Origin of the sequence: Mycobacterium intracellulare ATCC 13950 (genome assembly GCF_000277125.1) — a bacterium.
GTDB lineage: Bacteria > Actinomycetota > Actinomycetes > Mycobacteriales > Mycobacteriaceae > Mycobacterium > Mycobacterium intracellulare.
Genome location: NC_016946.1, coordinates 4,396,082 through 4,622,792, shown reverse-complemented (window position 1 = coordinate 4,622,792; position 226,711 = coordinate 4,396,082). Strand labels below are relative to the sequence as shown.

227 protein-coding genes, 1 tRNA gene, 2 pseudogenes and 1 riboswitch (2 of these 231 cut by a window edge) are annotated in these 226,711 nt (G+C 69.2%); of the genes and pseudogenes, 155 read left to right on the top strand and 75 right to left on the bottom strand.

Going from position 1 to position 226,711, the window contains the following annotated elements; genetic code table 11:
• The 9 genes from rpmG to rplA all read left to right on the top strand — a co-directional run.
• On the top strand, nt 1-147 hold the 3' portion of the coding sequence (rpmG, locus tag OCU_RS46360; RefSeq protein ID WP_003898538.1) for a 50S ribosomal protein L33. 21 nt of this gene lie to the left of the window's left edge; the window shows 147 of its 168 coding nt (coding positions 22-168); its start codon lies beyond the left edge, outside the window; its stop codon occupies nt 145-147.
• A 75-nt stretch (nt 148-222) separates the two neighbouring features.
• Complete coding sequence (gene hadA, locus OCU_RS46355; RefSeq protein ID WP_014383315.1) at nt 223-675, top strand: (3R)-hydroxyacyl-ACP dehydratase subunit HadA; 453 nt, start codon at nt 223-225, stop codon at nt 673-675.
• Nucleotides 662-1,090, top strand: coding sequence for a (3R)-hydroxyacyl-ACP dehydratase subunit HadB (gene hadB, locus OCU_RS46350; RefSeq protein ID WP_009957386.1), 429 nt, complete (start codon nt 662-664; stop codon nt 1,088-1,090). The genes hadA and hadB overlap by 14 nt, the downstream gene beginning before the upstream one ends.
• 3 nt (nt 1,091-1,093) lie before the next feature.
• Nucleotides 1,094-1,594: a (3R)-hydroxyacyl-ACP dehydratase subunit HadC gene (hadC, locus tag OCU_RS46345; RefSeq protein WP_009957384.1), complete on the top strand. Its 501-nt coding sequence runs from the start codon at nt 1,094-1,096 to the stop codon at nt 1,592-1,594.
• 144 nt (nt 1,595-1,738) lie between these two features.
• A tRNA-Trp gene (locus OCU_RS46340) sits at nt 1,739-1,811 on the top strand.
• 115 nt (nt 1,812-1,926) lie between these two features.
• A complete protein-coding gene (secE, locus tag OCU_RS46335) occupies nt 1,927-2,382 on the top strand; it encodes a preprotein translocase subunit SecE (protein ID WP_014381148.1) in 456 nt (151 codons plus the stop codon).
• A 43-nt stretch (nt 2,383-2,425) separates the two neighbouring features.
• Entirely contained in the window at nt 2,426-3,229 is an 804-nt protein-coding gene (gene nusG, locus OCU_RS46330) for a transcription termination/antitermination protein NusG (protein WP_009957382.1), read from the top strand.
• Nucleotides 3,230-3,277: 48 nt separating this feature from the next.
• On the top strand, nt 3,278-3,706 hold the full coding sequence (gene rplK, locus OCU_RS46325; protein WP_007767860.1) for a 50S ribosomal protein L11: 429 nt from the start codon (nt 3,278-3,280) through the stop codon (nt 3,704-3,706).
• 158 nt (nt 3,707-3,864) lie between these two features.
• The gene (gene rplA, locus OCU_RS46320; RefSeq protein ID WP_008260906.1) at nt 3,865-4,572 is read left to right on the top strand and encodes a 50S ribosomal protein L1; all 708 of its coding nucleotides are present in this window, start codon (nt 3,865-3,867) and stop codon (nt 4,570-4,572) included.
• A gap of 77 nt (nt 4,573-4,649) precedes the next feature.
• On the opposite strand, the gene OCU_RS46315 is transcribed toward rplA, so the two are convergent.
• From OCU_RS46315 to OCU_RS46280, 8 genes are all read right to left on the bottom strand, one after another.
• Nucleotides 4,650-5,867 carry an RNA polymerase sigma factor gene (locus OCU_RS46315; RefSeq protein ID WP_009957381.1) on the bottom strand — a complete coding sequence of 406 codons (1,218 nt, stop codon included), beginning with the start codon at nt 5,865-5,867 and terminating at the stop codon, nt 4,650-4,652.
• A gap of 4 nt (nt 5,868-5,871) precedes the next feature.
• Complete coding sequence (locus OCU_RS46310; protein WP_008260902.1) at nt 5,872-6,570, bottom strand: YciI family protein; 699 nt, start codon at nt 6,568-6,570, stop codon at nt 5,872-5,874.
• Nucleotides 6,571-6,664: 94 nt separating this feature from the next.
• Nucleotides 6,665-7,561 carry a hydroxymycolate synthase MmaA4 gene (gene mmaA4 / locus OCU_RS46305; RefSeq protein ID WP_008260901.1) on the bottom strand — a complete coding sequence of 299 codons (897 nt, stop codon included), beginning with the start codon at nt 7,559-7,561 and terminating at the stop codon, nt 6,665-6,667.
• A gap of 162 nt (nt 7,562-7,723) precedes the next feature.
• Nucleotides 7,724-8,584 (bottom strand): cyclopropane mycolic acid synthase family methyltransferase, encoded by an 861-nt coding sequence (locus OCU_RS46300; protein ID WP_008260900.1) that lies wholly within the window; start codon nt 8,582-8,584, stop codon nt 7,724-7,726.
• Nucleotides 8,585-8,672: 88 nt separating this feature from the next.
• On the bottom strand, nt 8,673-9,521 hold the full coding sequence (locus OCU_RS46295; protein WP_263646913.1) for an alpha/beta fold hydrolase: 849 nt from the start codon (nt 9,519-9,521) through the stop codon (nt 8,673-8,675).
• A 59-nt stretch (nt 9,522-9,580) separates the two neighbouring features.
• Nucleotides 9,581-10,927 (bottom strand): ABC1 kinase family protein, encoded by a 1,347-nt coding sequence (locus tag OCU_RS46290; RefSeq protein WP_020823622.1) that lies wholly within the window; start codon nt 10,925-10,927, stop codon nt 9,581-9,583.
• Nucleotides 10,928-10,967: 40 nt separating this feature from the next.
• The gene (locus OCU_RS46285; RefSeq protein WP_014381146.1) at nt 10,968-11,552 is read right to left on the bottom strand and encodes a DinB family protein; all 585 of its coding nucleotides are present in this window, start codon (nt 11,550-11,552) and stop codon (nt 10,968-10,970) included.
• 23 nt (nt 11,553-11,575) lie between these two features.
• Nucleotides 11,576-12,097: a DinB family protein gene (locus OCU_RS46280; protein ID WP_008260895.1), complete on the bottom strand. Its 522-nt coding sequence runs from the start codon at nt 12,095-12,097 to the stop codon at nt 11,576-11,578.
• A gap of 83 nt (nt 12,098-12,180) precedes the next feature.
• Between OCU_RS46280 and OCU_RS46275 the strand changes: the two genes are divergently transcribed.
• The 6 genes from OCU_RS46275 to rplL all read left to right on the top strand — a co-directional run bounded on the left by OCU_RS46275 (nt 12,181) and on the right by rplL (nt 19,720).
• Nucleotides 12,181-16,362, top strand: a complete 4,182-nt coding sequence (locus OCU_RS46275; RefSeq protein WP_014381145.1) for a glycoside hydrolase family 38 N-terminal domain-containing protein — start codon at nt 12,181-12,183, stop codon at nt 16,360-16,362.
• Nucleotides 16,359-16,976 carry a DUF7158 domain-containing protein gene (locus OCU_RS46270; protein ID WP_008260892.1) on the top strand — a complete coding sequence of 206 codons (618 nt, stop codon included), beginning with the start codon at nt 16,359-16,361 and terminating at the stop codon, nt 16,974-16,976. Before OCU_RS46275 ends, OCU_RS46270 begins: the two co-directional genes overlap by 4 nt.
• A gap of 4 nt (nt 16,977-16,980) precedes the next feature.
• Nucleotides 16,981-17,901: an ROK family protein gene (locus OCU_RS46265; protein WP_014381144.1), complete on the top strand. Its 921-nt coding sequence runs from the start codon at nt 16,981-16,983 to the stop codon at nt 17,899-17,901.
• A 39-nt stretch (nt 17,902-17,940) separates the two neighbouring features.
• Nucleotides 17,941-18,393: an anthrone oxygenase family protein gene (locus tag OCU_RS46260; RefSeq protein WP_008260890.1), complete on the top strand. Its 453-nt coding sequence runs from the start codon at nt 17,941-17,943 to the stop codon at nt 18,391-18,393.
• 257 nt (nt 18,394-18,650) lie between these two features.
• Nucleotides 18,651-19,283, top strand: a complete 633-nt coding sequence (rplJ, locus tag OCU_RS46255; protein ID WP_014381143.1) for a 50S ribosomal protein L10 — start codon at nt 18,651-18,653, stop codon at nt 19,281-19,283.
• Nucleotides 19,284-19,327: 44 nt separating this feature from the next.
• On the top strand, nt 19,328-19,720 hold the full coding sequence (rplL, locus tag OCU_RS46250) for a 50S ribosomal protein L7/L12 (RefSeq protein WP_008260886.1): 393 nt from the start codon (nt 19,328-19,330) through the stop codon (nt 19,718-19,720).
• A 49-nt stretch (nt 19,721-19,769) separates the two neighbouring features.
• On the opposite strand, the gene OCU_RS46245 is transcribed toward rplL, so the two are convergent.
• Nucleotides 19,770-20,459, bottom strand: a complete 690-nt coding sequence (locus OCU_RS46245; protein ID WP_036459705.1) for a TetR/AcrR family transcriptional regulator — start codon at nt 20,457-20,459, stop codon at nt 19,770-19,772.
• 71 nt (nt 20,460-20,530) lie between these two features.
• Here OCU_RS46245 and OCU_RS46240 point away from each other — a divergent pair, with 71 nt between their 5' ends.
• From OCU_RS46240 to OCU_RS46195, 10 genes are all read left to right on the top strand, one after another.
• Nucleotides 20,531-22,033, top strand: a complete 1,503-nt coding sequence (locus tag OCU_RS46240; RefSeq protein WP_014381141.1) for a carotenoid oxygenase family protein — start codon at nt 20,531-20,533, stop codon at nt 22,031-22,033.
• Nucleotides 22,034-22,204: 171 nt separating this feature from the next.
• Entirely contained in the window at nt 22,205-23,215 is a 1,011-nt protein-coding gene (locus tag OCU_RS46235; protein ID WP_008260873.1) for an ABC transporter ATP-binding protein, read from the top strand.
• A gap of 407 nt (nt 23,216-23,622) precedes the next feature.
• Nucleotides 23,623-27,141, top strand: coding sequence for a DNA-directed RNA polymerase subunit beta (rpoB, locus tag OCU_RS46230; RefSeq protein ID WP_085977595.1), 3,519 nt, complete (start codon nt 23,623-23,625; stop codon nt 27,139-27,141).
• Nucleotides 27,142-27,185: 44 nt separating this feature from the next.
• The gene (locus OCU_RS46225; protein ID WP_014381138.1) at nt 27,186-31,136 is read left to right on the top strand and encodes a DNA-directed RNA polymerase subunit beta'; all 3,951 of its coding nucleotides are present in this window, start codon (nt 27,186-27,188) and stop codon (nt 31,134-31,136) included.
• Nucleotides 31,137-31,294: 158 nt separating this feature from the next.
• Nucleotides 31,295-32,050, top strand: a complete 756-nt coding sequence (locus tag OCU_RS46220; RefSeq protein WP_014381137.1) for a deoxyribonuclease IV — start codon at nt 31,295-31,297, stop codon at nt 32,048-32,050.
• A 27-nt stretch (nt 32,051-32,077) separates the two neighbouring features.
• Complete coding sequence (locus tag OCU_RS46215; RefSeq protein ID WP_014381136.1) at nt 32,078-32,917, top strand: CE1 family esterase; 840 nt, start codon at nt 32,078-32,080, stop codon at nt 32,915-32,917.
• Between the two features lie 47 nt (nt 32,918-32,964).
• Nucleotides 32,965-34,593, top strand: coding sequence for an acyl-CoA dehydrogenase family protein (locus tag OCU_RS46210; RefSeq protein WP_014381135.1), 1,629 nt, complete (start codon nt 32,965-32,967; stop codon nt 34,591-34,593).
• Complete coding sequence (locus OCU_RS46205) at nt 34,590-35,528, top strand: crotonase/enoyl-CoA hydratase family protein (RefSeq protein ID WP_008260861.1); 939 nt, start codon at nt 34,590-34,592, stop codon at nt 35,526-35,528. The genes OCU_RS46210 and OCU_RS46205 overlap by 4 nt, the downstream gene beginning before the upstream one ends.
• Before the next feature lie 2 nt (nt 35,529-35,530).
• Nucleotides 35,531-36,250, top strand: coding sequence for a PaaX family transcriptional regulator C-terminal domain-containing protein (locus OCU_RS46200; protein ID WP_014381134.1), 720 nt, complete (start codon nt 35,531-35,533; stop codon nt 36,248-36,250).
• The gene (locus OCU_RS46195) at nt 36,247-37,014 is read left to right on the top strand and encodes a crotonase/enoyl-CoA hydratase family protein (protein WP_014385816.1); all 768 of its coding nucleotides are present in this window, start codon (nt 36,247-36,249) and stop codon (nt 37,012-37,014) included. The genes OCU_RS46200 and OCU_RS46195 overlap by 4 nt, the downstream gene beginning before the upstream one ends.
• Nucleotides 37,015-37,053: 39 nt before the next feature.
• Here the strand turns inward: OCU_RS46195 and OCU_RS46190 are convergent, their stop codons facing one another.
• Entirely contained in the window at nt 37,054-37,515 is a 462-nt protein-coding gene (locus OCU_RS46190; protein ID WP_044059221.1) for a DUF3060 domain-containing protein, read from the bottom strand.
• A gap of 29 nt (nt 37,516-37,544) precedes the next feature.
• Nucleotides 37,545-37,922 carry a DUF3060 domain-containing protein gene (locus OCU_RS46185; RefSeq protein WP_014381131.1) on the bottom strand — a complete coding sequence of 126 codons (378 nt, stop codon included), beginning with the start codon at nt 37,920-37,922 and terminating at the stop codon, nt 37,545-37,547.
• A 196-nt stretch (nt 37,923-38,118) separates the two neighbouring features.
• On the opposite strand from OCU_RS46185, the gene OCU_RS46180 reads away from it, so the two are divergent.
• The 9 genes from OCU_RS46180 to OCU_RS46140 all read left to right on the top strand — a co-directional run bounded on the left by OCU_RS46180 (nt 38,119) and on the right by OCU_RS46140 (nt 47,329).
• Complete coding sequence (locus tag OCU_RS46180; protein ID WP_008260853.1) at nt 38,119-38,763, top strand: TetR/AcrR family transcriptional regulator; 645 nt, start codon at nt 38,119-38,121, stop codon at nt 38,761-38,763.
• Nucleotides 38,764-39,020: 257 nt separating this feature from the next.
• Nucleotides 39,021-39,395 carry a 30S ribosomal protein S12 gene (gene rpsL / locus OCU_RS46175; protein ID WP_007767794.1) on the top strand — a complete coding sequence of 125 codons (375 nt, stop codon included), beginning with the start codon at nt 39,021-39,023 and terminating at the stop codon, nt 39,393-39,395.
• Nucleotides 39,395-39,865, top strand: a complete 471-nt coding sequence (rpsG, locus tag OCU_RS46170) for a 30S ribosomal protein S7 (RefSeq protein ID WP_008260850.1) — start codon at nt 39,395-39,397, stop codon at nt 39,863-39,865. Before rpsL ends, rpsG begins: the two co-directional genes overlap by 1 nt.
• Nucleotides 39,866-39,946: 81 nt before the next feature.
• Nucleotides 39,947-42,052 carry an elongation factor G gene (gene fusA / locus OCU_RS46165; protein ID WP_008260848.1) on the top strand — a complete coding sequence of 702 codons (2,106 nt, stop codon included), beginning with the start codon at nt 39,947-39,949 and terminating at the stop codon, nt 42,050-42,052.
• 110 nt (nt 42,053-42,162) lie between these two features.
• On the top strand, nt 42,163-43,353 hold the full coding sequence (tuf, locus tag OCU_RS46160) for an elongation factor Tu (RefSeq protein WP_008260847.1): 1,191 nt from the start codon (nt 42,163-42,165) through the stop codon (nt 43,351-43,353).
• A gap of 171 nt (nt 43,354-43,524) precedes the next feature.
• Complete coding sequence (locus OCU_RS51845; RefSeq protein ID WP_168162063.1) at nt 43,525-44,265, top strand: PE family protein; 741 nt, start codon at nt 43,525-43,527, stop codon at nt 44,263-44,265.
• 92 nt (nt 44,266-44,357) lie between these two features.
• Nucleotides 44,358-45,206, top strand: a complete 849-nt coding sequence (locus OCU_RS46150; protein WP_009956325.1) for an SHOCT domain-containing protein — start codon at nt 44,358-44,360, stop codon at nt 45,204-45,206.
• A gap of 91 nt (nt 45,207-45,297) precedes the next feature.
• On the top strand, nt 45,298-46,116 hold the full coding sequence (locus tag OCU_RS46145; protein WP_014942919.1) for a mycofactocin-coupled SDR family oxidoreductase: 819 nt from the start codon (nt 45,298-45,300) through the stop codon (nt 46,114-46,116).
• A 25-nt stretch (nt 46,117-46,141) separates the two neighbouring features.
• On the top strand, nt 46,142-47,329 hold the full coding sequence (locus OCU_RS46140) for an NAD(P)/FAD-dependent oxidoreductase (protein WP_009956323.1): 1,188 nt from the start codon (nt 46,142-46,144) through the stop codon (nt 47,327-47,329).
• Between the two features lie 7 nt (nt 47,330-47,336).
• Here OCU_RS46140 and OCU_RS46135 read toward each other — a convergent pair whose 3' ends face one another.
• Nucleotides 47,337-48,164: an inositol monophosphatase family protein gene (locus OCU_RS46135; RefSeq protein ID WP_009956322.1), complete on the bottom strand. Its 828-nt coding sequence runs from the start codon at nt 48,162-48,164 to the stop codon at nt 47,337-47,339.
• A gap of 567 nt (nt 48,165-48,731) precedes the next feature.
• Here OCU_RS46135 and OCU_RS46130 point away from each other — a divergent pair.
• The gene (locus OCU_RS46130) at nt 48,732-49,592 is read left to right on the top strand and encodes an aldo/keto reductase (protein ID WP_014381127.1); all 861 of its coding nucleotides are present in this window, start codon (nt 48,732-48,734) and stop codon (nt 49,590-49,592) included.
• Between the two features lie 62 nt (nt 49,593-49,654).
• Here OCU_RS46130 and OCU_RS46125 read toward each other — a convergent pair whose 3' ends face one another.
• Together OCU_RS46125 and mftR are read right to left on the bottom strand one after the other, a co-directional pair.
• Nucleotides 49,655-50,698, bottom strand: a complete 1,044-nt coding sequence (locus tag OCU_RS46125) for a DUF2332 domain-containing protein (RefSeq protein WP_014381126.1) — start codon at nt 50,696-50,698, stop codon at nt 49,655-49,657.
• The gene (mftR, locus tag OCU_RS46120) at nt 50,695-51,288 is read right to left on the bottom strand and encodes a mycofactocin system transcriptional regulator (RefSeq protein ID WP_009957101.1); all 594 of its coding nucleotides are present in this window, start codon (nt 51,286-51,288) and stop codon (nt 50,695-50,697) included. The genes OCU_RS46125 and mftR overlap by 4 nt, the downstream gene beginning before the upstream one ends.
• Nucleotides 51,289-51,390: 102 nt before the next feature.
• Here mftR and mftA point away from each other — a divergent pair, with 102 nt between their 5' ends.
• The 8 genes from mftA (at nt 51,391) to OCU_RS46080 (ending at nt 58,646) form a co-directional block, all read left to right on the top strand.
• Nucleotides 51,391-51,480 (top strand): mycofactocin precursor MftA, encoded by a 90-nt coding sequence (gene mftA, locus OCU_RS51185; protein WP_007773607.1) that lies wholly within the window; start codon nt 51,391-51,393, stop codon nt 51,478-51,480.
• Nucleotides 51,465-51,806, top strand: coding sequence for a mycofactocin biosynthesis chaperone MftB (gene mftB, locus OCU_RS46110; protein WP_009957100.1), 342 nt, complete (start codon nt 51,465-51,467; stop codon nt 51,804-51,806). Before mftA ends, mftB begins: the two co-directional genes overlap by 16 nt.
• Nucleotides 51,803-53,014 carry a mycofactocin radical SAM maturase gene (gene mftC, locus OCU_RS46105; protein WP_009957098.1) on the top strand — a complete coding sequence of 404 codons (1,212 nt, stop codon included), beginning with the start codon at nt 51,803-51,805 and terminating at the stop codon, nt 53,012-53,014. Before mftB ends, mftC begins: the two co-directional genes overlap by 4 nt.
• A gap of 2 nt (nt 53,015-53,016) precedes the next feature.
• Nucleotides 53,017-54,204 (top strand): pre-mycofactocin synthase MftD, encoded by a 1,188-nt coding sequence (gene mftD / locus OCU_RS46100; protein ID WP_009957097.1) that lies wholly within the window; start codon nt 53,017-53,019, stop codon nt 54,202-54,204.
• Nucleotides 54,205-54,367: 163 nt separating this feature from the next.
• A complete protein-coding gene (gene mftE / locus OCU_RS46095; RefSeq protein ID WP_036459701.1) occupies nt 54,368-55,099 on the top strand; it encodes a mycofactocin biosynthesis peptidyl-dipeptidase MftE in 732 nt (243 codons plus the stop codon).
• On the top strand, nt 55,096-56,514 hold the full coding sequence (mftF, locus tag OCU_RS46090; protein ID WP_014381122.1) for a mycofactocin biosynthesis glycosyltransferase MftF: 1,419 nt from the start codon (nt 55,096-55,098) through the stop codon (nt 56,512-56,514). The genes mftE and mftF overlap by 4 nt, the downstream gene beginning before the upstream one ends.
• A gap of 8 nt (nt 56,515-56,522) precedes the next feature.
• Entirely contained in the window at nt 56,523-57,968 is a 1,446-nt protein-coding gene (mftG, locus tag OCU_RS46085) for a mycofactocin dehydrogenase MftG (RefSeq protein ID WP_014385804.1), read from the top strand.
• A 123-nt stretch (nt 57,969-58,091) separates the two neighbouring features.
• The gene (locus tag OCU_RS46080; RefSeq protein ID WP_026071194.1) at nt 58,092-58,646 is read left to right on the top strand and encodes a TetR/AcrR family transcriptional regulator; all 555 of its coding nucleotides are present in this window, start codon (nt 58,092-58,094) and stop codon (nt 58,644-58,646) included.
• Here OCU_RS46080 and OCU_RS46075 read toward each other — a convergent pair.
• Both OCU_RS46075 and OCU_RS51920 read right to left on the bottom strand, forming a co-directional pair.
• Entirely contained in the window at nt 58,612-59,874 is a 1,263-nt protein-coding gene (locus tag OCU_RS46075) for a cytochrome P450 (RefSeq protein ID WP_041787229.1), read from the bottom strand. The genes OCU_RS46080 and OCU_RS46075 overlap by 35 nt on opposite strands.
• A 138-nt stretch (nt 59,875-60,012) precedes the next feature.
• A pseudogene (locus tag OCU_RS51920) lies at nt 60,013-60,219 on the bottom strand (hypothetical protein); the annotation flags it as partial.
• Between the two features lie 110 nt (nt 60,220-60,329).
• Between OCU_RS51920 and rpsJ the strand changes: the two are divergent.
• The 24 genes from rpsJ to rplO all read left to right on the top strand — a co-directional run bounded on the left by rpsJ (nt 60,330) and on the right by rplO (nt 75,381).
• The gene (gene rpsJ / locus OCU_RS46070; protein ID WP_003873519.1) at nt 60,330-60,635 is read left to right on the top strand and encodes a 30S ribosomal protein S10; all 306 of its coding nucleotides are present in this window, start codon (nt 60,330-60,332) and stop codon (nt 60,633-60,635) included.
• A 14-nt stretch (nt 60,636-60,649) separates the two neighbouring features.
• Nucleotides 60,650-61,303, top strand: coding sequence for a 50S ribosomal protein L3 (rplC, locus tag OCU_RS46065; RefSeq protein ID WP_008260820.1), 654 nt, complete (start codon nt 60,650-60,652; stop codon nt 61,301-61,303).
• A complete protein-coding gene (rplD, locus tag OCU_RS46060) occupies nt 61,303-61,974 on the top strand; it encodes a 50S ribosomal protein L4 (protein ID WP_014381119.1) in 672 nt (223 codons plus the stop codon). The genes rplC and rplD overlap by 1 nt, the downstream gene beginning before the upstream one ends.
• Nucleotides 61,974-62,276 (top strand): 50S ribosomal protein L23, encoded by a 303-nt coding sequence (rplW, locus tag OCU_RS46055; RefSeq protein WP_003873516.1) that lies wholly within the window; start codon nt 61,974-61,976, stop codon nt 62,274-62,276. Before rplD ends, rplW begins: the two co-directional genes overlap by 1 nt.
• 28 nt (nt 62,277-62,304) lie before the next feature.
• Entirely contained in the window at nt 62,305-63,147 is an 843-nt protein-coding gene (gene rplB, locus OCU_RS46050; protein WP_008260807.1) for a 50S ribosomal protein L2, read from the top strand.
• Nucleotides 63,148-63,176: 29 nt separating this feature from the next.
• Nucleotides 63,177-63,458, top strand: a complete 282-nt coding sequence (gene rpsS / locus OCU_RS46045) for a 30S ribosomal protein S19 (RefSeq protein WP_009957090.1) — start codon at nt 63,177-63,179, stop codon at nt 63,456-63,458.
• Nucleotides 63,455-64,012, top strand: a complete 558-nt coding sequence (rplV, locus tag OCU_RS46040; RefSeq protein ID WP_009957089.1) for a 50S ribosomal protein L22 — start codon at nt 63,455-63,457, stop codon at nt 64,010-64,012. The genes rpsS and rplV overlap by 4 nt, the downstream gene beginning before the upstream one ends.
• On the top strand, nt 64,012-64,836 hold the full coding sequence (rpsC, locus tag OCU_RS46035) for a 30S ribosomal protein S3 (protein ID WP_014381118.1): 825 nt from the start codon (nt 64,012-64,014) through the stop codon (nt 64,834-64,836). Before rplV ends, rpsC begins: the two co-directional genes overlap by 1 nt.
• A 3-nt stretch (nt 64,837-64,839) precedes the next feature.
• Entirely contained in the window at nt 64,840-65,256 is a 417-nt protein-coding gene (gene rplP / locus OCU_RS46030; protein WP_008260803.1) for a 50S ribosomal protein L16, read from the top strand.
• Nucleotides 65,256-65,489 carry a 50S ribosomal protein L29 gene (gene rpmC, locus OCU_RS46025; RefSeq protein ID WP_008260802.1) on the top strand — a complete coding sequence of 78 codons (234 nt, stop codon included), beginning with the start codon at nt 65,256-65,258 and terminating at the stop codon, nt 65,487-65,489. Before rplP ends, rpmC begins: the two co-directional genes overlap by 1 nt.
• Nucleotides 65,489-65,836 (top strand): 30S ribosomal protein S17, encoded by a 348-nt coding sequence (rpsQ, locus tag OCU_RS46020; RefSeq protein ID WP_008260801.1) that lies wholly within the window; start codon nt 65,489-65,491, stop codon nt 65,834-65,836. Before rpmC ends, rpsQ begins: the two co-directional genes overlap by 1 nt.
• Before the next feature lie 114 nt (nt 65,837-65,950).
• Nucleotides 65,951-68,311: an arylsulfatase gene (locus OCU_RS46015; protein ID WP_014381116.1), complete on the top strand. Its 2,361-nt coding sequence runs from the start codon at nt 65,951-65,953 to the stop codon at nt 68,309-68,311.
• Between the two features lie 68 nt (nt 68,312-68,379).
• Entirely contained in the window at nt 68,380-69,270 is an 891-nt protein-coding gene (locus OCU_RS46010) for a formylglycine-generating enzyme family protein (protein ID WP_014381115.1), read from the top strand.
• A 40-nt stretch (nt 69,271-69,310) separates the two neighbouring features.
• Nucleotides 69,311-70,819 (top strand): HNH endonuclease signature motif containing protein, encoded by a 1,509-nt coding sequence (locus tag OCU_RS46005; protein ID WP_014381114.1) that lies wholly within the window; start codon nt 69,311-69,313, stop codon nt 70,817-70,819.
• A 229-nt stretch (nt 70,820-71,048) separates the two neighbouring features.
• Nucleotides 71,049-71,417: a 50S ribosomal protein L14 gene (gene rplN / locus OCU_RS46000; protein ID WP_003403649.1), complete on the top strand. Its 369-nt coding sequence runs from the start codon at nt 71,049-71,051 to the stop codon at nt 71,415-71,417.
• On the top strand, nt 71,418-71,735 hold the full coding sequence (gene rplX / locus OCU_RS45995; RefSeq protein ID WP_008260626.1) for a 50S ribosomal protein L24: 318 nt from the start codon (nt 71,418-71,420) through the stop codon (nt 71,733-71,735). It begins immediately after the preceding gene.
• Nucleotide 71,736: 1 nt separating this feature from the next.
• Nucleotides 71,737-72,300 (top strand): 50S ribosomal protein L5, encoded by a 564-nt coding sequence (gene rplE / locus OCU_RS45990; RefSeq protein ID WP_008260625.1) that lies wholly within the window; start codon nt 71,737-71,739, stop codon nt 72,298-72,300.
• A 4-nt stretch (nt 72,301-72,304) separates the two neighbouring features.
• Nucleotides 72,305-72,490, top strand: a complete 186-nt coding sequence (locus OCU_RS45985) for a type Z 30S ribosomal protein S14 (protein WP_003873499.1) — start codon at nt 72,305-72,307, stop codon at nt 72,488-72,490.
• Nucleotides 72,491-72,681: 191 nt separating this feature from the next.
• Nucleotides 72,682-73,080, top strand: a complete 399-nt coding sequence (gene rpsH / locus OCU_RS45980) for a 30S ribosomal protein S8 (RefSeq protein WP_008260619.1) — start codon at nt 72,682-72,684, stop codon at nt 73,078-73,080.
• An 11-nt stretch (nt 73,081-73,091) separates the two neighbouring features.
• A complete protein-coding gene (gene rplF, locus OCU_RS45975; protein ID WP_008260611.1) occupies nt 73,092-73,631 on the top strand; it encodes a 50S ribosomal protein L6 in 540 nt (179 codons plus the stop codon).
• 41 nt (nt 73,632-73,672) lie between these two features.
• Nucleotides 73,673-74,041: a 50S ribosomal protein L18 gene (gene rplR, locus OCU_RS45970; RefSeq protein ID WP_008260609.1), complete on the top strand. Its 369-nt coding sequence runs from the start codon at nt 73,673-73,675 to the stop codon at nt 74,039-74,041.
• Between the two features lie 37 nt (nt 74,042-74,078).
• The gene (gene rpsE / locus OCU_RS45965; RefSeq protein WP_008260606.1) at nt 74,079-74,759 is read left to right on the top strand and encodes a 30S ribosomal protein S5; all 681 of its coding nucleotides are present in this window, start codon (nt 74,079-74,081) and stop codon (nt 74,757-74,759) included.
• Complete coding sequence (gene rpmD / locus OCU_RS45960; protein WP_009951873.1) at nt 74,756-74,941, top strand: 50S ribosomal protein L30; 186 nt, start codon at nt 74,756-74,758, stop codon at nt 74,939-74,941. Before rpsE ends, rpmD begins: the two co-directional genes overlap by 4 nt.
• Entirely contained in the window at nt 74,938-75,381 is a 444-nt protein-coding gene (rplO, locus tag OCU_RS45955; RefSeq protein WP_008260595.1) for a 50S ribosomal protein L15, read from the top strand. The genes rpmD and rplO overlap by 4 nt, the downstream gene beginning before the upstream one ends.
• On the opposite strand, the gene OCU_RS45950 is transcribed toward rplO, so the two are convergent.
• Nucleotides 75,378-76,304 carry an LLM class flavin-dependent oxidoreductase gene (locus OCU_RS45950; protein WP_014381111.1) on the bottom strand — a complete coding sequence of 309 codons (927 nt, stop codon included), beginning with the start codon at nt 76,302-76,304 and terminating at the stop codon, nt 75,378-75,380. The genes rplO and OCU_RS45950 overlap by 4 nt on opposite strands.
• Nucleotides 76,305-76,342: 38 nt before the next feature.
• Here OCU_RS45950 and sppA point away from each other — a divergent pair, with 38 nt between their 5' ends.
• Nucleotides 76,343-78,130: a signal peptide peptidase SppA gene (gene sppA, locus OCU_RS45945; protein ID WP_014381110.1), complete on the top strand. Its 1,788-nt coding sequence runs from the start codon at nt 76,343-76,345 to the stop codon at nt 78,128-78,130.
• A gap of 7 nt (nt 78,131-78,137) precedes the next feature.
• Here the strand turns inward: sppA and OCU_RS45940 are convergent, their stop codons facing one another.
• The 3 genes from OCU_RS45940 to OCU_RS45930 are packed head-to-tail and all read right to left on the bottom strand — an operon-like array spanning nt 78,138 to nt 80,908.
• Nucleotides 78,138-79,052, bottom strand: a complete 915-nt coding sequence (locus OCU_RS45940; protein WP_009951877.1) for a class I SAM-dependent methyltransferase — start codon at nt 79,050-79,052, stop codon at nt 78,138-78,140.
• Between the two features lie 10 nt (nt 79,053-79,062).
• Nucleotides 79,063-79,971, bottom strand: a complete 909-nt coding sequence (locus tag OCU_RS45935) for a class I SAM-dependent methyltransferase (protein ID WP_029383862.1) — start codon at nt 79,969-79,971, stop codon at nt 79,063-79,065.
• Nucleotides 79,964-80,908 (bottom strand): class I SAM-dependent methyltransferase, encoded by a 945-nt coding sequence (locus tag OCU_RS45930; RefSeq protein WP_014381108.1) that lies wholly within the window; start codon nt 80,906-80,908, stop codon nt 79,964-79,966. Before OCU_RS45930 ends, OCU_RS45935 begins: the two co-directional genes overlap by 8 nt.
• Nucleotides 80,909-81,005: 97 nt before the next feature.
• Between OCU_RS45930 and OCU_RS45925 the strand changes: the two genes are divergently transcribed.
• On the top strand, nt 81,006-81,770 hold the full coding sequence (locus OCU_RS45925) for an SDR family NAD(P)-dependent oxidoreductase (protein WP_014381107.1): 765 nt from the start codon (nt 81,006-81,008) through the stop codon (nt 81,768-81,770).
• On the top strand, nt 81,767-82,999 hold the full coding sequence (locus OCU_RS45920) for a zinc-dependent alcohol dehydrogenase (RefSeq protein ID WP_014381106.1): 1,233 nt from the start codon (nt 81,767-81,769) through the stop codon (nt 82,997-82,999). The genes OCU_RS45925 and OCU_RS45920 overlap by 4 nt, the downstream gene beginning before the upstream one ends.
• Nucleotides 83,000-83,008: 9 nt before the next feature.
• On the opposite strand, the gene OCU_RS45915 is transcribed toward OCU_RS45920, so the two are convergent.
• From OCU_RS45915 to OCU_RS45905, 3 genes are read right to left on the bottom strand one after another with little or no spacing between them, the layout of a single operon-like run.
• Complete coding sequence (locus OCU_RS45915) at nt 83,009-83,926, bottom strand: MBL fold metallo-hydrolase (protein ID WP_014381105.1); 918 nt, start codon at nt 83,924-83,926, stop codon at nt 83,009-83,011.
• Complete coding sequence (locus OCU_RS45910; RefSeq protein WP_014381104.1) at nt 83,926-84,579, bottom strand: L-fuculose-phosphate aldolase; 654 nt, start codon at nt 84,577-84,579, stop codon at nt 83,926-83,928. The genes OCU_RS45915 and OCU_RS45910 overlap by 1 nt, the downstream gene beginning before the upstream one ends.
• Nucleotides 84,576-85,556: an NAD(P)-dependent oxidoreductase gene (locus tag OCU_RS45905; protein WP_041785209.1), complete on the bottom strand. Its 981-nt coding sequence runs from the start codon at nt 85,554-85,556 to the stop codon at nt 84,576-84,578. The genes OCU_RS45910 and OCU_RS45905 overlap by 4 nt, the downstream gene beginning before the upstream one ends.
• A gap of 30 nt (nt 85,557-85,586) precedes the next feature.
• On the opposite strand from OCU_RS45905, the gene OCU_RS45900 reads away from it, so the two are divergent.
• Nucleotides 85,587-86,948, top strand: coding sequence for a xylulokinase (locus OCU_RS45900; protein WP_014381102.1), 1,362 nt, complete (start codon nt 85,587-85,589; stop codon nt 86,946-86,948).
• A 9-nt stretch (nt 86,949-86,957) separates the two neighbouring features.
• Nucleotides 86,958-87,626, top strand: a complete 669-nt coding sequence (locus OCU_RS45895) for a GNAT family N-acetyltransferase (protein ID WP_008260545.1) — start codon at nt 86,958-86,960, stop codon at nt 87,624-87,626.
• Nucleotides 87,627-87,645: 19 nt separating this feature from the next.
• On the opposite strand, the gene OCU_RS45890 is transcribed toward OCU_RS45895, so the two are convergent.
• Entirely contained in the window at nt 87,646-88,569 is a 924-nt protein-coding gene (locus OCU_RS45890) for a class I SAM-dependent methyltransferase (RefSeq protein ID WP_014381101.1), read from the bottom strand.
• Between the two features lie 246 nt (nt 88,570-88,815).
• On the opposite strand from OCU_RS45890, the gene secY reads away from it, so the two are divergent.
• From secY to OCU_RS45850, 8 genes are all read left to right on the top strand, one after another.
• A complete protein-coding gene (secY, locus tag OCU_RS45885; RefSeq protein ID WP_008260543.1) occupies nt 88,816-90,141 on the top strand; it encodes a preprotein translocase subunit SecY in 1,326 nt (441 codons plus the stop codon).
• Entirely contained in the window at nt 90,138-90,683 is a 546-nt protein-coding gene (locus OCU_RS45880) for an adenylate kinase (protein WP_009956578.1), read from the top strand. Before secY ends, OCU_RS45880 begins: the two co-directional genes overlap by 4 nt.
• A 2-nt stretch (nt 90,684-90,685) precedes the next feature.
• A complete protein-coding gene (gene map, locus OCU_RS45875; RefSeq protein ID WP_014381099.1) occupies nt 90,686-91,489 on the top strand; it encodes a type I methionyl aminopeptidase in 804 nt (267 codons plus the stop codon).
• Nucleotides 91,490-91,697: 208 nt separating this feature from the next.
• Nucleotides 91,698-92,189, top strand: a complete 492-nt coding sequence (locus tag OCU_RS45870; RefSeq protein ID WP_009956581.1) for a sigma-70 family RNA polymerase sigma factor — start codon at nt 91,698-91,700, stop codon at nt 92,187-92,189.
• A 29-nt stretch (nt 92,190-92,218) separates the two neighbouring features.
• On the top strand, nt 92,219-92,938 hold the full coding sequence (locus OCU_RS45865; RefSeq protein ID WP_036429494.1) for an anti-sigma factor family protein: 720 nt from the start codon (nt 92,219-92,221) through the stop codon (nt 92,936-92,938).
• A gap of 14 nt (nt 92,939-92,952) precedes the next feature.
• On the top strand, nt 92,953-94,161 hold the full coding sequence (locus OCU_RS45860; RefSeq protein ID WP_036459676.1) for an FAD-dependent oxidoreductase: 1,209 nt from the start codon (nt 92,953-92,955) through the stop codon (nt 94,159-94,161).
• Between the two features lie 23 nt (nt 94,162-94,184).
• Nucleotides 94,185-94,751 (top strand): DUF4389 domain-containing protein, encoded by a 567-nt coding sequence (locus tag OCU_RS45855; protein WP_014381096.1) that lies wholly within the window; start codon nt 94,185-94,187, stop codon nt 94,749-94,751.
• On the top strand, nt 94,748-95,371 hold the full coding sequence (locus OCU_RS45850; protein WP_009956585.1) for a class I SAM-dependent methyltransferase: 624 nt from the start codon (nt 94,748-94,750) through the stop codon (nt 95,369-95,371). The genes OCU_RS45855 and OCU_RS45850 overlap by 4 nt, the downstream gene beginning before the upstream one ends.
• Here the strand turns inward: OCU_RS45850 and OCU_RS45845 are convergent.
• Together OCU_RS45845 and OCU_RS45840 are read right to left on the bottom strand one after the other, a co-directional pair.
• Nucleotides 95,358-97,874, bottom strand: a complete 2,517-nt coding sequence (locus tag OCU_RS45845; protein WP_009956587.1) for an FtsX-like permease family protein — start codon at nt 97,872-97,874, stop codon at nt 95,358-95,360. The two genes, OCU_RS45850 and OCU_RS45845, sit on opposite strands and share 14 nt — an antisense overlap.
• A complete protein-coding gene (locus OCU_RS45840; RefSeq protein WP_009956588.1) occupies nt 97,871-98,566 on the bottom strand; it encodes an ABC transporter ATP-binding protein in 696 nt (231 codons plus the stop codon). The genes OCU_RS45845 and OCU_RS45840 overlap by 4 nt, the downstream gene beginning before the upstream one ends.
• Before the next feature lie 54 nt (nt 98,567-98,620).
• Here OCU_RS45840 and OCU_RS45835 point away from each other — a divergent pair, with 54 nt between their 5' ends.
• Genes OCU_RS45835 through OCU_RS45815 form a run of 5 tightly spaced genes read left to right on the top strand, consistent with a single transcriptional unit; the run spans nt 98,621 to nt 103,621 of the window.
• Nucleotides 98,621-100,396, top strand: a complete 1,776-nt coding sequence (locus OCU_RS45835; RefSeq protein ID WP_043955847.1) for a thiamine pyrophosphate-binding protein — start codon at nt 98,621-98,623, stop codon at nt 100,394-100,396.
• On the top strand, nt 100,377-101,024 hold the full coding sequence (locus OCU_RS45830; protein WP_008260527.1) for a hypothetical protein: 648 nt from the start codon (nt 100,377-100,379) through the stop codon (nt 101,022-101,024). Before OCU_RS45835 ends, OCU_RS45830 begins: the two co-directional genes overlap by 20 nt.
• A 7-nt stretch (nt 101,025-101,031) precedes the next feature.
• A complete protein-coding gene (locus OCU_RS45825) occupies nt 101,032-102,051 on the top strand; it encodes a 3-oxoacyl-ACP synthase III family protein (RefSeq protein ID WP_009956589.1) in 1,020 nt (339 codons plus the stop codon).
• Nucleotides 102,051-103,106 carry a pyridoxal phosphate-dependent aminotransferase gene (locus OCU_RS45820; protein ID WP_009956590.1) on the top strand — a complete coding sequence of 352 codons (1,056 nt, stop codon included), beginning with the start codon at nt 102,051-102,053 and terminating at the stop codon, nt 103,104-103,106. Before OCU_RS45825 ends, OCU_RS45820 begins: the two co-directional genes overlap by 1 nt.
• A gap of 8 nt (nt 103,107-103,114) precedes the next feature.
• Complete coding sequence (locus OCU_RS45815) at nt 103,115-103,621, top strand: MarR family transcriptional regulator (RefSeq protein WP_008260522.1); 507 nt, start codon at nt 103,115-103,117, stop codon at nt 103,619-103,621.
• Between the two features lie 83 nt (nt 103,622-103,704).
• On the opposite strand, the gene mmsB is transcribed toward OCU_RS45815, so the two are convergent.
• From mmsB to OCU_RS45800, 3 genes are read right to left on the bottom strand one after another with little or no spacing between them, the layout of a single operon-like run.
• Nucleotides 103,705-104,583, bottom strand: coding sequence for a 3-hydroxyisobutyrate dehydrogenase (gene mmsB / locus OCU_RS45810; protein ID WP_009956591.1), 879 nt, complete (start codon nt 104,581-104,583; stop codon nt 103,705-103,707).
• Between the two features lie 12 nt (nt 104,584-104,595).
• Nucleotides 104,596-105,765, bottom strand: a complete 1,170-nt coding sequence (locus tag OCU_RS45805) for an acyl-CoA dehydrogenase family protein (protein ID WP_014381094.1) — start codon at nt 105,763-105,765, stop codon at nt 104,596-104,598.
• A gap of 8 nt (nt 105,766-105,773) precedes the next feature.
• The gene (locus OCU_RS45800) at nt 105,774-107,294 is read right to left on the bottom strand and encodes a CoA-acylating methylmalonate-semialdehyde dehydrogenase (protein WP_014381093.1); all 1,521 of its coding nucleotides are present in this window, start codon (nt 107,292-107,294) and stop codon (nt 105,774-105,776) included.
• 103 nt (nt 107,295-107,397) lie between these two features.
• Here OCU_RS45800 and OCU_RS45795 point away from each other — a divergent pair, with 103 nt between their 5' ends.
• From OCU_RS45795 to OCU_RS45770, 6 genes are read left to right on the top strand one after another with little or no spacing between them, the layout of a single operon-like run.
• On the top strand, nt 107,398-108,834 hold the full coding sequence (locus OCU_RS45795) for a hypothetical protein (protein ID WP_014381092.1): 1,437 nt from the start codon (nt 107,398-107,400) through the stop codon (nt 108,832-108,834).
• Nucleotides 108,835-108,876: 42 nt separating this feature from the next.
• On the top strand, nt 108,877-109,428 hold the full coding sequence (locus OCU_RS45790) for an RNA polymerase sigma factor (protein ID WP_008260512.1): 552 nt from the start codon (nt 108,877-108,879) through the stop codon (nt 109,426-109,428).
• On the top strand, nt 109,425-110,123 hold the full coding sequence (locus tag OCU_RS45785) for a Rieske (2Fe-2S) protein (protein WP_014381090.1): 699 nt from the start codon (nt 109,425-109,427) through the stop codon (nt 110,121-110,123). Before OCU_RS45790 ends, OCU_RS45785 begins: the two co-directional genes overlap by 4 nt.
• Before the next feature lie 30 nt (nt 110,124-110,153).
• Entirely contained in the window at nt 110,154-110,552 is a 399-nt protein-coding gene (locus OCU_RS45780; protein ID WP_036429491.1) for a cupredoxin domain-containing protein, read from the top strand.
• Complete coding sequence (locus OCU_RS45775; protein WP_008260508.1) at nt 110,549-111,484, top strand: metallophosphoesterase family protein; 936 nt, start codon at nt 110,549-110,551, stop codon at nt 111,482-111,484. The genes OCU_RS45780 and OCU_RS45775 overlap by 4 nt, the downstream gene beginning before the upstream one ends.
• Nucleotides 111,481-111,867, top strand: coding sequence for a hypothetical protein (locus tag OCU_RS45770; RefSeq protein WP_008260507.1), 387 nt, complete (start codon nt 111,481-111,483; stop codon nt 111,865-111,867). Before OCU_RS45775 ends, OCU_RS45770 begins: the two co-directional genes overlap by 4 nt.
• Here OCU_RS45770 and OCU_RS45765 read toward each other — a convergent pair.
• The 9 genes from OCU_RS45765 to OCU_RS45725 all read right to left on the bottom strand — a co-directional run bounded on the left by OCU_RS45765 (nt 111,800) and on the right by OCU_RS45725 (nt 122,143).
• The gene (locus OCU_RS45765; protein WP_014381088.1) at nt 111,800-112,888 is read right to left on the bottom strand and encodes an acyltransferase family protein; all 1,089 of its coding nucleotides are present in this window, start codon (nt 112,886-112,888) and stop codon (nt 111,800-111,802) included. The two genes, OCU_RS45770 and OCU_RS45765, sit on opposite strands and share 68 nt — an antisense overlap.
• Nucleotides 112,889-112,951: 63 nt before the next feature.
• Nucleotides 112,952-114,088: an acyltransferase family protein gene (locus OCU_RS45760; RefSeq protein ID WP_009952895.1), complete on the bottom strand. Its 1,137-nt coding sequence runs from the start codon at nt 114,086-114,088 to the stop codon at nt 112,952-112,954.
• A 129-nt stretch (nt 114,089-114,217) separates the two neighbouring features.
• Nucleotides 114,218-115,339: an acyltransferase family protein gene (locus OCU_RS45755; RefSeq protein ID WP_014381087.1), complete on the bottom strand. Its 1,122-nt coding sequence runs from the start codon at nt 115,337-115,339 to the stop codon at nt 114,218-114,220.
• Nucleotides 115,340-115,538: 199 nt separating this feature from the next.
• The gene (rfbC, locus tag OCU_RS45750; RefSeq protein WP_036459800.1) at nt 115,539-116,156 is read right to left on the bottom strand and encodes a dTDP-4-dehydrorhamnose 3,5-epimerase; all 618 of its coding nucleotides are present in this window, start codon (nt 116,154-116,156) and stop codon (nt 115,539-115,541) included.
• Between the two features lies 1 nt (nt 116,157).
• Nucleotides 116,158-117,153: a dTDP-glucose 4,6-dehydratase gene (rfbB, locus tag OCU_RS45745; protein WP_014381085.1), complete on the bottom strand. Its 996-nt coding sequence runs from the start codon at nt 117,151-117,153 to the stop codon at nt 116,158-116,160.
• A gap of 27 nt (nt 117,154-117,180) precedes the next feature.
• On the bottom strand, nt 117,181-118,047 hold the full coding sequence (locus tag OCU_RS45740; protein WP_014381084.1) for an LLM class F420-dependent oxidoreductase: 867 nt from the start codon (nt 118,045-118,047) through the stop codon (nt 117,181-117,183).
• Nucleotides 118,048-118,067: 20 nt separating this feature from the next.
• Entirely contained in the window at nt 118,068-118,916 is an 849-nt protein-coding gene (locus OCU_RS45735) for an LLM class F420-dependent oxidoreductase (protein WP_014381083.1), read from the bottom strand.
• Nucleotides 118,917-118,955: 39 nt separating this feature from the next.
• The gene (locus OCU_RS45730; protein WP_014381082.1) at nt 118,956-120,482 is read right to left on the bottom strand and encodes an ATP-binding protein; all 1,527 of its coding nucleotides are present in this window, start codon (nt 120,480-120,482) and stop codon (nt 118,956-118,958) included.
• Complete coding sequence (locus OCU_RS45725; protein WP_014381081.1) at nt 120,479-122,143, bottom strand: NAD(P)/FAD-dependent oxidoreductase; 1,665 nt, start codon at nt 122,141-122,143, stop codon at nt 120,479-120,481. Before OCU_RS45725 ends, OCU_RS45730 begins: the two co-directional genes overlap by 4 nt.
• 253 nt (nt 122,144-122,396) lie before the next feature.
• On the opposite strand from OCU_RS45725, the gene infA reads away from it, so the two are divergent.
• The 8 genes from infA (at nt 122,397) to truA (ending at nt 127,086) form a co-directional block, all read left to right on the top strand.
• The gene (gene infA / locus OCU_RS45720) at nt 122,397-122,618 is read left to right on the top strand and encodes a translation initiation factor IF-1 (RefSeq protein WP_003418601.1); all 222 of its coding nucleotides are present in this window, start codon (nt 122,397-122,399) and stop codon (nt 122,616-122,618) included.
• 51 nt (nt 122,619-122,669) lie between these two features.
• Nucleotides 122,670-122,783, top strand: coding sequence for a 50S ribosomal protein L36 (gene rpmJ, locus OCU_RS50705; protein WP_003879483.1), 114 nt, complete (start codon nt 122,670-122,672; stop codon nt 122,781-122,783).
• Nucleotides 122,784-122,941: 158 nt separating this feature from the next.
• The gene (gene rpsM / locus OCU_RS45715) at nt 122,942-123,316 is read left to right on the top strand and encodes a 30S ribosomal protein S13 (RefSeq protein ID WP_008260257.1); all 375 of its coding nucleotides are present in this window, start codon (nt 122,942-122,944) and stop codon (nt 123,314-123,316) included.
• Nucleotides 123,317-123,322: 6 nt separating this feature from the next.
• Nucleotides 123,323-123,739: a 30S ribosomal protein S11 gene (rpsK, locus tag OCU_RS45710; RefSeq protein ID WP_008260256.1), complete on the top strand. Its 417-nt coding sequence runs from the start codon at nt 123,323-123,325 to the stop codon at nt 123,737-123,739.
• A gap of 9 nt (nt 123,740-123,748) precedes the next feature.
• On the top strand, nt 123,749-124,354 hold the full coding sequence (gene rpsD, locus OCU_RS45705) for a 30S ribosomal protein S4 (RefSeq protein ID WP_009952905.1): 606 nt from the start codon (nt 123,749-123,751) through the stop codon (nt 124,352-124,354).
• 76 nt (nt 124,355-124,430) lie between these two features.
• On the top strand, nt 124,431-125,474 hold the full coding sequence (locus tag OCU_RS45700) for a DNA-directed RNA polymerase subunit alpha (protein ID WP_008260253.1): 1,044 nt from the start codon (nt 124,431-124,433) through the stop codon (nt 125,472-125,474).
• Between the two features lie 117 nt (nt 125,475-125,591).
• Entirely contained in the window at nt 125,592-126,248 is a 657-nt protein-coding gene (gene rplQ / locus OCU_RS45695) for a 50S ribosomal protein L17 (RefSeq protein WP_014381079.1), read from the top strand.
• The gene (truA, locus tag OCU_RS45690; RefSeq protein WP_080587947.1) at nt 126,235-127,086 is read left to right on the top strand and encodes a tRNA pseudouridine(38-40) synthase TruA; all 852 of its coding nucleotides are present in this window, start codon (nt 126,235-126,237) and stop codon (nt 127,084-127,086) included. Before rplQ ends, truA begins: the two co-directional genes overlap by 14 nt.
• Here the strand turns inward: truA and OCU_RS45685 are convergent.
• Together OCU_RS45685 and OCU_RS45680 are read right to left on the bottom strand one after the other, a co-directional pair.
• Nucleotides 127,083-127,718: a cutinase family protein gene (locus tag OCU_RS45685; RefSeq protein ID WP_036459660.1), complete on the bottom strand. Its 636-nt coding sequence runs from the start codon at nt 127,716-127,718 to the stop codon at nt 127,083-127,085. The two genes, truA and OCU_RS45685, sit on opposite strands and share 4 nt — an antisense overlap.
• Nucleotides 127,719-127,760: 42 nt before the next feature.
• On the bottom strand, nt 127,761-128,642 hold the full coding sequence (locus OCU_RS45680; RefSeq protein ID WP_014381076.1) for a cutinase family protein: 882 nt from the start codon (nt 128,640-128,642) through the stop codon (nt 127,761-127,763).
• 121 nt (nt 128,643-128,763) lie between these two features.
• On the opposite strand from OCU_RS45680, the gene eccB reads away from it, so the two are divergent.
• The gene (eccB, locus tag OCU_RS45675; protein ID WP_014381075.1) at nt 128,764-130,137 is read left to right on the top strand and encodes a type VII secretion protein EccB; all 1,374 of its coding nucleotides are present in this window, start codon (nt 128,764-128,766) and stop codon (nt 130,135-130,137) included.
• Here the strand turns inward: eccB and mycP are convergent.
• Together mycP and eccD are read right to left on the bottom strand one after the other, a co-directional pair.
• Nucleotides 130,102-131,418 carry a type VII secretion-associated serine protease mycosin gene (gene mycP / locus OCU_RS45670; RefSeq protein WP_372457226.1) on the bottom strand — a complete coding sequence of 439 codons (1,317 nt, stop codon included), beginning with the start codon at nt 131,416-131,418 and terminating at the stop codon, nt 130,102-130,104. The genes eccB and mycP overlap by 36 nt on opposite strands.
• Complete coding sequence (gene eccD / locus OCU_RS45665) at nt 131,415-132,824, bottom strand: type VII secretion integral membrane protein EccD (protein WP_014381073.1); 1,410 nt, start codon at nt 132,822-132,824, stop codon at nt 131,415-131,417. Before eccD ends, mycP begins: the two co-directional genes overlap by 4 nt.
• 93 nt (nt 132,825-132,917) lie before the next feature.
• Between eccD and eccCb the strand changes: the two genes are divergently transcribed.
• The 9 genes from eccCb (at nt 132,918) to OCU_RS45620 (ending at nt 143,007) form a co-directional block, all read left to right on the top strand.
• A complete protein-coding gene (eccCb, locus tag OCU_RS45660; protein ID WP_014381072.1) occupies nt 132,918-136,607 on the top strand; it encodes a type VII secretion protein EccCb in 3,690 nt (1,229 codons plus the stop codon).
• The gene (locus OCU_RS45655) at nt 136,604-137,833 is read left to right on the top strand and encodes a type VII secretion-associated protein (RefSeq protein WP_036459799.1); all 1,230 of its coding nucleotides are present in this window, start codon (nt 136,604-136,606) and stop codon (nt 137,831-137,833) included. The genes eccCb and OCU_RS45655 overlap by 4 nt, the downstream gene beginning before the upstream one ends.
• Nucleotides 137,834-137,876: 43 nt before the next feature.
• Complete coding sequence (locus OCU_RS45650) at nt 137,877-138,194, top strand: WXG100 family type VII secretion target (protein WP_008260234.1); 318 nt, start codon at nt 137,877-137,879, stop codon at nt 138,192-138,194.
• Nucleotides 138,195-138,208: 14 nt separating this feature from the next.
• Nucleotides 138,209-138,505, top strand: a complete 297-nt coding sequence (locus tag OCU_RS45645) for a WXG100 family type VII secretion target (protein ID WP_014381070.1) — start codon at nt 138,209-138,211, stop codon at nt 138,503-138,505.
• A 262-nt stretch (nt 138,506-138,767) separates the two neighbouring features.
• On the top strand, nt 138,768-139,211 hold the full coding sequence (gene rplM / locus OCU_RS45640) for a 50S ribosomal protein L13 (protein ID WP_008260230.1): 444 nt from the start codon (nt 138,768-138,770) through the stop codon (nt 139,209-139,211).
• 80 nt (nt 139,212-139,291) lie between these two features.
• Complete coding sequence (rpsI, locus tag OCU_RS45635; protein WP_026071202.1) at nt 139,292-139,747, top strand: 30S ribosomal protein S9; 456 nt, start codon at nt 139,292-139,294, stop codon at nt 139,745-139,747.
• A gap of 149 nt (nt 139,748-139,896) precedes the next feature.
• Entirely contained in the window at nt 139,897-141,231 is a 1,335-nt protein-coding gene (gene glmM / locus OCU_RS45630) for a phosphoglucosamine mutase (RefSeq protein ID WP_009955889.1), read from the top strand.
• 48 nt (nt 141,232-141,279) lie between these two features.
• On the top strand, nt 141,280-141,609 hold the full coding sequence (locus tag OCU_RS45625) for a hypothetical protein (protein ID WP_009955891.1): 330 nt from the start codon (nt 141,280-141,282) through the stop codon (nt 141,607-141,609).
• A gap of 3 nt (nt 141,610-141,612) precedes the next feature.
• Nucleotides 141,613-143,007 carry a hypothetical protein gene (locus OCU_RS45620; RefSeq protein ID WP_014381068.1) on the top strand — a complete coding sequence of 465 codons (1,395 nt, stop codon included), beginning with the start codon at nt 141,613-141,615 and terminating at the stop codon, nt 143,005-143,007.
• A gap of 4 nt (nt 143,008-143,011) precedes the next feature.
• On the opposite strand, the gene OCU_RS45615 is transcribed toward OCU_RS45620, so the two are convergent.
• Genes OCU_RS45615 through OCU_RS45600 form a run of 4 tightly spaced genes read right to left on the bottom strand, consistent with a single transcriptional unit; the run spans nt 143,012 to nt 145,532 of the window.
• Entirely contained in the window at nt 143,012-144,052 is a 1,041-nt protein-coding gene (locus tag OCU_RS45615) for an LLM class F420-dependent oxidoreductase (RefSeq protein ID WP_009952464.1), read from the bottom strand.
• Nucleotides 144,053-144,090: 38 nt separating this feature from the next.
• On the bottom strand, nt 144,091-144,441 hold the full coding sequence (locus tag OCU_RS45610) for an ester cyclase (RefSeq protein WP_009952462.1): 351 nt from the start codon (nt 144,439-144,441) through the stop codon (nt 144,091-144,093).
• A gap of 10 nt (nt 144,442-144,451) precedes the next feature.
• Nucleotides 144,452-145,291 (bottom strand): dienelactone hydrolase family protein, encoded by an 840-nt coding sequence (locus OCU_RS45605; RefSeq protein ID WP_009952461.1) that lies wholly within the window; start codon nt 145,289-145,291, stop codon nt 144,452-144,454.
• 43 nt (nt 145,292-145,334) lie between these two features.
• Entirely contained in the window at nt 145,335-145,532 is a 198-nt protein-coding gene (locus OCU_RS45600; RefSeq protein WP_008260212.1) for an Rv1535 family protein, read from the bottom strand.
• Nucleotides 145,533-145,975: 443 nt separating this feature from the next.
• Between OCU_RS45600 and glmS the strand changes: the two genes are divergently transcribed.
• The 15 genes and pseudogenes from glmS to OCU_RS50695 form a co-directional block, all read left to right on the top strand.
• Nucleotides 145,976-147,841, top strand: coding sequence for a glutamine--fructose-6-phosphate transaminase (isomerizing) (gene glmS / locus OCU_RS45595; protein ID WP_009952459.1), 1,866 nt, complete (start codon nt 145,976-145,978; stop codon nt 147,839-147,841).
• 109 nt (nt 147,842-147,950) lie between these two features.
• Nucleotides 147,951-148,844 (top strand): DUF4436 domain-containing protein, encoded by an 894-nt coding sequence (locus OCU_RS45590; protein WP_008260207.1) that lies wholly within the window; start codon nt 147,951-147,953, stop codon nt 148,842-148,844.
• A 66-nt stretch (nt 148,845-148,910) separates the two neighbouring features.
• Nucleotides 148,911-149,621, top strand: coding sequence for a rhomboid-like protein (locus tag OCU_RS45585; RefSeq protein WP_085981092.1), 711 nt, complete (start codon nt 148,911-148,913; stop codon nt 149,619-149,621).
• A 66-nt stretch (nt 149,622-149,687) separates the two neighbouring features.
• Nucleotides 149,688-151,109: an NAD(P)H-hydrate dehydratase gene (locus OCU_RS45580; protein WP_014381065.1), complete on the top strand. Its 1,422-nt coding sequence runs from the start codon at nt 149,688-149,690 to the stop codon at nt 151,107-151,109.
• 21 nt (nt 151,110-151,130) lie between these two features.
• Nucleotides 151,131-152,513: a glutamate decarboxylase gene (locus OCU_RS45575; protein WP_008260200.1), complete on the top strand. Its 1,383-nt coding sequence runs from the start codon at nt 151,131-151,133 to the stop codon at nt 152,511-152,513.
• A gap of 111 nt (nt 152,514-152,624) precedes the next feature.
• Complete coding sequence (gene alr / locus OCU_RS45570; protein WP_009957469.1) at nt 152,625-153,800, top strand: alanine racemase; 1,176 nt, start codon at nt 152,625-152,627, stop codon at nt 153,798-153,800.
• 52 nt (nt 153,801-153,852) lie between these two features.
• Nucleotides 153,853-154,902: an alpha/beta fold hydrolase gene (locus OCU_RS45565; RefSeq protein WP_179293521.1), complete on the top strand. Its 1,050-nt coding sequence runs from the start codon at nt 153,853-153,855 to the stop codon at nt 154,900-154,902.
• Nucleotides 154,895-155,380 (top strand): tRNA (adenosine(37)-N6)-threonylcarbamoyltransferase complex ATPase subunit type 1 TsaE, encoded by a 486-nt coding sequence (gene tsaE / locus OCU_RS45560; protein ID WP_014381063.1) that lies wholly within the window; start codon nt 154,895-154,897, stop codon nt 155,378-155,380. Before OCU_RS45565 ends, tsaE begins: the two co-directional genes overlap by 8 nt.
• Nucleotides 155,377-156,000 carry a tRNA (adenosine(37)-N6)-threonylcarbamoyltransferase complex dimerization subunit type 1 TsaB gene (gene tsaB / locus OCU_RS45555; RefSeq protein WP_014381062.1) on the top strand — a complete coding sequence of 208 codons (624 nt, stop codon included), beginning with the start codon at nt 155,377-155,379 and terminating at the stop codon, nt 155,998-156,000. The genes tsaE and tsaB overlap by 4 nt, the downstream gene beginning before the upstream one ends.
• Complete coding sequence (gene rimI, locus OCU_RS45550; RefSeq protein ID WP_014381061.1) at nt 155,997-156,458, top strand: ribosomal protein S18-alanine N-acetyltransferase; 462 nt, start codon at nt 155,997-155,999, stop codon at nt 156,456-156,458. Before tsaB ends, rimI begins: the two co-directional genes overlap by 4 nt.
• A complete protein-coding gene (gene tsaD, locus OCU_RS45545; protein WP_014381060.1) occupies nt 156,455-157,480 on the top strand; it encodes a tRNA (adenosine(37)-N6)-threonylcarbamoyltransferase complex transferase subunit TsaD in 1,026 nt (341 codons plus the stop codon). The genes rimI and tsaD overlap by 4 nt, the downstream gene beginning before the upstream one ends.
• Before the next feature lie 240 nt (nt 157,481-157,720).
• On the top strand, nt 157,721-158,023 hold the full coding sequence (gene groES, locus OCU_RS45540; protein WP_007167930.1) for a co-chaperone GroES: 303 nt from the start codon (nt 157,721-157,723) through the stop codon (nt 158,021-158,023).
• A gap of 95 nt (nt 158,024-158,118) precedes the next feature.
• On the top strand, nt 158,119-159,735 hold the full coding sequence (groL, locus tag OCU_RS45535) for a chaperonin GroEL (protein ID WP_009957477.1): 1,617 nt from the start codon (nt 158,119-158,121) through the stop codon (nt 159,733-159,735).
• 210 nt (nt 159,736-159,945) lie between these two features.
• Nucleotides 159,946-160,545, top strand: coding sequence for a hypothetical protein (locus OCU_RS45530; protein ID WP_014381059.1), 600 nt, complete (start codon nt 159,946-159,948; stop codon nt 160,543-160,545).
• Nucleotides 160,546-161,105: 560 nt separating this feature from the next.
• Nucleotides 161,106-161,345: pseudogene (locus OCU_RS50695) on the top strand (oxygenase MpaB family protein); the annotation flags it as partial.
• Nucleotides 161,346-161,381: 36 nt separating this feature from the next.
• Here the strand turns inward: OCU_RS50695 and OCU_RS45520 are convergent.
• The 5 genes from OCU_RS45520 to OCU_RS45500 all read right to left on the bottom strand — a co-directional run bounded on the left by OCU_RS45520 (nt 161,382) and on the right by OCU_RS45500 (nt 164,596).
• Nucleotides 161,382-162,032 (bottom strand): DUF1345 domain-containing protein, encoded by a 651-nt coding sequence (locus OCU_RS45520; RefSeq protein WP_008260184.1) that lies wholly within the window; start codon nt 162,030-162,032, stop codon nt 161,382-161,384.
• A gap of 22 nt (nt 162,033-162,054) precedes the next feature.
• The gene (locus tag OCU_RS45515) at nt 162,055-162,468 is read right to left on the bottom strand and encodes a hypothetical protein (RefSeq protein ID WP_009957480.1); all 414 of its coding nucleotides are present in this window, start codon (nt 162,466-162,468) and stop codon (nt 162,055-162,057) included.
• A 55-nt stretch (nt 162,469-162,523) separates the two neighbouring features.
• A complete protein-coding gene (locus OCU_RS45510) occupies nt 162,524-163,258 on the bottom strand; it encodes a superoxide dismutase family protein (protein WP_014381057.1) in 735 nt (244 codons plus the stop codon).
• Nucleotides 163,259-163,328: 70 nt separating this feature from the next.
• A complete protein-coding gene (locus OCU_RS45505; protein WP_014381056.1) occupies nt 163,329-163,808 on the bottom strand; it encodes a hemerythrin domain-containing protein in 480 nt (159 codons plus the stop codon).
• Nucleotides 163,805-164,596 carry a Rieske (2Fe-2S) protein gene (locus tag OCU_RS45500; RefSeq protein ID WP_080587946.1) on the bottom strand — a complete coding sequence of 264 codons (792 nt, stop codon included), beginning with the start codon at nt 164,594-164,596 and terminating at the stop codon, nt 163,805-163,807. The genes OCU_RS45505 and OCU_RS45500 overlap by 4 nt, the downstream gene beginning before the upstream one ends.
• Before the next feature lie 437 nt (nt 164,597-165,033).
• On the opposite strand from OCU_RS45500, the gene OCU_RS45495 reads away from it, so the two are divergent.
• Together OCU_RS45495 and OCU_RS51445 are read left to right on the top strand one after the other, a co-directional pair.
• Complete coding sequence (locus OCU_RS45495) at nt 165,034-165,531, top strand: GreA/GreB family elongation factor (protein WP_008260175.1); 498 nt, start codon at nt 165,034-165,036, stop codon at nt 165,529-165,531.
• Nucleotides 165,532-165,539: 8 nt separating this feature from the next.
• On the top strand, nt 165,540-165,686 hold the full coding sequence (locus tag OCU_RS51445; protein WP_014381054.1) for a hypothetical protein: 147 nt from the start codon (nt 165,540-165,542) through the stop codon (nt 165,684-165,686).
• A gap of 25 nt (nt 165,687-165,711) precedes the next feature.
• Here OCU_RS51445 and OCU_RS45490 read toward each other — a convergent pair whose 3' ends face one another.
• Nucleotides 165,712-166,014 (bottom strand): WhiB family transcriptional regulator, encoded by a 303-nt coding sequence (locus OCU_RS45490; protein WP_009952496.1) that lies wholly within the window; start codon nt 166,012-166,014, stop codon nt 165,712-165,714.
• A gap of 402 nt (nt 166,015-166,416) precedes the next feature.
• Between OCU_RS45490 and OCU_RS45485 the strand changes: the two genes are divergently transcribed.
• The 3 genes from OCU_RS45485 to OCU_RS45475 all read left to right on the top strand — a co-directional run bounded on the left by OCU_RS45485 (nt 166,417) and on the right by OCU_RS45475 (nt 168,478).
• Entirely contained in the window at nt 166,417-167,208 is a 792-nt protein-coding gene (locus tag OCU_RS45485) for a hypothetical protein (protein ID WP_014381052.1), read from the top strand.
• A 90-nt stretch (nt 167,209-167,298) separates the two neighbouring features.
• On the top strand, nt 167,299-167,877 hold the full coding sequence (locus tag OCU_RS45480) for a sigma-70 family RNA polymerase sigma factor (protein WP_014381051.1): 579 nt from the start codon (nt 167,299-167,301) through the stop codon (nt 167,875-167,877).
• Nucleotides 167,864-168,478: an anti-sigma-D factor RsdA gene (locus OCU_RS45475; RefSeq protein ID WP_014942862.1), complete on the top strand. Its 615-nt coding sequence runs from the start codon at nt 167,864-167,866 to the stop codon at nt 168,476-168,478. The genes OCU_RS45480 and OCU_RS45475 overlap by 14 nt, the downstream gene beginning before the upstream one ends.
• On the opposite strand, the gene OCU_RS45470 is transcribed toward OCU_RS45475, so the two are convergent.
• A complete protein-coding gene (locus OCU_RS45470) occupies nt 168,472-168,885 on the bottom strand; it encodes a DUF5319 domain-containing protein (RefSeq protein ID WP_007773416.1) in 414 nt (137 codons plus the stop codon). The two genes, OCU_RS45475 and OCU_RS45470, sit on opposite strands and share 7 nt — an antisense overlap.
• A gap of 221 nt (nt 168,886-169,106) precedes the next feature.
• Here OCU_RS45470 and guaB point away from each other — a divergent pair, with 221 nt between their 5' ends.
• From guaB to OCU_RS45455, 3 genes are all read left to right on the top strand, one after another.
• Nucleotides 169,107-170,702 (top strand): IMP dehydrogenase, encoded by a 1,596-nt coding sequence (gene guaB, locus OCU_RS45465; protein ID WP_009954981.1) that lies wholly within the window; start codon nt 169,107-169,109, stop codon nt 170,700-170,702.
• 7 nt (nt 170,703-170,709) lie between these two features.
• Nucleotides 170,710-171,837 (top strand): GuaB3 family IMP dehydrogenase-related protein, encoded by a 1,128-nt coding sequence (locus OCU_RS45460; RefSeq protein ID WP_008260152.1) that lies wholly within the window; start codon nt 170,710-170,712, stop codon nt 171,835-171,837.
• A gap of 121 nt (nt 171,838-171,958) precedes the next feature.
• Nucleotides 171,959-173,695 carry a GMC oxidoreductase gene (locus OCU_RS45455; RefSeq protein WP_009954983.1) on the top strand — a complete coding sequence of 579 codons (1,737 nt, stop codon included), beginning with the start codon at nt 171,959-171,961 and terminating at the stop codon, nt 173,693-173,695.
• Between the two features lie 112 nt (nt 173,696-173,807).
• Here the strand turns inward: OCU_RS45455 and OCU_RS45450 are convergent, their stop codons facing one another.
• Nucleotides 173,808-174,710, bottom strand: a complete 903-nt coding sequence (locus OCU_RS45450; protein WP_014381049.1) for a TauD/TfdA dioxygenase family protein — start codon at nt 174,708-174,710, stop codon at nt 173,808-173,810.
• 60 nt (nt 174,711-174,770) lie between these two features.
• Here OCU_RS45450 and OCU_RS45445 point away from each other — a divergent pair, with 60 nt between their 5' ends.
• Entirely contained in the window at nt 174,771-175,346 is a 576-nt protein-coding gene (locus OCU_RS45445) for a TetR/AcrR family transcriptional regulator (RefSeq protein ID WP_036459650.1), read from the top strand.
• Here the strand turns inward: OCU_RS45445 and OCU_RS45440 are convergent.
• The 3 genes from OCU_RS45440 to OCU_RS45430 form a co-directional block, all read right to left on the bottom strand.
• On the bottom strand, nt 175,340-177,706 hold the full coding sequence (locus tag OCU_RS45440; RefSeq protein WP_014381047.1) for a glycoside hydrolase family 65 protein: 2,367 nt from the start codon (nt 177,704-177,706) through the stop codon (nt 175,340-175,342). The two genes, OCU_RS45445 and OCU_RS45440, sit on opposite strands and share 7 nt — an antisense overlap.
• Entirely contained in the window at nt 177,703-178,500 is a 798-nt protein-coding gene (locus tag OCU_RS45435) for a beta-phosphoglucomutase family hydrolase (protein WP_371286284.1), read from the bottom strand. Before OCU_RS45435 ends, OCU_RS45440 begins: the two co-directional genes overlap by 4 nt.
• 135 nt (nt 178,501-178,635) lie before the next feature.
• Entirely contained in the window at nt 178,636-180,228 is a 1,593-nt protein-coding gene (locus OCU_RS45430; RefSeq protein ID WP_014381046.1) for a PPE family protein, read from the bottom strand.
• Nucleotides 180,229-180,478: 250 nt separating this feature from the next.
• Between OCU_RS45430 and guaA the strand changes: the two genes are divergently transcribed.
• From guaA to OCU_RS45410, 4 genes are all read left to right on the top strand, one after another.
• Nucleotides 180,479-182,089: a glutamine-hydrolyzing GMP synthase gene (guaA, locus tag OCU_RS45425; protein WP_193375125.1), complete on the top strand. Its 1,611-nt coding sequence runs from the start codon at nt 180,479-180,481 to the stop codon at nt 182,087-182,089.
• Nucleotides 182,080-182,232 (top strand): hypothetical protein, encoded by a 153-nt coding sequence (locus tag OCU_RS51300; RefSeq protein WP_158520012.1) that lies wholly within the window; start codon nt 182,080-182,082, stop codon nt 182,230-182,232. Before guaA ends, OCU_RS51300 begins: the two co-directional genes overlap by 10 nt.
• A 414-nt stretch (nt 182,233-182,646) precedes the next feature.
• The gene (locus OCU_RS45415) at nt 182,647-183,327 is read left to right on the top strand and encodes a hypothetical protein (RefSeq protein WP_029385492.1); all 681 of its coding nucleotides are present in this window, start codon (nt 182,647-182,649) and stop codon (nt 183,325-183,327) included.
• Nucleotides 183,328-183,375: 48 nt separating this feature from the next.
• Nucleotides 183,376-184,932 carry a DNA polymerase Y family protein gene (locus OCU_RS45410; RefSeq protein ID WP_009957342.1) on the top strand — a complete coding sequence of 519 codons (1,557 nt, stop codon included), beginning with the start codon at nt 183,376-183,378 and terminating at the stop codon, nt 184,930-184,932.
• Here OCU_RS45410 and OCU_RS45405 read toward each other — a convergent pair.
• The 4 genes from OCU_RS45405 to OCU_RS45390 form a co-directional block, all read right to left on the bottom strand.
• Complete coding sequence (locus tag OCU_RS45405) at nt 184,923-186,080, bottom strand: alpha-hydroxy-acid oxidizing protein (protein ID WP_009957341.1); 1,158 nt, start codon at nt 186,078-186,080, stop codon at nt 184,923-184,925. The genes OCU_RS45410 and OCU_RS45405 overlap by 10 nt on opposite strands.
• 124 nt (nt 186,081-186,204) lie before the next feature.
• Nucleotides 186,205-187,464: a 3-oxoacyl-ACP synthase KasB gene (gene kasB, locus OCU_RS45400; RefSeq protein WP_014381042.1), complete on the bottom strand. Its 1,260-nt coding sequence runs from the start codon at nt 187,462-187,464 to the stop codon at nt 186,205-186,207.
• Nucleotides 187,465-187,581: 117 nt separating this feature from the next.
• Entirely contained in the window at nt 187,582-188,034 is a 453-nt protein-coding gene (locus OCU_RS45395; protein ID WP_014381041.1) for a hypothetical protein, read from the bottom strand.
• On the bottom strand, nt 188,031-189,065 hold the full coding sequence (locus OCU_RS45390) for a nucleoside hydrolase (RefSeq protein WP_014381040.1): 1,035 nt from the start codon (nt 189,063-189,065) through the stop codon (nt 188,031-188,033). Before OCU_RS45390 ends, OCU_RS45395 begins: the two co-directional genes overlap by 4 nt.
• Before the next feature lie 56 nt (nt 189,066-189,121).
• On the opposite strand from OCU_RS45390, the gene cmaA1 reads away from it, so the two are divergent.
• Complete coding sequence (gene cmaA1 / locus OCU_RS45385; protein WP_014381039.1) at nt 189,122-190,009, top strand: cyclopropane mycolic acid synthase CmaA1; 888 nt, start codon at nt 189,122-189,124, stop codon at nt 190,007-190,009.
• Here cmaA1 and OCU_RS45380 read toward each other — a convergent pair whose 3' ends face one another.
• Complete coding sequence (locus OCU_RS45380) at nt 190,010-192,016, bottom strand: SDR family oxidoreductase (protein ID WP_014381038.1); 2,007 nt, start codon at nt 192,014-192,016, stop codon at nt 190,010-190,012. It abuts the gene before it with no gap.
• A 63-nt stretch (nt 192,017-192,079) separates the two neighbouring features.
• A complete protein-coding gene (locus OCU_RS45375; protein ID WP_009956139.1) occupies nt 192,080-192,793 on the bottom strand; it encodes a histidine phosphatase family protein in 714 nt (237 codons plus the stop codon).
• Nucleotides 192,794-192,885: 92 nt separating this feature from the next.
• On the opposite strand from OCU_RS45375, the gene OCU_RS45370 reads away from it, so the two are divergent.
• Entirely contained in the window at nt 192,886-193,752 is an 867-nt protein-coding gene (locus tag OCU_RS45370) for a MaoC family dehydratase (RefSeq protein ID WP_014381037.1), read from the top strand.
• Here OCU_RS45370 and otsB read toward each other — a convergent pair whose 3' ends face one another.
• Nucleotides 193,753-194,895, bottom strand: coding sequence for a trehalose-phosphatase (gene otsB, locus OCU_RS45365; protein ID WP_014381036.1), 1,143 nt, complete (start codon nt 194,893-194,895; stop codon nt 193,753-193,755).
• 55 nt (nt 194,896-194,950) lie between these two features.
• Here otsB and OCU_RS45360 point away from each other — a divergent pair, with 55 nt between their 5' ends.
• From OCU_RS45360 to OCU_RS45350, 3 genes are all read left to right on the top strand, one after another.
• Nucleotides 194,951-198,238: an error-prone DNA polymerase gene (locus OCU_RS45360; RefSeq protein WP_014381035.1), complete on the top strand. Its 3,288-nt coding sequence runs from the start codon at nt 194,951-194,953 to the stop codon at nt 198,236-198,238.
• An 85-nt stretch (nt 198,239-198,323) separates the two neighbouring features.
• Nucleotides 198,324-199,583 (top strand): IS30 family transposase, encoded by a 1,260-nt coding sequence (locus tag OCU_RS45355; RefSeq protein WP_168162058.1) that lies wholly within the window; start codon nt 198,324-198,326, stop codon nt 199,581-199,583.
• 76 nt (nt 199,584-199,659) lie between these two features.
• Nucleotides 199,660-200,304, top strand: coding sequence for a nitroreductase family protein (locus tag OCU_RS45350; protein WP_009956979.1), 645 nt, complete (start codon nt 199,660-199,662; stop codon nt 200,302-200,304).
• Between the two features lie 58 nt (nt 200,305-200,362).
• On the opposite strand, the gene OCU_RS45345 is transcribed toward OCU_RS45350, so the two are convergent.
• Both OCU_RS45345 and OCU_RS45340 read right to left on the bottom strand, forming a co-directional pair.
• A complete protein-coding gene (locus tag OCU_RS45345; protein WP_008260074.1) occupies nt 200,363-200,698 on the bottom strand; it encodes a YciI family protein in 336 nt (111 codons plus the stop codon).
• Nucleotides 200,699-200,746: 48 nt separating this feature from the next.
• The gene (locus OCU_RS45340) at nt 200,747-201,211 is read right to left on the bottom strand and encodes a tRNA (cytidine(34)-2'-O)-methyltransferase (RefSeq protein ID WP_008260072.1); all 465 of its coding nucleotides are present in this window, start codon (nt 201,209-201,211) and stop codon (nt 200,747-200,749) included.
• 17 nt (nt 201,212-201,228) lie between these two features.
• Here OCU_RS45340 and OCU_RS45335 point away from each other — a divergent pair, with 17 nt between their 5' ends.
• The 6 genes from OCU_RS45335 (at nt 201,229) to OCU_RS45310 (ending at nt 206,802) form a co-directional block, all read left to right on the top strand.
• Entirely contained in the window at nt 201,229-201,834 is a 606-nt protein-coding gene (locus OCU_RS45335) for a class I SAM-dependent methyltransferase (RefSeq protein WP_008260070.1), read from the top strand.
• A 250-nt stretch (nt 201,835-202,084) separates the two neighbouring features.
• Nucleotides 202,085-204,880, top strand: coding sequence for a sensor histidine kinase (locus tag OCU_RS45330; protein ID WP_014381034.1), 2,796 nt, complete (start codon nt 202,085-202,087; stop codon nt 204,878-204,880).
• On the top strand, nt 204,877-205,278 hold the full coding sequence (locus tag OCU_RS45325; RefSeq protein ID WP_009956847.1) for a serine protease inhibitor: 402 nt from the start codon (nt 204,877-204,879) through the stop codon (nt 205,276-205,278). Before OCU_RS45330 ends, OCU_RS45325 begins: the two co-directional genes overlap by 4 nt.
• A 6-nt stretch (nt 205,279-205,284) precedes the next feature.
• Nucleotides 205,285-205,668, top strand: a complete 384-nt coding sequence (locus tag OCU_RS45320; RefSeq protein ID WP_009956846.1) for a DUF742 domain-containing protein — start codon at nt 205,285-205,287, stop codon at nt 205,666-205,668.
• The gene (locus OCU_RS45315) at nt 205,649-206,236 is read left to right on the top strand and encodes a GTP-binding protein (RefSeq protein ID WP_008260062.1); all 588 of its coding nucleotides are present in this window, start codon (nt 205,649-205,651) and stop codon (nt 206,234-206,236) included. Before OCU_RS45320 ends, OCU_RS45315 begins: the two co-directional genes overlap by 20 nt.
• On the top strand, nt 206,233-206,802 hold the full coding sequence (locus OCU_RS45310; protein WP_014381033.1) for a pentapeptide repeat-containing protein: 570 nt from the start codon (nt 206,233-206,235) through the stop codon (nt 206,800-206,802). The genes OCU_RS45315 and OCU_RS45310 overlap by 4 nt, the downstream gene beginning before the upstream one ends.
• Nucleotides 206,803-206,804: 2 nt before the next feature.
• Here the strand turns inward: OCU_RS45310 and OCU_RS45305 are convergent, their stop codons facing one another.
• The 3 genes from OCU_RS45305 to OCU_RS45295 are packed head-to-tail and all read right to left on the bottom strand — an operon-like array spanning nt 206,805 to nt 213,101.
• Complete coding sequence (locus OCU_RS45305; RefSeq protein WP_014381032.1) at nt 206,805-209,156, bottom strand: ATP-binding cassette domain-containing protein; 2,352 nt, start codon at nt 209,154-209,156, stop codon at nt 206,805-206,807.
• A gap of 36 nt (nt 209,157-209,192) precedes the next feature.
• Entirely contained in the window at nt 209,193-211,856 is a 2,664-nt protein-coding gene (locus tag OCU_RS45300) for an FHA domain-containing protein (RefSeq protein ID WP_041787225.1), read from the bottom strand.
• Nucleotides 211,857-211,886: 30 nt separating this feature from the next.
• On the bottom strand, nt 211,887-213,101 hold the full coding sequence (locus tag OCU_RS45295; protein WP_009954121.1) for an NADH:flavin oxidoreductase: 1,215 nt from the start codon (nt 213,099-213,101) through the stop codon (nt 211,887-211,889).
• A 25-nt stretch (nt 213,102-213,126) separates the two neighbouring features.
• Here OCU_RS45295 and OCU_RS45290 point away from each other — a divergent pair, with 25 nt between their 5' ends.
• Nucleotides 213,127-213,972, top strand: coding sequence for a bifunctional methylenetetrahydrofolate dehydrogenase/methenyltetrahydrofolate cyclohydrolase (locus OCU_RS45290; protein WP_009954119.1), 846 nt, complete (start codon nt 213,127-213,129; stop codon nt 213,970-213,972).
• Nucleotides 213,969-214,250 carry a DUF3017 domain-containing protein gene (locus tag OCU_RS45285; protein WP_008260053.1) on the top strand — a complete coding sequence of 94 codons (282 nt, stop codon included), beginning with the start codon at nt 213,969-213,971 and terminating at the stop codon, nt 214,248-214,250. The genes OCU_RS45290 and OCU_RS45285 overlap by 4 nt, the downstream gene beginning before the upstream one ends.
• On the opposite strand, the gene OCU_RS45280 is transcribed toward OCU_RS45285, so the two are convergent.
• Nucleotides 214,247-214,825, bottom strand: a complete 579-nt coding sequence (locus OCU_RS45280; protein WP_014383225.1) for a DUF732 domain-containing protein — start codon at nt 214,823-214,825, stop codon at nt 214,247-214,249. The genes OCU_RS45285 and OCU_RS45280 overlap by 4 nt on opposite strands.
• A 271-nt stretch (nt 214,826-215,096) precedes the next feature.
• Here OCU_RS45280 and OCU_RS45275 point away from each other — a divergent pair, with 271 nt between their 5' ends.
• On the top strand, nt 215,097-216,461 hold the full coding sequence (locus OCU_RS45275; protein ID WP_008260048.1) for an HNH endonuclease signature motif containing protein: 1,365 nt from the start codon (nt 215,097-215,099) through the stop codon (nt 216,459-216,461).
• Between the two features lie 26 nt (nt 216,462-216,487).
• On the opposite strand, the gene OCU_RS45270 is transcribed toward OCU_RS45275, so the two are convergent.
• From OCU_RS45270 to OCU_RS45255, 4 genes are read right to left on the bottom strand one after another with little or no spacing between them, the layout of a single operon-like run.
• The gene (locus OCU_RS45270) at nt 216,488-216,922 is read right to left on the bottom strand and encodes a VOC family protein (RefSeq protein WP_009954116.1); all 435 of its coding nucleotides are present in this window, start codon (nt 216,920-216,922) and stop codon (nt 216,488-216,490) included.
• 23 nt (nt 216,923-216,945) lie between these two features.
• Nucleotides 216,946-217,680 (bottom strand): class I SAM-dependent methyltransferase, encoded by a 735-nt coding sequence (locus OCU_RS45265; protein ID WP_009954115.1) that lies wholly within the window; start codon nt 217,678-217,680, stop codon nt 216,946-216,948.
• A complete protein-coding gene (metX, locus tag OCU_RS45260; RefSeq protein WP_009954114.1) occupies nt 217,677-218,825 on the bottom strand; it encodes a homoserine O-acetyltransferase MetX in 1,149 nt (382 codons plus the stop codon). The genes OCU_RS45265 and metX overlap by 4 nt, the downstream gene beginning before the upstream one ends.
• A 14-nt stretch (nt 218,826-218,839) precedes the next feature.
• Complete coding sequence (locus tag OCU_RS45255) at nt 218,840-220,228, bottom strand: bifunctional o-acetylhomoserine/o-acetylserine sulfhydrylase (protein ID WP_009954112.1); 1,389 nt, start codon at nt 220,226-220,228, stop codon at nt 218,840-218,842.
• 178 nt (nt 220,229-220,406) lie between these two features.
• Nucleotides 220,407-220,523: riboswitch (SAM riboswitch) on the bottom strand.
• Nucleotides 220,524-220,672: 149 nt separating this feature from the next.
• Between OCU_RS45255 and OCU_RS45250 the strand changes: the two genes are divergently transcribed.
• Entirely contained in the window at nt 220,673-222,910 is a 2,238-nt protein-coding gene (locus tag OCU_RS45250) for an NADP-dependent isocitrate dehydrogenase (RefSeq protein ID WP_014381030.1), read from the top strand.
• Between the two features lie 19 nt (nt 222,911-222,929).
• Nucleotides 222,930-224,171: an NADP-dependent isocitrate dehydrogenase gene (locus tag OCU_RS45245; protein WP_009954109.1), complete on the top strand. Its 1,242-nt coding sequence runs from the start codon at nt 222,930-222,932 to the stop codon at nt 224,169-224,171.
• Here OCU_RS45245 and OCU_RS45240 read toward each other — a convergent pair.
• Entirely contained in the window at nt 224,164-224,973 is an 810-nt protein-coding gene (locus OCU_RS45240; RefSeq protein ID WP_014381029.1) for an alpha/beta fold hydrolase, read from the bottom strand. The genes OCU_RS45245 and OCU_RS45240 overlap by 8 nt on opposite strands.
• A 240-nt stretch (nt 224,974-225,213) precedes the next feature.
• Here OCU_RS45240 and trpS point away from each other — a divergent pair, with 240 nt between their 5' ends.
• Together trpS and yhjD are read left to right on the top strand one after the other, a co-directional pair.
• Nucleotides 225,214-226,233, top strand: a complete 1,020-nt coding sequence (trpS, locus tag OCU_RS45235) for a tryptophan--tRNA ligase (protein ID WP_014381028.1) — start codon at nt 225,214-225,216, stop codon at nt 226,231-226,233.
• Nucleotides 226,234-226,244: 11 nt separating this feature from the next.
• A protein-coding gene (yhjD, locus tag OCU_RS45230; protein WP_014381027.1) for an inner membrane protein YhjD crosses the window boundary here: on the top strand, nt 226,245-226,711 show its start. The gene runs 571 nt beyond the window's last position; only the first 467 of its 1,038 coding nucleotides appear in the window; the start codon lies at nt 226,245-226,247; its stop codon lies off the right edge, out of view.

The following is a 226,711-nucleotide window of genomic DNA, read 5'->3' as shown; positions in this document are numbered from 1 at the left end:
CGGCCGAAGATCACCTTGGCATGCGAGGTGTGCAAGCACCGCAACTACATCACCAAGAAAAACCGCCGGAACGACCCGGACCGACTGGAGCTGAAGAAGTTCTGCCCCAACTGCGGTAAGCACCAGGCGCATCGCGAGACACGCTAGCGGCGCCCCGCCAGCGTTTACTCCGATTGACTAGGTAGTTTAAGAACCGTGCCGTTAACCGAGAGCATCGTCGGGATGCACTACCGCTACCCCGATCATTACGAGGTAGAGCGGGAGAAGATCCGCGAGTACGCGGTCGCCGTCAAACACGACGACCCGGCGTATTTCGAGGAGAAGGCGGCCGCCGACCTCGGCTACTCGGGGCTGCCGGCCCCCCTGACCTTCGTCTGCGTGTTCGGCTACACGGCGCAGACGGCCTTCTTCAAGCACGCCAACGTCGCCGTCCAGGACGCCCAGATCGTGCAGGTCGACCAGGTGCTGAAGTTCTTCGCGCCGCTGGTCGCCGGGGACAAGCTCTACTGCGACGTCTACGTGGACTCGGTGCGGGTGTCGCACGGCACCCAGATCATCGTCACCAAGAACGTCATCACCAACGAGGCGGGTGACGTCGTGCAAGAGACCTATACGACCCTGGCGGGCCGTGCCGGCGAGGATGGAGAAGAGGGATTTTCTGATGCCACTGCGTGAGTTCAGCTCCGTGAAGGTGGGTGACCAGCTTCCGGAGAAGACCTACCCGTTGACCCGACAGGATCTGGTGAATTACGCGGGCGTCTCCGGCGACTTGAACCCGATCCACTGGGACGACGAGATGGCCAAGGTCGTCGGCCTGGAGACCGCGATCGCGCACGGCATGCTGACCATGGGCATCGGCGGCGGCTACGTCACCGCGTGGATCGGTGACCCCGGCGCGGTGACCGAGTACAACGTGCGGTTCACCGCCGTGGTGCCGGTGCCCAACGACGGCAAGGGCGCCGAGCTGGTCTTCAACGGCCGCGTCAAGTCCGCCGATCCCGAAACCAAGTCCGTGACCATCGCGCTCACCGCCACCACCGGCGGCAAGAAGATCTTCGGTAGGGCCATCGCGTCCGCGACCCTGGCATAGCGCATGGCGCTCAAGACAGACATCAGGGGGATGATCTGGCGCTACCCGGACTACTTCGTCGTCGGCCGTGAACAACTGCGCCAGTTCGCGCTGTCCATCAAGAACCGCCACCCGGCCCACTTCGAGGAGGACGCCGCCGCCGAACTCGGCCACGACGCGATCATCGCGCCGCTGACCTTCGGGACCATCTTCGCCAAACTGGTCCAGCTGGATTTCTTCCGGCACGTCGACATCGGCATGGAGACGCTGGTGATCGTCCAGGTCGACCAGCGGTTCGTGTTCTCCAAGCCGATCAAGGCCGGCGACAAGCTGTGGGCCCGGATGGACATCGTTTCGGTGGACGAGCGTTTCGGCGCCGACATCGTCGTCACCAAGAACATCTGCACCGACGAGAACGACGAGGTGGTCCTAGAGGCCTACACCACGCTGATGGGCCAGTACGCCGACAACTCCGCGAACCTGCGTTGGGACTCGGAGTCCGGCCAGGTCGTCAGAACGGCGTAATTAGTATCTGACTCCCGCGTCGATGTACACTCGGACCTCGGGGTTTTCCCAGCATCAGCGCGCTTTCCGTGAGTCGAGCAATCGGAAGGCGCGCGTGTCATGTAAGCCCCGGTAGGTAAGCGCAGGTTGGCCTGCCAACCGCGAAGGGGCGTAGCTCAACTGGCAGAGCAGCGGTCTCCAAAACCGCAGGTTGCAGGTTCAAGTCCTGTCGCCCCTGCTGAAGACGGACGGAGCCGGACCATGGGCATGAGCATGTGCCATGGTGGACACTGGAAGGTGCGCCGCCACCGATGGGACGGCTCTCGGGGTACTAGCAAACAAAGGAGCGTGCGGTGAGCGACGAAGGCGACGTTGCCAACGACGCCGCAAGCGACGGCACTGACACGACGGAGGGCCGCGCGAGCGGTGTCCGGACGGCGGTGGTGACGCGGCCACAACGCCCGACCGGTAAGCGGTCCCGCCAGAAGGCGGCCGACGCCGGCGAGGATGCCGACGCCGCGTCGCCGGACGAAATCGAAGCCTCCGGCAAGGACAAGGCCAAGAAGGGCGCCAAAGCCAAGAAGGCCGCCAAGCCGAAGAAATCCGCGGACAGCCGGGCCAACCCGTTCCTGTTCGTCTACAACTACCTCAAGCAGGTCGTTGCGGAGATGCGGAAGGTCATTTGGCCCAACCGCAAGCAGATGCTCACGTACACCTCCGTCGTGCTGGCCTTCCTGGCCTTCATGGTGGCGCTGGTCGGCCTGGCGGATTTCGGCCTGACCAAGCTGGTGCTGTTGGTGTTCGGCTGAGCGAGCGACGCCGCTGTGAAAAGTGACAGAGAGGACTGACACCGTGACTAGCTTCGACGGTGACCCGTCCGCGGGTGACGCGGTCGACCTGAAAGAGACCACGGAAGCTGCCGAGGTTTCTGACGACACGGCGACCTCCGAGGTTTCCGAGGCGACCACGGACGAGGCGACCACGGACGAGGCCGCCGACGCTGCCGGGGCGCCCGACGAGCCGGCCGAAGAGGTCGACCCGGCCGTCGCGCTCAAGGCGGAACTGCGCAGCAAGCCCGGCGACTGGTACGTCATCCACTCCTACGCGGGATACGAGAACAAGGTCAAAGCCAACCTCGAAACGCGGGTGCAGAACCTCGACGTCGGCGACTACATCTTCCAGGTCGAGGTGCCCACCGAAGAGGTCACCGAGATCAAGAACGGCCAGCGCAAGCAGGTCAATCGCAAGGTGCTGCCCGGCTACATCCTGGTGCGCATGGACCTGACGGACGACTCGTGGGCCGCGGTGCGCAACACCCCCGGCGTCACCGGGTTCGTCGGGGCGACCTCGCGCCCGTCGGCCCTGACGCTCGACGACGTGGTGAAGTTCCTGCTGCCGCGCGGCGCGACGAAGAAGGCCGCCAAGGGGGCGGCTACAACCGCCACCGCCGCCGAGGCCGGGGGGCTGGAACGCCCGGCCATCGAGGTCGACTACGAGGTCGGCGAATCGGTCACGGTCATGGACGGCCCGTTCGCGACGCTGCCGGCCACGATCAGCGAGGTCAACGGCGAGCAGCAGAAACTCAAGGTGCTGGTGTCGATCTTCGGCCGCGAAACCCCGGTCGAATTGACCTTCAGCCAAGTCTCCAAGCTCTAAACCGGCGGCTCCGCCGGGCACAAACCAGGAAGGAACGAACAACATCTCATGGCCCCGAAGAAGAAAGTCGTCGGGCTGATCAAGCTTCAGATCCAGGCGGGGCAGGCCAACCCGGCGCCGCCGGTCGGGCCCGCGCTCGGTCAGCACGGCGTCAACATCATGGAGTTCTGCAAGGCGTACAACGCCGCCACGGAGAACCAGCGCGGCCAGGTCATCCCGGTCGAGATCACGGTCTACGAGGACCGCAGCTTCACCTTCGCGCTCAAGACCCCGCCCGCCGCCAAGCTGCTGCTCAAGGCCGCCGGCGTCGGCAAGGGTTCGGCCGAGCCGCACAAGACCAAGGTCGCCAAGGTCAGCTGGGATCAGGTCAAGGAGATCGCCGAGACCAAGAAGGCCGACCTGAACGCCAACGACATCGACGCGGCCGCCAAGATCATCGCCGGCACCGCCCGGTCGATGGGTATCACCGTCGAGTAGTCCGAGCATGACGAAGCGGGGCGAGGAACGAGGCCCAGCGTAGGTATGGGAAGGACGAATCGACGCAAAGACACCGTCGAGTAATACCCCGCACCACCACCGTGGGAGGGCTGGCTTCGGCCCGATAACCACGACCCAACACCAGATTGGATGAATCAATGAGCAAGAACAGCAAGGCATACCGCGCCGCCGCCGAGAAGGTGGACCGCAACAGCCTGTACTCCCCGCTGGAGGCGGCCAAGCTCGCCAAGGAAACGTCGTCGAGCAAGCAGGACGCGACCGTCGAGGTGGCGATCCGGCTCGGCGTCGACCCGCGCAAGGCCGACCAGATGGTCCGCGGCACGGTGAACCTGCCGCACGGCACCGGCAAGACCGCCCGGGTGGCGGTGTTCGCGGTCGGCGACAAGGCCGAGCAGGCGCAGGCCGCCGGCGCGGACATCGTCGGCAGCGACGACCTGATCGAGAAGATCCAGGGCGGCTGGCTGGAGTTCGACGCCGCGATCGCGACCCCGGACCAGATGGCCAAGGTCGGCCGCATCGCGCGGGTGCTCGGTCCGCGCGGCCTGATGCCGAACCCGAAGACCGGCACCGTCACCCCCGACGTCGCCAAGGCCGTGGCCGACATCAAGGGCGGCAAGATCAACTTCCGCATCGACAAGCAGGCCAACCTGCACTTCGTCATCGGCAAGGCCTCCTTCGACGAGAAGTCGCTGGCCGAGAACTACGGCGCCGCGCTCGACGAGGTGCTGCGGCTCAAGCCGTCCGCGTCGAAGGGCCGCTACCTGAAGAAGATCACCGTGTCGACGACGACGGGGCCGGGCATTCCGGTCGACCCGTCGGTCACCCGCAACTTCTCCGAGGCCTGATCTCTCTCCTGGTCGAACGTCGACTTGTGGCGCGATCACCCAAGTAATCGGCGCCACAAGTCGACGTTCGGCGGGAATTACCCCCCGCACTCGGCGATGCGGCGCCGCAGGAACGCGCGTCCCGGCTCAGACCCGTTGGACTCCAACGCCGCTCGGTACCACGTCAGCGCATCGGCCGGCCGGCCCGCGCGGCGCAGCAGGTCGGCGCGCACGGTCGCGACCAGGTTCGAGCGGGCGAGCCGCGGATCGCCAGCCACATCGTCCAGGGCGGCCAGCCCGGCGTCGGGCCCGTCGCGAAAGCCGATCGCCAGCGCGCGATTGGCGGCCACCACCGGGGACCCGGTGAGCTGCCACAGCCGGTCATAGGCCGAGCAGATGGCGACCCAGTCCGTGCGTTCCCAGGACGGGGCCGTGGCGTGCAGCGCGGCGATCACCGCCTGGGGCAGGTAGGCGCCCGTCGAGCCTCGGGCGTGACGCAACCGCTCGAGCCCGCGGGCGATGCGCGCGCGGTCCCACCGGCGGCGGTCCTGGTCCTCGAGCGGCACCAGCATCCCGGACTCGTCCACCCGGGTCGCGCGTCGCGAATCGTGCAGCAGCATCAGGGCGGACAGCGCGTGCGCCTCCGGCTCGGCGGGCAGCAGCGCGCACAGCTCGCCGCCCAGCCGGATCCCCTCGTCGCACAGGTCGTCGCGGATGGCCGACGGGCCCGCCGTCGACCAGTAGCCCTCGGTGAACACCGAATAGACGCAACCCAGCACGTGCGGGGTGCGCTCGGGCAGCAGCTCGGCGGGCGGGACGCGCAGCGGGATGTTGGCGTGCCGAACCTTGTTCTTGGCGCGCGTGATTCGCTGGCCGATCGCCGCCTCGGTCTGCAGGAGCGCGCGGGCGATTTCGCCGACGGTCAGGCCCGAGACCAGCCGCAGCGTCAGCGCCAATTGCGATTGCCGGTCCAGCGCCGGGTGCGCGCAGGTGAACATCATCCGCAACTCGTCGTCGCGAACCGGGTGCGGGTCGGTGTGCTCGGTGCGCGCCCTGATGTCGTCCAACACGGCCGCCAATTCCTTTCCGGGGCGCACCGATTCGCGGCGCAGGCGATCACGGGCCCGATTACGGCCGACGGTCACCAGCCACCCGCCCGGGTTGGCGGGCAGCCCGTCGCGCGGCCAGGTGCGCAGCGCCTCGGCGCAGGCCTCCTGGACGGCGTCCTCGGCGACGGTGAGGTCACCCGACCACCGCGCGAGCGCGGCCACGGCCGGGCCCCACTTCCGGCGGAAGACGCCGTCCAGGTCGGCCATCTCGCTACAGGCCGGAGACGCCCGCCAACTGGCGCAGCTGCACGGACGAGGCGGGGATCATCGAGGCGATCTTGACCGCCTCGTCACGATCGGCGGCGCTCAACAGGTAGATGCCGGTGGCGATTTCGGCGCCCTCCACGTACGGCCCGTCGGTGATGAGGACCTCGCCGTCGCGCACCCGCACGGTCGTCGCCGTGGACCGGTCGTGCAGCGCGGCGCCGCCGATCACGTGATCGCCGGCGGCGGCGTGCAGCTCGACGTGCTTGGCCGCCACCGCCTCCCACTCCGGCGTGCCCGGTGTGTGCGCGGATTCGGCGGGCTCGAGCAGCAGCGCGAGCCAGTCGTTGCCGGTGAGCGCACGGGACGGCTCGACGGCGTGGACCACCGGCCACAGCTCCACCGCCCCGAACTCGGCCACCGGGACGTCGCGCGCCAGCGCCAGCGCCTCGTCGAGGTTTTCGGCCTCGAACACGTAATAGCCGCAAGCCACTTCGGCGGATTCCGCGAAGGGACCGTCGGTGACCGTCGGCGCGTCCGGGCCGCCGGAAATGGCCACGGCGGACGCGGCGGGCGCCAGGGCGTCACCGGCCTTGATCGCCGGCCCGGCCTTGGCGTGAAAGTTCTCCCAGGCGGCCATCGCGGCGGCGGCATCGTCGGGCGCACGGTCCTGTTCCTTGCTGATCAACAAGGCGAAGTACTGCATGGTCGTCACCTCCGGTAGTGAGCGAAGCCGTCTGCTCCACTCTCTACCTACTCGACGAACCGCGCAGCGCCAATCCGACAGGCGCCGCAGAAATTCAGGCGGCCGCGCCCGGCTTGAGGTAGGTCACCAGGCTGACGTCGAGCATCTCCTCGGTGAAGTAGTGCTCGCAGCCGCGCAGGTACTTGATGTAGCGGTTGTAGACCTCTTCGGAGGTGACCTCGATGGCCTTGTCCCGGTTCGACTCGAGCGTGTCACCCCAGATGTGCAGGGTCTTGATGTAGTGCGGCCGCAACGAAAGCGGTTCGGGCACAACAAAACCGGCCTTCTCGCCGTGGTCGACCATCATCTGGGTGGAGGGCAGCCGGCCGCCGGGGAAGATCTCGGTCACGATGAACTTGATGAACCGCGCCGTCTCGAAGCTCAGCTTCTTGCCGCGCGCGGCCAGATCGTACGGGTGGTAGCTGACGCTGCTCTGGACGGTCATGCGGCCGTCGTCGGGCATGATGTCGTAGGTCCGCTTGAAGAAGTCGTCGTAGTTCTCGTGGCCGAAGTGCTCGAAGGCCTCGATCGACACGATGCGGTCGACGGGCTCGGAGAAGTCCTCCCAGTTCTGCAGGCGCACCTCCCGCGAGCGGTTGCTGTCGATGGAGCCGAGCAACGCTTCGGCGCGGGCGTGCTGGTTCTTGGACAGCGTCAGGCCGATGACGTTGACGTCGAACCGCTCGACGGCGCGCTTCATGGTGGTGCCCCACCCGCAGCCGATGTCGAGCAGGGTCATGCCGGGCTTGAGGTCCAGCTTGTCGAGGTTGAGGTCGATCTTCGCGTACTGGGCCTCTTCCAGGGTCATGTCGTCGCGCTCGAAGTAGGCGCAACTGTAGATCCGTGACGGGTCCTGGAACAGGCCGAAGAAATCGTCGGAGACGTCGTAATGCGCCTGGATGTCTTCCGAGCGCGTCCGCGTCTTCGTCGGGCCAGTCGGTTGCTCAGCCATTTTCGTCCTGTTCTCCTCGATGACGTTCGCTGCCTCTAGTCGCGCGCATCGAGGGGTCCGGTGTGAGCAGCAACGATACCCAACGTCGAGGCGTCGTTTCCGAAGGGTGCGAGTGCGCGTCGCGGGCCCGACCGCGCAGCCAAACTCTACTTTCCGCCGACGCTACTTGGTGAGCGTGTACTGGGCCACGTTCGAGATGCCTTTGCGGAAAAGGTTCGCGCAGCCCGTCAGGTAGCGCATGAAGCGGTCGTAGACCTCTTCGGACTGGATGGCGATCGCGCGGTCGCGGTTGGCCTCCAGGTTGGCCGCCCAGGTGTCCAGCGTCCGGGCGTAGTGCGACTGCAGGTATTGCGTCTGCTCGAGGCCGAAACCGCTGGCTCGCGAAAGGTCGACGATGTCGGCTTCGCCGCACATCTGCCCGCCGGGAAAGATCTCCTTGCCGAGGAAGTGCAGGAAGCGCAGGTCCGACATCGTGATCTTGATGCCGACTTCCTTCCAGTGCGATTGCGGGTAGGTGAAGATGCTGTGCATCAGCATCCGGCTGTCGTTGGGGAGGGTTTCATATGCCCAGTCCCAGAACGCGGGCCAGCGTTCCTTTTTGAACGCGTCGAAGGCCTCGAAGCTGATAATCCGGTCGACGTGCTCGTCGAATTCTTCCCACCCCTGCAGCCGGGCCTCGGCGCGCCGCGTCGTCGGGATCGCGGCCAGCCGCGCCTTGGTGCGCGTGTAATGGTTGCGGCTGAGCGTGATGCCGATGACATTGACGTCGTATTTCTCCAGCGCCCGGACCACGGCCCCGCCCCAGCCGCACCCGACGTCGAGCACCGTCATGCCCGGCTCGAGGTTCAGCTTGTCCAGCCCCAGGTCCAGCTTGGCCAGCTGCGCCTGTTCCAAGGTCATGTCGTCGTCTTTGAAATACGCGCAGGTGTAGACCATGTTTGGGTCGAGGAACAACGCGAAGAAGTCGTCCGAAATGTCGTAGGTAGCCTGCGACTCTTCGTAATACGGCTCCAGCTTCACCATTGCGACACCCACCCTCCTTCGACAACCGTACAACCCTGCGGCATGGACTGAAAATGCGGGGAAATGTTTCTGCGGAATGCCTTTTGGCTCAACACGCCCTGGCGAAATTGTTAGTCAGCACGCCGATCACCTGATCCCACAACTGCTGTGGCAGATCATGACCCATCCCGTCGAATAACACCAATCGGGCGCCGTCGATGGCCCGGGCCACCGCGCGGCCACCGAAGGGCCGCATCAGCTTGTCCGCCCGGCCGTGGATCACCACGGTCGGAGCGACGGTGCCGTGGTTGTAGCGCCGCAGGCTGCCGCTGCCCAGCACCGCGGCGAAGTGCCGCGCCACGCCCTGCGGGTAGTAATTGCGGTCGTACCCCTCGGCGGCCTCGGCGCGGGCCTGCTCGTCGGGCACCCGGTAGCGCGGGCTGCCGATGATCTTGCCGACCCGCACGGCGTTGTCGACGATCACCTCGCGCGGCGAGTTCGGCGGCGGCCCCTTCAACAGGGCCAGCAGCGCGCGCGGTGCCGGCGGCGGCAACAGAGCCGCGTTGTTGCTGGAGAAGATGATCGCCAGGGATTGGGTCCGCTCGCGGAATCGCGCGGCGAAGATCTGGGCGATCATGCCGCCCATCGACGCCCCGACGATGTGGGCGCGTTCGATGCCCAGATGATCGAGCACGGCCGCCGCGTCGTCAGCCATGTCCTCGAGCTTGTACACCGCCCGGCTGGGCAGACCGAGCCAGGACCGGACCAACCGCGTCGCCAGCGGCTGTCCCGAGCTGCCGTACTGGGTCTTGCTGGACAGGCCGACGTCTCGATTGTCGTACCGGATGACGCGCAGCCCTTGGTCGATCAGCTTTTGGCAGAACGCGGTTCGCCACAGCAGCAGCTGGGCCCCCAGCCCCATGATCAGCAGGACGGGCGGGTCGTCGACGTCGCCCATGTCCTCGTAGTACAGCTTCAGGTCGCCTGATATGGCGTATCCCGTGCGGACCTGCACGCCTATACCTCGACGTCCGAGGAGTGCTCGCGGCTGACTTCGACCATGAAGTTCGCGAAATACCCCGTCAGTTGCGGATCCGACATCATCTGCCACTTCGGCGCCAGCAGCTTCATGTACCGCTCGACGTAGAGGAACTGCTTGCCGATCAGCACCAGCTCGCGGGGCAGCTTGACGTCGTAGGCGTCGGCCAGCGCCGACAGCTGCCGGCCGATGTCGGCGTAGGACATGTCGCCCAGCGTCTGCATGGTCAGCGGGGTGGCGAACTTTTCCAGATCCTTGGCGGCCTGGGCCTCGGGCTTCATGGTGCCGACGGCCCCCATCAGCACCACGATCTTGCCCGCCGCGGCATGGTCCTTCTTGACCAGCAGCGCGTACACCAATTCGCGCAGCAGCCACCGGGTGCGGGGATCGATGCGGCCCATGATCCCGAAGTCGAAGAACACGATCCGGCCCTGATCGTCGACGTAAAGGTTGCCCGCGTGCAGGTCGCCGTGGAACAGCCCGTGCCGCAGCCCACCTTCGAACAGCGAGAACAGCAGCGCCTTCACCAGCTCGACGCCGTCGAACCCGGCCTTGCGGATGGCGGCGACGTCGTCGATGCGGATGCCGGACACCCGCTCCATGGTCAGCACCCGGTCGCTGGTGAAGTCCCAGTACACCTGCGGCACCCGGATGTTGCGGCCCAGCGGGGAGGCGTGCAGGTGCGAGACCCACGCCTCCATCGACTGCGCCTCCAGCCGGAAATTGAGCTCCTCGGCCAGGTTGTCGGAGAAGTCGGCCACGACGTCCTGCGCGGACAGCCGGCGGCCGAGCTTGGCCACCTCGACGGCCTGGGCGAAGCGCTTGAGGATCTGCAGGTCGGCGGCGACCCGGCGGCGAATGCCCGGCCGCTGGATCTTGACGACGACCTGCTCGCCGCTGTGCAGGGTCGCGTAGTGCACCTGGGCGATCGACGCCGACGCGAACGGCTCCTCGTCCCAGCTGGCGAACAGCTCGGACGGGTCGGCGCCGAGCTCCTCGATGAATAGCTTGTGCACCTCGCCGGGGTCGGCGGGCGGCACCCGGTCCAGCAGGCCGCGGAACTCCCGGGACAGCGATTCGCCGAACGCCCCCGGGCTCGACGCGATGATCTGCCCGAACTTGACGTACGTCGGTCCCAGGTCGGCGAAGGTCTGGGGGAGCTGCCTGATCACTTTCTGCTGCCACGGACCCCTGCCGGGCAGCTTGGTGACGATGCGAGCGGCGGAGCGGGTGACCTGCCAACCGGTCACCGCTACCCGGGCCGCTTCGACCGGCAACGGCACCCGGTCGAGCTTGGCCACCTCTCGATGCTTGGTAGAACTCATTCCAGCAGTCTGCCAAACCCGTGCTGGCAAGTCCCAATCTCTACTGGTGCCGGTGCCCGCCTCGCCACGGCTGCACCCACCCCTCGATCGCCCAGCCTTCGTGCCCGGCGATCAGCTCGTACATGGTCGCGCCGTCGATCGTCTCCCGGACGATGTCGGCGTGACCGGCGTGCCGCGCCAGCTCGTTGATCACGTGCAGGATCACCCAGCGCACCGACCACGCCCGCTGGTCCTTGGGGAACCAGGGGATGTCGCGCGGCACGGGCACCGCGGCGTCGAGGTCCGCGGTCTCGACCAGCCGCAGCGACGTCGCGTTCTGCGCCTCGAACGCCCGCAGCAGCCCGTCCAGCGTCTCGTCGGGACCCATCACATGCTGGTCGGCGAACTCCTTGCTGATCTGCTCGAACGGACGGGTGTCCTTCGGCGGCGCGTCGGGCGCGGCGGCGACGCGGGTCATCCAGCTGTGCTGCATCCCCGTGGCGTGCTTGACCAGCCCGCCGATCGACAGCGCGCTGGCCGACGGCGTGGAGCGGGCCTGTTCGTCGGTGAGGCCGTAGCTGACGGCGAAGTACGCGCTTTGGTGGAACGCCAGGAATTCGCGCAGGGCGCTGCGTTCATCGGACACCGGTGGTGCGAGGGCGGGCATTGTCAATCCATCCTGTTGTGAACGTAAAGGTCGCGCAGGCAAGCGATTTCGGCGCCATGGTGGATCGCTTCCCGATTGATGTGCAAGACCAGCGCGCTCAGCGGGTAGTCGGCGTACGGCCCTTCGGCCGCGCCGCAGCGGCGGGTCAGGTCGGCGGCGGACAGCGACCGTACACCGTTGATCCACACCGCGTACGTCTCGTCCAGTTGCCGCAGGGCGGTGGCGGCGGTGGTGGCGTAGTTCCAACTCTGGTAATCGGCGGACGGTCCACCGAAATGGTGATGGGCACGCATCGCGAACACCCCGACAATCACGTGCGCCATGCGCCACGCGATCGTGGTGAACGGTGCCGGGCTGGGCGCCGGGAACGCGAAGTCGATCGACCCGTCCGGGTGCACCGTCCAGCAGTGGGGCACCGGCTGCCAGAAGTACTCGTCGTCGGTCAGGCCGCCCAGGCGAGGGCGCAATTGGTTGCGCCAGTGCCAGTCGAGTTGGTCGGCCAGTTGGGCGCTCAGATCTGCCATGGCACCGAGCTTTCCACCAATGGGACGGGTTCGCGGTCAGGCGACGGGTTTCTCGGTTGGCCGCGCCGCCGTAAAGTGCGGGGATGCAGCTGGTTTCGGCGGAGTCGACGGAGCTTTTCGTCGGGCCGCCGGAAGCCCCGCTGCAGCTGGCGCGCGTCACCGTCGCCGGGGTGGGCGAGCCGAGGCGGGTCCGCATCGACGGGGACGGCCTGACCGGGGAGGCGGTCGCCGATATCGGCGACGAGCTCGTCGAGGTCCCCGTCACCGTGGACCGTCCGGTGGTCGGCGAGCGACGGTCCGCGCGGGTGCGCGCCGGGCGCGCGGACATGCCGTTCGAGTTCACGGTCGCCGAGCCCGGCTGGACCATGTTCATGGTCAGTCACTTCCACTACGACCCGGTGTGGTGGAACACCCAGGGCGCCTACACCAGCGAATGGACCGAGGATCCGCCGGGGCGGGCCCGGCAGACCAACGGCTTCGAGCTCGTGCACGCCCACCTGGAGATGGCCCGCCGCGAGCCCGAGTACAAGTTCGTGCTCGCCGAGGTGGACTACCTCAAGCCGTACTGGGACACCCGCCCCGAGGACCGCGCCGACCTGCGCCGGTTCATCGCGCAGGGCCGCGTCGAGGTGCTGGGCGGCACCTACAACGAACCGAACACCAATCTCACCAGCCCGGAAACGACCATCCGAAACCTGGTGCACGGCATGGGTTTTCAGCGCCACGTCCTGGGTGCCGACCCGGCGACCGCGTGGCAGCTGGACGTGTTCGGCCACGACCCGCAGTTCCCGGGCCTGGCCGCCGACGCCGGCCTGACGTCGAGTTCGTGGGCCCGGGGACCGCACCACCAGTGGGGCCCGATGCACAGCGACGGCGGACTGGGCGGCATGCAGTTCTGCAGCGAGTTCGAGTGGATCTCGCCGTCGGGCCGCGGCCTGCTCACCCACTACATGCCCGCGCATTACTCGGCGGGGTGGTGGATGGACTCCGCGACCACGCTGCGCGAGGCCTCCGACGCCACGTACGAGCTGTTCGATCAGCTCAAAACGGTGGCGCTGACCCGCAACGTGCTGCTGCCCGTCGGCACCGACTACACGCCGCCCAACACATGGGTCACCGCGATCCATCGCGACTGGGCCGCCCGCTACACCTGGCCGCGATTCGTATGCGCGCTGCCGCGCGAGTTCTTCGCGGCGGTGCGCGCCGAGCTGGCGCAGCGCGGGTGTGAGCCGTCGCCGCAGACCCGGGACATGAACCCGATCTACACCGGCAAGGACGTGTCCTACATCGACACCAAACAAGCCAACCGGGCCGCGGAGAACGCCGTGCTGGCGGCCGAGCGGTTCGCGGTGTTCGCGGCCCTGGCGACCGGCGCCGACTACCCGCATGCGGCCCTGGCCAAGGCGTGGGTGCAGCTGGCCTACGGCGCGCACCACGACGCGATCACCGGGTCGGAATCCGACCAGGTCTACCTCGACCTGTTGACCGGCTGGCGCGACGCGTGGGAGCTGGGCCGCGCGGCCCGGGACGCCTCGCTGGCGCTGCTGTCCGGGGCGATCGAGGGCGACGTCGTCGTGTGGAATCCCCTGGCGCACCCACGCACCGACCTCGTCACCGCGCGCATCGATCCGCCGCTGCCCGCGGGCGTGCAGGTGCTGGACGCCGACGGCGCCGAACTGCCCGCGCTGGTGCAGCACGACGGGAGCTCGGTCACCTGGCTGGCCCGCGATGTCGGGTCGCTGGGCTGGCGGGCCTACCGGCTGGCACCCGCCGACCAAGCGGCCGGCTGGGCGGCGGTGCCGGGATCGGTGATCGCCAACGAGCACTACCGGCTCGAGGTCGACGCGGCCCGCGGCGGGGCCGTCGCCTCGCTGATCGACTTGTCTGCCCAGGGGGGCCGCGAGCTGATCGCCGAGGGCCGGGTGGGCAACGAGCTCGCCGTCTACGAGGAATACCCGTCGCACCCCACGCAGGGCGAGGGACCGTGGCACCTGCTGCCCAAGGGGCCGGTGGTGTGCTCGTCGGAATCGCCGGCGCGGGTGCGGGCCTTCCGCGGACCCCTCGGTGAGCGGGTGGTGGTCCGCGGCCGGATAGGCACGCTGCTGCGCTACACCCAGACCCTGACGCTGTGGCGGGGCGTCGCGCGGGTGGACTGCCGCACCACCATCGACGACTTCACCGGCGCCGATCAGCTGGTGCGGCTGCGCTGGCCGTGCCCGGTGCCGGGCGCCATGCCGGTCAGCGAAGTCGGCGACGCCGTCGTCGGCCGCGGTTTCGCGCTGCTGCACGACGGGCCGCGCGCGGTGGACACCGCCCGGCACCTGTGGGCCCTGGACAACCCGGCGTACGGCTGGTTCGGCCTGTCCTCGGCCGCCCGGGTCCGGGTGTCGGGGGCCGGGGTGCGGGCGATCTCGGTCGCCGAGGTGGTGTCTCCGGCGGAGGCGGTGTCCGGGCCGCTGGCGCGCGAGCTGATGGTGGCGCTGGTCCGCGCCGGAGTCACGGCCACCTGCACCGCCGCGGACAAGCCCCGCTACGGCCACCTGGAGGTGGATTCCAACCTGCCCGACGTGCGGATCGCGCTGGGCGGGCCGGACCGCAACGCCTTCACCGAGGCGGTGCTGGCCCACGCCGATCCGGTGTACGCCGGGGAACTCGACCGCCAGCTGGCGGCGACCGGCCGGGCCCGGGTGTGGGTGCCGGCCGAGACGCCGCTGGCCGCGGTGTGGGTGCCCGGCGCCGACCTGCGTGGACTGCGGGCGCTGCCGGTGCTGGTCGTCGACGGCCGCGCCGACGAGGACCTGCGCGCGGAGATCGCCGCGCTGGCCGACGATCTCGGTGACGCCGAGATCGTCGTCGCGCAGCGGCCCGCGTCGGGAACGGAGGCGTTCGAGGACCGCACCGTCGCCCTGCTCAACCGCGGGGTGCCCAGCTTCGCCGTCGACACCGAGGGCACCCTGCACACCGCGCTGATGCGCTCGTGCACCGGCTGGCCGTCGGGCATCTGGATCGATGACCCCCGCCGCACCGCGCCGGACGGCTCCAACTTCCAGCTGCAGCACTGGACCCACGATTTCGACTACGCGTTGGTCAGCGGCGACGGCGACTGGCGGCGCGCCGACATTCCCACCCGCAGCGCGCAGTTCGCGCAGCCGCTGCTCGCCGTCGCCGGCGGCCGGCGGCCCGGTGCGCTGCCGCCGGCCGGTGCGCTGCTGCGCGTCGAGCCCGCCGACTCGGTCCACCTGGCGGCCCTCAAGGCGGCCGGCGATCCGCTGACCGCGGGCCGCGCCGCGCCGGTCGACCCGCACTCGGTCGCCCTGCGGTTGGTGGAGACGACCGGGGCGGGCGCGCGGGTGACGCTTAGCTCGGACGTCGCGGCGATCAGCGACCTGCGGGCCGCCGACCTCCTGGAGGCCCCCGAGGGGCGGCTGGATTCGGTCGACCTGCACGGCTACCAGGTGGCGACCGTGCTGGCCCGGTTCGACCTGCCCGCGACGCTCTCGGACGCCGCCGCCCTGGCGCCGAACGCCGAGGCCGCCCAGCCGCTCTACGCCCGCTATTGGCTGCACAATCGCGGGCCCGCGCCGCTCGGCGGCCTGCCCGCGGTCGCCCACCTGCACCCGTCGCAGATCAGCGCGCAGCCCGGCCGCGACGTGACGGTGCGTCTGACCGCGGCCAGCGACTGCAGCGACGCCACGCTGCGCGGCGGGGTCGTCCTCGCGTGCCCGGACGGCTGGTCGGCCACGCCCGCCGAGCTGCCCTTCACCCTGTGCAGCGGCGGCCACCTGGAGGCCGACGTGGTGGTGTCGATCCCGCCGACGGCAGAACCGGGCCTCTACCCCGTCCGGGCACGGCTGCGCCTCACCGGCGAACACATCCCCGCCCCCTGGCGGCAAGCGGTCGAGGACGTGTGCGTGGTCGCGGTGGGCGGCGCGGCGGTCGACCCGGGCGGCCTGGTCTACCTCGCCGACGGGCCGCGCGAGGTCACGCTGCGACCCGGCGAAGCGGGTGAGGTGACCGTCACCGTCGGCACCCACGCCCGGGCCGATTTGGCGCTCGAGGCGCATCTGATCAGCCCCTGGGGCACGTGGGAATGGATGGGACCCGCCGCCCTCGGCGCGGTCCTGCCCGCCGGCGGCACCGTCGGCCTCGGCTTCCGGGTGACCCCGCCGGCCTGGCTGGGACCCGGGCAATGGTGGGCGCTGGTGCGCATCGGCTGCGCCGGGCGGCTGGTCTACTCGCCCGCGGTCCGGGTGACGGTGACATGAGCGGCCACCCTGTCGCGACCGTCGCCGGCATCCCCGTGTCGTGCGCGGAGGTCGACGCGGCCGAAACGCGGCTGCGCGCGGGGCGGGGAGCGGGCGCACTGCCGGCCGCGGGCACCAGCGAGGGCCGCCAACTGCGACGCTGGCTGACCCAGCTCATCGTGACCCGGCGGGTGGTCGCCGCCGAGGCGGACGCGCGCGGGCTGGACCCGCGCGAAGCCCCGACCGAGACGGAGCTGCTGCCCGACGTGACCGCACGGCTGGAGATCGGCAGCATCGCCGCGGCCGTACTGGCCGACCCGCGCGCCCGGGCGCTGTTCGCCGACGTCACCGCCGACGTGCACGTCACCGACGACGAGGTGGCCGCCTATCACGCCCGCAACCCGCTGCGCTTCGCCGCGGCACGACCGGGTGAAAACGGCTGGCGCACAACGGCGTTGGCCGCTCCACCGCTGGCCGAGGTGCGATCGGCGATCGCCGAGCAGCTGCGCGGCGCCGCCCGGCGGCGCGCCTTCCGGCTGTGGCTGCACGCCCGCCGCGCCGAGCTGGTGCGGCTCGCGCCCGGCTACGAGCATCCCGGCGACCCCCGCCAACCCGACAACACCCACCGGCACTGAGACCATGCCAACCCTCTGCCTGGACATCGGCGGCACCAAAATCGCCGCCGCTCTGGTCGATTCGGCCGGCGCGCTGGTGCACAGCGCGATCCGCCCCACCCCGGTCACGACCGCCGCCGGCGACGTGTGGGCCGTCGTCGAGGCGATGATCGCCGACGCGGTGCGCGCGGCCGACGCCCCGATCACCGCCGTCGGCATCGCCTCGGCCGGGCCGATCGACCTGCACACCGGATCGGTCAGCCCGATCAACATCGCGGGCTGGGACCGTTTCCCGCTGCGCGACAGGGTCGCCGCCGCGGTGCCCGGGGTGCCGGTGGTGCTGGGCGGCGACGGCCTGTGTATGGCGTTGGGCGAGCACTGGATCGGGGCGGGCCGCAGCGCGGGGCCGGACGCCCGGTTCCTGCTGGGCATGGTGGTCTCCACCGGGGTGGGCGGCGGTCTGGTGCTCGACGGCGTCCCCTACGCCGGGCGCACCGGCAACGCCGGCCACGTCGGGCACATCGTCGTCGAACTGGACGGGCCGCCGTGCACGTGCGGCGGCCGCGGCTGCGTGGAGACGGTGGCGTCCGGGCCGTGGATGGTGCGCTGGGCGCGCGACAACGGGTGGGCGGCGCCGCCCGGCGCGGGCGCCAGGGACCTGGCCGTCGCGGCGGCGGCCGGAGACCCGGTGGCCCGGCGGGCCTTTCACCGATCGGCCAACGCGCTCGCCGCGATGATCGCCTCGGTCGGCGCGGTCTGCGATCTGGACCTCGTCGTGATCGGGGGAGGGGTGTCCAAATCCGGGCCGCTGCTCTTCGACCCCCTGCGGGCGAAGCTGGCCGACTACGCGGGGCTGGACTTCCTGTCCGGGCTGCGGGTGGTGCCCGGCGAGCTCGGCGGTGCGGCCGGCCTGATCGGCGCGGCCCGCCTCGCGGCCCTGGGCTGACGCGGCGCACGCCGCGCCCGGCTTTCTACGCTGACTGGCATGAACCACAGCATCGACGCGCTCGCGGTCGTGATCACCGGCCTGCTGGTGGGCGTGGAGCTGGCGGTCGCGGTGTTCTTCCACCCGCTCATCGTGCGGCTGCCCGACGACGCCTTCCGTGCGGCCCGCGTCGGCGCCGCCCGATCGCTGGGCACGACGATGCCGTTCTGGTACGCGCTGAGCCTGTTGCTGTTGGTGGCGCTGGCCATCAAGGAGCGGGGCGCGGCGCGCGACTGGCTGTACGGTGCCGCCGGCGCCCTGATGGTGTTGGTCGTGCTGCTGACGGTCACGCTGCTGGTGCCGATCAACAACCGCATCGCCAAGTGGCCGGCCGCCGGTGAGCTCTCGCGTGACCTCGCGGCCCGGTGGGATCGGCTGCACCGGCTGCGGGTGGCCCTGCTGCTGGCGGTGTTCGTCCTGCTGACCCTCGGCGTCACCCGCGCGGTCATCTGAGCCGGCGTCCGGGGTCGCCGTTTTGGCTGACCGCGCAGGCCACGCTATTGTGTTAGCCGTTCCACCGAAGACCGTCGGTCACCGAGCAATCGGTCGAAGGTCCGGGAGTATCCCGGCGGCCCACGCAGGAGGACGAGGCATGACGCCGGCTCGCGCCGGCGTGTTTGTACGCCCCGGCCGTTTCCTGCGCCGGGGCGTTCGTCGTTTTCGGGGGAATCGAGACGACACGTCGCATGACTTCACTTCAGGAGGTAGGCATGGCCAGGGCTGACAAGGCCACCGCCGTTGCGGACATCGCCGAGCAGTTCAAGGAATCGACCGCTGCCCTGGTCACCGAGTACCGCGGCCTGACGGTCGCCAACCTGGCCGAGCTGCGGCGCTCGCTGGGCGCGTCGGCCACGTACTCGGTGGCCAAGAACACGCTGGTCAAGCGTGCTGCGTCGGAAGCCGGGGTCGACGGCCTCGACGAGCTCTTCGCCGGCCCGACGGCCATCGCGTTCATCACCGGGGAGCCGGTCGACGCCGCCAAGGCCATCAAGACCTTCGCCAAGGAGCACAAGGCGCTGGTCATCAAGGGTGGCTACATGGACGGCCGCGCGCTGACGGTCGCCGAAGTCGAGCGCATCGCCGACCTCGAGTCGCGCGAGGTGCTGCTGGCCAAGCTGGCCGGCGCGATGAAGGGCAACCTCGCCAAGGCGGCCGGGCTGTTCAACGCCCCGGCGTCGCAGGTCGCCCGGCTCGCGGCCGCGTTGCAAGAGAAGAAGGCCGCAGAGGGACCGGCGGGGCCAGCAGCTTCCGAGGCCGCTGCCGAGCCCGCCGCGGAAGCCGCCCCGGAACCCGCTTCGGAAGCACCCGCCGAGCCTGCGGAAACCCCGGCCGAAGCCGAATAACAACCACCCCGGAACCTGGGAAAAACAAGGAAGGACCCACACCCATGGCAAAGATGTCTACCGACGACCTGCTCGACGCGTTCAAGGAGATGACGCTCCTGGAGCTCTCCGACTTCGTCAAGAAGTTCGAGGAGACCTTCGAGGTCACCGCGGCCGCCCCGGTCGCCGTCGCCGCGGCCGGCCCGGCCGCCGGTGGCGCGCCCGCCGAGGCCGCCGAGGAGCAGTCGGAATTCGACGTGATCCTCGAGTCCGCCGGCGACAAGAAGATCGGCGTCATCAAGGTGGTCCGCGAGATCGTCTCCGGCCTGGGCCTCAAGGAGGCCAAGGACCTGGTCGACGGCGCGCCCAAGCCGCTGCTGGAGAAGGTCGCCAAGGAGGCCGCCGACGAGGCCAAGACCAAGCTCGAGGCCGCCGGCGCCACCGTCACCGTCAAGTAAGTCACTGCGCGCAGGCCCCCGGGATCGAGGTCCCGGGGGCTTCGCGCGCTCAGCGCGCGCCCATCGCGGTCTGCAGCGACTGCGCCACCTGCTCCGGTGAATCACCAAGGGCCACAAGCAGGTTCGACGTCATCGACCCCAGCACCGGGACGACGGCCGAGCTGTCGTCGCCGTAGTAGCCGGCCAGTTCCAGCATGACGAAGCCGTGGATCAACGCCCAGAACTGGGCCGCGGTCGCCACCACGGACGCGTCGTCGACACCGTCTTTCACGGCGCCCGCGGGTTTGATGCGGCCGGCCACCGCGCACCGGTGCACCCCGCGCACCACGTGAGCGAAGCTCGGGTAGTCGCGCTCGATCTCGGCGACCGTCAGCGTCAGGACGTTGTGGGCGGGCGCGTTGATGCCGTGCGCGCTGGTGCTGCCGAACATCAGCCGATACACGTGCGGGCGCTTGATCGCGTAGCGGCGGTAGGCCGCCCCGATCATGAACAGATCGGCGACCGGGTCGGCGGTGTGCGGCACGGTCAGCGCGGCGTCGAACTGGCGCAGGCCCTCCTCGGCCACCTCGGCGATGAGCCCCCGCATCCCGCCGAAGTGGGTGTAGACCGCCATGGTGGAGGTCCCCGCGGCGCCGGCCACCTTGCGCGTCTGCAGGGCGTCGGGGCCGTGCTCGTCGAGCAGGCCGACCGCCGCGCGCAGCATCTCCTCGCGAACGCTGCGCTGAACGTCTGAAGTCATCGTTGCCATCTTCTCATCGGGGGCGTACGGTGCCAATAACGCTGAAATAACAATGTTATAGGAGCTCAGCCATGGCGACCACGACAACCGCCAAGCCCGGCAACCCCTACCTCGAGGACTTCCTGGCGCCGGTGAGCGCGGAGGTCACCGCCACCGACCTCAAGGTCACCGGACGCATTCCCGAACACCTCGACGGGCGCTACCTGCGCAACGGGCCCAACCCCGTCGCCGAGGTGGACCCCGCCGTCTACCACTGGTTCAGCGGTGACGGCATGGTGCACGGGGTGGCGCTGCAAGGCGGGCAGGCCCGCTGGTATCGCAACCGATGGGTGCGCACCGCCCACGTCTGCACCGCACTCGGCGAGCCGGCGCCCAGCGGGCTGAACCCGCGGGCCGGCATGCTCTCCGTCGGCCCCAACACCAACGTGCTCAGCCACGCCGGCCACACGCTCGCGCTCGTCGAGGGGGGCGGGGCGAACTACCGCCTCACCGACGAGCTGGACACCGAGGGGCCCTGCGACTTCGACGGAACCCTGTTCGGGGGATACACCGCCCATCCGCACGCCGACCCGCGGACCGGCGAATTGCACGCGGTGTCCTACTCGTTCACCCGCGGGCGGACCGTGCAGTACTCGGTCATCGACACCCAGGGCCGGGCGCGGCGCACCGTCGACATCGAGGTGGGCGGGTCGCCGATGATGCACGACTTCTCGCTGACCGACAAGTACGTGGTGATCTACGATCTGCCCGTCACGTTCGACCCCGTTCAGGTGATGCCGGCGAACGTGCCCCGTTGGCTGAGCCTGCCGGCCCGCCTGGTGATGCAGTCGCTCATCGGGCGCGTGCGGCTGCCCAGCCCGATGGCGACGGCGATCAATCGCAACCAGCGGCCGACCAGCCGGATGCCGTACCGGTGGGACGACAACTACCCGGCGCGCATCGGGGTGATGCCCCGAGAGGGCGGAAATCGGGACGTGCGCTGGTTCGACATCGAGCCCTGCTACGTCTACCACCCGCTTAACGCGTACTCCGAGATGCGCGACGGCACAGAGGTTTTGGTGCTCGACGTGGTGCGCTACGCGCGGATGTTCGACCGTGACCTGCGCGGTCCCGGCGACAGCCGGCCGACGCTGGACCGCTGGACCGTCAACCTGGCCACCGGGACGGTGACCAGCGAACGCCGCGACGATCGCCCCCAAGAATTCCCGCGCATCAACGAGACCTTGCTGGGCGGGCCGCACCGGTATGGCTACACCATCGGCACCGAGGGCGGTTACCTGTCCGGCGGGCGATCCGAGATGTCGACCGCCGTGTACAAGCACGACTACGCGACCGGATCCGCCACCGCTGCCGATCTCGATGCGTGCCTTTTGCTCGGCGAGATGTCGTTTGTGCCCAATCCCGCACCGGGCGCCGAGGATGACGGCATCCTCATGGGGTTCGGCTATCACCGCGACCGCGACGAGGGCCAACTGGTCTTGCTGGACGCGCAGACGCTCGAGCACGTCGCCACCGTGCATCTGCCGCAGCGGGTGCCGATGGGATTCCACGGCAACTGGGCGCCGGCTGGCTAACACGTGCGTCAAATAAGTTGCGCCATCGGGGCTTCCGGCTGATCTCGGGACGGCCAATTTTTCCCCGCTGTGTGCCGCAACCCTGATGCCGTGTGGCAGGCGTGCGCTACAGTGACTCATGCCACACAAAAGGGCAGGTGGCAGGCATGAGTGTCGACGGAAGGATTTCCCATGGGCGTCGCAATCGAGGTGAATGGACTCACGAAGTCCTTCGGTTCCTCGAGAATCTGGGAAGACGTGACGCTGGAAATCCCCGCCGGGGAGGTCAGCGTCCTGCTGGGGCCGTCGGGTACCGGCAAATCGGTTTTCCTGAAGTCACTGATCGGTTTGTTGCGCCCCGAGCGCGGCTCGGTCGTCATCGACGGCACCGACATCCTGCAGTGCTCGGCCAAGGAGCTCTACGAGATCCGCACGCTGTTCGGCGTGATGTTCCAGGACGGCGCGCTGTTCGGGTCGATGAACCTCTTCGACAACGCTGCCTTCCCGCTGCGCGAGCACACCAAGAAGAAGGAAGGCGAGATCCGTGACATCGTCATGGAGAAGCTGACCCTGGTCGGCCTCGGCGGCGACGAGAAGAAGTTCCCCGGTGAGATCTCCGGCGGTATGCGCAAGCGCGCCAGCCTGGCCCGCGCCCTGGTGATGGACCCGCAGATCATCCTGTGCGACGAGCCCGACTCCGGTCTGGACCCGGTTCGTACCGCCTACCTGAGCCAGCTGATCCTCGACATCAACGCCCAGATCGACGCCACGGTGCTGATCGTCACGCACAACATCAACATCGCCCGCACGGTGCCGGACAACATGGGCATGCTGTTCCGCCGCAAGCTGGTCATGTTCGGCCCCCGCGAGGTGCTGCTGACCAGTGACGAGCCGGTCGTGCGGCAGTTCCTCAACGGCCGCCGCATCGGGCCGATCGGCATGTCGGAGGAAAAGGACGAGGCGACCATGGCCGAGGAGCAGGCGGCGCTGGACGCCGGACAGCATGCGGGCGGTGTCGAGGAGATCGAGGGCGTGCCGCCGCAGATCGTCGCATCGCCCGGCATGCCGGAACGCAAGGCCGTCGCCCGCCGCCAGGCGCGGGTGCGCGAGATCCTGCACACCCTGCCCAAGACCGCTCAGACCGCCATCCTCGACGACCTCGAAGGCACCCATCGGTACCGCGCACACGAGATCGGCGAATGAGGGGCGCCGGGCCGGCGGGTTCCGTGATAACTCCGCGTAACACTCCCGGCCCGCCCTCTTGACGACGGGCCCTAAACGAGCCAGTCTGTTGGGCAGCATGTACCTGAACAGTCCGAGGGAAGTCGAGATCGCCAGCCAGCGTCGATGTCCCTGGACCCCCAGGGCTGGGAAGTTGAGGAATGCGCCGTCCTGCGCTATTGTTGGACGTTGCGCTGGCTACCTCCTGCCCACCTCACCCGCCACCTGACACCGTGGTCTAAGCCTGAGCCCCCCTACGTGGCTTAGTTCTTTAGTTGCGCGCGTGAGATCCGGACAGTTCGTTCGCCGGCCGAACCGACACAATTCGCGGCGAGCTGGCCGGTGGTCCCGGCCTTCGTGAGTCGCACGAGGTGCTGGAAGGATGCATCTTGGCTGATTTCCGCCAGAGCAAGACGGATCGCCCACAAAATTCCTCTAACGGAAGTTCGTCGAACGGCTCCGTGCCCGGAGCGCCCAACCGAGTTTCCTTCGCCAAGCTCCGCGAGCCCCTCGAGGTTCCGGGCCTGCTTGACGTGCAGATCGACTCCTTCGAGTGGTTGATCGGCGCGCCGCGGTGGCGCGAGGCGGCCGCCGCGCGCGGCGACGGCAAGCCGGGGGTCACCCCGGTGGGCGGCCTCGAAGAGGTGCTCTTGGAGCTCTCGCCGATCGAGGACTTCTCCGGCTCGATGTCGCTGTCGTTCTCCGACCCGCGCTTCGACGAGGTCAAGGCGCCGGTCGACGAGTGCAAAGACAAGGACATGACGTACGCGGCCCCGCTGTTCGTCACGGCCGAGTTCATCAACAACAACACCGGCGAGATCAAGAGCCAGACGGTGTTCATGGGTGACTTCCCGATGATGACCGAGAAGGGCACCTTCATCATCAACGGCACCGAGCGCGTCGTGGTCAGCCAGCTGGTCCGCTCGCCCGGTGTGTACTTCGACGAGACCATCGACAAGTCGACCGAGAAGCTGCTGCACAGCGTCAAGGTGATCCCCAGCCGGGGCGCGTGGCTGGAGTTCGACGTCGACAAGCGCGACACCGTCGGCGTGCGCATCGACCGTAAGCGCCGCCAGCCGGTCACCGTGCTGCTCAAGGCGCTGGGCTGGACCAACGAGCAGATCACCGAGCGCTTCGGCTTCTCCGAGATCATGATGTCGACGCTGGAGAAGGACAACACCGCCGGCACCGACGAGGCGCTGCTGGACATCTACCGCAAGCTGCGTCCGGGCGAGCCGCCGACCAAGGAGTCCGCGCAGACCCTGCTGGAGAACCTGTTCTTCAAGGAGAAGCGCTACGACCTGGCGCGTGTCGGCCGCTACAAGGTCAACAAGAAGCTCGGCCTGCACGCGGGCGAGCCGATCACCAGCTCGACGCTGACCGAGGAAGACGTCGTCGCCACCATCGAGTACCTGGTGCGCCTGCACGAGGGCCAGCCCACGATGACCGTCCCCGGCGGCATCGAGGTGCCGGTGGAGACCGACGACATCGACCACTTCGGCAACCGCCGCCTGCGCACCGTGGGTGAGCTGATCCAGAACCAGATCCGGGTCGGCATGTCGCGGATGGAGCGCGTCGTCCGCGAGCGGATGACCACGCAGGACGTCGAGGCCATCACGCCGCAGACCCTGATCAACATCCGGCCGGTCGTCGCCGCGATCAAGGAGTTCTTCGGCACCAGCCAGCTGAGCCAGTTCATGGACCAGAACAACCCGCTGTCCGGTCTGACCCACAAGCGCCGCCTCTCGGCGCTGGGCCCCGGCGGTCTGTCCCGTGAGCGCGCCGGCCTGGAGGTCCGTGACGTCCACCCCTCGCACTACGGCCGGATGTGCCCGATCGAGACCCCGGAGGGTCCCAACATCGGTCTGATCGGCTCGCTGTCGGTGTACGCGCGGGTGAACCCGTTCGGGTTCATCGAGACCCCGTACCGCAAGGTGGTCGACGGTGTGGTCACCGACGAGATCCACTACCTGACCGCCGACGAGGAGGACCGCCACGTCGTGGCGCAGGCCAACTCGCCGATCGACGCCAAGGGCCGGTTCGAGGAGTCGCGCGTGCTGGTCCGCCGGAAGGCGGGCGAGGTCGAGTACGTGCCCTCGTCCGAGGTGGACTACATGGACGTGTCGCCGCGCCAGATGGTGTCGGTGGCCACCGCGATGATCCCGTTCCTCGAGCACGATGACGCCAACCGTGCCCTGATGGGCGCCAACATGCAGCGCCAGGCGGTTCCGCTGGTGCGCAGCGAGGCGCCGCTGGTGGGCACCGGCATGGAGCTGCGCGCGGCGATCGACGCCGGCGACGTCGTCGTCGCGGACAAGGCCGGGGTGATCGAGGAGGTCTCCGCCGACTACATCACCGTGATGGCCGACGACGGCACCCGGCACACCTACCGGATGCGCAAGTTCGAGCGGTCCAACCACGGCACCTGCGCCAACCAGTCGCCGATCGTCGACGCGGGCGACCGCGTCGAGGCCGGCCAGGTGATCGCCGACGGTCCGTGCACCGAGAACGGCGAGATGGCGCTGGGCAAGAACCTGCTCGTGGCGATCATGCCGTGGGAGGGCCACAACTACGAGGACGCGATCATCCTGTCCAACCGTCTGGTTGAGGAGGACGTGCTCACCTCGATCCACATCGAGGAGCACGAGATCGACGCCCGCGACACCAAGCTGGGCGCCGAGGAGATCACCCGGGACATCCCGAACGTCTCCGACGAGGTGCTGGCCGACCTCGACGAGCGCGGCATCGTGCGCATCGGCGCCGAGGTCCGCGACGGCGACATCCTGGTCGGCAAGGTGACCCCGAAGGGTGAGACCGAGCTGACCCCGGAGGAGCGGTTGCTGCGGGCGATCTTCGGCGAGAAGGCCCGCGAGGTCCGCGACACCTCGCTGAAGGTGCCGCACGGCGAGTCCGGCAAGGTCATCGGCATCCGGGTGTTCTCCCGCGAGGACGACGACGAGCTGCCGGCCGGTGTCAACGAGCTGGTCCGCGTCTACGTGGCCCAGAAGCGGAAGATCTCCGACGGCGACAAGCTGGCCGGACGGCACGGCAACAAGGGTGTGATCGGCAAGATCCTGCCCCAGGAGGACATGCCGTTCCTGCCGGACGGCACTCCGGTGGACATCATCCTGAACACCCACGGGGTGCCGCGACGGATGAACATCGGCCAGATCCTGGAGACCCACCTCGGGTGGGTGGCCAAGTCCGGCTGGAACATCGAGGGCTCACCCGATTGGGCGGTGAACCTGCCCGAGGAGCTGCGGCACGCGCAGCCGGACCAGATCGTGTCGACGCCGGTGTTCGACGGCGCCAAGGAGGAGGAGCTTGCGGGCATGCTGTCCTGCACGCTGCCCAACCGCGACGGCGAGGTCATGGTGGACGGCGACGGCAAGTCGGTGCTGTTCGACGGCCGCAGCGGCGAGCCGTTCCCGTACCCGGTGACCGTCGGCTACATGTACATCATGAAGCTGCACCACCTGGTGGACGACAAGATCCACGCCCGCTCCACCGGCCCGTACTCGATGATCACCCAGCAGCCGCTGGGCGGTAAGGCGCAGTTCGGTGGCCAGCGCTTCGGTGAGATGGAGTGCTGGGCGATGCAGGCCTACGGCGCGGCGTACACGCTGCAGGAGCTGTTGACCATCAAGTCGGACGACACCGTCGGCCGGGTCAAGGTGTACGAGGCGATCGTCAAGGGCGAGAACATCCCGGAGCCGGGTATCCCCGAGTCCTTCAAGGTGTTGCTCAAGGAACTGCAGTCGCTGTGCCTCAATGTCGAGGTGCTGTCCTCGGACGGCGCGGCGATCGAGTTGCGCGAAGGCGAGGACGAGGACCTCGAACGGGCCGCGGCGAACCTGGGAATCAACTTGTCCCGCAACGAATCCGCGTCCGTTGAGGACCTCGCCTAACAAACGTTTTCAGTTACTAAACCCGCAAGGGGAAAGGGAGTTACGTGCTCGACGTCAACTTCTTCGATGAACTCCGGATCGGTCTGGCCACCGCGGAGGACATCAGGCAATGGTCTTACGGCGAGGTCAAGAAGCCGGAGACGATCAACTACCGCACGCTGAAGCCCGAGAAGGACGGCCTGTTCTGCGAGAAGATCTTCGGACCGACTCGCGACTGGGAGTGCTACTGCGGCAAGTACAAGCGCGTCCGCTTCAAGGGCATCATCTGTGAGCGCTGTGGCGTCGAGGTGACCCGCGCCAAGGTGCGTCGCGAGCGGATGGGCCACATCGAACTGGCCGCGCCCGTCACGCACATCTGGTACTTCAAGGGCGTGCCGTCGCGGCTGGGGTACCTGCTCGACCTGGCGCCGAAGGATCTCGAGAAGATCATCTACTTCGCCGCCTACGTCATCACCTCGGTCGACGAGGAGATGCGCCACAACGAGCTCTCGACGCTCGAGGCCGAAATGATGGTGGAGCGCAAGGCCATCGAGGACCAGCGCGACGCCGACCTGGAGGCCCGCGCCCAGAAGCTCGAGGCCGACCTGGCCGAGCTGGAGGCCGAGGGCGCCAAGGCCGACGCGCGCCGCAAGGTCCGCGACGGCGGCGAGCGCGAGATGCGTCAGCTGCGCGACCGGGCCCAGCGTGAGCTGGACCGGCTCGAGGAGATCTGGACGACCTTCACCAAGCTGGCTCCCAAGCAGCTGATCGTCGACGAGAACCTCTACCGCGAGCTGATCGACCGCTTCGGTGAGTACTTCACCGGCGCCATGGGCGCGGAGTCGATCCAGAAGCTGATCGAGAACTTCGACATCGACGCCGAGGCCGAGATCCTGCGCGACGTCATCCGGAACGGCAAGGGGCAGAAGAAACTTCGCGCCCTGAAGCGGCTCAAGGTGGTCGCCGCCTTCCAGCAGTCGGGCAACTCGCCGATGGGCATGGTGCTCGACGCCGTCCCGGTGATCCCGCCGGAACTGCGCCCGATGGTCCAGCTCGACGGTGGCCGGTTCGCCACCAGCGACCTCAATGACCTGTACCGCCGGGTGATCAACCGGAACAACCGCCTCAAGAGGCTGATCGACCTCGGCGCGCCCGAGATCATCGTCAACAACGAGAAGCGGATGTTGCAGGAGTCCGTGGACGCGTTGTTCGACAACGGCCGTCGCGGCCGCCCGGTCACCGGACCCGGTAACCGCCCGCTGAAGTCGCTGTCCGATCTGCTCAAGGGTAAGCAGGGCCGGTTCCGTCAGAACCTGCTCGGCAAGCGTGTCGACTACTCGGGCCGCAGCGTCATCGTGGTCGGCCCGCAGCTCAAGCTGCACCAGTGCGGTCTGCCCAAGCTGATGGCGCTGGAGCTGTTCAAGCCGTTCGTGATGAAGCGGCTGGTCGACCTCAACCACGCGCAGAACATCAAGAGCGCCAAGCGCATGGTGGAGCGCCAGCGTCCCCAGGTGTGGGATGTCCTCGAAGAGGTCATCGCCGAGCACCCGGTGCTGCTGAACCGCGCGCCCACCCTGCACCGGCTGGGTATCCAGGCCTTCGAGCCGATGCTGGTGGAAGGCAAGGCAATTCAGCTGCACCCGCTGGTGTGTGAGGCGTTCAACGCCGACTTCGACGGTGACCAGATGGCGGTGCACCTGCCGCTGTCCGCCGAGGCGCAGGCCGAGGCCCGCATCCTGATGCTGTCCTCGAACAACATCCTGTCGCCCGCGTCGGGCCGTCCGCTGGCCATGCCGCGTCTGGACATGGTGACCGGGCTGTACTACCTGACCACCGAGGTCGACGGCGACAGGGGCGAATTCAAGCCCGCCGCCAAGGACGAGCCCGAGGTCGGGGTGTACTCCTCGCCGGCCGAGGCGATCATGGCGTCCGACCGTGGCGTGCTGTCGGTGCGGGCCAAGATCAAGGTGCGGCTGACCCAGCTGCGCCCGCCCGCTGAGATCGAGGCCGAGCTGTTCGGCGCCAACGGCTGGCAGCCGGGGGACGCCTGGATGGCCGAAACCACGCTGGGCCGGGTGCTGTTCAACGAGCTGCTGCCGGTGGGCTATCCGTTCGTGAACAAGCAGATGCACAAGAAGGTGCAGGCCGCCATCATCAACGACCTGGCCGAGCGCTACCCGATGATCGTGGTCGCGCAGACCGTCGACAAGCTCAAGGACGCCGGTTTCTACTGGGCGACCCGCAGCGGTGTCACCGTGTCGATGGCCGACGTGCTCGTGCCGCCGCGCAAGAAGGAGATCCTCGACCAGTACGAGGAGCGGGCCGAAAAGGTCGAAAAGCAGTTCCAGCGTGGCGCTTTGAACCACGACGAGCGCAACGAGGCGCTGGTGGAGATCTGGAAGGAAGCCACCGACGAGGTCGGTCAGGCGCTGCGTGAGCACTACCCGGCCGACAACCCGATCATCACGATCGTCGACTCGGGTGCCACGGGTAACTTCACCCAGACCCGGACGCTGGCCGGCATGAAGGGTCTGGTGACCAACCCCAAGGGTGAGTTCATCCCGCGTCCGGTCAAGTCGTCGTTCCGCGAGGGCCTGACCGTGCTGGAGTACTTCATCAACACCCACGGCGCCCGAAAGGGCCTGGCGGACACCGCGTTGCGTACCGCCGACTCCGGGTACCTGACCCGTCGTCTGGTGGACGTGAGCCAGGACGTCATCGTCCGCGAGCACGACTGCGAGACCGAGCGGGGCATCGTCGTCGAGCTGGCCGAGCGTCAGCCCGACGGCACCCTGATCCGCGACCCGTACATCGAAACCTCGGCGTACGCACGGACTTTGGGCACCGACGCGGTCGACGAGGCCGGCAAGGTCGTCGTCGCTCGCGGCGAGGACCTGGGTGACCCGGAGATCGAGGCGCTGCTGGCGGCCGGCATCACGCAGGTCAAGGTGCGCTCGGTGCTGACGTGCACCACCGGCACCGGGGTGTGCGCGACCTGTTACGGGCGGTCCATGGCCACCGGAAAGCTGGTCGACATCGGCGAGGCCGTCGGTATCGTCGCGGCCCAGTCCATCGGTGAGCCCGGTACGCAGCTGACCATGCGGACGTTCCACCAGGGTGGTGTCGGTGAGGACATCACCGGCGGTCTGCCCCGGGTCCAGGAGCTGTTCGAGGCCCGCATCCCGCGCGGCAAGGCGCCGATCGCCGACGTCACCGGGCGGGTCCGCCTCGAGGAGGGCGAGCGCTTCTACAAGATCACCATCGTTCCCGACGACGGGAGCGAGGAGGTCGTGTACGACAAGCTCTCCAAGCGGCAGCGGCTGCGCGTGTTCAAGCACGAAGACGGTTCCGAGCGGGTGCTCTCCGACAACGACCACGTCGAGGTGGGCCAGCAGCTGATGGAAGGCTCGGCCGACCCGCACGAGGTGCTGCGCGTGCAGGGCCCCCGCGAGGTGCAGATCCACCTGGTCCGCGAGGTCCAGGAGGTCTACCGCGCGCAGGGTGTGTCGATCCACGACAAGCACATCGAGGTGATCGTTCGCCAGATGCTGCGCCGCGTCACCATCATCGACTCGGGCTCGACGGAGTTTTTGCCCGGCTCGCTGATCGACCGCGCGGAGTTCGAGGCGGAGAACCGCCGGGTGGTGGCCGAGGGCGGCGAGCCCGCCGCCGGCCGTCCGGTGCTGATGGGTATCACGAAGGCGAGCCTCGCCACCGACTCGTGGCTGAGCGCGGCGTCGTTCCAGGAGACCACGCGAGTGCTGACCGATGCGGCGATCAACTGCCGCAGCGACAAGCTCAACGGTCTGAAGGAGAACGTGATCATCGGAAAGCTGATCCCGGCCGGTACCGGCATCAACCGCTACCGCAACATCCAGGTGCAGCCGACCGAGGAGGCCCGGGCCGCCGCGTACACGATCCCGTCCTACGAGGATCAGTACTACAGCCCGGACTTCGGCCAGGCCACCGGCGCCGCGGTTCCGTTGGACGACTACGGCTACAGCGACTACCGGTAGTTTCTGCGACAACGACAAAGCCCCGGGTTTCGCCCGGGGCTTTGTCGTTGCGTGGGGCGCCGAGCCGGTCGGGTGTGCGGCCAGCCGCACGTTCGGACTCGGGTGTGCGGCCAGCCGCACTCTCGCCGCCGTCAGGACCCCTCACTACACTGGCCACCGTGCTCATCGGTTCGCATGTCCACCAGGATGACCCGCTGGCCGCCGCGCAGGCCGACGGCGCCGACGTCGTCCAGTTCTTCCTCGGCAACCCGCAGAGCTGGAAGAAGCCCAAGCCGCGTGACGACGCCGAGGCGCTCAAGGCGTCGACCATCCCGCTCTACATCCACGCGCCCTACCTGATCAACGTGGCCTCGGCCAACAACCGGGTCCGCATCCCGTCGCGCAAGATCCTGCAGGACACCTGCGACGCGGCCGCGGCGATCAACGCGACGGCGGTGATCGTGCACGGCGGCCACGCCGACGACAACGACATGGACGCCGGCTTCGAACGGTGGGTCAAGGCCCTGGACTACCTGGAAACGGACGTGCCGGTCTACCTGGAGAACACCGCCGGCGGCGACCACGCGATGGCCCGCCACTTCGACACCATCGGCCGGCTGTGGGATCACATCGGCGACAAGGGAATTGGGTTCTGCCTGGACACCTGCCACGCCTGGGCCGCCGGCGAGCAGCTGATCGACGCGGTCGACCGCATCAAGGCGCTGACCGGCCGCATCGACCTGGTGCACTGCAACGACTCGAGGGACGCGGCGGGCTCCGGCGCCGACCGGCACGCCAACTTCGGCACCGGCCAGATCGATCCCGAGCTGCTCGCCGCGGTGGTCAAGGCCGCCGACGCCCCGGTGATCTGCGAAACCGCCGACGAGGGCCGCAAGGACGACATCGCGTTCCTGCGGGAGAAAACGGGCGGCTGAGCGCGGGCCAGCGCTTACCTTTGATCCATGCTGCGCCGGCTGGCCACGATCTCGGGTGTCGTCCTGGTGCTCGCGGGCTGCTTCCCCGGGGTCGCCAACGCGCCGACGGGCTTCGTGACCGGCACCAGCGTCCACCACCTCAAGGTCGGCGATCTCGATCGCAGCTATCGGCTGTACAAGCCCGCGGGAGTGGCGGCCTCGGCCCCGCTCGTGGTCATGATGCACGGCGTGTCGGGAAGCGCCAGGGAAGCCGAAAAGGACTACCACTGGGACGGTTTGGCCGATTCGGGCAAGTTCGTCGTCGCCTACCCGGACGGCCTCGACCACGCCTGGAACGTCGACGGCCAAACCTGCTGCGGCCGGTCCGGGCGAGAAGGCGTGGATGACGTCGGTTTCATCAGCGCGGCCGTCGCCGACATCGCCAAGAACGTCGGCATCGACACCGCGAAGGTCTATGCCACCGGCATGAGCAACGGCGGCATCATGTCCTACACGCTGGCCTGCACCACGGAGATCTTCGCCGCGATCGGCCCGGTCGCGGGCACCCAGCTGAACGCCTGCCGCACGCCGCATCCGATGTCGGTCATGCACATTCACGGCACCGCGGACGAGCTGGTGCCCTACGGCGGCGGACCGGGCTACAGCGTGATCAACGGCCCGCCCGTGCCGAACGTGAACGCCTTCTGGCGCAACGTCGATCAGTGCGGCGCCCCGTCGGCCACCACCGACGGCCCGATCACCACCTCGACCGCGGGATGCGCCGACGGTCGCGGGGTCGTGCTCATCACGGTCGACCACGGCGACCACGAGTGGCCCGACTTCGCGACGCGACAACTGTGGGACTTCTTCGCCGCGCACCCGCGCTGATCATTACAGCTCTTGTGCAACTGTCGGAAAAATGTAACATTGATCCCATGTCGGACACCCATGTCGTCACCAACCAGGTCCCGCCCCTGGAAGACCACAACCCCGCCACCTCGGCGGTGCTCATCGAGGCCCTGATTCGCGAGGGAGGGCAGTGGGGCCTGGACGAGGTGAACGAGGTCGGCGCCCTGTCGGCCAGCCGCGAGGCGCAGCGCTGGGGCGAGCTCGCCGATCGCAACCGGCCCATCCTGCACACCCACGACCGCAACGGTCACCGGATCGACGAGGTCGAATACGACCCGGCGTACCACGAGCTGATGCGCGCGGCGATCACCCACGGCATGCACGCCGCGCCCTGGGCCGACGAGCGGCCGGGTGCGCACGTCGTGCGGGCCGCCAAGACCTCGGTGTGGACGGTCGAACCGGGGCACGTCTGCCCGATCTCGATGACGTATGCCGTGGTGCCCGCGCTGCGCTACAACCCCGAGCTAGCCAAGGTCTACGAGCCGCTGCTGACCTCCCGCGAATACGACCCGGAACTCCGGCCGGCCACCGCCAAGCCCGGCATCACGGCGGGCATGTCGATGACCGAGAAGCAGGGCGGCTCCGACGTGCGCGCCGGCACCACGCAGGCCACCCCCAACGCCGACGGCACCTACAGCCTGACGGGCCACAAGTGGTTCACCTCGGCGCCGATGTGTGACATCTTCCTGGTGCTCGCGCAGGCGCCCGGAGGGTTGTCGTGCTTCATGCTGCCGCGCGTGCTGCCCGACGGCACCCGCAACCGGATGTTTTTGCAGCGCCTCAAGGACAAGCTCGGCAACCACGCCAACGCCTCGAGCGAGGTCGAATACGACGGCGCGATCGCGTGGCTGGTGGGCGAGGAGGGCCGCGGCGTGCCGACCATCATCGAGATGGTCAACCTCACCCGGCTGGACTGCACGCTGGGCAGCGCCACCAGCATGCGCACCGGTTTGACCCGCGCGATCTACCACGCCCAGCACCGAAAGGCCTTCGGCGCCTACCTCATTGACCAGCCGCTGATGCGCAACGTGCTGGCCGATTTGGCCGTCGAGGCGGAGGCGGCCACCATGGTCGCGATGCGGATGGCCGGCGCCACCGACAAGGCGGTGCGCGGCGACGAGACCGAGGCGCTGCTGCGCCGGATCGGCCTGGCCGCCAGCAAGTACTGGGTGTGCAAGCGCTCCACCCCGCACGCCGCCGAAGCCTTGGAATGCCTGGGCGGCAACGGCTATGTGGAGGACTCCGGCATGCCGCGGCTGTACCGGGAGGCGCCGCTGATGGGCATCTGGGAGGGCTCGGGCAACGTCAGCGCGCTGGATACGTTGCGCGCTACCGCAACTCGTCCCGAATGCGTCGAGGTGCTGTTCGACGAAATCGCCGAGAGCGCGGGCCAGGACCCGCGCCTGGGCAACCATGTCGCGCGGCTGCGCGCCGACCTGGCCAACCTGGAGACCATCGCCTACCGCGGCCGCAAGGTCGCCGAGGACATCTGCCTGGCGCTGCAGGGCTCGCTGCTGGTGCGCCACGGGCACCCCGCCGTCGCCGAGGCGTTCCTGACGACCCGGCTCGACCGCCGGTGGGGCGGCGCGTTCGGCACCATGCCCGACGGGCTCGACCTCGCGCCGATTCTCGAGCGTGCTCTAGTAAAGGGATGACTCACGCGATCAGGCCGGTCGACTTCGACAACCTGAAGACGATGACCTATGAGGTCACCGACCGGGTCGCCCGGATCACGTTCAACCGGCCGGAGAAGGGCAACGCGATCGTCGCGGACACGCCGCTGGAGCTCTCGGCGCTGGTGGAGCGCGCCGACCTCGACCCGAATGTGCACGTCATCCTGGTGTCCGGTCGCGGCGAGGGATTCTGCGCGGGTTTCGACTTGAGCGCCTACGCCGATCGCACCGGCTCGGCCGGCGGCACCGGCGCGTACGCGGGCACCGTGCTGGACGGAAAGACCCAGGCGGTCAACCATCTGGCGGATCAGCCGTGGGACCCGATGATCGATTACCAGATGATGAGCCGCTTCGTGCGAGGCTTTTCCAGCCTCATGCACGCCGACAAGCCCACGGTGGTCAAGATCCACGGCTACTGCGTGGCCGGGGGCACCGACATCGCGCTGCACGCCGACCAGGTGATCGCCGCCGCCGACGCCAAGATCGGCTACCCGCCCACCCGGGTGTGGGGCGTGCCGGCGGCCGGCCTGTGGGCGCACCGGCTCGGCGACGCGCGCGCGAAAAGGCTGCTGTTCACCGGCGATTGCATCACCGGCGCGCAGGCCGCCGAGTGGGGGTGGGCGGTCGAGGCGCCGGATCCGGCGGACCTCGACGAGCGCACCGAGCGGCTGGTCGAGCGGATCGCCGCGGTGCCGGTCAATCAGCTGATCATGGTCAAGCTCGCGCTGAATTCCGCCCTGCTGCAACAGGGTGTGGCCACCAGCAGGATGGTCAGCACGGTGTTCGACGGCGTCGCCCGGCACACGCCCGAGGGCCACGCGTTCGTCGCCGACGCGGTCGAGCACGGATTCCGTGAGGCGGTGCGGCATCGCGACGAACCCTTCGGCGACCACGGCCGCCGGGCGTCCGGGGTGTAGCGATGCCGGACATGACGGCGCGGTCGGTGGTGCTGAGCGTGCTGCTCGGCGCCCACCCGGCGCGCGCCCGCGCCAGCGAACTGGTCAGGCTCACTTCCGATTTCGGCATCAAGGAGTCGACGCTGCGAGTGGCGCTGACCCGGATGGTCGGCGCGGGCGACCTGGTCCGCAACGCCGACGGCTACCAACTCTCGGAGCGCCTGCTCGCCCGCCAGCGGCGCCAGGACGATGCCATCGACCCGCGCGTGCGTCCTTGGCGCGGGGAGTGGGTCACCCTGGTCGTGACCAGCGTGGGGGACGACGCACGCACCCGGGCCGCGCTGCGAACCGCCATGCACGACAAGCGTTTTGGTGAGCTGCGCGAGGGGGTGTGGATGCGCCCCGACAACATCGACGCGGAGCTCGGCCCCGACGTCACCGCTCGGGTCCGGGTGCTGCGGGCGCGCGACGGCGACCCCGCCGAGCTGGCCGCGCAGCTGTGGGACCTGCCCGCCTGGGCACAGGCCGGGCACCGGTTGCTCGACGACATGGCCGCCGCGCCGGACATTCCCGGCCGTTTCGTGGTGGCCGCCGCGACCGTCCGGCACCTGCTCACCGACCCGGTCCTGCCCGACGAACTCCTGCCGGCCGACTGGCCCGGGGGCCGGCTGCGGGCGGCCTACCATGACTTCGCCGCTGAGCTGCTGCGGCGGCGCGAACCACTATGTGCGGAGGCGAGATGAGCGATCCGGTGCGCGTCGAGCGCAACGGCCGGGTGACCACCGTGATCATCGACCGGCCGGGGGCGCGCAACGCGGTCAACGGCCCGACGGCCGCCGCGCTCTATGCGGCGTTCGAGGAGTTCGACCGCGACGACACCGCGTCGGTCGCCGTGCTGTGGGGCGACGGCGGGACATTCTGTGCCGGAGCCGATTTGAAGGCGTTCGGCACACCCGACGCCAACGCCGTGCACCGGAGTGGCCCGGGCCCGATGGGCCCGACGCGGATGGTGCTGTCCAAGCCCGTCATCGCCGCGGTCAGCGGCTACGCCGTCGCCGGCGGCCTCGAGTTGGCCATCTGGTGTGATCTGCGGGTGGTCGAGGAGGACGCCGTGTTCGGGGTGTTCTGCCGGCGCTGGGGTGTTCCCCTGATCGACGGGGGCACGGTGCGGCTGCCGCGCCTGATCGGCCACAGCCGCGCGATGGACATGATCCTCACCGGCCGCGCCGTGGCCGCCGACGAAGCCCAGGCCATCGGGCTGGCGAACCGGGTGGTCCCCAAGGGCCAATCGCGCCGGGCCGCAGAGGAATTGGCGGCACAACTGTCGGCGCTGCCGCAGCAGTGCCTGCGCTCGGACCGGCTCTCGGCGCTACACCAATGGGGGGCAACGGAATCCGAGGCGCTCGACTTCGAATTCGCCAGCATCTCCCGGGTCGCCGCCGAGGCGAACGAAGGGGCCGGGCGGTTCGCCGCCGGCGCGGGGCGTCACGGCGCGGCCGCCGATTGAGGGCGCGTTAGCCGCCGATCAAGGCCGGTGAGCCGCCGGTCAGCTGCCCTTGTTGATCGTGTTGTCCGAGCCGAGGTTATCGACCTTGGGATCGCCGTCTTTGTAGGTGATGGTGTTGTTCATCCCGAGCACGGTGATGCGCTTCTCGACCTTGTCGAGGGTGATCTTGTTGTTGGTGCCGCCGATGTTCACCGTCGAGCAGCTGCCGGTGACGGTCAGGGTGTTGTCCGAACCGGCCACGTTCAGCGACTTGCCGGTGGCGCAGTCGAGGTTGGTGGTGGTGCCCATCGACCCGTAGTTCACCGTGTTGCCGATCTCGAGGGACGCGGTGGTGCTCGCTCCGCTCGATCCCGTCGTCGGCGCGGCGCCGGCACTGGTCGTCGGGCTGCTCTTCGTCGTGGTGGTGGAGGAGGAGCCCGCCGGCGGGTTGGCCGTCGAGCTGCAGCCGGCCAGCACCAGGATCGCGGCGGCCGGTGCCAGGGCGAAGGTGTGCACACGCATCGTTGTTTGATTCCCCTCGGTATGGTGCCTCAGCCCGGCACCTGCTGGAGCCGGTTGGTCATGCCCAGTTCGCGGCCCCGGTCCCACAGGAACGGCTGACCACCCTTGTAGAGCACGGTCTGGTCGTGGCCGTACACCGTGATGTCGTGCGAAACCGAGTCGGCGATAACGACATTCGACGAACCCATCACCGTCACGGCGTAGCAGTTGCCCAGCGCGGTGACCGTCAGGAACGAGCCGTTGACCAGCAGCGTGGCGTCGTTGCAGTCGACCGTCTGCTCCATGTCCTCCCCGATGACATGGGTGTCGCCGTTCTTGGCCTGCGCAAGGCCCGGCACGGCGGCGAAACCGGCGACGACGGCGACGGCGCACGTGGCCAACGACCCGGCGACAGTTGTCCACTTCACTGCGGGCCCCCTCTTGGACGGGTCGTCTGCTCGAATGAGCCAAGCATGACATTACGTGCATTCGCCCGCCCGATGGCAGATTTTCTTTTGGTTTGCCGGGCGCTCATGCCCCTGCGGGGAGATTAATGTCTGACCGGGCGTCAACTAGAGTCATTAGTTAACCGCAACCCGTTCCCGCGATCGAAGGGCGACCGCCATGGCAGCTCAACCGGAATCGCCGTCGGCGGCCGGGCGCCAACGCGCGGGACGGCCCGGTTCGCGCCCGACCAAGCTCAGCCGGGAAGGGATCATCGACGGCGCGCTGACGTTCCTGGACCGCGAGGGCTGGGACGCCCTGACCATCAACGCGCTGGCGACGCAGTTGGGCACCAAGGGGCCGTCGCTGTACAACCACGTGGACAGCCTGGAGGACTTGCGCCGGGCGGTCCGGATCCGGGTGATCGACGACATCATCATGATGCTCAACCGGGTGGGCGAGGGCCGCGCCCGCGACGACGCGGTGCTCGTCATGGCCGGCGCGTACCGCAGCTACGCCCACCACCACCCGGGCCGCTACTCGGCCTTCACCCGGATGCCGCTGGGTGGCGAAGACGCCGAGTACGCGGCGGCGACCCGCAGCGCGGCCGCCCCGGTGATCGCCGTGCTGTCCTCCTACGGTCTAGACGGCGCCGAAGCCTTCCACGCCGCGCTGGAGTTCTGGTCCGCGATGCATGGCTTCGTGTTGCTCGAGATGACCGGCGTCATGGACGACATCGACACCGACGTGTTGTTCTCCGACATGGTGCTGCGCCTGGCGGCGGGTCTGGAACGGCGCACCGCCCACGACGGCGCCAGGGGCTAGGCCCCCTTGCGATCGCCGCTTTGACCTGCGAGACCGGCGGCGGGTATTGTGGTTCCTCGTGCCTGGCGGCTTACGGCGCCTAACCGTAAGGAAGTGAATGCCGGGCGAATTCGCGTGTCCACCATGCATCGGACTTACGTCCGGTGCGCAGCGCATGCGACACACCCGGCCGCGGGGTGAAGCGGACGGTCATAACTGCAGTACACAGACTTGAAGACGCCAGAAATATGCCGAACACGAACAGAGAAAGCCGGTAGATGCCAACCATTCAGCAGCTGGTCCGCAAGGGTCGCCGGGACAAGGTCGCCAAGGTCAAGACCGCGGCCCTCAAGGGCAGCCCGCAGCGCCGTGGCGTATGCACCCGCGTGTACACCACCACCCCGAAGAAGCCGAACTCCGCTCTTCGGAAGGTCGCCCGCGTGAAGCTGACGAGCCAGGTTGAGGTGACGGCCTACATCCCCGGCGAGGGACACAACCTGCAGGAGCACTCGATGGTGCTGGTGCGTGGTGGCCGGGTGAAGGACCTGCCCGGTGTCCGGTACAAGATCATCCGCGGTTCGCTCGACACCCAGGGCGTCAAGAACCGCAAGCAGGCTCGCAGCCGTTACGGCGCCAAGAAGGAGAAGAGCTGATGCCGCGCAAGGGGCCCGCGCCGAAGCGCCCGTTGGTCAACGACCCGGTCTACGGGTCGCAGCTGGTCACCCAGCTGGTGAACAAAGTCCTGCTGCAGGGGAAGAAATCGCTCGCCGAGCGCATTGTTTATGGTGCGCTCGAACAAGCCCGGGACAAGACGGGCACCGATCCCGTGATCACGCTCAAGCGTGCTCTCGACAACGTCAAGCCCGCCCTGGAGGTGCGCAGCCGCCGCGTCGGTGGTGCCACCTATCAGGTGCCGGTCGAGGTGCGTCCGGATCGGTCCACCACGCTGGCACTGCGCTGGCTGGTCAGCTTCTCGCGGCAACGCCGGGAGAAGACCATGGTCGAGCGCCTGGCAAACGAGATCCTGGATGCCAGCAACGGCCTGGGTGCCGCCGTCAAGCGACGCGAGGACACCCACAAGATGGCCGAGGCCAACCGCGCCTTCGCGCACTACCGCTGGTAGGTCTTTGCGGCCCGCGCGCCGGGGCGCTGGCCTGACCGCGACAGACAGCAATTAAGCAATCGAAAGAGTGGGAAGACTTCTGTGGCACAGAAGGACGTGCTGACCGACCTGACCAAGGTCCGCAACATCGGCATCATGGCGCACATCGACGCCGGCAAGACGACGACGACCGAGCGCATCCTCTACTACACCGGTATCAGCTACAAGATCGGTGAGGTGCACGACGGCGCCGCCACCATGGACTGGATGGAGCAGGAGCAGGAGCGGGGGATCACCATCACCTCCGCGGCCACCACCTGCTTCTGGAAAGACAACCAGATCAACATCATCGACACCCCCGGGCACGTCGACTTCACCGTGGAAGTCGAGCGCTCGCTGCGTGTCCTCGATGGCGCCGTCGCCGTCTTCGACGGCAAGGAGGGCGTGGAGCCGCAGTCCGAGCAGGTCTGGCGGCAGGCCGACAAGTACGACGTCCCGCGCATCTGCTTCGTCAACAAGATGGACAAGATCGGGGCCGACTTCTACTTCTCCGTGCGCACCATGGAGGAGCGCCTCGGCGCCAACGTCATCCCGATCCAGCTGCCCGTCGGCTCCGAGGGTGACTTCGAGGGCATCGTCGACCTGGTCGAGATGAACGCCAAGGTGTGGCGCGGCGAGACCAAGCTGGGCGAGACCTACGACACCATCGACATCCCGGCCGAGCTGGCCGAGAAGGCCGAGGAGTACCGCACCAAGCTGCTCGAGGCGGTCGCCGAGACCGACGAGGCGCTGCTGGAGAAGTACCTGGGCGGCGAGGAACTGTCGGTCGACGAGATCAAGGGTGCGCTGCGCAAGCTCACCATCAGCTCCGAGGCCTACCTGGTGCTGTGCGGCAGCGCGTTCAAGAACAAGGGCGTGCAGCCGATGCTGGACGCCGTGATCGACTACCTGCCCTCGCCGCTGGACGTGCCGCCGGCCGTCGGCCACGCGCCGGGCAAGGAGGACGAAGAGGTCACCCGCAAGCCGTCGACCGACGAGCCGTTCTCCGCGCTCGCGTTCAAGGTCGCCACGCACCCGTTCTTCGGCAAGCTGACCTACGTCCGGGTGTACTCCGGCAAGGTCGACTCCGGCAGCCAGGTCATCAACGCCACCAAGGGCAAGAAGGAGCGGCTGGGCAAGCTGTTCCAGATGCACTCCAACAAGGAGAACCCGGTGGAGACCGCCTCGGCGGGTCACATCTACGCGGTGATCGGGCTCAAGGACACCACCACCGGTGACACCCTGAGCGACCCGAACCAGCAGGTCGTGCTCGAGTCGATGACCTTCCCCGACCCGGTCATCGAGGTGGCCATCGAGCCCAAGACCAAGAGCGACCAGGAGAAGCTGTCGCTGTCGATCCAGAAGCTCGCCGAGGAGGACCCGACCTTCAAGGTGCACCTGGACCACGAGACCGGCCAGACCGTGATCGGCGGGATGGGCGAGCTGCACCTGGACATCCTGGTGGACCGGATGCGCCGCGAGTTCAAGGTCGAGGCCAACGTCGGCAAGCCGCAGGTGGCCTACAAGGAGACCATCCGCCGCAAGGTGGAGAACGTCGAGTTCACCCACAAGAAGCAGACGGGCGGCTCCGGCCAGTTCGCGAAGGTCATCATCAACCTCGAGCCGTTCACCGGCGAGGACGGCGCGACCTACGAGTTCGAGAACAAGGTCACCGGTGGGCGCATCCCGCGTGAGTACATCCCGTCGGTGGACGCGGGCGCGCAGGACGCCATGCAGTACGGTGTCCTGGCCGGTTACCCGCTGGTGAACATGAAGGTCACCCTGCTCGACGGGGCGTTCCACGAGGTCGACTCGTCGGAGATGGCCTTCAAGATCGCCGGTTCGCAGGTGCTGAAAAAGGCTGCGGCGCAAGCGCAGCCAGTCATCCTGGAACCGATCATGGCCGTCGAGGTCACCACGCCCGAGGACTACATGGGCGATGTGATCGGCGACCTGAACTCCCGCCGTGGCCAGATCCAGGCCATGGAGGAGCGGAGCGGTGCGCGCGTCGTGAAAGCGCATGTGCCGCTGTCGGAGATGTTCGGCTACGTCGGCGACCTGCGGTCCAAGACCCAAGGCCGGGCGAACTACTCCATGGTCTTCGACTCGTACGCCGAAGTGCCGGCGAACGTGTCAAAGGAGATCATCGCGAAGGCGACGGGCCAGTAAACATTCGCTCGGAGTAATCTTGCCGGGTCATTGGAATGCCTTGGGCGCGGCACAACTGAAAACACCAACACTGCTTTAACAAGCACCAACTAGTCCAGGAGGACACAGAAGTGGCGAAGGCGAAGTTCGAGCGGACGAAGCCGCACGTCAACATCGGGACCATTGGTCACGTTGACCACGGCAAGACCACGCTGACCGCGGCTATCACCAAGGTTCTGCACGACAAGTACCCGGACCTGAACGAGTCCCGCGCGTTCGACCAGATCGACAACGCGCCCGAGGAGCGTCAGCGCGGTATCACCATCAACATCTCCCACGTGGAGTACCAGACCGACAAGCGTCACTACGCCCACGTCGACGCCCCGGGTCACGCCGACTACATCAAGAACATGATCACCGGTGCGGCCCAGATGGACGGCGCGATCCTGGTGGTCGCCGCCACCGACGGCCCGATGCCGCAGACCCGTGAGCACGTGCTGCTCGCCCGTCAGGTCGGTGTGCCCTACATCCTGGTCGCCCTGAACAAGGCCGACATGGTCGACGACGAGGAGCTCCTCGAGCTCGTCGAGATGGAGGTCCGCGAGCTGCTGGCCGCCCAGGAGTTCGACGAGGACGCCCCGGTGGTGCGGGTCTCGGCGCTCAAGGCGCTCGAGGGCGACGCCAAGTGGGTCGAGTCCGTCGAGCAGCTGATGGAGGCCGTCGACGAGTCGATCCCGGACCCGGTCCGCGAGACGGAGAAGCCGTTCCTGATGCCGGTGGAGGACGTCTTCACCATCACCGGGCGTGGCACCGTGGTCACCGGTCGTGTCGAGCGCGGTGTGATCAACGTGAACGAGGAAGTCGAGATCGTCGGCATCCGCCCGACCAGCACCAAGACCACGGTCACCGGTGTGGAGATGTTCCGCAAGCTGCTCGACCAGGGCCAGGCCGGTGACAACGTCGGTCTGCTGCTGCGTGGTATCAAGCGTGAGGACGTCGAGCGCGGCCAGGTCGTGACCAAGCCCGGCACCACCACGCCGCACACCGAGTTCGAGGGCCAGGTCTACATCCTGTCCAAGGACGAGGGCGGCCGGCACACGCCGTTCTTCAACAACTACCGTCCGCAGTTCTACTTCCGCACCACCGACGTGACCGGTGTGGTGACGCTGCCGGAGGGCACCGAGATGGTGATGCCCGGTGACAACACCAACATCTCGGTGAAGCTGATCCAGCCCGTCGCCATGGACGACGGTCTGCGGTTCGCGATCCGCGAGGGTGGCCGCACCGTCGGCGCCGGCCGGGTCGTCAAGATCATCAAGTAGTTCGCTACTGAGTCAGGTCGAAGCCCGGATTGCCCACACGGCAATCCGGGCTTCGTCTGCTGTGCGCATCGCCTCGCCGGACCGGCGCGGAAATGATGCGGCCGCAGAGCGCCCTGCACTAGGATTTCGGCATAGTTCTCGGTGACCGTGAGGCGTGGCGGGGAGGTGCCGATGTCGTTCGTTCAAACGACTCCCGAATTCGTTGCGGCTGCCGCGACGGACCTGGCCAGGATCGGGACGACGATCACCTCCGCCAACACGGCGGCGATGGGGCCGACGTCGGCGGTGCTCGCCCCCGGCGCCGACGAGGTGTCGGCGAGCATCGCCGCCCTGTTCGACGCCCACTCCCAGGTCTATCAGGCACTCAGCGCCCAGGCGGCCGCCTTCCACAGCCAGTTCGTCCAGCTGATGAACGGCGGTGCGATGCAGTATGCCGCCGCCGAGGCGGCCAACGCGACGCCGCTGCAGACCGCGGCCGCGCCCGCATCGATGGCCGCGCAGGTACCGACGATGACGGCCGGCGCCATGAGCGCCTCCGCGCCGACCGCGCCCGCGGGGCCCCTGGCGGCGGCGGTGGCCCCGGCGGCCGCGGTGCCCGCACCGGCCGGCACGCCGGTCGCGGCGGCGCCGGTGGGGTCGGCGACGCTGGCCTCGGCCACCGCACCCGCCGGACCGGCGCGGGTGGCGACGCCGGCCTACGCACCGGCCGGGCCCGCGAGCACCGTCACGCCCGCGGCGTCGGCACCGGCCGGCACGTCCGCCGCGCCGCCGGCACAGGTGGCGCCGCAGGCCTCCCCGGCCACGACGCTGCCGGTATCGCCGCGCACCGCCCCGCACTCGCCGGCGGGGACGCAGCCCGCGGCGCCCCCGGTGCGCCGGGTGCCGATCGTCCCGCCCGAATCGCTGGCCTGATCGCGGCCGAACCCGGTTTGCGCGTATCGCGTTCGCGGCGAGCCCCCGAGCGCTAATCTGACACAAATCCCCAGCAAGCCAAGGAGGGGCAAGTGTTAGCGCGCTACCTGAAGGCACAGTTGATCGTTTTGCTGTGCGGAGGCCTCGTGGGGCCGATTTTCCTGGTCGTGTATTTCGTCATGGGGCTCGACAGCCTGCTGCAGTGGATGTTCTACGTCGGCCTGCTGATCACCGCGGCCGACGTGCTGATCGCGCTCGCGCTGGCCAACTACGGCGCCAAGACGTCGGCGAAGGTGGCCGCCCTCGAGCAGAGCGGCGTGCTGGCGCTCGCGCAGATCACCGGCATCACCGAAACGGGCACGTGGGTCAACAACCAGCAGGTCGTCAAGGTGCACCTGCACATCGCGGGGCCCGGGCTGCTGCCGTTCGACAGCGAAGACCGCGTGATCGCCAGCGTCACCCGGCTGGGCAACCTCAACGCCCGCAAGGTGGTGGTCCTGGTCAACCCCACCACCAACGAATACCGGATCGACTGGGAGCGAAGCGCTTTGGTCAACGGCCTGGTGCCCGCGCAGTTCACGGTGGCCGAGGACAACCGGACCTACGACCTGAGCGGGCAGGCGGGCCCGCTGATGGAGATCCTGCAGATCCTCAAGGCCAACAACGTTCCCCTCAACCGGATGGTCGACATCCGGTCGAACCCGGCGCTGCGCGGCCAGATCCAGGCGGTGGTGCGCCGGGCCGTCGAGCAGCAGTCATCGGCCGCCCAACCGGCGCCGGGTGCCCCGCCGTCCGCGGGCGCGGCGCCGTCGGCGGTCGTCACGCCGCCCGAACCGTCGATCGCCGCGCGGCTGCAGGAGCTGAACGATCTGCACGCGAGCGGCGCGCTCACCGACCAGGAATACAACAGCCGCCGCGCTGCGATCATCGCCGAAATCTAGGGGCTCGTCCGCCCACCTGCGGGCGAATTAGAACACGTTTCAGTTCCGCTGCTAGCCTGGCTTGGTCTGTCGGCGGTCGAAGGGGTTACACGTGGCTGGATCACTGCACGGGCGGGTGGCATTCATCACCGGGGCCGCCCGCGGCCAGGGGCGATCGCACGCGGTGCGGCTGGCCGCCGAGGGCGCCGACATCATCGCGCTCGACATCTGCGCGCCGGCATCGGCCAGCGTGACCTACCCGCCCGCCACCCCCGAGGACCTCGACGAGACCGCGCGCCTGGTGGAGGGGCAGGGGCGCAAGATCCTGACCCGCGTCCTCGACGTCCGCGACGACGCCGCGCTGCGGGAGCTGGTGGCCGACGGGATGGAACAGTTCGGCCGGCTCGACATCGTGGTCGCCAACGCGGGAGTGCTGAGCTGGGGCCGCGTCTGGGAGCTCACCGACGAGCAGTGGGACGCCGTCATCGGGGTCAACCTGACCGGCACCTGGCGCACGCTGCGCGCCACCGTGCCCGCGATGATCGAGGCGGGCAACGGCGGTTCCATCGTCGTGGTCAGCTCGTCGGCGGGGCTCAAGGCGACACCGGGCAACGGCCACTACTCGGCCAGCAAGCACGGGCTCACCGCGCTCACCAATACCCTCGCGATCGAGCTCGGCGAATACGGCATCCGGGTCAACTCGATCCATCCGTACTCGGTCGAAACCCCGATGATCGAGCCCGAAGCGATGATGGAGATCTTCGGCAGGCATCCCAGCTTCGTGCACAGCTTCCCGCCAATGCCGGTGCAGCCCAACGGCTTCATGACGGCCGACGAAGTCGCCGACGTCGTGGCGTGGCTCGCCGGCGACGGGTCCGGCACACTGACCGGCACGCAGATCCCGGTAGATAAGGGTGCCCTAAAGTACTGACCGGCCACCGTGCTAAGAACTCCACGTGAGTACTGACGCGAGCGCCACCAACGGAATCGTGATCGTCGGCGGCGGATTGGCCGCCGCCCGCACCGCCGAGCACCTGCGGAAATCGGCGTATTCCGGGCCCATCACGCTCGTCAGCGACGAGGTCCACCTGCCGTATGACCGCCCGCCGCTGTCGAAAGAGGTGTTGCGCAAAGAGGTCGACGACACCGCGCTCAAACCGCGCGAGTGGTACGACGAGAACGACATCACCCTGCGGCTGGGATCGGCCGCGACAAGCCTGGACACCGCGGCGCAGACGGTGACGCTCGACGACGGGACGACGCTTCGCTACGACGAACTCGTCATCGCCACCGGGCTGGTACCGCGACGCATCCCGTCGATCCCCGACCTCGAGGGCATCCGGGTGCTGCGCTCGTTCGACGAGTCCCTGGCGCTGCGCGAGCACGCGTCCGCGGCGCAGCGCGCCGTCGTCATCGGCGCCGGCTTCATCGGCTGCGAGGTGGCGGCCAGCCTGCGCAGCCTGGGGGTGGACGTGGTGCTGGTGGAGCCCCAGCCCACTCCGCTGGCCGCGGTGCTCGGCGAACAGATCGGTGAGCTGGTGGCCCGGCTGCACCGCGCCGAAGGCGTCGACGTCCGGCTCGGGGTCGGCGTGGCGGAGGTGCGCGGTGACACGCGCGTCGAGGCGGTGGTGTTGAGCGACGGCACCGAGTTGGCGGCCGACGTGGTGGTGGTCGGCATCGGGTCGCGCCCGGCGACCGAATGGCTCGAGGGCAGCGGAGTTGACGTCGACAACGGCGTCATCTGCGACGAGGCCGGGCGCACCAGCGCGCCGAACGTGTGGGCGCTCGGGGACGTCGCGTCGTGGCGTGACGCGACGGGACACCAAGGGCGCGTGGAACATTGGAGCAATGTCGCCGATCAGGCCCGCGCCGTGGTGCCCGCGATGCTGGGGCAGGACGTGCCCACCGCGGTGGTGGTTCCCTACTTCTGGAGCGACCAATACGACGTCAAGATCCAGTGCCTGGGTGAGCCGGAGGCCGACGACATCGTGCACGTCGTCGAGGACGACGGTCGCAAGTTCCTGGCCTACTACGAACGCGACGGCGCCCTGGCAGGCGTGGTCGGCGGCGGGATGCCCGGCAAGGTCATGAAGATGCGCGCCAAAATCGCTGCGGCCGTGCCTATTTCGGAAGTGCTGGGCTGAGCCTTCGCTAGCCGACGGCGGTCGCGTACCGGTCGCCGACGTTCTCGGTGTTGCGGATCACCGTCGCGAGTTGCTCGGCGATGCCCGGCGCGCTGATGACCGTCGACGCGGACTTGTGGGTGTGGGGATTGCCCTGGGCGTCTGTGAGCTGCGCCCCCGCTTCCCGGGCGATCAGGGTCCCCGCCGCGGTGTCCCAGGGCTTGTTGGACATCATCACGCAGGCGTCCAGGGCGCCCTCGGCGACGAACGCGAGGTCCAGGGTCGCCGCCCCGATCATGCGGATGCGCTCGACCCGCGGCACCAGCTCGGCGGTGAGCGCCAGCCGGTGCTCGTTCAGCCTGCCGGCGTCGTGGCCGACGGCGTAGTCGCCGAGCGACACGATGGCCCCGCTGAGGCTGTCGGCGGCGCTGGCGTTGATCCGCTGGCCGCCCAGGAAAGCGCCCTTGCCCTCGATGGCGTGGTAGGTCTTGCCGAGCAGGGGAGCGTGGGTGACCGCGACCACGGTGCGCCCGGTGCGCATCAGCGCCAGTGATACGGCGCACAACGGCAGCCCGTGGACGAAGTTCGACGTTCCGTCGATGGGGTCGAGTACCCAGAGCCACTCGGAGGTTTCGATGTCCGGCTGTTGCTCGGACTCTTCGGCCAACAGTGGGATCTCGGGTGTGGTTTGGGCCAGGTAGTCGGCGATGTCACGCTGGATCGCGAGGTCGATGTCGGTGACCAGGTCACGGTCTCCCTTGTGCTGCACCGAGCTCGGCTGTGATTTCTTGAGCGTGGCGGCACCGATTTGCGTTGCTTGCCAGGCAATTTCGAAAAGCTCTTGCATTGTCTTCATGCGACAGACTTGCCTCGCTTCCAGGGGTAGCGCGTGGTCGCGTCTCTCGAGGATAGGGGACAGGTGATTTCACATCACAGTCGCATCACGGTATATCACGTTCGCATCACGACGCAGCTATGTCCGTTCCCCCGGGAGTGAAACACGCACCATTGTCGGTGTTTTCGCCGGTAAGGCGCCTGCCCCAGGGAGAATTACGCTGAAATCGGTGATGCGCCACAACGCAATTCGATGGTGTTGCACATCACATCGGTTTGAGGTTTCGTTTGTCTTCGTCGAGGGCACCGGGCGCTCGTGTTTGCGGTGTCACAAAATTGCCAAAATTCCATCGCCAATCTTATTGTGCTGGAAAGACGTAACTTCTGAGCTCGCGTTTTTTTGCTAATGCGACGTCGACCGCCTCGGTCCGGGCGCCGTCCGCCCGGCTCGGTTATTGTCACCAAGCGAACGATGTATGGGGCCCATACGCACCAGAAGGGGTTGGCATAAGCCGCCTGGTGTGTTGTCCCTGAATCGTTTACGTCGAAGAAACCCCACACCCCAACCTGGCAGGCAGGTGATTGAAAAGTGACAGTGATTGATGAGATATACAGCGCTTCCAGCGTGATTCCGACCGTCGCTCTCAACGACGAGGCGAAGATGCCCGTACTCGGCTTGGGCGTAGCCAAATTGTCCGATGAGGAGACGGAAAGCTCGGTACTCGCGGCCCTGGAGGCTGGCTGCCGCCTCATCGACACCGCTGCCTCGTACGGAAACGAAGAAGCCGTCGGGCGGGCGATCGCCGCGTCGGGCATCCCGCGTGAGGAGTTGTTCGTCGCCACCAAGCTGGGCACCTCGAGGCAGGGCTTCCAGAGTGCCCAGGAGTCGTGCAAGGAGAGCCTGGACCGTCTTGGGCTGGATTACCTCGACCTCTACCTGATCCACTGGCCGGCGCCGAAGCTGGGCAAGTACGTGGAGAGCTTCGAGGGCATGAAGGTCGCCCGCGACGAGGGGCACGTCCGCTCGATCGGCGTCTGCAACTTCACCGAGGAACTGCTGGCGAACGTCATCGAGGAGACCGACGAGGTGCCCGCGGTGAACCAGGTCGAGCTGCACCCGCGCCTCAACCAGGCCGAGCTGCGCCAGGCGCACGCCCAGCACGACGTGACCACGCAGTCCTACAGCCCGCTGGGCGTCGGCAAGATGCTCGAGGACCCGACCGTGACGGCGATCGCCGCCGAGTACGGCCGCACGCCGGCGCAGGTGCTGGTCCGGTGGAACCTGCAGTTGGACAACGTGGTCGTCTCGCGGTCGTCCAAGCCCGAGCGCGTGGCCCAGAACCTCGACGTGTTCGACTTCACTTTGGAGCCCGAGCACATGGAGGCCATCAACGGATTGCACGACGGCACCCGGGTGCTGCACGATCCGATGACCTTCATGGGGACCTAGTACACGCAACGTCAATGTGGCCGAATTGCCGGGCCTAGTCCGGCAATTCGGCCGCATGCGTTTTACCGCCAGTGCACCGGCGGGCCGTGCGGGTGGCATTCGCCCAGCACGCGCGATTCGCCGTCCGGCCAGCTGCGGGCGCACACCTCGAACCTGATCGGGGCGCCGGGCCCATCGCTCGCCGGCTCCATCGTGAGGTGGGCGAACGGTGAGCGCGCGCCGGCCCGTGCGGCCAGCGCGTCCACGTGGGCGCGCACGGCGTCGCGCTCGTCGGCCGACAGGTATTGCCAGGTGATGGAATGCCAGAGGACGGTGAGCGCGCCGTCGGCCACCCGCAGACCGGCGACCGCGCCGGCCGCCGTCCGGCGTTCGAGCCGGGCCGGGACCCGGCGGGCCACCTCGATGGCCCCGCGCAGCCGGGCCAGCCGCGCGGCCTGGTCGGGCCAGACGTAGCTCAGCACGGTCAGCTCCCCGTCGGTGTCGCCGACGTCGATCGGCGCGATGTCGTAGCCACACCGCTCGGCGATCCGCACGTCACGCCCGGGCGGCAGCGCGCCGCGCCACGCGTCGTCGATGGCCACCGGCGAGTCGGGCGGCCCCCACTGGCTCCCGGCGAACCGGTAAAGGTAGTGGTCGGCTCGCAGGTTCAGCCCCGCGCTCGACCCGATCTCGAAAAGCCTTATCGGCAAACCGGATTGTTTGAGGTGCAGCAAGCCGCCGATCAGTGCGGCCGATCGACCCACCTCGTTGGTCTGCGGGGGTTGATCCAGCGCCGCGCGCAGCGCATCGGCGTGGCCGGCCGCGGCGTCGCGGATCTGAGGCCAGGCCGGTCCGGCGTTCCAGCTCCCGCCGGTGCTGGGGTACCAGCGGCGCAGGTGCGCCGCCCGGCCGTCGAGCACCAGCCGGTGCAGCCCGCCGAGCAGTCGAAGCGGCACCGCGTCGCGCGAGGGGGCGTGGCGGTGCCGGGACAGGATGGCCGCGAACACGCCGCCGGCTTCGACGTCGGCGGCCACCAGCTCGAACAGCTCGCCGTACATCGCGGAGCCCGACGAGGCGCAGAACCTGCCCTGGGCGCGCAGCGTGTGCGCCAGGTGCTCGACGCTCAAGTGTCCAGCTCGTTGAGCCCCGCGCCGACCACGTCGAAGGCATTGCCCAGGGCGACCGGCAGCGGGACGGACTCATCGCTGAGCCAGTGTTCGTAGGCCGACAGCGCCACCCCCAGCATCGTCCAGGCGGCGGTCTGCGGCAGCAGGTCGGTTGTCTTGCAATCGCAGCGGCGGGCCACGAACCCGGCGATCACCTCGCGCCAGCCGGCGTACATCGTCATCGAATAGGCCTGCAGCTCAGCGGTTTGCAGGATCACCCGCATGCGCTGGCGATGGCGGGCGGTCTCGGACTCGTCAAAGGTGTTGAACGCCAACAACGCCGCGCGCAGGGCATCGCCCAGGCGCACCCGGGAATCCACGTTGTCGAGCAGGTCGCGGAGGTGGGCGAGGTGAGTGTCGAAATCGCCCCACGGGATGGCGTTCTTGGACGCGTAGTAGCGAAAGAGCGTGCGGCGGGAGATGCCGGCGGCGTGGGCGACGTCGTCGACGCTCACGTCGGCGAAACCGCGGGCGGTGAACAGGTCGATGGCCACGTCGGTGATATGGGCCGGCGTGGTCGAGCGGCGCCTGCCCACCCGCGGCTGCGGCATCTTCGGACCCCGCCCTTCCATTTCGGCACTCGATGCCATATTCTGGCGGCGAGTGTGACTCAGACCCCATCGTTGTCAAGACCCGACGAAAGGCAAGGCCCCGTGGACCACGAGACCGAAACTGACACCCAGCTCGTCACCGAGACCCTGGTCGAAGAGGTGTCCATCGACGGCATGTGCGGGGTCTACTGACCGTGCCTGCGCCCGCGCAGGCCGAAACGGCTCGCCCCGCCGGCGACACCGTGTTCGATCCTGATCGCGGCTGGCGACTGCACCCGCAGGTGGCGGTGCGGCCGGAACCGTTCGGCGCGCTGCTCTATCACTTCGGCACCCGCAAGCTGTCGTTTTTGAAGAACCGCACCATCCTCACGGTGGTGCAGTCGCTGGCCGAGCACCCCGACGTCCGCTCCGCTTGTCGCGCGGCGGGCATCGACGACGCGGGGCAGGGTCCCTACCTGCACGCGCTGGGTGTGCTCGTCGACTCCAAGATGCTGGTGCCCCGGGAGGACCATCAATGACCGCACCGACCCAAGCGGCCGTACCGCGGCTGATCGAGCAGTTCGAGCACGGGCTCGACGCCCCCATCTGCCTCACCTGGGAGCTCACCTACGCCTGCAACCTGGCCTGCGTGCACTGCCTGTCGTCGTCGGGCAAGCGGGATCCGCGCGAGCTGTCCACCCGTCAGTGCATGGACATCATCGACGAGCTGGAACGCATGCAGGTGTTCTACGTCAACATCGGTGGTGGGGAACCCACTGTGCGCCCGGACTTTTGGGAGCTCGTCGACTACGCGACCGCCCATCACGTCGGCGTCAAGTTCTCCACCAACGGCGTCCGGATCACGCCCGAGGTCGCCGCGCGGTTGGCGGCCAGCGACTACGTCGACGTCCAGATCTCGCTGGACGGCGCCACCGCCGAGGTCAATGACGCGGTGCGTGGACCCGGGTCGTTCGACATGGCGGTGCGGGCGCTGGAAAACCTGGCCGACGCCGGCTTCAAAGACGCCAAGATCTCGGTGGTCGTCACGCGGCACAACGTCGACCAGCTCGACGAATTCGCCGCGCTGGCAAGCCGTTACGGCGCCACGCTGCGGATCACCCGGCTGCGCCCGTCCGGGCGCGGCGCCGATGTCTGGGAGGAGCTGCACCCCACCGCCGACCAGCAGGTCCAGCTGTACGACTGGCTGGTCGCCAAGGGCGAGCGGGTGCTCACCGGCGACTCCTTCTTCCACCTGGCCCCGCTCGGTCAGTCCGGCGCGCTGGCCGGCCTGAACATGTGCGGCGCGGGCCGCGTCGTGTGCCTGATCGACCCCGTCGGCGACGTGTACGCGTGCCCGTTCGCCATCCATGACCGCTTCCTGGCCGGAAACGTGCTGTCGGACGGCGGCTTTGACAACGTGTGGAAGAACGCCCCGTTGTTCCGCGAGCTGCGCGAACCGCAGTCGGCGGGCGCCTGCGGCAGTTGCGGGCATTACGACAGCTGCCGGGGCGGCTGCATGGCGGCCAAGTTCTTCACCGGCCTGCCGCTGGACGGGCCGGACCCCGAATGCGTCCAGGGCCACAGCGCGTCGGCGCTGGCGCACGACCGCGAGACGCCGCGCCCCCGGGCCGACCACTCCCGCGGCAAGCGCATCCGCCAACCGGTGCCGCTCACGTTGTCGCTGCGGCCACCGACGGTCACGCCCGCGGCGCCGCCGGCGCGCCTGTGTAATGAAAGCCCGGTGTGACAATGGCCGAGAAATGGTTTGAAACCGTTGCCATCGCGCAGCAACGCGCCAAGCGCCGGCTGCCGAAATCGGCCTATTCGTCGTTGATTTCGGCCAGCGAAAAGGGAATCACCGTTTCCGACAACGTCGAAGCCTTCGGTGAGCTCGGTTTCGCGCCCCACGTCGTCGGCGCGCCGGCCAAGCGCGACATGTCGACCAGCGTTATGGGGCAGGACATTTCGATGCCCGTCCTGATCTCACCGACCGGCGTGCAGGCCGTGCACCCCGACGGCGAGGTGGCCGTCGCGCGGGCCGCCGCCGCCCGCGGCACCGCCATGGGCCTGTCCTCGTTCGCCAGCAAGCCGATCGAAGAGGTCATCGCGGCGAACCCCAAGCTGTTCTTCCAGCTGTACTGGCTGGGTGACCGCGACGCGATCGCGGCGCGGGTCGAGCGCGCCCGGGCGGCCGGCGCGGCGGGCCTGATCGTCACCACCGACTGGAGCTTCTCGCACGGCCGGGACTGGGGCAGCCCCTCGATCCCGGAGAAGATGGACCTCAAAACCATCCTGAAGATGAGCCCGGAGGTGATCACCAAGCCGCGGTGGTTTCTGCAGTGGGCGAAGACCATGCGGCCGCCGGAGCTGCGGGTGCCCAACCAGGGCCGCCGCGGCGAGCCCGGGCCCCCGTTCTTCGCGGCCTACGGCGAGTGGATGGGCACCCCGCCGCCGACCTGGGAAGACATCGCCTGGCTTCGCGAACTGTGGGGCGGGCCGTTCATGCTCAAGGGCGTGATCCGCGTCGATGACGCCAAAAGGGCTGTGGACGCGGGGGTTTCGGCGATCTCGGTGTCGAATCACGGTGGCAATAACCTGGACGGCACCCCGGCCTCGATCCGCGCCCTGCCGGCGATCGCCGCGGCCGTCGGCGATCAGGTCGAGGTGCTGCTCGACGGCGGCATCCGGCGCGGCAGCGACGTCGTGAAGGCCGTGGCGCTGGGGGCGCGCGCGGTGATGATCGGCCGGGCGTACCTGTGGGGCCTGGCCGCGGCGGGCCAACCGGGCGTGGAGAACGTCCTCGACATTTTGCGTGGCGGCATCGACTCGGCCCTGATGGGTCTGGGACATTCCTCGATCCACGACCTCGGGCCCGGCGACATCCTGGTGCCGCCCGGTTTCACCCGGGCGCTGGGTGTGCCGCCGGCCGGCGGATAACGAAAGCCGGGCTATCCAGGGCGGCTTTGTCGGAATTATTTGACGGCCACGGAAATCGTGGTACGGGCGGGGTAACCGTGACGAACGAGCCGACAATTCGAATGACCGATGAACGGCGCGGAAAAAAAGTTATTTTCAAGCTTCAACAATTGGTGCACGCCAGGTGAATTCGTCCTACCATCACCGAGTGCCCGTACTCGGCGAACTAGGAACAGCGACGTCGAGCCAGCTGTCCGGCACGGCGGCATCGGTCATGATTCCGCTGGGTTCGACCGAGCAACACGGGCCGCACCTGCCGCTGGACACCGACACCCGGATCGCGACGGCGGTCGCCCGGCGCGCTCGCGCGCGCCTCGGCGACGGGTGGCTGGTGGCGCCGGCCATCGCCTACGGCGCGAGCGGCGAGCACCAGAGCTTTGCCGGGACGATCTCGCTCGGCACCGAGGCGCTGACGCTGCTGCTGGTCGAGTACGGCAGGTCGGCGGGCACGTGGGCCCGGCGCCTGGTCTTCGTCAACGGCCACGGCGGCAACGTCGCCGCGCTGGGCGCCGCGGTGGCCAGGCTGCGCGCCGAGGGCCGCGACGCCGGGTGGTGCCCCTGTGTGGCCCCCGGCGGTGACGCCCACGCCGGGCATACCGAAACATCGGTGTTGCTGCATATCTCGCCGGCCGATGTCCGGACCGACCAGTGGCGCGCCGGCAACACCGCACCGTTGCCGGAGTTGCTCGGGTCGATGCGCCGCGGGGGAGTCGCGGCGGTCAGCCCGGTCGGCGTTTTGGGCGACCCGACCACCGCCACCGCCGCCGAGGGCGAGCGCATCGTCGCCGAGATGGTCGACGAGTGTGTCCGCCGCGTCGCCCGCTGGGGACCCGGCCCCGACGGGATGCTGACATGACCTCCTCGGCGCCCCGGCTGCCCGACGGCTTCGCGGTCCAGGTCGACCGCCGCGTGCGGGTGCTCGGCGACGGCTCGGCGCTGCTCGGCGGTTCGCCGACCCGGCTGCTGAAGCTGGCCCCGGCGGCACAGGACATGCTCTGCGACGGCCGGCTGAAGGTGCGCGACGACCTCAGCGCCCAGCTCGCCCGCACCCTGCTGGACGCCACGGTCGCGCATCCCAGGCCCGCCGGCGGGCCGTCGCACCACGACGTGACCGTGGTAATCCCGGTGCGCAACAACCTTTCTGGCGTGCGCCGGCTGGTGAGCTCGCTGCGCGGGCTGCGCGTCGTCGTGGTCGACGACGGCTCGTTCAACGCCGTCGAGCCCGAAGACTTCGTCGGCGCGCACTGCGACATCGAGGTGTTGCGCCACCACCGCAGCAAGGGCCCGGCGGCGGCCCGCAACACCGGGCTGGCGGCCTGCCGGACGGACTTCGTGGCGTTCCTGGATTCCGACGTCGCGCCGCGCCGGGGCTGGCTGGAGGCCCTGCTCGGTCACTTCTGCGACCCCACCGTCGGCCTGGTCGCGCCGCGCATCGTCGGCCTGTCGCACAACGAGAACGTGGTGGCGCGCTACGAGGCCGTGCACTCCTCGCTCGACCTCGGTGAGCGCGAGGCCCCGGTGTTGCCCCACAGCACGGTGTCGTATGTCCCCAGCGCGGCCATCATCTGTCGGTGCTCGGCCATCCGGGAGGTCGGCGGGTTCGACGAGACGTTGCAGTCCGGCGAGGACGTCGACCTGTGCTGGCGGCTGATCGAGTCGGGCGTCCGGCTGCGTTACGAGCCGATCGCGCTGGTGGCCCACGACCACCGCACCGAATTGCGGGATTGGCTCGCGCGCAAAGCATTTTATGGCGGCTCGGCCGCCCCGCTGTCGGTGCGCCACCCGGACAAGACGGCGCCGGTGGTGATCTCCGGCTGGGCGCTGATGACCTGGACGCTGATGGCCTTCGGGTCCACGCTGTCGCGGCTGGCGTCCATCGTGCTGGCCGTCCTGACGGGGCGGCGCATCGCGCGGGCGATGCGCAGCGCGGAGACGTCGATGACCGATGTCGCCATGATCGCGGGCCGCGGCCTGTGGTCGGCGGCGCTGCAGCTGGCGTCGGCGCTGTGCCGGCACTACTGGCCGCTGGCGCTGATGGCCGCGACCATGTCGCGGCACTTCCGGCGGGTGGTACTGGTCGCGGCCGTCATGGACGGGGTGGTCGACTGGCTGCGCCGCCGGGACGCCGTCGGCGACGACGTCGAACCGATCGGGCTGCCGACCTATCTGGTGCTCAAGCGCGTCGACGACCTGGCGTACGGTCTCGGGTTGTGGTGGGGTGTGCTACGGGAGCGCAACGTGCGCGCCCTGAAACCCCAGATCCGCAGTTAGCCGCCGCCTTGACCGCAGCCGTCTCGCACAGCGATGTGCTGATCGTCGGCGCCGGCAGTGCTGGATCGGTTGTCGCCGAACGCCTTTCCGCCGACGCGGACCGCACGGTCACCGTCCTCGAGACGGGCCCCGCCCTCGACGATCCGGGCCTGCTCGCCCAGACCGCCAACGGTCTGCAGCTGCCGATCGGCGTCGGCAGCCCCCTGGTCCGGCGCTATCAGACCCACCTCACCGACGAACCCGTCCGCCAGCACCCCCTGGTGCGGGGGGCCACGGTGGGCGGATCGGGAGCCATCAACGGCGGCTACTTCTGCCGCGGATTGCCCCGCGACTTCGACCGCATCGGCCTACCGGGCTGGGGATGGTCCGAGGTGCTGGACAGCTTCCGGGCCATCGAGACCGACCTGGACTTCGACGGTCCCGCCCACGGCGACAGCGGCCCCATCCTGGTGCGCCGCACCCACGAGATGACGGGAACCACGGAGCGTTTCATCACCGCCGCCCAGCGCGCCGGATTCGGCTGGATCGCCGACCTCAACGACGTTGCGGCTGAACCAATTTCGGGGATAGGCGCCGTCCCGCTCAACATCGTCGACGGCGTGCGCAGGGGGTCCGGCACCGCGTATCTCATCCCGGCGCTGAGCCGGCCGAACCTGCGCCTGCACGCGCGGACCCGGGCGGTGCGGCTGCGCTTCGCCGGGAGCGTCGCGGTGGGCGTGGACGCGATCGGGCCGGACGGCCACACCGTGTTCACTGCCGACCGAATCGTGTTGTGCGGCGGCGCCATTGAAACGGCGCATCTCCTCATGCTCTCGGGCATCGGCGACCCCGACGCGCTGGCGGCCGCCGGGGTGCCGGTGGTCGCGGCGCTGCCGGTGGGGGCGTCGTTCAGCGATCACGCCGAGTGGGTGCTGCCCACCGACTGGACGGTGGCCCCCGGGCGCCCGGTGCTCGAGGTGGTGCTGAGCACGGCCGACGGCCTCGAGATCAGGCCGTACACCGGTGGATTCGTGGCGATGACCGGCGACGGCACCGCCGGGCACGCCGATTGGCCGCACATCGGGGTGGCCCTCATGCAACCGCGCGCGCGGGGCCGCATCACGCTGGTCTCGCCGGATCCCGACGTGGCGCCGCGCATCGAGCACCGCTACGACAGCGAGCCCGACGACGTCGCGGACCTGCGCCGGGGCATCGACTTGGCCCACGAATTGGCCGGCAGCACAATCGGTTCCGCGACGGCGGTCTGGTCCACCTCGCAGCATCTGTGCGGCACCGCGCCGATGGGTGTCGACGGCGACCCGCGGGCCGTCGTCGACCCCCTGTGCCGGGTCTACGGCATCGACAACCTGTGGGTGATCGACGGCTCGGTCCTGCCCACGATCACCAGCCGCGGTCCGCACGCCACCATCGTGATGATCGGGCACCGGGCGTCAGAATTCGTTTCGACCCGATAGTCTCGTCTCAGACAGGAGGTGGTCGCCATTACCGCCGGGACGACCGACCCGCGCCCCGCGAGGTCGCGGGCCAGGCTGCTGGACGCCGCCGTCACGCTGCTGCGGGCCGGGGGTCCCAGCGCGGTGACGGTCGACGCGGTCACCCGCACCGCCAACGTGGCCAGGGCGACCCTGTATCGCCACTTTCCGAGCGGAAACGACTTGCTGGCAGCGGCTTTCAACAGCCTGATACCGGCGTCACCGACCCCGCCGGCCGAGGGATCGCTGCGGGACCGGCTGGTCGCGGTGGTGTTGGCCCAGGCCGAATCCGTGGCCCACGCGCCCACCCTCATGACGGCGATGTCCTGGCTGGCGCTGGGGCGTGACCTGGAGGGGCTGCCCGAACCCCGGCACAGCGCCAATGCCGACAGCGCGGCGATCACCACCCTGCGCGAGCGGATCGCTCAGCAGTACGCGGAGCCGTTCGACGTCATCTTCGACAGCCCGGAGGCCGCCGAGCTGGGCGAGGTGGACCGATCCCGGGCGATCGCCATGCTCATCGGACCCCTGGTGCTCGGCCGCCTGTCCACCCTGCCCGATTTCGACTACCGCGAATGCGCGCTGGCGGCGGTCGACGGCTTCCTCCACGTCCAGACCAATCGGGCTAACGCAGCGAATACCGAATCGGCAGGTGCTTGAGACCACCCACGAACGTGGTGGCGACGAGTTCGGGTTCCCCGGCGCACTCGACGGACTCCAGCCGGGGCAACAGTTCGGTGAAAAAGCTGTTCACCTCCATGCGGGCCAGCGCGGCCCCCAGGCAGAAGTGCACGCCGTAGCCAAAGGCCAAGTGCTTGTTGGGGTCTCGGCCGACATCGAACCGGAACGGGTCGTCGAACACGTCCTCGTCGCGGTTCGCCGACACGTAGGACAGATACACCGATTCGCCCGCGGCGATCGGCACCCCGCGAACGGCGGTGTCGGCGACCGCGGTGCGCATGAACTCTTTGACCGGCGTCACCCAGCGGATCATCTCCTCGGTCGCCAGCGGCATCAGTGCGGGGTCGGCGGTCAACCGGGCGCGCTGGTCGGGGTTTTCGATCAGCGCCTGCAGCCCGCCGGCGATGGTGGCGCTCGTGGTGTCGTGCCCGGCGGTCGCGATGATGACGTAGTAGGAGGCCGTGTCGACGTCCGACAGCGGCTCGCCGTCGACGCGCGCGTTGGCGATCGCCGACGCCAGGTCGTCGGTGGGGTGGGCCCGCCGCGCCGCGGTGAGATCGCTGAAGTAGCCGAAGAAGTCGAGCAGGATCTGCATCTGCTCCTCGGGCGTGGTGCCCCGCTTGAACTCCTCGTCGTCGCCGCCGAACAGTTCCTGGGTGAGTCTGAGCATGCGCGGGAAATCCGATTCCGGCAGGCCCAGCAGCGACAAGATCACGTACAGCGGGTAGTTCACGGCGACCTCCTGCACGAAATCGCATTCGCCGCCCGCGGCCATCATCTTGTCGACGTAGCTCTTGGCCAGCTCGTCGACCCTGACCTTCAGCGCGCGCATGGCCTTGGGGCGAAACCAGTCGGCACCGATCGCGCGCACCACCCGGTGCCGGGGGTCGTCCATGTGGATCAGGGTGCGCAGGCCCATCCCGGCGTCCAGCTGGGCGCGCGCGAAGTCGTCGGCCTCGGCGGGGGCCAGCAGCGGCCGCGGCTCGTTGAGGAACAGGTCGTTGGCCCGCTCGATCTCCATGACGTCGGCGTGCTTGGTGATCGCCCAGAACGGCCGGTACGGCGGACAGTCGACCAACGACACCGGTGCGTGCGCGCGCAGGTGCGCCAGCGCCGCATGCAGCCGCGGCTCGTCGGCGTACGCGATGGGGTCGGCGAACACCTTGACGGCCTGCGCGGTTTCCGGATCGACGGTCGGTGTGCTCATGGCACTAGTCTTGGCCTCGGCACCGGCCATCTCAAGGCCTCTGACCTGGGCGTTAGCGTCGCGTAGCGACGGCGTCCGGGCCGGGCGTGACGGATTGGGCCCGGGATCTCGCCCGAATTTTGTTCGGGCCCCGATCTAGGGCATACTGTTCAGGTTGCCTTGAGCCGGGTTTGCGCCTGGTCGGGCATACGACCAGCGTCCAAACGGGCGCGTCCGGTCCCATCCTTCGAGTGCGACGAATTTCGATCGTGAAATCGGCGCGCCGAGGCCGCGTGAGGGTGACACACCCGACCGCGGGGGCCGGTGGACCACGACAGGTAAACAGCGGCGCACTATCCGGCGCAACGCTCGATCGGCCAACATCGGCCGGCCCGATCGGCGCGCCGGTGGCACTGAGGACATGGATTATTTGAGCCCGGAAACCGGGCCTCAACAGGAGCGAGGGTAGGAGAAGCGTGGCGGGACAGAAGATCCGCATCAGGCTTAAGGCCTACGACCATGAGGCTATCGACGCGTCGGCGCGCAAGATCGTCGAGACCGTCGTCCGCACGGGTGCCAGCGTCGTAGGGCCGGTGCCGCTGCCGACCGAGAAGAATGTGTATTGCGTCATCCGCTCTCCGCACAAGTACAAGGACTCGCGGGAGCACTTCGAGATGCGCACGCACAAGCGGCTGATCGACATCCTCGACCCGACGCCGAAGACCGTTGACGCGCTGATGCGCATCGACCTTCCGGCCAGTGTCGACGTCAACATCCAGTAGGGGGTTACAGAGCAATGGCGCGTAAGGGCATTCTCGGTACCAAGCTGGGCATGACGCAGGTATTCGACGAGAACAACAGGATTGTGCCGGTGACGGTCGTCAAGGCCGGGCCGAACGTGGTGACCCGCATCCGCACGCCGGAGCAGGACGGCTACAGCGCCGTGCAGCTGGCGTACGGCGAGATCAGTCCGCGCAAGGTCAACAAGCCGGTGACCGGTCAGTACGCGGCCGCGGGCGTCAACCCGCGCCGGTTCTTGGCCGAGCTGCGGCTGGACAACCCGGACGCGGCGGCGGAATACCAGGTCGGCCAGGAGCTGACGGCCGAGATCTTCACCGACGGCAGCTACGTCGACGTCACCGGAACCTCCAAGGGGAAGGGCTTCGCGGGCACCATGAAGCGCCACGGTTTCCGTGGTCAGGGCGCCAGTCACGGTGCCCAGGCGGTGCACCGTCGCCCGGGTTCCATCGGTGGTTGCGCCACCCCCGCCCGCGTGTTCAAGGGCACGCGGATGGCGGGCCGGATGGGTAACGACCGGGTGACCGTCCAAAACCTGTTGGTGCACAAGGTCGATACCGAGAACGGCGTGCTGCTGATCAAGGGTGCGGTCCCCGGCCGCACCGGTGGACTCGTGGTGGTCCGCAGCGCGGTCAAACGAGGTGAGAAGTGATGGCAGCACAAGGTTCCAAGACGCTCAAGATCGACGTCAAGACACCGGCCGGCAAGGTCGAAGGCTCGATCGAGTTGCCGGCCGAATTGTTCGACGCCCCGGCCAATATCGCGCTGATGCACCAGGTCGTCACCGCCCAGCGGGCGGCGGCGCGCCAGGGCACGCACTCGACCAAGACGCGCGGCGACGTCAGCGGCGGTGGCCGTAAGCCCTACCGGCAGAAGGGAACCGGCCGCGCCCGGCAGGGTTCCACGCGGGCCCCGCAGTTCACCGGCGGTGGCGTCGTGCACGGCCCCAAGCCGCGTGACTACAGCCAGCGCACGCCCAAGAAGATGATCGCCGCGGCGTTGCGCGGTGCGCTGTCCGACCGGGCGCGCAACGGGCGCATCCACGCGGTCACCGAAATCGTCGCCGGCCAGACCCCGTCGACCAAGAGCGCCAGGGCGTTCCTGGGCACGCTGACCGAGCGCAAGCAGGTGCTGGTCGTGATCGGACGCAGCGACGAGGCGGGCGCCAAGAGCGTGCGCAACCTTCCCGGTGTGCACATCCTGACGCCCGGCCAGCTCAACACCTATGACGTGCTCCGCTCCGACGACGTGGTGTTCAGCGTGGAGGCCCTCAACGCCTACATCAGCGCCAACACCGGTACTCCCGAGGAGGTTTCGGTCTGATGGCGACCGTCACTGACCCCCGCGACATCATCTTGGCCCCGGTCATCTCGGAGAAGTCCTATTCGCTCCTCGATGACAACGTGTACACGTTCGTGGTGCACCCCGATTCGAACAAGACGCAGATCAAGATCGCCATCGAGAAGATCTTCTCCGTCAAGGTCGCATCGGTGAACACCGCGAACCGGCAGGGTAAGCGCAAGCGCACCAGGACCGGGTTCGGCAAGCGCAAGAGCACCAAGCGGGCCATCGTCACGCTGGCGCCGGGTAGCAAGCCGATCGATCTGTTCGGGGCACCGGCCTAGCCGCCGCGAGAGGAAGACCTGATTAGACATGGCAATTCGTAAGTACAAGCCGACGAGCCCCGGCCGTCGCGGCGCAAGCGTGTCCGATTTCTCCGAGGTCACCCGTTCCACCCCGGAGAAGTCGTTGGTTCGGCCGCTGCACGGCCACGGTGGGCGTAACGCGCACGGCCGCATCACCACCCGCCACAAGGGTGGCGGCCACAAGCGCGCCTACCGGGTGATCGACTTCCGTCGCAACGACAAGGACGGCGTCAACGCCAAGGTCGCCCACATCGAATACGACCCCAACCGGACCGCCAACATCGCGTTGCTGCACTTCCTGGACGGCGAGAAGCGCTACATCATTGCGCCGCAGGGACTTTCGCAGGGCGACGTGGTGGAAACGGGTCCGAACGCGGACATCAAGCCGGGCAACAACCTGCCGCTGCGCAACATCCCGGCCGGTACCGTGATCCACGCCGTGGAACTGCGGCCGGGCGGTGGCGCCAAGCTGGCGCGGTCGGCCGGCGCGAGCATTCAGTTGCTCGGTAAGGAGGGCACCTACGCGTCGCTGCGTATGCCCAGCGGCGAGATCCGTCGCGTCGACGTGCGTTGCCGCGCCACCGTCGGCGAGGTGGGCAACGCCGAGCAGGCGAACATCAACTGGGGGAAGGCCGGCCGCATGCGGTGGAAGGGCAAGCGCCCTTCGGTCCGTGGTGTGGTCATGAACCCGGTGGATCACCCGCACGGTGGTGGTGAGGGCAAGACCTCCGGTGGTCGCCACCCGGTGAGCCCGTGGGGCAAGCCCGAGGGCCGCACCCGCCATCCGAACAAGGCCAGCAACAAGCTCATCGTGCGACGCCGGCGTACCGGCAAGAAGCACGGTCGCTGAGGAAGCCCAGGACCAGGAGTAGTCAGCACATGCCACGCAGCCTGAAGAAGGGCCCGTTCGTCGACGGCCACCTGCTCAAAAAGGTGGACGCGCAGAACGAGAAGAACACCAAACAGGTGATCAAGACATGGTCGCGCCGTTCGACGATCATTCCTGACTTCATCGGCCACACGTTCGCGGTCCACGACGGACGCAAGCACGTCCCGGTGTTCGTCACCGAGTCGATGGTCGGCCACAAGCTTGGTGAATTCGCCCCCACCCGCACCTTCAAGGGACACATCAAGGACGACCGGAAGGCCAAACGGCGATGACCACGACTGAATTTCCCTCGGCGGTGGCCAAAGCGCGCTTCGTGCGGGTGTCGCCGAGAAAGGCGCGACGGGTGATCGACCTGGTGCGCGGCCGCTCGGTGGCCGACGCGCTCGACATCCTGCGCTGGGCGCCGCAGGCCGCCAGCGAGCCGGTGGCCAAGGTGATCGCCAGCGCCGCGGCCAACGCGCAGAACAACAACGGGCTGGACCCGTCGACCCTGGTGGTCGCCACCGTCTACGCCGACGAGGGCCCCACCGCCAAGCGCATCCGGCCGCGCGCCCAGGGCCGCGCGTTCCGGATTCGCAAGCGCACCAGCCACATCACGGTCGTGGTGGAGAGCCGCCCGGCCAAGGACCAGCGGTCGGCGAAGTCGACCCGGGCCCGCCGCGCCGAGGCGAGCAAGGCCGCCGCCAAGAAGGCCCCGGCCACCAAGGCGCCGGCCAGCAAGGCACCCGCCAAGAAGGCCGCGGCAAAAGCGCCCGCGAAGAAGGCCGCACCGAAAGCCGAAGCCAAGACGTCTGAGACTTCTGACGCGAAGGGAGGCTCAGACTAGTGGGCCAGAAGATCAATCCGCACGGCTTCCGGCTGGGCATCACGACCGACTGGAAGTCCCGCTGGTACGCCGACAAGCAGTACTCGGACTACGTCAAGGAAGACGTCGCGATCCGGCGGCTGCTGTCGACCGGCCTGGAGCGGGCCGGGATCGCCGACGTGGAGATCGAGCGCACCCGCGACCGCGTCCGGGTGGACATCCACACCGCGCGTCCGGGCATCGTCATCGGCCGCCGCGGCACCGAGGCCGACCGGATCCGCGCCGACCTGGAGAAGCTGACCGGCAAGCAGGTGCAGCTCAACATCCTCGAGGTCAGAAACCCTGAGTCCCAAGCGCAATTGGTGGCCCAGGGCGTCGCCGAGCAGCTGAGCAACCGCGTGGCGTTCCGCCGGGCGATGCGCAAGGCCATCCAGTCGGCGATGCGCCAGCCCAACGTCAAGGGCATCCGCGTGCAGTGCTCCGGCCGTCTCGGCGGCGCCGAGATGAGCCGCTCGGAGTTCTACCGCGAGGGCCGGGTGCCGCTGCACACGCTGCGCGCCGACATCGACTACGGCCTGTACGAGGCCAAGACCACCTTCGGCCGGATCGGCGTGAAGGTGTGGATCTACAAGGGCGACATCGTCGGTGGCAAGCGCGAACTGGCCGCCGCCGCTCCCGCGGGCGCCGAGCGTTCCCGCCGCGAGCGCCCGTCGGGCACCCGCCCGCGCCGCAGTGGCGCCTCAGGCACCACGGCCACCAGCACCGAGGCCGGCCGGGCCGCCAGCGTCGAAGAGGGCGCCGCGGCCGCCGCACCCGCTGCAGAACCGCAAAGCACGGAGAGCTGAATCATGTTGATTCCACGCAGAGTTAAACACCGCAAGCAGCACCACCCCCGCCAGCGCGGCATCGCCAGCGGCGGCACGGCGGTGAACTTCGGCGACTACGGCATCCAGGCCCTGGAGCACGCGTACGTCACCAACCGGCAGATCGAGTCCGCTCGTATCGCCATCAACCGGCACATCAAGCGTGGCGGCAAGGTGTGGATCAACGTGTTCCCCGACCGCCCGCTGACCAAGAAGCCCGCGGAAACCCGGATGGGTTCGGGTAAGGGTTCGCCGGAGTGGTGGGTCGTCAACGTCAAGCCGGGCCGGGTGCTGTTCGAGCTCAGCTACCCCAACGAGCAGATCGCCCGCGCGGCGCTCACCCGCGCAATCCACAAGTTGCCGATCAAGGCGCGCATCGTGACTCGAGAGGATCAGTTCTGATGGCAGTGGGAATTTCGCCGGGCGAACTGCGCGAGCTCACCGACGAGGAGCTGACCGAGCGGTTGCGCGAGTCCAAGGAAGAGCTGTTCAACCTGCGCTTCCAGATGGCGACCGGCCAGCTCACCAACAACCGCCGGCTTCGCACCGTGCGTCAGGAGATCGCGCGCGTCTACACCGTGCTGCGCGAACGAGAACTGGGCCTGGCTTCCGGGCCGGATGGTAAGGAATCGTGATGGCAGAAGCCAAGAAGGCCGCCCCCAAGAAGGCCGCCGCAGCCCAAGCCGCGTCGAAGGACAAGGGCCCCAAGCACACTCCCGCGAACCCGAAGGTGCGTGGCCGCCGCAAGATGCGCATCGGTTACGTGGTGAGCGACAAGATGCAGAAGACCATCGTGGTCGAACTGGAAGACCGCGTCCGTCACCCGCTGTACGGCAAGATCATCCGGACCACCAAGAAGGTCAAGGCGCACGACGAGAACAGCGCCGCCGGGATCGGCGACCGCGTCTCGCTGATGGAGACGCGCCCGACGTCGGCGACCAAGCGCTGGCGGCTCGTCGAGATTCTGGAAAAGGCGAAGTAAGCCCCGAGCGGCATGGAAACGCCCGAGACCCGATGGTCTCGGGCGTTTTGCTTGCCGCACGTAACGCCGCTGCGAAAAAACGCGGAAAGTTCGCGGCCACGTTACGCTCGGCGCATGTCCACTGACTCGCGAGCCTTCAACGGCAAGATCGAGCTCGATATCCGCGATTCCGAACCGGATTGGGGTCCCTACGCCGCGCCGACCGCGCCGCAGGATGCACCGAACGTCCTCTATCTGGTTTGGGATGACACCGGCATCGCGACCTGGGACTGCTTCGGCGGCCTGGTCGAGATGCCGGCCATGTCGCGCATCGCCGAACGCGGCGTCCGGCTTTCGCAGTTTCACACCACCGCGCTGTGTTCGCCGACCCGGGCGTCGCTGCTCACCGGGCGCAATGCCACGACCGTCGGCATGGCCACCATCGAGGAGTTCACCGAGGGCTTCCCCAACGCCAACGGTCGCATCCCGTTCGACACCGCCCTGCTGTCCGAGGCCCTCGCCGAGGCGGGATACAACACCTACTGCGTGGGCAAGTGGCACCTGACGCCGCTGGAGGAATCGAACCTGGCGTCGACGAAGCGGCACTGGCCGCTCTCGCGCGGCTTCGAACGGTTCTACGGGTTCCTGGGCGGGGAGACCGACCAGTGGTATCCCGACCTGGTGTACGACAACCATCCGGTCAGCCCGCCGGCCACCCCGGAGGACGGCTACCACCTGTCAAAGGACCTCGCCGACAAGACGATCGAATTCATCCGCGACGCCAAAGTGATTGCGCCGGAAAAGCCGTGGTTCTCCTACGTGTGCCCCGGCGCCGGGCACGCGCCGCATCACGTCTTCAAGCAATGGGCCGACCACTACGCCGGCCGCTTCGACATGGGCTACGAGCGCTACCGCGAGATCGTGCTGGAGCGGCAGAAGTCGATGGGCATCGTGCCGGGCGACACCGAACTGTCGCCGGTCAACCCGTACCTCGACGTGAAGGGTCCCGACGGCCAGGAGTGGCCCCTGCAGGACACGGTGCGACCCTGGGATTCCCTGAATGACGACGAGAAGAGGCTGTTTTCCCGGATGGCCGAGGTGTTCGCCGGGTTCCTGAGCTACACCGACGCCCAGATCGGCCGGATCCTGGACTATCTCGAGGAATCGGGTCAGCTCGACAACACCATCATTGTGGTGATCTCCGACAACGGCGCCAGCGGCGAGGGCGGGCCCAACGGATCGGTCAACGAGGGCAAGTTCTTCAACGGCTACATCGACACGGTCGAAGAAAGCATGAAGCTGTTCGAGCATCTCGGCGGGCCGCAGACCTACAACCACTACCCGATCGGGTGGGCGATGGCATTCAACACGCCCTACAAGCTCTACAAGCGCTACGCCTCCCACGAGGGCGGGATCGCCGACACCGCAATCATCTCCTGGCCCAACGGGATTGCCGCGCACGGCGAGGTCCGCGACAACTACGTCAACGTCTGCGACATCACGCCGACCGTCTACGACCTGCTCGGCCTGACGCCGCCGCAAACCGTCAAGGGCATCGCACAGAAACCACTGGACGGCGTGAGTTTCAAAGCGGCACTTGACGATCCGAAGGCCACCACCGGCAAAAGCGCCCAGTTCTACACCATGCTGGGTACCCGCGGGATCTGGCACGAGGGCTGGTTCGCCAACACCGTGCACGCGGCCACACCGGCCGGCTGGTCGCATTTCGACGCCGATCGCTGGGAGCTGTTCCACATCGAGGCCGACCGCAGCCAGTGCCACGACCTCGCGGCCCAAAAGCCGGAGAAACTCGAGGAACTCAAGGCGTTGTGGTTCTCGGAGGCCGCCAAATACAACGGGCTGCCCCTCTCGGATTTCAACATCCTGGAGACCCTGGGGCGCTCGCGGCCGTATCTGGTCGGCGAACGGTCCAGCTACGTCTACTATCCCGATTGCGCGGACGTGAGCATCGGCGCGGCCGCCGAGATCCGCGGCCGCTCGTTTTCGGTGCTGGCCGAGGTGACCATCGATACCACCGGCGCCGAGGGTGTGCTGTTCAAGCAGGGCGGCGCGCACGGCGGGCACGTGTTGTTCATCCAGGACGGGCGGCTGCATTACGTGTACAACTTCCTCGGCGAGCGCCAGCAGGAGGTCTCCTCGGCGCAGGCCGTGCCGTTGGGCAGGCATCTGTTCGGCGCCAGCTATTCGCGGACCGGCACGGTCGAGAACAGTCATACGCCGCTGGGTGACCTGACGCTGTTCATCGATGACGAGGTTGTCGGCACGCTCGCCGGGGTGAGCACCCACCCCGGCACCTTCGGGCTGGCGGGCGCCGGCATCACCGTCGGTCGCAACGGCGGGTCGGGTGTGTCCAGTCGCTTCAAGGCGCCGTTCGCGTTCACCGGCGGGACCATCGCCCAGGTCACCGTCGACCTGTCCGGCCGGCCCTATCGGGACGTGGAAACCGAGATCGCGCTGGCCTTTTCGCGCGACTGACGCGGCCGCGCGAGCGAGCGCCGGCGACGCCTGGATCGATCGAGCAGGGTTCGTCATACCCTGGACTGGTGCTGAGCGAACTGGTCGACCTCCCCGGCGGGTCATTCCGCATGGGCTCGACCAGCTTCTACCCGGAAGAGGCGCCGATCCATACGGTCGCCGTCGGTCCTTTTGCGGTGGAACGGCACCCGGTGACCAATGCGCAGTTCGCCGAATTCGTCGACGCCACCGGGTATCTCACGGTGGCCGAGCAACCGATCGACCCGGCGCTGTACTCCGGTGCGGATCCCGACGATCTGTGCCCGGGCGCAATGGTTTTCCGGCCGACGCCGGGGCCGGTGGACCTGCGTGACTGGCGACAGTGGTGGCAGTGGGTGCCGGGCGCGAGCTGGCGTCATCCGTTCGGGCCCGACAGCGACGTGGCCGACCGCGGCGATCACCCGGTGGTGCAGGTCGCCTACCCCGACGCGGCCGCCTACGCGCGCTGGGCGGGGCGGCGGCTGCCGACCGAGGCCGAGTGGGAGTACGCGGCCCGCGCCGGAAGCACCACGACGTACTCGTGGGGTGACGAGGTCACCAGCGATGGCCGGCTGATGGCCAACACCTGGCAGGGCAGCTTCCCCTACCGCAATGACGGGGCGCTCGGCTGGGTGGGGACCTCGCCGGTCGGCACGTTTGCGCCCAACGCGTTCGGCCTTATCGACATGATCGGCAACGTCTGGGAATGGACCGCCACCGAATTCTCGCCGCACCACCGGCTCGATTCGCCGCCCAAGGCCTGCTGCACCCCGCCGGGCCCCGCCGACCCGTCCGTCAGCCAGACGTTGAAGGGCGGCAGCCACCTGTGCGCGCCGGAGTACTGCCACCGATACCGGCCGGCGGCCCGGTCCCCGCAATCGCAGGACTCCGCGACCACCCACATCGGGTTTCGCTGCGTGGCGGATTCGCGGTCAGGCTAGGTGGGGCGGTTTGTCGGACCCCCGTGGCATAGTCGAACGTATGTTCGATGAGGTGCGGCGGCGTGCGGTGATCGCGGAGCTTGATGAGCTCGTTGAGCGTTGTCATCCGTCGTCGACGCGGGAGTCGGCGGCGTTGTTGGAACACCTCGGGGTTGTGGCGCGGGTGGAGAATCGGGCGGCGGCGGCGCAGTTGGTGGCGATCGGGGAGTTGTTTGCCTATCGGCTCTCGCGCTGTGCGGAGACCGAGGAGTGGGCGGTGGACACCGAGGCGGCGGTGGCCGCGGAGGTGGGCGCGCAGTTGCGGATCGGCCAGGGGTTGGCCGCGAGTCGGGTGCGCTATGCCCGCGCGATGCGCGAACGCCTGCCGAAAGTGGGGGCGGTGTTTGGCGCCGGGGATATCGATTATCGGATGTTTCAGACCATCGTGTTCCGCACCGATTTGATCGTCGATCCCGAGGTTCTGGGGGCGGTGGACGCGGTGTTGGCGGCCAATGTGGGCCGGTGGCCGTCGTTGAGTCAGGGCCGGTTGGCGGCCCAGGTCGACAAGGTCGTGGCCAAGGCTGATGTGGATGCGGTGCGGCGGCGCCAGGAGCGCGCGGCCGGCCGGCAGGTGTGGATGGCCGACATGGGTGATGGGCTGGCGCATCTGGAGGCCACCCTGTATGCCCCGGATGCCCATGCCCTGGATCGGCGCCTGGATGGGTTGGCGGCCACGGTGTGTGCGCATGACCCACGGACTCGGGAGCAGCGCCGCGCTGATGCATTGGGGGCGTTGGCCGCCGACGCCGATCGGCTGGGGTGTCGCTGCGGGCGCGCGGATTGTGCGGCCGGGGGGCGGGCCGCGGGCCCGGTGACTGTCCATGTGATCGGCGAACACGCGGTGCTGGAGGGTCGCGCATCCACCCCGGGTGCCGAGGTCGGCGCCGAGGGATTGATCCCCCCGGAGGTGCTCGCCGAGCTGGCGGCCTCGGCCACACTGGTGCCGTTGACCCATCCCGGCGACGCCGCCCCGGAGCCGGGGTATGTGCCCTCGCGGGCGCTGGCCGATTTTGTGCGGTGTCGGGATCTGACGTGTCGCTGGCCCGGCTGTGATCGCCCGGCCACCGCCTGCGATGTGGACCACACCATCCCCTACGCCGCCGGTGGCCCCACACACGCGTCGAACCTCAAGGCGCTGTGCCGTACGCATCATTTGGTGAAAACGTTTTGGGGCTGGCAGGAAAAGCAGCTGCCCGATGGCACGCTGATCTTCACCTCCCCGGCCGGGCACACCTATGTGACCACCCCGGGCAGCGCGCTGCTGTTTCCCAGCTTGTGCGCGGCCACCGGCGCGATCGCGGCCCCCGAAGCCGACCCGCCCCCGAACCACTGCGCCCAGCGCACCGCGATGATGCCCCAACGCCGCCGCACCCGCACCCAAGACCGCGCCACCCGCATCGCAGCAGAACGCAAACACAACCGCGACGCCCGGCTGGCCCGGCGGGCCCCGTCGGCGACCTGCTCCTGGCCCACCGTCTACGGTCCCGACGACGATCCGCCGCCGTTCTAGGTGCGGAATTTCCTGATCTCGATGCCGTCGGAGCGGAATTTGGCTCTGAGCTGGTCGTCCCCTAGACTCTAGGGGTTGCCTTGGGCAGACCTCGGCCGGTGCGAATCGGCCCCGCGTGCCCTTCGGTGACAAAGACCGCGCACGTCAGGTTTTTGGTGGGTCATGCCCGCCGAAGGCTCACCCAGGTGGGTTCTCCTGCCGTGCACACGCAACCAGGTCAGGAGATCGAGTGATTCAGCAGGAATCGCGGCTGAAGGTCGCCGACAACACCGGCGCCAAGGAGATCTTGTGCATCCGTGTGCTCGGCGGTTCGTCGCGACGCTACGCCGGCATCGGCGATGTCATCGTCGCCACCGTCAAGGACGCCATCCCCGGCGGCAACGTCAAGCGTGGGGACGTCGTCAAGGCCGTCGTGGTGCGCACGGTCAAGGAGCGCAGGCGCCCCGACGGCAGCTACATCAAATTCGACGAGAACGCCGCGGTGATCATCAAGCCCGACAACGACCCACGCGGGACGCGCATCTTCGGGCCCGTCGGCCGCGAACTGCGCGAGAAGCGGTTCATGAAGATCATCTCGCTGGCTCCGGAGGTTTTGTAGATGAAGGTCAAAAAGGACGACACCGTCCTGGTGATCGCGGGTAAGGACAAGGGCGCCAAAGGCAAGGTGCTCAAGGTCTACCCCGAGCGCAACCGGGTGCTGGTCGAGGGCGTCAACGCCATCAAGAAGCACACCGCGATTTCGACCAACCAGCGCGGAGCCCAGTCGGGCGGAATCGTCACCCAGGAAGCCCCGATCGACGCGTCCAACGTGATGGTGGTCGACTCGGACGGCAAGCCGACCCGCGTCGGCTACCGGGTCGACGAGGAGACCGGCAAGCGCGTCCGCATCTCCAAGCGCAACGGCAAGGACATCTGACATGACCACTGCAGAAAAGGTGCAGCCGCGCCTGAAAGAGCGCTACCGCAACGAGATTCGCGATGCGTTGCACAAGGAATTCGGCTACGGCAACGTGATGCAGATCCCGACGGTGACCAAGGTCGTCGTCAACATGGGTGTCGGCGACGCCGCCCGGGACGCGAAGTTGATCAACGGCGCCGTCAGCGACCTGGCGCTGATCACCGGGCAGCGGCCCGAGATCCGTCGCGCCCGCAAATCCATCGCGCAGTTCAAACTGCGTGAGGGCATGCCGATCGGCGCGCGGGTCACCCTGCGCGGGGACCGGATGTGGGAGTTCCTCGACCGTCTCACCTCGATCGCGCTGCCCCGTATCCGCGACTTCCGCGGCCTTTCGCCCAAGCAGTTCGACGGTGTCGGCAACTACACCTTCGGGCTGGCCGAGCAGTCGGTGTTCCACGAGATCGACGTGGACAAGATCGACCGGGTCCGCGGCATGGACATCAACGTCGTCACCTCGGCGACGACTGACGAAGAAGGACGAGCGCTGCTGCGGGCCCTCGGCTTTCCCTTCAAGGAGAACTGAGTAAATGGCAAAGAAGGCACTGGTCAACAAGGCCGCACGCAAGCCGAAGTTCGCGGTGCGCGGCTACACGCGCTGCAACAAGTGCGGCCGGCCGCGCGCGGTCTTCCGCAAATTCGGCCTGTGCAGGATCTGCCTGCGCGAGATGGCGCATGCGGGCGAGCTGCCCGGCGTGCAAAAGAGCAGCTGGTAAACAGCGCAAACCCCCAGACCAACCCAGAAAAGTGCGCGACAGGCCCGGACCGGGAACCACCGCGAGGAAGGTGACAGACACTGTCATGACTGCGACATCGACGAAGCAGAGCGCAGCGATGAAGAGGAGTGGCGCTCGATGACTGCGACAGCGACGAAGCAGAGCGCAGCGATGAAGAGGAGTGGCGCTCGATGACTATGACGGACCCGATCGCAGACTTCTTGACACGTCTGCGCAACGCCAATTCGGCGTATCACGACGAGGTGACGTTGCCGCACTCGAAGCTCAAGGCGAACATCGCCCAGATCCTCAAGAGCGAGGGCTACATCAGCGATTACCGCACCGAGGATGCTCGGGTCGGCAAGTCGCTGATCGTTCAGCTCAAGTACGGGCCGAGCCGGGAGCGCAGCATCGCCGGCTTGCGCCGCGTGTCCAAGCCCGGCCTGCGGGTGTACGCGAAATCCACCAATCTGCCGCGCGTGCTCGGCGGCCTGGGAGTGGCGATCATCTCCACCTCCTCGGGCCTGCTGACCGACCGCCAGGCAGCCCGACAGGGCGTGGGCGGCGAAGTCCTCGCGTACGTGTGGTGAGGGGGTAAAAGATGTCGCGTATTGGTAAGCAGCCGGTTCCGGTTCCCGCCGGAGTCGACGTAACGATCGACGGTCAGAAGGTCTCGGTGAAAGGCCCCAAGGGCACGCTGGATCTGACCGTGGCCGAGCCGATCACCGTGGCGCGCAACGACGATGGCGCGATCGTGGTCACCCGCCCCAACGACGAGCGGCGCAACCGCTCGCTGCACGGGCTGTCGCGCACCCTGGTGTCCAACCTGGTCACCGGCGTGACGCAGGGCTACACCACCAAGATGGAGATCTTCGGTGTCGGTTACCGCGTGCAGCTCAAGGGCTCCAACCTCGAGTTCGCGCTGGGCTACAGCCATCCCGTGGTGATCGAGGCGCCCGACGGCATCACGTTCGCCGTGCAGTCGCCGACGAAGTTCACCATCACCGGGATCGACAAGCAGAAGGTCGGCCAGATCTCGGCGAACATCCGTCGTCTGCGTCGCCCCGACCCGTACAAGGGCAAGGGCGTGCGCTACGAGGGCGAGCAGATCCGCCGCAAGGTCGGAAAGACAGGTAAGTAATCATGGCGCAATCACAAGCTGGCGCCGCCGCGCGAAAGCCGGTGGGGCAGAGCGTATCCGCGACTCGGCGCGTCTCTCGGCTGCGCCGGCACGCCCGGCTGCGCAAGAAGATCGAGGGCACGCCGCAGCGTCCGCGGCTGGTGGTCAACCGATCCGCGCGACACATTCATGTGCAACTGGTCAACGACGAGAACGGGACCACGGTGGCCGCCGCGTCGTCGATCGAGGACGACGTGCGCAGCCTGCAGGGGGACAAGAAAGCCCGCAGCGTGCGGGTGGGCCAGCTGATCGCGGAGCGCGCCAAGGCCGCCGGCATCGACAGCGTGGTCTTCGACCGCGGCGGATACACCTACGGCGGACGGATCGCGGCGCTGGCCGATGCCGCACGCGAGAACGGATTGCAATTCTGATGACTGAGAACGTGTACACGACTGGAAGGACCGCATAATGGCGGAGCAGCCCGCCGGCGGACAAGGCGCCGGCGACAGCCGTGACTCGCGCGGTGACCGCGACAGCCGCGGTCGGCGCGGCGACGGCGGTCGTGGCCGCGACCGCGACGGCGACAAGAGCAACTACCTGGAGCGGGTCGTCGCCATCAACCGCGTCTCCAAGGTGGTCAAGGGTGGTCGGCGATTCAGCTTCACCGCGCTGGTGATCGTCGGTGACGGCAACGGCATGGTCGGCGTCGGCTACGGCAAGGCCAAGGAAGTTCCCGCCGCCATCGCCAAGGGCGTCGAGGAGGCCCGCAAGGGCTTCTTCCGGGTGCCGCTGATCCGCGGGACCATCACGCACCCGGTGCAGGGTGAGGCGGCCGCCGGCGTGGTGCTGCTGCGCCCGGCCAGCCCGGGTACCGGTGTGATCGCCGGCGGCGCCGCCCGCGCGGTGCTGGAATGCGCTGGCGTGCACGACATCCTGGCCAAGTCGCTGGGCAGTGACAACGCCATCAACGTGGTGCACGCGACCGTCGCCGCGCTCAAGCTGCTGCAGCGCCCCGAGGAGGTTGCCGCCCGCCGCGGACTGCCCATCGAGGACGTTGCGCCGGCCGGAATGCTCAAGGCGCGACGGGAAAGCGACGCGCTGGCCAGTGCGGCGGCACGTGAGGCGCAGATTTCGGGGACCCAACCATGAGCAGTCAACTGAAGATCACCCAGGTGCGCAGCACCATCGGGGCCCGCTGGAAGCAGCGTGAGTCCCTGCGCACCCTCGGCCTGCGACGGATCCGCCACTCGGTGATCCGCGAGGACAACCCGCAGACCCGCGGCCTGATCGCGGTGGTCAGCCACCTGGTCGAGGTAGAGGAGGCCAAGTGACTATCAAGCTGCACGACCTGAAACCCGCCCGCGGCTCGAAGACCGCCCGCACCCGCGTCGGTCGCGGTGAAGGCTCCAAGGGCAAGACCGCCGGCCGCGGTACCAAGGGCACCAAGGCGCGCAAGAACGTGCCGGCCACCTTCGAGGGTGGTCAGATGCCGATCCACATGCGGCTGCCCAAGCTCAAGGGGTTCCGCAACCGGTTCCGCACCGAGTACGAGATCGTCAACGTCGGCGACCTCAATCGGCTTTTCCCGCAAGGCGGTTCGATCGGCGTGGACGAGCTGGTGGCCAAGGGCGCCGTTCGCAAGAACTCGCTGATCAAGGTCCTCGGCGACGGCAAGTTGACCGTCAAGGTCGAGGTGACCGCGCACAAGTTCAGCGGCAGCGCACGCGAGAAGATCACCGCCGCCGGCGGCTCGGCCACCGAGCTGTCCTAACTCAGCTGCGGAATCACTTCCGCGGCAAGGCGTTCCATCTGCTCGCGGTTCTCGCTCGCGTCGATGCCGACGGGATTCAGTAACAGCATCTGCGCCCCGGCGTCGATGACCTCGCGCAGCCCGCGGGCCACGTCGTCGGGGGTGCCGGAGACCGGCACGTCCTGCACGCCGGGCATCCGCCCGTAGATGCGATCCAGCCCGGCGAGCACGCGTTCCCGCGCCCTGGCGGCGTCGTCGTCGACCGTCAGGTAGACCCGCTTGGCGATGGTGAACCCGGCGGGGTCCTTGTGTTGCGCGTCGAGCTCACGGCGCACGACGGCGACGGCCCCGGCGAACGCCTCCGTGGTCGACGAGCCGGCGCCCAGGAACGAATCGCCGTGCCGCACGGCGCGGGCCAGGGCCTTCGGGGCGAGGCCCCCGAACCAGATCGGCGGGTGCGGTCGCTGCACCGGCTTGGGCGCGACGGGCAGGTCGTCGACCTCGCGAAAACGGCCGTGGAACGTCACCCGGGGGTCGTCGGACCAGGCGGCCTTCATCAGCTCCAGGCCCTCGGTGAAATACGAGATGAAGGTGTCCTTGTCCACGCCGAAGGCGGCGAATTTCCGCCGCCCGCCACCGGGGGCGACACCCACGTCGAGGCGGCCGTGGCTGAGCCGGTCGACGGCGGTGATCGCCGAGGCCAGCTGCAGCGGTTCGTGCAGCGACGTCACCAGCACGCCGACGCCCAGGCGCAGCCGCTCGGTGCAGGCGGCGCAATAGGCCAGCAGCTCCATCGGGGCCAGTAGCGGCGCGGGTCCGATGATCTGTTCGAGCACCCAGCCACCCTCGAACCCGAGCTCCTCGGCGCGGGTGAGAAAGGACCGCAGCCCCGCCGCGTCGAACGTCTCGTAGTCGAACTGCGGGATGGCGATGGAAAACCTCACCGGACCACCGTACGGTGGCCGGTCGGTAGTCTGCAGGCATGTTCGCTTTCCTGCCCTCGATACCCGGTTTGTCAAAAGGCGCGGACGAGGTGCGCGCGCTGGCCGACCGGGTCGACACCGCACGTCATCACGGCGTGCCCAACGGCTGCGTGCTCGAATTGGATCTGCGCTCAATGCCGCCGGAGACGTCGGGGTTCGACCCGCTGGCGATGATCACCGGTGGGAGCCGTCCGGTGTCGCTGCGCGACACGGTGTCCGCCATCTACCGGGCGGCCGAGGATCCGCGGGTCGCCGGGCTGATCGCCCGCGTGCAACTGACGGCGTCGCCGTCGGCCGCGGTGCAGGAACTGCGCGAGGCCATCGTCGCGTTCACCGCCGCCAAGCCGTCACTGGCCTGGGCCGAGACCTACCCGGGCACGTTGTCGTACTACCTGGCCTCGGCCTTCGGCGAGGTCTGGATGCAGCCGGCGGGAAGCGTCGGGCTGATCGGCTTCGCCAGCAACGCCACCTTTTTACGCGACGCGTTCGACAAGGCCGGCATCGAAGCCGAAGTCGTCGCGCGCGGCGAATACAAGTCCGCGGCAAACCGTTTCACCGAGCACGGCTTCACCGAGGCCCACCGCGAGGCCGTCACCCGGATGCTCGAGAGCATCCGGGAGCAGGTGTGGGAAGCGGTGGGGACATCACGCAAGCTCGACGCCGCCGCCCTGGACGCCCTGGCCGATCGCGCCCCGCTGTTGCGCGAGGAGGCCGTGTCCTCGGGCCTGGTCGACCGTATCGGATTCCGGGACGAAGCCTATGACCGCATCGCGGAACTGGTTGGCGTGAAAGATGTTTCGGAGGAGAATGCGCCGCCGCGGCTGTATCTGTCGCGCTACGCCGGCGCCGCACGGTCGCGGCTGATCCCGCCGGCGCCGTCGGTGCCCGGTCGCCGGCCCAAGCCGACGGTGGCCGTCATCAACGTCGACGGCACGATCGTCGACGGGCGCGGTGGACCCCAGTTCCTGCCGTTCGGCACCTCCACGGTCGGCAGCGACACCATAGCGCCGGCGCTGCGGGAGGCCGCCGCCGACGATTCGGTGTCGGCGATCGTGGTGCGCGTCAACAGCCCCGGCGGCTCGGTCACCGCGTCGGAAACCCTGTGGCGCGAGGTGAAAAAGGCCCGCAACCGGGGCAAGCCGGTGGTGGCGTCGATGGGGTCGGTCGCCGCCTCCGGCGGTTACTACATCGCCGTGGCGGCCGACGCGGTCGTCGCCAGCCCCGCGACGATCACCGGTTCGATCGGCGTGCTCACCGGCAAGCTGGTGATCCGTGATCTGCTGGGGCGGCTGGGCGTCGGCTCGGACACCGTGCGCACCAACGCCAACGCCGACGCCTGGGCGATCGACACGCCGTTCACGCCGGAGCAGCGCGCCCACCGGGAGGCCGAGGCCGACCTGCTGTACGCCGACTTCGTGGCGCGGGTGGCCGACGGGCGCAACCTGACCAAAGACGCCGTCGACCGGGTCGCGCGGGGCCGGGTCTGGACCGGCGCCGACGCGCTGGAGCGGGGCCTGGTCGACGAGCTGGGCGGGTTCCGAACCGCGCTGCGGCGCGCGAAAATCCTTGCCGGACTGGACGAGGACGCCGACGTGCGCATCGTCACCTACCCGGGCGGTTCGCTGCTGGACATGCTTCGGCCCCGGGCGTCCTCGCAGCCGGCCGCCGCGTCGCTGCCCGACGCGCTGGGGGCGCTGCTGGGCCGCACCATCGGCGGCATCGTGGACAACGTCGAACGGTCCGTCAGCGGCGCCAGCGCGCTGTGGGCGGGGCCCTGGCGGCTCTAGGGTTTAGCTAGCCGCCGAGCCTGCCGCTGATGAAGACGATCTCACCGAGCGGGTCGTCGTCCTCCGGGGCGCGCACGTCGAACCCGCCGCGCTCGAAAAGCTCGGTGCGGGTCACGCCCTCGGCGTGCCACCCGGTGCTCGACAGGTAGTCCACGACATGGTTGCGGTCGCCGGTGTAGACCAGCGACGCCATGTCGATGTCCACGCCGTGGTCCCGGAACGAACCGGACATCTCCCGCACCTTCTCGGCGTCGAAATCCACGATGCCGGGCACGAATTCGGTGGCGATGGTGCTGCCGGGCGCGCTGAGCGCGGTGATGTTGTCGAACAGCCGGTCCTGGGCGTCCGGCGGCAGGTAGATCAGCAGGCCCTCGGCCAGCCACGCCGTCGGTGCGGTCGTATCGAACCCGGCGTCCTTCAGCGCGGTCGGCCAGTCCGCCCGCAGGTCGATGCCGACGGTGCGCCGATCGGCGGTCGGCTCGGCGCCGATGCCGGCCAGCGTGCTGGTTTTGAACTCGATCACCTGGGGCTGGTCGATCTCGTAGACGACCGTGCCGTCCGGCCACGGCAACCGGTAGGCGCGCGCGTCCAGCCCGGAGGCCAGGATCACCACCTGACGCACGCCGGCGCCGACGGCGTCCATGAAATAGTCGTCGAAGTACCTGGTGCGCACCGTCATTCCGTCGATCATCGCCTGAACGCGCACCGACGAGGCGTTCTCGATCGCATCGATGTCGAGCTCGCCGTCCATCATCTTGGTGAAGAATTCCACCCCGACCGCCCGCACCAGCGGCTCGGCGAACGGATCGTTGATCAGACCCCGCGGATCCTTCGTCGCCATCGCCCGCCCCGCCGCGACCATCGTCGCGGTGGCGCCGACGCTGGACGCCAGATCCCAGTTGTCGTCGTGAGTGCGTGGCATGGGAAAAACCTTACTCGAGCGTCGCGGCGACGTAGCTCAGCTCACCGAAGGTGGCCGCCATCTCGTCCTCGGGAAACTCAAACCCGTTGCGGGCGTATAGTTCCCGGGCGGGATGCGCGCTCACCTGCCAGCCATGGCCGTTCAGGTAGTCGACGACGACGTTGCGCTCGCCCCGGTAGAACAGGTCGGCCGCATTCAGGTCGAAGCCGAAGCGCTGCCACCGCTCGGAGATGCGGCGCAGGCGCTCGTCGGAGAACGCGTCGGGGTCGGGCACGTGTTCGGTCGCCACCCGGCTGCCCGGCGCGGACAGCGCGGTGATGTTGTCGAACAGCCGGTCCTGCGCCTCGGGCGGCAGGTAGGGCAGCAGCCCCTCGGCGCTCCAGGCGGTCGGCTGGGTGACGTCAAAACCACCGTCGCGCAAGGCCGCCGGCCAGTCGTCGCGCAGGTCGATGCTGATCGTGCGGCGCTGCGCGGTGGGGGCGGCGCCGAGGCCGGCCAGCGTGTCGGTCTTGAAGGCGATGACGTCGGGCTGGTCGATCTCGTAGACCACGGTTCCCGCCGGCCACCGCAGGCGGTAGGCCCGGGTGTCCAGGCCGGAGGCCAGGATGACCGCCTGCTTGATGCCCGCGTTCGTCGCGTCCAGGAAGAAGTCGTCGAAAAACCTGGTGCGCACCGTGATCTGCTCGGCCCGCGCCCGGCGGTTGAACAGCGGGTCGTCCTCGAAGTCGATCTCGCCGTCGATGATCCGGATGAAGGGATCCAGGCCGACGGCGCGGACCAGCGGGTCGGCCAGCGGATCGTCGAGCAGCGCGTCGGGACCCTTCGACGCGACCGCGCGGGACGCGGCGACCATGGTCGCCGTCGCCCCCACGCTGTGTGCCGGCCCCCAGCTGTCGCCCTCGGCGCGCCCCTCACTCATAGGTGCCGCTCGTGTAGAGCATCTCGCCCATCCGCATGTCGTCGTCGCCGAGCGGGTCAAGCCCGTTGGCGGCGAACAGATCCCGGATGCTGGCGCTGTTCAGGCGCCACCCGTGAGCGGCCAGGTAGGGGGCGGCCTCGTTGCGGTCGCCGAAGTAGACCAGCCCCGCCATGTCGAGATCGAAGCCGTGCGCGCGCCAGCGCTCGGAGATCGCCTGCATGCGCTCCTTGAGCTTCTCGTCGTCGCCGGGTGCGGGGTTGGGCGCGCTCTCGGTGGCCAGCCGGCTGCCCGGCGCGCTGAGCTCGGTGATGGTGTCCAGCAGGCGATCCTGTGCCTCCGGCGGCAGGTAGCCGAGCAGGCCCTCGGCGCTCCACGCCGTCGGCTGGGCGGGATCGAATCCGGCGTCCTTGAGCGCTGTGGGCCAGTCGTCGCGCAGGTCGACGGCCACCACGCGCCGCTCGGCGGTGGGGGCGGCGCCCAGCTCGGCCAGCGAGCGGGTCTTGAATTCGATGACCTGCGGCTGGTCCACCTCGTAGACCACCGTCCCGGCCGGCCACGCCAACCGGTAGGCCCGCGCGTCCAGCCCGGAGGCCAGGATCACCGCCTGCTTGATGCCCGCGTTCGTGGCGTCCATGAAGAATTCGTCGAAGAACTTGGTGCGCACGGCCATGTTGTCGGCCATCCGCGACATTGCCCCGGCGGAGCTGGCGGCGCCGTCGTGGACGTCGTTCAGCTCGGCCGGGTCGAGCTCGCCGCTGGCCAGCCGGGAGAGCAGGTCGACTCCGACCGCCTTGACCAGCGGCTCGGCGAACGGGTCGTTGATCAGCGGGCGCTCGGCGCGGGTGGCCATCGCCCGGGCCGCCGCGACCATGGTGGCGGTCACGCCGACGCTGGAGGCGAGGTCCCAGGTGTCGCCCTCGTACCTGGTGGAAGTCATGGTGGTGCCCCTATCGGAGGTAGTCAATCTAATATTTAGCCGATATAACAAGCTTCCCCCACTGTACGCTTCCCGCGATTCGCGGCAACCTTTACTGATGGCGTACGAGCGGGTGCTGATCACGGGCGCTTCGTCGGGTCTGGGCGCGGCCCTGGCCCGGCGTCTGGCCGGCGGTGGCGCAGTGGTCGGGCTGGTCGCGCGCCGCCGGGATCGGCTGGCCGAGGTCCTGGCCGACTGCCGGCGTACCGCCCCGGGATCGGCGATGTGGGTCGCCGACCTGGCCGACACCTCCGCGCTGCGTGACCTGGCGGCGACCGCCTGGGACACGCTCGGGGGCATCGACGTGCTGATCAACAACGCGGCCGTCCCGAAGCGGCGCCCGGTCACCGCGCTGGATCCCGACGAGGTCGAAGAGGTCATGCGGGTCAACTTCTTCGCCCCGATGCGGCTGACGCTGGCCCTGTTGCCGCGGATGCGCGAGCGGGGATCGGGCATGATCGTCAACGTGTCCAGTGTCGGCGGCCGGCTCGGGATAATCCACGAAAGCGCCTACTGTGCAAGCAAATTCGCGCTGTGTGGCTGGAGCGAGGCGATGGCCGTGGACCTGCACGGCACACCTATCGCGGTGAAGCTGATCGAGCCCGGCCCGGTGGACACGGAGATCTGGGATCACCCGGGCAGCGAGGAACCCCTCTACCGGGGTCCCAAGGTTTCCGCCGACGAGGTGGCCGACGGCATCCTCGCCGCCCTGGGCACCGAGGGCTTCGAGCATTACGTGCCGGACATGAAACCGGTCGTCGACGCCAAGAACGCCGACCTCGACGCGTTCATCGCCGGGGCGGCGGGGCTGGCGGCGCCATGAGGGCGCTGGTCTACGGCGTGCCACCGGAGCCCTTCGAGGTGCCCGAGCGCGCCAACGCGCTCACCCAGAACCTGGCCCGCACCCCGACCGCGCTGCGCGAGGTGCCGGATCCGCAACTGCCGCAGGAGGACTGGGTGCTCACCCGGCCGCGGCTGACCGGCATCTGCGGGTCGGATTCCAAGCAGATCCTGATGGACTTCGGCGAAGGCGACGCCGACAACGCCATGTCCGCGTTCTGTTCGTTCCCGCAAGTCCTGGGCCACGAGGTGGTGGCCGACGTGGTGGCGCTGGGCCCCAGGGCGCGCGGCCTGCAGGTGGGGCAGCGGGTGGTGCTCAACCCGTGGCTGTCCTGCGGGCCGCGGGGCATCGCGCCGCCCTGCCCGGCGTGTCAGGCCGGCGACTACAGCCTGTGCTGGAGCTTCACCGACGGCGCCCTGAGCCCCGGCATCCACACCGGCGTCTCGGCCGACGTGACGGGCGGCTACGCCGAATTGATGCCCGCCCACGACAGCATGCTGTTCGCGGTTCCGGACTCGATCCCCGACGAGGCGGCCGTGTTCGCCGACCCGTTCTCGGTGTCCCTGCACGCGGTCACCCGCCACCCTCCGCCCGATACGGGCCCGGTGCTGGTGTACGGGGCCGGCTCGCTGGGTTTGTGCGCGGTCGCGATCCTGCGGGCGCTGTATCCCGACGTGGCCGTGGCCGTGATAGCCCGTTTCGGTGCCCAGGCCGAGCTGGCCCGCCGGTTCGGCGCCGCGAAAGTCCTTGCCCACGAGCCGCGTTCGGACCTCATCGAGGAGCTCGTGGCGTGGGGCGGTGGCCGGCTGCGCCGGCCGCTGCTGGGCCTGCCGATGGCCCACCCCGGCGCGGTCGACGTCGTCTACGACACGATCGGAAAGCCCGAGACCTTCGAGGTGGGCGTCCGGGTCCTGCGCTCGCGGGGCACCCTGGTGAAGGCCGGCGTGCACGCGCCCGGCCGCTGGGAGGACAGCCCGCTCTACTTCAAAGAGGTTTCCCTGGTGGGCTCCAACGCCTTCGGCGTCGAGGAGGTCGACGGGCAGCGCAAGCACGCCATCGCCCACTACCTCGACCTGGCCGGCGCCGGACGCGTCGACCTGCGTCCCATGCTCACCCATACCTTCGGGTTGGCGCGGTGGCGCGACGCTTTCTGGGCGCTCGCCGATCAGGGCGAGAGCGGCGCGGTCAAGGTGGCGATCGATCAGCGGTGACCTCGCACGTCACAGGGCTGGAATGTCCAGCCACTCACCGACTTCGAATTCGTCGCCGAGCGCGCGGATCGTCGCGCCGCCGCGGCCGGGGTAGTGCGCGGGTATCACCGTCGCTGTCGCCTGCGCGGCCTCGGTGAAGATGCGGCGGCGGGTCACTGCGGCCGCGGCGGCGTCGATGTCGAAGGCGCACGCGTCGCCGGGGCGACGCACCTGCAACGGGCTGTGGGTGAGATCACCGACGAAGACCGCGGGTTGGCCCGCGTCCAGCCAGAGCACCGAGGAGCCCGGCGTGTGCCCGGGGGCGGGCCGCAGCCGCAGCGAATCGCTGACCGCGTAGTCGTCCGACCACCGGATCAGTTGCCCCGCAGCGTCGATGGGTAACACGCTGTCCGCGAACACCAGCTGGTCGCCGCGCTGCTGGGCAGCTTCGGCTTCGGTGCGCGGCGACCGCCGCGCGGCGGGCCCGTCGGGTTCGAAGTGGCGATAGTCGGCGGCGGGCAGCAGGTACCGGGCGTTGGGGAACGTCGGCACCCAGGTGCCGTTGTCCAGCATGGTGTTCCAGCCGACGTGGTCGGAGTGCATGTGGGTGTTGACCACCACGTCGACGGCGTCGCGCTCGACGCCCGCCGAACGCAGCGCGGCCAAGAACGCCGTGTTCAGGTGGTCCAAGGGCGGCATGTGCGGGCGCAGCCGATCGTTGCCGACGCCGGTGTCGACGATGACCGTCAGGCCGTCGACCTGAATGACCCAGCTCTGGATCGCGATGTGCCACTGATCGGTGTCGGGATCGAAGAAGTCGGGCACCAGCAGGTCGGCATTGTCGTGCCACCCCGACGGCGGGGTATGGGGAAAAGACTTGGCGCCCAACGAGAATCGCAGTTCGACTACCCGCGCCAGGGTGGCGCGGCCGAGCCGGAACCGCCGCATCAGGCGTTGGCCCGCAGATAACCGTAGACCGCGGCGAAGTTTTTGTTGACGTCCTCGGGGATCGGCACCGGCCCCCCGAGAGCGCGTGCGCCCCAAACGATTTGGGCGGTGCGCTCCACCAGCGCGGTGACATGTAAAACCTTGTCGGGCCGCGGTCCCACCGCCACCAGGCCGTGGTTGGCGATCAGGGCGGCGGCGCGGCCCTCGAGCGCGGCGACCGCGTTGGTACCCACGTCGGCGGTCCCGGACGCGGCGTAATCGGTGCACCGGACGTCCCCGCCGCAATACACCGCGAACTCGTCGATGCACGCCGGGATCGGTTGGTGGGCGATGGCGAACATGGTCGCCCACACCGGATGACTGTGAATGACGCTGCCGATGTCGTCGAACGCGGCAAAGCAGGCCAGGTGCAACTGCATCTCCGAGGACGGCGACCGGCCATCGGCCGCCTGCAGCACCGAGCCGCCCGGATCGACCAGCACGAGGTCGTCGAGCTGCATGTCGCGGTAGTCGACGGAAGACGGGGTGATGACGATGTTGCCGTCGGCGCGGCGCGCCGAGATGTTGCCGGCGGTGCCCTCCACCAGGCCCCGGCGCAGCATGTCCTTGGCCGCGTCCAGCACCGCGGTCTCCGCGTTCTCGACGAATTTCATGGGCCTAGTACCTCCGGGTTGACGAGATGGGCGGGCGCGTCACCCTTCAGCAGCGCCTCGAGGTCGTCGGCCACCATCTGCGCCTGCCGGGCCTCGGTGTTCCAGGTCGCGCCGCCGATGTGCGGGGTCAGCACGACGTTTGCCATCCCCACGAGCGGATGGTCGGCCGGCAGCCATTCGCCGGCGAAGTGATCCAGGCCGGCGGCGGCCACCTTGCCCGCGACCAGGGCGTCGACGAGCGCGTCGGTGTCGTGCAGCTGGGCGCGGGCGGTATTGAGGAAGACCACGCCGTCGCGCATGGCCGCGAACTGCCCGGCGCCGATCATGCCGGCCGTGTCATCGGTGACCGGCGCGTGCAGCGACACGATGTCGGCCTCGGCCAGCAGCTCGTCGAGGCTGTGGCGCGCGTCGGGGTTGTACGGGTCGTGCGCGATGACCCGCAGGCCCAACCCGGACAGCCGCCACTGGGTGGCGCGGCCGACGGCGCCCAGGCCCACCAGCCCGGCGGTGCGCCCCGCGATCTCGCCGCCGCGGAAACGCTGATAGGGGATGCTGCCGTCGCGAAAGATGTTGCCGCTGCGCACATCCGCGTCCGCGGGCAGCACGTGGCGGGTGGCGGCCAGCAGCAGCGCCACCGTCATCTCGGCGACGGCGTCGGCGTTGCGGGCCGGGGTGTTCAGCACCGGGATGCCGGCCGCGGTGGCCCCGGCGATGTCGACGTTGTTGGGGTCGCCGCGGGTGGAGGCGATCGCGCGCAACCCCTGGGCGAACACCGGGCCGCGCACCGAATCGCTTTCCACCACCACGATTTCGGCGCCCTCGCTCGCGATCCGTTCGGCCAGCTGCTCGGCGCTGTAGATGCGCAGCGGGGTCTGCTCGATCCAGGGGTCATAGATCACGTCGGCCAGTTCCCGCAGCTTGGCGAAGCCCGGGCCCCGCATCGGGGCCGTGACCAAGGCGCGCGGTTTGGACGTCACGAATGCCAATGCTGGCGTACGGTGACGCCCGTGTCACGCATAGACGTCACAATCGGCATCGACGTCGGCAGCACCGCGGTCAAGGCGATAGCCGCCGACGCCGACGGCAACGTGGCGGCGCGGGTGCGCATCCCCCACGCGCTGCGGGTCCCGGCGGCCGACCGCCTCGAGCACGACGCCGACGAGGCGTGGCGGCGGGGGCCGTCGGCGGCCCTGGCCGAACTGGCCGACCGGACCGATGTCGCGGCGGTGGCCGTCTCGGCGATGGTGCCGTCGATGACCGCCGTCGACGCGACGGGCACGCCGATCACGCCGGGGCTGCTGTACGGCGACGGCCGGGGCCGCACCCCCGGCGGGGACGCGCAGCCCCTGCCCGCGCTCGGCGAGGCGGCGGAGTTCCTGCGGTGGACGGCCGCGCAGGAGCCCGACGCCGCCGGCTACTGGCCCGCGCCGGCGGTGGCCAACCACGCGCTGGCCGGCGACGCCGTGATCGACATCGCCACCGCCGCCACGGCGTTCCCCCTGTTCGACGGGACCGGCTGGGACCCCGCCGCGTGTGCCGAGCGCGGCGCCCGCATCGAGCAGATGCCGCGGGTGGAAAGCATGGGGGCCGTCGTCGGGGAGGTGCGGGGCAGCGGCGCCGCGCTGGCCACCGGCGCGATCGACGCGCTGTGCGAACAGATCGTGGCCGGCGCCGACCGCGACGGCGACGTGCTGGTGATGTGCGGCACCACGCTGATCGTGTGGACGACCATTTCCGAGCCCCGGCAGATGCCAGGGCTGTGGACCATTCCCCACACCACGCCCGGCAAGAGTCAGATCGGCGGGGCGAGCAACGCCGGCGGGCTGTTCCTCGGCTGGGTGGATCGCGTTGTGGCGCAAGCGGATCCGACGGCCGTCGAACCCGGCCGCGTACCGGTGTGGTCGCCCTACCTGCGCGGCGAGCGCAGCCCGTTCCACGACCCGGACCGCCGCGGCCTGCTCGAGGCGCTGGATCTGACCCACGACGCCGCCGCGCTGCGGCGGGCCGCCTACGAGGCGTCGGGCTTCGTGGTGCGCCAGCTCATCGAACTGTCCGCCGCGCCGGTGTCGCGCATCGTGGCCACCGGCGGCGGCACCCGGGTCGGGCCGTGGCTGCAGGCCATCGCCGACGCCACCGGGCGCCCCGTCGAGGTGTCCGCGGTGGCGGAGGGGGCCGCGCTGGGGGCCGCCTTCCTCGCCCGCATGGCCGCCGGCCTGGAGACGACGATCGCCGACGCCGCCCGTTGGGTGCGCACCGAGCGCGTCGTCGAGCCCGATCCCGTATGGGCGGCGGCGGTCGAGGACCGCTACCACCGCTTCCTACAGATGGCAGAGCGCCGATGTGGCGCGGTGGCACCACCGCCGTTCTAGGCTGGTGCAATGACCGACCACGACCGCAAAGCCACCCGCCGGGAAATCGCCGACGCCCTGTCGAAAGCCGTGGAGCGGCGGCACGAAATCGCCGACGCCATCGTGGAATCAGAGAACAGGGCGGCCGCGGTGGAGGCGATCGTCCGGCTGCTCGACACCTCCCACCTGGCCGCCGAGGCGGTGATGGGCATGTCGTTCGATCAGCTCACCATCGACTCGCGCCGCAAGATCCTCGCCGAACTCGAAGACCTCAACAAGCAGCTGAGCTTCACCCTGGGCGAGCGCCCGGCGAGCTCGGGAGAGACCCTGGAGTTGCGGCCCTTCTCCGCCGCCACCGACCGCGACATCTTCGCCGTGCGCACCGAGGAGATCGGCGCGGCCGGCGACGGCTCGGGCGGGCCGGCCGGCAGCCTGGACGACGAGATCAGCGCGGCCCTCGGACGCGTCGACGACGAGGAGGCCGCGTGGTTCGTGGCCGTCGACTCCGGCCAGAAGGTCGGCATGGTGTTCGGCGAGCTGGTCCGCGGCGAGGTCAACGTGCGGATCTGGATTCACCCCGATTACCGCAAGCGGGGCTACGGCACCGCCGCCCTGCGCAAGTCGCGCTCGGAGATGGCGTGGTGTTTCCCCGCGGTCCCGATGGTCGTGCGCGCACCGGCGGCCAAACCCCCCGGCTGAGCGCTGGGCGTGGCCGCGGTTATGAGCCCAATGTCGCGGTGACCGCAACGATGTTGGGGTGCTGCGCCGCCTCGTCATCGTCGGGGAATTCCAGGCCGTAGTCGCCGAACAGATCGCGCCGCGGCCGGGTACTCACCCGCCATCCCCGGCCGGTGAGGTAGTCGACGACGTTGCTGCGCTCGCCGTCGAAGAACAGCCCCGAAAGGTCGATGTCGCAGCCGACTCTGGCCCACCTGTCGTTGAACTCCCGCGCGCGTTGCGACATCGTCGTCCCGTTGTCGGGGTGATATTCGGTGGCCAGCTTGCTGCCGGGCGCGCTGAGCGCGGTGATGTTGTCGAAGAGCCGGTCCTGCGCGTCGGGCGGCAGGTACATCAGCAGGCCCTCGGCACTCCACGCCGTCGGCCGCGTCACGTCAAAGCCGCTGCCGCGCAACGCCGCCGGCCAGTCCTCCCGCAGGTCGATGCCGACGGTCCGCCGGTCCGCGGCCGGGGAGGCGCCCAGGCTGGCCAGGGTGGCGCTCTTGAACTCGACGACCTTGGGCTGGTCGACCTCGTACACCACGCTGCCGGGCGGCCAGCCCAGCCGGTAGGCGCGGGCGTCGAGGCCGGCGGCCAGGATCACCGATTGGCGAATCCCGTCGCGGGCGGCATTGAGGAAGAAGTCGTCGAAGAAGCGGGTGCGCACCGCCATCGAATCGGTCTCCAGCGCCAGCTCCTTCCCGCCGCCTCCGGCCGCCCCGTCGCCCTCGGGCTCGGTGACCTCGCCGTCGACCAGGCGGCGGAAGAAATCCAGGCCGACCGCCCGCACCAACGGCGCGGCGAACGGGTCGTTGATGATCGGATTGGTTCCCCCGCTGGCCAGCGCGCGGGCCGCGGCGACCATCGTGGCGGTGGCGCCGACGCTCGAGGCCAAGTCCCAGCTGTCTTGGTCGGTGCGTGTCATACTGCTCCCAAGTTACTTAGCAAATGCAACGAGACAGCCGCACTCTACGCCGCCGGCCTGACGGCTTCCTGTGCTTTTTCCGGGGCCCCGTCCGAGCATTTCCGGTGGCCGCGGGAAAGGCCCTGACCGGACCTGACCGGACCAGCTGTTAGTCTCGTACACGGTTCGACGCGCGACGCCGTACGTCCTGGCCTGCGGGAGTTGGGCGCGTGATGCAGGAAACCCCCGGCTGCGCAGGAGGAAGAGTTGCTTTCCGCTTTCATCTCATCGCTGCGGACAGTCGACCTGAGACGGAAGATCCTCTTCACGCTTGGCATCGTCGTCTTGTACCGGGTCGGCGCCGCGCTGCCGTCCCCGGGCGTCAACTATCCGAACGTCCAGCAGTGCATCAAAGAGGCCAGCGGCGGCGCGGCCGGACAGATCTATTCGCTGATCAACCTGTTCTCCGGCGGGGCGCTGCTCAAACTCACGGTGTTCGCGGTGGGCGTGATGCCCTACATCACCGCCAGCATCATCGTCCAGCTGCTCACGGTGGTCATCCCGCGGTTCGAGGAACTGCGCAAGGAGGGCCAGTCCGGCCAGGCCAAGATGACGCAGTACACCCGCTATCTGGCGATCGCGCTGGCGATCCTGCAGGCCACGAGCATCGTGGCGCTGGCCGCCAACGGGGGGCTGCTGCAGGGCTGCTCGCTGGACATCATCGCCGACCAGAGCATCTTGACGCTGATCGTCATCGTGTTGGTGATGACCGGCGGCGCGGCCCTGGTGATGTGGATGGGTGAGCTGATCACCGAACGCGGCATCGGCAACGGCATGTCGCTGCTGATCTTCGTCGGCATCGCGGCCCGCATCCCCGCCGAGGGCAAGACCATCCTGGACAGCCGGGGCGGGATGATCTTCACCGCCGTGCTCATCGCCGCGCTGATCATCATCGTCGGCGTGGTGTTCGTCGAGCAGGGCCAGCGGCGCATCCCGGTGCAATACGCCAAGCGCATGGTCGGCCGCCGGATGTACGGCGGCACCTCGACGTATCTGCCGCTCAAGGTCAACCAGGCCGGTGTCATCCCGGTGATCTTCGCGTCCTCGCTCATCTATATCCCGCACCTGATCACCCAGCTGATCCGCAGCGGCAGCGGCGGCGTGGGCAACAGCTGGTGGGACAAGTTCGTCGGCAGCTACCTGTCCGACCCCAGCGACCCCGTCTACATCGGCATCTATTTCGGGCTGATCATCTTCTTCACGTACTTCTACGTGTCGATCACCTTCAACCCCGATGAGCGCGCCGACGAGATGAAGAAGTTCGGCGGGTTCATCCCCGGGATCCGGCCGGGCAAGCCGACCGCCGATTACCTGCGGTTCGTGCTGAGCCGGATCACGTTGCCGGGTTCGATCTACCTCGGTGCGATCTCGGTGCTGCCCAACCTGTTCTTGCAGATCGGCAACGGCGGGGCGGTACAGAACCTGCCGTTCGGCGGCACCGCGGTGTTGATCATGATTGGCGTGGGCTTGGATACGGTCAAGCAGATCGAGAGTCAGCTCATGCAGCGCAACTATGAAGGGTTCCTCAAGTGAGAGTCGTTTTGCTGGGTCCGCCGGGGGCGGGCAAGGGGACGCAGGCGCAGAAGCTCTCCGAAAAGCTGGGGATCCCGCAAATCTCCACCGGTGAGCTGTTCCGCAGCAACATCGAGAACGGCACCAAACTGGGCCTGGAGGCCAAGCGCTACCTGGACGCCGGTGACCTGGTGCCCTCGGAGCTGACCAACCAGCTCGTCGACGACCGGTTGAGCGACCCGGACGCGGCCAACGGCTTCATCCTGGACGGGTTCCCGCGGTCGCTGCAGCAGGCCAAGGCGCTGCACGAGATGCTCGAACGCCGCGGCACCGACATCGACGCGGTGCTGGAGTTCCGGGTCTCCCAGGACGAGCTGCTGCAGCGGCTCAAGTCGCGCGGCCGCGCCGACGACACCGACGACGTCATCCTGAACCGGATGAAGGTCTACCGTGACGAGACCGCCCCGCTGCTGGACTACTACCGCGACGAACTCAAGACCGTCGACGCCATCGGCACCTTGGACGAAGTGTTCGCCCGCGCGCTGCAGGCGCTGGGCAAGTAGAAATGAACCCGCTGGCGCGGCTGCGGAGTCGCAAGGTGGTGCCGCAGCGCAGCGCCGGCGAACTCGACGCGATGGCCGCGGCGGGCGCGGTCGTGGCGGCCGCGCTGCAGGCCGTCCGGGCCGCCGCGGTGTCCGGCGTATCGACGCTGAGCCTCGACGAGATCGCCGAATCGGTGATCCGCGACGCCGGGGCGGTGCCGTCGTTCCTGGGCTATCACGGCTACCCGGCATCGATCTGCGCGTCGGTCAACGAGCGGGTGGTCCACGGAATCCCTTCGGCCGCAGAGGTTTTGGGCTCGGGTGACCTGGTATCGATCGACTGCGGCGCCGTGCTGGACGGCTGGCACGGCGACGCCGCAATCACCTTCGGGATCGGGACCCTGGATGCGGCCGACGAAGCGCTGTCCCAGGCCACCAGGGAATCGCTGGAGGCCGGGATCGCCGCGATGGTGCCCGGCAACCGGTTGACCGACGTATCGCACGCCATCGAGATGGGTACGCACGCGGCCGCGGCCCGCCACTCGCGGTCCTTCGGAATCGTCGAGGGATACGGCGGCCACGGCATCGGCCGGCAGATGCACATGGACCCGTTCCTGCCCAACGAGGGCTCGCCAGGGCGCGGGCCGCAGCTGGCCCCCGGGTCGGTGCTGGCCATCGAGCCGATGCTGACGCTGGGAACCGGCAAGACCGTGGTGCTCGACGACCAGTGGACGGTCGTCACCACCGACGGCTCGCGGGCGGCACACTGGGAGCACACCGTCGCGGTCACCGAGTCCGGACCGCGCATCCTGACCCTGGGGGCCTGAACGAGCCGCGATCGCAGGCGCGGCGAAGCCGGGCGCGGCGGGTCGGGGCCGTTGAACGAGCCACGATCGCAAGCGCGGCGAAGCCGGGCGCGGCGGGTCGGGGCCGTTGAACCGGGCGCCTGCTCGGCTCGTTCTCCCGGCAGGAGGTGATCGAGTGGCTCGTGTGGCTGGCACTCGGAACGCGTCAGCGGCTGCCGAAGCCGCTCTGATGAAGGCGCTTTTCGACGAACACGCCGCGGTTCTGTGGCGCTACGCGTTGCGCCTGACGGGGGACACGAGCCAGTCCGAGGATGTGGTCCAGGAAACGCTGCTGCGGGCGTGGCAGCATCCCGAAGTCGTCGGGGACACCGAGCGCTCGGCGCGGGCGTGGTTGTTCACCGTCGCCCGCAACATGATCATCGACGATCGGCGCAGCGCGCGGTACCGCAACGTCGTCGGTTCGACCGACGTCTCGGGGGCGCCCGAACAGTCCACGCCGGACGAGGTCAACGCGGCCCTGGACCGGTTGCTGATAGCGGACGCGATGGCCCAGCTGTCCGCCGATCACCGAGCGGTGATCGAACGGTCCTACTACCGCGGTTGGACCACCACGCAGATAGCTGCAGACCTCGGCATCGCCGAGGGAACGGTGAAGTCGCGACTACACTATGCCGTACGGGCGTTGCGACTCACTCTGCAGGAACTTGGGGTTACCCGATGAGGGCTCCGAAGGCTTGAGGGGTGAAGGACATGGATGAAATGAACACGCCGGTGGCCGATATCGGCCCTCCCGAAGACCGCTACGCGATGTGGGATGCCGCATACGTGCTGGGGTCGCTGTCGGCCGCGCAACGCCGCGAATTCGAGACGCACATGGCGCGCTGCCCGGCCTGCCGTGAGGCGGTCGCAGACCTCAGCGGCGTGCCGGCACTGCTTTCGCAACTGGACCGCGACGAGGTGGCCGCGATCGACGAGTCCGGCCCGGCGCCGGAGATGTCCGAGGAGATGCTGCCGTCGTTGCTGGCGGCGGTGCGGTGGCGCCGGCGGCGCACCCGGGTGGTGACCTGGGTGGCCTCCGCCGCGGCGGCCGCGGTGCTGGCGATCGGGGTGTTCGTCGGCCTGCAGGCCTGGTCGTCGACTCCCGCCCAGCAGGTGACCGCGTCGGCCGAGCCGATGGCGCAGGTGGGCACCTCGCTGCTGACCTCCAGCGTCCAGGTCACCGGCCAGCACTGGGGCACATCCATCGCGCTTCGGTGCGTGTGCCTGGCCCCGCTGAACGCGCACCATGACACGCTGGCGATGGTCGTGGTGGGTCGCGACGGCAGCCAAACGCGGCTGGCGACCTGGGTGGCCGTGCCCGGTCACACCGCGACACCCGTGGGCGCGATCTCGACCCCGGTCGACCAGATCGCCGCCGTGCAAGTGGTCGCCGCCGACAGCGGCAAGGTGTTGTTGCAGCGTTCGCTGTAGAGATCGGAGCCAGCGTGTTCGGGCGTCCGCTTCGGGTGCTGGTGGTGGGCGCCGGCGTGGCCGGCATCTCCGTCGCCCGCGGCTTGGTGGGGGACGGACATGACGTCACCGTCTTCGAGCGCCGGCCCGACGTGCAGGCGCCCGGCGGTGCGGTGACGATCTGGTCCAACGGTGAGACGGTGCTGAACCAGCTGGGTGTCGACATGGGCGGCGCTGGCCGCCTGCTGGCCACCGTGCGGGCCGTGACGTCCCACGGCCGGCCGCTGGCCACGCTCGACGTCACCGCGATGGTGCGGCGGCTGGGCGCACCCGTGCGGATGGTTCCGCGCCGAATATTGCTGGAACGCCTTCTCGACGGGTTCGACGCCGAGCGCATCCGGTGCGGCTCCCCGGTGATCGCGGTGAACCGTACGGACGTCGGTGTCTGCGTGGAGTTCGGCGACGGCACCGTGGCTGATGCGGACGTGGTGATCGGTGCCGACGGGTTGCACTCGATGGTGCGCAATTGCGTTGGCGCGCAAGCCGCCAAGCCGACCGGCTGGTGCAGTTGGCAGGGGCTTGCCACTGTCCCGGAGATCGCGGATTCCGATGCCGCGCTGATGATCATCGGTGCGCGCGGAAACCTCGGCCTGTGGCCCGCCGGCGGGTCGGAGGTGCAGTGGTGGTTCGACCTGCCGTGGTCGCATGGCTTCGTCCGACCGCAGCGCCCGATCGAGATGATCCGGTCCCACTTCGCCGGATGGTCCGACTCTGTCGACCGGGTGCTCGCGACGCTGAGCGACGACGACCTGGCCGGCTCGCCGTTCCCGCATTTTCGCCATCCGATTCCGGGCCCGGGGCACGGCCCCGTCACGTTGCTCGGCGATGCCGCGCACGCGATGCCGCCCACCCTGGCGCAGGGGACCAACCAGGCGCTGCTCGACACGATGGTTTTGTGCAAGGCGCTGAGGGATTTTCGCGGTGGGACCAACGGCGGCGCCGATGTCTCGGCCGCCCTGCGGTGGTATGAGAGGACCCGTCGACGCAAAGTCATGGCCGTGTCCTGGGTGGCGTCGCTGCCGGTGTCGCACGGTGAGTTCGTGCTGCGACCGGCCGCGCTGATCTCCGACCGGCTGCAGGCCGGCGCGCTGACGACGTTTCTGCGCCTTACGAGTCACCGCCGGATGTCCGCCGAAATCAGCCGAAACTTGGGGGTAGCGGCGACGGTCCCGTCAAGCCCGTGAACAGCCCGGCCGATTCCGTAAGAGTGCGAGGCGATTTCGACTCGCCCTCGCGCTGGCTCTGGCTGGTGAAGTGGTGCGTGCTGGCCGTGCCGCACTACCCGATACTGATACTGCTCTACCTGATCTATCCGTTCTCGACCGTGGCGGCCGGAGTGGCCATCCTGTGCACCGGGCGATATCCGCGGCCGCTGTTCGTATTCAACGTCGGCGTGCTGCGCTGGTCGTGGCGGCTGATGAACTACCGCTTCCCGATGAACAGCACCGACAGGTACCCGCCTTTCACGCTGGCGTCTCGGCCCGACTACCCCGGCGATCTCGCGGTCGACTATCCCGAGCGGCTGAAAAACTGGGCGGTGCTGGTGAAGTGGCTGCTGGCCATCCCCCAGGTTCTGCTGTGCTGGTCGATGGAGGCGCCGCTGCAGGTGCTGTGTGTCATCGCCGCGCTGGCGCTGCTGTTCACCGGGACGATCCCACGGGGCGCGTTCGATCTGCTCATGGGCATGGTCCGCTGGCGATACCGGGTGGCGGTGTACGTGTCGTTGATGCGCGACGAATACCCGCCGTTCCGAATGGATTTGGGCGCACGATGACCCTGCGAAGCCTGGCGTTCCCCTACGTGTACCGATTCGGCCAGCCGCTTTTCGACCGGCTCTTTTACCACCGCTACCGACGGGCGGCGCTGAGTAACGCGAACGGCCGGCTGCTGATGCTCGGGCTGGGGCCGGGAACCGACTTGATGTTTCTGCCCGACACGGTGACGTCGGTCGCCGCCGTGGAGCCCGCGGCGCCGTTCCGGCGGATGGCCGCGAGGCTCGCCCGGCGCCGCGGCATCGCGGTCGACCTCGTCGAGGGAACGGGCGAGTCGATTCCCTTCCCGGACAACTCTTTCGAATCCGTCCACGCCGGGCTGGTGTTGTGCTCGGTCGGCGACGTGGCCGCAACCCTCGGCGAGATCCGGCGGGTGCTGGTGCCCGGCGGCAGGCTCGTGGTCCTCGAGCACGTGCGCGGTGACGGCGCGACCGGCCGGTTCCAGGATCTGATCGCCAAGCCGTGGTCGTGGCTCGCCGGTGGCTGCGAGCCGAACCGGCGCACCCTCGAGGCCATCGCCGCCGCCGGATTCGACACCGCCGCGCTGCGCAGCATCCGAACGCCGGTGCCCTTCCCGTGCAAACCCCATCTGCAGGGATTCGCCACCGTCACTCGACGCTGACCGCCTCGATGATGGACAGGCGCGCCGCGCGCCGTGCCGGTGGCACCGAGCCGAGCAGGCTGATCGCCAGCGCCCCGAGCGTGAAGGCGAGCGCCAGGGGGCTCGGGTGAAAGCCGACTTCGAAATTCATGATGTCGTCGCTGATGCGGCTGAACAACCACTGGTCGGTCAGACCGAGCGCCAGCCCCAAAACGCCGCCGACGACACCGATTCCGGCCGCCTCCGCCAGCACCATCCGCAAGGTGAACCGCCGGCTGGATCCCATGGCGCGCAGCACGCCGATTTCGCGGCGGCGTTCGTTCACCGAGAGCGTCAGCGTGTTCAGCAGTGCGACCGCGGCCACCGCCACGACGATGACCCACACCGCGTTGGCGATGAACATGCTCTGACGCAGCGGGGCCTGCAGCCCCGCCAGCGCGGTGGGGCCGTCGTACACGTGGTTCGGGGCCGGCGCCGCCTCGCGGACGCCGGCCAGCAGCCGCTGCCGATTCACCCCCGGGGCCGCGGCGATTTGCAGTGTCGTCGCCGCCGGGCGATCGAACCAGGCCCGCATCTGGTCGAGGTCGATTCCGACGGTGCCGATCACGGTCGAGAAGAACGGCACCAGGGCCAGCACGGTCACCGACCGCGGGCCGTGCGGCGTTTGGAGCCGCAGTTGGTCGCCGGCCCGGACGTGCAGAGTGGTGCCGAGAATCCGCGTGAGCACCACACCGCGGCCGGCGAGCACCTCGGTGCGCACCCGTTCGTCCAGCGCCCGGAAGAGCGCATCGTTGCTGCCGGCGGAAAACCCGTCGAGCAGGACGCGGGTACCGCCGACCACGGCGAAACCGAACGCTCCCTCGGTCACGCGCGCCACGCCGGGAAGCGCGGCGACCTTCGCGGAAAGCCCCTGTGGCAGAACGTCGGTGGGGTAGCTGTCGGGCGGGTCCGCGCTCACCCACACGTCGGTATCGGTGACCGGTGCGAAGATGTCCCGCGCGGACCGAATCATGTCGGCGTTCGTGCCGGTGATCACGACGGTGGTGAGTACCCCGATGAGCACGGTCATCACGGTCGCCCACACCCGGCGCGGCGCACGCTGGATCGTCGCCGCGGCCAGCGCCCCGAACGACCCGAACGTGCGCGCCATCGCCGCCGTGGCGTGGACGATGGGCGCGGTGAGCGCGAAGCCCAGGGCGATCTCGGCGCCCAGCACCGCGGCCATCGCCACGACGGCGTAGCTGCCGCGCTGGCCGGTGACGACCGGCGTCGACACCGCGAACACCGCCACCGCACCAACCCCGCCGGCGATGCGCAGCCACCGCGGCACCGTGTCGGCCGCCGAGGCCCCGACCGGCGCGAGCGCCTCGATCGGCGAGACCTTGTACACCTGCCGCGCCGCCATCGCCGAGGCCGCCACGCTGGTCAGCGCCGTCGCCGCGAGCGCCAGCGGTATCGCATAACCGGGCAGCCAATACTGCACGCGGGCTTCGAGCCCTTGCGTCATCGCCGGGGGCAAGCGCCCAATCGCGATGTGGCCCGCCACAATTCCCATGCCGGACCCGATTGCCCCGCCGATCAGGCCGAGCACCGCCGCCTCCGCCAGCATGTCGCCGACGATGCTGGCGCGCCGGCCGCCGATAGCCCGCAGCATCGAGATGACCGGCCGGCGCGCGGTGATCGCCATCGTCATCGTGGTGTAGATCAAAAACGCGCCGACCACCAACGCGACCGCGGCGCCCAGCAGGGCCATGTAGTTCATCAGCTTGACGCCGTCGCCGGCGCGGGCCGCCCGAAAGCTCGGGGCCGCGACGATCGCACGGCCGTGCACGGCGGCGGTGACCGCGGCGCGGACGGCGCCGGGGTCGGCGCCCCGCTTCGTGGTGATGAGTATCGAGTCGAGTTGACCGGTGCGGCCGGTGGCGTTCTGCGCCAAGGCAAGTGGCGCAAGCACGTAGTGCCCGCCGTTGAGGTCCTCGTATCGCTTGCCCGCGAGCACATCGGTCACCGTGACCGACGCCGAACCCAGTTGAAACGCCTGGCCTTTCGCATAGCCGACGCGGGGTCCGGCCTGAACGCCGGACGGCGTCGAGGACAGCGCCTGCACCGGCCGGGTCACCACGTCCTTGAGGGCGCCGCCCAGGGCGGCGGTGCTCGCGTCGGCGCCCAGCAGCAGCACCGGCCCCGACGGTGTGGACGCCGACGCCCGGATCATCGGTGCGGCGGTGGCTACGCCGGGAACGCCGGCCACGTCGGCCAGTATCGAGTCGGGGAATCCGCCGTCGGTGATGCCGGACACCTCGAGCGCGGCGACCCCGGCGATCCCGTCGGCCAGCCGGCCCACCGACCCGGTGATCGACCCGAAGATGCCGAAGATCGCCACCAAATACGTTGCCGAGACCGCCATTACGGCGATCGACGCAAACGTGCGGCGTCGATGCACGGCCAGCTCGCGCAGGCTGAACACGCGCAGCCTGCTCGCCGCGGCCGTGAGCTTGAGGCCGCGCCGCGCCCCGGGCCTCACCCCGCGACCGCCATCACGTCCGAACCGACGCGACCGTCCTGCAGCGTGATCACCCGGTCGGTGGCCGCGGCCGCGTCGGCGTTGTGGGTCACCATCACCACCAGCCGACCCCCACCCTCCTCGTGCGCCACCTCCGCCAACAGCGCCAAAATGGACGCGCCCGTCGCGGAGTCCAGGTTTCCGGTCGGCTCGTCGGCGAGGATCAGCGGCGGGTTCATCATCAAGGCACGCGCGACCGCGACCCGCTGCATTTGGCCGCCGGACAGTTCCGCCGGCCGGTGCTGCGCCCGGTTGCCGAGCCCGACCCGGTCCAGCAGGCGGATCGCGTCCGGCTTGGCGCTGCCCAACCGGACTCCGTCGAGCAGCTTGGGAATCGCCACGTTCTCCCAGGCCGACAGCGTCGGCAGCAGGTTGAAGAACTGAAAGATGAAACCCACCCGCCGATGGCGGAACCGCGACTGCTGTTCATCGCTAAGGCGGGCGATTTCCTCGCCATCGAAGGCGATCGACCCGGAATCGGGGGAATCCAAGGCGCCGAGCACGTGCAACAGCGTGCTCTTGCCCGCCCCGGACGGTCCGACGACCGACACGAACTGCTCGTCCGCCAGCCGCAGGCTGACGCCGTCGAGCGCCCGCACCGTTTGACCGCCGACCCGGTATTCGCGCACGACGTTGCAAAGTTCGACGGTCATTCAAACATCACGATGGCCGCCGGTGAACGGTTCATGTACTGGATCTGGACGACGATGAACCGACCGGGCCGCTACCTCGTTTCATCAGGCATGCTTGGCAGGCACCGGGTGGTCGACCATATCGTCGGGCACCTCGCGGCGATCGGAGTCGATCACATCTTCGGTGTGGACGGCGCCAACATCGAGGACGTGTACGACGCCGCGCACTTTTGCCCCGACATCGACGCGGTGCTGGCCAAGCACGAGTTCTCCGCGGCCACCATGGCCGACGGGTACAGCCGAAGCGGGGCCGGGGTGGGCGTGGTGGCCGCGACCTCGGGCGGGGGCGCGCTGAACCTCGTTGCGGGTCTGGGCGAGTCGCTGGCGAGCCGGGTTCCGGTGCTGGCGTTGGTCGGCCAGCCCGCCCGCACGATGGACGGCCGCGGCAGCTTTCAGGACACCAGCGGCGCAAACGGATCGTTGAACGCCGAGGCATTGTTCTCGGCGGTATCGGTGTTCTGCGAGCGGCTGCTGACGCCGGCCGACATCGTCTCGCTGCTGCCCCGGGCCATCGCCGCGGCGCGCATCGGCGGACCGGCGGTGTTGTTGCTGCCCAAGGACATTCAGCAGGCCCATCTTGACGCCGGGCGTGACGACAATGACGCGGATGGCATGCGGGCCGCGATCGGCAACCCGCATCCGATCGTCGCCGAGCTGCGGCGGGTGCAGGGACGGGTCACCATCCTGGCCGGCGAGCAGGTGGCGCGCGATGACGCCCGCGCCGAACTCGAAGAGCTACGCGCGCTGCTGCACGCGCGGGTGGCGACCGTGCCGGACGCGAAGGATGTCGCGGCTGCAGACGGGGGGCCGGCCGCGTTGGGGGTGACCGGCGTCATGGGTCACCGCAACGTGGCCGAGGCGGTGGCCACCAGCGCGGTGTGCCTCATCGTCGGCACCCGGCTGGCGGTCACCGCGCGCGGCGGCCTGGACGAGGCGCTGGCGGCGGTGCGGACGGTCTCGATCGGTTCGGCGCCGCCGTATCTGCCCTGCACCCACGTGCATACCGATGATCTGCGCGGCTCGCTGCGCGCGCTGACCCATGCGGTTCGCCACCGCGGGCGGCCGGCCGGTCCGCGCATCCCCGGCGCGGGCCGGCCCGCCGAAATGACGCCCCCGCCCTTCACCGGGCCGGGCGTGCGGTACCGCGAGGCCATGGCGGTGCTGGACGATGTCGTGCCCGACGGGTCCGACATCGTGGTCGACGCCGGCAACACCGGCGCCGCGGCCATCCACTACCTCCCGGTGCGACGCGGCGGCAGGTTCGCCGTCGCGCTCGGCATGGGCGGCATGGGCTACAGCTTCGGCGCCGGGATCGGAATGACGTTGGGGCGAGCCAACACTGGCCGCCCGGCCGGCCGCACCGTGGTGATCGCCGGTGATGGCGCGTTCTTCATGCACGGCATGGAGGTGCACACGGCCGTGCAGTACCGGCTACCGATGACGTTCGTGTTGTTCAACAACAACGCGCACGCCATGTGCGTGACCCGCGAGCAGCTGTTCTACGACGACCTGTACAGCTACAACCGGTTTCGTCCCAGCCGGCTCGGCGCCGGCCTGGCGGCGATGTTCCCCGGCCTGGCGGCGGTGGACGTCAGCGACGCCGATGGATTCGCCGCGGCCATGGGCGCGGCGCTCGACATCGACGGCCCGGCGGTGGTCAGTGTCGAGTGCGCCGCCGACGAGATCCCGCCGTTCGCACCATTTCTCACCGCCGCGCCCGCCAAAGGCCGCGGGGTGGACCAGATTTCACTTGCTGAGGAGAACTTGACCAATGTCGCTGCCAGCGCTTGAGGATATCCCGGACCTCATCGACGGGGTCACCCGCATCGAAACCAGCCCCAGGGAGAAGGCCACGCCGATCATCATGGACATGATGCGGTCGGTGTACCCGCATGACCAGGTCTTCGGGCAGTACTGCACCGTCAACGACTACGTCGACTGCCCGCCCGACGAGCTCTACGAGTACATGGCCGACACCCGCAGCCTGGAGGAGTGGACGTACAGCCTGCGCGGGTTCACCCCCACCGACGAGCCCGGATTATGGCTGGCGCACGACCGGCTCGGCTCGGAAACCGAGATCTACACGCGCACCGTCGCCAACGCCCAGGCGCGGACCGTGGATTACCACTGCGCCTGGGATCAAGGCAAACATCTGTGGATGATCTACCTGATGCGTGTCGTCGACGCCCAGACCGTCCTCGACAAGCCGGGATCGGTTGTGCTGTGGACGAATTGCCACCACCCCTTCTACGACCACAACCCGTACCCGGAGACCGCTCCGGCGCAGCGGCCCGTGTGGGTCGGCGACTTCTGGGACATGTTCGCCGCCGGCCACCTGCTGGAGTTGCGCAACCTCAAGGCGATCGCCGAGTACCGCCACCGCAACGGCCTGCCCGTGACGCCGGTGTGGATGAGATGAGCAGACCATGGCTAAGCCGACCGTCAGCCTGATCGACGTTTCCACCTATCTGCCGGGGGATCCGATTCCCGCCGGCTACTACGCCCGATTCGCCGAATCCGACGACCTGCGCGACAACGTGATGTTCCGCGCTCCGAAGTTTCGCCATCACGTCGGCGCGGACGAGAGCTCGGTCGACATGATCGAGCGTGCGGCCCGGGGCCTGATCGAACGGCACGGCCACGACGTCGTCGCAGGTGCGGACGTGCTGATCACCCACACCCAGGTACCCGACATGGCGTTCTACGGCCAGGGTGGCGGCATCGCGCATCGGCTGGGCATGCGGCCGTCCTGGGTGCTCGACCTGAACAACGGCGGCTGCGCCGCATTCGTGTTGGCGCTCAACGTGGCCCGCACATTGTTGTCCGCGGGCCAGGGCCGCACCGCGCTCATCGCGATCGCACAGAACGCGGCCGGACAATTCTTCGATCAGCCGACCATCCGCCGCAAGGCGCAGTCGGCGGTGCCCGGTGACGGCGCCGCCGTGGGACTGGTCGCGCTGAGCGAACACTCGCCCATCCTGGATGTCGAGTGCCGCACCTACGGCGAGTATGCGGGCGAAATGACGCTGTCCTACGACCCGCCCCGCAAGTGGTGGCAGGCCGGCCCCGGCGAGGGCAGCATCGGTTTCACGGAGAGCAAGATCACCAAGGTGCTGGCCCGCGGCAACCGGCAGGTTCCGGAAGTGGCGCTGGCGGTCTGCGACCGAATCGGGTTGGCCGCCAAGGACATCGACCTGCTGGTCACCAACCAGCCCAACAGGGCGTTTCTGCGCAATTGGCGTGACGCGCTCGAGTTGCCCCCGCAACGTCATCGGGACACCTTTGACGAGTGCGGCAACCTGTTCGGTGCCGGGATCCCGATCAATCTGGACCGCGCGATCGCCGACGGCCAGCTGGGTGCCGGGGAAGTGGTCATGATGGCGGCCTTCGCGCATGCCGGCGACTTCGCCGGCGCCGCCGCGGTGCGCTGGGGCGGACGAGACTGATGCACGCGGTTCCGGCCCCGGTTGCCGGCCAGATCTGCGATGCGCTGCCCGACGCGGTGGATCCGTTCGCCTTGTCGCTCAACGAGAATCCGTTTCCGCCGCTACCGTCGGTGCGTTCGGCGTTGATTCGGTCCGTTTCCGCGGCGAACCGGTATCCGGAGTTCTTGCCGGAGCGGTTGCGCGGCTTGGTCGCCGGCCACATCGGTGTGCCCACCGAGCGGGTGGTGCTGGGCGCCGGGGCGACGGGCGTCGTGTTGCAGGCGCTGCAGGCGCTGACCGCGCCGGGCGACACGATCGCCATGGCGTCGCCGACGTTCGATGGCTATCCGATCGTCGCGCAACTGGCACGATTGAACTCGTCGTTCGTTCCGCTGGACGCGCACGGCCAGCACGACCTCGACGCGCTGGCCGACGCGGCCGGCGCCGCCCGCGTGGTGGTGGTGTGCCGGCCGCACAATCCGACCGGCACGCTGGAGCCCGCGGCCGCCGTTCTCCGGTTCCTGCGCCGGGTGCCGCGCGACACCGTCGTGCTGCTCGACGAGGCCTATATCGAGTTCACCGCTCCCGAGCACCGTTTCGACGTGGCGGCACTGGTCACCCGTTTTCCCAACGTCGTGGTGGTGCGGACCTTCTCCAAAGCCTACGGCCTGGCCGGGCTGCGAATCGGTTACGCGGTGGCGTCCCACCAGCTGGCGCCGACGCTGTGGACCCAGCAGCTGCCGTTCGGCATCGCGATCACGGGCCTGCTCGCGGTCGCGGCGTCGTATGCCGCGGAAGGTGAACTGCTGCGCCGGATCCGGCTGATCACCGCCGAACGCCGCTATCTCCGGATGCGCCTGAGCGCGCTGGGGATCTACACGACCGACGCGCACGCGAACTTCATGTATCTGCCGTCTCAACAGGGCTTGTCGTGGCGTGAGGCTTTCGGCGACGACGCTCCACGCGTGCGGTATTACGCGGACGGTGCCGCGCGGATCACCGTGGGCGGCCGCGCATCGACGACGGCGGTGCTGTCGGCGTTGGGAAAGGCCACGCTCGGGCTCCAAGTGCGGTAAGAAGGGGCGTGGCCGACTCACGACCGGACAAGCGTGATCCGATCGCCGCGGCGCGGGCCAACTGGGAGCGCGCCGGGTGGGGTGACGTGGCGCCGGGCATGGTCGCGGTGACGTCGGTGATGCGTGCGCACCAGATCCTGCTGGCCCGCGTGGAGACGGCGTTGCGGCCCTACGACCTCAGCTTCTCCCGGTACGAATTGCTGCGGCTGCTGGCGTTCAGCCGCTCCGGCGCGCTACCCATCACCAAGGCCTCCGACCGGCTGCAGGTTCACGTCACCAGCGTCACCCACGCGATCCGCCGGCTGGAGGCCGACGGGCTGGTGCAGCGTGTTCCGCACCCCACCGACGGGCGCACCACGCTGGTCCAGATCACCGACCTGGGCCGCTCCACGGTCGAGGACGCGACGATCACGCTCAACAAGCAGGTGTTCGCCGATCTCGGGATGTCCGACGCCGAATCGCAGGACCTCGCGTCGTCCATCGAGACGTTGCGCCGCAACGCCGGCGACTTCTGAAGCTCTTCGTCCCGCGCGCCCAACGTGGAGTTGTTGCGCCGAATCGGCTTATTTCCCGCCACAAGTCGACGTTCGGCGCGCGGTCAACGCAGCGTCTCGATGATCGCGCTGAAGTCCTTGTCACCGTGATCGGCGGCGAACTCAGCGTAGATCTCGGCGGCGTGGCGGCCCAGGGGGGCGGTCGAACCGCTGGAGGACACCGCATCCATCGCCAGTCCAAGGTCCTTGTTCATCAGCGCGGTCGCAAACCCCGGCTTGAAGTCGTTGTTGGCCGGCGACGTCGGGACCGGGCCCGGCACAGGGCAATTGGTGTGCACGGCCCAGCAGTTTCCGGTCGCCCCGGTGATCACGTCGAACAGCGACTGCGCCGACAGGCCGAGCTTTTCGGCCAGGACGAACGCCTCGCCGATCGCGATCTGCTGCACCGCCAGCACCATGTTGTTGCACACCTTGGCGGCCTGGCCCGCCCCGGCCGCGCCGCAGTGAATGATCTTGCCCGCCATGGGTTCCAGCACCGGCCGCGCGCGTTGCAGGGCGGCGTCGTCGCCACCCACCATGAATGCCAGCGTCCCGGCGACCGCGCCGTTCACCCCGCCCGAGACGGGCGCGTCCAGCTGGGCGATGCCGCGCGACTCCGCCAGCGCATGCACCTCGCGGGCGTCATCGACCGAGATCGTGGAGCTGTCGATGAACAGAGCACCGGGCCGCGCCGCGGGCAGAATCTCCGCGTAGCAGCGCTTCACCAACTCGCCGTTGGGCAGCATGGTCATGACCACGTCCGCACCGGCCACCGCGTCGACGGCGGTGTCGAAGGCGGCGACGCCGGCCGCCGCGGCCGCGGACAGCGCCGCGGGCACCGGGTCGAATCCGCGCACCGCATGGTTGGCCGCAACGAGGTTCGTCGCCATGGGCCCGCCCATGTGGCCCAACCCCAGGAAAGCCACGGTCACGTGCTCGGTCATCTGAAGACCCTTCTATGCGGTTGCCGGAGAAGCTCTGAACCGTGCGGCTTCTGCCCGACCGATGACCACTCGCATGATTTCGTTGGTGCCTTCCAGGATCCGGTGCACCCGCAGGTCGCGCACGATCTTTTCCAGACCATACTCGCGCAGGTAGCCGTAGCCGCCGTGCAGCTGCAGGGCCTTGTCGGCGACCTCGAAGCAGGTGTCGGTGACGTAACGCTTGGCCATCGCGCACAACTCGACCTTGTCGGGGTCGTCGGTGTCCAACGCATTGGCCGCGCGCCACAACATCATGCGCGACGTCTCGAGGCCGGTCGCCATGTCGGCCAGGGCGAACCGGATGGTCGGTTCGTCGAGCAGGGACTTGCCGAACGCCTGCCGATCGCGAACGTAGGCTCCCGCCTTGTCGGCGGCGGCCTGGGCGCCACCGAGCGAGCACGCGGCGATGTTGAGCCGGCCGCCGTTGAGGCCGTTCATCGCGATGCCGAATCCGGCGCCCTCGCCGTCCGCGCCACCCAGCATCGCGTCGGCCGGCACCCGCACGCCCTCCAGGATCACCTGGGCGGTGGGCTGGGCATGCCAGCCCATCTTCTCCTCCAGCGCGCCGAAACTCAGCCCCGCACTGTCCTTTTCGACGATGAACGCCGAGATGCCGCGCGGGCCCTCGCCGCCGGTCCTGGCCATCACCACGTAGACGTCCGACGCGCCCGCGCCCGAGATGAACTGCTTGACCCCGTCGAGCACATAGTCGCCGCCCTCTTTGACCGCGCGGGTGCTCAACGCGCTGGCGTCGGAGCCGGCGCCCGGCTCGGTGAGGCAGTAGCTGGCGATGACGTCCATCGACGCCAGGCGCGGGACCCAGTCCTTGCGCTGTTCGGCGGTGCCGAAGGTGTCGATCATCCACGCGCACATGTTGTGGATCGACAGGAATGCGGCGGTGGTGGGGTCGGCGATCGCCAGCTGCTCGAAGATGCGGACCCCGTCGAGCCGGCGCAGCCCGCTGCCGCCGACGTCCTCGCGGCAGTAGATCGCCGCCATGCCTAGCTCCGCCGACTCACGCAGCACGTCGGTCGGAAAGTGCTTGGCCGCATCCCATTCCAGGGCGTGCGGGGCCAGGCGCTTGGCGGCGAACGCGGCGGCCGTCTCGGTGATCACCCGTTCGTCGTCGTCAAGGGTAAACATGCGCGGCCCTAATCCATTGTGGGAATGACGAATTCGGCGCCGTCCTTGATGCCGGACGGCCACCGAGACGTCACCGTCTTGGTCTTGGTGTAGAAGAGGATTGACGACGGACCGTGCTGGTTGAGGTCGCCGAAGCCGGAGCGCTTCCAGCCGCCGAAGGTGTGGTAGGCCACCGGCACCGGGATCGGCACGTTGACACCGACCATCCCGACCTGCACGCGGGAGACGAAGTCGCGGGCGGCGTCGCCGTCGCGGGTGAAGATGGCCACGCCGTTGCCGTACTCGTGCTCGGACGGCAGACGCAGGGCCTCCTCGTAGTCGTGGGCGCGCACGATGCACAGGACGGGCCCGAAGATCTCGTCGGTGTAGATCGACATGTCCGGGGTGACGTGGTCGAACAGGGTCGGCCCGATGAAGAAGCCGCCTTCGAGGTTGGCGTCACCGAAAGTCAGGTCGTCGCTGGCGCGTTCGCGGCCGTCGATGACCAATTCGGCGCCCGCGTCGACGCCCTGGCCGATGTAGTCGCGCACCCGCGCCACGGCGGCCTCGGTCACCAGCGGACCGTAATCGGCCTTGGGGTCCAGGCTGTGGCCCACGCGCAGGTTGTTGATCCGCTCGATGAGCCGGGCGCGCAGCCGGTCCGCGGTCTGCTCACCGACCGGGACCGCGACGCTGATCGCCATGCAGCGCTCGCCCGCGCTGCCATATCCCGCGCCGATCAGCGCGTCGACGGCCTGGTCCAGGTCGGCATCGGGCATCACGATCATGTGGTTCTTCGCGCCGCCGAAGCACTGCGAACGCTTGCCGGTGGCCGCGGCCCCGGCGTAGATGTACTGGGCGATGTCGGAGCTCCCTACGAACCCGACCGCCTGGATGTCCGGGTGGTTCAGGATGGCGTCGACGGCCTCCTTGTCGCCGTGCACGACCTGGAACACGCCCGGTGGCAGGCCGGCCTCGACGAAGAGTTCGGCGAGGCGCACCGGGACCGACGGGTCGCGCTCGCTGGGCTTGAGCACGAACGCGTTGCCGCAGGCCAGCGCCGGGCCGGCCTTCCACAACGGGATCATCGCCGGGAAGTTGAACGGCGTGATGCCTGCGACCACGCCCAGCGGCTGGCGCAGCGAATAGACGTCGATGCCCGGACCGGCGCCCTCGCTGTATTCGCCCTTGAGCAGGTGCGGGATGCCGATGGCGAACTCGATGACCTCGATGCCGCGCTGGATGTCGCCCTTGGCGTCGGCCAGGGTCTTGCCGTGCTCGCGCGACAGCAGCTCGGCCAGCTCGTCGTTGTGTTTGTTGACCAGCTCGATGAAACGCATCATCACCCGCGCGCGGCGTTGCGGATTCGTTGCGGCCCAACCTTTTTGGGCCTCGAGGGCCGACGCCACCGCGGCGTCGATGTCGGCCTGGCCGGCCATCGGCACCTGGGCCTGGACACTCCCGGTGCTGGGGTCGAAGACGTCGGCGGTGCGGCCGGACTGGCCGGCGGTGCGCCGACCGTCGATGAAGTGGGGAATCTGTGTGGTCATGGGGCCCTCGGATGTGGTTGACGCGCTTAAGCGGATACTTGCATATCCTAGTAACCCGGTTCGGGCCTTGGCAAGGTGGGTGGCGGGCTAGCCTGACAGCGGTATGCACACCATCGAGGCCGACTACCTGGTGGTCGGGGCGGGCGCCATGGCCATGGCGTTCATCGACGCGCTGGTCGCCGAAGCCTCAGCGGCGCAGGCCCGCGTCGTGGTGGTGGACCGCAACCACGCGCCCGGTGGGCACTGGACCATGGCCTACCCGTTCGTGCGGCTGCACCAGCCCTCGGCGTTCTACGGCGTCAACTCGCTGCCGCTGGGTGGCGACGCCATCGACCAAGTCGGTTGGAACCGGGGGCTTTACGAACTGGCCACCGCCGGCGAGATCTGCGCCTACTACGACCACATCATGCGCCGGCGGCTGCTGCCGAGCGGGCGGGTCAGCTACTTCCCGATGAGCGAATACCTCGGCGAACACCGTGGTGAAGCCCGGTTCCGCACGCTCGCCGGCGCCGACTACACCGTCCGGGTGGCGCGCCGCGTCGTCGACGCCACCTACATGCGGGTCACGGTCCCCGCGATGCGCCCGCCGCCTTATCGGGTCGCGCCCGGCATCGACTGCGTCCCGCCCGGCGACCTGCCGCGGCGCGGCGCCCACGAGCGCTACGTCATCGTCGGGGCGGGCAAGACCGGCATCGACACCTGCCTGTGGCTACTGGGCCAGGGCGTCGACCCGGATCGGCTCACCTGGATCATGCCGCGCGATTCCTGGCTGCTGGACCGCGAGACCATGCAGCCCGGCGCGTTGTTCGCCGAGAAGATCAAGGCCAGCTTCACCGCGCAACTGCGCGCCATCAACGACGCGGCGTCGGTGCGGGATCTGTTCGACCGCCTCGAAGAGGCCGGCCTGCTGCTGCGGATCGACCCGGCGATCCGTCCCGCCATGTACCGCTGCGCCACCGTCACCCGCCTCGAACTCGAGCAGCTGCGGCGGATTACCGACGTCGTGAGGATGGGGCACCTGCGGGCCATCGAGGCCGACACGATGGTCCTCGACCGGGGCGCCGTGGCGGTCAGCGGCCGCGAGCTCTATCTCGACTGCACCGCCGACGGCGCCGAAAAGCGGCCCGCCACACCGATATTCGATTCCAACCGCATCACCCTGCAGAGCGTGCGCGGCTGCCAACAGATCTTCAGCGCGGCGCTGATCGCCCACGTGGAGGCCGCGTACCGCGACGACTCGCTGAAAAACGAGCTTTGCGTGCCGCTGCCGCATCCGGACACCGACATCGACTGGCTACGGCTGGCGTGGGCCGATTACAGCAACCAGCTGCGCTGGTTGGACGACCCGGACTTGATGTCGTGGTTGTCGACGGCGCGCCTGGACCTGTTCGGTCACCTGATCGGCCACCTGCTGCCGTCCGCGTCGGCGAAGCCCCGGGTCCGCGACCGGATACTGGGCATCGCCAAGTCCGTGTTTTCCGCCACCGCCACCAAGCTCGACGAGCTGATGGCCGCCGAGGCCGCGCTCGCCGCGCGCTGACCCGTGTAACCCGAGCCGATATTGATCGGGTGAAGGAGGCATGTGGCGGCAAGAAGCGATCCCGTCGGGCCGCGACCCCTGCGCGCGGTACCCGGCGCCGGGCATGAGCCCGGCTACCCGGACTGGGAGGCCGTGTACTCCGACAACGTGGGGTGGGTGTACCGCACGCTGTTCGCGCGCGTCGGCAACCGGACCGACGCCGAAGACCTCACCGCCGAGGTGTTCCTCGCCGCGCTGCGGCCGCTGCGCCTGACCGTGAGCGTGGCCGAGGTGCGCGCCTACCTGCGGGCCACGGCCAGGACGGTGCTGGCCGCACACTGGCGCCAGACCCTGGGACGGGAGATCACCTCGATCGAGGACATCGAGCAACCGGCCGACAGCGAGGAGGCGATCAGCACCGCGCCGCAGCGGGTGGCCCGCGTCCTGGACGCCCTGCCGGATCGGTATCGCCTGATCCTGGAATCGCGCTTTCTGCGCGGCAATTCGATCAAGGAGTCGGCCGCGGAACTCGGAATCAGCGTGCCCAATGCCAAAGTGCTCCAGCACCGCGCCCTGCGGCTGGCGGCGCAGGTCAACGATGGGGGCAAGCAATGAATGCGCGGGGCTTGCGACGCTATGTCGACGATCTGTTGCGGGGGCGCCGGCCCAGGCCGTTCGCGCCCGACGACTTCGAGGCGGCGCAGCTGCGCACCGCCATCGAGCTGCGGGCCGCCCGCAGCGGGGATGACACGCCGCGCCCGGAATTCCTCGCCGATCTGCACCGTCGCATCGGCGAGCAGATGTCAGGCACGCCGCCGCGAACCCCGCCCGGGCGCACCGGCACGCGCCGCCAGGTCATCGTCGGCACGTCGGCCGCGGCGACGGCCGCGGTCGCCGCGGTTTCCCTCGATCGCGCAGTGATCTCCGGTCGCCATCGGCGACCGAGTGCCCTGGATAACGCCGCCGGGCAACTCACCCCCAACGAGGGAAGCTGGCAGCGCGTCGCCTCCAGCTCGGACGTGCCCGACGGGGCCATGCGCGCTTTCGATCTGGGTTCGGTGACCGGATTCGTCCGGCGCATCGACGGCAACGTGCACGCGATATCGGGGGTGTGCACCCATCAAGGGTGCAAGCTGTGGTTCGACGCGCCCGAAGACACCTTGCGCTGCCCCTGCCACACCACGTCGTTCTCGCCCAGCGGGCAGGTGCTCACCCACCAGTTGCCGATCGCACCAAAACCGTTGCCCGAATTGATGGTTCGTGAGGTCGACGGTGCTATCGAGGTCTTCGCTCCGGGGCGCCGCGCCTGAACGGTGTAACCCGCCGCCCTATCTGTGGGCATGGATATCGCCCTGCGTCGAAGGCTTTTGGCGGCCGTGCTGGCCGCGAGCGTGATCTCATCGCCCGGCTGTGGCCGGCCGCGCTCCGTGGCGACCACCCCCGCGCCCACCGCCGGGGTGTCGATCACCGCGCCGCCCCCCGCAGCCGGCGCCAACCAGGTCACCATCGACGGCTTCGCTTTCGCGCCGCCGAACCTGACGGTGCCGGCCGGGACCACCGTCACCTGGACCAACCGCGACGAGGAACCCCATACGGTCGCCGCAAGTGACGGCTCATTTCACTCACCCGGCATGGGAACCGGAGCGACCTTCGCCCACACCTTCTCCGCCCCTGGGACTTTCGACTATGTCTGCTCGATTCATCCGATGATGCGCGGCACCGTGGTGGTGACGGGATGACCGGCCGCCCGGGCGACGATGCCATGACCCGGCGCCAGCTCCTCCGGCACACGGCGTGGTTCGGGGCGGCGGTCGGGTTGACCGTGGCCGGGGGCGAGGTCATCTCGCATGTCGCCGGGGAAGCGGCGGCTCAGCGCGCGCACGTCCGGCCCGCCCTGCGGTTCGCCCAAATCAGCGACAGCCACCTCGGCTTCAACGGTGCGCCCAACAGGGACGTCGCGGCGACGTTCAGCGACGCGATCGACAAGGTCAACAGCCTCGGCTACACACCGGATTTCGTCATCCACACCGGCGACCTCACTCACCTTTCCAGCCCCGAACAGTTCGACCAGGCGAAGCAGATGATGAGCGGTCTGAAGACGCCCCACGTGTTCACCGTGCCGGGCGAGCACGACTCCGTCGACGACGCGGGACAGAAGTACCGAAACACCTTCGGCGCGGCCGCGGTTGGCGACGGCTGGTACAGCTTCGACATCGCCGGTGTGCACCTGATCGCGCTCGTCAACACGTTGAACCTGCGCAAGCTGGGCCATCTGGGGGTGGATCAGCTGGAGTTCGTCAAGAAGGACGTCGCCCATCTGCCGAGCGACACCCCGATCATCGTGTTCAGTCACATCCCCTTGTTCGCGATGTACCCCCAATGGGGCTGGGGCACCGACGACGCCGCCCAGGCGCTGAGCTACCTGCGCCGGTTCTCCTCCGTCACGTGCCTCAATGGCCATGTCCACCAGCTGTTTTCCAAAACGGAGGACAATGTGACGTTTCACAGCGGCACCGCCACCGCGTACCCGCTGCCCAGACCCGGTGACGGGCCCGCGCCCAAACCGGTGACGCTGCCGGCCGGCAAGCTGCGCGACGCATTGGGTATCCGCGAGGTCGGCTACACCACGGGAGAGTCCGCGCTGGCGCTGAAAGAGCGGGCGTTGCGGTGATCGGCGCCCTGGTGCGGCTCGGACTCGCCGCGTCGTTGGCCCTCAGCGCCGTCAGCCACGCCTACCTCTATGTCCATGGCTACCAACGCATTCCGGCCATCGGCACGGGATTCCTGGTGCAGGCCAGTGTGTCATTGGCGATCGCTCTGCTGATCGTGGCCGGCGGTCCCGCGTGGCTGCGCTGGGCCGGTGCCGCGATGGCCGCCGGATCTCTGGTCGCCTTCGCGCTGTCGCGGACCGTGGGGCTTTTCGGCTTCTCCGAACGGGGCTGGGATCCGTCGCCTCATGCGGCGATCAGCGTGGCCGCCGAAGTGGTCATCCTGCTGTTGTGGTGGCGGGGTGGCCGCCTTCGGCTTTCGCGGCGTCAGACCACTTCCGTTTGAGCCGGCGCTTGAGAGCCATCGAGGGCTTTTCGATGAGGAACCAGCTTGCCGCGGCCACGGGTAGCGTCGCCGCGGCGGCGACGAGAAAGAACGCAACGGGTTGAAGACGCGCAAGGCCGCACACGGCCAAGAGTTGCTGGGTCGGGAACGCGTAGATGTAGACGCCGTAGGACAGATCCGTGCGTAGCCTCAAGCGGCTGCTCTTCAGCAAGGCTCCGGACACGATGATCGCGTAGGCCAACGGAAGGGCGGCGACCGTACGGTAATCGGGCAGCATGCTGGACGCCAGCACGATGACGACGCTCATCCCGACGAGCGGCCACCGCGCGGGGATCACCTCTCTCCATTGATAGAGGACGGCTCCGGCCGCGAACATGATCGCCGAACGCACGGCGATCTGGGGGATGGTCCATACCCCGGGGAACGTCATCGGCGGCATCGCCGTCGCCAGACCCGTAGCCACGACGAGTATTGCCGGAGAGACCCAGCGGTGATGGGCCAGGCCCGCCAAACCGACACCGGCGACGGCGAGATAGCAGATCACTTCCCAGACCAGCGACCACAGCGAACCGTTCCAGAGCCCGGAATGAGGTATCCCGCTTGGTGTTCCGCCGACATCGAGATGGACATAAGCCACCGCGCTGTTTTTCAGGACGTATTCGAGCGGCCCGCCGGAGCACACGAGCTCGCCGACCGAGCCGCCCTGGAGCGCCACGCTGAGCGGGGCGAAGGCGAACGCCGTCACGATGAGGCACGCGTAGTAGCCGGGCAGGATGCGAAGGGCGCGGGCGGTCAGGTAGTCACGCACGTGCGGGTCGTCGAGCCAACTCCTGGTGATGAGGAACCCCGAGATCGCGAAGAACCCGTCCACCCCTATCGAGAACAGAAGTTGCAGCGTCGCCGCCGGTGGCATCCGGCCGGTGACGGGCCAGCAGTGCCACAGCATCACCTCGGCAGCCAGCACCAGCCGCCACGCGTTCAGCGCGTTGTTCCCCGCGTTGAAAGCTTGTCCGAGGGTCATCGGCCACCGCCCGTCGTGGACCCCCCGCTTCGCGGATATTACCGCCGTTGGAGACGACCCGGCCTAGGCGGTACCCGGGGCCTCCGTAGCCGGCCGGTCGGCCACGGCGTTGGCCGCGCTGACGGGGCCCGCCTCGTCGGAGCTGGACGGGACCGGAGCCGACCACTTGACCCGAAGCCGGCGTTTGAGGGACATCGAGGGTTTCTCGACGACGAACCAGCTGATCGCGGCGAGCGGCAGGGTGGCCGTGACCGAGGCAAGAAAGAACAGCACCGGGTGGAGGCGCGTCGCGAGTCCACAGACGGCCAGCAATTGCTGGGCCGGGAAGGCGTAAATGTAGACGCCATAGGACAAATCGGTGCGCAGCCTCAACCGTTCGCTCTTGAGCAAGGAGCCCGAGACGACGACGGCGTAGGCCAGCGGAAGCGCACCGACCACCCGGTAATCGGGCAGTAACCCGGACGCCGCCACGATCACGAGGCAGACCGCGACCAGCGACCATCGGGCGGGGATGACGTCTCGCCACTGATACATGACGGCTCCGGCCGCGAACATGATGGCCGCGCGCACCGCGAGCTGCGGAATGGTCCACACCCCGGGAAATGTCAGGGGCGGCAAGACCAACGCTCCCAGTGTTGCCACCGCCAAAACCACGGGGGATACCCAGCGACGATTGCCCAGTCCCGCCAGGCCGATAGCGGCAACGAACAAGTAGCACAGCAGTTCCCAGACCAACGACCACATCGAGCCGTTCCAGGTGTTTCCACCCGGTAGATCGTGCAGCGTTCCGTCGATCGTCGGCTGCAGGTAGGCGATCGCACTGTTTTTCAGGACGTACTCGAGCGGCGCGGTGGACCCCAGCAGCTTGGCGGCCGACCCCCCTTGAATCGCCACGCTGAGCGGGGCGAAAACGAACGCGGTCACGATCAGACAGACGTAGAAACCGGGCAGAATGCGAAGGGCGCGGGCGGTGAGGTAGTCACGCAGGCGCGGGTCGGTGAGCCAACTCCGGGTGATCAGGAAGCCGGAGATCGCGAAAAACCCGTCCACACCCACCGAGAAGAAAAGCTGCAGAGTCGACTTGGGGGGCATGTGTCCGGTGATCGGCCACGAATGGAACAGCATCACCTCGGCCGCCAGCGCCAGCCGGAGCGCGTTGAGCGCGTTTCTTCGCGGATCGAATACCTGTCCGAGCTTCATCTGCCTCCAACCCCCGTCACGCCACGCACCATCGGCGCCATCGTATCGGCCAGAGGCCGGTGGTCGGTGACAACCGGTGAAGCCGGTCGCGCCGTCGCGTGAGTCCTTGGGCTGTGGCCACGACCGCAGCTACGCGGCGCCCGTGACCTCCGGAGGCAGCACCATCGCCGCTTCGCGGGCACCCGCCGCTTTTCGTTTGATGCGCGCCTTCAGGGACCTCGCCGGCTTTTCGACAAGGAACCAGCTCGCCGCGGCCAGCGGCAGTGTCGCCGCCGCCACGGTGAGACAGAACACGAACGGATTGAGGCTGAGCAAGCCGAGGACCGCCAAAAGCTGCTGCATCGGGTACGCGTAGATGTACATGCCGTAGGACACGTCGGTGCGTAATCTCAAGCGCTTGTTGTGCAGCAGGGAGCCGGAGACGACCACGGCATACGCCAGGGGGACGGCGGCCACCACCCGGTAATCGGGCAGCTGGCCGGCCAGCAACACGATGACCACGCTCACCGCGACCAGCGACCACCGCGCGGGAATGACATCGCGCCATTGGTACAGCAGCGCTCCCGCCGCAAACATGATTGCGGCGCGGCACGCCAGGAAGACGATGACGATGCCCACGTTGCCGGTCGGACGATTGAACACCTCGGGGAAGGTGACCGGTGGCATCATCGAGGCCCCGATCGCCGCGACCACCAAAATGGCCGGGGAAACCCACCGGCGGTTGGCGAGTCCGGCGACGCCGATGATCGCGACGACGAGATAGCACATCACTTCCCAGAACAACGACCACAGCGACGCGTTCCAGATGCCCGCGTTGGGAATGTCGTGCGGGGTGCCGCCGACGTCGGGCTTGAGCCACATCACCGCGATGTTCTTGAGGACATATTCGAACGGGGCGAACGAGAACAGCAGCCTGGCCGCGGAGCCGCCCTGGATCGCCACGCTCAGCGGGGCGAAGACGAACGCCGTCACGATCATGCAGACGTAGAAGCCGGGCAGGATGCGAAGCGCCCGCGCGGCCAGGTACGCGCGCAGCCGCGGGTTGCTCATCCAACTCGCGGTGATGAGAAAGCCCGAGATCGCGAAGAATCCGTCGACGCCGACGCAGAGCAGCAGCTGAAGAACGGCCCGCACCGAAGGCAGATGACCCCGGACCGGGTAGGTGTGCCAGAAGATGACCTCGCCCGCGAGCGCTAACCGCCATGCGTTGAGCGCATTGCTTCGCGGATCGAACACCTGCCCGAGTTTCATCGGCGCAATCCTAGCGCCACCGAATACTGAATTGGGCCGGTTTACGGTACTGGTCCAATTCGGCGCCCGCAATGGGAACGTTAATAGATATGCGTCTAATAGGCAGCTCAGGCGGTGCAAATGATTTTGCGCGCCGCGCGCGTCAACAATGGTGCGGGATAACGCACATCGCCTCAGATGGGCATGCCGATCACCCGCGTCAATTCGTGGGCTTTGCCCGCAAACCCTCGACGAACGCGTTCGTCTCCTCCCACGTGGGGAGCAGGCCGGAGGCGCGTACGTCATCGAGGCTGGGGGCCGCCGCGTCGCGGTCGGACAGGGTGGGCGGAGCGCCGTCCACTAGAGGCCAATCGATCCCCAGCGCCGGATCGGTTGCGCAAATGGTGTGTTCGCGTTGCGGGTTGTATTCCGCCGAGCACAAGTACATCACCGTCGAATTGTCTTGCAGCGCCAGGAAACCGTGTCCGAGGCCCTCGGAGAGGTAGATCGTCCTGTGCTCGGTATCGTCGAGCAGCACTGAGTCCCACTGACCGAATGTCGGTGAGCCCACCCGGATGTCGACGACGACGTCGAATACCGCCCCGCGCACGCAGGTCACGTACTTGGCCTGGCTCGGCGGCACCTGGGCGAAGTGCAGGCCGCGCAGCACGCCGGCCGATGACACCGAGCAATTGGCCTGCCGAACATCCAACCGGTGACCGGCGAAGGACCTGAATCCCTTGTCGGTCAGCCATTCGAAGAAATGACCCCGCGAATCGCCATGAACGGCGGGGGTGATCTCCCAGGCGCCGGGAACTTTCAGCTCGCGAACTTCCACGTCACTGCCCACGTTCTTCGTAGCGGGCTTCGGAGGCGTCCTTCAACGGGCGCCACCATGATTCGTTCGCGCGGTACCAGTCGATGGTCTCACGCAGCCCCTCCTCGAAGTCGGTATGCTTTGGCGCCCAACACAATTCGTCGTACAGCGTCGATGGGTCGATCGCGTAGCGCAGGTCGTGGCCGGCGCGATCGGTGACATGGTCGAAGTCGTCGGGTTCGCGGCCCATCATCTGCAGCAGCGTCCGCAACACGGTCAGGTTGTCGCGCTCGCCCTCGGAGCTGATCAAATACGTCCGGCCGATCTCGCCGGATTCCAGGATGCGCCGCACCGCGCTGTTGTGGTCGTCGACGTGGATCCAGTCCCGGACGTTGGCGCCGGCGCCGTAGAGCTTGGGTCGCCGCCCGGTGAGCACGTTGGTGATCTGCCGCGGGATGAACTTCTCGACGTGCTGATACGGCCCGTAGTTGTTGGAGCAGTTCGAGATCGTCGCGCGCACCCCGTACGACCGCACCCAGGCCCGTACCAGCATGTCGGCGGCGGCCTTGGTTGCCGAATAGGGGCTGGACGGGTTGTACGGCGTCGCCTCGGTGAACCGCTGGGGGTCGTCGAGCTCCAGGTCGCCGTAGACCTCGTCGGTCGAGATGTGGTGCAGCCGCACACCGTAACGCCGCACCGCTTCGAGGATGGTGAATGTGCCGACCACGTTGGTGTGCAGGAACGGCTCGGGGCCCTCCAGCGCATTGTCGACGTGGCTCTCCGCGGCGAAGTGCACCACGGCGTCGGATTCGGCGACCAGCCGCGACACCAGTTCGGCATCGGTGATGTCGCCGACCACCAGCTCGATGGCGTCCTCGACGCCGGCCAGCGACTCCCGCCGGCCCGCATAGGTCAGGGCGTCGAGCACGGTCACGGAGTCCTCGGGGTGCTCGCGAACGGTGCTGTGCACGAAATTGGCGCCGATGAAACCAGCGCCGCCGGTGACCAGTAACCGCATGCCCCAAACCCTATCCGAGCCGATGGGTCAGTTTGCGGCAGTTAGCCCCAGAGCGCCGGCCAATTCGGTCAGCGCAGGTAGCAGGGTTTCTTCGGAATAGCCGCCCAGCACCTGGATGGCCACGTGGTCGGCTCCGGCGTCCAGGTGCTCGCGCAGCCGGCCCGCGATCGCCTCCGGGGTGCCGTGGGCGACCACCGCGTCGATCAGCCGATCGCTGCCGGGCGTGCGCGCGTCGGCTTCGGTGAACCCCAGCCGCAGCCAATTGTTCACGTAGTTGCTCAGGCCCAGATAATGCTCGACGGACTGGCGGCCGATCTCGCGGGCCTGTGTGGCGTCCGTGCTCAGCACCACCTTGTGCTCGGGCGCCAAATACACTGCCCCGCCGAGCAACTCGCGCGCCTTGGCCGTGTGTTCCGGGGTGGTCAGGTAGGGATGTGCGCCGGCGCTGCGTCGCGCGGCGAGCCGCAGCACCCGCGGCCCGAGCGCGGCGACCACCCGGCGGCTGGTCGGCACCAGCGCCGCGTCCAGTTCGTCGAGGTAGGAGACCAGGGCGTCGTACGGTTTGACGTACTCCTGGGTGTGCTCGGGGTGGCCGACCCCGACGCCGAGCAAAAACCTTCCCGGGTGGTGAGTTTCGATGCGGCGGAACGACTCGGCGACGGCCGCGGCGGGCGCCGACCAGATGTTGACGATTCCGGTGGCCAGCTGCAGCGACGTGGTGCGCGCCAGGGCCGGTTCGACCCAGGACAACTCGGCGTCCGGCGAGCCGCCGATCCAGGCGGCGCCGTAGCCCAGCGATTCGATCCCCGCCGCCAACTCGGGTTGGATGGATCGCGTCGGCAGCCACACGCCGAGCTGGCCCAGGTCGGGCTTGAGCGAAACTCCCTCGGTCATCCAGCTCCCCCTGCCGGTCGTCAGGACGGATTCAGTCCCAGTGGCCCCGCCAGTTCGGCCAGCGCCGAGACCAGGTTTTCATCCTTGGTCAGGACCTGCACCGGGACGTGATCGGCGCCGGCCTCGAGGTGCTCGGTGAGCCGCGCCGCGATCTGGTCCACGGTGCCATAGGCCACCACCGCGTCCACCAGCCGGTCGCTGCCCGGCCGGGTGACCTCGTCCTCGCCGAAACCCAGCCGCTTCCAGTTGTTTCGGTAGTTGGCGAGATTGAAATAGACGTCGAGCGCCTTGCGGCCGACCGCCCGCGCCTTCTCGGCGTCGGTGGTCAGGATCGCCTTGTGCTCGGGGGCCAGGAACGCCGACGGGCCGATGATCTCGCGGGCTCGCGCGGTGTGTTCCGGCGTGGTCAGGTACGGGTGTGCTCCGGCGGAGCGCTCCGCGGACAGCTTGAGCACGCGCGGCCCGAGCGCGGCGACGACCCGGCGGTTGGCGGGCACCCCGTAGTCGTCGAGCTGCTTCAGGTAGTCCACCAGGGCGTCGTAGGGCTTGCGGTACTCGGTATGAGCCTCGGGATGGCCGACGCCGATGCCGAGCAGGAAGCGGCCCGGGTACGCCTTGTCGATGCGGTGGAAGGACTCGGCGACCGGCTTGGCGGCCGCGGTCCAGATGTTGACGATGCCGGTGCCCACCTGCAGCGTCGTCGTGGCTTCCAGGAGGGGTTCGACCCAGGACAGCTCGGCGGGAGGCGACCCGCCGACCCAGACGGCCCCGTAGCCCAGCGCCTCGATGTCCTTGGCCTGCTGGGGTGTGACGCCGCGTCCGAACGATCCGAACCGGCCGAGATCGGGCTTGCTTGCTGCATCGGTCATGGTCTTCCCAACCGGGCGCGGTGCGGCCCTATTCCAGTCCTATTCCGGGGTCGTGACGTTTTCTTCCGGGCCGTCGAGTTCGGGGGCGACGTCGGCGGCGGGCGGTTGCAGTGGCAGCAGCACGATGAATCGGGTGTCGCCGGGCGCCGATTCCACCCGCAGGTCCCCGCGATGCTTCTTGACCACGATGTTGAACGCCAGATCCAGGCCCAGGCCGGTACCCTCGCCGAACGGCTTGGTGGTGAAGAACGGCTCGAAGATGTGCTCGCGCACGTCCTCGGGTATGCCCGGGCCGGTGTCGCAGATCTCGACGCGGACCATGTGCTCGCCTTCCCGGCAGGTGCGGATGGTCAGCGTGCCGCCGGTATCGCGCATCGCGGCGATCGCGTTGTCGATGATGTTGGTCCACACTTGATTGAGATCACCTGGATAGCAAGGGATTTCGGGAAGCGACTGGTCGAAGTCCTTGACCACGGCGATGGCGTGCGAGTTTTTGCCGCCGTCCTTGGTCAGCCGGTCGGCGAACATCACCAGCGTGCTGCGCAGCAGCTCGTGCACGTTGGTCACCTGGAACGGCGCGCGATCAAGCTGCGAATACTGTTTGGCGTCGGCGACCAGGGCCGAAATCCGTTTGCTCGCTTCGAGGATCTGGTTCATCAGCAGTTCGCTCTCGATGGTGTAGTTGATCCACCGGATCGCCTGCTCCGCCGATGTCGACGCGAGCTCCTCGCTGACCGCGGAAATCCGCTCCAGCCAATCGGTGTCGATGCCGCCCTCGACGAACGTCGGCGCGATGTCCCAGCCGCCGTCGATGCCGTGGGCCTCCAGCCAGTCGCCGACGGCGTCCTCGCGGTCGGCGGTCTCCAGCGCGCTCAGATGCTGCGAGGCGGACTTCGCGACCTGCTCGGCGACCCTCTCCTGCAGCCGGACCAGGGCGCTGAGCGCCTCGGGGGAGACGGTGCCGTCGGCGAGCATCGCCAGCTTGTGCCGCATGCTGGCCACCCGTTCGCGCAGATCCGACGCGGCCCGCGAGATCGCCGCGGCCGGGTTGTTGAGCTGGTGGGTCAGCCCGGCCGACAGCCGGCCCAGCGCCAGCAGCTTCTCCCGGTTGTCGATGATGCGGCGGGTCCGGTCGGTGCCGACGGCGATGCCGTCGAGCAGGTGGACGGCCATCGGGAACTGGTCGCGCATGAATTGGGCGAATACCGGCGCGTCCATCACGAAGAACCGCGACGGCCGGGTCACGTGCACCGAGGCGTCGTAGCTCTTCTGCTTGCCGCCGGTGAACGCCCGCCAGGCCCCGCAGTACACGCCGCGCTGCGAGGTGCGGTTGGTCTCGATGTCCTGGCCGCCGGAGAGCTTGGACATCATCAGCTCGCCCTCGATCAGCACGTAGAAGCAGGTCGCTGGTTCGCCTTCGACGCAGATCGGGCCCGGTTCGTAGGTTTCGATGTGGCCCGCCGCGCACAGCACCGCAAGCTGCTCGTCGGTGAGCGCCTCGAACAAAAACAGGCTGCGCAGCTCGTCGGGCTCGCAGGGGACCTTGATCGATTCGGCGCCGGTCATGATTCGGCCAGGTAGCGGTGGACCAGCATCACGGCCATCGACCCTTCACCGACGGCGGCCGCGACCCGCTTGGCCGACGTCGAGCGGACGTCGCCGGTGGCGAAGACCCCCGGCACGCTGGTTTCGAGCTGATGCGGCGGGCGGTCCAGCGTCCAGCCGCACACGTTGCGCAGGTCCGGGCCGGTGAGGATGAAGCCGTGGTCGTCGCGGGCCAGCACCCCGTCCAGCCAGTCGGTGCGCGGGGCGGCCCCGATGAAGATGAACATCCGGCCGCAGGTGACGTCCTCGGTCTCGCCGGTCCGGTTGTTGACCAGGCTCAGCTGCTCGAGGTGGCCGTCGCCGGTGGCGCGCTGCACCTCGGTGCAGGTCAGCACGTTGATTTTGGGGTTGGCCTCGATCTGCTGGATCAGGTAGTAGGACATCGACGCCTCCAGGGAGGGGGCGCGCACCACGATGTTGACCGATTTGGCCGTGCGCGACAGGTACATGGCGGCCTGCCCGGCCGAGTTGGCCCCGCCGATCACGTAGACCTCTTCGTCTTCGCACTCCGCGGCGATGGAGACCGCCGCCCCGTAGTAGATGCCGCAGCCGGTCAGGGCGGCGCACCCTTCGGCGTCCAGCTGGCGGTAGGCGACGCCGGTGGCCAGGATGACCGCGTGCGCGTCGATCGAGCCGCCGTCGGCGAAGCGCACGGTGCGCTTGGACCCGTTCACCTCGAGGGCGGTCGCCTTGCGGGCGGTGATCAATTCGGCGCCGAACTTCTCGGCCTGGCGGCGGGCGCGGTCGGCCAGCTGGCCGCCCGAAACCCCGTCCGGGAAGCCCAGGTAGTTCTCGATGCGCGAGCTCTGCCCGGCCTGACCGCCCGTCGCGATGTGTTCGATGAGCACCGTGCGCAGGCCCTCGGAGGCGCCGTACACCGCGGCGGCCAGGCCCGCGGGCCCGCCGCCGACCACGATCAGGTCGTAGAACTCCTGCGACGGCGTGGTGGTCAGGCCCAGGGTCTCGGCCAGCTGCGCGTCCGTGGGTTCGACGAGGGTGTCGCCGCGCTGGGTGACCACCACCGGCAGCCGCAGTCCGTCCTCGCCCGCCGCGTTGAGCAGCCGCTCGCCGGCGGGCTCGTCGGCCATGAACCAGGTGTAGTAGAGGCCGTTGCGGGCCAGGAAGTCGCGCACCTGCCAGGACCGCGCCGACCAGCGGTGGCCGATCACCTTGGTGTGCGGGACGGGGTGCTCGGGGGCGGCCCGCCAGGCGTCCAGCAACCCGTCGATGACGGGGTAGAACTTCTCCTCGGGCGGGTCCCACGGCTTGAGCAGGTAGTGGTCCAGGTCGACGACGTTGATCGCGTCGATGGCGGCGTGCGTGTCGGCGTAGGCGGTCAGCAGCACGCGGCGCGCCGCCGGATACAGGTCCATCGCCTGCTCGAGGAACTCGATGCCGCTCATCTGCGGCATCCGGTAGTCGGCGATGAGCAGCGCGACCGTCTCGCCGCGCAGTTTGAGCTCCTTGAGGGTGCCCAGCGCGTCGGGCCCCGACTCCGCGCGCACGATCCGGTGGTCCTCGCCGTAATGACGACGCAGGTCGCGCGCGACCGCCCGCGAAACCGAGGGGTCGTCGTCGACGGTGAGCATGACGGGCTTGCGCTGGCTTGAGGGGTTGGTCATCGGCGTTAAGTATGCGCTCGTCAGCGGGCGTGTGGGAGGTCGAGCGGGCGGCCCGCCTTCCGCCGACAGCGATTTTGGTGGACGCCGATGACCAGGTATCGTGGAACGACGGTGCGGCATCCGCGCCGACTTTCGGTGTGTCCAGTCCTAGGAATTTCCTGTCACCGGCTCACGTTACAAGTCGGTGCGCCATGTCGCGCCGATCTGGGCGCAGACGCGAACGAGACTAAACGATGAGGATTGTTAACTAGTTATGGCCAAGAAAGACGGCGCCATCGAGGTCGAAGGCCGCGTGGTCGAGCCGCTGCCCAATGCGATGTTCCGCATTGAGCTGGAGAACGGTCACAAGGTGCTTGCCCACATCAGTGGCAAGATGCGGCAGCACTACATCCGCATCCTGCCCGAGGACCGGGTGGTGGTGGAGTTGTCTCCCTACGACCTGTCCCGGGGCCGCATCGTGTACCGGTACAAGTAACAAGCCCGATCAGAACAACCTACGAACGACACAGAACAGGATCGAACAGCCGTGAAGGTGAACCCGAGCGTCAAGCCAATCTGTGACAAGTGCAGGGTGATCCGTCGGCACGGGCGGGTCATGGTGATCTGCTCCGATCCGCGCCACAAGCAGCGCCAAGGCTGAGCCAGGCGCCCCGCGGTACCAACACAACTGAATGCAGACCTCCCAGCACCACTGAGCGAATACGTCGCTCATCCACGCCCGGACGGAGGCCGGGCCCCGGATAGATCGGGAACGGGCTGGGATCAGACCTCCGCCGAGAAAAAGAGGAAACGCCACCTATGGCTCGACTAGTAGGCGTCGATCTGCCGCGTGACAAGCGGATGGAGATCGCGCTGACGTACATCTTCGGCGTCGGCCGGACCCGTTCGAACGAGATTCTCGAAGCGACCGGGATCGACAAGAACCTGCGCACCAGGGACCTCACCGACGACCAGCTGACCCACCTGCGCGACTACATCGAAGCCAACCTGAAGGTGGAGGGTGACCTGCGCCGCGAGGTCCAGGCCGACATCCGCCGCAAGATCGAGATCGGCTGCTACCAGGGCCTGCGGCACCGCCGCGGCCTGCCGGTGCGCGGCCAGCGGACCAAGACCAACGCGCGCACCCGCAAGGGCCCCAAGCGCACCATCGCCGGCAAGAAGAAGGCCAGGTAACCCCCCATGCCACCAGCCAAGAAGGCAGCGTCCGCCCCCAAGAAGGGGCAGAAGACCCGTCGCCGGGAAAAGAAGAACGTCCCGCACGGCGCCGCCCACATCAAGAGCACGTTCAACAACACGATCGTGACGATCACCGACCCGCAGGGCAACGTCATCGCCTGGGCGTCGTCGGGTCACGTCGGGTTCAAGGGCTCGCGGAAGTCGACGCCGTTCGCCGCGCAGCTGGCCGCCGAGAACGCGGCCCGCAAGGCGCAGGAGCACGGCGTCAAGAAGGTCGACGTGTTCGTCAAGGGACCGGGCTCGGGCCGGGAGACCGCGATCCGGTCGCTGCAGGCCGCCGGACTGGAGGTCGGCGCGATCTCCGACGTCACCCCCCAGCCGCACAACGGCGTTCGCCCCCCGAAGCGCAGAAGGGTCTAGGAGATACTCATGGCTCGTTACACCGGACCCGTCACCCGCAAGTCGCGCCGGCTGCGCACCGACCTCGTCGGTGGCGACCAGGCGTTCGAGAAGCGCCCCTACCCGCCCGGCCAGCACGGCCGCGCGCGGATCAAGGAAAGCGAATACCTGCTGCAGCTGCAGGAGAAGCAGAAGGCCCGCTTCACCTACGGCGTGATGGAAAAGCAGTTCCGCCGCTACTACGAAGAGGCCGTGCGGCAGCCCGGCAAGACGGGTGAAGAGCTGCTGCGGATCCTGGAAAGCCGGCTCGACAACGTCGTCTACCGCGCCGGACTGGCGCGCACCCGCCGGATGGCACGCCAGCTGGTCAGCCACGGACACTTCAGCGTCAACGGCGTGCACGTCAACGTCCCCAGCTACCGGGTGTCGCAGTATGACATCATCGACGTGCGGGACTCCTCGCTGAACACCGTGCCGTTCCAGATCGCGCGGGAGACGGCGGGCGACCGGCCGATCCCGAGCTGGCTGCAGGTCGTGGGGGAGCGTCAGCGCATCCTCGTCCACCAGCTGCCCGAGCGGGCACAGATCGACGTCCCACTCACCGAGCAGCTCATCGTCGAGTTCTACTCGAAGTAAGTGACTTTCGGGCCGGCCGGCCCGAAAACCCAACGGCATCAAATAGCGGGTGCCGAGAAGGAGAAGAAGAAACACCATGCTGATCTCTCAGCGACCCACACTGTCGGAGGAAGTCCTCACCGACAACCGCTCCCAGTTCGTCATCGAGCCGCTGGAGCCCGGATTCGGTTACACCCTGGGCAATTCGCTGCGCCGGACGCTGCTGTCCTCGATTCCGGGTGCGGCCGTCACCAGCATCCGCATTGACGGCGTGCTGCACGAGTTCACCACCGTGCCCGGCGTCAAGGAAGACGTCACCGCGATCATCCTGAACCTCAAGAGCCTGGTGGTGTCCTCCGAGGAGGACGAGCCCGTCACGATGTACCTGCGCAAGCAGGGTCCGGGCGAGGTCACCGCGGGCGATATCGTGCCCCCCGCCGGTGTCACGGTGCACAACCCCGACCTGCACATCGCGACGCTGAACGACAAGGGCAAGCTCGAGGTCGAGCTGGTCGTCGAGCGGGGCCGTGGCTACGTGCCGGCCGTTCAGAACCGGGCTTCAGGCGCCGAAATCGGCCGCATCCCAGTCGATTCCATCTACTCGCCGGTGCTCAAGGTCACCTACAAGGTGGACGCCACCCGTGTCGAGCAGCGCACCGACTTCGACAAGCTGATCCTCGATGTCGAGACCAAGAGTTCGATCAACCCCCGCGATGCGCTGGCGTCCGCGGGCAAGACCCTGGTCGAATTGTTCGGTCTGGCACGCGAACTCAACGTCGAGGCCGAGGGCATCGAGATCGGGCCGTCGCCGGCGGAGGCCGACCACATCGCGTCGTTCGCGCTGCCGATCGACGACCTGGACCTGACGGTGCGGTCCTACAACTGCCTCAAGCGCGAGGGCGTGCACACCGTCGGCGAGCTGGTGTCGCGCACCGAGTCCGACCTGCTGGACATCCGCAACTTCGGTCAGAAGTCCATCGACGAGGTGAAGGTCAAGCTGCACCAGCTGGGCCTGTCGCTCAAGGACAGCCCGGCGAGCTTCGACCCCTCGCAGGTCGCGGGCTACGACGTCGCCACCGGCACCTGGTCCACCGAGGCCGCCTACGACGACCAGGACTACGCGGAAACCGAACAGCTCTAAAGGCCGTCCGGTGACGATGCGGCCGTGCAGCGGCAGCTGAGGAACCGGACACAACTGGCGAAAGTCCGTCCCGGTCCTACCTGATACGGGGACCGGCCCCAATTAGGAGAAGTCGCAATGCCCAAGCCCACCAAGGGTCCTCGCCTCGGCGGGTCGTCATCGCACCAGAAGGCCCTTCTGGCCAACCTGGCGACGTCGCTGTTCGAGCACGGCCGTATCAAGACGACCGAGCCCAAGGCGCGTGCGCTGCGGCCGTATGCGGAAAAGCTGATCACCCACGCGAAAAAGGGTGCGCTGCACAACCGTCGGGAGGTGCTGAAGAAGATCCGCGACAAGGACGTCGTGCACACCCTGTTCGAGGAGATCGGGCCGTTCTTCGCCGACCGCAACGGCGGCTACACCCGGATCATCAAGGTCGAGCCGCGCAAGGGCGACAACGCGCCCATGGCCGTGATCGAGCTGGTGCGGGAGAAGACGGTCACCTCCGAGGCCGATCGGGCCCGCCGGGTGAAGGCGTCCAAGAAGTCTGACGCTCCTGTCGCGGCGGCGGCGGCGCCTCAGGCCGCCGTCGAGCCTGAGGAAGCCGTCGGCCCGACGGCCGAGGAAGCCACCGCCGAGGCCTCGGAGACCAAGCCCGAGACCCAGGCCTCCGAGGCCTCAGACGAGCCGACCAAGGCCCAGGCCGAAGCCGAAGACAAGGCCGACAAGGCCGTGGCCGCGAGGGCCGAAGCCGAGGCCGCCGAGAAGGCGAACGACGAGGCTGACGAGAGTTAGCGAGGACGTCCGTCTGCGGCTCGATATCGCCTACGACGGAACAGGTTTCGCAGGCTGGGCCACTCAGACCGGCCAGCGTACCGTGGCCGGGGTTCTCGACGAGGCGCTGACGACCATCTTCCGCACACCCGTGCGGCTGCGGGCGGCGGGACGCACCGATGCCGGAGTCCACGCCACCGGGCAGGTGGCCCATGTCGACGTGCCCGCGGCGGCCCTGCCGAACGCGTACTCGCGTGCACCGCACGTCGGTGAGGCGGAGTTTCTGCCGTTGCTGCGCCGGCTGGGCCGGTTCCTGCCCACCGACGTCCGGGTCGTCGACATCGTCCGCGCCCCTGCGGGTTTCGACGCCCGGTTCTCGGCGCTGCGGCGTCACTACGTGTACCGGCTGTCGACGGCGCCGTGGGGTGTGGATCCGCAGCAGGTCCGCTACGTCACCGCCTGGCCGCGCCCCCTGGACGTCGAGGCCATGGCCAGCGCCTCGCGGGACCTGTTGGGATTGCACGACTTCGCCGCGTTCTGCCGTCACCGCGAGAACGCCACCACCATCCGCGACCTGCAGCGGCTGGAGTGGACGCGCGAGGGTGACCTGATCACCGCGCGGGTCAGCGCCGACGCGTTCTGCTGGTCGATGGTGCGCTCCCTGGTCGGGGCGCTGCTGGCCGTCGGCGAACACCGCCGTCCCGTCTCCTGGTGCCGTGAACTGCTCAGCGCCACAGCCCGATCCAGCGACTACGCGACCGCCCCGGCGCACGGGCTGACACTGGTCGGCGTCGACTACCCGCCCGACGACCAGCTGGCCGCGCGCAACCTCATCACCAGGGACGTGCGCTCGCGCTAGACCCTCGCCGCGGCGAAACTCGCGGCTTTGTTGGTCAATCCGGGCACGTAGCTCAAATGCGACGCCCACCGCAGGCCGCCCGAACAGATCGGGTCGCCCGGGTTGCAGAGGTCGATGGTCTTGCCCTCGAAATTCGGGCTCAGCGCGCTCATCAGGTTTCCCGCCCGGCCGGACGGATTCCCGAAGAGAGCGACGGCGGCGACGTGATCGGCGGCCGCCGGCGGCAACGGCCTGCGAAACCCGAAGCCGGACACCGGTGCGGCCGTGACGATGTCGATGACGGCGGCCCCCTGCGAGTAGCCACCCAGCACCAGCTTGGTGTTGGGGCAGTTCACCGCCATGCGCTGGATGTGGCTGCTCGCGTCGTTGGCGCCGTCCGCGGCGGCCAGGAAGTCCTTGTCGGCGGGATAGTTCACGCCATATGCGCCAACGCTTTTGCGGGTCTGCTCGCGCAACGAGTTGACGAACGCCCCGCCCACCTTCCCGATCCCGGGCGCCTCATCCGTTCCCCGGGCAAACACCACTTCAACGCCGGGGCAGGACGCCGATGCACGGGGAACCAATTGCGGGGCAACCAATAACGCTGCCCCCGCGAGCAATCCGACGCCCAGCCCTAAAGGGATAAGCCTCACACAGAGATGTTAAGCGCGCGTTGATAACCCGCCGGTAACGATTTAGACGAGAGGTGCTTGCGGTACGGACGTGACCGGCCCGGGCGCGAGCGGCGCGGGCGCCGGGGCGGTGCCGGTGCCGCCGTGGATCGAGGGGCCCGACCCGGGCGGGGTCTGCCCGTACACCGGCGTCTGCTGGCCGTACCCGGGCTGGCCCGGGACCTGCGGGCCGGCGCCGGGGAACGACGGACCGTACCCGGGCACCGACTGGCCGGTGCCGACGAGCTTGGACGCGACGAACGCCGCGGCCTGGGTGGTGTAGACGGGGACGTAGCCCTCGGTGTGCCCGCTCCACTCGTTGCCGGGGCCGGCGTGGCAGATCGGGTCGTTGGGGTTGCACAGGTCGATGGCCTTGGAGCCCAGCAGCTTGCTCTGGCTGGGCAGTGTGCCGCCGGCGCGGTCGGCCACGTCGCCGAAGGTGGCGACGGCCGCGATGTTGTCGGCGTACTGCGGCGGCAGCGAGTTGCCCCAGTTGATTCCGCCGATGGGCACGCCGGCCACGATGTCCATCACCGAGGCGCCCTGCGAGTAGCCGCCCAGCACGATCTTGGTGCTCGGGCACTTCTCCACGCTTTTCTTCACGCGGTCGATGGTGTCGTTGGCGCCGTCACCGCCGTGCAGCTGCAGCTTGCTGGCGGCGTAGTTCACGCCGTAGGGCAGGATGTTCAGCCCGCCCGTCTGCTGACGCAGCGAGTCCACGAAGGCATCGCCAACCCGGCCCAGGCCGGGGGGCTCGTTGGTGCCGCGGGCGAAGATGACCTCGACGTCCGGGCAGTCATCGGCGGAGGCGACCGGCGTCGCAGCCGGTGCGGCGAGGAGGCCGGCGGCGGTCACCAGGGCCGAAGCGCCCAGGCCGACGAGGCGAGCTGCACGGTGAGTTTTCACCGGGCAATTTTACCCAATTTCGGCCGGGGCGAAACTCCTGCGACCTGTGGATAAGCGCTCCGGCGGGGCCGTTCGGCGGCCTACCGTGGGCCCAGACGGATTTCGCAGGGTGGGGGGATCAGTGCCGCGTCAGCCGACCACGTGGCTGCGCGTCAGCGCTCACCGGTACCTCGTGCGCCGCACCGAATGCGCGTTGCTGGGCGAGGCGATATACCCGACCGGTCCCCGGGCGCGGATGCCGTCGGCATCGCTGGCAGCCGGGTGTGTGTTCACGGTCCTCGCGCTGGCGGGCTGTGCGCTGCTGGGTTTGCTGAGCCCGCACGTCGCGTTGGATCGGGCGCAGATCGTGATGTCCCGGGACTCGGGTGCGCTGTTCGTTCGAGTGGGCGATGTCTGGCATCCGGTGCCGAACCTGGCCTCCGCGCGGCTCATCGCGGGGACGGCCGCCGATCCGCAGCCGATCCGCGAGGCCGACCTGGAGCGCGCCAAACGCGGCCCGCTGCTGGGCATCCCGGGTGCACCGCAATTCGTCGGCAGGCCCCTGCCCGCGCAGGAACTGGCCTTCTCGATGTGCGACAGTGACGACGCCAGCAGCACGACGGTCATCGTCGGCCCCGTCGCCGACAACGGGGTCACCCGCATGCCCCCCGGGCAGGCCGTCCTTGCCGCGGTCTCCTCGGGTTCGCCGGCCTATTTGCTCTACGACGGGCACCGGGCCATCGTGGACCTGGAAGATGCGGCCGTCGTGCGGGCGCTCCGACTCGAGGGCCACGCGCCGCGGCTCGTCTCGCAAGCGTTGCTGAACGCCATGCCCGAGGCGCCGCCGATCTCGGCGCCCCGCATCCGCGGCCTCGGGGGCGCCGCGCCCGGGCTGGCGGGGTTTCGCGTCGGCAGTGTGCTGCGCGTCACACGCGCCGACGGTGACGAGTATTACGCGGTGCTGGCCGACGGCGTGCAGCGGATCGGCCAGGTCGCCGCCGACCTGATGCGTTTTAGCAGCTCCCAGGGCACGGTCAGTCCCATCACCGTCGCGCCCGCGGCGATCCGGGCCGCGCCCGTCGTCGCCGAGCTGCCCGTGGCCGGTTTCCCCGACCGGGCGCCGACGCTGCCGGAGGCCGCCGGCACGTTATGCGCCAGCTGGGCGGGCGGGCGAGCGGGGGTGGCTTTGCTGGCGGGGGGCCGGCTGCCCGTGCCGCCCGGTCAGGCGGCGGTGACGCTGGCGCAGGCGGACGGCCGGGGTCCCGCGCTGGATGCCGCGTACGTGCCGACCGGCCGCAGCGCCTACGTGCGGGCGGGCGACAAAGCCGGCACCCGCTACCTGATCGTCGACACCGGGGTGCGATTCGCCATCCCCGACGACGACGCCGCGCACGATCTCGGCCTCTCCGGGCCGACCCCGGCGCCCTGGTCGATCCTCACGCTCTTGCCGGCGGGACCGGAGCTGAGCAGACGCGGCGCGTCAATCGCCCGGGACGCGGTCGCGGGCTCCCCGTAACCGGCTTCTGACCCCTCCGGCGGCGAGCGCGACCGTCAGCGCGACGAGGCAAACCGCGGCGCCGCGCACCGCGGTGTCCCGGGCGCGGGTATCGCGCGATCGGGTCGTCGGCGGCGACACGGCGGCCGGCGCCGCGGCAGGCGGCGGCTTGGGAGTGGTGGCGGGCGGGCCCATCCCGGTGCTGACCGCGGCGAGCGGATCGATGGTGCCGTTGCCGACGAGCGGATCCCACCCCGCGGGCGGATGATGCGCGGTCGACTCGATGCGCTGCATCACCTGCCGCGCGGTCAGCGCCGGGAAGCGGGCCCGGATGAGCGCGGCCAGGCCGCTCACCACCGGGGCGGCATAACTCGTGCCCGACACCGGATCCGGCGCGAGGGAGGCCACGGCCTCGCCGGTCGCGGCGACATCGACCCAAGGTCCGGCAAGGCTGAAACCCGAGGGCGCACCTTCGGCGTTCACCGAACCGACGGTCAGCACGTAGTCGTCGTACCACGCGGGACTGACCGCGACCGTGATGGTCTGCCAGGTGGCGTCCGGTCGCTGCGGCGGGCACTGCGCGGCGCCGCCGGTATTCCCCGCCGCCGCAACCACGACGGCATTCTTGACGTCGACGGCGTAGGCCAGCGCGGCGCCCAGCGCACGGTCGTCGAGCGCGGCGGCCACCGGAACGCACGCCACCGAGGAAATGTTGATCACCGACGCGCCCAGATCCGCTGCGGTCCGAACGGCTTTCGCCATGGTGTCGACGTCACCCACCCCTGAGCGGGACCGGTCGGTGGCGGGCGCGAACTTCGCGCTGGACTGCCGAATGCTGATCAACGTGGCCTCCGGAGCGATCCCGCTGAAGCCGTCCGACTTGGAATCCGCTGCGGCCGCTATGATTCCCGCGACCAGCGTGCCGTGCGCGTCGCAGTCCTGCGTGCCGTCGCCGGTCGACACGTAGTCACCCCCGGGCACCACGTCGGGCAGCCGGCGGTGCCGCGAGACCCCGGTGTCGATGACCGCGATCCGTTGTCCGGCGCCGCGGGTGAGGCGCCACACCTCCGAGAGATCGAACGCCCCAGGCGGCTGGTTACGGCCCGGCCTCGAGTCGAGCGTCAGCGCCGCGCAGACCTCGCGCTGCACGGTCGGCCGCGTTGGCGCGGGCAAGGCGGGCCCGGGCAGCCACTTGTCGTCGATGCCGGGTGGCGAAACCGCCTGCGCCGGCGGCGTTCCGAACGCGGCGAGCATCGTCAGCGCCGACACCGCGAGCACGCGCCCAACGTGCGAGTTCCTCACGTGAGATGCAATCCCCGGACCGCGCCGTAGAGTTCGCTGATCCAGCAGGCCAGCGGGACCAGTGCCGACCACGCCAGCCACTCGAGCACTTCGACACATCGGAGCGCGACGGGCGAGGAGGGTGTCGCGGCTAACCCGAGGTACATCGCGGCGGCGGCCAGCGCCGTCGCCGCCGCGAGAAGCGGTCCGGGCATCTGCATGCGCAGTACCGTGACGCCGAAGGTCGTTGCCGCGATGAGGGTTCCGCCGACGGCAAAGCTCAGCAGCCCGGCGCCTGCGCCGGACCTGCAGCGCAGCAGGAACAGGGCGGCGGTGACGGTCCCGAACGCCATGCAGGACAGCCGCGGTGCGCCGGCGAGCACGGTGAGAGCGGCGCCGACGCCGGCCGACGACGACAGCCCCGCGCGCAGGCTCACCAACCACCGGTCGGCGCGGATCGCTTGCGCGGGCACCCGCGAGTCACTCGGGCCGGGGTCAGCGAAGTCCGTCGTCGCAAATCGGGGCGACAACCTCGCCAGCGCGATGGACATGCGCGGCGCCGCCCCGAGCAGACCGAGCGACAGGACCGCGGATGCCGACGCGATGACATGCACAGGCGCGGCGGTGATCGCGCCCACCAGCGCCGCCGCGGCGACGGCCGCCGCGAAGCACGCCGCCGCCGTCAACGCGACGACGCCGCAGCCCGACAGCCGCATCGCCAGCACGGCGGTGACGGCCGCTGCCGCGGCGGCCAGCAACACGTTGGAAACGCTTGGGCCACCGGGCACCATCACAAACCCGGCCACCGCCGCGAAGACGGTGGCGATCACGCTCAGCGCCAGCCCGGCGATCGGGTCTCGGTAGGCCCGGTGCGCGACCGCGGCAAGCCCGAGCGCGACGAGGGCGGCCGATCCCAAAGCGGCGCCCGTCATCCCGACGTCTCGAGGGTGGCTGTCGCTGAAGGTGTTTCGGACCAAAGCCAGCCCGCCCACCGCCGTCAGGACGACGGCCGCAGTCGCTCCGCAGAGCCGGGTGACCCGCCGAGTTGCGGCACCGCCACGCAACCGAGCGGGCCCCTCCAGCGTGGCCGCCACCTCCCGCGCGATGTCGACGTAACGCGGCGCGGGTAACGGCACGGGGGGTGTGCTCAGCACCAAGACCGCGCCGTCGCCGATGCGGTTCTGCGCCAACGTCGTCGACGGGTCCAGCGCGGACGCGCCAGGGATCGACACCTGGTAGCGCACCGCCTCCTGGTCGGCGTGACTGACCCCGAGCGCGTCGATGAGCGACGGAATCAACACCGCGACAGGCACTCCGGCGGGTAGCGCCAGATCGGCGACGGCGGTGCCCCAATGAACGCGGACCCGGCACAGCCCGGTATCGGATGCAGCCAATGGCGATCCCTTCGGTCGGATCCTGGCGAACATAGCCGGGTTTCGACGCCCCGGTATCCGGCTGTCCACAGGTGACTTGTCGCCGTTTTCGGTGCTCCCTACCGTCGTCGAACTGGAGGCGATGCGATGACCGAGATGTTGTTGCCCGAGGCACAACAGGCGCCAATCGTGGTCGAGGCGCCACCGGACCTGCCGCCATCGGCGGGGCCCGGGCTGCTGCCCCGCCTGCTGCCGGTGGCGATCTCCGTGGTGAGCATCGGCATCATGGCCGCCGCGTTCGCGTCGGGGACCGCCATGGCCCGCAACCCCGTGTTCCTGGCCTTTCCGCTGATGATGCTGGTCTCGGCCCTGGCGTCCGGGCTGACCGGCCGGGCGCGCCGGCGCGGCGATGGCATCGATGCCGACCGCGGACGGTATCTCGACTACCTGAGTCGGCTCAGCCAATCCGTATCCGAGGTCGCTATGGCGCAGCGCGCGTGCGCCATTCGGCGTCATCCCCATCCGGACACACTGTGGACGTTGGTCGGCGGCGCTCGGATGTGGCAGCGCGGACCGGACGACGCGGACTTCTGCGTCGTGCGGGTGGGCATGGGCCCCCAGCCGCTCGCCCGTCGTTTGGTGGCGCCGGAGCTCGCTGCCGAGGAGCTACGCGACCCGGTCACCGACACGGCGTTGCGCCGGTTCCTCCACGCGTATTCGACGGTCGTCGCGCCGGTACCGATCGACCTGCGGGACGGATCGCTGGTGACGATCGACGGCGACGCGAGGGCCGCGCGTGGCTTGCTACGCGCGATGATCTGCCAGCTCGCCGTGCAGCATGCGCCCGATCAGGTGCGGATCGCCGCCGCGGTCAGCGACCCGCATCGCGCCCACTGGGAATGGCTGAAATGGTTGCCGCACAACCAACATCCCGGCGATTCCGACGCGGCCGGTCCGGCGCGGATGGTCTATTCGGATGCCGCGCAGGCGCAGGGCGCGCTCGCGGGCGTTTCGGCGACTCGGGTGGTGGTGGTCGCCGAGCTGGACGAGGGTCCCGCCGCGCTCGGCGGCGCCATCACCATCGCGATCGGCAACGTCAATGACGGTGCGCCGCTGACCATCCGGCGCTCCGGCGACACGGCGCCGGTTTCGTGCCCCGACCGGATGGAGCCCGTCGACGCGCTGGTGTGCGCCCTCCGGCTGGCCGGTCTTCGGGGGAGCGTGGGGGGCGGTGATCCCGGTTGGCCCGGATTGGTCGGTCTGCGCGACGTGCATCGTTTCGACCCGGCGACGCTATGGCGCGGCCAGGCGCGCCGCGACCGCCTGCGCGTCCCCATCGGCACCACCATGCAGGGCGCACCGCTCGAGCTGGACATCAAAGAGCCGGCCGAGGGCGGGATGGGCCCGCACGGGCTCTGCATCGGTGCCACCGGGTCGGGAAAATCGGAGCTGTTGCGAACGATCGCGCTGGGCATGATGGTCCGTAACCCCCCGCTGACGCTCAACCTGTTGCTCATCGACTTCAAGGGCGGGGCAACCTTTCTCGACTATGCGCGAGCGCCACACGTGGCCGCCGTGATCACCAACCTGGCCGACGACGCGCCGCTGGTGAGCCGCATGCGCGACGCGCTGGCCGGCGAGATGAATCGTCGCCAGCAGCTGCTGCGCACGGCGGGCTGCGTCAGCGTCGAGGCCTACGAAGGCGCGCGCCGCAGCGGCGACCCGCCGGGGGCGCTGCCGGCCCTCCCGGCGCTGTTCATCATCGTCGACGAGTTCACCGAATTGCTCAGCCAACAACCAGATTTCGCCGACACCTTCGTGGCGATCGGTCGTCTCGGCCGATCCCTGGGCATGCACCTGCTGCTGGCCAGCCAGCGCCTCGACGAGGGCCGGCTACGCGGGCTTGACGCCCACCTGTCGTACCGCCTGTGCCTGAAGACCCTGTCCGCCGCCGAATCCCGCACGGTGCTGGGCAATCTCGATGCGTACGAGCTGCCCGCCGCGCCCGGCGCCGGCTTCCTGCGGATCGGCGGTGGCGAACCGATTCGCTTCCAGGCCGCCTCGGTTTCGGGACCGCTGCGGACGGACGCTTCCCCGGATAAGGCCCCCGCCGCGGCGCGCTCGGCCCAGGCGTTCACGACCCGCGTCACCGGCGCGGTCCGTCGCACCCACCGGGCGAACATGACTTCCCCGCCGGCCATCTACCATGCGGTCCTGGACCGGCTGCGCGGCCAGGGGCCGCCCGCGCACCGGGTTTGGCTGCCCCCGCTGGGGCCGGCTCCGCAGCTGCACACCCTGCTGCACAGCGCGGAGCTCATGCCGGCCGGCCTGACCGCCGTCCCCATCGGCCTTGTCGACCGCCCCTTCGAACAGCGCCGAACGCCACTGATGATCGACCTGTCCGGGGCCGCCGGCAACGCGGCGATCGTCGGGGGGCCCCAATCCGGCAAGTCGACGGCGCTGCGCACACTCATCACCGCCCTGGCGGCCACGCACGACGCGAGCCAGGTGCAGTTCTACTGCTTGGATTTCGGTGGCGGGACGCTGTCGTCGGTGCGGTCGTTGCCGCACGTCGGCGCGGTCGCCGGCAGGGCCGAGTCCCGACTCGTCGGGCGGATCGTCGCCGAATGCGAGTCGGTCGTGCGGCGGCGTGAAGCCATATTCGGTGAGCACGCGATCGGCTCGATCGCCGACTATCGCCGGCGGGCCGCAGCCGGCGTCGCCAACGATGATCCGTTCGGCGACGTCTTCCTCGTCATCGACGGCTGGGCAACCGTGCGCCAGGAATTCGAGGCGCTGGAGGCCTCGATCACCGCCCTTGCGACCCATGGGCTTTCGTTCGGTGTGCACGTGGTGTTGTCGGCGTCGCGCTGGGCCGACGTCAGGCCGTCGCTGCGGGATCAGCTCGGCACCCGCGTCGAGTTACGGCTCGGCGATCCCGCCGACTCCGAACTGGACCGCAAGGCCGCCGCGCACGTCCCGCACGACAGCCCGGGACGGGGCCTGTCCCGGGACGGGCTGCACATGGTGGTCGCAAGGCCCGTCGCCGAGGTGCCCGCCGGTCACTCGGTTGCGCCGCCGATACCGCTCTTGCCCGATCACGTGGACCGCGAGACCTTGGTGCGCGGGTCGGGAGCCGAGCTTCGCGCCCAAGTGCTGCTCGGCCTGCGAGAGCGCGAACTATGCCCGGCGGCAATCGATTTCGACGGTCAGCCGCATCTGGTGATCCTCGGCGACAACGCGTGCGGGAAGACGGCGACGCTGCGTACCTTGTGCCGTGAGCTGGTCCGGACGAAGACCGCCGCGCAAGCACAGCTGTTGATCGTCGACTTCCGGCGCACGCTGCTCGGCGTTGTCGAGTCGGAGCATCTCCGCGGGTATGCGATGTCGCCGGCCGCGTTGGCCGCGCTGCTGCCCGACGTGCTCGCCCTGCTGAGCGCACGAATGCCGCCGCCCGACGCGAGCCAGGCCGAGTTGCGCAGCCGCGCGTGGTGGTCCGGGCCGCAGATCTACGTCGTGGTCGACGACTACGACCTGGTCGCCACGCCGACGGGAAACCCGCTGGGTCCGATCGCCGAATTCCTACCCTACGCACAAGATTTGGGATTACACCTCGTCGTCGCCCGGCGCGGCGCCGGGGCGGAGCGCGCGATGTTCGAGCCGGTGCTCGCGGGTCTGCGTGACCTCGGTTGCATGTCGCTGATGATGAGCGGATCTCCCAGCGAGGGCGCGCCGTTCGGCCGCGCTCGGCCGGCGCAATTGCCGCCGGGCCGCGGCTTGCTGACCAACCGTACCGCCGACGAAGACCTCGTCCAGGTGGCATGGAGCCCGCCGTGAGCGAACACCGTCCGATCATCGAGGCCGGGCCGGGCACTATCCGCCGGTTATGTTGTGGCACAGGAACGATCGACGAGGGCGAGACGGTCGACGTCATCCGGTCCGCCCTGGACGCGATCGACGACCGCGTCGCGCTGGTGGGGGAGCGGCCGGTAACCGTCGACGCGTTGTGGGAGGCCGCGCTGCGAGCGGCAACCTGCCGAACCGCCGACGGCATGGTCGTCGTGCACCCGTCCTGGTGGTCCTCCTCGCGGGTGGGCGTGGTGACCGCGGCCGCCGCGAGGGTGGCCGGTGCGGTGCGGACGCGCCCGCGATCGTGGCTGCTGACGCGGGCGTCTCGCGCGGAACCGACGGTGGCGGTGGAAATCGCCGAGCGGCTGGTGGTGGTCACCGCGAGCGAGATCACTGCCGTACCGCGCAACGCCGATCCACAATCCGTCGCCGAAGCGGTCGCGGATGTCATCGCCGGCGTGGCCCCCGCGGCGGTGGTGATCGACACGCCGAGCACGGTCGCCGGGGCGTCGGCGCTGGCGGCGTCGGTCACCCAGAGGCTAAGCGGGAGCGGGCCGTCGGCACCAAGTGTGCTGGAAATCAACGATATTCGCTTCACCCGGCTTGCGCGGGCGGCCCTCCCGCAGCGCCCGGTGCCGTCGGGGGCACCTCCCACCGCCCGCCCGTCGCGGGTGCGGGCCCTGGGCACACTGGGGGCCGCCGCCATCGTCGTCGCCGCGGCGGCGCCGGCTGCGATGGCGCCGGACCGGCGCGGCGTAGTGCCCCCGACGCGAGTAGAGGCCACGCCCACGACGTTTTTGGTGGAAGGCCGGGTGGCGCTGTCGGTTCCGGCGACATGGCCGACGCGACGGGTGGTCACCGGGCCGGGCTCGGCGCGGGTGCAGGTCACGTCTCCGGCCGATCCCGAGGTCGCGCTGCACATCACCCAGTCGCCGGTGGCCGGCGAGACGCTCAGCGGCACCGCCGAACGGTTGAAACGCGCGATCGACGCCGAGCCCGCCGGGCTGTTCGTCGACTTCAACCCGTCCGGCACCAGCGCGGGCCGGTCGGCGGTGACCTACCGCGAGGTGCGCCCGGGTCATGAGGTGCGCTGGACGGTGCTGCTCGACGGCCCCGTGCGGATCAGCGTCGGATGCCAGAGCAGACCCGGCGACGAGGGCGGGGTCCGCGATGCGTGCGAGCAGGCGGTCAGATCCGCCCACGCGATCGGATGACAATTCGTGGAACCGAACGACCCCCGTCGCGGTCGTAATAGGTATGGCTGCACCAAACCCACTGAGCGCCGACGTCGACCTGATGCGGTCGGTGGCGGGCACCACCGACGCGCGCAACGAGGAAATCAGGGCGATGTTGCAGGCGTTCATCGGCCGGATGAGCGGCGTGCCGCCGTCGGCGTGGGGCGGGCCGGCGGCCACGCGCTTCAAAGACGTGATCGATCGCTGGAACGCCGAGTCGGTGCGGCTCTACCACGCCCTACACGCCATCGCCGACACCATTCGGCAGAACGCGGCCACCCTGCAGGAGGCCGGCCAAAGCCACGCCGACCGCATCGCCGCCGCCGGCGGAAACCTGTGAGGAGGAAAGATCCCGTGGATTCGGTGTTGTCCTACAACTTCGGTGAAATCGAATACTCGGTGCGCCAGGAAATTCACTCGACATCGGCCCGCTTCAATGCCGCGCTCGACGAGCTGAGAGCACACATCGCGCCCTTGCAGCAGCTCTGGACCAGCGAAGCGGCCGCCGCCTACCAGGCCGAGCAGCTGAAATGGCACCAGTCGGCGACCGCGCTCAACGAGATGCTGGCCGCGCTCGAAAACGCGGTCCGCGACGGCGCGGACGAGGTGGCCAACGCCGACCGCCGCGCCGCCGGCGTGTGGGCGCGGTAGCGGCCCACGAGACACCGCGCGGTCTGGCCGCGCGTGAGACTGTGTGGTCCTGACGGGGGAGAGCCGTCGGGGCCACACAGTCATTTTGACCTGCGGGGATGGCGGTCGGTAAGCTGCTCCGTTGGCGTGCGGTACGCCAGGGCCTCGGGTCAACGTCGGTCGCCGAGACCAAGCCCTTACCGCGGACGCCTGACCGGCACCCGGTCACACCGGGATCCACAGCCTCGGAACAGAGGCTCGCAGAGAAAGAGTGGTAAGCGCTATGCCTACGTACACGCCAAAGGCGGGTGACACCACGAGGTCGTGGCACGTCATCGACGCCACGGACGTGGTGCTTGGCCGCCTTGCCGTCGCGGCAGCCAACCTGCTGCGCGGCAAGCACAAGCCGACGTTCACCCCCAACGTCGACGGCGGTGACTTCGTCATCGTCATCAACGCCGACAAGGTCGCCTTCAGCGGCCAGAAGCTGGACAAGAAGCTGGCGTACCGCCACTCGGGGTACCCCGGCGGTCTGAGCAGCCGCACCATCCGCGAGCTGATGGCCAAGCACCCCGACCGCGTCGTGGAGGACGCGATCGTCGGCATGCTGCCCAAGAACAAGCTCGCCCGGCAGATCGCGCGCAAGCTGCACGTCTACGCCGGCCCGACGCACCCCCACGTCGCACAGCAGCCCGTTCCGTACGAGATCAAGCAGGTGGCCCAGTGACCGAAACGACCGAGGGCCTGGAGAACCCAGAGAACCCGGACAACCCAGAGACCGCAGAGGAAACAGTGGCCGTCGCCGAGGTGACCGAAGCCCCGGTCGAGGCCTCGGAGCCCGCCGACGTCGCCGCGCCCGCCGAGCCCTACGTGTTCGAACGGCCCATCCAGACCGTCGGCCGCCGCAAGGAGGCCGTGGTGCGGGTGCGCCTGGTGCCCGGCACCGGCCAGTTCAACCTGAACGGCCGCACCCTGGAGGGCTACTTCCCCAACAAGGTGCACCAGCAGCTCATCAAGGCCCCGCTGGTCACCGTGGACCGGGTGGAGAGCTTCGACGTCTACGCCCACCTGCACGGCGGCGGCCCCTCGGGGCAGGCCGGCGCGCTGCGCCTGGGCATCGCGCGGGCGCTCATCGTGGCCTCGCCGGACGACCGTCCCGCGCTGAAGAAGGCCGGGTTCCTCACCCGTGACCCGCGCGCCACCGAGCGCAAGAAGTACGGCCTGAAGAAGGCCCGCAAGGCGCCTCAGTACAGCAAGCGCTGATCAGCCGTCGCTTTCCGGCCACAACTTGGCATCGCGGTGCACAAGTTGTGGCCGGTTGCGGCGTGTCTGCGCCCACCCGCGCCTGGTTTCGGCCACAAAGGAACGGGCACGTTAGGTGCTAGCCCGACAACTGTGAGAGGTTTGTTCGCATGGGTCGACTATTCGGCACCGACGGTGTCCGTGGGGTCGCCAACCGCGAGTTGACCGCCGAGCTGGCGCTGGCGCTGGGTTCCGCGGCGGCGCGGCGTCTGGCGAGCGCGTCGGCGCCGGGCCGCCGCGTCGCGGTGATCGGCCGCGATCCGCGGGCCAGCGGCGAGATGCTCGAGGCCGCAGTGATCGCCGGGCTGACCAGCCAGGGCGTCGACGCGCTGCGGGTTGGGGTGCTGCCCACCCCGGCGGTGGCCTACCTGACCGGCGCCTACGACGCCGATTTCGGGGTGATGATCTCCGCCTCCCACAACCCGATGCCCGACAACGGCATCAAGATCTTCGGGCCCGGCGGCCGCAAGCTAGACGACGGCACCGAGGACCAGATCGAAGCCCTCGTCGGGGATCCGGGGCCGCGCCCGGTCGGAACCGGCATCGGGCGGGTCGTCGACGCCGAGGACGCGGCCGACCGCTACCTGCGTCACCTGAGCAAGGCCAGCACGCTGCGCCTCGACGGGTTGACCGTGGTGGTGGACTGCGCCCACGGCGCGGCCTCGGCGGTGGGCCCGCGCGCGTACCGCGCGGCCGGCGCGAGGGTGATCGCGATCAACGCCGAGCCCAACGGGCTCAACATCAACGACAACTGCGGCTCCACGCACCTGGATTCGCTGCGCGCGGCGGTCGTCGCGCACCGCGCCGACCTGGGCCTGGCGCACGACGGGGACGCCGACCGGTGCCTGGCCATCGACGCCGACGGCAACCTGGTCGACGGCGACCACATCATGGTGGTGCTCGCACTGGCCATGCACGAGGCCGGCGAACTGTCCTCGCGGACGCTGGTGACCACCGTGATGAGCAACCTGGGGTTGCATCTGGCCATGCGTTCGGCCGGAATCACGGTGCGCACCACCGGCGTCGGCGACCGCTACGTCGTGGAGGAACTGCGGGCCGGCGACTACAGCCTGGGCGGCGAGCAGTCCGGGCACATCGTGATGCCCGCGCTGGGCTCGACCGGCGACGGCATCGTCACCGGGCTGCGGCTGATGAACCGCATGGCGCAGACCGGCTCGTCGCTGGCGCATTTGGCCTCGGCCATGCAGACGCTGCCGCAGGTGCTGATCAACGTCACGGTCGCCGACAAGGCCACGGCCGCAGCCGCGCCGTCGGTGCAGTCCGCCGTCGGGCAGGCCGAGGCCGAGCTGGGCGACACCGGTCGAATCCTGTTGCGCCCGTCGGGAACTGAGCCCATGATCCGCGTAATGGTGGAGGCCCCCGAAAAGGAGATCGCTGCGCGGATCGCCACCCGGGTCGCCGAAGCGGTCAGCGCCGCGCACTGATCCCGCAGCGCCGGGAACCCCGACCCGCCTACCGGCGTCGGATTAGGCATGAAATTCGTTGGGGGAACACGGCCTGTCGCCGCCGCCCGCGCCCAGATCGACGCGTCGGCCACGCACCGGGTCGCTAACCAATTCGCCATGGCCGCGGAATTTCTCGACCGCGCGGTCAGCGATCACCTGGCCAGGCTGGCGTTCGGCGGGGCCTGCGCCGGGCGGGCGCACACCGCGCGCGGCGACGCGCTCCGCGTCGAGTTGGGGCGCCTGACGCAGCAGGTGACGCAGTGGTCGCGCGCGTCCAGCGAGATCGCCGCCGCCCTGCGGTCCAGCGCGCAGCGCTACGCCGACGCCGAACTGTATGCCGCGGCGCGGATCGCGTAGCTCGTGGCCGACCGGTTGGACGTGGACGCGCGCCTCGCCGAGGGCCGGGTTGCCATCGAGCACACCCAGACCTACGTGCTGGCGTCCCACGCGCTCGGCTACCAACATCCCGACCTGACAGCGCATCCCGCGCAGATCCGGGAATGGTATGCGAGCGAGGACGGACTCGACCTGCGCGCGCTCGACCGTGACTGCGCGGAGCTGCGCGCCGCCGGCGTGGTGGCCGCCGAGGCGCTGCGCATGCAGCGCGCCCAGGTGGCCGAGCTGGCCGCGGCGTGGCAGGGCGCGGGCGGCGACGCCGCGGCGCAGCTGTTGCAACGGCATTGCGACAGCGCGGACGCGGTCGTCGGCGAACTGCGCGCGGCGGCCCAGCGATGCGAGTCGCTGCGCGACAACCTGTGGCACCTGGTCGATTCGAAAGTCGCGACGGCCATCGCCGTCGACGACCGCGCGCAGGCGCAGCGGCCGGCCTGGTTGGCCGCCGCCGCCAAGGTCACGGCCGGGGACCCCCGGGGCGCCGAGGATGTGCTGCGTGAGCAGGTGATTCCGTACGTGGACAACGACATTCGTAACGACTGGCTGGCCGCGATGCGGTCCACGTCGGACGGGGTCCAGACGTCTTACGCCATGGTGATCGACAGGGCCGCGGCCGCCCCGGCGGCGCGGTTCGAGTTTCCCGGTGATCTCGGGGAGGGCGTCGTTCCGGTGCAGCTCGCCCCGCCGGTGGCCGCCGCGTCCGCACCGCGGGTGGACGACTCCGCGGCGACGGTGGCGGCCGCGGCGCCGACGCCGGTCGCCCCCCTGCCGGCCCCGCCGGCGCCGGCCGCGGGCTGGGGTAGCGGCCTCGGTGACGCCTCGGGGTGGCCCGCCGAAAGCTTGGGCGATCTGGGCGGGCTCGGCAGTGGGCTCGGCGGCGGTGGGCTCGGCGGCGGCCTCGGCAGTGGTGGGCTCGGTGGGGGTGGCGGCGGTCTTCTCGGGCTCGCCGGCAGGATCGTCGACGCGATGGGCGATCTGCTCGGGTCGGCGGGCGACGGGTCGGATGGCGCGGCCGCGCTCGGTGATTCGGCGGACGGAAACGCGTTCGACGAGAACCCTTTTCACGCCGAGGATCCGACTGACGCGAAGGGCGCAGAGGACGCCGGCGACGCCGAGGACGCCGACGACACCGCCGAGGGGAGCGGCCCAGCCGAACCGGTCGACGGGGAGGCGGGTCAGCCCGATCCCACGGAGCACGAACAGCAAGCCCAACCGGTCGAGACCCCGCCGCCGGCGGATCCGGCACCGGCCGAGCCGCCGGCTCCCGCGGCAGCGCCGGCCGCCGAACCCACACCCGCCGCGGGCGAGGGGTCGACGCCGTGCGAGATTGCCGCGGACCAGCTTCCGCAGGCGGGGCAGTGACCGCTCAGGGCCGCAGTTGCAGGGCTTCCTCGACGAAACGCATGGACTCGTCGCGATCGGTGGCCTGCGGGCTCAACAACAGCGTGGTCACGCCGGCCTCGGCGAAGGCGGCCATCCGTTCGGCCACATACCCGCGCGGCCCGATCAGCGACATGCCCCGCACCAGCTCGTCGGGCACGGCGTCGATGGCCTCCTGCTTGCGGCCGGACAGATACAGCTCCTGGATCCGGTCGGCGACCTCGCCGTACCCGTAACGCGTCGCCAGATTGTGGTAGAAATTGCGGCCTTTGGCGCCCATCCCGCCGATGTAGAGCCCGAGCTGCGGCTTGACCCAGGCCAGCCGCTCGTCGACGTTGTCCCCGATGGCCAGCGACGCGTGCACCATGACGTCGAGCGGACCCAGCGCGGGATCGCGTTTGGCGGCGCCGGCGGCCAGCGGCTCACCCCAGATCGACGCGGCCTTGTCCGGAAGATAGAAGACCGGCTGCCAGCCCTCGGCGATCTCCGCGGTGAGCTCGACATTCTTGGGACCCAGCGCGGCGATGCTGATCGGAATGCGTTCGCGCACAGGGTGATTGATGAGCTGCAGCGGCTTGCCCAGACCCGTTCCGCGGTCGGCGGGCAGAGGCAGCTGGTAGTGCTTGCCGGCGTACTGCACGCGCTCGCGGCGCCACACCTTGCGGCAGATCTCCACGATCTCGCGGGTGCGCCCGAGTGGGGCGTCGAACGGGACCCCGTGAAAGCCCTCGATCACTTGCGGCCCGGAGGTGCCGATGCCGAGGCGGAATCGCCCGTCGGACACGAAATCCAGGCCCGCGGCCGTCATCGCCAGCAGCGACGGCGTGCGGATGTAGAGGGGAAGCACCCCGGACGCCAGTTCGACCGTGTTGGTTTTGGCGGCCAGGTATCCCAGCTGGCTGATGGCGTCGAACGAATACGCCTCGGCCACCACCGCGACCTCGATGCCGGACTTTTCAAGTTCGACGACGCGGTCCACGGCTTCGTGAAAGCCGCCCGAATAGTTGAGAGCGATCCCGATTCGCATCCATGACACTTACCACGCGCCCGTGCGGGACGGGGCGCTCAGCCCGCGGAAGTGCCCGTCCAGTACTCGGCGAACCGCCGGCCGTCGGCGGCCAGGCGCAGGATGTCGTTGCCGGTGAACGAGACCGGGCCGTCCGGGCCGTGGCCGGTGCCCACCCAGCGCCCGGCCACCAGATCACCCTCGGTCAGCGGGCCGACCACGATGGCGAAGCTCAAGTCCGAGAACATGTTTCGTGTCTGCTCGATGATCTGCGCGAGCGCGTCCGGTCCCCGTACCTCCCGGCCGGGCCAGTGACCGACGAAGTCGTCGGTGACCAGCTCGGCCGCGACCGGCCGTCCGTTCCAGAGTTCGGTGATCCAGCGGGCGTACAGCGCGTGCGCGCTCGACATGAACTCCCCCTCACTTCAGCAGGGCGACGATCTTTTCTTCCAGGGGAATCGCCTCGGCCTCGGGATCGATGGCGTCCGTCCCGGGCAGGTGCACGTCCGGGTCGGCGAAATCGCGATACCTCTTGTCGCCGCCGAGCGTGTAGAGCAGGTAACCGGTCAGCAGCGCCCGAACCGACCGCTGGGTACGGCGGTGCGGGCCGGGCAGGCCGAGCACCGTGGCCAGCCGCCGACCCTCCACCAGCCCGCCGGGCTCGGCCTTGCTGACGATGCGCAGCGTCGCCGGCTTCCACGCCTCGGCAAGCGCCAGCGCGTTGGAGTTCAACGTCGCCCGGTCGCCCGGCGCGGTGAAGATCACTCCCGGCACCTTGAGCGTCGCGGCGGGCTGCTGGGCCGGCGGGCTGGTGACGCTGGGGAAAATCGCCGCCACCGCCGCGAGCTTGGCGGGCATCCCCGCGGCGGCGAATACCGCGGCCGAGCCGCCGAAACCATGACCGACCACGCCCAGCTTGGCGGGATGCACGCTGATCTTGCCCGGCCCGAGGCACACACCCGACACGATGTCCAGGGCGGTGCCCAGATCGAAGGCGAAGTTCAGCACCGAGGGGGCCACACCCCGCTGGGTGTCGGGAGCGCCGGCCACGATCCCCCACGACGCCAGATGCTCGAGCAGATTCGAGTACCGGGCGGCGCCGGCCAGCCACTCGTGGCCGAACGCCACGCCGGGCAGATTCAGGCCCTCTTCCGGGGTGTACACCACACCCGGCAGACCGGCAAAGGCCAGGTCACCCCGCAAAACCCGGTGCGGACCACGGCGGTGCAGAGCGGCGACGAGCTTGCGGATGCGGGCCACGCGTCGACGTTAGCGCATCCCAATCGCGCGCCGGCGCAGATGACTAGGCCGTGACCTCGATAACCCCCGCCCGCCACAGCGCCGCGTAGAGCTGGTGCAGCGTGGCGGTGAGCACGTGGGTGGTCAAGTCCATCAAGGCGTTTCCGGAGCCCGCGGACGGGTGCCGGCGTGGCCGGGCGGCGTGCCCGGGGGCCGGCGCCGAGGGGGCGGGCACCACTTCGTCGTACCGAACTGCGGTCATGATTGCCTCCTCATGGCGCACGGTTGTCGGTCGGAGCAAGTTACGCATTTCAATGCGACCCGCTGCACAATTCCCGGTGAACAACCATCGACGGCTGAATTCATGCGTCGGCGAAAACGGGAATCGAGGTAGCCAGAAACTCTGGGCAACCTCACGCAGCTCGTCCTTCGGTCGGTGACGATCTTTGCTGACAATTTCGAATGCTAGAGGCGTTAAGCGCGGCCGCGATGACGTGAACGAAAACGTCGCGCGCACATCAGATGAAAGAACTCCCGCCGGTTATGACGGTGACATGAATGGCTGGGGACTGGGCGGATTGGTCCAGGACGTCCACCCGAGGCCGTCCCAGTCGGGGTGCCCGGGCACGCCTTCCTGCAGGTGGGCGGCCTAACCATAGCGCCGGATTGCGGGTTCGGTGTGCCGCCTGCACTACCCTGGTCAGAATGTGCGGAATTGTCGGCTATGTCGGGCAGCAGCCCGCCTGTGACGTCGTCATGGCCGCGCTGCGCCGGATGGAGTACCGCGGGTACGACTCGTCGGGCATCGCGCTGGCGAACGGCGACGGCACCCTGACGGTGAGCCGCCGCGCCGGCCGGCTGGCCAACCTGGAAGAGGCGGTCGCCCAGATGCCGCGGCACTCGCTGACCGGCACCACCGGCCTGGGCCACACCCGGTGGGCCACCCACGGGCGCCCCACCGACCGCAACGCCCACCCGCACCGCGACGCCGCCGGCAAGATCGCGGTGGTCCACAACGGCATCATCGAGAACTACGCGAACCTGCGCCACGAGCTCGAGGCCCAGGGCGTGGAGTTCGCCAGCGACACCGACACCGAGGTCGCGGTGCACCTGGTGGCGCAGGCCTACCGCCACGGCGAGACCGCCGGCGATTTCCCCGCGTCGGTCCTCGCGGTGCTGCGCCGCCTCGACGGCCACTTCACGCTGGTGTTCGCCAACGCCGACGACCCCGGCACCATCGTCGCCGCCCGCCGCTCCACCCCGCTGGTGCTCGGCATCGGCGACGGCGAGATGTTCGTCGGCTCCGACGTCGCGGCCTTCATCCCGCACACCCGCAACGCCGTCGAACTCGGCCAGGACCAGGCCGTGGTGATCACCGCGGACGGCTACCGGATCACCGACTTCGACGGCAACGACGATGTCGAATACCGCGAGTTCCATATCGATTGGGATCTGGCCGCCGCCGAAAAAGGTGGCTACGAGTACTTCATGCTCAAGGAGATCGCCGAGCAACCCGCCGCCGTCGCCGACACCCTGCTGGGCCATTTCGTCGACGGCCGGATCGTGCTCGACGAGCAGCGGCTCTCCGATCAGGAACTGCGCGAGATCGACAAGGTGTTCGTGGTGGCCTGCGGCACCGCGTACCACTCCGGGCTGCTGGCGAAGTACGCGATCGAGCACTGGACGCGGCTGCCGGTCGAGGTGGAGCTGGCCAGCGAATTCCGTTACCGGGACCCGGTTTTGGACCGCAGCACCCTGGTGGTCGCCATCTCGCAGTCCGGCGAGACCGCCGACACGCTCGAGGCTGTGCGGCACGCCAAGGAGCAGAAGGCCAAGGTGCTGGCGATCTGCAACACCAACGGCTCGCAGATCCCGCGCGAGTGCGACGCGGTGCTCTACACCCGCGCCGGCCCGGAGATCGGGGTGGCGTCGACGAAGACGTTCCTGGCGCAGATCACCGCCAACTATCTGGTCGGCCTGGCGCTGGCGCAGGCGCGGGGCACCAAGTACCCCGACGAGGTCGCGCGCGAGTACCACGAGCTGGAAGCCATGCCGGACGTCGTCGCGCGGGTCCTCGCGACGATCAAGCCGGTGGCCGCGCTGGCATACCAATTCGCCCAGTCGCCGACGGTGCTGTTCCTGGGCCGCCACGTCGGCTACCCGGTGGCGCTGGAAGGTGCGCTCAAACTCAAGGAACTGGCCTACATGCACGCCGAGGGGTTCGCCGCCGGCGAGCTCAAGCACGGCCCCATCGCGCTGATCGAGGACGATCTGCCCGTCATCGTCGTCATGCCGTCCCCCAAGGGGTCCGCCGTGCTGCACGCCAAGCTGCTGTCCAACATCCGCGAAATCCAGGCCCGCGGGGCGATCACCATCGTGATCGCCGAGGAAGGCGACGACACCGTGCGCCCCTACGCCGACCACTTGATCGAAATCCCCTCCGTGTCAACGCTTTTGCAGCCCCTGCTGTCGACGATCCCGCTTCAGGTGTTCGCCGCGTCCGTGGCCCAGGCGCGCGGCTACGACGTGGACAAGCCGCGCAACCTGGCCAAGTCCGTCACCGTCGAGTAGGCAGCGCGCACCGCTTCGCGCGTATCGGCGACGGACCCGCGGTCGATCCATTACATTGCCCTGGGAAGCATTTCGGCCAGCTGGTCACGGCGTCCGTGCGGGAGGAAGTATGCGATCGGGCGGCATCAGATACGTTGTCGTGGGCCTCGTCGTGCTCATCGTCGCGGCATACATCGTGTCGATCATGATGTACGCCCAAGGCGATGCCGTCCGGCGTCTGGACGGTATAACCCCGGTCGTGAGCGCCGACGAGCCCTCGGCGACGATCAACGTCGAAGAGATCCAGTCGAACTACAGCGTGCTCGCCGTCAACCTCGCCTTCAATCCGGGATCGGCGTTGCTGGATCCGAAAACCCACCATCTCAAAGAGGATCTCAGCCTCCGCGTCCGATCCTCGGCGATGCCGTCCCGGCACACCTGGACCAAGGGCATGCTCCCCGGCCTGATGTCGGTCCCGCTGACCATCGCCGGGCAGATCGAACGCTGGCCGTTCGACCAATACCGCTCGGGGCTGATCGAAGTCGAGATCTTCTACGGCCCCGACACCGACCGCGCGCCCGCACACGTGCCCGTCACGTTCGTCGACCACCTCTCGGGGTGGCAGCTCACCGCGACCAGGCCCCAGGCGGACGGCCCCTACCGGCTGCAACTGCGGCGGTCGCTGAGCACCGCGGCGTTCGCCATCGTCATCCTCGGCGTGCTCATCACGATCGCCAGTCTGGCTGTGTTCGTTGCGGTTCAGACCGCGCGGGACCGGCGGCCGTTCCAGCCACCGATGACGACCTGGTACGCGGCGATGCTGTTCGCGGTGGTGCCGTTGCGAAACGCCCTGCCCGGCTCACCACCCTTCGGCAGCTGGGTCGACATCACCGTCGTGATCTGGGTCCTGGTGGCGCTGGTGGCCTCGATGGTGCTCTACATCGGCTGCTGGTGGCGACATTTGACACCGCCGGCGCCCGCGGCCGCTCCGCCGGCCGAGGTCCCGGCGCCATCGGGTAGCTGAGGGGTGGCGGCGTGTTAGCCGCCGAAGTCGCAGGGGCGCGGCGCCCCGCGTGCGAAGGTTGATGTCGTGGCGCCTGCATCGGTTCGAGCACGAGTGCGCAGCATGACGCTGGCGGTGTGGCATTTCGTCAGCACCGCGCCGCTGACCTACGGCTGGCTGTTGGTGCTGATGGTCACGACGATCATCCAGAACCATCTCACCGGCCGGCAGTTGCACTCGGTGTTGTTGCACCGCTCCACCAACATTCACGAATTGGGCAAGGATCCACTCCACGTACTGTTTTCCAGCCTGCTGTGGATCGACGGCAAAAGCTTCGAGCCCTACCTGCTGCTGTTCACCCTGTTTCTCGCGCCGGCCGAGCATTGGCTCGGTCAGCTGCGCTGGCTCAGTGTGGGATTGAGCTCTCACATCCTGGCCACCTACATCAGCGAGGGCATCCTCTACTTCGCGATCGAGGAACGCGATGCGTCGCAACGCCTCGTGCACGCCCGCGACATCGGGGTCAGCTATTTCCTCGTCGGCGTGATGGCCGTGCTGGCCTACCACATCGCCCGGCCCTGGCGCTGGGGCTATCTGGGGGTGCTGTTCGTCATCTTCGGCTTCCCGCTGATCACGATGGACCGCGTCGACCTCGACTTCACCGCGATCGGGCATTTCGCCTCGATCCTCATCGGACTGTGCTTCTACCCGATGACCCGCACCCGGTCCCGGCGCAGCCGGCAATTGAGTCCCGCGCGACTCAAGGCCATGGCGCGCCGCAGCGTGCCCCCGAGCTGATGGCGGTCCGCGGCGAAAGATGGTGGGCGCCAAGCCCCCGCGACGGCGACACGTAATCTGGCTCTGATGCGGCATTACTACTCCGTAGACGCGATCCGCCAGGCCGAGGCGCCGCTGCTGGTCAGCCTGCCTGACGGCGCCCTGATGCGGCGCGCGGCCTACGGGCTGGCCGCCGAGATCATCGGCGAGTTGGCGGCCCGCACCGGCGGGGTGAGCGGGCGACGGGTGTGCGCGGTCGTCGGCTCCGGAGACAACGGCGGTGACGCGCTGTGGGCGGCCACCTTCGTGCGCCGTCGCGGTGCGGCCGCCGACGCGATCCTGCTCAACCCCGAGCGCACCCACCGCAAGGGGCTGGCGGCGTTCCGCAGGGCGGGCGGCAGGATCGTCGAAAGCGTCTCGCCCGCAACCGATCTCGTCATCGACGGGGTGGTGGGCATCTCCGGGTCGGGGGCGTTGCGGCCCGCCGCGGCCGAGGTGTTCGCCGCGGTCGATGACGCGGGGATCCCGGTGGTTGCCGTCGACATCCCCAGTGGCATCGACGCGGCCACCGGGGCCACCAGCGGCCCCGCCGTGCGCGCCGTCCTGACCGTCACCTTCGGCGGGCTCAAACCCGTGCACGCGCTCGGCGAGTGCGGGCGGGTGCGGCTGATCGACATCGGCCTGGACCTGCCCGCCACGGACGTGCTGGGCTTCGAGGCCGCCGACGTGGCGGCACGCTGGCCGGTGCCGGGGCCCCACGACGACAAGTACACCCAGGGTGTCACCGGCGTGATGGCCGGCTCGTCGACGTACCCGGGTGCGGCCGTGCTGTGCACCGGCGCCGCCGTCGCGGCGACCTCCGGGATGGTCCGCTACGCCGGCAGCGCGCACCGCGAGGTGCTCGCCCACTGGCCCGAGGTGATCGCCTCGCCCACCCCCGCGTCGGCCGGGCGGGTGCAGTCCTGGGTCGTCGGGCCGGGGTTGGGCACCGACAACGCCGGGGCCGCGGCGCTGTGGTTCGCGCTCGACACCGACCTGCCGGTGATCGTGGACGCCGACGGGCTGACCATCCTGGCGGCCCATCCCGAACTGGTCGCCGAACGCAGCGCGCCGACGGTGCTGACCCCGCACGCGGGTGAATTCGCCCGCCTCGCGGGTAACCCCCCCGGTGATGACCGGGTGGGTGCGTGCCGCAAGCTGGCCGACGCGTTCGGCGCCACGGTGTTGCTCAAGGGGAACGTCACGGTCGTCGCCGATCCAGGCGGTCCGGTCTACCTCAGCCCGGCCGGGCAGTCGTGGGCGGCCACCGCCGGCTCCGGCGACGTGCTGTCCGGCATGATCGGCGCGCTGCTGGCGGCGGGCCTGCCGCCGGGGGAGGCGGCCGCGGCCGCGGCCTTCGTCCACGCGCGCGCGGCGGCGAGCTCGGCCGCCGACCCGGGCCCCGGCGACGCGCCCACCTCGGCCTCGCGCATGGTGCCACACATCCGAGCCGCCCTGGCCGCCCTGTAGACCTATCGAGAGGATTCCCCAGTGCCACAACACCCTTCGCTGCCCGCGCACTCCATCGCCCCCGCCTACACGGGCCGGCTGTTCACCGCGCCGGTCCCCGCACTGCGGATGCCCGACGAATCGATGGATCCCGACGCCGCCTACCGCTTCATCCACGACGAGCTGATGCTCGACGGGAGCTCGCGGCTGAACCTGGCCACCTTCGTCACCACCTGGATGGACCCCGAGGCCGGCAAGCTGATGGCCGAGACGTTCGACAAGAACATGATCGACAAGGACGAGTACCCGGCGACCGCGGCCATCGAGCAGCGCTGCGTGTGCATGGTGGCCGACCTGTTCCACGCCGACGGCCTGAACGACGCCGACCCCTACAGCGCGTGCGGGGTGTCCACGATCGGCTCCAGCGAGGCGGTGATGCTCGGCGGGCTGGCGATGAAGTGGCGGTGGCGCGCGAAAATCGGCAAGGACTGGAAGGGCCGCACCCCGAACCTGGTGATGGGGTCCAACGTCCAGGTGGTCTGGGAGAAGTTCTGCCGCTACTTCGACGTCGAGCCCCGCTACCTGCCGATGGAGGAGGGCCGCTACGTCATCACCCCCGAACAGGTCGTCGACGCCGTCGACGAGAACACCATCGGCGTGGTGGCGATCCTGGGCACCACCTACACCGGCGAGCTGGAGCCGGTCGCCGACATCTGCGGCGCGCTGGACAAGCTGGCCGCCGGCGGCGGTGTGGACGTCCCGGTGCACGTCGACGCCGCCAGCGGCGGGTTCGTGGTGCCCTTCCTGCACCCCGAGCTCAAGTGGGACTTCCGGCTGCCCCGGGTGGTGTCGATCAACGTCAGCGGCCACAAGTACGGGCTGACCTATCCCGGCGTCGGGTTCGTGGTGTGGCGCAGCAAGGAGTACCTGCCCGACGACCTGGTGTTCCGGGTCAACTATCTCGGCGGCGACATGCCGACCTTCACGCTGAACTTCTCCCGGCCCGGTAACCAGGTGGTCGGCCAGTACTACAACTTCCTGCGGCTCGGCCGGGAGGGCTACACCAAGGTCATGCAGGCGCTGTCCGGGACGGCGCGCTGGCTCGGTGAGCAGCTGCGGGTCAGCGAGCACTGCGAGCTGGTCTCCGACGGCTCGGCGATCCCCGTGGTCGCGTTCCGGCTGTCCAAGGACCGCGGCTACACCGAGTTCGACGTCTCCCACGAGCTTCGGACCTACGGCTGGCAGGTGCCCGCCTACACCATGCCGGACAACGCCACCAACGTCTCCGTGCTGCGCATCGTGGTGCGCGAGGGCCTGTCCGCCGACCTGGCCCGGGCCCTGCACGATGACGCCGTCTCGGCGCTCAGTTCGCTGGACAAGCTCCGGCCCGGCGGCCACTACGCGGATCAGCACTTCGCGCACTGAGGTGGTGGCGCCGCGCCGTCGAGCGTGGAGTTGTTGCGCCGATCACGCCGAAATCTCGCCAACAAGTCCACGCTCGGCGGCGTGCGGCGCGGTTCTGGGACAATGGCGCCCATGACCGGGCGGGCCGCTACGCCGATATCCCTGACACCGGGCCTCCTCGCCGAGGCCCTGGTGGACCTCGGCGCCATCGCGCACAACGTGCGGCTGCTGTGCGAGCAGGCCGGCGGCGCGCAGGTGATGGCCGTCGTCAAGGCCGACGGGTACGGCCACGGAGCCGCCCAGACGGCGCGCGCCGCGCTGGCCGCGGGGGCCGCCGAGCTGGGTGTGGCCACCGTCGACGAAGCGCTGGCGCTGCGCGCCGACGGCGTCCGCGCGCCGGTGCTGGCCTGGCTGCACCCACCCGGCTTCGACTTCGGGCCCGCGCTGCTGGCCGACGTCCAGATCGCCGTGTCGTCGGAGCGCCAGCTCGACGAGCTGCTCGACGCCGTGCGCCGCACCGGCCGGACCGCGACGGTCACCGTCAAGGTCGACACCGGGCTGAATCGCAACGGCGTACCGCCGGAGCACTACCCGTCGATGCTGACCGCGCTCCGCCGCGCCGTCGCCGAGAACGCCATCGTGCTGCGCGGCCTGATGTCCCACATGGTGTACGCAGACCAACCCGCCAACCCGGTCAACGACCTTCAGGCCCAACGGTTTACCGAGATGCTCGCCCAGGCGCGCGATCAGGGGGTGCGGTACGAGGCCGCGCACCTGTCGAACTCGTCGGCCACGATGTCGCGGCCCGACCTCGCCTTCGACATGGTGCGCCCCGGCATCGCGGTGTACGGACTGAGCCCGGTTCCCGAGCGCGGCGACATGGGACTGATTCCGGCGATGACAGTGAAATGCCCGGTGGCACTGGTGAAGTCGATTCGTGCGGGCGAGAGCGTGTCCTACGGGCACACCTGGACCGCGCGGCGAGACACCACCCTCGCGCTGCTGCCGGTGGGCTATGCCGACGGCGTCTTCCGGTCCCTGGGCAACCGCCTGGAGGTGTTGATCAACGGCCGGCGCCGACCGGGGGTCGGGCGGATCTGCATGGACCAGTTCGTCGTCGACCTGGGACCCGGCCCCACCGATGTCGCCGAGGGCGACGAGGCGATCCTGTTCGGTCCCGGCGCGAGCGGCGAACCCACCGCGCAGGATTGGGCGGATCTGCTCGGCACCATCCACTACGAAGTGGTGACCAGCCCCCGCGGGCGGATCACCAGGACCTACCGCGAGGCGCGAACCATTGAGCCCTGACGGAACCCGCAGGCGCTATAGGGGCAGGGCATGGCTTGCGGGTGGTGCGGGGCTGACGGCCATCGCCACGATCATCGGAGCCTCGGCCCGCCGCTCGATCACCCAACGCGCCACGGTCGAAGACCCTTACGCCCACGAGGATTTCAACCGGCTCGAGGACGACCGCAGCCTGGTGGTGACCACGCCCGACGGGGTGCCGCTCGCGGTCCGCGACGCGGGCCCCGCCGACGCGCCGCTGACGCTGGTGTTCGTGCACGGATTCTGCCTGCAGATGGGGGCCTTCCACTTTCAGCGGACCCGGCTGCCCGACCAGTTGGGCCCCGACGTGCGCATGGTCTTCTACGACCAGCGTGGCCACGGCCGATCCGGCGAGGCCGAGCCCGAGACCTACACGCTGACCCAGCTCGGCAGGGACCTGCAGACCGTGCTGAACGCGGTGGTGCCGCGCGGAATGATCGTGCTGGTGGGCCACTCGATGGGCGGCATGACGGTGTTGTCGCACGCCCGCCAGTTCCCCGAACAGTACGGGCGCCGAATCGTGGGCGCCGCGCTGATTTCCTCGGCGGCCGAAGGTGTGGCGAGATCACCACTGGGCGAGATCCTGAAAAACCCTGCGCTGGAAGCGGTCCGGGTCGCCGCGCGGTCCGCGCCGAACCTGATGCACCGCGGGCGCAACGTATCCCGCTCGCTGATCGGCCCGGTGCTGCGCGCCGCGTCCTACAGCGATCTGCAGGTCAGCCGGAGCCTGGACGCGTTCTCGCAGCGGATGATGAACAGCACGCCGATACCCACCATGGTGGGGTTTCTGGACGCGTTGGAAAAGCACGACGAAACCGCCGGGCTGTGGACCCTGCTGCGGGTCCCGACCCTGATCGCCTGCGGGGACCACGACCTGCTCACCCCGGACGAGTATTCGCGAAAGATGGCCGCCAGCCTGCCGCGGTCCGAGTTGGTCATCGTCGTCGGCGCGAGTCACCTGGCGCTGCTGGACAAGCCGGAGGCGATCAACGGTGGCCTGGTGCGGCTGGTCAGGCGTGCCACCCCGACCAAGGCGGCGCTGCGGCTGCGGCGGATACGGGAAAGGCTGTGGCGTCGTGGGTAAGGGTGAGGGCACCGCGACCTGCGAGCGCGTCGAGGACACGATCGCGTTGGGGACCCGGCTCGGTGAGCAGCTGCGGGCGGGCGACGTGGTGGTGCTCTCCGGTCCGCTCGGTGCGGGAAAGACCGTGCTGGCCAAGGGGATTGCCGCGGCCATGGACGTCGACGGCCCGGTCACCTCGCCGTCCTACGTGTTGGCGCGGGTGCATCCGCCGCGACGGGAGGGCGCCCCGACGATGATTCACGTCGACATGTACCGGTTGCTCGACCACACCGACAACCAGGGCGCAGACCTGCTCGGTGAGCTCGATTCGCTGGACTTGGACAGCGATCTCGACGACGCTGTCGTCGTGGTGGAATGGGGTGAAGGTCTGGTCGAGCGCCTCGCGGAACGCCACCTCGACATCAGGCTGGAACGCCTCAGCGGGTCCGACGTGCGGATCGCGACCTGGCAGTGGGCCGGCGGTGAGGCGCACCCATGAGCATCGTCCTTGCCCTCGACACCTCCACCCCCGCGGTGACGGCCGGCATCGTGCGGCGCGAGGACCTGTGCGCGCTGGCGCAGCGGGTCACCGTCGACGCCCGCGCCCACGCCGAACGCCTGACCCCGAATGTGCTTGCCGCCCTTGCCGATGCGGGGCTGACAATGGTCGACCTCGACGCCGTCGTGGTGGGCTGCGGCCCGGGTCCGTTCACCGGCCTGCGGGCCGGGATGGCCACCGCCGCCGCCTACGGGCATGCGCTCGGCATCCCGGTGCACGGCGTGTGCAGCCTGGACGCCATCGGCGTGCACACCACCGGGGACGCGCTCGTGGTGACCGACGCCCGACGGCGCGAGGTCTACTGGGCCCGCTACCGCGACGGCGTCCGGACCGGCGGACCGGGCGTTGATGCCCCCGCCGACGTCGACCACGGCGGAGCGCAGGCTGTGGCCGGCTCACCCGACCACGCGGCGATGTTCGGCCTGCCGGTGTGCGGTCCCATCCACCCGACACCGGCCGGACTCGTTGCCGCGGTGGGGGATTGGCGCGATGACCCGGCTCCGCTGGTGGCCCTGTACCTGCGTCGGCCCGACGCCAAACCCCTGGCGGCGCGGCAATGATCGCCGAGCCGGTGACCGTCGGCGCGTTGACGCGGGCCGACGCGCAGCGCTGCGCCGAGCTGGAGGCGCAGCTCTTCGACGGCGACGATCCATGGCCGGCGGCGGCGTTCAACCGCGAATTGGCCAGTGCCCACAACCATTACGTGGGCGCGCGCGTCGGCGGAACGCTCGTCGGCTACGCCGGCATCTCGCGATTGGGCCGCACACCGCCCTACGAGCACGAGGTCCACACCATCGGCGTGGACCCCGCCTACCAGGGGCAGGGCATCGGCCGCCGGTTGCTCGACGAGCTGCTGACGTTCGCCGACGGCGGCGTCGTCTACCTGGAGGTGCGCACCGACAACGAGGCGGCCATCGCGCTGTACCGCAGTGTCGGGTTCGAGCAGATCGGCGTGCGCCGGAGCTACTACCGGGTCAGCGGCGCCGACGCCTACACCATGCGGCGGGAGGCGCTGTGACGACGATCTTGGCCATCGAAACGTCGTGCGACGAAACGGGAGTCGGCATCGCGCGGCTGGACACCGACGGCACCGTCACCCTGCTGGCCGACGAGGTGGCCTCCAGCGTCGACGAACACGTGCGGTTCGGCGGCGTGGTCCCCGAGATCGCCTCGCGCGCGCACCTGGAGGCGTTGGGGCCCGCCATGCGCCGCGCGCTGGCGGCCGCGGGCCTGGACAGGCCGGACATCGTCGCCGCCACGATCGGGCCCGGGCTGGCCGGCGCCCTGTTGGTGGGAGTTGCTGCGGCCAAAGCCTATTCGGCCGCCTGGGGGGTTCCGTTCTATGCGGTGAACCATCTGGGCGGGCACCTGGCCGCCGACGTCTACGAGCACGGGTCGCTACCCGAGTGCGTGGCGCTGCTGGTCTCGGGCGGCCACACCCACTTGCTGCATGTGCGCTCGCTCGGCGAGCCGATCGTCGAGCTGGGCAGCACCGTCGACGACGCGGCCGGCGAGGCCTACGACAAGGTGGCGCGGCTGCTGGGGCTGGGCTACCCGGGCGGCAGGGTGCTCGACGAGCTGGCCCGCACCGGCGACCGCGACGCGATCGCCTTCCCGCGCGGCATGACGGGGCCGCGCGACGACCCCTATGCGTTCAGCTTCTCCGGCCTCAAGACGGCCGTGGCCCGGCACCTGGAAAGCCACCCGGACGCGGTGAACGCCGACGTCGCGGCCGGGTTCCAGGAGGCGGTGGCCGACGTGCTGACCCGCAAGGCCGTGCGCGCCGCGACGGACCTCGGCGTCTCGACACTGCTGATCGCCGGGGGAGTGGCCGCGAATTCGCGGTTGCGGGAGCTGGCCGAGCAGCGCTGCGCGGCGGGCGGCCTGACGTTGCGCATCCCCAGGCCCCGGCTGTGCACCGACAACGGAGCGATGATCGCGTCGTTCGCCGCGCATCTGGTGGCCGCCGGGGCGCCGCCATCCCCGCTGGACGTGCCCAGCGACCCGGGCCTGCCGGTGGTGAAGGCGCAGGTCGGCTGATCGCTGAGGGCGAACGCGCGGGGAGCAGCGGGGCCCCCTTGAGTGCTAGCACTCCCGTGTATAGAGTGCTAGGTGGCAATCGGCCACGCCCTGTGTCGGCACCCGCGACGACGGCGCTCGGGCATGGACGAATGCCGAACACCTGATAATTCGGCAGGTTCCGGGCCCGCCCCGGACCGGCCACCAACTCCCGGTCCGGGCTCGTCCCGGACCCGACCCAAACACTGGAGGGCTCCAATCGTGGCGAAGGTGAACATCAAGCCACTCGAGGACAAGATTCTCGTGCAGGCCAACGAGGCCGAGACCACGACCGCGTCCGGTCTGGTCATTCCCGACACCGCCAAGGAGAAGCCGCAGGAAGGCACCGTCGTCGCAGTCGGCCCCGGCCGGTGGGACGAAGACGGCGAGAAGCGCATCCCGCTGGACGTCTCGGAAGGCGACACCGTCATCTACAGCAAGTACGGCGGCACCGAGATCAAGTACAACGGCGAGGAGTACCTGATCCTGTCGGCGCGCGACGTGCTGGCTGTCGTCTCCAAGTAAGAACCGTGTCCCGCCCCGGCGATCCCCGCGTCCGCGCGGGTGATTTCCGGGGCGGCATGCGTTAGAGCCTCAGAGCTGGGGCGTGAAGGAGCCTGATGAGCAAGATTATTGAGTACGACGAAACGGCGCGCCGCGCCATCGAGGCGGGCGTGAACACGCTCGCCGACGCGGTACGCGTGACGTTGGGCCCGCGCGGCCGGCATGTGGTGCTGGCCAAGGCATTCGGCGGGCCCGCGGTCACCAACGACGGTGTCACCGTCGCGCGGGAGATCGACCTGGAAGACCCGTTCGAGAACCTGGGCGCCCAGCTGGTGAAGTCGGTGGCGACCAAGACCAACGACGTCGCCGGCGACGGGACCACCACGGCGACCGTGCTGGCCCAGGCGTTGGTCAAGGGCGGCCTGCGCCTGGTTGCGGCCGGCGCCAACCCCATCGAACTCGGTGCGGGAATCTCCAAGGCCGCCGACGCGGTGTCCGAGGCCCTGCTGGCGTCGGCCACCCCGGTCTCCGGGAAGGAAGCGATCGCCCAGGTGGCGACCGTGTCGTCGCGCGACCAGCTCCTCGGCGAGCTCGTCGGCGAGGCGATGACCAAGGTCGGCACCGACGGCGTAGTCAGCGTCGAGGAATCCTCCACGCTGAGCACCGAGCTCGAGTTCACCGAGGGCGTCGGCTTCGACAAGGGCTTCCTGTCGGCGTATTTCGTGACCGACTTCGATGCCCAGCAGGCCGTGCTGGACGACCCCGTGATCCTGTTGCACCAGGAGAAGATCAGCTCGCTGCCCGACCTGCTGCCCATGCTGGAAAAGGTCGCCGAATCCGGCAAGCCGCTGCTGATCATCGCCGAGGACATCGAGGGCGAGCCGCTGGCGACCCTCGTGGTGAACTCGATTCGCAAGACGCTCAAGGCCGTCGCGGTCAAGGCGCCGTTCTTCGGCGACCGCCGCAAGGCGTTCCTCGAGGATCTGGCGATCGTGACGGGCGGCCAGGTGATCAACCCCGACGCCGGCCTGCTGCTGCGCGAGGTCGGCACGGACGTGCTGGGCTCGGCTCGCCGCGTGGTGGTCAGCAAGGACGACACCGTCATCGTCGACGGCGGCGGCGCCAAGGACGCGGTGGCCAACCGCATCAAGCAGCTGCGCGCCGAGATCGAGTCCACCGACTCCGACTGGGACCGCGAGAAGCTGCAGGAGCGGCTGGCCAAGCTGGCCGGCGGTGTCGCCGTGATCCAGGTGGGTGCCGCCACCGAGACCGCGCTCAAGGAACGCAAGGAGAGCGTCGAGGATGCCGTCGCGGCCGCCAAGGCCGCCGTCGAGGAGGGCATCGTCGCGGGCGGCGGCTCGGCGTTGCTGCAGACCCGCAAGGCGCTTCAACAGCTGCGCGGCTCGCTGACCGGTGATCAAGCGCTCGGCGTCGACGTCTTCTCCGAGGCGCTGGCGGCCCCGCTGTACTGGATCGCCACCAATGCCGGGCTCGACGGCGCGGTCGCGGTGCACAAGGTGACCGAGCTGCCCAACGGGCACGGGCTGAACGCGGACAAGCTCACCTACGGTGACTTGATCGCTGACGGTGTCATCGACCCGGTCAAGGTCACCCGCTCGGCGGTGCTCAACGCGGCGTCGGTGGCGCGGATGGTGCTGACCACCGAGACGGCCATCGTGGACAAGCCGGCCGAGGAAGCCGATGACCACGGCCACGGTCATCACCACCACTGAATGAATGACGACAAACGCCCCCGGCTCAAATCGCCGGGGGCGTTTTCGTCGCGCCGATTGCTACGCTGGCCGGACTCTGACTTGGGGAGCGTGAGCGTGAGCTATCCGCAGCAGTGGCCACCGCAACCACCGCGATACCCCCAGCAGTGGCCACCGTCGTGCCCGTCGCAGCCGCCTCTTCGACGTAAGACCAATGTCGGGCTCATAGTCGTGCTTGCCGTCGCGGCGGTCGTCGTTCTCGTACCGGTGGCGTTGGTCGGATTTTTTCTCCTCCAGGACATGGCCCGCGATGAGCGCGGCCGAGTCCAGGAAGCCGCATCTCCCACGGCCTTCGATGTGGTGTGCGACGGCGGATCGATCAGTAACGCAGCCGCGTACGGGAAGCCGTACAAGATTGCTGCGTTCGCCCCGGACGACGAGCCGAGCCCGATGCGCGAACTGGCCAATTCCCACTGGGCGGAAGTGACATTGGATTCCCGTGCCGACTACCGGGCGAATCCCGACGACTTCCGCTCGACGAACGTTGTTGCCTGCCTTACCCGCAAATCCGGGACGGAAGTAAAGGCCCGCACCTGCAACTTGCAGACTGACACCGGCGAACACGTCGACGTTGACGTCTACGCAGTTCAGTACGACATCGAATTGCGCGAGGCGAAGACCGGCAAGCGCATCGAGCAACTAGGCACCGTGGACGGTCCGGCAGTAAGTTGCCCGTTACTCGTATGGGTCAAGACGCGCGATCCGAAGGCGTACGCGGGACCCGATTCTGCAGCCGTCAATGCCAAGCTTGCCGAATTCGCGCACAGGTAACTGAATCCCGGCCGGCGCTTGGCTTGGCTTGCATGGAGCAGCACCGAGACGGCCGTCGTCGACAAGCCGGCCGAGGGGGATGACCACGGCCACGATCATCACCATCACTAGCTAGGGGTCTCGGCTGACTCAAAGATGCACCCTCGGTCTTGGGACCGGGGGTGTTTCTCGTCGTCGGGCGCCTGCGCGCGATGACCACGATTTTTGAGGCAACAAGCTAAGCCACCACTTGCGCCGAACAATGTCTCTAACAGGACATACACGCGCTCGACGTGACGTGCCAGCTAACGTATCTGTTGTGTCGTCTGTGTGCTATGGGATGATGCTGCACTGTGCACGGACCCGAACATCAAGACGATGACAGCGTGGTCGACTGGCCGTTGTGCATCGGGCAGGACATACCGCCGTACGTCTTCATACCTCCGTCAGATGTACCGGCTAGTGAGTGGATAGCGGACATACCCGTTACGAAATGAGCAACTTGGTCACTCGGCGATGCCGTCGGAGCGGCGGCTCGGTAAGTCTCTCGATTCTTCCGCCCCGGCGCCGCCGATCACCATGAAAGCGCCGAGACCGGTAGGCAGATCAGCGCTTTGAATCCCGAGGCCTATCAGTGGGTGATCGCCACCGGCTACATCGTCAACGCACAGGCCGGGCGGTTGTTGATCGGCCGCGAGTTCACCGAGGCCGAGAAAGAGGAGCTGCTGCGCGACAACCGCCGGCTGGCCCGGCTGCTCCACGTGCCCATGCGCGGCTATCCCGAGTCGCAGCAAGAGATGGCCGACTATTTCGAAGCGATCGACTGTGGCGCAACGCGTTCCACTCGACCGCACGCGTCAGAACTTGGCGCCCAATCCCGCGATCAGGTTGATGGTGACCGCCAGGACGACCGCGCCGAGCAGGTAGGACAGCAGCGCCTGGCGCAGCACCGTGGCCCTGATGGAGGTCAATCCGATCTCGGTATCTGACACCTGATAGGTCATGCCGACCGTGAAGGCGACATACGCAAAGTCGCGAAAGCGCGGCGGCTCCGGGTCGTGGAAGTTGATTCCGCCCGGTTCGTCCGAGTAATACAGCCGCGCGTAGTGCACGGTGAACAGCGTGTGCACGGCGAACCAGGACGCCGCGACGGTCAGGATGCCGACGACGGCGGCTTCCACGGCGCCGGGACCCGAACGCGACGCCGCGGCGACCACGTAACCCACCCCGCCCAGGCTCGCGACGCTCGCCGACACGATGACCGCGTCGGATGCCCACCGGGTGGGATCCTCCCGGGTCGCATATTCGCGGGTTTGATCGGCATCCATTCCGCCCAGGATGAGCCGCGTCCACACCACGTAGACACCGGCGGTGACGATCCAGCCGGCCAGCGCGAACCGCCAGCCGACCGTGTTGCCCACCCCAAGGGCGACGGCGACTCCGAGCACGGCGGCCACCGCTATCCGCGCCCCGACCGTGTCGCGAAAGAAGTCGGCGAGGGGTTTCACAATCCCGACCTAAGCACGATCCTCAGCGCCCGACGAGGACCCCGACGATGACGATGCCTACGCCCACCAAGATCGCCAGCGAGAGCGACACCAACCCGAAGCTGACAAAGCTCTCCTTCGCCGTCGAGGCCTCAAAGTCGCCCGCCGCGATGGGCGCGAATCTGCGACCGGCGCCCCACGCCGCCGCGAGCAGCGTCGTCAACCAGTTCGCGTAGGCCGCGTACACGATGAGCGCGACCGCGGCGATTCCCCACGCGTGGGGCAGGTGAATGTGCGGCCACAGCAGACCGAGCAACACGAGGAACATGCCGTTGAGCAACGCCTCCAGGTGGCTCGACAACCCCATGCGCCCGTTCTTCAGGGCGGGGACGGCCAGCCCGGTGAGCAGGCCGAGCAGAAACAGGACCAGACCCAGGGTGAACAGCGCGGTCTGCATCTCAGCACAGTAATTCGCCGTCGCGGGGCCGGCGCCGTTTTCGGGGCCTCAAGCGTCAGCGGGTGCCCGGCGGCAGGCTGGGCGGAGTGCTCACGGTCGTGGTCGGCGCGGACGTCGTGGTCGGGGTGCTGGTGACCGTGACGGTGCTCGTGCTCGTGCTCGTCGACGGCGGTGGCACGACGACTGTGCTGGTGCTGGTGCTGGGTGTGACGCTGGTGGTCGACGAGGTCGTCGTCGCCGACGCCGCCGCGATCACACCGCAGGCGATTCGTTTGTTCGACTCGGCGGTGGGGCCGCCGCCCAAGTTGTCGACGCTCTGGTGCAGGATCAGCGCGCTGCCCGAGCTGCTTCTCAGGTCCGCGGCGGTAAACGAGTTGCTGGTGGTGACCAGCTTCGCCGAGCCGTCGGAGCGCACCTGCAGCGCGGTCAGGTCTCCGCTGGCGGGGTAGCCCGTGTGATCGGCCGCCTGGTAGACGCTTCCCGCGGAGTCGAAGTCGCCCTCGCATTTGCCGACCGAATGGATTTGCAGCCCATGGAAACCGGGGCTCAGCACCTGGTTGGGGCCGGCCTCCACGGTCACCGTGGCGTAGCCGTTCGCGAATTCGAAGGTGGCGTTGGCGACCGGGATCCCGTCGGCGGTCTTGAGCTGGGTGGTCAGCCGCTCCGCGCCCGGGGCGGGGCTGGTCAGCGGCGACGTATTGGGTTGGCTGCCCTGCTGGTTCGCGCAGGCGGCCAGCGGTGCGAGGGTCGCGGTGAGCGCCGCGACCGCAAAGGATGCGCCCTTGTTCATGGGCGGTGCCTACCCAATTCGCCGATTTCAAAAACGGGCACGCCTCGCCGCAGCGCCAGATCCCCGCCGGTCACAGCGAACTGAGCAGGGCCGCGCGGCCGCGGACGCGCAGCCTGTTGAGCCTCGACTGCCGTAGCCGGGCCATGCGCTCGACCATTTGATTCCCGAGACTTTCGAGCAAGTCCTCACTCAAATCTATTGGAGCCGGACACAAGTCGCGTTCCTCCTCGCTGGCGTGGGCGTCGAGGACCCGGACGAATGAGGACCATTCGTCTTGGTAATTCGGCGCGGTCGGCGCCGTCCGCAGGAGCACCGCCAGCTGATCCCACACTTGGCGGTGTTCCGCGTGGGCGATGGCGACAAGTGCGCTCGCCGCCGCTACCGCCGGATAGAACAGGTCGTCTTCGATGCGCATGTGGATGTCCAACTCGAACAGCAGCTCAGCGAGGGCGGCCTGGCGCTCGTCGGCCTCGGGCGGTATCGCGCTGATCCTCTCGCAGAGTCCGCGTAAAACTCTGTGGTGCTCGAACAGGACGTCGTAGGCATTCATCGCATGACTCCGCGCACCTCGACGAGTCCGTCGCGGATCCGCACCGGATAGCGCGGCAGCGCCGCTGTTGCCGGTCCGCGCAACACTTCTCCCGATTCGCACGCGAACCTGGAACCGTGCCAGGGGCAAACGATTCGATCGCGGTCGATCCAGCCGTCGTTCATCGGCGCGCCCAGGTGGGGGCAGTGCTCGCCGACGGCCAGCACCCGGCCTTCGTTGCGATAGAGCACCACGCCGACGCTGGCCACCTCCACACGCCGCGGCTGGCCATCCAAGGACGCGACCGCCAGCACCGGTGTCCACCGGTCTCCGCTCAGCCGGGCGCCGGAGCGGTCAACCCCGGTGCCCGATGCGAACACCAACGTGCCGCCGAGGTAGCCGGCGCCGAGGGTGAGGCCGTAGCCCAGCGCGCTCGCCGCCATCCCGCGCCGGTGCCGCCCGCCCCGGCGCTCCCACCAGGACGCCGCGTACAGGCCCGTCGCTATGGCGTTGAGGGCGCCGTGGACGAGACCGATTCGACGCGATTGTTCGTGGGTGTGCTGCCAGTCCGTCAGTCCGGTGGCGGCCGCGCCGACGCTGCCGGCGAGCCCGACGCCCAGCGCAAACCTCGACGCGTCGTGCAGCGGCGCGGCGCGGCGCGGCAACACGCTGACCGCATCCATCGCGACCGTCGTCGTCAGCGCTCCCATCGGAATCGACGTCAGAGCCGGATGCAGCGGATGACCGAGCCAGGTGCCGTGCAAGAAATTGCTGATCCGATCCCGGTGCCGACCCGCCGCGGCGAACACGAAGGTCAGAGCGTGCTCGAGTCGGTAGCTCGGCCGATCCAGCCACGCTTGTCGTCCCAGTGTGGTGCGCCCGTGTGCCACAGTGCATCCCCTCCGTTGTGCGGGGACCGGCGCGGCGCAACGCGTCTCGACGCCGCGTCGGCTATAGACCGCGGCTGGCCCGCCGCGTCCATGTCTGGTTCACGGACTGCGGATGCGAATCGTTCATTTTCACCGCTGCTGATCGCGCAGAACCCGACGTTGTCGGAGCGCGACAACGAACCCCCGCGCCGTTGTCGTGTTCGGGCAAGCGCCACTGCGGCCGGTCACGCGACCATGGAATCAGCAAGGGACGCAGACTTCGCCCAACCCAGGGCGCGCCCAGTCGTCAGGGGCGGTGCACCGGCCCGCCCGCCCCTGGCGGCAACCCCCTCCGACACGAAAGGACGCCACGCGCCATGACCACCATCCAGCGCATCCGGATGACGCCGCAGGACTACACCCGATTGCACGACGAACTGGCCGGGCTGCGTTCGCGCCGCGGGGCTGAGGTTCCCGACGACCTCATGGACTACAACCCGAATCGCCGTGCGCGCCAGTCCGTGTGGCGCGCGCGCATCTGCGAGATCGAGGGCCTGCTGTCCCACGCGGTCGTCGTCGGCGAAGGGGCGGCCTTTGACCCCGTCGCCGAAGCGGGCATGGTGTTGACCATCCGCTACGACGACACCGGCGAGACGGAGACGCTTCTGCTCGGCCGGCCGTGCCCCGAGGCCGCCGGCATCAAGGCCTATTCGATGGCGTCCCCGCTGGGTCGCGCGATTGCCGGCGCCCGCCCCGGCGACCAGCGTTTCTACGCCATCCCGGGTGGGACGGGGCGGTCCGTGACGGTGCTGAGGGCCCTGCCGTACGAAATGCATGCGGCGAAAAGCCTTGGGCCACAGGTGGTCTTGCGATGATGCAGATTATGGAAGCAACCATGCCCGCGGAGAAGGCGAAATCGCTGTTCACCCAGCGTGATTCGGCGCACGTTCCGGACAAGCAGATCCACCGCTGGGAAGGCGAGGGCGGCGCGGAGTACCTGCCCAGGTCGCGTCGACGGCCGGAATACTAGGCCCGCGCCGAAAGACGATCGGGGGTCAGGCGCTGCGCCGGATGCCGCGGCCGATGTCACCCTTGAGCAGCAGGTCGCGTTCGGATTCCGACAGGCCGCCCCACACCCCATAGGGCTCGCCGACTTCGAGGGCGTGCGAACGGCATTCCTGGATCACCGGGCATTGCCGGCACATTTCCTTGGCGCGTTGCTCGCGTTGCATGCGGGCGCGGCCGCGCTCGCCGTCGGGGTGGAAGAACATTGCTGAGTCAACGCCGCGGCACAAGCCCTGTAGTTGCCAATTCCAGATGTCGGCGTTGGGTCCAGGTAGCTGCTCCGGCTGTGGCATTGGTTCGTTCCCTCTCTGCACGGCCCGCCCACGTGCGGTCGGGTTCGCGAAAGCGATTGTGTGCAACTTAAATTAAGTGGAGTGGAGTCCCCGATGACTACCCGTCGTGTGTAGACGTTAGGGGCGACGGTGAATTTCCGTCAATAGCCACTTAGCCCGGCAAAGTATGTGTCCCTTGGTGCAAAATTAACGTTGCGTTCATCTCGAATGAAATGGCGCCTCCGACGGGGCGCTACCAGGCGGTTGTACGAAACGTAATTTCCCAGCTCAGCGCCGACCGCGCCCGCGGGCCGAATTTATCCATGGGCTATAGTGATTAACTGTTCGGTAACAGGAAGACCACAAACTGTTTACTACATCATTGTGATTGAAACTCGTCACACTTCCTTGATTGGGCGGCGGTTGGCCGACGCCGCGTTCGGAGACGGGCCCGGCGACTGGCCGCTGCCGTCGGCGACGACGCCCGCGCAACTGTGGCTGCGCGCCGTCGCGGCCGGGGGACAGGGGCGCTACGGCGCCGCGCAGCGCGACCTCGCGGCGCTGCGGCGCGCTGCGCCGGCCGGACGGCTGGCCTCGCTGGGCATGAGCACGCAGGGATCGTTCCTGCGCCAGCTCGGTTGGCACACCGTCGCGCGCCGCTGGGACGGGCGCGCCCTCGCGCTGGCCGGCGCCGATCCCGAGGCGGGCGCCGACGCCCTGGTCGGGCTGGCGGCCGACGCGCTGGGCGTGGGGCGATTCGCGGCCGCGGCGGCGCTGCTGGCGCGCGCCGACCCGCTGCTGGCATCCCTGGACCCCAAAACGCCCGTGCCCGACCGGATTCCGGTGCGCCGGCGGTGGGTGGCCGCCGAACTCGCGATGGCCCGCGGCGAGGGTGACGTCGCCGTCCGCCATGCCGGCGAGGCGGTGGAGCTGGCGGCGGCCATGAGCGTCCCGTCGGCCCGGCACCGAGTCAAGAGCGAGGTGGTGCTGGCCGCCGCGCTGTGCAGCGCGGGAAACATCGAGCGCGCCCGCGCGGTCGCGGACGCCGCGCTGCAGACCACCGGCCGGTTAGGTCTGCTCCCGTTGCGTTGGGCGTTGGCGTGCTTGCTGATCGATATCGAAAGCGTCACGTTTTCGGCACAGCAACTGCACGAAATCCGGGATGTCTGCGCAGGCCAGGTGCGGCACGCCGGTGGAACGTGGCGTTCCGCTTGAATCGGGCCCTTGCCCGTTATTGTCATTTCGTTAGTTAGCCCAGTTGGCCCGCGATGTGTCCGGTTCGTAACGTTAGGGATATCACCGTCGATGACAATTCCAGCAGGGGAACGTCTCGATGCCGTGGTCGCCAAGGCCGTCACCGGAGACCACGGCGCGCTGAGGGAGGTGCTGGAGACCATCCGTCCGATCGTCGTGCGATATTGCCGGGCCCGCGTCGGCACGGTCGATCGGGGTGGCCTGTCAGCGGATGACGTGGCGCAGGAGGTGTGCTTGGCGACCATCACGGCGCTGCCCCGCTATCGCGATCGCGGACGCCCCTTCCTGGCCTTCCTCTATGGCATCGCGGCCCACAAGGTCGCCGACGCCCATCGGGCCGCCGGTCGTGACCTGGCCTATCCCACCGAATCGATTCCCGAACGGTGGTCGCCCGACGCGGGGCCCGAACAGCTTGCCATCGAAGCCGATTCGGTGAGCCGGATGAGCGAACTGCTCGAAATCCTGCCCGCCAAGCAGCGCGAGATCTTGATCCTGCGCGTCGTCGTCGGCCTGTCCGCCGAGGAGACCGCGGCCGCGGTCGGCAGCACCACGGGGGCGGTCCGAGTTGCCCAGCACCGCGCGTTGTCGCGGTTGAAGTCCGAGATGATTGCGGCAGGTGACTGTGCCTGAATCCCTGGATGAATTCGCCCGCACCGACCTGCTCCTCGATGCGCTGGCTCAGCGCCGGCCGGTGAGCGTCGAGGACCCCGACGTCGACGTGCTGACCACGATGCTCGAGGACTGGCGCGACAACCTGCGGTGGCCGCCGGCCAGCGCGCTGGTGACGCCCGAGGAGGCCGTCAACGCGCTGCGGAAAGGACTGGCCGAGCGCCGGCGGGGCCGTCGCGGCCTGACCGCCATCGCCTCGGTCGCCGCCGCGCTGATCGCGCTCAGCGGTTTCGGGGCCATGGTGGTCGAGGCCCGTCCCGGCACCCCCCTGCACGGGTTGCACGCGATGTTCTTCGACCAACCGCGGGTCCACGAAAAGCAGGAAATGCTGGCCGCCAAGGCCGACCTGGCCAAGGTGCAGGAATCGATCGACCGCGGCGAGTGGGAGCAGGCTAAGAATCAGCTGACCGACGTGAGCAGTTTGGTGCAGTCGATCGACGACCCCGTCGCCAAGCGGGAGCTGATGAATCAGCTGAAGCTGTTGAACGCCAAGGTCGAATCGCGCAACCCGAACGCGACGCTGCCCTCGTCGGCGGCTACGCCGGGTGCGCCCAATCAGTGACGGCGGTGGAAGCCGTCGGCGTCTGACGTCGCCTCGTTGAGCGAGGCGTCGGCGTAGCCCCGGCAGTAATCCCACGTGACGTAGGCGTCCGGCTCGGGGTCATAGGCGGGCTCGTGCGGGCGCACGGTGCCGTCGATCAACAGCTGCAGGAGGTTGGCCCGCAGCATGTCCCAGTCGTGGTAGTGATCCTGCTGACACTCGTCGCAGCAGACGACGAGCCCGCGAATGCCTTTGTGCGCCAGCAACGCTTCGTACACCGCCAGATCAGCGAGGTCGGCCTCGACGGCCATCCGCTCCTGCTGATCCAGGGGCTGGCCCGGCTCGACGGCTTCCAGTGCCGCCGACGGATCACAGGGGTCGTCGGCGAAAGGGTCGGGCGGCAAACCCGGTGGGAGGTGGTCGCGCACGCCCCTAGCCTACGCAGCCCGGTCGGGATAACGCCAGCAGGGAGCCGCCCGCCGTTCCCGTTCCCTTCGGGGTGCGCGGCGCGCCCCGAGCAAGCGAACTCTCACGCTGTGCCCGATTGGCCGGCTTCCTCCTCGCGCCGTCCCGGCGCGCATCGTCACCCGGCGAAGGGGAGCCGATAGGATGGGTTTTCTCACGCCGCATCGTATGGAGGGCCCCACTGATGACCCGTGGCACGTCCCACCTGGAAGCCAGCTCTGACCTCGTCGGCAGTCCGTATGTGCGGGTCGGCGGCCTGGTCGACGACCCGGTGCCCACGGGGGGCGACAACCCGCACAAGATCGCGATGCTGGGGCTGACCTTCGACGACGTCCTGTTGCTGCCCGCCGCCTCCGACGTGGTCCCCGCCACCGCCGACACGTCCAGCCAGCTCACCAAGAAGATCAGGCTCAAGGTGCCGCTGGTGAGCTCGGCGATGGACACCGTCACCGAGTCGCGCATGGCGATCGCGATGGCGCGCGCCGGCGGCATGGGTGTGCTGCACCGCAACCTGCCCGTCGCCGAACAGGCCGGCCAGGTCGAGATGGTGAAGCGCTCCGAGGCCGGCATGGTCACCGATCCGGTCACCTGCCGCCCGGACAACACGCTGGCCCAGGTCGACGCGCTGTGCGCCCGGTTCCGCATCTCCGGCCTGCCGGTGGTCGACGAATCGGGCGCGCTCGTCGGCATCATCACCAACCGCGACATGCGGTTCGAGGTCGACCAGACCAAGAAGGTCGCCGAGGTGATGACCAAGGCCCCGCTGATCACCGCGCAGGAGGGGGTGTCCGCCGACGCGGCGCTGGGCCTGTTGCGGCGCCACAAGATCGAGAAGCTGCCGATCGTCGACGGCCACGGCCGGCTGACCGGGCTGATCACCGTCAAAGATTTCGTCAAGACCGAACAGCACCCGCTGGCCACCAAGGACAGCGACGGCAGGCTGCTGGTCGGCGCCGCCGTCGGCGTCGGCGGCGACGCCTGGGTGCGGGCGATGATGCTGGTCGACGCCGGGGTAGACGTGCTGATCGTGGACACCGCGCACGCGCACAACCGGCTGGTGCTCGACATGGTCGGCAAACTCAAGGCCGAGGCCAGCGACCGCGTCGAGGTGATCGGCGGCAACGTCGCCACCCGGTCGGCGGCCGCCGCGCTGGTCGCCGCTGGCGCCGACGCCGTGAAGGTGGGCGTGGGGCCGGGGTCGATCTGCACCACGCGGGTGGTCGCGGGCGTGGGCGCGCCGCAGATCACCGCGATCCTGGAGGCCGTCGCCGCCTGCGGGCCGGCCGGGGTGCCGGTGATCGCCGACGGCGGGCTGCAGTACTCCGGCGACATCGCCAAGGCGCTGGCCGCCGGGGCGTCGACGGCCATGCTGGGCTCGCTGCTGGCGGGCACCGCCGAGGCGCCCGGCGAGCTGATCTTCGTCAACGGCAAGCAGTTCAAGAGCTACCGCGGCATGGGGTCGCTGGGGGCCATGGCGGGCCGGGGCTCTGGGACCGGAAAGTCGTACTCCAAGGACCGCTACTTCGCTGACGACGCGCTCTCCGAGGACAAGCTGGTGCCCGAGGGGATCGAGGGCCGGGTGCCGTTCCGCGGCCCGCTGTCCTCGGTGATCCACCAGCTGACCGGCGGTCTGCGCGCGGCGATGGGGTACACCGGCTCGTCGACCATCGAGGAACTGCAGCAGGCCCAGTTCGTCCGGATCACGGCGGCCGGGCTGAGGGAAAGCCACCCGCACGACGTCGCCATGACGGTCGAAGCCCCCAACTACTACGCGCGCTGAGGCCCAGATGGTCGAGATCGGGATGGGCCGCACCGCCCGTCGCAGCTATGAACTGAGCGAAGTCAGCATCGTGGCGTCCCGGCGCACCCGGTCGTCGCAGGACGTGTCGACCGCCTGGCAGCTCGACGCCTACCGGTTCGAGATCCCGGTGCTGGCGCATCCGACCGATGCGCTCGTGTCGCCGGAGTTCGCGATCGAGCTGGGCCGCCTCGGCGGGCTGGGCGTGCTCAACGGCGAGGGGCTGATCGGCCGGCACGCCGATGTCGAGGCCAAGATCGCCCAGCTGGTCGAGGCCGCCAGCAAGGAGCCCGAACCCTCGGCGGCGATCCGGCTGCTGCAGGAATTCCATGCCGCCCCGCTGAACCCGGACCTGCTGGGCTCGGCCGTCGCCCGCATCCGGGAGGCCGGCGTCACCACCGCGGTGCGGGTCAGCCCGCAAAACGCCCAGGCGCTCACCCCGGTGTTGCTGCAGGCCGGCATCGACCTGCTGGTCATCCAGGGCACCATCGTCTCCGCCGAAAGAGTGGCCAGCGACGGCGAGCCGCTGAACCTGAAGACGTTCATCTCCGAGCTCGACGTGCCGGTGGTCGCCGGGGGCGTGCAGGACCACCGCACCGCGCTGCACCTGATGCGCACCGGCGCCGCCGGCGTCATCGTCGGCTACGGCGCCACCCGGGGCGTGACCACCAGCGACGAGGTGCTGGGCATCAGCGTGCCGATGGCCACCGCGATCGCCGACGCGGCCGCCGCGCGCCGCGAATACCTCGACGAGACCGGCGGCCGGTACGTGCACGTCCTGGCCGACGGCGACATCCACACCTCGGGCGAGCTGGCGAAGGCCATCGCCTGCGGCGCCGACGCGGTGGTGCTGGGCACCCCGCTCGCCGAGTCCGCCGAGGCGCTCGGCGAGGGGTGGTTCTGGCCGGCCGCGGCCGCGCACCCGTCGTTGCCGCGCGGGGCGCTGCTGCAGATCGCCGTCGGTGAACGCCCGCCCCTGCGGCAGGTGCTGGGCGGGCCGTCCGACGACCCGTTCGGCAGCCTCAACCTGGTCGGCGGGCTGCGCCGGTCGATGGCCAAGGCCGGCTACTGCGACCTCAAGGAATTCCAGAAGGTCGGGCTGACCGTCGGTAGCTGACTCGTCATCGGCGAGTGCCCGGCCAGGCGGGCGCGGGACGCCGTCCGCGCGGCCAGCCGGGCGTCCGCGCATCGGCGGAGGCCGCTGGTTTGTTACCCGCGAGTAAGGCCATACTGGTGCGATGAAGCCGGATTACGACGTACTGATCATCGGTTCGGGTTTTGGGGGCAGCGTCAGCGCATTGCGGCTGACGGAAAAGGGCTACCGCGTCGGCGTCCTCGAGGCCGGACGCCGGTTCGCCGACGAGGATTTCGCGGAGACGTCCTGGGATCTGCGCAAGTTCCTGTGGGCGCCGAAGCTGGGTTGCTACGGCATCCAGCGCATCCACCCGCTGCGCAACGTGCTGATCCTGGCCGGCGCCGGCGTGGGCGGCGGCTCGCTGAACTACGCCAACACGCTGTATGTGCCGCCGGAGCCGTTCTTCAAAGACCAGCAGTGGTCGCACATCACCGACTGGCGCGACGAGCTGATGCCGCACTACGACCAGGCGCGACGCATGCTGGGTGTGGTGGAAAACCCGACCTTCACCGACGCCGATCGCGTCGTCAAGGAGGTCGCCGACGACATGGGCTGCGGCGACACGTTCGTGCCGACACCGGTCGGGGTGTTCTTCGGCCCCGACGGCACCAAGGCGCCGGGCAAGACCGTGCCGGACCCCTACTTCGGCGGCGCCGGACCCGAGCGCACCGGCTGCCTGGAGTGCGGCTGCTGCATGACCGGGTGCCGCTACGGCGCCAAGAACACCCTGCTGAAGAACTACCTCTATCTCGCGGAATCGGGTGGGGCGCAAGTCATTCCGATGACGACGGTGAAGCGGTTCGAGCAGCGCCCCGACGGGCTGTGGGAGGTCCGCACGGTGCGCACCGGCAGTTGGCTGCGCCGCGACCGGCGCACCTACACCGCCAAGCACCTGATCCTGGCCGCCGGGACGTGGGGCACCCAGCACCTGCTGTTCAAGATGCGCGACGAGGGCCGGCTGCCCCGGCTCTCCAACCGCCTCGGCGTGCTGACCCGCACCAACTCCGAGTCCATCGTCGGGGCCGGGCGCTTGGAGGTCTCTCCGGATCTGGACCTCACCCACGGGGTGGCGATCACGTCGTCGATCCACCCGACGCCCGACACCCACATCGAGCCGGTCCGCTACGGCAAGGGCTCCAACGCGATGGGGCTGCTGCAGACGTTGATGACCGACGGGCCGGGCCCCGAAGGCACCGACGTGCCACGCTGGAAGCAGTTGCTGGACACCGCCCGTGAAGATCCGCGCGGAATGCTGCGGCTGCTCAACCCGCGCCAGTGGAGTGAGCGCACCATGATCGCGCTGGTGATGCAGCACCTGGACAACTCGATCACCACGTTCACCAAACGCGGCAAGCTCGGCATCCGCTGGTACACCAGCAAGCAGGGCCACGGCGAGCCGAACCCGACGTGGATCCCGGTGGGCAACGAGGTCACCCGCCGCATCGCCGCCAAGATCGACGGCGTGGCCGGCGGCACCTGGGGCGAGCTGCTCAACATCCCGCTGACCGCGCACTTCCTCGGCGGCGCGGTGATCGGCGACAACGCCGACCACGGGGTCATCGACCCCTATCACCGGGTCTACGGCTACCCGACGCTGTATGTGGTGGACGGCGCGGCGATCTCGGCGAACCTCGGCGTGAATCCGTCGCTGTCCATCACCGCCCAGGCCGAGCGGGCCGCGTCGCTGTGGCCGAACAACGGCGAAAACGACCGGCGCCCGGCGCAGGGCGAACCGTACCGCCGGCTGGATCCGATAGCGCCGGCGCACCCGCGGGTGCCCCTCTCCGCCCCGGGCGCGCTGCGCTGGTCACCGGTCGATCCGGTCAGCTCGGTGGGCTAGCTAGCTCCCGTGACGATCGCGAGCGCGGCGTAGCCGGGCGCTGCGGGTCGTCACCATCAGCTCCCGTGACGATCGCGAGCGCGGCGTAGCCGGGCGCTGCGGGTCGTCACGATCAGCTCGCCAGCACCTCGAGCGGCGTGCCGCTGACCACCCGGCTGCGCTCGCCGTGCACGTTGACCGGCACATCGCCCATCAAGGTGATGCGGTGCATGAGCCGGGGCTGGTCGTCGTAGTCGTCGATGGCCCGGTGCTGGGTCGCGCGGTTGTCCCACATGGCGACGTCGCCCGGCGCCCAGGCCCAGCGAATGGTGTTCTCCGGCATGGTGATTCGTCGCTGGAGTAGCTCGAGTAGCACGCTCGACTCGTGGTTGTCCAGGCCCACGAAGCCGCGCACGAAATCGCCGGCCAGCAGCGCGCGTTCACCGGTCTCCGGGTGTACCCGCACCACGGGATGCTCGGTGCGGAAGTCGGGCTTCTCGAAGGCTTGCCGAAACGCCCGCTGCGCGTCGCTCATCGACATGACCGCCTCGGTGGACACGTAGTCGTAGCGGTTGGTGTGCAGCGCCCAGAGGTTTTCCACCAGGTGCTTCAGCGGCTCCGGCAGATGCTGGTAGGCCGCCACGGTGGAGGCCCACAGCGTCGAGCCGCCGTAGGAGGGCAGGGTGACCGCCCGCAGGATCGAGGCCGCCGGGTAGTTGGCGGCGAACGTCACGTCGGTGTGCCAGCGGGTCGCCTTGCCGTACTCGGAGTCGATCGGCGTGATCACCGGCATGTGCTTGGCGGCCAGGGCGGACGCGGCCGGGTGGCCGATGGGGGTGCCCAGCAGGCGCGCGAAGTCGAGCTGCTGCTCGTCGTCAAGGTGGTGCTGGTGGCGAAAGAAGACGACCTTGTGCGTCAACAGCGCCCGGCGGATCGTCTCGACCGCGGCGTCGTCGAGGTGGCCGCCGAGGCTGACGCCGTCGATTCGGGCCCCGATGCGACTTCCCAGCTTGGTGACGGTGATTTGAGCAGTCATGTCGTGTTCCTTGAGTCAAAACGGGTGTAGTCAAGTGACTACGTTTGGTAGTGTAGTCAGATGACTACAACGTCCGCAAGAGGCCGCGGGAAACCCCCGACCGGGCGGGCGGAAGTGGCCGCGGCGATCCTGGAGGCCGCCACCGAGCTCTTCGCCGAGCGCGGCCCGGCGGCGACCTCCATCCGCGACATCGCCGCGCGGGCAGGCGTCAACCACGGGCTGGTTTTCCGGCACTTCGGCACCAAGGAACAACTCGTCGGCGCCGTGCTCGACCACCTCGGGGCCGACCTGAGCGCCCAGCTGGAGACCGACACCCCCGCCGAGGTGGTGCAGCGCTCCCTGGACCGCCAGATGCGGGTGATGGCCCGCACCGTGCTCGACGGCTATCCGGCGGGCCAGCTGCAGAAGCGCTTCCCCAACATCGCCACCCTGCTCGACGGGGTGCGGCCGCTCTACGACGACGAGGTCAAGGCGAGGCTCGCCGTCGCCAATGCCCTTGCCCTGCAATTTGGTTGGCGGTTGTTCGCGCCGGTCCTGCGCTCGGCGACCGGGATCGAAGAGCTGACCGACGCCGAATTGCGCGCCGCGGTGGGCGCCGAAGTGGAGCGGATGCTCGGGCCCGCCGACACTCAGTGAGGCCGCGACAGCACCCGCCGGTGCATGGGCGCGCGCCCCAGCGGCTGCTGCGGCGGCGGCAGGAGCGGCTTGCGGGGACGCACGGCGACCGTCGTCGGGGATTCGGTGCTCAGCTCGAGGTCCTCGCCGGCGTGCCGGATGGTCAGCTCGCCGCCGGGCCCGTCGCGCAGCGTGTACGTGACATCGACGTGGTTGACGTCGATGGTGACCCGGAAGTCGCGCCACCGCAGCCGGAATCGCAACCGCGAAATCCCGTCCGGCAGAGCGGGATCCAATGACAGCATGCCCTCGTCGTCGCGCAGGCCGCCGAACCCGGCCACCAGCGCGGTCCAGGCGCCGGCGAGCGAGGCCATGTGCAGGCCGTCGCGGGTGTTGTGGTGCAGATCGCGCAGGTCGATCAGGGCGGCCTCGTAGGCGTAGTCGTGGGCCAGCTCCAGATGCCCGACCTCGGCGCACATCACCGCCTGGGTGCAGGCCGACAGCGACGAGTCGCGCACCATGCGCGGCTCGTAGTAGTCGACGTTGCGGGCCTTCTGTTCGGGGGTGAACGCGTGGCTCTGCCAGTGCATCGCCAGCACCAGGTCGGCCTGCTTGATCACCTGCGCGGGATAGAGCCGGACGTAGGCCTCGTGCAGCAGCAGCGGGTAGGTGGTGTTCTTCTCGAAGTCCCATTCGGCGTAGGTGGTGAACCCCTCGCACTGCTGATGGACCCCGAGCCCGTCGTCATAGGGGATGTGGGCGGCGTCGGCGGCATCGCGCCACGCGGCCGCCTCCTCGGTGGTGACCCCCAGCGCCTTGGCCGCGTCGGGATGGCGGTTGCACGCGTCGGCAGCGGTGTGCAGGTTGTGCGCGGCCATCAGGTTGGTGAAGGCGTTGTCGCGGACGACCGCGGTGTACTCGTCGGGGCCGGTGACACCGTCCAGGTGCCAGACGCCGTGCCGGTCGTGATGGCCGAGCGAGAGCCACAGCCGGGCTGTCTCGACCAGCACCTTCAGGCCGCAATCGGCTTCCAGCTCGTCGTCGCCGGTGACGATGCGGTAGCGCTCGAAGGCCATCGCGATGTCGGCGTTGATGTGCCAGGCCGCCGTGCCGGCCGGCCAGTATGCCGAGCACTCCTGCCCGCGGATGGTCCGCCACGGGAAGGCGGCGCCCTCCAGGCCCAGTTCGGCCGCCCGCTCCTTGGCCAGATCCAGGGTGGAGGCCCGCCACTTCAGCGCGTCGGCCACGGTGTGCGGCGCGGTGTAGGTCAGCACCGGCAGCACGTAACCCTCGGTGTCCCAGAAGGCGTGCCCGTCGTAGCCGGTTCCGGTGAGTCCCTTGGCCGCGATGGCGCGGCGTTCGGCGCGGGCGCTGGCCTGCAGCAGGTGGAAGAGCCCGAAGCGCACCGCCTGCTGGGATTCGGGGTCGCCCTCGACCTCGACGTCCGCGCAGTCCCAGAAGTTGTCCAGATACTTCCGTTGCGAATCCAGCAGCCCCTGCCATCCGCTGTAGCGGCCGCCGTGCAGCGCGGCCGCGACCTGGTCGCGCAGCGCCGGACGCGAGCGCATGCTCGACCAGCCGTAGGCCAGGTATTTGACGATGCGCAACTTCTGTCCCTCGCGCAGCCCGCAGATCACGGTGGTTCGCGCCAGATCGGCCCGCGCATCGGTGCTGACCTCGACGCGGCCGGGAACCTCGACCTCGTGATCCATTCCGGCGGCCATCATCAGCGCGCTGCTACGGGTGCGGTGCATGAGAACCGCGCCCGTATCGGTGTTTTCGTGGGCGACCTCTTCGAGCGGGTTCTCCAGGATGGCCGACACGCGCGGGTCGCCGGAGGTCTGCGGCTGGTCCTCGTTGGTGACCAGTTCGGACTGCACCGTGACCCGCACGAATTCGCCGACCGCTTCCACGACGTACTCGATGGCGGCCAGGCCGCGGTGCGGCAGCGAGACCAGCCGGGTGGTGACCACCTTGACCTCTTTGCCCGCGGGCGAGCGCCAGTGCGCGGTTCTCGTCAGCGTCCCGGCGCGCAGGTCGAGATCGCGCTCGTGAGAGATCAGTTCGCCGTAGCGCACGTCGAAGGGCTCGTCCTCGACCAGCAACCGGATGATCTTGCCGTTGGTGACGTCGACCAGCGTCTGGCCGGCTTCCGGGTAGCCGTAGCCGGCTTCGGCGTAGGGCAGCGGCCGGATCTCGTAGAAGGAGTTCAGGTAGGTGCCCGGCAGGCCGTAGGGCTCGCCCTCGTCGAGGTTGCCGCGCAGCCCGATGTGCCCGTTGGACAGGGTGAACAGGGATTCCGACTGGGCCAGCAGGTTGAGGTCGAGCTGGGTTTCGCGAACGTGCCACGGGTCAACGGGAAACGCTTCGTCGGTGATCATGACTGCAGCAACTCGGCGAGGTCGCTGACCACCACGTCCGCGCCGTTGCGGCGTAAGTCCTCGGCTTGGCCCACCCTGTCGACACCTATCACGAAACCGAAGTTACCGGCCCGGCCGGCGGCCACCCCCGACAAGGCGTCTTCGAACACGGCCGCCGCCTCGGCGGGGACGTCGAGCAGTTGCGCCCCGCGCAGGTAGGAGTCGGGCGCCGGCTTGCCGGCGATGTGTTCCTGGCGCAGGGTGATGCCGTCCACCCGCTTTTGCACGAACCGGTCCAGCCCGGTGACCTCGAGGACGTCGCGGGTGTTGGCGCTCGAGGACACCACCGCGATGCCGAGGCCCGCGGCCGACGCCGCCTCGAGGTAGCGCCGCGAACCGTCGAATACCTTGACGCCGTCCTGCTTGAGGACCTTCTGGAACATGTCGTTCTTGCGGTTGCCCAGGCCGTAGACGGTCTCGGCGTCATCGGGGTCATCGGGGCTGCCGTCGGGCAGTTCGATGCCGCGGCTTTCCAGAAACGACCGGACCCCGTCCTCGCGTTTCTTGCCGTCCACGTACTTGCGGTAGTCCGCGGCCGCGTCGAAGGGGACGAATTCGTCGCCGGTGCGCTGGGCCCGGTCGGACAGGTAGGCGTCGAACATCGCCTTCCACGCCTTGGTGTGCACACTGGCGGTGTCGGTGAGCACGCCGTCGAGGTCGAACAGGCAGGCGCGCACCTTTTCTGGCAGACCCAGCTCTGAGCTCACCGGCGGTCCTCGCTTTCTGGTCTCGGGGGCTGGTTGACCGATACCCACTCCACCATGTCCGCCATGCGTGCCGCCAGCGTTTCGGTGTCCGCCGCCGCGGCGGGGCGGATGCCTGCGGGGACGGCCGGTCGCCGGTCAACGCGTTAACGCGCTGTGCCGCAGGTGATTTCGTCGACGACGGAGTCAGCCCCCGCTGCCGGGCGCCCCCTTGCCGTCGCCCGGGGGCCAGGTGCCCGGCACCATCGGCATGCGGGGTGCGTCGCCGAATTCGTCGGCCGCCAGGGTGGTCAGGCCCGCCGCGGCGACGGGTTCCTTGCGTGCCGTGCCGGCGAAGCCCAGGTTTCCGGCGCCGCCGTGCGACGCCGTCGTCTCCGGCTCGTTCCAGTCCGGATCGACGTCGACGTTCATGTCCATGAACTCGTCGCCATGGGCGCGCTGCCGCGCCCGCCGGCGCCGGCGGTTGCGCGCCGCCTCCCGCGCGGCCGCGGCCGCGACGGCCGCGGCCGAATCGGGTTCGGGCGCCTTCTTTTTCGCGCCGGCGGCGGCGCCCGCGCTCATCCCCGAACCGAAACCGATGCCGGGAGGCGCGAGGGCGTACGGGGGCACGAACGGGACGGTGCCGGCGGCTGGCGGCGCGGGCGGCGCCGGGCTGGCCACCGTGGCGGCCGAGGGCGCGGGCGCGGGCGCGGGTGCCGGCGCGGCGGCCGCGGCTGGCGCGGTGACGGGGCTCATGGCGGGCGCAGCCGGCAGGCTCGGGGGTGCGGCTGGGGCGGGGGCGGCCGGCACCGCGGCGGGCGCGGCCGGGGGGGCCGGCGCGGCCAGGCCGGCAAAGCCGGCCAGCGCCCCGAAGGGGGCCGCGGCGACGAGCATCGGCAGCAACAGCAACTGGGGCTGCGTCGGGAGCCAACTGGCGAGCTGGGCCAGGTGTGTCGGCCAGTCGAGCAGCACGAGTTGCGTGATGAACTCGAAGGCCGCCGCCGGGTTCTCCTGCAACAGGGCCCCGAACTGCTGGAAATCGGAAAACAGTTCGAGGGCCCGGACCACCCACCACATCAGGTCCCCGGGGTTGGTGTAGGCCTCGTAGGGCAGGCCGTTGAGGGTCCCCTCGACCGGATCCCAGTCGAGGCCGAACAGCCGCAGGATCTGGGCGACGAACTGGTTGAGCGGGCTGTCGAACCCGTGCTCGTGGTCGTGGTGGTCGTCGTCCTCCTCGTGGTCGTGTTGCGCGGTGGCCTCGGACTTCAGGATCGGCGGTGCCGGGTCGGTCGGCGGTACGGCCGCCACCGTCGCCGTGGAGACGGCTTCATAGGTCGCCATCGTGCCGGCGGCCTGGACCCACATCCGCGCATAGTCGGCCTCGTTGACCGCGATCGGAATGGTGTTGATCCCAAAGAAATTCGTCGCCACCAGGGCACCGTGGACGACGTGGTTGGTGGTCAGCTCCGGCAGGGTCGGCATCGCCGCCAGCGCGGCGGTGTAGGCGGTGCCCGCCGCCTCGTGCTGGGCGGCCGCCGCGGCGCTGTGCGCGCTGGCCTGTGTCAACCACGCCAGGTACGGGGCGTGCGCGGCGACGTAGGATTCGGCGCTGGGCCCCTGCCATGCCCCGGCCTGCGTCGACGTCAACAGCGCGCCGAGTTCTTCTGCGGCCGAGGCGTATTCGGCGCTCATTGAGCTCCACGCCGCCGCCGCGGCGAACAGCGACGCCGGCCCCGGTCCGCTGCTGAGCAACGCCGAGTGCACCTCGGGCGGGGACGCCATCCACACCGGCGCGGTCATCGCCGGACGCCTCGTCGGCGGTCGGCCATCGGCGGCGCGCTTGCGGCGGGCAACGTCATCACGGCAACTCCTGGGCTGGGCAGTGTGCAGATCCTCGACCAGTCAATTGAAAATGATTGTCGTTATCAATACTCGACCGCCGACCTCATGCCAAAGGCATAGAATTCGCCGCGGCGGCGCGTTACGCACCGCGTTTTCGCCGTGGGCCTCTCGGGCGGCGGCGGCGCAGGCGGCCACTAGACTCGCCTGCGTGGCCGAATCCAGGGAAACTGAGGCAACCGAGCCGGCGGGCGCGTCCGGACCGCCCGCTCGACCGGTGCTCGTCGTGGACTTCGGGGCGCAGTACGCGCAGCTGATCGCCCGCCGGGTCCGCGAGGCGCGGGTTTTCTCGGAGGTCATCCCGCACACCGCCACGGCCGAGGACATCAAGGCCAGGGACCCGCTGGCGCTGGTCCTTTCCGGCGGGCCGTCCAGTGTCTACGCCGACGGCGCCCCGCAGCTGGACCCGGCGCTGTTCGACCTCGGGGTGCCGGTGTTCGGCATCTGTTACGGGTTCCAGGCCATGGCCCAGGCGCTGGGCGGGACCGTCGCCCACACCGGCACCAGCGAATACGGCCGCACCGAACTGAAAGTCCTTGGCGGCGAACTGCATTCGGGCTTACCGAGCGTCCAGCCGGTGTGGATGAGCCACGGCGACGCGGTCACGGCCGCGCCGGACGGGTTCGAGGTGGTGGCCAGCAGCGCAGGCGCGGCGGTCGCCGGGTTCGAGAACCGGGCCCGTCGGCTGGCCGGCGTGCAGTACCACCCGGAGGTGATGCACAGCCCGCACGGGCAGCAGGTGCTCAGCCGCTTCCTGCACGACTTCGCCGGGCTCGGCGCGGACTGGACGGCCGCCAACATCGCCGAGGCGCTGGTCGAGCAGGTGCGCGCCCAGATCGGCGACGGCCATGCGATTTGCGGGCTGTCCGGCGGCGTGGATTCCGCGGTGGCCGCCGCGCTGGTACAGCGTGCCATCGGTGACCGCCTGACCTGTGTCTTCGTCGACCACGGGCTGCTGCGCGAGGGCGAGCGCGCGCAGGTGCAACGCGATTTCGTGGCCGCCACCGGCGCCAATCTGGTGACCGTCGACGCGGCCGACACCTTCCTCGACGCGCTCGCCGGCGTGACCAATCCCGAAGGCAAGCGCAAGATCATCGGCCGCCATTTCATCCGGGCGTTCGAGGGCGCGGTGCGAGACATCGTGGGGGACAACGCTTCCGACGGCTCCGGCGTCGAGTTCCTGGTCCAGGGCACGCTGTATCCCGACGTGGTGGAGTCCGGCGGCGGCAGCGGCACAGCGAACATCAAGAGCCACCACAACGTCGGCGGCCTGCCCGGCGACCTGACGTTCAAACTCGTCGAGCCGCTGCGGCTGCTGTTCAAGGACGAGGTGCGCGCGGTCGGGCGCGAGCTGGGCCTGCCGGAGGAAATCGTTGCGCGCCAACCGTTCCCGGGTCCCGGCCTGGGCATCCGGATCGTCGGCGAGGTCACCGCGGAGCGGCTGGACACGCTGCGGCGGGCGGACTCGATCGCGCGCGAGGAGCTGACGGCCGCTGGCCTGGACACCCTGATCTGGCAGTGCCCCGTGGTGCTGCTGGGCGACGTGCGTTCGGTCGGCGTGCAGGGCGACAACCGCACCTACGGGCACCCGATCGTGTTGCGGCCGGTGACCAGTGAGGACGCCATGACCGCCGACTGGACCCGGGTCCCCTACGAGGTGCTCGAAGGCATCTCGACCCGCATCACCAACGAGGTCGCCGAGGTCAACCGCGTGGTGCTGGACATCACCAGCAAGCCGCCGGGCACCATCGAATGGGAGTAGTCGCCCTCGCGTGGGTGCAGGACTTTTCGGCGTTGTTTCCGGTGGAAGTGATCACCCGGCTGCTCGGCGTGCCCGCTGAGCTTCCGCCGGAAGGTCCGCCTCCTGGACAAGATGCGCGAGCGGGAGATGCGGCCGCCGAGTGATGCCGCACAACATGGGTAACAGGCGCCACACGCGTCGCTGCGCGGGTGGACAGGCGTTGTGCCCACCTCCGAGCGACAATCTCGGGCGGGCCCATGACCAGCGAAAACGTGTTGTCGCTCGGAGGTGGGCACACGCACTGCGCCCTCCGCCAGGGTCTGGTGTGGCCGATGGGACTTGTAGGGCGCGACGTGCGGCGACGCCGGCCCCGTGCCCGGGGCCGTGGCGGCCGGCCGGTTGGCATGGTTCAGCGTCGACGGAGTGGGCGTTGCCGCCGAAAAAATCACGCCCGAAAACACCATCAGCCACACCGGCACCGAGCGCATAAAGCAGCCCCTCACGTTGCTTGACGGTTGTCAGAGGGCCGGTGTTTACTTCGAACATACTTTCGAACGCCCGGTGAAGGAGGCTAGGTCATGACCGCGGCTTTTGCCTCCAGCCACCGCGAAGAAACCCGCGCTGAGCAGCTCGAATCGCTTCGACGGCGGATGGCGAGCATCTCCTCGAAAAAGGCCGGGCCGACCGTCCCCGACGACCTGCTGGACTCGGAGTCCCAGCTGGCGCTGCCGCAGTGGCTGGCGGACCTGCTGCCGGCGCCGCTGCCGCGGGGAACGGTGGCGGTGCTCTCGGGTGCCCGGTCGCTGTTGTTGAGCATGGTCGCCGCGGTCACGGCGGCCGGTGGCAACGCCGCGATCGTCGGCCAGCCGGACATCGGGCTGCTGGCCGCCGCGGAGATGGGGGCGGATCTGAGCCGGCTCGCGGTGATACCGGATCCCGGAACCGATCCGGTCGAGGTGGCCGCGGTGCTCGTCGACGGCATGGATCTGGTGGTCCTCGGGCTGGGCGGGCACCGGGTGCCGCCGACGCGGGCGCGGGCGGTGGTGGCGCGGGCCCGCAGCAAGGGTTGCACTCTGCTGGTCACCGGCGGCGATTGGCAGGGCGCGCCGACGCGGCTGGCGGCCCGGGTCTGTGGCTACGAGATCACCCCGCACTGGGGAATGCCCGCCCCCGGATTCGGGCGGATCAGCGGGGTGCGGCTGCAGGTCAGCGGGATGTGTGCGGGACGACGGGTGACGGCCCAAGCGCGAGCGGGGTGAACTCCGGTGGTAACCCCTTCTGGTTCAAGGGTTTTGGCGATCTGGTGCATGGATTGGCCCGCGGTCGCGGCGGCGGCGGCCGCGGATCTGCCCGCGTCCGTGCCGGTCGCGGTCACGCTGGCCAACCGGGTGGTCGCCTGTTCGTCGGCCGCCCGCGCGGTGGGGGTGCGCCGGGGGCTGCGACGCCGGGAGGCGGCGGCCCGGTGCCCGCAGCTGCACGTCACCACCGCCGACGCGGACCGCGACGCCCGCTTCTTCGAAGCGGTGATCGCGGCGGTGGACGACCTGGTGCCCCGCGCCGAGGTGCTGCGGCCCGGGCTCCTGGTGTTGCCGGTGCGCGGGGCGGCCCGCTATTTCGGGTCCGAGGCCGTCGCCGCCGAACGGCTGATCGATGCCGTGGCCGCCGCCGGCGCCGAGTGTCAGGTCGGGATCGCCGACCAGTTGTCCACCGCGGTCTTCGCGGCGCGGGCGGGCCGCGTCGTCGAGCCGGGAGGCGACGCGAGGTTTTTGTCGGTCCTGTCCATCCGCCAACTCGCCACCGAGCCGAGCCTGTCCGGTCCGGGCCGGGAAGAGCTGACGGACCTGTTGTGGCGGATGGGGATTCGCACCATCGGGCAGTTCGCCGCGCTGTCGCGCAGCGATGTGGCCTCCCGGTTCGGCGCCGACGGGGTGACCGCGCACCGGTTGGCCCGCGGCGAGCCCGAACGGCCGCCCTCCGGGCGGGAGCCGCCGGCCGAGCTCGAGGCCGTGCTGGACTGCGATCCGCCGATCGACCGGGTCGATGCCGCGGCGTTCGCCGGGCGCTCGCTGGCCGGAACGCTGCATCAGGCGCTGATGGCCGCCGGCGTGGGATGCACCCGGCTGGCCATCCACGCCGTCACCGCCAACGGCGAAGAACGCCATCGGGTGTGGCGGTGCGCCGAGCCGTTGACCGAGGACGCCACCGCCGACCGGGTGCGCTGGCAGCTCGACGGCTGGCTGAGCAATCGCACCGCGCGCGATCCCCGGCCCACCGCCGCGGTGACGCTGTTGCGGCTGCAGGCGGTGGAGGTGGTATCCGCCGAGGCGCTGCAGTTGCCGCTCTGGGGTGGGCTGGGGGAGGAGGACAGGCTGCGGGCCCGCCGGGCGCTGGTGCGGGTGCAGGGGTTGCTCGGTCCGGAGGCGGTGCGAGTGCCGGTGCTGTCCGGGGGTCGCGGGCCGGCCGAGCGCATCACGCTGATCCCGCTGGGCGGCGAGCCGGTGCCGCGGGCCGATCCCGATCTGCCGTGGCCCGGCCGGCTGCCCGCGCCGTCACCGGCGGTGTTGCTGGACGATCCGGTGGAATTGCTTGACACCCAAGGGAACCCGATACGGGTGACCAACCGCGGGCTGTTCTCCGCCGACCCCGCCCGCATGATCAGCCAGGGCCGAGACGAGCGGCTGTGCTGGTGGGCCGGCCCCTGGCCGGTCGACGAGCGGTGGTGGGACGACCGGCCCGTGGGCGGTCAGGGGGCCGGTCAAGGGTCCGGCCGCACCGCCCGCGCCCAGATCCTGCTGGAAAGCGAGCGTGCGTTGCTGTTGTGCTATCGCCAGCGGCGCTGGTACCTCGAGGGCAGCTATGAGTAGATGGGCCGCAGCGCCTCCGGCGTCAGGTCCTTGAGCGAGGGATATCCGTCGACGGCCATGATCAGGTCCGCTTCGGCCAGCAGCGAGCGCAGCACGTGCACGACGCCCTCGACGCCCCCGAGGGCCAGCCCGTAGGCGTAGGGGCGGCCGATCCCGACGGCGGTCGCCCCCAGCGCGAGGGCCTTGATGATGTCGGCCCCGCTGCGCACGCCCGAGTCGAACAGCACGGGCAGCCCGTCGGCCGCCTCGAGCACGTCGGGCAGGCAATCCAGGCAGGGCAACCCGCCGTTGGCCTGCCGGCCGCCGTGGTTGGAGCAGTAAATGCCGTCCACGCCAATGTCTTTGGCGCGGCGGACGTCGTCGGGGTGGCAGACGCCCTTGACCATCAGCGGCAGGTCGGTCTCCGCCCGCAGCCACTCCAGGTCGTCCCACCGGAACGGGCCGCCGAAAATGGGCAGCTTGCGCACCGCCGCCTCGGTGGCGTCTTCGCCCCGGCTCAAGCGGGAGCGAAAAACGGGATCGCTGGTGTAGTTGGCCAGGCACCCGCTGGGCACCTGGGGGTAGTTCCCCCCGCTGAGGTCGCGGGGCCGCCAGCCGGTGACCCAGGTGTCCAGGGTGACCGCGATGGCCTTGAAGCCGGCCGCCTCGGCGCGGTGCACCAGGCTGGCGGCCATCTTGCGGTCCGGCGGCGTGTACAGCTGGAAGAACGCCGGGCTATCGCCCAGTTCGGCGGCGATATCCTCCATCGGGTCGGACGTGAGCGTGCCCACGAAGAACGGGACGCCGGTGCGGACGGAGGCCCGGGCGCAGAGCATGTCCCCGTGGCCCTCCGGGTCGCACACCCCGATGACGCCGATGGGCGCCATGAAGATCGGTGACGGAAACCTCATGCCGAACAGCTCGACGGACATGTCGCGCTCCTCGGGGGCGATCCCCATCCGCGGGTACAGCCCCCACCGTTTGAAGGCCGCGCAGTTGGCGCGCTGGGTGTGCTCGTCACCGGCGCCGCCCGCGACGTACTGCAGCACCTTCGGTGCCATCGCCGCCGCCGCCTTTTCCTCCAGGTCCTCGAACCTGATCGGGTACTGCGGCTGATTACCGTGCAGCGACTGGTCGTACAGCTCTTTTTGATAGTCGGCGAAGGCCATAGTCGGTCCAGTACCCCGCACCCCGTGCACCAAACCGTGTTCGAGGATGCGGTCCGACGGGTCGCCGGTGTGGCGAAAACGCGTTCGGCACTAAGCGGTTTCGATGCGCTTCGCTATGCGCGCGTCAGTAGCGTCCGAAGACGGTCGCCACGTTGTGTCCGCCGAAGCCGAACGAGTTGTTGATCGCGTACTCGTAGTTGCCGGGGCGGGGTTTGCCGGCCACCACGTCCAGGTCGATCTCGGGGTCGAGGTTTTCCAGGTTCAGCGTGGGCGGCACGACCTGGTCGCGCAGCGCGAGCACGGTCAGGATCGATTCGACGGCGCCCACGGCGCCCACGGAGTGGCCCAGGGCGGCCTTGGGGGCGTAGACGGCGGCGTTGCCGCCGTGGGGGCCCAGGGCGTTGTTGATGGCCCTGCCCTCGGCGACGTCGCCGACCGAGGTGCCGGTGGCGTGGGCGTTGACGTGGTGGATGTCGCTGGGGGAGAGCCCGGCGAGCTGGATGGCGCGGCTCATGGCGTGCCCGGCGCGTTCGCCGTTGGGGTCGGGGGCCACCATGTGGTAGCCGTCGGAGGTGATGCTGGCGCCCATGATGCGGGCCAAGATGTTGGCCCCGCGGGCCTTGGCGTGCTCCTCGGTCTCGATCACCATCAGGGCGCCGGCCTCGCCGAACACGAAGCCGGTCCGGTCGCGGTCGAACGGGCGGCACGCGCCGACGGGGTCGTCGTTCTTGGTCGACATCACGATCCGCATCTGCGCGAACGCCGCGATCGCGACCGCCTCGATCCTGACCTCCACGCCACCGCAGATCGCGATGTCGGCCTCCCCGAAGACGATGTTGCGCCACGCCTGGGCGACGCCCTCCGAACCCGATGCGCACGCCGACACCGGGGTGATGACCCCGGCCTTGGCGTGCCGCTCCAGGCCCACCGCAGCGGCTGCCCCGTTGGGCATGTACTTGGACACCGCCAGCGGGGAGACACCCTTCATCCCGCGGGCGCGCAGGTCGTCGTAGCTGAACACGATTTGCTCCGCCGAGCCCAGGCCCGTGCCGACGGACACCATCAGCCGGTTGCTGTCGACCTCGGGCGAGCCGGCGTTCTCCCAGACCCGCCGGCCCAGGACGGTCGACATCATCTGCAGGTAGCCCATCCGGTGGCGTTCGGCGCGGGTGAGTCCGCCGTCGAAATCCTCGAGTAGATGACCGCCGATGCGCACCGGCAGGTCAAACTCCTCGACGAACGAGTCCTCGAGTTTGCGGATGCCACTTTGCCTGTCCAGCAACAGCTTCCACGTGGACTCGGCGTCAGTCGCCAGTGCGGTCGTCATGGCAATGCCCGTGACGACCACGTTCGGCAGCGTTTTCCCCGTAACCAGCTCCGCCATGACTTCCGAAACCTTTCATTTGATGAGAGCTGCTAACGAATTGACGCCGAGCCCCACACATCCCACCAAATCATGCCAACACAAACTCCCATTGTCCCTGACGTCAAGGGCGTGGCGTTAATCGGCGCGTACCGCCTGCGCCTGCGCCACCAGGGTGCGGCCGCCGGGCAACGCCCGCAGAACGGCGCGGGCCAGCCGGTCGCGGCCGCGGAGAGCGCCGGTCCTGGCCTGACCGGTGCGCAAATGGCGCCACCCCAGGAACGCCCACGACGCCGCGACCACGGCGTCGGTCACCCCGCCGCGGGCCCGGCGCCGGTCGACGAGGGCCAGGCCGAGCGCGGTCGCCGAGTGCACCGTGTCGACCCAGACCCCGGCCGCCAGCTCCTCCGGGCCGGGGTCGACCCCCGACGACGCCGCCTGGACCAGATGGCGAGCGCCCAGGATCCGGGTGACGACGATCGCCTTGCGGTCGACCCGTACCCCGTGGATGTGGCTCAGCACCTCGGCGGGGGCGGCCAGCAGCACGCCGCCCCACCCCGCCCGGATCAGCTCGATGGCACGAAACTTCATGGGGTATCGGCTAACCGGCGCGCGAAGGGGCCCACCCGCTCGATGAACCGATCGAAGAACCCCGCTGCGTCCACGTCAATCCCGATGAGCGCGTTGGGTTCTCGGCGACCCGACCAGTCGGTCACCGTCATGGCGCGGGTCAGGGTCCCGGTCAGCTCGATGTCCACCGTCGCCGGCCGGGTCTTGACGAGCCCCGGATCCAGCGCGACGGCGGCGGCCAACGGATCGTGCATGTGTGCTTGATACCCGTGGCCGAGGTCGTGGTAGGCCTCCAGGTAGAACCGGGTCGCGTCCTCGATCACCCTGATCAAGGGGTTGCACGCCGTGGACCGGGTTGCGCGTTCGTCGTGTTCGCTCAGCGGCGTGGTCGTCGACCCGGCGGTGGCCGCCAGCCGGGCCAGGTGCTCCGGTGTCATGGCGACCTTACGGGTCAAATCCAGCCCGCACAGAATCGGAAGCCGTTGGCGGCCAACGGTTTCCTGGCCCCAGGCGGCCAGCACCTCGGCCGCGGCCTCCGGGTCCACGCTGATGTTCCATTCCGCGACCGCGGTGGTGTTGCCCCGGTGGTCGTAGGAGCCCCCCATGATCACCAGCCGGCGCAGCAGCGACGGCAGGGCGGGTTCGGCGCGCAGCGCCAGCGCCAGATTGGTCAACGGGCCGGTCGCCACGCCGATGAGCTCCCCGGGGTGGGCCTTCGCCGCCCGCACCCACGCGTCCGCCGAGTCGTAGTCGGTGAGCCCGTCCCCACCCGGGGGCAGCTCGGCGTAGCCTAATCCCCTGGGGCCGTGGACTTTTGACGGCAAACACATCGGTCCGGTCAGGGTTTGATCGGAGCCTCTCGAAACCGGTATGCCGGTGACCTCGCACAGTCGCAGCAGGCCGAGATTGTTTTCGCAGACCTGCTCCACCCCGACGTTTCCACCGGTCGAGGCGATGCCGACCACCTCGGCGTCCGGGCTGGCGAACAGGTAGATCAGCGCCAGCGCGTCATCCACGCCGGTGTCGACGTCGACGAAAACGGGAGCGTTCATTGTCTACAACCGTTCATTGTCTACAACATAGCCATCTCGGCTATTAGGCTGAGCTGATGCCCACAACGTCGGAGCCCCCGGAGGGCACTGAATTAACGCCGCACTTCGACGACGTGCAGGCCCACTACGACTTGTCGGACGACTTCTTCCGGCTATTCCTCGACCCGACCCAGACGTACAGCTGCGCCTACTTCGAGCGCGAGGACATGACGCTGGAGGAAGCGCAGATCGCCAAGATCGACCTCGCCCTGGGCAAACTCGGGCTGCAACCGGGCATGACGTTGCTCGACGTCGGCTGCGGCTGGGGCGCCACCATGATGCGCGCCGTGGAGAAATACGACGTCAACGTTGTCGGCCTCACCCTGAGCCGCAACCAAGCCGAGCACGTCGAGCGGCTGATCGCGCAGTCGAAGAGCCCCCGTTCCGCCCGGATCCTGCTGCAGGGCTGGGAGGAGTTCGACGAGCCGGTCGACCGGATCGTCAGCATCGGCGCCTTCGAGCATTTCGGGCACGAGCGCTACGACGCGTTCTTCACCATGGCGCATGACCTGCTGCCCGACGACGGGGTCATGCTGCTGCACACCATCACCGGTCTGCACCCGACCGAGATGGTGGAGCGCGGCATGCCCATCTCGTTCACGTTCGCCCGATTCATCAAATTCATTGTCACCGAGATCTTTCCGGGTGGGCGGTTACCGTCGATACCGATGGTGCAGGAGCGCGCCACCGCGAACGGCTTCACCGTGAGCCGCATCCAGTCGCTGCAGCCGCACTACGCGAAGACCCTCGACATCTGGGCCGCCGCGCTGCAAGCCCACAAGGAGCAGGCCATCGCGGTGCAGTCCGAGGAAGTCTACGAGCGGTACATGAAATATCTGACCGGCTGCGCCGACGCCTTTCGGGTGGGCTATGTCGACGTCAACCAGTTCACGTTGGAGAAATGATCACCAGTGCACGCCGGGCACCCGGCGCACCAGCCGCTTGACGCCCCGCGGCGTGCGCAGGCCGCCGGTGACGGCGCGGACGGGCCGGTTGGGCTTGCGGCGCACGGCCGGCGGCGGCGCTTGGGCGGCGGGTGCCAGCCCGCGCGCCGCGGCCGAGTCGGGATAGCCGAGATAGAGCTGGTGCAGGATTCGTCGAGAAGTCCTGGGGACGAAGTAATTTCCGGCCTCGGCGAGCGTGCCCAGCGGGGTGTCGATGCGCGCGGGCTTGTCCACCAGCCCGCGCACCACCATCGCGGCCGCGCGTTCGGGGCTGATCGCCCGGACCGGGTTGAGCCGGTGCGACGGCACGATCATGGGGGTGCGCACCAGCGGCATGTGGATGTTGGTGAAGGTGATGTGGTCGGACAGCACCTCGGATCCGACCACGTCGGAGAACGCGTCCAGCGCGGCCTTGGTCGGCAGGTAGGAGCTGTATTTGGGGTTGCGTGCCTGCACGCCGGCGCTCGACACGTTGACGACGTGGCCGAATCGCCGCTCGCGCCAATGCGGCAGCAGCGCCAGCACCATTCGCACCGCGCCGAAGTAGTTGACCGCCATCACCCGTTCGTAGTCGTGTAGCCGGTCGGTGGAGTTGACCACCGAGCGGCGGATCGAGCGGCCGGCGTTGTTCACCAGGTAATCGACGTGGTCGAAGCGCCCCAGGATGTCTTTGACGGTGTGCTCCACCGACGCGGAATCGGTGACGTCACAGGTAAAGGCATGGGCGGCACCGCCATTGGCGCGGATCTCGGCGACCAGCTCATCCAGCGCGGCGCCGTTGCGGGCCAGCGCGAACACCGTGGCGCCGCGCTCGGCGATCGCGATCGCCGACGCCCGGCCGATGCCGCTGGACGCGCCGGTGATGATGACGTGCCGGCCGTGCAACGGTCCTCGCGGATCGTCGCGGCGCGCGCGGTCCGGATCGAGGTGTTCCGCCCAGTACCGCCACAGCTTCGGTGCGTAGGAGGAGAACTCGGGAACCCGTATCTCGTAGTCCCGCAAGGCGTTTCGGGTCTTCTCGCTGACGAAGGTGGGCGGCAGGTCGACGAGGTCGAACACCTCGGCGGGGATGCCCAGCTGGGTGGCCGCCATGTTGCGCAGCACCCTGGCCCGGCCGCGCACGTTGAGGACGGGGGCGGCCACCGAGCGGGGCAGCGACCCGCGCAGCGGCGGCAGCCCGGCCGCCTTGGCCACGCCGCGGTAGATGCCGCGCAGGCCGATCGTCTTCTCGGCGGTGAGGTGGAACGTCTGCCCGTCACGACCGTCGGCGTGCAGGAGCGCGACCAGCGCGTCGACGACGTAGTCGACAGGGACGATGTTGGTGCGGCCGGTGTCGGGCAGCAGGATGGGCGTCAGCGACGGCAGGACGGCCAACTTGGCCAGCACGCCGAAGAAGTAGTACGGCCCGTCCACCTTGTCCATCTCGCCGGTGCGCGAATCGCCCACGACCACCGCCGGGCGGTAGATGCGATGGCGCAGGCCGGGCGTCGAGCGCACCAGCAGTTCGGCTTCGAACTTGGTCTGGTGATAGGGCGTCGGCAGTTGCTGGCCGACGTCGAAGTCGTCCTCGGTGTATTCGCCGCGGAAGTCGCCCGCCACGGCGATCGACGAGACGTGGTGCATCGTCGCGCCCAGGCGCCGCGCCAGCCCGATCACCGCGCGGGTGCCCTCGACGTTGGCGGCGCGCTGCTCGGGCTCCCCGGCGGTGATGTCGTAGATCGCCGCGCAGTGCACCACGTGGTCGATCTCGCCCAGCTCGGCGAGGACCTCGTCGCTCAGGTCCAGCTCCGGCAGCTCGGCGACCAGCGGTTTGACCCGATCGCCCCACTGCGCCGCGAGGCGTTCGAAGCGGCCCAGCGACCGCCGTCGCACCAGGACCCACACCTGCGCGTCGGGCCGGGATTCCAGAAGACGAGACACGACGCGGCGACCAATAAACCCGGTACCGCCGGTAACGACATACCGCATGAAGACATGGTGGCGTCGGCAGCCGCCCACGTCAACTGCCGATCCGCGAGGGCTGGCCGCGGGCTAGCTGTGGAAGTCGCGGATCCCGTCCCAGTCGACCAGCGTCCAGCCGGTCATCGGGTTGCCGGTGATCACCACGCGGCCGGTGTTGGGCAACGGGTGGGTGTTCATCAGGCTTTCCTTGCCGTTGCGGGTGTTCATCAGCGTCCACACCATGATCGCGTTGGCGTGCGAGAACACCACCGGGTTGCGGTGGCCGCTGTTGTAGACCTTGTTGACGGCCGCGGTGAACTGGTCGTTGAACTCTTTGCCGCTGATCGAGCCGGGGATGCTGTAGGACACATCGCCCTTGATCCAGTTCACCGGGGCCACCAGGTAGGTCGACTTCGCCATCGACTCGGGTTTGCCGTTGTACCAGCCGGCGTTGATCTCCTGGATGCCGGGCAAAATCTCGACCTGCTTGCCGAGCTCGGCGGCCAGCGGCGCGGCGGTTTGCTGCGTCCGCGTCATCGTGGAGGCGTAGACGCTGTCGTAGTCCTTGCGGCCGAGTTGGTGCGCGATCTGTTCGGCCTGCCCCTTGCCCTCCGGGGTCAGACCCGGGCCCGGCACGTCGGTGTCGATGGTGCCGGCGGCGTTGGCCTCCGACTGGGCGTGCCGGACGAACGTCACCGTGATCGACCGCGCCTGCGGCGAGCCGCCGCAGCCGGCGACGATTACCGTTGCGGTGAGGGCGGCGACCGCAACCGAGGCCTTCCGGAACAAGCTGCGCTTGGACATGGGAGATAGCCTGCCCTGCCGACGCCTTCGGTGGGAAGGGTTTGCGATGGTTACGTGCAGAAAAGCTCTCGACTTCTGGAATAGGAGACCCCATGGCGATTGACCCGAGTGCCGTCGGCGCGGTGACCGAACCCATGACCTTCGAATGGACCGACCGGGACACGCTGCTCTACGCGCTCGGTGTCGGCGCCGGCATCGACGACCTGGCGTTCACCACCGAGAACAGCCACGACATCGACCAGCAGGTGCTGCCCACCTACGCGGTGATCTGCTGCCCGGCCTTCGGCGCGGCGGGCCTGGTCGGAAAGTTCAACTGGGCCATGCTCTTACACGGATCGCAGAGCATCCGGCTGCACGCCCCGCTGCCGCCCGCGGGGAAGCTCTCGGTGGTCTCCGAGGTCGCCGACATCCAGGACAAGGGCGAGGGCAAGAACGCGATCCTCGTGCTGCGCGGCCGGGGCACCGACCCGCAATCGGGGCAGCTGATCGCCGAGACGCTCACCACCCTGGTCATCCGCGGCGAGGGCGGGTTCGGCGGGATGCCGGGTCAGCGGCCGGTCGCGCCGGAGTTCCCGGACCGCGAGCCCGACGCGCGGATCGCGCTGCCCACCCGCGAGGACCAGGCGCTGATCTACCGGCTCTCCGGCGACCGCAACCCGCTGCACAGCGACCCATGGTTCGCCCGCGAGCTCGCCGGGTTCCCCAAGCCGATCCTGCACGGGCTGTGCACCTACGGGGTGTCGGGTCGCGCGCTGGTGGCCGAGCTCGGTGGGGGTGTCGCGGCCAACATCACCTCGATCGCCTCGCGATTCACCTCGCCGGTGTTCCCCGGCGAGACGCTGACCACGCTGATCTGGCGTACCGGGGAGGGCAAGGCGGTGTTCCGCACCGAGGCGTCCGGCGCCGAGGGTTCCGGCGTTCGCGTGGTGCTCGACGACGGCGCGGTGGAATACGCCTGACTAGGCTTCGAGCTGATCGGCCAGCCGGTCGGTGAATGCCGCGGCCCGCGCGGGGCTGTCCAGCGCGAACAGCGCCGCGGTGGCGCGGTCGCCATCGTCGCTGTGCCGCACCAGGATCGGCACCCCGTCGTCGTGCACCGCGTCGAACGCGTCCTCGTCGGTGATGTCGTCGCCGAGGTAGACCGGCGTGAGTGATCCCGACCCGGCCCGGTGCAGGTGATCGATCACCCAGCGCAGCGTTTTTCCCTTGTCCCAGTCCAGATCCGGACGCAGCTCGATGACCTCGCGGCCGGTGGTCACCCGGAGCGCGTCGCGGCGCCCCGCCGCGCGCACCGCGGCCAGCACCTCACCCACGCGGTCGCGTCCGGCGTTGCGGTAGTGCACGGCGACGCCGAATCGCTTGTGCTCCACCACCACTCCGGGGATTCCGCCGAGCTGGTCGCGCAGCCGGGCCGCCGCCTGCTCGAGCACCGGGATGGCCGCGGCCGCGGCGTCGTTCTGATGGTGTGTCCCGTCGGGCGCGGTCAGCTCGAAACCGTGACTGCCCGCGTACCAAATGCCAGGCACGCCAACGCGATTCGTCACATCGGCGAGATCGCGGCCGGACAGCACCGCGACCGGACAGCCGGCGGCCAGCTTCGCCAGCGCCTCGGTGGCCCCGGCGACGGGCCGCGCGGCGTCGGGGTCGTCGACGATGTCCGAGAGCGTGCCGTCGAAGTCGAAGAACACGGCCGGCCGCCGGCCGGCCAGGCCATCGGCGGCGTCGGTGAGGGCCCGCATCGCATCCGGCAGTTGCGACATCCGAAGGTCCCCGGTGCGCACGCCGACCTCGCCGAGGTCGCTGACCACGGCGTCGGCCCCGGCGTCACGCAGCGCGCCGGCGCTCCCGGCCGGCCCGACGCCGATCACCGACGCGAATCCCGCGGCGCGGGCGGCCTCGACGCCGGCCGCCGCCCCGGCGACCACGACGGCGCGGCCCGGGCGCACCTTCAGGTCCGCGGCCGCCCGCGCCGCGCCGTCCGCGGGGACGACGGCGGTGCCCACCCCGACGTCACGCAGCCGCGCGGCCAGCGTTGAGCCGAGGTCGGTTTCCAGGTCGAACAGCACCGCGTCGTGGCGGCGCGGGTCGATGATGACCGGCATGTGCCAACCCTCTCACGGCGACCTCTATCGAACATATTTTCGATAGACTGCGCGTGTGGGCTGGTTCAACGGGCCGCCGAGCTGGGCGGAAATGGAGCGGGTGCTCGACAGCAAGCCGCGCCGTGCCGGTGAGCCGGCGGGCCTTCCCGAGGACGCCCCCCTGTCGCGCAAGCGCGCCACGTACCGGCCGCCGGGGGACGGCCGGGCACCCCGCCCGTCCGCCGCCCGTTCCGTTCCGTATGCCGAACTGCATGCGCATTCGGCGTTCAGCTTCCTAGACGGGGCTAGCACGCCCGAGGAACTGGTCGAGGAGGCGGCCCGGCTGGGCCTGCGCGCCCTGGCGCTCACCGACCACGATGGCCTGTACGGGGCGGTGCGGTTCGCCGAGGCGGCCGCCGAGCTCGACATGCGTACCGTGTTCGGCGCCGAACTGTCGCTGGGCGGTGAGGCCCGCACCGAGCGGCCGGACCCGGCGGGCCCACACCTGCTGGTGCTGGCCCGCGGCCCCGAGGGTTACCGGCGGCTGTCGCGGCAGCTGGCCGCGGCGCACCTGGCCGGCGGCGAGAAGGGCAAGCCCCGTTACGATTTCGACGCGCTGACCGAGGCCGCCGGCGGGCACTGGCACATCCTGACCGGGTGCCGCAAAGGCCATGTGCGCCAAGCGCTTTCCGACGGGGGTCCGGAAGCCGCCGAGCGGGCGCTGGCCGACCTGGTGGACCGGTTCGGTGCGCAAAGGGTCAGCGTCGAATTGACCCATCACGGGCAACCGCTCGACGACGAACGCAACGCGGTGCTGGCCGCGCTGGCCCCGCGCTTCGGGGTCGGCGTCGTCGCCACCACCGGCGCGCATTTCGCGGGGCCGTCGCGGCGCCGGCTGGCCATGGCGATGGGCGCCATCCGGGCCCGGGAGTCCCTGGATTCGGCCGCCGGGTGGCTGGCCCCGCTGGGCGGTTCGCACCTGCGCTCCGGCGCGGAGATGGCCCGGCTGTTCGCTGGGGGCCCCGACGTGGTGACCGCGGCCGCCGAACTGGGCGAGCAGTGCGCGTTCGGGCTGGCGCTCATCGCACCCCAGCTGCCGCCGTTCGACGTGCCCGACGGGCACACCGAGGGCAGCTGGCTGCGGCAGCTGACCATGGCCGGCGCGCGCGACCGCTACGGTCCGAGCGCACCGCGCGCGTACTCCCAGATCGAGCATGAGCTCAAAGTCATTGCCCAGCTGCAGTTTCCGGGCTACTTCCTGGTGGTGCACGACATCGCCCGGTTCTGCCGGGACAACAACATCCTGTGCCAGGGCAGGGGATCGGCGGCCAACTCCGCGGTCTGCTACGCCCTCGGCGTCACCGCCGTCGACCCGGTGGCCAACGAGCTGCTGTTCGAGCGCTTCCTGTCGCCGGCCCGCGACGGGCCACCCGACATCGACATGGACATCGAGTCCGACCAGCGCGAAAAGGTCATCCAGTACGTGTACGACAAATACGGCCGGGACTACGCCGCCCAGGTCGCCAACGTCATCACCTACCGGGGAAAGATCGCGGTGCGCGACATGGCCCGCGCCCTGGGCTTCTCGCAGGGCCAGCAGGACGCGTGGAGCAAGCAGATCAGCCACTGGGGCGGGCTGGCGGACTCGCCGGAGGTCGAGGACATCCCCGAGCCGGTGATCGACCTGGCGAACCAGATCCGGAACCTGCCGCGGCACATGGGCATTCACTCCGGCGGCATGGTGATCTGCGACCGCCCGATCGCCGACGTGTGCCCGGTGGAGTGGGCGCGGATGGAGAACCGCAGCGTCCTGCAATGGGACAAAGACGACTGCGCGGCAATCGGTTTGGTGAAGTTCGACCTGCTCGGGCTGGGCATGCTCTCGGCGCTGCACTACGCCATCGACCTGGTGGCCGAGCACAAGGGGATCGAGGTGGACCTGGCCCGCCTGGACCTCTCCGAGCCGGCGGTGTACGAGATGCTGGCCCGCGCCGACTCCGTCGGCGTGTTCCAGGTGGAGTCGCGCGCGCAGATGGCCACGCTGCCGCGGCTGAAGCCGCGGGTGTTCTACGACCTGGTGGTGGAGGTCGCGCTGATCCGCCCCGGCCCGATCCAGGGCGGGTCGGTGCACCCCTACATCCGGCGGCGTAACGGTGAGGACCCGGTGGTCTACGACCACCCGTCCATGGAACCGGCGCTGCGAAAGACGTTGGGGGTGCCGCTTTTTCAGGAGCAGCTGATGCAGCTCGCGGTCGACTGCGCCGGGTTTTCCGCCGCCGAGGCCGATCAGCTGCGCCGCGCCATGGGGTCCAAGCGCTCCACCGAACGCATGCGGCGGCTGCGCGGCCGGTTCTACGAGGGCATGCGCGCGCTGCACGGCGCACCCGACGAGGTGATCGACCGGACCTACGAAAAGCTGGAGGCGTTCGCCAATTTCGGTTTCCCGGAAAGCCACGCGCTGAGCTTCGCGTCGCTGGTGTTCTACTCGTCGTGGTTCAAGCTGCACCACCCGGCGGCGTTCTGCGCCGCGCTGCTGCGCGCCCAGCCGATGGGTTTCTACTCGCCGCAGTCGCTGGTGGCCGATGCGCGCCGGCACGGCGTGACCGTGCACGGCCCGGACGTCAACGCCAGCCTGGCGCACGCCACCCTGGAAGACTCAGGGAACGCCGTCCGGCTCGGTCTGGGTGCGGTCCGCCATATCGGCGACGACCTGGCCGAGCAACTGGTCGAGGAGCGAAAGGCCAACGGCCCCTTCGCCTCCCTGCTGGATGTGACGTCGCGGCTGCAATTGAGCGTGCCGCAGACCGAGGCGCTGGCCACCGCCGGGGCCTTTGCCTGTTTCGGCATGTCCCGGCGCGAGGGGCTGTGGGCGGCCGGGGCGGCGGCCACCCAGCGGCCGGGCCGCCTGCCCGGGGTGGGCTCGTCCTCGCACGTCCCGGCGTTGCCGGGGATGAGCGAGCTGGAACTGGCCGCCGCCGACGTGTGGGCCACCGGCATCTCCCCGGACAGCTACCCGACGCAGTTCCTGCGGGAAGACCTGGACGCGATGGGGGTGGTGCCCGCCGAGAAGCTGGGATCGGTGCCCGACGGCGACCGCGTGCTGATCGCCGGGGCGGTGACCCACCGGCAGCGCCCCGGCACGGCCCAGGGGGTGACGTTCCTGAACCTGGAGGACGAGACCGGGATGGTCAACGTGCTCTGCGCGCCGGGGGTGTGGGCGCGGCATCGCAAGCTGGCGAACTCGGCGCCGGCGCTGCTGGTGCGCGGGCAGGTCCAAAACGCCACCGGCGCGATCACCGTCGTCGCCGAGCGGTTGGGCCGCATCACCCTGGCGGTCGGCTCCAAGTCCCGCGATTTCCGCTGACGTGCCACGCCGAACGTGCACTCAGGGCGCAGACTCCGCCTTGGGCTCAAGGGGTGATTGCAACACTTCGTAGTTAGGGGTGTTGATGACGGGTGAGCCTCAGCTGTTGGCGGTGCAGCGTCGGTATTGGGAATTGATCGCGGCGGGGTTGTCGTCGGAGGATGCCGGGGGTGCGGTCGGCGTGTCGGCGACGTGCGGGAGCAAGTGGTTTCGCAGATTTGGTGGCGTGAATCCACGATGGGTTGTCCCTGAGGGGCAGAAACGGCCGCGGCTGTCTGCGGATGAGCGCGAACAGATCATGATCGGCGCGGCTCAAGGCGAGTCGATCCGCTCGATGGCACGTCGGTTGGGCCGGGCCCCTTCGACGATCATGCGCGAGATCGCCCACAACGGCGTGATGCGAGGGTATGTGGGCCGGTATCGCGCCCGGTATCGCTTCGGAGCCCGCCGGGCCGGCTGGGACGCGAAATCAGGCTATTCGGCGCGGATTGCTCAGCTGCGCAGTGAGCAGCGAGCGCGCCGGCCTAAGACCGGCAAGCTGGGTCGCTGCCCGGTCTTGCGCACCGAGGTGCAAGCGTGGTTAGCCAAGAAGTACAGCCCCGAGCAGATCGCTTCGGTGTTGGCCAAGACTTATCCCGATCGCCCGGAGATGCAGGTGTCCCACGAAACCATCTACAAGGCGCTCTACGTGCAAGGACGCGGGGAACTGCGCCGCGAGTTGACCAAGTGTTTGCGGACCGGGCGGGCCTTACGCAAGCCACGTGCCAGGGTCGGCGCCCGCACTGGCTGTGGCCGCATCCCGGGCATGGTCAACATCAGCGAGCGGCCCGCCGAGGCTGCTGACCGCGCGGTGCCCGGGCACTGGGAGGGCGATCTGATCCTGGGCAAAAACCAGCATTCCCAGATCGGCACCCTGGTGGAACGCTCCACCGGATTCGTGCAACTGCTGCACCTGCCCGCCCGGCGCGATCCCGACACGGTGGCTGAGGCGATGATCACCACCATCAAAACCCTGCCTGAAGCGCTGCGCCGCTCGCTGACCTGGGATCAAGGCCACGAGATGCTGCGCCATGCCCGCATCAGTATCGACGCCGGCATCGACATCTACTTCTGCGATCCGCACTCACCCTGGCAGCGTGGCAGCAACGAGAACACCAATGGCCTTCTGCGCCAATACTTCCCGAAAGGCACCGACTTATCCGTGCACTCGGTGGACTACCTCGCCGAGGTTGCCGCCGAACTCAACGAACGCCCACGTAAACGCTTCGGTTGGGACAGCCCCGCCCAGGTCCTCAACCGGCTACTGTCAACTCCGACAGGAACCACTGTTGCAACCAAACCTTGAAACCGCCCCCGAATCGTCGCCGTGAGTGCACGTTCGGCGTGAACCGGCCGGCCCGCCGCGTCGGTAGTCTCCACCCATGACCCTCAACCTGTCCGTCGACGAAGTCCTCACCACCACCCGCTCGGTCCGCAAGCGCCTCGACTTCGACAAGCCGGTCAGCCGCGACGTGCTCAGGGAATGCCTCGAACTCGCGCTGCAGGCGCCCACCGGGTCCAACGCGCAGGGCTGGCAGTGGGTCTTCGTCGAGGACGCCGAGAAGAAGAAGGCGATCGCCGACGTCTACCTGGCCAACGCCCGCGGCTACCTCAGCGCTCCGGGGGCCGCGTACCCCGACGGGGACACCCGCGGCGAGCGGATGGGCGCGGTCCGCGATTCCGCCACCTACCTCGCCGAGCACATGCACGAGGCGCCGGTGCTGTTGATCCCCTGCCTCGAGGGCCGCCCGGACAAGTCGCCGTTGGGTGGGGTGTCGTTCTGGGCGTCGCTGTTCCCGGCGGTCTGGAGCTTCTGCCTGGCGCTGCGCTCGCGGGGACTGGGGTCGTGCTGGACGACGCTGCACCTGCTGCGCGACGGCGAGCAACAGGTCGCCGACATCGTGGGCATCCCGCGCGACCGTTACAGCCAGGGCGGCCTGTTCCCGATCGCCTACACCAAGGGCACCGACTTCCGCCCGGCCAAGCGGCTGCCCGCCGAGCAGGTCACGCACTGGAACAGCTGGTGACCGCGGCGTTCGCGCGGGCGACGTAGCCGGGCGCGGCGGGTCGCCACGATCAAGAGAGCTAGGTCGGCCAGGACATCAGCGGCCACACCTCGACGACCCCGTGCGCGACGGCGCACGGGGTCTGGCTCACCCGCTCGATCGCCGCGTCGAGATCGTCGGCCTCCAAGACCGCGAACCCGGCAATCGGCAGCGCCGAATGCAGATAGGGCCCGGGCTCGATCCGCACGCCGGCGCCGTCCGGATTGCGCACCTGAACGGGGTGTCCGGCGGTCCCGATGAGGGCACCCGCGGCGCGCAGCGCGTCATCGCGCGCGTGCGCGGCCTGCCTGCACTCGTCGCTCACGCGGTGGTACCCGGCCGCGTCCCCGTAACCGATGGTGATGAAGGTAGCCATGCCGTGCTGACTTCCCGCGGGCGCGAAACTCACCGCGGCGATCGCGACCTAGGTCGCCCCGGCGTACTCGTGCTGGCGCCACGCCTCGTAGACGGCGACCGCCGCGGCGTTGGACAGGTTCAGCGAGCGCCGGCCCGCCAGCATCGGGATGCGGACCTGCCCGGTGATGTGCGGGTCGGCCAGCGTCGCCGCGTCCAGCCCGGTGGGCTCGGGGCCGAACATCAGCACGTCGCCCGCGCGGTAGCGCACCTGCGCGAACGAGGTGGGCGCGTGCGAGGTGAACGCGAAGACCCGCTCGGGCGACAGCGCGTCCCAGGCCGCCGCCAACGAGGCGTGCACGGTGACCGAGGCCAGGTCGTGGTAGTCCAGCCCCGCCCGTCGCAGCTTGGGTTCGGACAGGTCGAATCCCATCGGCTCGACCAGATGCAATTCGCAACCCGTCGCCGCCGCCGTGCGGATGGCGTTGCCCGTATTGGGGGCGATGCGCGGGGAGTAGAACATCAGCTTGAACACAACGCGATAATGGTCGCATGGTCGAGCAGAGCATTTGGATGCAGAAGGTCGCTGCCGATCCCGGGCATTCGCATTGGTATATCGAGCGATTCCGCGCCATGGCCCGCGCGGGTGACGACCTGGCCGGCGAGGCCCGCTTCGTGGACGCCATGGCCCCCCGCGGCGCCCGCATCCTCGACGCCGGCTGCGGGCCCGGCCGGTTGGGCGGCTACCTGGCCGGCGCCGGCCACCGGGTGGTCGGCGTGGACGTCGACCCCGCGCTCATCGCCGCGGCCGAACAGGACCATCCCGGCCCGCGCTGGCTGGTCGGCGACCTCGCCGAGCTCGACCTGCCCGCGCGCGGCATCGCCGACCCGTTCGACGTCATCGTCTCCGCCGGCAACGTCATGACGTTTCTGGCCCCCAGCACCCGGGTCCGAGTGCTGAGCCGGCTGCGCGCCCACGTCGCCGGCGACGGTCGCGCGGCGATCGGCTTCGGCGCCGGGCGCGACTACGACTTCGACGTGTTTCTGAACGACGCGGTCGACGCGGGATTCGCGATCGACGTGCTGCTGTCCACCTGGGATCTGCGGCCGTTCACCGACGACTCCGACTTCCTGGTCGCAATCCTTCGCCCCGCCTAGCGTTTTCGCGGGACCGGTGTTTGCCAGGGCCGACCGCGGGCGCGCGGCGCCACCTTGGAGGGACCTGTCTGCTCAGTAACGATTCTGGTGGGCTGGGCCGCGGGCTGTCATACTCGTCGGATTGCCACACTTACACGCGCGCGCCTATCTGGCGCGGGGCGGGTGGAAATAAAGCAGGAAGTTTCATGAGCCTCTCGTTTTGTTCAGCGCTCAGGGTCAGCGCGGCGGCCGGTCATGCGGCCGCGATGACGTGACCATGTTCGCCCGCCCGGCCGGCGCGGCCGAGGCGGATGCCGCCCCGCCCGCACCGGTTCCCGGCGCCGACGCGGCGGCCAAACGCCCGCCCGCCTGGTCGCTGAGCAACTGGCCGGTCGGCTGGAAGGTGCTGGCGATCGTGCTGGTGCCGCTGATCTTGGTGACGGTTTTCGGTGTGCTTCGCATCGACACCGCGATGGACAGCGCGGCGCGCCTGAAACTGGCCGCCACCCGCGCCGACGTGGTCCCGGTGATCACCAAATACATGTCGGCCCTGGACGTCGCGCTGCAGTCCGGCTCCGCCGGGCGCGACGTCGAGGGCGCCAAAAAGAACTACGAGGCCCGCAAAGGCGAACTGCAGGGCCGGCTGGCCGACACCGACGTCACCGACGATGTCCGATCGGGCGTCAACACGCTGCTCGACGCCGGCCAGATGCTGGTGAGCAAGGCGTCTGACAGCGGCCTCGGTCTGCGGGAGCGGGTGACCCTGTACGCGCCGATCCTGTTGACGGCCGAAGACGTCATCAACGCCTCAGTGCGGGTCGACGACGAGCACATCCGCGCCCAGGCGCAGGGGTTGAGCCGGGCGGTCGGCGCGCGCGGGCAGATGACGATGCAGAAGATCCTCATCACCCGCGGGGCCGAACTGCCCGAGCCGCAGCTGCGCACCTCGATGGCCACCCTGGCGGGCACCGAACCGTCGACGCTGTTCGGCATGAGCGAGGTGCTCGGGGCGGGATCGCCCGAGGCCAAGACGCTGCAACAGCAGATGGTGGCCCGGATGGCGATCATGTCCGACCCGGCCAGCGTGCTCGTGGACAACGCGGACCTGCTGCGGTCCGTCCAAGCCACCGACGACATCGCCGACCAGGTCATCAAGAACGTCACCGCCTCGGTGACCAAGGCGGTGCACGCCCAGGCCGCCGACCGGCGCAGCGCCGCGATCCTCGACACCGTGTTGGTGCTGGCGGCGATCGTCATCGCTCTGGTCGTGGTGCTGCTGGTGGCGCGCGCGTTGGTGCGGCCGCTGCGCATCCTGCGCGACGGCGCGCTCAAGGTCGCCCACACCGATCTCGAGGAGGAGGTCGCCCGGGTGAAAGCCGGTGGGGCCGAACCGATTCCGACGCCGCTGCCGGTCTACACGACCGAGGAGATCGGTCAGGTCGCCCACGCCGTCGACGAACTGCACACCCAGGCCCTGCTGCTGGCCGGCGACGAGGCGCGGTTGCGGCTGCTGGTCAACGACATGTTCGAGACCATGTCGCGGCGCAGCCGGTCGCTGGTCGACCAGCAGCTGGCGCTCATCGACCGGCTGGAGCGCAACGAGGAGAACCCCGAACGCCTCGACAGCCTGTTCCGGCTGGACCACCTGGCCGCCCGGCTGCGCCGCAACAGCGCCAACCTGCTGGTGCTGGCCGGCGCGCAGCTCGCGCGCGACCAGCGCGACCCGGTGCCGCTGGCCACGGTGATCAACGCCGCGGTGTCCGAGGTCGAGGACTATCGCCGCGTCGAGATCGCCGGGCTGCCCGAGTGCGCGCTGGTGGGCGCGGCCGCGGGCGGCGCCATCCACCTGTTCGCCGAGCTGATCGACAACGCCCTGCGCTACTCGCCGCCGACGACGTCGGTGCGGGTCTCGGCGTCCCGCGGCGGTGACGGCGGGGTCGTGGTGCGGATCGCCGACTCCGGTCTGGGGATGAACGACGCCGACCGCCGCATCGCCAACATGCGCCTGCAGGCCGGCGGCGACGTCAGCCCCGACAACGCGCGCCACATGGGGCTGTTCGTGGTGGGCCGGATCGCGGGCCGGCACGGCATCCGGGTGGGGCTGCGCGGCCCCGCGGCCAACGAGACGGGTTCGGGCACCACCGCCGAGATCTACCTGCCGCCGACGGTCCTCACCGGCCTGGCCGCCGCGGAATCGGCTGCGCCCCGGCACATTCGGGCGGTGTCGTCTCCGAGCGCCAAGCTCGCCAGCGCGATCGCCGCGCCCCCGCCCGCCGATGACGCGCGGCGGCACGACGGCACGCGCGAGCCGGCGGCCCGCAACGCCCCGCCCGCGCCCGGGCCGTCGGTCACCCTGCTGCCGCGCCGCAACCCGGGTTCCAGCGGCATCACCGACGTCCCGGCCCCGCCCGCCGAACCACCGCCCCCGCGGCGGCGCCGCGAGCTCGCGACCCCCTGGTGGGAAAACGCGCCCCAGGCCGCGCCGGCCGCCAGGCCCGCCGAGCCCGAGGCCGCACCGGAGCCACCACCGCAGCCCAAGCCCGCGCCGGAGCCCGCGCCCGAACCGGCGCCGGCTCCGCCGGTGCGGGCGGCATCGGACACCTCGGCCTTCTTCGCCGCCCGGCCCCGCGAACCCCGGCAAGACAAGCCCGCCGACCCGGCGACCGACGATGACGTCATCTACCGGCGGATGCTCTCGGAGATGCTGGGCGACCCGCACGACCTGGTCAACAGCCCCGACCTGGACTGGCAGTCGGTCTGGGACCGCGGCTGGACGCTGGCGGCGGCCGCCGAGGACAAGCCCGTCGAGTCGCACACCACCGACCACGGCCTGCCGGTGCGCACGCCCGGCGCCCGGCTGGTGCCCGGCGGCGCCAACGCAACGGGTCTGGCCGAACGGGACGAGCCCGAGCACGGCCAGAACGGCAGATCGCACCGGGAGCCGCAGCACGCGGCCGTCACCCGCGACCCCGAGGCGGTGCGCGCCTCGTTCAGCAACCATTTCGGCGGCGTGCGCAGCGGACGCTCGCATGCCCGTGACACGGAGCAAGGACCCGACGAACAATGACCTCACCCGACAACTCACTGGACTGGCTGGTGACCAGGTTCGCCCGCGAGGTCCCCGGCGTCGCGCACGCGCTGCTGGTGTCCGTCGACGGGCTGCCCATCGCCGCCAGCGAGCACCTGCCCAGGGAACGCGCCGACCAGCTGGCCGCCGTCGCCTCCGGGCTGGCCAGCCTGGCGACCGGTGCCGCGCAGCTGTTCGAGGGCGGGCAGGTGCTGCAGTCGGTCGTCGAGATGGCCAACGGCTACCTGCTGTTGATGCGCGTCGGGGATGGCTCGCATCTCGCGACGCTCGCCGTGACGTCGTGCGACATCGGTCAGATCGGCTACGAGATGGCCGTCCTCGTCGAACGGGTCGGGGGCGTGGTGCAGTCGACCCGCCGGTCCGCCGCCCACTCGTGAGCCGCGATGGACACCCCCGAGAGCTGGCCCGCACACCGTAAGGGGAACCTGGTCCGCCCGTACACCCTGACGTCCGGCAGGACCGACACCAACGTCGAGCTCCCCCTGGAGGCGCCGCTGCAGACGCTGCAGCCCGGCGCACCCCACCGGTATCCGCCCAACGACGCGCGGGGCAGAATCATCCAGCTGTGCGGCCAGGGCCCGCCGAGCCCGTCGGTCGCCGAGATCTCGGCCCGGCTGGACCTGCCGCTCGGCGTCGCGCGCGTCCTCGTCGGGGATCTGGTGCTGTCCGGCTACCTTCGGGTGCACAGGACGTTGTCCGAGCGTTCGACCCGCGATGAGCGTCACGAACTCATAGGAAGGACCCTGCGTGGCTTACGCGCACTCTGAGGTGCAGCAAGATTCCGGCGCTCACGCGTCGACGAAGATCGTGATCGCCGGCGGATTCGGGGCCGGCAAGACCACCTTCGTCGGGGCGGTGTCGGAGATCATGCCGCTGCGCACCGAGGCGATGCTGACCGACGCCTCGACCGGCGTCGACGCCCTCGAGGCCACCCCGGACAAGCGGACCACCACCGTCGCGATGGACTTCGGCCGGATCACCCTGGCCGAAGACCTGGTGCTCTACCTGTTCGGCACGCCGGGGCAGCGCCGCTTCTGGTTCATGTGGGACGACCTGGTCCGCGGCGCCATCGGGGCGGTGGTGCTGGTCGACTGCCGGCGCCTGCAGGACAGCTTCGCCGCCGTGGACTTCTTCGAGCACCGCAACCTGCCGTTCCTGGTCGCGGTCAACGAGTTCGACGGGGCCCCGCGCTACCCGGTCGCCGAGGTGCGCGAAGCGCTGACCCTGCCCCCGCACATCCCGGTGATCACGGTCGACGCCCGCGATCGCCGGTCGGCGACCGACGCCTTGATCGCGGTCAGCGAATACGCCCTGGCCACCCTGACGCCCAATTGAGCGAGGAGTGGGTCGACCGCGAGTTCGACGGCCACGACTTCACCGACGAAGACCTGAGCCGCTTGCGGACCGAGCGGACCGTGTTCACCGAATGCAATTTCAGCGGTGCCAACCTGGCCGAGTCGCAGCACCGCGGCTCGGCCTTCCGCAACTGCTCGTTTCACCGGACGTCGTTGTGGCACAGCTCTTTTGCCCAATGCTCGATGCTGGGGTCGGTGTTCGTGCAGTGCCGGCTGCGGCCGATCACGTTCGACGAGGTGGATTTCACGCTCGCCGTGCTCGCCGGCATCGACCTGCGGGGCGTCGACTTCAGCGGCTGCCGGCTGCGGGAGGCCAGCCTGGTGGAGGCCGACCTGCGCAAGGCCGTGCTGCGCGGCGCGGACCTGCGTGGCGCGCGGACCGCCGGCGCCCGGCTCGACGGCGCCGATCTGCGCGGCGCCACCGTCGACCCGGGGTTGTGGACGACCGCGTCGCTGGCCGGCGCCCGCGTCGACGTCGACCAGGCGGTGGCCTTCGCGCTGGCGCACGGGCTTCGACTGGATGGGGGCCCGCACGACGACGGCTGAGGTCAGCGCGCGAGCCGGATGCGCCAGCGCACCAGCGCGCCATAGCCGACCGAGAGCACCGCGAGCATGCCCATATCGAGCAGCCAGGCCGCCGGCGCGTGCTGGAAATGGTTGTCCCGGGGACTTTGCGGGCCGGGCGAGACCGCCCACAGGTCGACGGTCGACCCTTGCGCGGCGTATCCCCACCGCGACGGCATCAGCCAGGACGCCTGGTCCAGAAGGATCCGGTTTGTGACCGGCACCATCCCACCGCAGAGCACCATCTGCATCATCAGCGACACCACCAGCATCGGCATCACCTGCTCGCCAGTGCGGGCGAGCGCCGAGAGCAGCAGGCCCAGCATCGCCGCGGCCACACACGTCGCCGCCACGGCGACGAACAGCTCGACGGTGGCCGCCGAGCTAGAGGGACCGAGCAGCACCGCGGGTCGCGTCGGCGGCCCCTTGCCCAGCACCACGATGGCGGTGGCGATGGCCGCCTGGGCGACGGCGAACCCGCAGAACACCGCGACCTTGGCCAGCAGGTACGCGGTGGTCGACAGGCCGACGGCCTGTTCGCGCCGGAAGATCGGCCGCTCGCCGATGAGGTCGCGGATGGTCAGCGCGGTGCCCATGAACGCGGCCGCCATGGTGAGCAGGGTCAGGATCATCCCGGCCTCGCCCGCCGACTCGCCGGCCGGGTCGGCGTAGCCGAAGCCGGCGCTGCCGGGAACGGTCAGCGACAGCGCGCCCATGACGAACGGCAGCACGGCCAGGAACACGAAATAGGCGCGGTCGGACACCACCAGCCGGACCTGTCGGCGCGCGATGGTGGAGAACTGGTGGCGCTTGCTGGTGCGCGGCGGCGCGCCGAGCTCGGCCGGCGCCTGGGTCCGCCGCGGGGGCGGCGGTCTGTTCTGGGCCAGAAAGCGGCGATTGGCCTCGTCCGGGTCGGCGCCCACCTTCGCGAAGATGTGCGCCCAGTTGGTGGTTCCCATGGCGGGACCGATCTGGGCGGGCGGGCCCAGGAACGCCGTCTTGCCGCCCGGCGCCATCAGCAACACCTGGTCGCAGACGTCGAGGTAGGTCAGCGAGTGCGTCACCACCAGCACGACGCGGCCGGCGTCGGCGAGTTGCCGCAGCATCGTCATGACCTGCAGATCCAGCGCGGGGTCCAGGCCCGACGTGGGTTCGTCGAGGATCAGCAGCGACGGCCCGGTGAGCAGCTCGAGCGCCACCGACGCGCGCTTGCGCTGCCCGCCGGAGAGCCTGTCGACCCGGGTGTTCGCGTGCTCGGTCAGGCCGAGCTCGTCGAGGACCTCGGCGACGACCCGGCCCCGGTCGGCTTTGCTGGTGTCCGGCGGCAGGCGCAGCTCGGCGGCGTATCCGAGGGCCTGGCTGACCGTGAGCTGCCGGTGCACGACGTCGTCTTGGGGGACCATCCCGATCCGGGTGCGCAGCGACGCGTACTCGGTGTGGATGTCGTGGCCCTCGAAGGTGACCGAGCCCGACGTCGGGGTGGCGTACCCGGCGATCAGCCGTGACAGCGTCGTCTTGCCCGCGCCGGAGCCGCCGATGAGCGCGGTCAGTGTGCCGGGGCGGGCGGTCAGCGAGATCCGTTCCAGCAGGCGCTTGTCACCGATGGCGAAGTTGACCTCGCGCACCTCGAGGCCGCCGGCGCGGGTCGCCGCCTCCTGCAGGCGAACCAGCGCGCCGCCGCGCAACACCAGGTCGACGTTGCCGATCGTCACCACGTCGCCCTCGGACAGCGCCGCCGAGGTGACCCTGACCCCGTTGACGAAGGTGCCGTTGCTGCTGTTCGCGTCGCGGATCTCGGGGCCGGCCGGTGTCGGCGTCAAGAAGGCGTGGCGGCGCGAGGCCAGCACGTCGTGGATGACGATGTCGTTGTCGAGCGCGCGGCCGATCCAGGCGGCCCGCCCGGTCACCTGCTGGCGATCGGCTTCGGGTCCCGCGACGGCGACCCGGGTGGTGGGGAACTCCCCGGCGTCGGCCGGCGGCTGCGGCGCGGTGCGCCCGGCGTCCCTGCGCCGAAAGGAGCGTGCCGGCGGGCGTCCCACTTCGAAGGTGATCCGCGGGCCGTCGGGCTTGCCGATGTTGATGCTCTGGCCGTCACGGATGTCGACGACCGGCACCCGCCGGCCGTCGAGGTAGACGCCGTTGAGCGTGTTGTTGTCGACCGCGAGCCACCGGCCCCGATCGAAGCGCAACAGCAGGTGCGCGCGGGCGATCAACGGGTGCGCGACCCGCAGGTCGGCGCGCAGGTCGTTGCCGACGACGACGTCGCGGCCGGCGGTGAAGCTGCCCTGCGAGTGCTCGGATCGCGCCGTCAGCAGGGGCTGGGCAGGTCGGGTCATCGCATCCCAGATTAGGGTCGCCGCCTGAGAGCCGCCTCAGCGTTTCAGCCGGATGTGCCAGCGCACGATGCCGGTGTAGGCGATCGAGAGCAGCGTGAGCATGGCCATGTCGAAGACGAAGATGTGCTTCGAGTGCTGCCAGATCGGGTCGTTGGTGGGGATCTGCTTGACCTTCACCAGCGACGGGAAGTCGATCGAGGACGCGCCCGCCGCGTAGCCCCAGCGGGCGGGCGTCAACCACGCCAGCTGTTCCAGCCCGATGCGCTGATACACCGGGATCATCCCGCTGGAGAACACCAGCTGCGACATGATCGACACCACCAGCAGCGGCATGATCTGCTCGTTGGACTGCGCCAGGGCGGACAGCAGCAGGCCGAGCATGGCCGAGGCCACACAGGTGCCCGCGACGGTGACGAACAGCGAGAAGGTGGAGTTGCCGAAGAACTGCGGGTGCGCGGTCGGCGCGCCCTTCCCCAGCCGCACGATGATGGTCGCGATCGCCGCCTGGCCCGTGGCGAAGACGCAGAACACCGCGATCTTGGCCAACAGATAGGCGGTGGTCGACAGGCCGACGGCCTGCTCCCGCTTGAAGATGGCGCGCTCGCCGATGAGATCCCGGATGGTCAGCGCGGTGCCCATGAAGACGGCGCCGATGTTGAGCAGCACCATGATGTACTGCGGCTGGGTGGGTGCGGGGCCCATCGGGTCGGCCGGCCCGAGGCCGGGGTGCGGGCCCTTCACCGTCAGCGACAACGCGCCGATGAGGAACGGCAGGATCGCCAGGAAGATCGTGTAGCCACGGTCGGACACGACGAGGCGAACCTGGCGGCGCGCGATCGTGGACAGCTGCCGCCACAGGTTGGTTTGGGGTGGTTCGCCCAGGTCCGCCGGGCTCTGCGGGGTCGGCGGCTGCGACGACTGCTGATTGCGCTCCTTGAAGCGTCGGTTGGCCTCGTCCGGGTCGGCGCCCACCTTGGCGAAGATGTCGGCCCAGTTGCGGGTGCCCATGGCCGCCTCGACCTGGTCGGGTGGCCCGCAGAACGCGGTCTTGCCGCCGGGCGCGACCAGCAGGATCTGGTCGCACACGTCCAGGTAGGACACCGAGTGGGTCACCACCAGCACCACGCGGCCCGCGTCGGCGAGCTGGCGCAGCATCAGCATGACCTGGCGGTCCAGCGCCGGGTCCAGCCCGGACGTCGGCTCGTCGAGCAGCAGCAGCGACGGCTGGGTGAGCAGCTCGAGCGCGACCGAGGCGCGCTTGCGCTGGCCGCCCGAGAGCTTGTCGACCCGCGTCTCGGCGTGCTGGGTCATGTCGAGTTCCTCGAGCACCTGGGCGACGACGCGGGCGCGTTCCTCTTTGCTGGTGTCGGGCGGCAGGCGCAGTTCGGCGGCGTAGTTGAGGGCCTGGTTGACCGTGAGCTGGCGGTGCACGACGTCGTCCTGGGGGACCATCCCGATCCTGCTGCGCATGGACGCGTACTCGGTGTGGATGTTGTGGCCCTCGAAGGTCACCGTGCCCGACGTGGGGCTGGTGTAGCCGACGATCAGCCGCGACAGCGTGGTCTTCCCGGCGCCCGAACCGCCGATGATGGCCGTGAGCGTCCCGGGCCGGGCGGTCAGTGAGATGTGGTCGAGCAACTGCTTGCCGTGGTCGACGGTGTAGCAGACGGAGTTGACCTCCAGGCCGCCGGTCCGCGTCGCCGCCTCGGTGCGCCGGACCAGGCCGTCGCCGGTGAACACCAGGTCGACGTTGCCGATGGTGACCACGTCGCCCTCGGTCAGCACCGCGGACCCGACCCGGACGCCGTTGACGAAGGTGCCGTTCACGCTGTGCGCGTCGCGGATCTCGGTGCCCAGCGGCGTCTGGATCAAGAACGCGTGATGGCGCGAGGCGAGCACGTCCTGGATGACGATGTCGTTGTCGGTGGCCCGCCCGATGGTTTGCGACCCGGCCGGTTTCTGGATCGCGCCGGACCGCGACGGCCGCAGCGCCTGGAACATCTTGGTCGCCAGGTTCGCCACCTCGGGCGGCTTGGCGTTGGCGGGTGCGGCCCGGGTGGGCGCGGGGATGTGCTGCGCCGGCGGGGGGCTGTGGACGGGTGCTTGCAGGGGGGAATTGTGCGGCGGGGGTGGCGCGGCGGGCGGGTAGGCGGGCGGTCGCCCACCGCCGGCGCCGTACATGGTTTGGCCCGCCGGTCCGGGCCGGGGAGCGGGCTGCGGCCGCCGCGGCGGCGCCGCCCAGTTGGGCGTGCGCCCGGCTGGAGGCGGCGGCGGCCCGGGTGGAGCGGCGACGGGCGGGCCCGGTTGCGCCGACCACGCCGCCGGCTGCGGCGGGGCCGCCACCGGGATGTTCATCGATTCGGTCTTGGGTGGGCGCCCGGCCATGCCTTGGTGGCGGCCGACGTCGAACGTCAGCAGCGGCCCGTCGGGGTTGCCGATGTTGAGGGTCTGCCCGTCGTGGATCTCGACGACCGGCACGCGCCGGCCGTTGACGAAAGTTCCGTTGAGCGAACCGTTGTCGATGGCCAGCCACTTGCCCTGGTCGAAACGCAGCAACAGGTGGGCCCGCGAAATCAGCGGATGCGTGATGCGCATGTCGGCCCGCAGATCGCGCCCGACGACCACATCGTGGCCGGCTGCGAAGGTACGTTCGGACCCTTCGTGATGGACGGTTAGCGCTGGCGGGGCTGGTGCTGACATCGCCACAACTGTAGCTTGCGGCCCTGTGGATCAGCGTGGAGCGGCCGCGGCGTCGGGCGCGCCGGTCACGACGCAGTGCGTCCGGCTGTAGATCGTCGGCATGCACTGATTGCAGTGCGTGCAGGCGGAGTGCACCCGGTGCTGGGCGTCCTCGGCGGCGATCCGGTTGATCAGGTCAGGCTCGGCGAGCAGCGCGCGGGCCATCGCGACGAACTCGAATCCCTCGGCCATCGCCAGGTCCATCGTCTCGCGGTTGGTGATGCCGCCGAGCAGGATCAACGGCATCTTCAACTCGGCGCGAAACAGCTTGGCGTCGCGCAATAAATAGGCCTCGCGGTAGGGGTATTCGCGCAGGAACTTCTTGCCCGTCATGCGCATGCCCCAGCGCAGCGGCGGCTTGAACGCGCCGGCGAACTGCTTGAGCGGCGCGTCGCCGCGGAACAGGTACATCGGATTGACCAGCGAGCTGCCCGCGGTCAGTTCGATCGCGTCGAGCCCACCGTCCTCTTCCAGCCACTTGGCGGTGGTCAGCGATTCGTCGGTGCTGATGCCGCCGCGAACGCCGTCGGCCATGTTCAGCTTGGCGGTCACCGCGATCGGCGTGCCTTCCTTTTCGACCGCGCGGCGGACGGCCATCACGATCCCGCGGGCGACCTTCGCCCGGTTCTGCAGCGATCCGCCGAATTCGTCGTCGCGGCGATTGATCAGCGGGGACAGGAACGAACTCGCCAAGTAGTTGTGGCCCAGGTGGATTTCGACGGCGTCGAAGCCCGCTTCGATGGCCAGCCGGGCGGCGTTCGCGTGGCCTTCGATGACGTCGTCGATGTCCTCACGGGTGGCCTTCTTGGCGAACCGCATCCCGATCGGGTTGAAGAATCGGACCGGCGCCAGCGCCTTCGCCTTGTTGGACTTGGCGTTGGCGACCGGGCCGGCGTGGCCGATCTGCGCGCTGACCGCCGCGCCCTCGGCGTGGATCGCGTGGGTGAGCCGCCGGAAACCCGGCACGGCCTCGGGACGCATCCAGATGCCGTTGCCCTCGGTGCGCCCGCCGGGGGAGACGGCGCAGTAGGCGACGGTCGTCATGCCGACCCCGCCGGCGGCCGGCAGCCGGTGGTATTCGATGAGGTCGTCGGTCACCATCGCCTCGGGCGTGCGCGCCTCGAACGTGGCTGACTTGATGGTGCGGTTACGCAGCGTTATCGGACCGAGCTTCGCGGGGCTGAAGACGTCCGGAGGGGTAGACATACCGGGAGCGTGCCAGACTGTCAGCGTGGGAGCAATCACGCTGGACGGCAAGGCCACCCGGGACGAGATCTTCGTCGACCTCAAGCAGCGCGTGGCCGCATTGACCGCATCGGGACGCACCCCCGGTTTGGGCACCATCCTGGTGGGCGACGACCCTGGCTCCCAGGCGTACGTGCGGGGCAAGCACGCCGACTGCGCCAAGGTCGGGATCACCTCGATCCGCCGTGACCTGCCCGCCGACATCAGCACCGCCACGCTCAACGACACCATCGACGAGCTCAACGCGAACCCCGACTGCACCGGCTACATCGTGCAGTTGCCGCTGCCCAAGCACCTGGATGAGAACGCGGCGCTGGAGCGCGTCGACCCGAACAAGGACGCCGACGGGCTGCACCCGACCAACCTGGGCCGGCTGGTGCTCAACAACCCTGCCCCGCTGCCGTGCACGCCGCGCGGCATCGTGCACCTGCTGCGCCGCTACGACGTCGAGATCGCCGGGGCGCACGTGGTCGTCATCGGCCGCGGTGTGACTGTCGGTCGCCCGTTGGGGCTGCTGCTGACCCGCCGTTCGGAGAACGCGACGGTGACGTTGTGCCACACCGGAACTCGCGACCTGCAGGCGTTGACCAAACAGGCCGACATCATCGTGGCCGCCGTCGGGGTCCCGCACCTGCTGACCGCCGACATGGTGCGTCCCGGCGCCGCGGTGCTCGACGTCGGGGTGAGCCGGACCGACGACGGACTCGTCGGCGACGTGCATCCCGACGTGTGGGACGTGGCCGGGCACGTATCGCCCAACCCGGGCGGCGTGGGCCCCTTGACCCGGGCGTTCCTGCTGACCAACGTCGTCGAGCTGGCCGAACGGGAATGACCGCGCGGACCGTGCTGCGAGCCCAGTGGCCGATTCTGTTGGTGGGCTTGATCTTTGCCGCGGCACTGGTATTAGTGGGAGCCAACTTCTGGCGGCGGGGCTCGCTGTTGATCGGCATCGGTGTGGGCGTGGCCGCGCTGTTGCGATTGGTGCTATCCGAGGAGCGGGCCGGCCTATTGGTGGTGCGCGGCAAGGGAATCGACTTCATCACCACCGCGGCGGTCGGGGCGGCGATGGACTACATCGCCTGGACGATCGACCCGCTGGGCACCGTCTAGTAACTCGGCAGCGCCGGAACCTGTCCCGGCATCTGGCCGGCCATGCCCGGGATTTGGCCCGTCATTCCGGGGACCTGGCCGCCCATGCCCGGGATCTGGCCCCCCATGCCCGGGATCTGGCCACCCATGCCCGGGATCTGGCCCCCCATTCCCGGGATCTGGCCGGGCATTCCCGGAACCTGCGGCATGGCGCCGGACAGGTTGCCGCTGGCGATGTTCGCCATCTCCTGGGGGCAGTACGTCTGGATCGCGATCGTGGTGAACATGCTCGCCATCTGCGGGGACATGCCACGGCCGGAGATGCTGGACGCTGCCCCGGCGAAGCTGCCGCCCGGCTGCGCCAGCATCGGGCAGATCGACTCGCCTACGGCCATCGCGTTTCCGGGTTCGCCGAAGTCGATGCCGGCATGATTGAGCGCGTCGATGAAGTCGTCGCCGTTGCCCTCCGCTTCGGCCGGCGCCGCAAAGGCCGAGGCCACGGTGAGCAGGCCGGCGGCCGCGGCGAGCAGGCGAATGGTGAGGGGCTGTTGGCGCAAGACCCAGATCCATTGATGAGTTCGTGCAAGTGCCTTCACGCCAGCCTCCCCGTCCGCATGGAGTGCACCGACGGCACTCGAATCACGCCTACGAACTCTGATCTATCACTGTCACGTTTACGAAACGGTGGGGTAAAGGTTCGCACAATAAGCGTTTCGTGAGGTCGTTGTGTTCGCGATGTGGCTTATTAAGCAGCCGGAGGATCGGCCTTGTTCTCGGGATGGGATTTTTCGAAACCAATTGCGCGAGTGTGAATCTAGGGCGGCCTCAGAGCCGATTTTTGTCGGTGTGTGTCGATAGTTTGGCGGTGTGAGTTCCACTGGTCTGCCCGATGTCGACGCGGTGTTCGACGCGCTCGATGCTGAGGTGGACCGCGCGTGTGCGTTGGTGCTCGACGTGTTGACCGTGCAGCAGCAGCTGGCGGTGTTGGAGCGCTGTGAGAGGCTGCGCCGGCGCATCCCGGTCATCGAGCATCCGCTGCTCAATTCGCTGGCCCGCCAAGTCCCCTCCCAGGAGCTCGGCGGCGGGCTGGCCCACGCGCTGACCGAACGCACCCTGATCAGTCGCCACGAAGCCTCTCGGCGTATCAAGGAAGCCCGCGACCTGGGACCCCGCCACGGACTGACCGGTGAACCCCTGCCACCCGCCCTGCCCGCCACCGCCGCGGCCCAGCGCGCCGGAGACCTGGGCGCGGGTCAGGTGGCCGTGATCCGCAAGTTCTACCACCAACTTCCCGGCTGGGTGAGCGCTGCGGCCCGTGAGTTCGCCGAAGCCCAACTGGCCGGGTTCGGCACCCAGTTCGGCCCCGAACACCTCAAAGAATTGGCCCGCGGAATGTCCGATGCGCTTAACCCCGATGGCCTCTTCACCGATGAGGACCGGGCCCGTAGCCGCGGGGTGACCCTGGGCAACCAACAAGCCGACGGCATGTCGGAGTTGCGGGGGCTGATCACCCCCGAGCTGCGCGCCACCTTCGAGGCCGTGGAGGCCAAACTCGGTGCCCCGGGCATGTGCAACCCGCTCGACGACATCCCGTGTGTCGACGGCACGCCCAGCCAGGCCGCCATCGATCGTGATACCCGCTCGAAGGCTCAGCGCGGCCACGACGCCCTGCTGGCCGGGCTGCGTGGGCTGTTGGCCTCCGGGGAGTTGGGTCAGCACAACGGGTTACCGGCCTCCATCATCGTCACCACCACCCTGGCCGAGTTGGAGGCCGCCGCCGGGCGAGCCCTGACCGGTGGCGGCACCATCCTGCCGATGAGTGAGGTGATCCGCCTGGCCCGCCACGCCCACCATTACCTGGCGATTTTCGATAAGGGCAAGGCCCTGGCGTTGTATCACACCAAGCGGCTGGCTTCCCCGGGACAACGAATCGTGTTGTACGCCAAGGACCGCGGCTGCACCGCTCCGGGCTGCACCGTGTCGGGCTACTACTGCGAAGTCCATCACGTCACCGACTACGCCACCTGCCACAGCACCGACATCAACGACCTCACCTTCGCCTGCGGCCCGCATCACCGCATGCTCAACCCCGGCGGCTGGACCACCCGCAAAAACCCCCGCGGCGACACCGAATGGAAACCACCACCCCACCTCGAGCGTAATCGGCCACGCACCAACACCTTCCACCATCCGGAGAAACTACTGCGTGACGACGACGATGACGGGTGGTAACCGGGCCGGGGTACTTGAACGACGGATCAGCCTTCCGAGAAGTCGGGGACTGTGATCGCGCCGTCGTCGGCTAGCGCGAACCCGGGGTTGTGGGCGATCTCCCATGCGTGACCATCGGGATCGCGGAACGCGCCCGCATACCCGCCGTAGAACGTTTCGGCAGCGGCGCGGGTGATGGTGGCTCCGGCATCTGTTGCCGCGGCCAGGATCTCGTCCACTTCGGCGCGCGACCGCACGTTGTGAGCCAAGGCGATGCCGCCGAAACCGTCATCGCCTTGATCGGCGATGCCGAGATCGGCCGAAAGCTTCTCTCGCGCCCACAGACTCACCGCGATGCCGCCCGCCTGAAAGAAGACGGTCTCCTGCACCACTTGACCGTGCCAGCCCAGGCGCTCATAGAAGCGGCGGGCGCGGTCCAGATCGGCAACGCCCAGGGTGATCAGACTCAGTCGCTGCTCCATGCGACGAGACACTACGCGGGCGCTCAGCCGGCCAGCGTCGCCCGGGTGCACATGGTGATATAGGGCAGCGCCAGCCCGGTCGCATTCGCCAGCGCCGGATGGGTGGCCAGCAACTGGCGCACCTCGTCGAGCGTTCTGGAGCGAACCTCGGTCGGCGAGGTGATGCAGTAGCTGCGCGACGCGACGAGGTCGATCAATGCTTGCGGCGTAAGGTAACTCGTCCACTCGACCCGATGCTGCGCGAGGTCGGTGAACGGCTCGGGCAGCTGCACCTGGGTGCGGCCGCCGTCGCCGTCGCTGCCGATGATCCGGCCCAGTTCGCGCACCCAGCCGAGCCGTTCGTCGCGGGTGTTCCACACCAGGCCCAGCCGCCCGCCCGGCCGTAGCACGCGGGCCACCTCGGGTATCGCGCGCTCGGGGTCCACCCAATGCCAGGCCTGGGCCACCAGCACCACGTCAACGCTGTTGTCTTCCAACGGAATCTCTTCGGCCGTGCCCAGCAGGGCGCGGGTCTCGGGCAGCGAGGTCCGCAGCACCTCCAGCATGTCCGGGATCGGATCGACGGCCACGACGTCCAGGCCGCGCTCCACCAGCCGGGTCGTCAGCTTGCCGGTGCCCGCCCCCAGGTCGAGCACCTGGCGCGCGCCGACCGGCAACAGCCAGTCGATCGCTTCCGGGGGATAGGACGGGCGGCCACGCTCATAGGCCGCGGCCGCCGAGCCGAATGACAAGGAGCGGTCGTGCCGCGAGCGGGTCACCGTTGCGACGTGCCTTCCCTGCTGTCCGCGCCGGCCAAAACCAGTGTCTTGCGGATCAATTCGCCCACCGCGTCGGATTCCACCAGGAAGCCGTCGTGCCCGCAGAGGGAGTCGACCACCTGCAAAGCGGTGCAGCCCGGCAGGTGCTCGGCCAACTCCTCCTGCAGACGCAGCGGGTAGAGCCGGTCGGACGTGATGCCGCCCACCACCGCCGGCACCGGGCAGCCGCGCAGCGCCTTGGCCACCCCGCCGCGGCCCCGGCCGACGTCGTGAGTGTTCAGCGCCTCGGTCAATACCACGTAGCTGCCCGCGTCGAAGCGCTCGAGCAGCTTGTCGCCCTGGTACTCCAGGTAGCTCTGCACCGCGTAGCGGCCGCCGGCGGCGGGATCCTCGTCGCCCTGCGCGTCATTGGCGAACCGGGTGTCCAGGTCCACCTCGCCGCGGTAGGTCAGGTGGGCGAAGCGCCGCGCGATCGCCAGCCCGGTGTCGGGCGCCAGCCCGGTGTCGTGATAGTCGCCGCCCTGCCAGTTCGGGTCGGCCTCGATCACCGCGATCTGCGTGGACTGGGTACCGATCTGATCGGCGGTGGCGCGCGCGCCCACCGCCAGCAGCAGCCCAGACCGGACCCGGTCCGGGTGACCGACCATCCACTCCAAAGCCCTTGCGCCGCCCATGGATCCACCGACCACCGCGGCGACCTCGTCGATCCCCAGCGCGGCCAGCGCGGCGATGTCGGCCTCCACCTGGTCGCGGATCGAAATCCGCGGGAACCTTGAGCCCCAAGGCTTTCCGTCCCGGGTCCGCGAGCTGGGCCCGGTGGAGCCGCGGCAACCGCCGAGCACGTTGGTGGCCACCGCGCACCACCGGTCGGTGTCGATCGGGGCTCCCGGCCCGACCATGCCGTCCCACCAGCCGCCGGTGGGATGTCCTGGTCCGGCCGGGCCGGTGACGTGCGAGTCACCGGTCAGCGCGTGCAGCACCACCACCACGTTGTCGCGCGTGGGCGACAACTCGCCCCAGCGCTGCACGGCGATGTGCACGTCGTCGATCACCGCGCCGCTTTCGGTGGTCAGCGAGCCGATGTGGACAAAGCCGATTTCGCCTTCGTCGGGCAGCGTTTGGGTGGGCGCGTCGGGGATCGTCATCGGGGCGGTCTCCTTCAGAACGCCGCCACGGCGTGCGGATCGGTGCCCGAGGCTCCGGCGGTCGCGCCGAATTTGGCCGCCGCGGCGAAGCCGAGCTCCAGGTCGGCCAGGATGTCGTCGATCCCCTCGATGCCGACCGCCAGCCGCACCAGGCCCGGGCTGACCCCGGTGCTCAGCTGCTCCTGCGGGGACAGCTGGGCGTGCGTCGTGGAGGCCGGGTGGATCACCAGGGAACGCACGTCGCCGATGTTGGCGACGTGGCTGTGCAACTTCAGCGCGTTCACGAAGGCCTTGCCGGCCTCGATGCCGCCGGCCAGCTCGAACGACAGCACCGCCCCGGTTCCCTTGGGCGCCAGCTCCTTTGCCCGCTCGTGCCAGGGCGAGCTGGGCAGTCCCGCATAGTTCACCGAGAGCACGCCGTCGTGGCCGGACAAGAACTCGGCCACGCGCTGGGCGTTGGCGACGTGACGCTCGACGCGCAGGCTCAGCGTCTCGATGCCCTGGGCGACCAGGAACGCGTTGAACGGCGCGGCGGCCGAACCGAGGTCGCGCAGCAGCTGCACGCGCGCCTTGAGCGCGTAGGCCGGCGGACCGAGCTCGGCGAACACCACCCCGTGGTAGCTCGGGTCCGGCGTGGTGAACCCCGGGAAACGGCCCTGCGTCCAGTCGAACGTGCCGCCGTCGACGACCACCCCGGCGATCGCCGAGCCGTGGCCGCCCAGGTACTTGGTGGCCGAGTGCACGACGATGTCCGCGCCGTGCTTCAGCGGCTGGATCAGGTAGGGCGTGGCGATCGTGTTGTCGACGATCAGCGGGACGCCCGTGTCGTGGGCGACCCCGCCGACACCGGGGATGTCCAGGATGTCGATCTGCGGATTGGAGATGGTCTCGGCGAAGAACGCCTTGGTGTTCGGCCGCGCCGCGGCCCGCCACGAATCCAGATCGTCGGGGTCCTCCACGAAGCTGACCTCGATGCCGAGCTTGGCCAGCGAGTAGTGGAACAGGTTGTAGGTCCCGCCGTAGAGCCTGGGGCTCGAGACGATGTGATCTCCGGCACACGCGATGTTCAAGATGGCGAACGTGGCCGCCGCCTGGCCGGAGCTCAGGAACAGCGCCGCCACACCGCCCTCGAGCGCGGCGATGCGCTGCTCGACGACGTCGGTGGTCGGGTTGCCGATCCGGGTGTAGATGTTGCCCGGCACCTCCAGCCCGAACAGGGCGGCGGCGTGCGTGGTGTCGTCGAAGACGTACGAGGTGGTCTGGTAGATCGGCAGGGCGCGGGCGTTGGTGGCCGGGTCGGGCTGCTGCCCGGCGTGCACCTGCTTGGTCTCGAACGACCAATGCGCGGTCGGATCGGTGTTCTCGCTGGTGGTGCCGTTGGAAGAAGAACTGTCGGAACTCACGTGGGTTGGCTTTCTCCTGAAATATGGGCTCGGGTCTTCAGCGGGGCCTTACGGCCGGCCGGCTAGCAGCGGCGCACGGTCGCGCACATCAGCGGCTCCACCAAGGCGAGCCGATGATCGCAAGGAGCTGGACAGAAGCACATCACGTGTCCCCTCTAGTCAGGGGTCCGTTATGGCGGACCCGCGCTTGCCGCGCAGCCTGTGGCTACTAGACCTGGTCATCACCCGGGGCACCCCACCGCGGTTGGAGGGTTGCCGGCCAGCAAGCCGGGGCTTGTCGCTGGCGCTCATGACCAATACGAAGACTATCTTACTGTGCCGACCCGCTGCCAACTGTCGCGGTGCAGACGCAGGTCGACACCTGTCCAAACACCCTTGATAACGTGGCAGTTAGATTGCTGAGCCCCCCACAGATCTGACCATAATCACGCCGGGAGAGGGACCGTGAGCGCCGAAAAGCCGACCGTCATCTACACGCTGACCGACGAGGCGCCGCTGCTGGCGACCTACGCGTTCCTGCCGATCGTGCGTGCCTTCGCCGAACCCGCGGGCATCGAGATCAAGACCAGCGACATCTCCGTGGCCGCCCGGATCCTCGCCGAGTTCCCCGAACACCTGACCGAAGAGCAGCGGGTCCCGGACAACCTCGCGGAGTTGGGCCGGCTGACGAAGCTGGCCGACACCAACATCATCAAGCTGCCGAACATCAGCGCCTCGGTGCCGCAGCTGATCGCCGCCGTCAAGGAGCTGCAAGGCAAGGGATTCAAGATTCCGGACTTTCCGCAGAGCCCGAAGACCGACGAGGACAAAGAAATTCGCGACCGCTACGCCAAGTGCCTGGGCAGCGCCGTGAATCCCGTACTGCGGCAAGGCAACTCGGACCGACGCGCACCCAAGGCCGTCAAGGAGTATGCGCGCAAGCATCCGCACAGCATGGCGCCCTGGTCGCCGGCGTCGCGCACCCACGTCGCGACCATGCGCGGCGGCGACTTCTATCACGGCGAGAAGTCGATGACGCTGGACCGCGCGCGCAACGTGAAGATGGAGCTGGAGACCGAAAGCGGCGAGACGATCGTGCTCAAGCCGATGGTGTCGCTGCGCAACGCCGACGTCATCGACTCCATGTTCATGAGCAAGAAGGCCCTCGTCGAGTTCTACGAGGAGCAGATGCAGGACGCCTACGAGACCGGCGTGATGTTCTCGCTGCACGTCAAGGCGACGATGATGAAGGTCTCCCACCCCATCGTCTTCGGCCACGCCGTGAAGATCTTCTACAAGGAGGCCTTCGCCAAGCACCAGGAGCTCTTCGACGAACTCGGCGTCGACGTCAACAACGGATTGGTCGATCTGTACAGCAAGATCGAGTCGCTGCCGGCGTCGCTGCACGAGGAGATCATCCGCGACCTGCACGCCTGCCACGAGCACCGGCCCGAGCTCGCGATGGTCGATTCGGCCAAGGGCATCACCAACTTTCATTCGCCCAGCGACGTGATCGTCGACGCGTCGATGCCGGCGATGATCCGCGCAGGCGGCAAGATGTGGGGCGCCGACGGTCGACAGAAGGACACCAAGGCCGTCAACCCCGAGTCCACCTTTTCCCGGATCTACCAAGAGATCATCAACTTCTGCAAGACCCACGGGCAGTTCGATCCGACGACGATGGGCACGGTCCCCAACGTCGGGCTGATGGCGCAGCAGGCCGAGGAGTACGGCTCGCATGACAAGACCTTCGAGATCCCCGAGGGCGGCGTCGCCAACATCGTCGACCTCGACACCGGGGAGGTCCTGCTCACCCAGAACGTGGAGGCCGGCGACATCTGGCGCATGCCCATCGTGCGGGACGAAGCGATCCGGGACTGGGTCAAGCTGGCCGTCACCCGGGCGCGCAACTCGGGCATGACCGTGGTGTTCTGGCTCGACACCGAACGCCCGCACGAGGTCGAGCTGCGCAAGAAGGTCAAGGAGTACCTCAAGGAACACGACACCGAGGGCCTGGACATCAACATCATGCCGCAGGTGTGGGCCATGAGGTACACGCTGGAGCGCGCGATGCGCGGCCAGGACACGATCGCCGCCACCGGAAACATCCTGCGCGACTACCTCACCGACCTGTTCCCGATCCTGGAGCTGGGCACCAGCGCCAAGATGCTGTCCATCGTGCCGTTGATGGCCGGCGGCGGAATGTACGAAACCGGCGCGGGCGGTTCGGCGCCCAAGCACGTCCACCAGCTCGTCGAGGAGAACCACCTGCGCTGGGACTCCCTCGGTGAATTCCTGGCTCTGGGAGCGTGTTTCGAGGACATCGGCATCAAGACCGACAACGAGCGCGCCAAGCTCTTGGGCAAGACGCTGGATGCCGCGATCGGAAAGCTGTTGGACAACAACAAGAGTCCGTCGCGCAAGACCGGTGAACTCGACAACCGCGGCAGCCAGTTCTACCTGGCGCTGTACTGGGCCCAGGAACTCGCCGCGCAAGACGACGACGAGGATTTGCGCGAGCGCTTCGCCGCGCTGGCGGACTCGTTGGCCGAGAACGAGGACACCATCGTGGGCGAACTCGCCGAGGTGCAGGGTGAGTCGGTCGACATCGGTGGGTACTACTACCCGGACAGCGAGAAGACGACGGCGGTGATGCGGCCGAGCAAGACGTTCAACGAAGTGCTGGCCGCCGCACAAGGCTGACGCCGCAGGAAAGGCACCGATGTCGAGCCCGGGTTCCAAAGAAGCCAAGATCAAGGTCAAGGGCCGCGTGGTCGAGCTCGACGGCGACGAGATGACCCGCGTCATCTGGAAGCTGATCAAGGACCAGCTGATCCTTCCGCACCTCGACATCGATCTGGACTACTACGACCTGGGCATCGAGCACCGTGACCGCACCGACGACCAGGTGACGATCGACGCGGCCTACGCCATCAAGAAGCACGGCGTGGGCGTCAAGTGCGCGACGATCACCCCCGACGAGGCCCGCGTCTCCGAATTCAACCTCAAGAAGATGTGGCTGTCGCCGAACGGGACGATCCGGAACATCTTGGGCGGCACCATCTTCCGCGAACCGATCGTCATCTCCAACGTGCCACGCCTGGTTCCGGGCTGGACCAAACCGATCGTCATCGGCCGCCACGCGTTCGGCGACCAGTACCGGGCGACCAACTTCAAGGTCGACAAGCCCGGCACCGTCGCCATCACGTTCACCCCGGCCGACGGCAGCGAGCCGATGGTCCACGAGATGGTGTCCCTGCCCGACGACGGCGGCGTGGTGATGGGGATGTACAACTTCAAGGACTCCGTGCGCGACTTCGCGCGCGCGTCGTTCAAGTACGGCCTGAACGCCAAGTGGCCGGTGTACCTGTCCACCAAGAACACCATCCTCAAGGCCTACGACGGCATGTTCAAAGACGAGTTCCAGCGCATCTACGACGAGGAATTCAAGGAGCAGTTCGAGGCCGAGGGCCTGACCTACGAGCACCGGCTGATCGACGACATGGTCGCCGCCTGCCTCAAGTGGGAGGGCGGCTACGTGTGGGCGTGCAAGAACTACGACGGCGACGTGCAATCCGACGCCATCGCCCAGGGCTACGGCTCGCTGGGGCTGATGACCTCGGTGCTGATGACGGCCGACGGCAAGACGGTCGAGGCCGAGGCCGCGCACGGCACCGTCACCCGGCACTTCCGCCAGTACCAGGCCGGCAAGCCGACCTCGACCAACCCGATCGCCTCGATCTTCGCCTGGACGCGGGGACTGGCGCACCGCGGCAAGCTGGACGACACCCCCGAGGTGGTCGAGTTCGCGCAGACGCTGGAAAACGTCGTCGTCTCCACCGTCGAGAGCGGGAAGATGACCAAGGACCTCGCCATCCTGATCGGGCCCGACCAGGAGTGGCAGCAGAGCGAGGAATTCCTCGACTCGATCGCGGAGAACCTGGAAAAGGAACTGGCTAGCTAGCCGGCGGCCGGTGCCGGTCGGAAAGCCGGTCCGGGCCCGCGGTGCACTCGTCGATGAAGTCGGCGATGGCCGCGGTGATCCGCTCCGGCGCCTCGAACATCGGCACGTGCCCGACGCCGTCGAGCTTGGTGATCTTCGTTCCCTCCGGCAAAAAGTCGGTGAAATGCCGGCTGAACCTGCTGGGCGGCACCACCCGGTCCTTCTCGCACAGCACCAGCTGCACGGGCACCGCGGTCTGCGCCAGCTCCAGCAGGCCGGGCTGCAGCAGCGACTTGATCAGCAGCTGGAAGTACGCCGGGCAGTGCGCGGCGTCGTCGACCACACCGCGCAGTTGCTCGTCGCTGACCCCTTCCGGGGTGGCGCTCAGCGGCAGGGTGGCCAGGCGGCGGCTCAGCGGCAGCCGCAGCGCGCGCGGGCCCAGCAGCCGGGCCAGTCCCAGGATCGGCATCCCGGCGATGAACTTGCTGATGACCTCGAATTTGACCGGGCTCCAGCGCGTCCACCCGCCCGCGGCGCCGACGCCGGTGACGCTGCGGGCCCGCCCGCGCCGCTCGAGCTCGAAGGCCACCCAGCCGCCCAGCGAGTTGCCCACCAGGTGCGCGCTGTCCCAGCCGAGCTGGTCGAGCTGGCGTTCGACGTGGTCGGCCAGCACCGACGAGCTCAGCAGCCAAGTGCCCGCGTAGGGGCCGCCGTTGTGCCCGGCCATGGTCGGGGCGAAGACCTCGTAGCGGCCGGTGTCGGCCAGCCGCGGCGCCACCGGATCCCACACCGTCTGCGACATCAAAAACCCGTGGAGTAGCACGACCGGCTCGCCGGAACCGAGATGAATCGGGGGACGGGCCGAGGACGATGCCGAGTGAGCGGGTCTCACGAGCGGGGAGCCGAGCAGACGAGGTTGTGCATAGCCCGACATTAAAGGCGGTACCGCCGGTATCGCAAGGCGGGCCGATCGCGAGCGGCCGGCACGCCGCACACTCGGCATCGAGGGTGAGGCTGGCCGCACACCGGGCGGGGCGGCCGCGCGTGAAAAGATCGGTGCATCATGAGCACCGCTACCGGATCCAGCCGCATTTTCTCCGGCGTGCAGCCCACGTCCGATTCGCTTCACCTGGGTAACGCGTTGGGCGCCGTCACCCACTGGGTCGAACTGCAGGACGACCATGACGCGTTCTTCTGCGTGGTCGACCTCCATGCCATCACCGTCGCCCAGGATCCCGAGGCGCTGCGGCGGCGGACCCTGGTCACCGCCGCCCAATACCTGGCGCTGGGCATCGACCCGGCGCGCAGCACCGTGTTCGTGCAGAGCCACGTGCCCGCCCACTCCCAGTTGGCGTGGGTGCTGGGCTGCTTCACCGGCTTCGGGCAGGCGTCGCGGATGACGCAGTTCAAGGACAAGTCGCTGCGCCAGGGCGCCGACTCCACCACCGTGGGCTTGTTCACCTATCCGGTGCTGCAGGCCGCCGACGTGCTGGCCTACGACACCGACCTGGTGCCGGTGGGCGAAGACCAGCGCCAGCACCTCGAGCTGGCCCGCGACGTGGCGCAGCGGTTCAACGCCCGATTCCCGGACACGTTCGTGGTACCCGACGTGCTCATCCCCAAGGCGACCGCGAAGATCTACGACCTACAGGACCCCACGTCGAAGATGAGCAAATCCGCGGCCACCGACGCCGGGCTGATCAACCTGCTCGACGATCCGGCGTTGTCGGCCAAGAAGATTCGGTCGGCGGTGACCGACAGCGAGCGCGAGATCCGCTTCGATACCGACGCCAAGCCCGGCGTGTCCAACCTGCTGACCATCCAGTCGGCGGTCAGCGGCGTCGGCGTCGACAAGCTCGTCGAGGGCTATGCCGGAAAGGGTTACGGCGATCTGAAGAAGGACACCGCCGAGGCGGTGGTCGAGTTCGTCGCCCCGATCAAGGCCCGCGTCGACGAACTGACGGCCGACTTGGCCGAATTGGAGGCCGTTTTGGCGGCCGGCGCCGAACGGGCCCAGGATGTCGCCGGGAAGACGGTCCAGCGGGTTTACGATCGGCTTGGGTTCCTTCCGCAACGGAGGTAAGACGTTTCACCATGAGCGAGCCGGCCGAGGAGGGGTTTCTTGATCGGCTGCGGTCCCGGCACGGGTGGCTCGACCACGTCATCCGCGCCTACCAGCGTTTCGACGAGCGCAACGGCGGGTTCTTCGCCGCCGGCCTCACGTATTACACGATTCTCGCGTTGTTCCCGTTGCTCATGGTCGGTTTCGCGGTGTTCGGCTTCGTGCTGGCCCGGCGGCCGCACCTGCTGAGCACGATCGACGACCACATCCGGTCCCAGGTGTCGGGCACGCTGGGTAATCAGCTGCAGGAGTTGATGAACTCGGCCATCGACGCCCGGACTTCGGTCGGTGTCATCGGTCTGGTCACCGCGGTGTGGGCGGGGCTGGGCTGGATATCGCACCTGCGGCAGGCGCTGACCGAGATGTGGTGGGACTCGCACGTGGAGTCGCCGGGCTTCGTGCGGAGCAAGTTCTCCGATCTGCTGGCGATGGTGGGGAC

What these genes read in the sequence shown, in the direction of transcription:
- hadA (WP_014383315.1), top strand. Translation starts at nt 223, where the DNA reads ATGCACTACCGCTACCCCGATCATTACGAGGTAGAGCGGGAGAAGATC.
- hadB (WP_009957386.1), top strand. Translation starts at nt 662, where the DNA reads ATGCCACTGCGTGAGTTCAGCTCCGTGAAGGTGGGTGACCAGCTTCCG.
- hadC (WP_009957384.1), top strand. Translation starts at nt 1,094, where the DNA reads ATGGCGCTCAAGACAGACATCAGGGGGATGATCTGGCGCTACCCGGAC.
- rplK (WP_007767860.1), top strand. Translation starts at nt 3,278, where the DNA reads ATGGCCCCGAAGAAGAAAGTCGTCGGGCTGATCAAGCTTCAGATCCAG.
- rplA (WP_008260906.1), top strand. Translation starts at nt 3,865, where the DNA reads ATGAGCAAGAACAGCAAGGCATACCGCGCCGCCGCCGAGAAGGTGGAC.
- OCU_RS46315 (WP_009957381.1), bottom strand. Translation starts at nt 5,867, where the DNA reads ATGGCCGACCTGGACGGCGTCTTCCGCCGGAAGTGGGGCCCGGCCGTG.
- OCU_RS46310 (WP_008260902.1), bottom strand. Translation starts at nt 6,570, where the DNA reads ATGCAGTACTTCGCCTTGTTGATCAGCAAGGAACAGGACCGTGCGCCC.
- mmaA4 (WP_008260901.1), bottom strand. Translation starts at nt 7,561, where the DNA reads ATGGCTGAGCAACCGACTGGCCCGACGAAGACGCGGACGCGCTCGGAA.
- OCU_RS46300 (WP_008260900.1), bottom strand. Translation starts at nt 8,584, where the DNA reads ATGGTGAAGCTGGAGCCGTATTACGAAGAGTCGCAGGCTACCTACGAC.
- OCU_RS46295 (WP_263646913.1), bottom strand. Translation starts at nt 9,521, where the DNA reads ATGGGCGACGTCGACGACCCGCCCGTCCTGCTGATCATGGGGCTGGGG.
- OCU_RS46290 (WP_020823622.1), bottom strand. Translation starts at nt 10,927, where the DNA reads ATGAGTTCTACCAAGCATCGAGAGGTGGCCAAGCTCGACCGGGTGCCG.
- OCU_RS46280 (WP_008260895.1), bottom strand. Translation starts at nt 12,097, where the DNA reads ATGGCAGATCTGAGCGCCCAACTGGCCGACCAACTCGACTGGCACTGG.
- OCU_RS46275 (WP_014381145.1), top strand. Translation starts at nt 12,181, where the DNA reads ATGCAGCTGGTTTCGGCGGAGTCGACGGAGCTTTTCGTCGGGCCGCCG.
- OCU_RS46270 (WP_008260892.1), top strand. Translation starts at nt 16,359, where the DNA reads ATGAGCGGCCACCCTGTCGCGACCGTCGCCGGCATCCCCGTGTCGTGC.
- OCU_RS46265 (WP_014381144.1), top strand. Translation starts at nt 16,981, where the DNA reads ATGCCAACCCTCTGCCTGGACATCGGCGGCACCAAAATCGCCGCCGCT.
- OCU_RS46260 (WP_008260890.1), top strand. Translation starts at nt 17,941, where the DNA reads ATGAACCACAGCATCGACGCGCTCGCGGTCGTGATCACCGGCCTGCTG.
- rplJ (WP_014381143.1), top strand. Translation starts at nt 18,651, where the DNA reads ATGGCCAGGGCTGACAAGGCCACCGCCGTTGCGGACATCGCCGAGCAG.
- rplL (WP_008260886.1), top strand. Translation starts at nt 19,328, where the DNA reads ATGGCAAAGATGTCTACCGACGACCTGCTCGACGCGTTCAAGGAGATG.
- OCU_RS46245 (WP_036459705.1), bottom strand. Translation starts at nt 20,459, where the DNA reads ATGACTTCAGACGTTCAGCGCAGCGTTCGCGAGGAGATGCTGCGCGCG.
- OCU_RS46240 (WP_014381141.1), top strand. Translation starts at nt 20,531, where the DNA reads ATGGCGACCACGACAACCGCCAAGCCCGGCAACCCCTACCTCGAGGAC.
- OCU_RS46235 (WP_008260873.1), top strand. Translation starts at nt 22,205, where the DNA reads ATGGGCGTCGCAATCGAGGTGAATGGACTCACGAAGTCCTTCGGTTCC.
- OCU_RS46215 (WP_014381136.1), top strand. Translation starts at nt 32,078, where the DNA reads ATGCTGCGCCGGCTGGCCACGATCTCGGGTGTCGTCCTGGTGCTCGCG.
- OCU_RS46210 (WP_014381135.1), top strand. Translation starts at nt 32,965, where the DNA reads ATGTCGGACACCCATGTCGTCACCAACCAGGTCCCGCCCCTGGAAGAC.
- OCU_RS46205 (WP_008260861.1), top strand. Translation starts at nt 34,590, where the DNA reads ATGACTCACGCGATCAGGCCGGTCGACTTCGACAACCTGAAGACGATG.
- OCU_RS46200 (WP_014381134.1), top strand. Translation starts at nt 35,531, where the DNA reads ATGCCGGACATGACGGCGCGGTCGGTGGTGCTGAGCGTGCTGCTCGGC.
- OCU_RS46195 (WP_014385816.1), top strand. Translation starts at nt 36,247, where the DNA reads ATGAGCGATCCGGTGCGCGTCGAGCGCAACGGCCGGGTGACCACCGTG.
- OCU_RS46190 (WP_044059221.1), bottom strand. Translation starts at nt 37,515, where the DNA reads ATGCGTGTGCACACCTTCGCCCTGGCACCGGCCGCCGCGATCCTGGTG.
- OCU_RS46180 (WP_008260853.1), top strand. Translation starts at nt 38,119, where the DNA reads ATGGCAGCTCAACCGGAATCGCCGTCGGCGGCCGGGCGCCAACGCGCG.
- rpsL (WP_007767794.1), top strand. Translation starts at nt 39,021, where the DNA reads ATGCCAACCATTCAGCAGCTGGTCCGCAAGGGTCGCCGGGACAAGGTC.
- rpsG (WP_008260850.1), top strand. Translation starts at nt 39,395, where the DNA reads ATGCCGCGCAAGGGGCCCGCGCCGAAGCGCCCGTTGGTCAACGACCCG.
- OCU_RS51845 (WP_168162063.1), top strand. Translation starts at nt 43,525, where the DNA reads ATGTCGTTCGTTCAAACGACTCCCGAATTCGTTGCGGCTGCCGCGACG.
- OCU_RS46135 (WP_009956322.1), bottom strand. Translation starts at nt 48,164, where the DNA reads ATGAAGACAATGCAAGAGCTTTTCGAAATTGCCTGGCAAGCAACGCAA.
- mftR (WP_009957101.1), bottom strand. Translation starts at nt 51,288, where the DNA reads ATGCCGCAGCCGCGGGTGGGCAGGCGCCGCTCGACCACGCCGGCCCAT.
- mftC (WP_009957098.1), top strand. Translation starts at nt 51,803, where the DNA reads ATGACCGCACCGACCCAAGCGGCCGTACCGCGGCTGATCGAGCAGTTC.
- mftD (WP_009957097.1), top strand. Translation starts at nt 53,017, where the DNA reads ATGGCCGAGAAATGGTTTGAAACCGTTGCCATCGCGCAGCAACGCGCC.
- mftF (WP_014381122.1), top strand. Translation starts at nt 55,096, where the DNA reads ATGACCTCCTCGGCGCCCCGGCTGCCCGACGGCTTCGCGGTCCAGGTC.
- OCU_RS46075 (WP_041787229.1), bottom strand. Translation starts at nt 59,874, where the DNA reads ATGAGCACACCGACCGTCGATCCGGAAACCGCGCAGGCCGTCAAGGTG.
- rplC (WP_008260820.1), top strand. Translation starts at nt 60,650, where the DNA reads ATGGCGCGTAAGGGCATTCTCGGTACCAAGCTGGGCATGACGCAGGTA.
- rplD (WP_014381119.1), top strand. Translation starts at nt 61,303, where the DNA reads ATGGCAGCACAAGGTTCCAAGACGCTCAAGATCGACGTCAAGACACCG.
- rplW (WP_003873516.1), top strand. Translation starts at nt 61,974, where the DNA reads ATGGCGACCGTCACTGACCCCCGCGACATCATCTTGGCCCCGGTCATC.
- rplB (WP_008260807.1), top strand. Translation starts at nt 62,305, where the DNA reads ATGGCAATTCGTAAGTACAAGCCGACGAGCCCCGGCCGTCGCGGCGCA.
- rpsS (WP_009957090.1), top strand. Translation starts at nt 63,177, where the DNA reads ATGCCACGCAGCCTGAAGAAGGGCCCGTTCGTCGACGGCCACCTGCTC.
- rplV (WP_009957089.1), top strand. Translation starts at nt 63,455, where the DNA reads ATGACCACGACTGAATTTCCCTCGGCGGTGGCCAAAGCGCGCTTCGTG.
- rplP (WP_008260803.1), top strand. Translation starts at nt 64,840, where the DNA reads ATGTTGATTCCACGCAGAGTTAAACACCGCAAGCAGCACCACCCCCGC.
- rpmC (WP_008260802.1), top strand. Translation starts at nt 65,256, where the DNA reads ATGGCAGTGGGAATTTCGCCGGGCGAACTGCGCGAGCTCACCGACGAG.
- rpsQ (WP_008260801.1), top strand. Translation starts at nt 65,489, where the DNA reads ATGGCAGAAGCCAAGAAGGCCGCCCCCAAGAAGGCCGCCGCAGCCCAA.
- OCU_RS46015 (WP_014381116.1), top strand. Translation starts at nt 65,951, where the DNA reads ATGTCCACTGACTCGCGAGCCTTCAACGGCAAGATCGAGCTCGATATC.
- OCU_RS46005 (WP_014381114.1), top strand. Translation starts at nt 69,311, where the DNA reads ATGTTCGATGAGGTGCGGCGGCGTGCGGTGATCGCGGAGCTTGATGAG.
- rplX (WP_008260626.1), top strand. Translation starts at nt 71,418, where the DNA reads ATGAAGGTCAAAAAGGACGACACCGTCCTGGTGATCGCGGGTAAGGAC.
- rplE (WP_008260625.1), top strand. Translation starts at nt 71,737, where the DNA reads ATGACCACTGCAGAAAAGGTGCAGCCGCGCCTGAAAGAGCGCTACCGC.
- OCU_RS45985 (WP_003873499.1), top strand. Translation starts at nt 72,305, where the DNA reads ATGGCAAAGAAGGCACTGGTCAACAAGGCCGCACGCAAGCCGAAGTTC.
- rpsH (WP_008260619.1), top strand. Translation starts at nt 72,682, where the DNA reads ATGACTATGACGGACCCGATCGCAGACTTCTTGACACGTCTGCGCAAC.
- rplF (WP_008260611.1), top strand. Translation starts at nt 73,092, where the DNA reads ATGTCGCGTATTGGTAAGCAGCCGGTTCCGGTTCCCGCCGGAGTCGAC.
- rpsE (WP_008260606.1), top strand. Translation starts at nt 74,079, where the DNA reads ATGGCGGAGCAGCCCGCCGGCGGACAAGGCGCCGGCGACAGCCGTGAC.
- rpmD (WP_009951873.1), top strand. Translation starts at nt 74,756, where the DNA reads ATGAGCAGTCAACTGAAGATCACCCAGGTGCGCAGCACCATCGGGGCC.
- sppA (WP_014381110.1), top strand. Translation starts at nt 76,343, where the DNA reads ATGTTCGCTTTCCTGCCCTCGATACCCGGTTTGTCAAAAGGCGCGGAC.
- OCU_RS45940 (WP_009951877.1), bottom strand. Translation starts at nt 79,052, where the DNA reads ATGCCACGCACTCACGACGACAACTGGGATCTGGCGTCCAGCGTCGGC.
- OCU_RS45935 (WP_029383862.1), bottom strand. Translation starts at nt 79,971, where the DNA reads ATGAGTGAGGGGCGCGCCGAGGGCGACAGCTGGGGGCCGGCACACAGC.
- OCU_RS45930 (WP_014381108.1), bottom strand. Translation starts at nt 80,908, where the DNA reads ATGACTTCCACCAGGTACGAGGGCGACACCTGGGACCTCGCCTCCAGC.
- OCU_RS45925 (WP_014381107.1), top strand. Translation starts at nt 81,006, where the DNA reads ATGGCGTACGAGCGGGTGCTGATCACGGGCGCTTCGTCGGGTCTGGGC.
- OCU_RS45920 (WP_014381106.1), top strand. Translation starts at nt 81,767, where the DNA reads ATGAGGGCGCTGGTCTACGGCGTGCCACCGGAGCCCTTCGAGGTGCCC.
- OCU_RS45915 (WP_014381105.1), bottom strand. Translation starts at nt 83,926, where the DNA reads ATGCGGCGGTTCCGGCTCGGCCGCGCCACCCTGGCGCGGGTAGTCGAA.
- OCU_RS45910 (WP_014381104.1), bottom strand. Translation starts at nt 84,579, where the DNA reads ATGAAATTCGTCGAGAACGCGGAGACCGCGGTGCTGGACGCGGCCAAG.
- OCU_RS45895 (WP_008260545.1), top strand. Translation starts at nt 86,958, where the DNA reads ATGACCGACCACGACCGCAAAGCCACCCGCCGGGAAATCGCCGACGCC.
- OCU_RS45890 (WP_014381101.1), bottom strand. Translation starts at nt 88,569, where the DNA reads ATGACACGCACCGACCAAGACAGCTGGGACTTGGCCTCGAGCGTCGGC.
- map (WP_014381099.1), top strand. Translation starts at nt 90,686, where the DNA reads ATGAACCCGCTGGCGCGGCTGCGGAGTCGCAAGGTGGTGCCGCAGCGC.
- OCU_RS45870 (WP_009956581.1), top strand. Translation starts at nt 91,698, where the DNA reads ATGAAGGCGCTTTTCGACGAACACGCCGCGGTTCTGTGGCGCTACGCG.
- OCU_RS45865 (WP_036429494.1), top strand. Translation starts at nt 92,219, where the DNA reads ATGGATGAAATGAACACGCCGGTGGCCGATATCGGCCCTCCCGAAGAC.
- OCU_RS45850 (WP_009956585.1), top strand. Translation starts at nt 94,748, where the DNA reads ATGACCCTGCGAAGCCTGGCGTTCCCCTACGTGTACCGATTCGGCCAG.
- OCU_RS45840 (WP_009956588.1), bottom strand. Translation starts at nt 98,566, where the DNA reads ATGACCGTCGAACTTTGCAACGTCGTGCGCGAATACCGGGTCGGCGGT.
- OCU_RS45835 (WP_043955847.1), top strand. Translation starts at nt 98,621, where the DNA reads ATGAACCGACCGGGCCGCTACCTCGTTTCATCAGGCATGCTTGGCAGG.
- OCU_RS45830 (WP_008260527.1), top strand. Translation starts at nt 100,377, where the DNA reads ATGTCGCTGCCAGCGCTTGAGGATATCCCGGACCTCATCGACGGGGTC.
- OCU_RS45825 (WP_009956589.1), top strand. Translation starts at nt 101,032, where the DNA reads ATGGCTAAGCCGACCGTCAGCCTGATCGACGTTTCCACCTATCTGCCG.
- OCU_RS45820 (WP_009956590.1), top strand. Translation starts at nt 102,051, where the DNA reads ATGCACGCGGTTCCGGCCCCGGTTGCCGGCCAGATCTGCGATGCGCTG.
- mmsB (WP_009956591.1), bottom strand. Translation starts at nt 104,583, where the DNA reads ATGACCGAGCACGTGACCGTGGCTTTCCTGGGGTTGGGCCACATGGGC.
- OCU_RS45805 (WP_014381094.1), bottom strand. Translation starts at nt 105,765, where the DNA reads ATGTTTACCCTTGACGACGACGAACGGGTGATCACCGAGACGGCCGCC.
- OCU_RS45800 (WP_014381093.1), bottom strand. Translation starts at nt 107,294, where the DNA reads ATGACCACACAGATTCCCCACTTCATCGACGGTCGGCGCACCGCCGGC.
- OCU_RS45795 (WP_014381092.1), top strand. Translation starts at nt 107,398, where the DNA reads ATGCACACCATCGAGGCCGACTACCTGGTGGTCGGGGCGGGCGCCATG.
- OCU_RS45785 (WP_014381090.1), top strand. Translation starts at nt 109,425, where the DNA reads ATGAATGCGCGGGGCTTGCGACGCTATGTCGACGATCTGTTGCGGGGG.
- OCU_RS45780 (WP_036429491.1), top strand. Translation starts at nt 110,154, where the DNA reads ATGGATATCGCCCTGCGTCGAAGGCTTTTGGCGGCCGTGCTGGCCGCG.
- OCU_RS45775 (WP_008260508.1), top strand. Translation starts at nt 110,549, where the DNA reads ATGACCGGCCGCCCGGGCGACGATGCCATGACCCGGCGCCAGCTCCTC.
- OCU_RS45765 (WP_014381088.1), bottom strand. Translation starts at nt 112,888, where the DNA reads ATGACCCTCGGACAAGCTTTCAACGCGGGGAACAACGCGCTGAACGCG.
- OCU_RS45760 (WP_009952895.1), bottom strand. Translation starts at nt 114,088, where the DNA reads ATGAAGCTCGGACAGGTATTCGATCCGCGAAGAAACGCGCTCAACGCG.
- OCU_RS45755 (WP_014381087.1), bottom strand. Translation starts at nt 115,339, where the DNA reads ATGAAACTCGGGCAGGTGTTCGATCCGCGAAGCAATGCGCTCAACGCA.
- rfbB (WP_014381085.1), bottom strand. Translation starts at nt 117,153, where the DNA reads ATGCGGTTACTGGTCACCGGCGGCGCTGGTTTCATCGGCGCCAATTTC.
- OCU_RS45740 (WP_014381084.1), bottom strand. Translation starts at nt 118,047, where the DNA reads ATGACCGAGGGAGTTTCGCTCAAGCCCGACCTGGGCCAGCTCGGCGTG.
- OCU_RS45735 (WP_014381083.1), bottom strand. Translation starts at nt 118,916, where the DNA reads ATGACCGATGCAGCAAGCAAGCCCGATCTCGGCCGGTTCGGATCGTTC.
- OCU_RS45730 (WP_014381082.1), bottom strand. Translation starts at nt 120,482, where the DNA reads ATGACCGGCGCCGAATCGATCAAGGTCCCCTGCGAGCCCGACGAGCTG.
- OCU_RS45725 (WP_014381081.1), bottom strand. Translation starts at nt 122,143, where the DNA reads ATGACCAACCCCTCAAGCCAGCGCAAGCCCGTCATGCTCACCGTCGAC.
- infA (WP_003418601.1), top strand. Translation starts at nt 122,397, where the DNA reads ATGGCCAAGAAAGACGGCGCCATCGAGGTCGAAGGCCGCGTGGTCGAG.
- rpsM (WP_008260257.1), top strand. Translation starts at nt 122,942, where the DNA reads ATGGCTCGACTAGTAGGCGTCGATCTGCCGCGTGACAAGCGGATGGAG.
- rpsK (WP_008260256.1), top strand. Translation starts at nt 123,323, where the DNA reads ATGCCACCAGCCAAGAAGGCAGCGTCCGCCCCCAAGAAGGGGCAGAAG.
- rpsD (WP_009952905.1), top strand. Translation starts at nt 123,749, where the DNA reads ATGGCTCGTTACACCGGACCCGTCACCCGCAAGTCGCGCCGGCTGCGC.
- OCU_RS45700 (WP_008260253.1), top strand. Translation starts at nt 124,431, where the DNA reads ATGCTGATCTCTCAGCGACCCACACTGTCGGAGGAAGTCCTCACCGAC.
- rplQ (WP_014381079.1), top strand. Translation starts at nt 125,592, where the DNA reads ATGCCCAAGCCCACCAAGGGTCCTCGCCTCGGCGGGTCGTCATCGCAC.
- eccD (WP_014381073.1), bottom strand. Translation starts at nt 132,824, where the DNA reads ATGTTCGCCAGGATCCGACCGAAGGGATCGCCATTGGCTGCATCCGAT.
- eccCb (WP_014381072.1), top strand. Translation starts at nt 132,918, where the DNA reads ATGACCGAGATGTTGTTGCCCGAGGCACAACAGGCGCCAATCGTGGTC.
- OCU_RS45650 (WP_008260234.1), top strand. Translation starts at nt 137,877, where the DNA reads ATGGCTGCACCAAACCCACTGAGCGCCGACGTCGACCTGATGCGGTCG.
- rplM (WP_008260230.1), top strand. Translation starts at nt 138,768, where the DNA reads ATGCCTACGTACACGCCAAAGGCGGGTGACACCACGAGGTCGTGGCAC.
- glmM (WP_009955889.1), top strand. Translation starts at nt 139,897, where the DNA reads ATGGGTCGACTATTCGGCACCGACGGTGTCCGTGGGGTCGCCAACCGC.
- OCU_RS45625 (WP_009955891.1), top strand. Translation starts at nt 141,280, where the DNA reads ATGAAATTCGTTGGGGGAACACGGCCTGTCGCCGCCGCCCGCGCCCAG.
- OCU_RS45615 (WP_009952464.1), bottom strand. Translation starts at nt 144,052, where the DNA reads ATGCGAATCGGGATCGCTCTCAACTATTCGGGCGGCTTTCACGAAGCC.
- OCU_RS45610 (WP_009952462.1), bottom strand. Translation starts at nt 144,441, where the DNA reads ATGTCGAGCGCGCACGCGCTGTACGCCCGCTGGATCACCGAACTCTGG.
- OCU_RS45600 (WP_008260212.1), bottom strand. Translation starts at nt 145,532, where the DNA reads ATGACCGCAGTTCGGTACGACGAAGTGGTGCCCGCCCCCTCGGCGCCG.
- glmS (WP_009952459.1), top strand. Translation starts at nt 145,976, where the DNA reads ATGTGCGGAATTGTCGGCTATGTCGGGCAGCAGCCCGCCTGTGACGTC.
- OCU_RS45590 (WP_008260207.1), top strand. Translation starts at nt 147,951, where the DNA reads ATGCGATCGGGCGGCATCAGATACGTTGTCGTGGGCCTCGTCGTGCTC.
- OCU_RS45580 (WP_014381065.1), top strand. Translation starts at nt 149,688, where the DNA reads ATGCGGCATTACTACTCCGTAGACGCGATCCGCCAGGCCGAGGCGCCG.
- alr (WP_009957469.1), top strand. Translation starts at nt 152,625, where the DNA reads ATGACCGGGCGGGCCGCTACGCCGATATCCCTGACACCGGGCCTCCTC.
- tsaB (WP_014381062.1), top strand. Translation starts at nt 155,377, where the DNA reads ATGAGCATCGTCCTTGCCCTCGACACCTCCACCCCCGCGGTGACGGCC.
- rimI (WP_014381061.1), top strand. Translation starts at nt 155,997, where the DNA reads ATGATCGCCGAGCCGGTGACCGTCGGCGCGTTGACGCGGGCCGACGCG.
- groL (WP_009957477.1), top strand. Translation starts at nt 158,119, where the DNA reads ATGAGCAAGATTATTGAGTACGACGAAACGGCGCGCCGCGCCATCGAG.
- OCU_RS45515 (WP_009957480.1), bottom strand. Translation starts at nt 162,468, where the DNA reads ATGCAGACCGCGCTGTTCACCCTGGGTCTGGTCCTGTTTCTGCTCGGC.
- OCU_RS45510 (WP_014381057.1), bottom strand. Translation starts at nt 163,258, where the DNA reads ATGAACAAGGGCGCATCCTTTGCGGTCGCGGCGCTCACCGCGACCCTC.
- OCU_RS45505 (WP_014381056.1), bottom strand. Translation starts at nt 163,808, where the DNA reads ATGAATGCCTACGACGTCCTGTTCGAGCACCACAGAGTTTTACGCGGA.
- OCU_RS45495 (WP_008260175.1), top strand. Translation starts at nt 165,034, where the DNA reads ATGACCACCATCCAGCGCATCCGGATGACGCCGCAGGACTACACCCGA.
- OCU_RS51445 (WP_014381054.1), top strand. Translation starts at nt 165,540, where the DNA reads ATGGAAGCAACCATGCCCGCGGAGAAGGCGAAATCGCTGTTCACCCAG.
- OCU_RS45490 (WP_009952496.1), bottom strand. Translation starts at nt 166,014, where the DNA reads ATGCCACAGCCGGAGCAGCTACCTGGACCCAACGCCGACATCTGGAAT.
- OCU_RS45480 (WP_014381051.1), top strand. Translation starts at nt 167,299, where the DNA reads ATGACAATTCCAGCAGGGGAACGTCTCGATGCCGTGGTCGCCAAGGCC.
- guaB (WP_009954981.1), top strand. Translation starts at nt 169,107, where the DNA reads ATGACCCGTGGCACGTCCCACCTGGAAGCCAGCTCTGACCTCGTCGGC.
- OCU_RS45460 (WP_008260152.1), top strand. Translation starts at nt 170,710, where the DNA reads ATGGTCGAGATCGGGATGGGCCGCACCGCCCGTCGCAGCTATGAACTG.
- OCU_RS45455 (WP_009954983.1), top strand. Translation starts at nt 171,959, where the DNA reads ATGAAGCCGGATTACGACGTACTGATCATCGGTTCGGGTTTTGGGGGC.
- OCU_RS45450 (WP_014381049.1), bottom strand. Translation starts at nt 174,710, where the DNA reads ATGACTGCTCAAATCACCGTCACCAAGCTGGGAAGTCGCATCGGGGCC.
- OCU_RS45445 (WP_036459650.1), top strand. Translation starts at nt 174,771, where the DNA reads ATGACTACAACGTCCGCAAGAGGCCGCGGGAAACCCCCGACCGGGCGG.
- OCU_RS45440 (WP_014381047.1), bottom strand. Translation starts at nt 177,706, where the DNA reads ATGATCACCGACGAAGCGTTTCCCGTTGACCCGTGGCACGTTCGCGAA.
- OCU_RS45430 (WP_014381046.1), bottom strand. Translation starts at nt 180,228, where the DNA reads ATGACCGCGCCGGTGTGGATGGCGTCCCCGCCCGAGGTGCACTCGGCG.
- OCU_RS51300 (WP_158520012.1), top strand. Translation starts at nt 182,080, where the DNA reads ATGGGAGTAGTCGCCCTCGCGTGGGTGCAGGACTTTTCGGCGTTGTTT.
- OCU_RS45415 (WP_029385492.1), top strand. Translation starts at nt 182,647, where the DNA reads ATGACCGCGGCTTTTGCCTCCAGCCACCGCGAAGAAACCCGCGCTGAG.
- OCU_RS45410 (WP_009957342.1), top strand. Translation starts at nt 183,376, where the DNA reads ATGGATTGGCCCGCGGTCGCGGCGGCGGCGGCCGCGGATCTGCCCGCG.
- OCU_RS45405 (WP_009957341.1), bottom strand. Translation starts at nt 186,080, where the DNA reads ATGGCCTTCGCCGACTATCAAAAAGAGCTGTACGACCAGTCGCTGCAC.
- kasB (WP_014381042.1), bottom strand. Translation starts at nt 187,464, where the DNA reads ATGGCGGAGCTGGTTACGGGGAAAACGCTGCCGAACGTGGTCGTCACG.
- OCU_RS45395 (WP_014381041.1), bottom strand. Translation starts at nt 188,034, where the DNA reads ATGAAGTTTCGTGCCATCGAGCTGATCCGGGCGGGGTGGGGCGGCGTG.
- OCU_RS45390 (WP_014381040.1), bottom strand. Translation starts at nt 189,065, where the DNA reads ATGAACGCTCCCGTTTTCGTCGACGTCGACACCGGCGTGGATGACGCG.
- cmaA1 (WP_014381039.1), top strand. Translation starts at nt 189,122, where the DNA reads ATGCCCACAACGTCGGAGCCCCCGGAGGGCACTGAATTAACGCCGCAC.
- OCU_RS45380 (WP_014381038.1), bottom strand. Translation starts at nt 192,016, where the DNA reads ATGCGGTATGTCGTTACCGGCGGTACCGGGTTTATTGGTCGCCGCGTC.
- OCU_RS45375 (WP_009956139.1), bottom strand. Translation starts at nt 192,793, where the DNA reads ATGTCCAAGCGCAGCTTGTTCCGGAAGGCCTCGGTTGCGGTCGCCGCC.
- OCU_RS45370 (WP_014381037.1), top strand. Translation starts at nt 192,886, where the DNA reads ATGGCGATTGACCCGAGTGCCGTCGGCGCGGTGACCGAACCCATGACC.
- otsB (WP_014381036.1), bottom strand. Translation starts at nt 194,895, where the DNA reads ATGCCGGTCATCATCGACCCGCGCCGCCACGACGCGGTGCTGTTCGAC.
- OCU_RS45355 (WP_168162058.1), top strand. Translation starts at nt 198,324, where the DNA reads ATGACGGGTGAGCCTCAGCTGTTGGCGGTGCAGCGTCGGTATTGGGAA.
- OCU_RS45350 (WP_009956979.1), top strand. Translation starts at nt 199,660, where the DNA reads ATGACCCTCAACCTGTCCGTCGACGAAGTCCTCACCACCACCCGCTCG.
- OCU_RS45345 (WP_008260074.1), bottom strand. Translation starts at nt 200,698, where the DNA reads ATGGCTACCTTCATCACCATCGGTTACGGGGACGCGGCCGGGTACCAC.
- OCU_RS45335 (WP_008260070.1), top strand. Translation starts at nt 201,229, where the DNA reads ATGGTCGAGCAGAGCATTTGGATGCAGAAGGTCGCTGCCGATCCCGGG.
- OCU_RS45325 (WP_009956847.1), top strand. Translation starts at nt 204,877, where the DNA reads ATGACCTCACCCGACAACTCACTGGACTGGCTGGTGACCAGGTTCGCC.
- OCU_RS45320 (WP_009956846.1), top strand. Translation starts at nt 205,285, where the DNA reads ATGGACACCCCCGAGAGCTGGCCCGCACACCGTAAGGGGAACCTGGTC.
- OCU_RS45305 (WP_014381032.1), bottom strand. Translation starts at nt 209,156, where the DNA reads ATGACCCGACCTGCCCAGCCCCTGCTGACGGCGCGATCCGAGCACTCG.
- OCU_RS45300 (WP_041787225.1), bottom strand. Translation starts at nt 211,856, where the DNA reads ATGTCAGCACCAGCCCCGCCAGCGCTAACCGTCCATCACGAAGGGTCC.
- OCU_RS45295 (WP_009954121.1), bottom strand. Translation starts at nt 213,101, where the DNA reads ATGTCTACCCCTCCGGACGTCTTCAGCCCCGCGAAGCTCGGTCCGATA.
- OCU_RS45285 (WP_008260053.1), top strand. Translation starts at nt 213,969, where the DNA reads ATGACCGCGCGGACCGTGCTGCGAGCCCAGTGGCCGATTCTGTTGGTG.
- OCU_RS45270 (WP_009954116.1), bottom strand. Translation starts at nt 216,922, where the DNA reads ATGGAGCAGCGACTGAGTCTGATCACCCTGGGCGTTGCCGATCTGGAC.
- metX (WP_009954114.1), bottom strand. Translation starts at nt 218,825, where the DNA reads ATGACGATCCCCGACGCGCCCACCCAAACGCTGCCCGACGAAGGCGAA.
- OCU_RS45245 (WP_009954109.1), top strand. Translation starts at nt 222,930, where the DNA reads ATGTCGAGCCCGGGTTCCAAAGAAGCCAAGATCAAGGTCAAGGGCCGC.
- trpS (WP_014381028.1), top strand. Translation starts at nt 225,214, where the DNA reads ATGAGCACCGCTACCGGATCCAGCCGCATTTTCTCCGGCGTGCAGCCC.